The sequence below is a fragment of the Arcobacter suis CECT 7833 genome (genome assembly GCF_003544815.1).
Lineage (GTDB): Bacteria > Campylobacterota > Campylobacteria > Campylobacterales > Arcobacteraceae > Aliarcobacter > Aliarcobacter suis.
Genome location: NZ_CP032100.1, coordinates 1553922 through 1784607 on the forward strand (window position 1 = coordinate 1553922; position 230686 = coordinate 1784607).

At 27.2% G+C, this 230686-nt stretch carries 233 protein-coding genes, 6 tRNA genes and 3 rRNA genes (1 of these 242 running past the window's edge); 100 read left to right on the top strand and 142 right to left on the bottom strand.

Annotated elements, in window-relative coordinates; translation table 11 throughout:
* The 5 genes from carB to ASUIS_RS08020 all read right to left on the bottom strand — a co-directional run.
* A protein-coding gene (gene carB, locus ASUIS_RS08000) for a carbamoyl-phosphate synthase large subunit (protein WP_118886539.1) crosses the window boundary here: on the bottom strand, nucleotides 1–782 show its beginning. Its footprint begins 2461 nt before the window's first position; 782 of the gene's 3243 nt are visible here — the first part of the coding sequence; the start codon lies at nucleotides 780–782; its stop codon lies off the left edge, out of view.
* 131 nt (nucleotides 783–913) lie between these two features.
* Nucleotides 914–1597: a HesA/MoeB/ThiF family protein gene (locus tag ASUIS_RS08005; protein ID WP_118886540.1), complete on the bottom strand. Its 684-nt coding sequence runs from the start codon at nucleotides 1595–1597 to the stop codon at nucleotides 914–916.
* A gap of 104 nt (nucleotides 1598–1701) precedes the next feature.
* The gene (gene xseB, locus ASUIS_RS08010) at nucleotides 1702–1905 is read right to left on the bottom strand and encodes an exodeoxyribonuclease VII small subunit (protein ID WP_118886541.1); all 204 of its coding nucleotides are present in this window, start codon (nucleotides 1903–1905) and stop codon (nucleotides 1702–1704) included.
* On the bottom strand, nucleotides 1906–3012 hold the full coding sequence (gene metX / locus ASUIS_RS08015; RefSeq protein ID WP_118886542.1) for a homoserine O-acetyltransferase MetX: 1107 nt from the start codon (nucleotides 3010–3012) through the stop codon (nucleotides 1906–1908).
* 80 nt (nucleotides 3013–3092) lie between these two features.
* Complete coding sequence (locus ASUIS_RS08020; protein ID WP_118886543.1) at nucleotides 3093–3542, bottom strand: protein tyrosine phosphatase family protein; 450 nt, start codon at nucleotides 3540–3542, stop codon at nucleotides 3093–3095.
* 97 nt (nucleotides 3543–3639) lie between these two features.
* On the opposite strand from ASUIS_RS08020, the gene ASUIS_RS08025 reads away from it, so the two are divergent.
* From ASUIS_RS08025 to ASUIS_RS08035, 3 genes are read left to right on the top strand one after another with little or no spacing between them, the layout of a single operon-like run.
* The gene (locus tag ASUIS_RS08025; protein ID WP_118886544.1) at nucleotides 3640–4668 is read left to right on the top strand and encodes a coproporphyrinogen III oxidase; all 1029 of its coding nucleotides are present in this window, start codon (nucleotides 3640–3642) and stop codon (nucleotides 4666–4668) included.
* Between the two features lie 12 nt (nucleotides 4669–4680).
* Nucleotides 4681–4944 (top strand): hypothetical protein, encoded by a 264-nt coding sequence (locus ASUIS_RS08030; protein WP_118886545.1) that lies wholly within the window; start codon nucleotides 4681–4683, stop codon nucleotides 4942–4944.
* Between the two features lie 2 nt (nucleotides 4945–4946).
* Complete coding sequence (locus ASUIS_RS08035) at nucleotides 4947–6038, top strand: YeeE/YedE family protein (protein ID WP_118886546.1); 1092 nt, start codon at nucleotides 4947–4949, stop codon at nucleotides 6036–6038.
* Nucleotides 6039–6100: 62 nt separating this feature from the next.
* Here the strand turns inward: ASUIS_RS08035 and ftsZ are convergent, their stop codons facing one another.
* The 8 genes from ftsZ to ASUIS_RS08075 all read right to left on the bottom strand — a co-directional run bounded on the left by ftsZ (nucleotide 6101) and on the right by ASUIS_RS08075 (nucleotide 15466).
* The gene (gene ftsZ / locus ASUIS_RS08040) at nucleotides 6101–7240 is read right to left on the bottom strand and encodes a cell division protein FtsZ (RefSeq protein WP_118886547.1); all 1140 of its coding nucleotides are present in this window, start codon (nucleotides 7238–7240) and stop codon (nucleotides 6101–6103) included.
* Nucleotides 7240–8622, bottom strand: coding sequence for a cell division protein FtsA (ftsA, locus tag ASUIS_RS08045; protein ID WP_118886548.1), 1383 nt, complete (start codon nucleotides 8620–8622; stop codon nucleotides 7240–7242). Before ftsA ends, ftsZ begins: the two co-directional genes overlap by 1 nt.
* Before the next feature lie 3 nt (nucleotides 8623–8625).
* A complete protein-coding gene (locus ASUIS_RS08050) occupies nucleotides 8626–10089 on the bottom strand; it encodes a peptidylprolyl isomerase (RefSeq protein ID WP_118886549.1) in 1464 nt (487 codons plus the stop codon).
* 58 nt (nucleotides 10090–10147) lie between these two features.
* The gene (locus tag ASUIS_RS08055; RefSeq protein WP_118886550.1) at nucleotides 10148–12466 is read right to left on the bottom strand and encodes an AAA family ATPase; all 2319 of its coding nucleotides are present in this window, start codon (nucleotides 12464–12466) and stop codon (nucleotides 10148–10150) included.
* A complete protein-coding gene (locus ASUIS_RS08060) occupies nucleotides 12466–12831 on the bottom strand; it encodes a hypothetical protein (RefSeq protein ID WP_118886551.1) in 366 nt (121 codons plus the stop codon). The genes ASUIS_RS08055 and ASUIS_RS08060 overlap by 1 nt, the downstream gene beginning before the upstream one ends.
* Nucleotides 12828–13178, bottom strand: coding sequence for an arsenate reductase (glutaredoxin) (gene arsC / locus ASUIS_RS08065; protein WP_118886552.1), 351 nt, complete (start codon nucleotides 13176–13178; stop codon nucleotides 12828–12830). Before arsC ends, ASUIS_RS08060 begins: the two co-directional genes overlap by 4 nt.
* An 83-nt stretch (nucleotides 13179–13261) precedes the next feature.
* Entirely contained in the window at nucleotides 13262–14914 is a 1653-nt protein-coding gene (locus ASUIS_RS08070) for a GMC family oxidoreductase (RefSeq protein ID WP_118886553.1), read from the bottom strand.
* 57 nt (nucleotides 14915–14971) lie between these two features.
* Nucleotides 14972–15466 carry a gluconate 2-dehydrogenase subunit 3 family protein gene (locus ASUIS_RS08075; protein WP_118886554.1) on the bottom strand — a complete coding sequence of 165 codons (495 nt, stop codon included), beginning with the start codon at nucleotides 15464–15466 and terminating at the stop codon, nucleotides 14972–14974.
* Between the two features lie 42 nt (nucleotides 15467–15508).
* Between ASUIS_RS08075 and ASUIS_RS08080 the strand changes: the two genes are divergently transcribed.
* The 9 genes from ASUIS_RS08080 to ASUIS_RS13950 all read left to right on the top strand — a co-directional run bounded on the left by ASUIS_RS08080 (nucleotide 15509) and on the right by ASUIS_RS13950 (nucleotide 26001).
* Nucleotides 15509–17149, top strand: coding sequence for a flagellar hook-length control protein FliK (locus tag ASUIS_RS08080; protein ID WP_192941175.1), 1641 nt, complete (start codon nucleotides 15509–15511; stop codon nucleotides 17147–17149).
* 1 nt (nucleotide 17150) lies between these two features.
* A complete protein-coding gene (locus ASUIS_RS08085; protein WP_118886556.1) occupies nucleotides 17151–17474 on the top strand; it encodes an EscU/YscU/HrcU family type III secretion system export apparatus switch protein in 324 nt (107 codons plus the stop codon).
* Between the two features lie 60 nt (nucleotides 17475–17534).
* Nucleotides 17535–17975, top strand: a complete 441-nt coding sequence (locus tag ASUIS_RS08090; RefSeq protein WP_118886557.1) for a hypothetical protein — start codon at nucleotides 17535–17537, stop codon at nucleotides 17973–17975.
* On the top strand, nucleotides 17972–19750 hold the full coding sequence (gene mrdA / locus ASUIS_RS08095; protein WP_118886558.1) for a penicillin-binding protein 2: 1779 nt from the start codon (nucleotides 17972–17974) through the stop codon (nucleotides 19748–19750). Before ASUIS_RS08090 ends, mrdA begins: the two co-directional genes overlap by 4 nt.
* A gap of 69 nt (nucleotides 19751–19819) precedes the next feature.
* A complete protein-coding gene (gene fliP, locus ASUIS_RS08100) occupies nucleotides 19820–20548 on the top strand; it encodes a flagellar type III secretion system pore protein FliP (RefSeq protein WP_192894421.1) in 729 nt (242 codons plus the stop codon).
* A 117-nt stretch (nucleotides 20549–20665) separates the two neighbouring features.
* Nucleotides 20666–22015, top strand: a complete 1350-nt coding sequence (locus ASUIS_RS08105; RefSeq protein ID WP_118886559.1) for a TolC family protein — start codon at nucleotides 20666–20668, stop codon at nucleotides 22013–22015.
* A complete protein-coding gene (locus tag ASUIS_RS08110) occupies nucleotides 22015–22779 on the top strand; it encodes an efflux RND transporter periplasmic adaptor subunit (RefSeq protein WP_118886560.1) in 765 nt (254 codons plus the stop codon). The genes ASUIS_RS08105 and ASUIS_RS08110 overlap by 1 nt, the downstream gene beginning before the upstream one ends.
* A gap of 10 nt (nucleotides 22780–22789) precedes the next feature.
* Nucleotides 22790–24337, top strand: coding sequence for an efflux RND transporter permease subunit (locus ASUIS_RS13945; protein WP_118886561.1), 1548 nt, complete (start codon nucleotides 22790–22792; stop codon nucleotides 24335–24337).
* An 8-nt stretch (nucleotides 24338–24345) separates the two neighbouring features.
* The gene (locus ASUIS_RS13950) at nucleotides 24346–26001 is read left to right on the top strand and encodes an efflux RND transporter permease subunit (protein WP_118886562.1); all 1656 of its coding nucleotides are present in this window, start codon (nucleotides 24346–24348) and stop codon (nucleotides 25999–26001) included.
* A 6-nt stretch (nucleotides 26002–26007) separates the two neighbouring features.
* On the opposite strand, the gene ASUIS_RS08125 is transcribed toward ASUIS_RS13950, so the two are convergent.
* Both ASUIS_RS08125 and ASUIS_RS08130 read right to left on the bottom strand, forming a co-directional pair.
* A complete protein-coding gene (locus ASUIS_RS08125) occupies nucleotides 26008–26607 on the bottom strand; it encodes a pyridoxamine 5'-phosphate oxidase family protein (protein ID WP_118886563.1) in 600 nt (199 codons plus the stop codon).
* A 9-nt stretch (nucleotides 26608–26616) separates the two neighbouring features.
* Nucleotides 26617–26982 carry an FMN-binding protein gene (locus tag ASUIS_RS08130; protein ID WP_118886564.1) on the bottom strand — a complete coding sequence of 122 codons (366 nt, stop codon included), beginning with the start codon at nucleotides 26980–26982 and terminating at the stop codon, nucleotides 26617–26619.
* Between the two features lie 94 nt (nucleotides 26983–27076).
* On the opposite strand from ASUIS_RS08130, the gene pdxR reads away from it, so the two are divergent.
* Entirely contained in the window at nucleotides 27077–28456 is a 1380-nt protein-coding gene (gene pdxR / locus ASUIS_RS08135; RefSeq protein ID WP_118886565.1) for a MocR-like pyridoxine biosynthesis transcription factor PdxR, read from the top strand.
* On the opposite strand, the gene ASUIS_RS08140 is transcribed toward pdxR, so the two are convergent.
* The 17 genes from ASUIS_RS08140 to ASUIS_RS08220 form a co-directional block, all read right to left on the bottom strand.
* Nucleotides 28451–29155 (bottom strand): hypothetical protein, encoded by a 705-nt coding sequence (locus tag ASUIS_RS08140; protein WP_118886566.1) that lies wholly within the window; start codon nucleotides 29153–29155, stop codon nucleotides 28451–28453. The two genes, pdxR and ASUIS_RS08140, sit on opposite strands and share 6 nt — an antisense overlap.
* Nucleotides 29156–29222: 67 nt before the next feature.
* Nucleotides 29223–29456: a hypothetical protein gene (locus ASUIS_RS08145; RefSeq protein ID WP_118886567.1), complete on the bottom strand. Its 234-nt coding sequence runs from the start codon at nucleotides 29454–29456 to the stop codon at nucleotides 29223–29225.
* Between the two features lie 295 nt (nucleotides 29457–29751).
* Nucleotides 29752–30603, bottom strand: a complete 852-nt coding sequence (locus ASUIS_RS08150) for a transglutaminase family protein (protein ID WP_118886568.1) — start codon at nucleotides 30601–30603, stop codon at nucleotides 29752–29754.
* Between the two features lie 37 nt (nucleotides 30604–30640).
* A complete protein-coding gene (locus tag ASUIS_RS08155; protein ID WP_118886569.1) occupies nucleotides 30641–31102 on the bottom strand; it encodes an N-acetyltransferase in 462 nt (153 codons plus the stop codon).
* Nucleotides 31092–31694 carry a ribosome biogenesis GTP-binding protein YihA/YsxC gene (yihA, locus tag ASUIS_RS08160; RefSeq protein WP_118886570.1) on the bottom strand — a complete coding sequence of 201 codons (603 nt, stop codon included), beginning with the start codon at nucleotides 31692–31694 and terminating at the stop codon, nucleotides 31092–31094. The genes ASUIS_RS08155 and yihA overlap by 11 nt, the downstream gene beginning before the upstream one ends.
* Complete coding sequence (gene lptA, locus ASUIS_RS08165; protein ID WP_118886571.1) at nucleotides 31691–32185, bottom strand: lipopolysaccharide transport periplasmic protein LptA; 495 nt, start codon at nucleotides 32183–32185, stop codon at nucleotides 31691–31693. Before lptA ends, yihA begins: the two co-directional genes overlap by 4 nt.
* A 12-nt stretch (nucleotides 32186–32197) precedes the next feature.
* Nucleotides 32198–32731 (bottom strand): hypothetical protein, encoded by a 534-nt coding sequence (locus tag ASUIS_RS08170; RefSeq protein ID WP_118886572.1) that lies wholly within the window; start codon nucleotides 32729–32731, stop codon nucleotides 32198–32200.
* Nucleotides 32722–33219, bottom strand: a complete 498-nt coding sequence (locus ASUIS_RS08175; protein ID WP_118886573.1) for a KdsC family phosphatase — start codon at nucleotides 33217–33219, stop codon at nucleotides 32722–32724. The genes ASUIS_RS08170 and ASUIS_RS08175 overlap by 10 nt, the downstream gene beginning before the upstream one ends.
* The gene (gene hisB / locus ASUIS_RS08180; protein WP_118886574.1) at nucleotides 33216–33788 is read right to left on the bottom strand and encodes an imidazoleglycerol-phosphate dehydratase HisB; all 573 of its coding nucleotides are present in this window, start codon (nucleotides 33786–33788) and stop codon (nucleotides 33216–33218) included. Before hisB ends, ASUIS_RS08175 begins: the two co-directional genes overlap by 4 nt.
* An 8-nt stretch (nucleotides 33789–33796) precedes the next feature.
* Nucleotides 33797–34774, bottom strand: coding sequence for a septal ring lytic transglycosylase RlpA family protein (locus tag ASUIS_RS08185; protein WP_118886575.1), 978 nt, complete (start codon nucleotides 34772–34774; stop codon nucleotides 33797–33799).
* Nucleotides 34758–36026: a transglycosylase SLT domain-containing protein gene (locus ASUIS_RS08190; RefSeq protein ID WP_118886576.1), complete on the bottom strand. Its 1269-nt coding sequence runs from the start codon at nucleotides 36024–36026 to the stop codon at nucleotides 34758–34760. Before ASUIS_RS08190 ends, ASUIS_RS08185 begins: the two co-directional genes overlap by 17 nt.
* A gap of 36 nt (nucleotides 36027–36062) precedes the next feature.
* Entirely contained in the window at nucleotides 36063–36851 is a 789-nt protein-coding gene (locus ASUIS_RS08195) for a TatD family hydrolase (RefSeq protein WP_118886577.1), read from the bottom strand.
* Nucleotides 36848–37156 (bottom strand): hypothetical protein, encoded by a 309-nt coding sequence (locus ASUIS_RS08200; protein WP_118886578.1) that lies wholly within the window; start codon nucleotides 37154–37156, stop codon nucleotides 36848–36850. The genes ASUIS_RS08195 and ASUIS_RS08200 overlap by 4 nt, the downstream gene beginning before the upstream one ends.
* Nucleotides 37157–37211: 55 nt before the next feature.
* Complete coding sequence (gene hslU / locus ASUIS_RS08205; RefSeq protein ID WP_118886579.1) at nucleotides 37212–38540, bottom strand: ATP-dependent protease ATPase subunit HslU; 1329 nt, start codon at nucleotides 38538–38540, stop codon at nucleotides 37212–37214.
* A gap of 6 nt (nucleotides 38541–38546) precedes the next feature.
* Nucleotides 38547–39083, bottom strand: a complete 537-nt coding sequence (gene hslV / locus ASUIS_RS08210) for an ATP-dependent protease subunit HslV (RefSeq protein WP_118886580.1) — start codon at nucleotides 39081–39083, stop codon at nucleotides 38547–38549.
* Nucleotides 39084–39087: 4 nt separating this feature from the next.
* The gene (gene rplI, locus ASUIS_RS08215) at nucleotides 39088–39534 is read right to left on the bottom strand and encodes a 50S ribosomal protein L9 (protein ID WP_118886581.1); all 447 of its coding nucleotides are present in this window, start codon (nucleotides 39532–39534) and stop codon (nucleotides 39088–39090) included.
* A 79-nt stretch (nucleotides 39535–39613) separates the two neighbouring features.
* Nucleotides 39614–40240: a recombinase family protein gene (locus ASUIS_RS08220; RefSeq protein ID WP_118886582.1), complete on the bottom strand. Its 627-nt coding sequence runs from the start codon at nucleotides 40238–40240 to the stop codon at nucleotides 39614–39616.
* A gap of 211 nt (nucleotides 40241–40451) precedes the next feature.
* On the opposite strand from ASUIS_RS08220, the gene ASUIS_RS08225 reads away from it, so the two are divergent.
* From ASUIS_RS08225 to ASUIS_RS08255, 7 genes are read left to right on the top strand one after another with little or no spacing between them, the layout of a single operon-like run.
* A complete protein-coding gene (locus tag ASUIS_RS08225) occupies nucleotides 40452–41006 on the top strand; it encodes a UbiX family flavin prenyltransferase (protein ID WP_118886583.1) in 555 nt (184 codons plus the stop codon).
* A gap of 2 nt (nucleotides 41007–41008) precedes the next feature.
* Nucleotides 41009–41494: a pantetheine-phosphate adenylyltransferase gene (gene coaD / locus ASUIS_RS08230; RefSeq protein ID WP_118886584.1), complete on the top strand. Its 486-nt coding sequence runs from the start codon at nucleotides 41009–41011 to the stop codon at nucleotides 41492–41494.
* The gene (tmk, locus tag ASUIS_RS08235; protein ID WP_118886585.1) at nucleotides 41485–42054 is read left to right on the top strand and encodes a dTMP kinase; all 570 of its coding nucleotides are present in this window, start codon (nucleotides 41485–41487) and stop codon (nucleotides 42052–42054) included. Before coaD ends, tmk begins: the two co-directional genes overlap by 10 nt.
* Nucleotides 42044–43285 (top strand): histidine--tRNA ligase, encoded by a 1242-nt coding sequence (gene hisS, locus ASUIS_RS08240; protein WP_118886586.1) that lies wholly within the window; start codon nucleotides 42044–42046, stop codon nucleotides 43283–43285. Before tmk ends, hisS begins: the two co-directional genes overlap by 11 nt.
* Before the next feature lie 2 nt (nucleotides 43286–43287).
* Entirely contained in the window at nucleotides 43288–45093 is a 1806-nt protein-coding gene (gene speA / locus ASUIS_RS08245; protein ID WP_118886587.1) for a biosynthetic arginine decarboxylase, read from the top strand.
* Nucleotides 45086–45841, top strand: coding sequence for a serine O-acetyltransferase (gene cysE / locus ASUIS_RS08250; RefSeq protein WP_118886588.1), 756 nt, complete (start codon nucleotides 45086–45088; stop codon nucleotides 45839–45841). Before speA ends, cysE begins: the two co-directional genes overlap by 8 nt.
* Complete coding sequence (locus tag ASUIS_RS08255) at nucleotides 45838–46572, top strand: sulfite exporter TauE/SafE family protein (protein ID WP_118886589.1); 735 nt, start codon at nucleotides 45838–45840, stop codon at nucleotides 46570–46572. Before cysE ends, ASUIS_RS08255 begins: the two co-directional genes overlap by 4 nt.
* On the opposite strand, the gene ASUIS_RS08260 is transcribed toward ASUIS_RS08255, so the two are convergent.
* On the bottom strand, nucleotides 46569–47813 hold the full coding sequence (locus ASUIS_RS08260) for a DEAD/DEAH box helicase (protein ID WP_118886590.1): 1245 nt from the start codon (nucleotides 47811–47813) through the stop codon (nucleotides 46569–46571). The genes ASUIS_RS08255 and ASUIS_RS08260 overlap by 4 nt on opposite strands.
* 537 nt (nucleotides 47814–48350) lie before the next feature.
* On the opposite strand from ASUIS_RS08260, the gene ASUIS_RS13825 reads away from it, so the two are divergent.
* A complete protein-coding gene (locus ASUIS_RS13825; RefSeq protein WP_268877109.1) occupies nucleotides 48351–48998 on the top strand; it encodes an ATP-grasp domain-containing protein in 648 nt (215 codons plus the stop codon).
* Between the two features lie 45 nt (nucleotides 48999–49043).
* On the opposite strand, the gene ASUIS_RS08270 is transcribed toward ASUIS_RS13825, so the two are convergent.
* The 3 genes from ASUIS_RS08270 to ASUIS_RS08280 all read right to left on the bottom strand — a co-directional run bounded on the left by ASUIS_RS08270 (nucleotide 49044) and on the right by ASUIS_RS08280 (nucleotide 50606).
* Nucleotides 49044–49553, bottom strand: a complete 510-nt coding sequence (locus ASUIS_RS08270) for an HPP family protein (protein ID WP_118886592.1) — start codon at nucleotides 49551–49553, stop codon at nucleotides 49044–49046.
* Nucleotides 49554–49623: 70 nt separating this feature from the next.
* Nucleotides 49624–50178: a TetR/AcrR family transcriptional regulator gene (locus ASUIS_RS08275; protein ID WP_118886593.1), complete on the bottom strand. Its 555-nt coding sequence runs from the start codon at nucleotides 50176–50178 to the stop codon at nucleotides 49624–49626.
* Nucleotides 50179–50231: 53 nt separating this feature from the next.
* On the bottom strand, nucleotides 50232–50606 hold the full coding sequence (locus ASUIS_RS08280; protein ID WP_118886594.1) for a hypothetical protein: 375 nt from the start codon (nucleotides 50604–50606) through the stop codon (nucleotides 50232–50234).
* 94 nt (nucleotides 50607–50700) lie between these two features.
* On the opposite strand from ASUIS_RS08280, the gene ASUIS_RS13830 reads away from it, so the two are divergent.
* A complete protein-coding gene (locus ASUIS_RS13830; RefSeq protein WP_226799880.1) occupies nucleotides 50701–51300 on the top strand; it encodes a hypothetical protein in 600 nt (199 codons plus the stop codon).
* Between the two features lie 70 nt (nucleotides 51301–51370).
* Complete coding sequence (locus ASUIS_RS08290; RefSeq protein WP_118886595.1) at nucleotides 51371–51892, top strand: ClbS/DfsB family four-helix bundle protein; 522 nt, start codon at nucleotides 51371–51373, stop codon at nucleotides 51890–51892.
* A 9-nt stretch (nucleotides 51893–51901) separates the two neighbouring features.
* Here ASUIS_RS08290 and argC read toward each other — a convergent pair whose 3' ends face one another.
* The 4 genes from argC to ASUIS_RS08310 are packed head-to-tail and all read right to left on the bottom strand — an operon-like array spanning nucleotide 51902 to nucleotide 54008.
* Nucleotides 51902–52849 (bottom strand): N-acetyl-gamma-glutamyl-phosphate reductase, encoded by a 948-nt coding sequence (gene argC / locus ASUIS_RS08295; protein ID WP_118886596.1) that lies wholly within the window; start codon nucleotides 52847–52849, stop codon nucleotides 51902–51904.
* A gap of 15 nt (nucleotides 52850–52864) precedes the next feature.
* Nucleotides 52865–53428, bottom strand: a complete 564-nt coding sequence (locus ASUIS_RS08300) for a GNAT family N-acetyltransferase (RefSeq protein WP_118887665.1) — start codon at nucleotides 53426–53428, stop codon at nucleotides 52865–52867.
* 13 nt (nucleotides 53429–53441) lie between these two features.
* Nucleotides 53442–53732: a hypothetical protein gene (locus ASUIS_RS08305; RefSeq protein WP_118886597.1), complete on the bottom strand. Its 291-nt coding sequence runs from the start codon at nucleotides 53730–53732 to the stop codon at nucleotides 53442–53444.
* A complete protein-coding gene (locus tag ASUIS_RS08310; RefSeq protein WP_118886598.1) occupies nucleotides 53733–54008 on the bottom strand; it encodes a type II toxin-antitoxin system Phd/YefM family antitoxin in 276 nt (91 codons plus the stop codon).
* 159 nt (nucleotides 54009–54167) lie between these two features.
* On the opposite strand from ASUIS_RS08310, the gene ASUIS_RS08315 reads away from it, so the two are divergent.
* From ASUIS_RS08315 to ASUIS_RS08325, 3 genes are all read left to right on the top strand, one after another.
* The gene (locus tag ASUIS_RS08315) at nucleotides 54168–54869 is read left to right on the top strand and encodes a hypothetical protein (RefSeq protein WP_118886599.1); all 702 of its coding nucleotides are present in this window, start codon (nucleotides 54168–54170) and stop codon (nucleotides 54867–54869) included.
* A 116-nt stretch (nucleotides 54870–54985) separates the two neighbouring features.
* Nucleotides 54986–57799, top strand: coding sequence for an excinuclease ABC subunit UvrA (gene uvrA / locus ASUIS_RS08320; RefSeq protein WP_118886600.1), 2814 nt, complete (start codon nucleotides 54986–54988; stop codon nucleotides 57797–57799).
* Entirely contained in the window at nucleotides 57799–58152 is a 354-nt protein-coding gene (locus tag ASUIS_RS08325; protein WP_118886601.1) for a DUF309 domain-containing protein, read from the top strand. The genes uvrA and ASUIS_RS08325 overlap by 1 nt, the downstream gene beginning before the upstream one ends.
* 24 nt (nucleotides 58153–58176) lie before the next feature.
* Here ASUIS_RS08325 and ASUIS_RS08330 read toward each other — a convergent pair whose 3' ends face one another.
* On the bottom strand, nucleotides 58177–58533 hold the full coding sequence (locus ASUIS_RS08330) for a hypothetical protein (protein WP_118886602.1): 357 nt from the start codon (nucleotides 58531–58533) through the stop codon (nucleotides 58177–58179).
* Between the two features lie 180 nt (nucleotides 58534–58713).
* Between ASUIS_RS08330 and ASUIS_RS08335 the strand changes: the two genes are divergently transcribed.
* Genes ASUIS_RS08335 through ASUIS_RS08345 form a run of 3 tightly spaced genes read left to right on the top strand, consistent with a single transcriptional unit; the run spans nucleotide 58714 to nucleotide 62612 of the window.
* A complete protein-coding gene (locus ASUIS_RS08335; protein WP_118886603.1) occupies nucleotides 58714–59763 on the top strand; it encodes a CNNM domain-containing protein in 1050 nt (349 codons plus the stop codon).
* Nucleotides 59760–62117, top strand: coding sequence for a helicase HerA domain-containing protein (locus tag ASUIS_RS08340; protein WP_118886604.1), 2358 nt, complete (start codon nucleotides 59760–59762; stop codon nucleotides 62115–62117). Before ASUIS_RS08335 ends, ASUIS_RS08340 begins: the two co-directional genes overlap by 4 nt.
* A complete protein-coding gene (locus ASUIS_RS08345; protein WP_118886605.1) occupies nucleotides 62118–62612 on the top strand; it encodes a HugZ family pyridoxamine 5'-phosphate oxidase in 495 nt (164 codons plus the stop codon).
* A gap of 72 nt (nucleotides 62613–62684) precedes the next feature.
* Here ASUIS_RS08345 and ASUIS_RS08350 read toward each other — a convergent pair whose 3' ends face one another.
* From ASUIS_RS08350 to aceE, 5 genes are all read right to left on the bottom strand, one after another.
* Nucleotides 62685–63308, bottom strand: a complete 624-nt coding sequence (locus ASUIS_RS08350; protein ID WP_118886606.1) for a LysE family transporter — start codon at nucleotides 63306–63308, stop codon at nucleotides 62685–62687.
* A 96-nt stretch (nucleotides 63309–63404) separates the two neighbouring features.
* Nucleotides 63405–64301, bottom strand: a complete 897-nt coding sequence (locus ASUIS_RS08355; protein ID WP_118886607.1) for a hypothetical protein — start codon at nucleotides 64299–64301, stop codon at nucleotides 63405–63407.
* 131 nt (nucleotides 64302–64432) lie between these two features.
* Complete coding sequence (gene lpdA, locus ASUIS_RS08360; protein WP_118886608.1) at nucleotides 64433–65860, bottom strand: dihydrolipoyl dehydrogenase; 1428 nt, start codon at nucleotides 65858–65860, stop codon at nucleotides 64433–64435.
* Between the two features lie 14 nt (nucleotides 65861–65874).
* The gene (locus tag ASUIS_RS08365; RefSeq protein ID WP_118886609.1) at nucleotides 65875–67524 is read right to left on the bottom strand and encodes a 2-oxo acid dehydrogenase subunit E2; all 1650 of its coding nucleotides are present in this window, start codon (nucleotides 67522–67524) and stop codon (nucleotides 65875–65877) included.
* Between the two features lie 9 nt (nucleotides 67525–67533).
* Nucleotides 67534–70206: a pyruvate dehydrogenase (acetyl-transferring), homodimeric type gene (gene aceE / locus ASUIS_RS08370; RefSeq protein ID WP_192894422.1), complete on the bottom strand. Its 2673-nt coding sequence runs from the start codon at nucleotides 70204–70206 to the stop codon at nucleotides 67534–67536.
* Between the two features lie 164 nt (nucleotides 70207–70370).
* On the opposite strand from aceE, the gene ASUIS_RS08375 reads away from it, so the two are divergent.
* The 3 genes from ASUIS_RS08375 to ASUIS_RS08385 are packed head-to-tail and all read left to right on the top strand — an operon-like array spanning nucleotide 70371 to nucleotide 72929.
* Nucleotides 70371–71087: a lipoate--protein ligase family protein gene (locus ASUIS_RS08375; RefSeq protein WP_118886611.1), complete on the top strand. Its 717-nt coding sequence runs from the start codon at nucleotides 70371–70373 to the stop codon at nucleotides 71085–71087.
* 2 nt (nucleotides 71088–71089) lie between these two features.
* Nucleotides 71090–71983 carry a lipoyl synthase gene (gene lipA, locus ASUIS_RS08380; RefSeq protein WP_118886612.1) on the top strand — a complete coding sequence of 298 codons (894 nt, stop codon included), beginning with the start codon at nucleotides 71090–71092 and terminating at the stop codon, nucleotides 71981–71983.
* 4 nt (nucleotides 71984–71987) lie between these two features.
* Nucleotides 71988–72929, top strand: a complete 942-nt coding sequence (locus tag ASUIS_RS08385) for a malate dehydrogenase (protein WP_118886613.1) — start codon at nucleotides 71988–71990, stop codon at nucleotides 72927–72929.
* Between the two features lie 29 nt (nucleotides 72930–72958).
* On the opposite strand, the gene ASUIS_RS08390 is transcribed toward ASUIS_RS08385, so the two are convergent.
* Complete coding sequence (locus tag ASUIS_RS08390; RefSeq protein WP_118886614.1) at nucleotides 72959–74032, bottom strand: AI-2E family transporter; 1074 nt, start codon at nucleotides 74030–74032, stop codon at nucleotides 72959–72961.
* Nucleotides 74033–74101: 69 nt separating this feature from the next.
* Between ASUIS_RS08390 and ASUIS_RS08395 the strand changes: the two genes are divergently transcribed.
* A complete protein-coding gene (locus ASUIS_RS08395; protein ID WP_118886615.1) occupies nucleotides 74102–74761 on the top strand; it encodes a tRNA-uridine aminocarboxypropyltransferase in 660 nt (219 codons plus the stop codon).
* Nucleotides 74762–74884: 123 nt separating this feature from the next.
* On the top strand, nucleotides 74885–76648 hold the full coding sequence (locus tag ASUIS_RS08400) for a L,D-transpeptidase family protein (protein WP_118886616.1): 1764 nt from the start codon (nucleotides 74885–74887) through the stop codon (nucleotides 76646–76648).
* A 22-nt stretch (nucleotides 76649–76670) separates the two neighbouring features.
* On the opposite strand, the gene ASUIS_RS08405 is transcribed toward ASUIS_RS08400, so the two are convergent.
* The 3 genes from ASUIS_RS08405 to ASUIS_RS08415 all read right to left on the bottom strand — a co-directional run bounded on the left by ASUIS_RS08405 (nucleotide 76671) and on the right by ASUIS_RS08415 (nucleotide 79539).
* Complete coding sequence (locus ASUIS_RS08405; protein WP_118886617.1) at nucleotides 76671–77750, bottom strand: CNNM domain-containing protein; 1080 nt, start codon at nucleotides 77748–77750, stop codon at nucleotides 76671–76673.
* 119 nt (nucleotides 77751–77869) lie between these two features.
* Nucleotides 77870–79003, bottom strand: a complete 1134-nt coding sequence (locus tag ASUIS_RS08410) for a hypothetical protein (protein WP_226799881.1) — start codon at nucleotides 79001–79003, stop codon at nucleotides 77870–77872.
* A 56-nt stretch (nucleotides 79004–79059) separates the two neighbouring features.
* Complete coding sequence (locus ASUIS_RS08415) at nucleotides 79060–79539, bottom strand: HD domain-containing protein (protein WP_118886618.1); 480 nt, start codon at nucleotides 79537–79539, stop codon at nucleotides 79060–79062.
* A gap of 268 nt (nucleotides 79540–79807) precedes the next feature.
* Here ASUIS_RS08415 and ASUIS_RS08420 point away from each other — a divergent pair, with 268 nt between their 5' ends.
* The 3 genes from ASUIS_RS08420 to ASUIS_RS08435 all read left to right on the top strand — a co-directional run bounded on the left by ASUIS_RS08420 (nucleotide 79808) and on the right by ASUIS_RS08435 (nucleotide 82386).
* Nucleotides 79808–80698, top strand: coding sequence for an FRG domain-containing protein (locus ASUIS_RS08420; protein ID WP_118886619.1), 891 nt, complete (start codon nucleotides 79808–79810; stop codon nucleotides 80696–80698).
* A gap of 168 nt (nucleotides 80699–80866) precedes the next feature.
* Nucleotides 80867–81697, top strand: a complete 831-nt coding sequence (locus tag ASUIS_RS08430; protein WP_118886620.1) for a hypothetical protein — start codon at nucleotides 80867–80869, stop codon at nucleotides 81695–81697.
* A complete protein-coding gene (locus ASUIS_RS08435) occupies nucleotides 81697–82386 on the top strand; it encodes an SDR family NAD(P)-dependent oxidoreductase (protein WP_118886621.1) in 690 nt (229 codons plus the stop codon). Before ASUIS_RS08430 ends, ASUIS_RS08435 begins: the two co-directional genes overlap by 1 nt.
* A gap of 3 nt (nucleotides 82387–82389) precedes the next feature.
* Here ASUIS_RS08435 and ASUIS_RS08440 read toward each other — a convergent pair whose 3' ends face one another.
* The 10 genes from ASUIS_RS08440 to ASUIS_RS08485 all read right to left on the bottom strand — a co-directional run bounded on the left by ASUIS_RS08440 (nucleotide 82390) and on the right by ASUIS_RS08485 (nucleotide 90684).
* Nucleotides 82390–83574, bottom strand: coding sequence for a CynX/NimT family MFS transporter (locus tag ASUIS_RS08440; RefSeq protein ID WP_118886622.1), 1185 nt, complete (start codon nucleotides 83572–83574; stop codon nucleotides 82390–82392).
* Nucleotides 83575–83587: 13 nt separating this feature from the next.
* On the bottom strand, nucleotides 83588–84244 hold the full coding sequence (locus tag ASUIS_RS08445) for a FadR/GntR family transcriptional regulator (protein WP_118886623.1): 657 nt from the start codon (nucleotides 84242–84244) through the stop codon (nucleotides 83588–83590).
* A 114-nt stretch (nucleotides 84245–84358) separates the two neighbouring features.
* Nucleotides 84359–85609, bottom strand: coding sequence for an L-lactate MFS transporter (locus ASUIS_RS08450; protein ID WP_118886624.1), 1251 nt, complete (start codon nucleotides 85607–85609; stop codon nucleotides 84359–84361).
* Between the two features lie 71 nt (nucleotides 85610–85680).
* Nucleotides 85681–86589, bottom strand: a complete 909-nt coding sequence (locus ASUIS_RS08455; protein ID WP_118887667.1) for a class I SAM-dependent methyltransferase — start codon at nucleotides 86587–86589, stop codon at nucleotides 85681–85683.
* A gap of 1 nt (nucleotide 86590) precedes the next feature.
* Nucleotides 86591–87070, bottom strand: a complete 480-nt coding sequence (locus ASUIS_RS08460; protein WP_118886625.1) for a GreA/GreB family elongation factor — start codon at nucleotides 87068–87070, stop codon at nucleotides 86591–86593.
* A gap of 12 nt (nucleotides 87071–87082) precedes the next feature.
* Entirely contained in the window at nucleotides 87083–87382 is a 300-nt protein-coding gene (locus ASUIS_RS08465) for a hypothetical protein (RefSeq protein ID WP_118886626.1), read from the bottom strand.
* A complete protein-coding gene (locus tag ASUIS_RS08470; RefSeq protein WP_118886627.1) occupies nucleotides 87367–87792 on the bottom strand; it encodes an ArsC/Spx/MgsR family protein in 426 nt (141 codons plus the stop codon). The genes ASUIS_RS08465 and ASUIS_RS08470 overlap by 16 nt, the downstream gene beginning before the upstream one ends.
* A gap of 43 nt (nucleotides 87793–87835) precedes the next feature.
* Nucleotides 87836–88537 carry a hypothetical protein gene (locus ASUIS_RS08475; protein ID WP_118886628.1) on the bottom strand — a complete coding sequence of 234 codons (702 nt, stop codon included), beginning with the start codon at nucleotides 88535–88537 and terminating at the stop codon, nucleotides 87836–87838.
* The gene (locus tag ASUIS_RS08480; RefSeq protein ID WP_192894423.1) at nucleotides 88509–89696 is read right to left on the bottom strand and encodes a vWA domain-containing protein; all 1188 of its coding nucleotides are present in this window, start codon (nucleotides 89694–89696) and stop codon (nucleotides 88509–88511) included. Before ASUIS_RS08480 ends, ASUIS_RS08475 begins: the two co-directional genes overlap by 29 nt.
* Nucleotides 89677–90684 carry an ATP-binding protein gene (locus ASUIS_RS08485; RefSeq protein WP_118886630.1) on the bottom strand — a complete coding sequence of 336 codons (1008 nt, stop codon included), beginning with the start codon at nucleotides 90682–90684 and terminating at the stop codon, nucleotides 89677–89679. The genes ASUIS_RS08480 and ASUIS_RS08485 overlap by 20 nt, the downstream gene beginning before the upstream one ends.
* A 96-nt stretch (nucleotides 90685–90780) precedes the next feature.
* Between ASUIS_RS08485 and ASUIS_RS08490 the strand changes: the two genes are divergently transcribed.
* The gene (locus ASUIS_RS08490; protein WP_118886631.1) at nucleotides 90781–91659 is read left to right on the top strand and encodes an RluA family pseudouridine synthase; all 879 of its coding nucleotides are present in this window, start codon (nucleotides 90781–90783) and stop codon (nucleotides 91657–91659) included.
* Here the strand turns inward: ASUIS_RS08490 and ASUIS_RS08495 are convergent.
* Nucleotides 91656–92078 carry a bacteriohemerythrin gene (locus tag ASUIS_RS08495; protein ID WP_118886632.1) on the bottom strand — a complete coding sequence of 141 codons (423 nt, stop codon included), beginning with the start codon at nucleotides 92076–92078 and terminating at the stop codon, nucleotides 91656–91658. The genes ASUIS_RS08490 and ASUIS_RS08495 overlap by 4 nt on opposite strands.
* 105 nt (nucleotides 92079–92183) lie before the next feature.
* Between ASUIS_RS08495 and sfsA the strand changes: the two genes are divergently transcribed.
* The 3 genes from sfsA (at nucleotide 92184) to ASUIS_RS08510 (ending at nucleotide 93907) form a co-directional block, all read left to right on the top strand.
* On the top strand, nucleotides 92184–92879 hold the full coding sequence (gene sfsA / locus ASUIS_RS08500; RefSeq protein WP_118886633.1) for a DNA/RNA nuclease SfsA: 696 nt from the start codon (nucleotides 92184–92186) through the stop codon (nucleotides 92877–92879).
* A gap of 31 nt (nucleotides 92880–92910) precedes the next feature.
* Complete coding sequence (locus ASUIS_RS08505) at nucleotides 92911–93591, top strand: lysophospholipid acyltransferase family protein (RefSeq protein WP_118886634.1); 681 nt, start codon at nucleotides 92911–92913, stop codon at nucleotides 93589–93591.
* A gap of 124 nt (nucleotides 93592–93715) precedes the next feature.
* The gene (locus ASUIS_RS08510; protein ID WP_118886635.1) at nucleotides 93716–93907 is read left to right on the top strand and encodes a YgaP-like transmembrane domain; all 192 of its coding nucleotides are present in this window, start codon (nucleotides 93716–93718) and stop codon (nucleotides 93905–93907) included.
* Nucleotides 93908–93933: 26 nt separating this feature from the next.
* On the opposite strand, the gene ASUIS_RS08515 is transcribed toward ASUIS_RS08510, so the two are convergent.
* From ASUIS_RS08515 to ASUIS_RS08535, 5 genes are all read right to left on the bottom strand, one after another.
* Nucleotides 93934–95232, bottom strand: a complete 1299-nt coding sequence (locus ASUIS_RS08515) for a M99 family carboxypeptidase catalytic domain-containing protein (RefSeq protein WP_118886636.1) — start codon at nucleotides 95230–95232, stop codon at nucleotides 93934–93936.
* A gap of 106 nt (nucleotides 95233–95338) precedes the next feature.
* Entirely contained in the window at nucleotides 95339–95968 is a 630-nt protein-coding gene (locus tag ASUIS_RS08520) for a pentapeptide repeat-containing protein (RefSeq protein WP_192941176.1), read from the bottom strand.
* The gene (locus ASUIS_RS08525) at nucleotides 95928–96272 is read right to left on the bottom strand and encodes a rhodanese-like domain-containing protein (RefSeq protein ID WP_204513369.1); all 345 of its coding nucleotides are present in this window, start codon (nucleotides 96270–96272) and stop codon (nucleotides 95928–95930) included. The genes ASUIS_RS08520 and ASUIS_RS08525 overlap by 41 nt, the downstream gene beginning before the upstream one ends.
* Nucleotides 96273–96282: 10 nt before the next feature.
* Nucleotides 96283–96846, bottom strand: a complete 564-nt coding sequence (locus tag ASUIS_RS08530) for an SMI1/KNR4 family protein (protein ID WP_118886637.1) — start codon at nucleotides 96844–96846, stop codon at nucleotides 96283–96285.
* Nucleotides 96847–96887: 41 nt separating this feature from the next.
* Nucleotides 96888–97520: a pseudouridine synthase gene (locus ASUIS_RS08535; protein ID WP_118886638.1), complete on the bottom strand. Its 633-nt coding sequence runs from the start codon at nucleotides 97518–97520 to the stop codon at nucleotides 96888–96890.
* Nucleotides 97521–97644: 124 nt separating this feature from the next.
* Here ASUIS_RS08535 and ASUIS_RS08540 point away from each other — a divergent pair, with 124 nt between their 5' ends.
* Nucleotides 97645–97989 (top strand): hypothetical protein, encoded by a 345-nt coding sequence (locus ASUIS_RS08540; RefSeq protein ID WP_118886639.1) that lies wholly within the window; start codon nucleotides 97645–97647, stop codon nucleotides 97987–97989.
* 30 nt (nucleotides 97990–98019) lie between these two features.
* Here the strand turns inward: ASUIS_RS08540 and ASUIS_RS08545 are convergent, their stop codons facing one another.
* From ASUIS_RS08545 to ASUIS_RS08555, 3 genes are all read right to left on the bottom strand, one after another.
* A complete protein-coding gene (locus ASUIS_RS08545) occupies nucleotides 98020–98796 on the bottom strand; it encodes a 3'-5' exonuclease (RefSeq protein WP_118886640.1) in 777 nt (258 codons plus the stop codon).
* Between the two features lie 70 nt (nucleotides 98797–98866).
* A complete protein-coding gene (locus ASUIS_RS08550; RefSeq protein WP_118886641.1) occupies nucleotides 98867–99451 on the bottom strand; it encodes a pseudouridine synthase in 585 nt (194 codons plus the stop codon).
* 176 nt (nucleotides 99452–99627) lie between these two features.
* Nucleotides 99628–99993, bottom strand: coding sequence for a RidA family protein (locus ASUIS_RS08555; protein ID WP_118886642.1), 366 nt, complete (start codon nucleotides 99991–99993; stop codon nucleotides 99628–99630).
* A 151-nt stretch (nucleotides 99994–100144) separates the two neighbouring features.
* Here ASUIS_RS08555 and ASUIS_RS08560 point away from each other — a divergent pair, with 151 nt between their 5' ends.
* Nucleotides 100145–100966, top strand: coding sequence for a phosphate/phosphite/phosphonate ABC transporter substrate-binding protein (locus tag ASUIS_RS08560; protein WP_118886643.1), 822 nt, complete (start codon nucleotides 100145–100147; stop codon nucleotides 100964–100966).
* Nucleotides 100967–102463, top strand: coding sequence for a sensor histidine kinase (locus tag ASUIS_RS08565; RefSeq protein ID WP_118886644.1), 1497 nt, complete (start codon nucleotides 100967–100969; stop codon nucleotides 102461–102463).
* A 32-nt stretch (nucleotides 102464–102495) separates the two neighbouring features.
* Here the strand turns inward: ASUIS_RS08565 and ASUIS_RS08570 are convergent, their stop codons facing one another.
* The 3 genes from ASUIS_RS08570 to ASUIS_RS08580 form a co-directional block, all read right to left on the bottom strand.
* Complete coding sequence (locus ASUIS_RS08570) at nucleotides 102496–102843, bottom strand: hypothetical protein (protein ID WP_118886645.1); 348 nt, start codon at nucleotides 102841–102843, stop codon at nucleotides 102496–102498.
* Nucleotides 102844–102863: 20 nt separating this feature from the next.
* A complete protein-coding gene (locus ASUIS_RS08575) occupies nucleotides 102864–103148 on the bottom strand; it encodes a putative quinol monooxygenase (RefSeq protein WP_118886646.1) in 285 nt (94 codons plus the stop codon).
* A gap of 74 nt (nucleotides 103149–103222) precedes the next feature.
* Complete coding sequence (locus tag ASUIS_RS08580; RefSeq protein ID WP_118886647.1) at nucleotides 103223–103756, bottom strand: GNAT family N-acetyltransferase; 534 nt, start codon at nucleotides 103754–103756, stop codon at nucleotides 103223–103225.
* Between the two features lie 188 nt (nucleotides 103757–103944).
* On the opposite strand from ASUIS_RS08580, the gene ASUIS_RS08585 reads away from it, so the two are divergent.
* Entirely contained in the window at nucleotides 103945–105645 is a 1701-nt protein-coding gene (locus tag ASUIS_RS08585) for a protein adenylyltransferase SelO (RefSeq protein WP_226799882.1), read from the top strand.
* 77 nt (nucleotides 105646–105722) lie between these two features.
* Here the strand turns inward: ASUIS_RS08585 and ASUIS_RS08590 are convergent, their stop codons facing one another.
* The 4 genes from ASUIS_RS08590 to ASUIS_RS08605 form a co-directional block, all read right to left on the bottom strand.
* Entirely contained in the window at nucleotides 105723–106295 is a 573-nt protein-coding gene (locus tag ASUIS_RS08590; protein WP_118886649.1) for a hypothetical protein, read from the bottom strand.
* 158 nt (nucleotides 106296–106453) lie between these two features.
* Nucleotides 106454–107989 carry a glutamine-hydrolyzing GMP synthase gene (gene guaA / locus ASUIS_RS08595; protein ID WP_118886650.1) on the bottom strand — a complete coding sequence of 512 codons (1536 nt, stop codon included), beginning with the start codon at nucleotides 107987–107989 and terminating at the stop codon, nucleotides 106454–106456.
* A gap of 156 nt (nucleotides 107990–108145) precedes the next feature.
* A complete protein-coding gene (nhaD, locus tag ASUIS_RS08600) occupies nucleotides 108146–109525 on the bottom strand; it encodes a sodium:proton antiporter NhaD (RefSeq protein WP_118886651.1) in 1380 nt (459 codons plus the stop codon).
* Nucleotides 109525–110976, bottom strand: coding sequence for an L-aspartate oxidase (locus ASUIS_RS08605; RefSeq protein WP_118886652.1), 1452 nt, complete (start codon nucleotides 110974–110976; stop codon nucleotides 109525–109527). Before ASUIS_RS08605 ends, nhaD begins: the two co-directional genes overlap by 1 nt.
* A 116-nt stretch (nucleotides 110977–111092) precedes the next feature.
* On the opposite strand from ASUIS_RS08605, the gene ASUIS_RS08610 reads away from it, so the two are divergent.
* On the top strand, nucleotides 111093–111509 hold the full coding sequence (locus ASUIS_RS08610; protein WP_118886653.1) for a DUF721 domain-containing protein: 417 nt from the start codon (nucleotides 111093–111095) through the stop codon (nucleotides 111507–111509).
* Here the strand turns inward: ASUIS_RS08610 and ASUIS_RS08615 are convergent.
* Complete coding sequence (locus ASUIS_RS08615) at nucleotides 111493–112086, bottom strand: M48 family metallopeptidase (RefSeq protein ID WP_118886654.1); 594 nt, start codon at nucleotides 112084–112086, stop codon at nucleotides 111493–111495. The genes ASUIS_RS08610 and ASUIS_RS08615 overlap by 17 nt on opposite strands.
* 82 nt (nucleotides 112087–112168) lie before the next feature.
* On the opposite strand from ASUIS_RS08615, the gene ASUIS_RS08620 reads away from it, so the two are divergent.
* Together ASUIS_RS08620 and ASUIS_RS08625 are read left to right on the top strand one after the other, a co-directional pair.
* The gene (locus ASUIS_RS08620) at nucleotides 112169–113338 is read left to right on the top strand and encodes a pyridoxal phosphate-dependent aminotransferase (protein WP_118886655.1); all 1170 of its coding nucleotides are present in this window, start codon (nucleotides 112169–112171) and stop codon (nucleotides 113336–113338) included.
* Nucleotides 113338–114225 carry a cation diffusion facilitator family transporter gene (locus tag ASUIS_RS08625; RefSeq protein ID WP_192894425.1) on the top strand — a complete coding sequence of 296 codons (888 nt, stop codon included), beginning with the start codon at nucleotides 113338–113340 and terminating at the stop codon, nucleotides 114223–114225. Before ASUIS_RS08620 ends, ASUIS_RS08625 begins: the two co-directional genes overlap by 1 nt.
* 10 nt (nucleotides 114226–114235) lie before the next feature.
* On the opposite strand, the gene ASUIS_RS08630 is transcribed toward ASUIS_RS08625, so the two are convergent.
* Entirely contained in the window at nucleotides 114236–114844 is a 609-nt protein-coding gene (locus ASUIS_RS08630; protein ID WP_118886657.1) for a hypothetical protein, read from the bottom strand.
* A 167-nt stretch (nucleotides 114845–115011) separates the two neighbouring features.
* On the opposite strand from ASUIS_RS08630, the gene abc-f reads away from it, so the two are divergent.
* The 4 genes from abc-f to ASUIS_RS08650 are packed head-to-tail and all read left to right on the top strand — an operon-like array spanning nucleotide 115012 to nucleotide 119399.
* Nucleotides 115012–116961, top strand: coding sequence for a ribosomal protection-like ABC-F family protein (gene abc-f / locus ASUIS_RS08635; protein WP_118886658.1), 1950 nt, complete (start codon nucleotides 115012–115014; stop codon nucleotides 116959–116961).
* Between the two features lie 43 nt (nucleotides 116962–117004).
* Nucleotides 117005–117448 carry a GatB/YqeY domain-containing protein gene (locus tag ASUIS_RS08640; protein WP_118886659.1) on the top strand — a complete coding sequence of 148 codons (444 nt, stop codon included), beginning with the start codon at nucleotides 117005–117007 and terminating at the stop codon, nucleotides 117446–117448.
* A 33-nt stretch (nucleotides 117449–117481) separates the two neighbouring features.
* On the top strand, nucleotides 117482–118609 hold the full coding sequence (locus tag ASUIS_RS08645) for a GGDEF domain-containing protein (protein ID WP_118886660.1): 1128 nt from the start codon (nucleotides 117482–117484) through the stop codon (nucleotides 118607–118609).
* Between the two features lie 7 nt (nucleotides 118610–118616).
* Nucleotides 118617–119399 (top strand): hypothetical protein, encoded by a 783-nt coding sequence (locus tag ASUIS_RS08650; protein WP_128326712.1) that lies wholly within the window; start codon nucleotides 118617–118619, stop codon nucleotides 119397–119399.
* Between the two features lie 6 nt (nucleotides 119400–119405).
* Here ASUIS_RS08650 and ASUIS_RS08655 read toward each other — a convergent pair whose 3' ends face one another.
* The 7 genes from ASUIS_RS08655 to ASUIS_RS08685 all read right to left on the bottom strand — a co-directional run bounded on the left by ASUIS_RS08655 (nucleotide 119406) and on the right by ASUIS_RS08685 (nucleotide 126737).
* A complete protein-coding gene (locus ASUIS_RS08655; protein ID WP_118886662.1) occupies nucleotides 119406–120548 on the bottom strand; it encodes a sensor histidine kinase in 1143 nt (380 codons plus the stop codon).
* A complete protein-coding gene (locus tag ASUIS_RS08660) occupies nucleotides 120538–121197 on the bottom strand; it encodes a response regulator transcription factor (RefSeq protein ID WP_118886663.1) in 660 nt (219 codons plus the stop codon). The genes ASUIS_RS08655 and ASUIS_RS08660 overlap by 11 nt, the downstream gene beginning before the upstream one ends.
* A 4-nt stretch (nucleotides 121198–121201) precedes the next feature.
* On the bottom strand, nucleotides 121202–122140 hold the full coding sequence (locus tag ASUIS_RS08665) for a cache domain-containing protein (RefSeq protein ID WP_118886664.1): 939 nt from the start codon (nucleotides 122138–122140) through the stop codon (nucleotides 121202–121204).
* Nucleotides 122141–122166: 26 nt separating this feature from the next.
* Nucleotides 122167–123165 carry a c-type cytochrome gene (locus ASUIS_RS08670; RefSeq protein ID WP_118886665.1) on the bottom strand — a complete coding sequence of 333 codons (999 nt, stop codon included), beginning with the start codon at nucleotides 123163–123165 and terminating at the stop codon, nucleotides 122167–122169.
* A 415-nt stretch (nucleotides 123166–123580) separates the two neighbouring features.
* On the bottom strand, nucleotides 123581–125206 hold the full coding sequence (locus ASUIS_RS08675) for a hypothetical protein (RefSeq protein WP_118886666.1): 1626 nt from the start codon (nucleotides 125204–125206) through the stop codon (nucleotides 123581–123583).
* A 41-nt stretch (nucleotides 125207–125247) separates the two neighbouring features.
* A complete protein-coding gene (locus ASUIS_RS08680; protein WP_118886667.1) occupies nucleotides 125248–126030 on the bottom strand; it encodes a TIGR02757 family protein in 783 nt (260 codons plus the stop codon).
* The gene (locus ASUIS_RS08685; RefSeq protein ID WP_118886668.1) at nucleotides 126027–126737 is read right to left on the bottom strand and encodes an SIR2 family NAD-dependent protein deacylase; all 711 of its coding nucleotides are present in this window, start codon (nucleotides 126735–126737) and stop codon (nucleotides 126027–126029) included. The genes ASUIS_RS08680 and ASUIS_RS08685 overlap by 4 nt, the downstream gene beginning before the upstream one ends.
* Nucleotides 126738–126811: 74 nt before the next feature.
* On the opposite strand from ASUIS_RS08685, the gene ASUIS_RS08690 reads away from it, so the two are divergent.
* Nucleotides 126812–127633 (top strand): SDR family NAD(P)-dependent oxidoreductase, encoded by an 822-nt coding sequence (locus ASUIS_RS08690; protein ID WP_118886669.1) that lies wholly within the window; start codon nucleotides 126812–126814, stop codon nucleotides 127631–127633.
* 7 nt (nucleotides 127634–127640) lie between these two features.
* On the opposite strand, the gene ASUIS_RS08695 is transcribed toward ASUIS_RS08690, so the two are convergent.
* Genes ASUIS_RS08695 through ASUIS_RS08710 form a run of 4 tightly spaced genes read right to left on the bottom strand, consistent with a single transcriptional unit; the run spans nucleotide 127641 to nucleotide 131162 of the window.
* Nucleotides 127641–128438 (bottom strand): ABC transporter permease, encoded by a 798-nt coding sequence (locus ASUIS_RS08695; protein WP_118886670.1) that lies wholly within the window; start codon nucleotides 128436–128438, stop codon nucleotides 127641–127643.
* Between the two features lie 11 nt (nucleotides 128439–128449).
* Nucleotides 128450–129046 (bottom strand): 16S rRNA (guanine(966)-N(2))-methyltransferase RsmD, encoded by a 597-nt coding sequence (rsmD, locus tag ASUIS_RS08700; RefSeq protein ID WP_118886671.1) that lies wholly within the window; start codon nucleotides 129044–129046, stop codon nucleotides 128450–128452.
* Nucleotides 129047–129067: 21 nt separating this feature from the next.
* Entirely contained in the window at nucleotides 129068–130612 is a 1545-nt protein-coding gene (gene rny / locus ASUIS_RS08705; RefSeq protein ID WP_118886672.1) for a ribonuclease Y, read from the bottom strand.
* 10 nt (nucleotides 130613–130622) lie between these two features.
* The gene (locus ASUIS_RS08710; RefSeq protein WP_118886673.1) at nucleotides 130623–131162 is read right to left on the bottom strand and encodes a 5-formyltetrahydrofolate cyclo-ligase; all 540 of its coding nucleotides are present in this window, start codon (nucleotides 131160–131162) and stop codon (nucleotides 130623–130625) included.
* 61 nt (nucleotides 131163–131223) lie between these two features.
* On the opposite strand from ASUIS_RS08710, the gene ASUIS_RS08715 reads away from it, so the two are divergent.
* Genes ASUIS_RS08715 through ASUIS_RS13525 form a run of 3 tightly spaced genes read left to right on the top strand, consistent with a single transcriptional unit; the run spans nucleotide 131224 to nucleotide 133467 of the window.
* Nucleotides 131224–131784 carry a TlpA family protein disulfide reductase gene (locus ASUIS_RS08715; protein WP_118886674.1) on the top strand — a complete coding sequence of 187 codons (561 nt, stop codon included), beginning with the start codon at nucleotides 131224–131226 and terminating at the stop codon, nucleotides 131782–131784.
* A gap of 9 nt (nucleotides 131785–131793) precedes the next feature.
* A complete protein-coding gene (ftsY, locus tag ASUIS_RS08720; protein WP_118886675.1) occupies nucleotides 131794–132780 on the top strand; it encodes a signal recognition particle-docking protein FtsY in 987 nt (328 codons plus the stop codon).
* 15 nt (nucleotides 132781–132795) lie between these two features.
* Nucleotides 132796–133467 carry a hypothetical protein gene (locus ASUIS_RS13525; protein ID WP_128326713.1) on the top strand — a complete coding sequence of 224 codons (672 nt, stop codon included), beginning with the start codon at nucleotides 132796–132798 and terminating at the stop codon, nucleotides 133465–133467.
* A 23-nt stretch (nucleotides 133468–133490) separates the two neighbouring features.
* Here ASUIS_RS13525 and ASUIS_RS08730 read toward each other — a convergent pair whose 3' ends face one another.
* The 5 genes from ASUIS_RS08730 to ASUIS_RS08750 all read right to left on the bottom strand — a co-directional run bounded on the left by ASUIS_RS08730 (nucleotide 133491) and on the right by ASUIS_RS08750 (nucleotide 142702).
* Nucleotides 133491–134054: a hypothetical protein gene (locus ASUIS_RS08730; protein ID WP_118886677.1), complete on the bottom strand. Its 564-nt coding sequence runs from the start codon at nucleotides 134052–134054 to the stop codon at nucleotides 133491–133493.
* 43 nt (nucleotides 134055–134097) lie between these two features.
* Nucleotides 134098–134922 (bottom strand): lipase family protein, encoded by an 825-nt coding sequence (locus tag ASUIS_RS08735; protein ID WP_118886678.1) that lies wholly within the window; start codon nucleotides 134920–134922, stop codon nucleotides 134098–134100.
* A gap of 2 nt (nucleotides 134923–134924) precedes the next feature.
* Nucleotides 134925–135656 (bottom strand): peptidylprolyl isomerase, encoded by a 732-nt coding sequence (locus ASUIS_RS08740; protein WP_118886679.1) that lies wholly within the window; start codon nucleotides 135654–135656, stop codon nucleotides 134925–134927.
* A gap of 23 nt (nucleotides 135657–135679) precedes the next feature.
* The gene (locus ASUIS_RS08745; RefSeq protein WP_118886680.1) at nucleotides 135680–142051 is read right to left on the bottom strand and encodes an autotransporter domain-containing protein; all 6372 of its coding nucleotides are present in this window, start codon (nucleotides 142049–142051) and stop codon (nucleotides 135680–135682) included.
* Nucleotides 142052–142138: 87 nt separating this feature from the next.
* On the bottom strand, nucleotides 142139–142702 hold the full coding sequence (locus ASUIS_RS08750) for a YqiA/YcfP family alpha/beta fold hydrolase (protein ID WP_118886681.1): 564 nt from the start codon (nucleotides 142700–142702) through the stop codon (nucleotides 142139–142141).
* Nucleotides 142703–142761: 59 nt separating this feature from the next.
* Between ASUIS_RS08750 and ASUIS_RS08755 the strand changes: the two genes are divergently transcribed.
* Complete coding sequence (locus ASUIS_RS08755; RefSeq protein ID WP_192894480.1) at nucleotides 142762–143745, top strand: lipid A deacylase LpxR family protein; 984 nt, start codon at nucleotides 142762–142764, stop codon at nucleotides 143743–143745.
* Here ASUIS_RS08755 and ASUIS_RS08760 read toward each other — a convergent pair.
* Nucleotides 143742–144224, bottom strand: a complete 483-nt coding sequence (locus ASUIS_RS08760) for a ribonuclease HI (protein WP_118886683.1) — start codon at nucleotides 144222–144224, stop codon at nucleotides 143742–143744. The two genes, ASUIS_RS08755 and ASUIS_RS08760, sit on opposite strands and share 4 nt — an antisense overlap.
* Before the next feature lie 99 nt (nucleotides 144225–144323).
* On the opposite strand from ASUIS_RS08760, the gene radA reads away from it, so the two are divergent.
* Together radA and ybeY are read left to right on the top strand one after the other, a co-directional pair.
* Nucleotides 144324–145673: a DNA repair protein RadA gene (gene radA / locus ASUIS_RS08765; protein ID WP_118886684.1), complete on the top strand. Its 1350-nt coding sequence runs from the start codon at nucleotides 144324–144326 to the stop codon at nucleotides 145671–145673.
* An 8-nt stretch (nucleotides 145674–145681) separates the two neighbouring features.
* On the top strand, nucleotides 145682–146101 hold the full coding sequence (ybeY, locus tag ASUIS_RS08770) for an rRNA maturation RNase YbeY (RefSeq protein WP_118886685.1): 420 nt from the start codon (nucleotides 145682–145684) through the stop codon (nucleotides 146099–146101).
* 23 nt (nucleotides 146102–146124) lie between these two features.
* On the opposite strand, the gene ASUIS_RS08775 is transcribed toward ybeY, so the two are convergent.
* Nucleotides 146125–146529 (bottom strand): Fur family transcriptional regulator, encoded by a 405-nt coding sequence (locus ASUIS_RS08775; protein WP_118886686.1) that lies wholly within the window; start codon nucleotides 146527–146529, stop codon nucleotides 146125–146127.
* Between the two features lie 259 nt (nucleotides 146530–146788).
* Here ASUIS_RS08775 and ASUIS_RS08780 point away from each other — a divergent pair, with 259 nt between their 5' ends.
* The 12 genes from ASUIS_RS08780 (at nucleotide 146789) to ASUIS_RS08835 (ending at nucleotide 159150) form a co-directional block, all read left to right on the top strand.
* Complete coding sequence (locus ASUIS_RS08780; RefSeq protein WP_118886687.1) at nucleotides 146789–147448, top strand: ferritin family protein; 660 nt, start codon at nucleotides 146789–146791, stop codon at nucleotides 147446–147448.
* 79 nt (nucleotides 147449–147527) lie between these two features.
* On the top strand, nucleotides 147528–149114 hold the full coding sequence (locus tag ASUIS_RS08785; RefSeq protein ID WP_118886688.1) for an endonuclease/exonuclease/phosphatase family protein: 1587 nt from the start codon (nucleotides 147528–147530) through the stop codon (nucleotides 149112–149114).
* Complete coding sequence (gene murJ, locus ASUIS_RS08790; protein WP_118886689.1) at nucleotides 149114–150415, top strand: murein biosynthesis integral membrane protein MurJ; 1302 nt, start codon at nucleotides 149114–149116, stop codon at nucleotides 150413–150415. Before ASUIS_RS08785 ends, murJ begins: the two co-directional genes overlap by 1 nt.
* Nucleotides 150416–150497: 82 nt before the next feature.
* On the top strand, nucleotides 150498–152207 hold the full coding sequence (locus ASUIS_RS08795; protein WP_118886690.1) for an ABC transporter ATP-binding protein: 1710 nt from the start codon (nucleotides 150498–150500) through the stop codon (nucleotides 152205–152207).
* A gap of 84 nt (nucleotides 152208–152291) precedes the next feature.
* Nucleotides 152292–153350: a quinone-dependent dihydroorotate dehydrogenase gene (locus ASUIS_RS08800; RefSeq protein ID WP_118886691.1), complete on the top strand. Its 1059-nt coding sequence runs from the start codon at nucleotides 152292–152294 to the stop codon at nucleotides 153348–153350.
* 12 nt (nucleotides 153351–153362) lie between these two features.
* Nucleotides 153363–154706 carry a M16 family metallopeptidase gene (locus ASUIS_RS08805; protein ID WP_118886692.1) on the top strand — a complete coding sequence of 448 codons (1344 nt, stop codon included), beginning with the start codon at nucleotides 153363–153365 and terminating at the stop codon, nucleotides 154704–154706.
* Nucleotides 154706–155173: a globin domain-containing protein gene (locus ASUIS_RS08810; RefSeq protein ID WP_118886693.1), complete on the top strand. Its 468-nt coding sequence runs from the start codon at nucleotides 154706–154708 to the stop codon at nucleotides 155171–155173. The genes ASUIS_RS08805 and ASUIS_RS08810 overlap by 1 nt, the downstream gene beginning before the upstream one ends.
* Nucleotides 155174–155181: 8 nt before the next feature.
* Nucleotides 155182–156069 carry a 4-hydroxy-tetrahydrodipicolinate synthase gene (dapA, locus tag ASUIS_RS08815; protein ID WP_118886694.1) on the top strand — a complete coding sequence of 296 codons (888 nt, stop codon included), beginning with the start codon at nucleotides 155182–155184 and terminating at the stop codon, nucleotides 156067–156069.
* A complete protein-coding gene (locus ASUIS_RS08820; protein WP_118886695.1) occupies nucleotides 156069–156848 on the top strand; it encodes an enoyl-ACP reductase in 780 nt (259 codons plus the stop codon). Before dapA ends, ASUIS_RS08820 begins: the two co-directional genes overlap by 1 nt.
* On the top strand, nucleotides 156848–157390 hold the full coding sequence (gene pgsA / locus ASUIS_RS08825) for a CDP-diacylglycerol--glycerol-3-phosphate 3-phosphatidyltransferase (protein WP_118886696.1): 543 nt from the start codon (nucleotides 156848–156850) through the stop codon (nucleotides 157388–157390). Before ASUIS_RS08820 ends, pgsA begins: the two co-directional genes overlap by 1 nt.
* 9 nt (nucleotides 157391–157399) lie before the next feature.
* A complete protein-coding gene (gene rseP, locus ASUIS_RS08830) occupies nucleotides 157400–158458 on the top strand; it encodes an RIP metalloprotease RseP (protein ID WP_118886697.1) in 1059 nt (352 codons plus the stop codon).
* A gap of 11 nt (nucleotides 158459–158469) precedes the next feature.
* Nucleotides 158470–159150 carry a YggS family pyridoxal phosphate-dependent enzyme gene (locus ASUIS_RS08835; protein ID WP_118886698.1) on the top strand — a complete coding sequence of 227 codons (681 nt, stop codon included), beginning with the start codon at nucleotides 158470–158472 and terminating at the stop codon, nucleotides 159148–159150.
* A gap of 34 nt (nucleotides 159151–159184) precedes the next feature.
* Here ASUIS_RS08835 and ASUIS_RS08840 read toward each other — a convergent pair whose 3' ends face one another.
* Together ASUIS_RS08840 and ASUIS_RS08845 are read right to left on the bottom strand one after the other, a co-directional pair.
* Nucleotides 159185–159400, bottom strand: coding sequence for a tautomerase family protein (locus ASUIS_RS08840; RefSeq protein ID WP_118886699.1), 216 nt, complete (start codon nucleotides 159398–159400; stop codon nucleotides 159185–159187).
* A gap of 1 nt (nucleotide 159401) precedes the next feature.
* Nucleotides 159402–160586: a YbfB/YjiJ family MFS transporter gene (locus ASUIS_RS08845; RefSeq protein ID WP_118886700.1), complete on the bottom strand. Its 1185-nt coding sequence runs from the start codon at nucleotides 160584–160586 to the stop codon at nucleotides 159402–159404.
* 92 nt (nucleotides 160587–160678) lie between these two features.
* Between ASUIS_RS08845 and ASUIS_RS08850 the strand changes: the two genes are divergently transcribed.
* Entirely contained in the window at nucleotides 160679–161506 is an 828-nt protein-coding gene (locus tag ASUIS_RS08850; protein WP_118886701.1) for a LysR family transcriptional regulator, read from the top strand.
* Here the strand turns inward: ASUIS_RS08850 and trpC are convergent.
* From trpC to ASUIS_RS08870, 4 genes are read right to left on the bottom strand one after another with little or no spacing between them, the layout of a single operon-like run.
* Nucleotides 161503–162294, bottom strand: coding sequence for an indole-3-glycerol phosphate synthase TrpC (gene trpC / locus ASUIS_RS08855; protein WP_118886702.1), 792 nt, complete (start codon nucleotides 162292–162294; stop codon nucleotides 161503–161505). The genes ASUIS_RS08850 and trpC overlap by 4 nt on opposite strands.
* Nucleotides 162291–163535, bottom strand: coding sequence for a tetratricopeptide repeat protein (locus ASUIS_RS08860; RefSeq protein ID WP_192894479.1), 1245 nt, complete (start codon nucleotides 163533–163535; stop codon nucleotides 162291–162293). The genes trpC and ASUIS_RS08860 overlap by 4 nt, the downstream gene beginning before the upstream one ends.
* Before the next feature lie 47 nt (nucleotides 163536–163582).
* Nucleotides 163583–163966: a YkgJ family cysteine cluster protein gene (locus ASUIS_RS08865; protein WP_118886704.1), complete on the bottom strand. Its 384-nt coding sequence runs from the start codon at nucleotides 163964–163966 to the stop codon at nucleotides 163583–163585.
* Nucleotides 163959–164675 (bottom strand): tRNA1(Val) (adenine(37)-N6)-methyltransferase, encoded by a 717-nt coding sequence (locus ASUIS_RS08870; RefSeq protein ID WP_118886705.1) that lies wholly within the window; start codon nucleotides 164673–164675, stop codon nucleotides 163959–163961. The genes ASUIS_RS08865 and ASUIS_RS08870 overlap by 8 nt, the downstream gene beginning before the upstream one ends.
* A 295-nt stretch (nucleotides 164676–164970) precedes the next feature.
* On the opposite strand from ASUIS_RS08870, the gene ASUIS_RS08875 reads away from it, so the two are divergent.
* The 4 genes from ASUIS_RS08875 to ASUIS_RS08890 are packed head-to-tail and all read left to right on the top strand — an operon-like array spanning nucleotide 164971 to nucleotide 167844.
* Entirely contained in the window at nucleotides 164971–165288 is a 318-nt protein-coding gene (locus ASUIS_RS08875) for a 4Fe-4S dicluster domain-containing protein (RefSeq protein WP_118886706.1), read from the top strand.
* 9 nt (nucleotides 165289–165297) lie between these two features.
* Nucleotides 165298–166428: a 2-oxoglutarate synthase subunit alpha gene (locus tag ASUIS_RS08880; protein ID WP_118886707.1), complete on the top strand. Its 1131-nt coding sequence runs from the start codon at nucleotides 165298–165300 to the stop codon at nucleotides 166426–166428.
* Nucleotides 166429–166430: 2 nt separating this feature from the next.
* Nucleotides 166431–167264 (top strand): 2-oxoglutarate ferredoxin oxidoreductase subunit beta, encoded by an 834-nt coding sequence (locus ASUIS_RS08885; protein WP_118886708.1) that lies wholly within the window; start codon nucleotides 166431–166433, stop codon nucleotides 167262–167264.
* Between the two features lie 10 nt (nucleotides 167265–167274).
* Nucleotides 167275–167844, top strand: coding sequence for a 2-oxoacid:acceptor oxidoreductase family protein (locus tag ASUIS_RS08890; protein WP_118886709.1), 570 nt, complete (start codon nucleotides 167275–167277; stop codon nucleotides 167842–167844).
* Between the two features lie 25 nt (nucleotides 167845–167869).
* Here the strand turns inward: ASUIS_RS08890 and ASUIS_RS08895 are convergent, their stop codons facing one another.
* From ASUIS_RS08895 to rpe, 4 genes are read right to left on the bottom strand one after another with little or no spacing between them, the layout of a single operon-like run.
* A complete protein-coding gene (locus ASUIS_RS08895; protein WP_118886710.1) occupies nucleotides 167870–168415 on the bottom strand; it encodes an HD domain-containing protein in 546 nt (181 codons plus the stop codon).
* The gene (locus ASUIS_RS08900) at nucleotides 168416–169237 is read right to left on the bottom strand and encodes a 3'-5' exonuclease (RefSeq protein WP_118886711.1); all 822 of its coding nucleotides are present in this window, start codon (nucleotides 169235–169237) and stop codon (nucleotides 168416–168418) included.
* Nucleotides 169224–169817, bottom strand: a complete 594-nt coding sequence (locus ASUIS_RS08905) for a phosphoribosylanthranilate isomerase (RefSeq protein WP_118886712.1) — start codon at nucleotides 169815–169817, stop codon at nucleotides 169224–169226. Before ASUIS_RS08905 ends, ASUIS_RS08900 begins: the two co-directional genes overlap by 14 nt.
* Before the next feature lie 3 nt (nucleotides 169818–169820).
* Nucleotides 169821–170462 carry a ribulose-phosphate 3-epimerase gene (rpe, locus tag ASUIS_RS08910; protein WP_118886713.1) on the bottom strand — a complete coding sequence of 214 codons (642 nt, stop codon included), beginning with the start codon at nucleotides 170460–170462 and terminating at the stop codon, nucleotides 169821–169823.
* Nucleotides 170463–170585: 123 nt separating this feature from the next.
* Here rpe and ASUIS_RS08915 point away from each other — a divergent pair, with 123 nt between their 5' ends.
* On the top strand, nucleotides 170586–171605 hold the full coding sequence (locus ASUIS_RS08915; protein WP_118886714.1) for a phospholipase A: 1020 nt from the start codon (nucleotides 170586–170588) through the stop codon (nucleotides 171603–171605).
* 3 nt (nucleotides 171606–171608) lie between these two features.
* On the opposite strand, the gene ASUIS_RS08920 is transcribed toward ASUIS_RS08915, so the two are convergent.
* Genes ASUIS_RS08920 through ASUIS_RS08940 form a run of 5 tightly spaced genes read right to left on the bottom strand, consistent with a single transcriptional unit; the run spans nucleotide 171609 to nucleotide 175111 of the window.
* Complete coding sequence (locus ASUIS_RS08920; RefSeq protein WP_226799883.1) at nucleotides 171609–172097, bottom strand: c-type cytochrome; 489 nt, start codon at nucleotides 172095–172097, stop codon at nucleotides 171609–171611.
* On the bottom strand, nucleotides 172094–172678 hold the full coding sequence (locus tag ASUIS_RS08925) for an NUDIX domain-containing protein (protein ID WP_118886715.1): 585 nt from the start codon (nucleotides 172676–172678) through the stop codon (nucleotides 172094–172096). Before ASUIS_RS08925 ends, ASUIS_RS08920 begins: the two co-directional genes overlap by 4 nt.
* 48 nt (nucleotides 172679–172726) lie before the next feature.
* Nucleotides 172727–173899 carry a sensor histidine kinase gene (locus ASUIS_RS08930; RefSeq protein ID WP_118886716.1) on the bottom strand — a complete coding sequence of 391 codons (1173 nt, stop codon included), beginning with the start codon at nucleotides 173897–173899 and terminating at the stop codon, nucleotides 172727–172729.
* Nucleotides 173892–174551 carry a response regulator transcription factor gene (locus tag ASUIS_RS08935; RefSeq protein WP_118886717.1) on the bottom strand — a complete coding sequence of 220 codons (660 nt, stop codon included), beginning with the start codon at nucleotides 174549–174551 and terminating at the stop codon, nucleotides 173892–173894. The genes ASUIS_RS08930 and ASUIS_RS08935 overlap by 8 nt, the downstream gene beginning before the upstream one ends.
* Before the next feature lie 59 nt (nucleotides 174552–174610).
* A complete protein-coding gene (locus tag ASUIS_RS08940) occupies nucleotides 174611–175111 on the bottom strand; it encodes a YajQ family cyclic di-GMP-binding protein (RefSeq protein WP_118886718.1) in 501 nt (166 codons plus the stop codon).
* Between the two features lie 133 nt (nucleotides 175112–175244).
* On the opposite strand from ASUIS_RS08940, the gene upp reads away from it, so the two are divergent.
* Nucleotides 175245–175865, top strand: coding sequence for a uracil phosphoribosyltransferase (gene upp / locus ASUIS_RS08945; RefSeq protein WP_118886719.1), 621 nt, complete (start codon nucleotides 175245–175247; stop codon nucleotides 175863–175865).
* Here upp and ASUIS_RS08950 read toward each other — a convergent pair.
* From ASUIS_RS08950 to ASUIS_RS08985, 8 genes are all read right to left on the bottom strand, one after another.
* A complete protein-coding gene (locus ASUIS_RS08950; protein WP_118886720.1) occupies nucleotides 175862–176623 on the bottom strand; it encodes a Rossmann-fold NAD(P)-binding domain-containing protein in 762 nt (253 codons plus the stop codon). The genes upp and ASUIS_RS08950 overlap by 4 nt on opposite strands.
* Nucleotides 176624–177010, bottom strand: a complete 387-nt coding sequence (locus ASUIS_RS08955) for a DUF423 domain-containing protein (RefSeq protein WP_118886721.1) — start codon at nucleotides 177008–177010, stop codon at nucleotides 176624–176626.
* A 58-nt stretch (nucleotides 177011–177068) separates the two neighbouring features.
* Nucleotides 177069–177515, bottom strand: coding sequence for a phosphoribosyltransferase (locus tag ASUIS_RS08960; RefSeq protein WP_118886722.1), 447 nt, complete (start codon nucleotides 177513–177515; stop codon nucleotides 177069–177071).
* A gap of 145 nt (nucleotides 177516–177660) precedes the next feature.
* Nucleotides 177661–177776 (bottom strand): 5S ribosomal RNA (rrf, locus tag ASUIS_RS08965).
* 165 nt (nucleotides 177777–177941) lie between these two features.
* Nucleotides 177942–180854 (bottom strand): 23S ribosomal RNA (locus ASUIS_RS08970).
* A gap of 328 nt (nucleotides 180855–181182) precedes the next feature.
* A tRNA-Ala gene (locus tag ASUIS_RS08975) sits at nucleotides 181183–181258 on the bottom strand.
* 28 nt (nucleotides 181259–181286) lie between these two features.
* Nucleotides 181287–181363: transfer RNA gene (locus ASUIS_RS08980), tRNA-Ile, on the bottom strand.
* A 95-nt stretch (nucleotides 181364–181458) separates the two neighbouring features.
* Nucleotides 181459–182976, bottom strand: a 16S ribosomal RNA gene (locus tag ASUIS_RS08985).
* Together the 16S, 23S and 5S rRNA genes with 2 tRNA genes alongside form the textbook arrangement of a ribosomal RNA operon.
* Nucleotides 182977–183610: 634 nt before the next feature.
* On the opposite strand from ASUIS_RS08985, the gene galU reads away from it, so the two are divergent.
* Genes galU through ASUIS_RS09005 form a run of 4 tightly spaced genes read left to right on the top strand, consistent with a single transcriptional unit; the run spans nucleotide 183611 to nucleotide 187141 of the window.
* Complete coding sequence (gene galU, locus ASUIS_RS08990; protein ID WP_118886723.1) at nucleotides 183611–184486, top strand: UTP--glucose-1-phosphate uridylyltransferase GalU; 876 nt, start codon at nucleotides 183611–183613, stop codon at nucleotides 184484–184486.
* Complete coding sequence (locus ASUIS_RS08995; protein WP_118886724.1) at nucleotides 184487–185716, top strand: glucose-6-phosphate isomerase; 1230 nt, start codon at nucleotides 184487–184489, stop codon at nucleotides 185714–185716.
* Nucleotides 185717–185724: 8 nt separating this feature from the next.
* The gene (locus tag ASUIS_RS09000) at nucleotides 185725–186219 is read left to right on the top strand and encodes a YhcH/YjgK/YiaL family protein (RefSeq protein ID WP_118886725.1); all 495 of its coding nucleotides are present in this window, start codon (nucleotides 185725–185727) and stop codon (nucleotides 186217–186219) included.
* A gap of 7 nt (nucleotides 186220–186226) precedes the next feature.
* A complete protein-coding gene (locus ASUIS_RS09005; protein ID WP_118886726.1) occupies nucleotides 186227–187141 on the top strand; it encodes an AEC family transporter in 915 nt (304 codons plus the stop codon).
* A 5-nt stretch (nucleotides 187142–187146) separates the two neighbouring features.
* Here ASUIS_RS09005 and eat read toward each other — a convergent pair whose 3' ends face one another.
* The 3 genes from eat to ASUIS_RS09020 are packed head-to-tail and all read right to left on the bottom strand — an operon-like array spanning nucleotide 187147 to nucleotide 190808.
* The gene (gene eat, locus ASUIS_RS09010) at nucleotides 187147–188562 is read right to left on the bottom strand and encodes an ethanolamine permease (protein WP_118886727.1); all 1416 of its coding nucleotides are present in this window, start codon (nucleotides 188560–188562) and stop codon (nucleotides 187147–187149) included.
* Nucleotides 188563–188571: 9 nt separating this feature from the next.
* Nucleotides 188572–189405 carry an ethanolamine ammonia-lyase subunit EutC gene (eutC, locus tag ASUIS_RS09015; protein ID WP_118886728.1) on the bottom strand — a complete coding sequence of 278 codons (834 nt, stop codon included), beginning with the start codon at nucleotides 189403–189405 and terminating at the stop codon, nucleotides 188572–188574.
* On the bottom strand, nucleotides 189405–190808 hold the full coding sequence (locus ASUIS_RS09020; RefSeq protein ID WP_118886729.1) for an ethanolamine ammonia-lyase subunit EutB: 1404 nt from the start codon (nucleotides 190806–190808) through the stop codon (nucleotides 189405–189407). The genes eutC and ASUIS_RS09020 overlap by 1 nt, the downstream gene beginning before the upstream one ends.
* 365 nt (nucleotides 190809–191173) lie before the next feature.
* On the opposite strand from ASUIS_RS09020, the gene ASUIS_RS09025 reads away from it, so the two are divergent.
* The gene (locus ASUIS_RS09025; protein WP_118886730.1) at nucleotides 191174–193030 is read left to right on the top strand and encodes a PAS domain-containing sensor histidine kinase; all 1857 of its coding nucleotides are present in this window, start codon (nucleotides 191174–191176) and stop codon (nucleotides 193028–193030) included.
* Between the two features lies 1 nt (nucleotide 193031).
* Here the strand turns inward: ASUIS_RS09025 and ASUIS_RS09030 are convergent, their stop codons facing one another.
* Nucleotides 193032–193745, bottom strand: coding sequence for a sulfite exporter TauE/SafE family protein (locus ASUIS_RS09030; RefSeq protein ID WP_118886731.1), 714 nt, complete (start codon nucleotides 193743–193745; stop codon nucleotides 193032–193034).
* Nucleotides 193746–193841: 96 nt separating this feature from the next.
* On the opposite strand from ASUIS_RS09030, the gene ASUIS_RS09035 reads away from it, so the two are divergent.
* The 3 genes from ASUIS_RS09035 to ASUIS_RS09045 are packed head-to-tail and all read left to right on the top strand — an operon-like array spanning nucleotide 193842 to nucleotide 195427.
* Nucleotides 193842–194072 carry a hypothetical protein gene (locus ASUIS_RS09035; protein WP_118886732.1) on the top strand — a complete coding sequence of 77 codons (231 nt, stop codon included), beginning with the start codon at nucleotides 193842–193844 and terminating at the stop codon, nucleotides 194070–194072.
* Nucleotides 194072–194857: an exodeoxyribonuclease III gene (locus ASUIS_RS09040; protein ID WP_192894491.1), complete on the top strand. Its 786-nt coding sequence runs from the start codon at nucleotides 194072–194074 to the stop codon at nucleotides 194855–194857. The genes ASUIS_RS09035 and ASUIS_RS09040 overlap by 1 nt, the downstream gene beginning before the upstream one ends.
* A gap of 15 nt (nucleotides 194858–194872) precedes the next feature.
* Nucleotides 194873–195427, top strand: a complete 555-nt coding sequence (locus tag ASUIS_RS09045; protein WP_118886734.1) for a hypothetical protein — start codon at nucleotides 194873–194875, stop codon at nucleotides 195425–195427.
* Here the strand turns inward: ASUIS_RS09045 and ASUIS_RS09050 are convergent.
* A complete protein-coding gene (locus ASUIS_RS09050; protein WP_118886735.1) occupies nucleotides 195412–195888 on the bottom strand; it encodes a MarR family winged helix-turn-helix transcriptional regulator in 477 nt (158 codons plus the stop codon). The genes ASUIS_RS09045 and ASUIS_RS09050 overlap by 16 nt on opposite strands.
* Nucleotides 195889–195997: 109 nt before the next feature.
* Here ASUIS_RS09050 and ASUIS_RS09055 point away from each other — a divergent pair, with 109 nt between their 5' ends.
* The 3 genes from ASUIS_RS09055 to ASUIS_RS09065 are packed head-to-tail and all read left to right on the top strand — an operon-like array spanning nucleotide 195998 to nucleotide 201413.
* On the top strand, nucleotides 195998–197230 hold the full coding sequence (locus ASUIS_RS09055; RefSeq protein WP_118886736.1) for a TolC family protein: 1233 nt from the start codon (nucleotides 195998–196000) through the stop codon (nucleotides 197228–197230).
* Complete coding sequence (locus tag ASUIS_RS09060; protein WP_118886737.1) at nucleotides 197227–198282, top strand: efflux RND transporter periplasmic adaptor subunit; 1056 nt, start codon at nucleotides 197227–197229, stop codon at nucleotides 198280–198282. The genes ASUIS_RS09055 and ASUIS_RS09060 overlap by 4 nt, the downstream gene beginning before the upstream one ends.
* Before the next feature lie 2 nt (nucleotides 198283–198284).
* Nucleotides 198285–201413 (top strand): efflux RND transporter permease subunit, encoded by a 3129-nt coding sequence (locus ASUIS_RS09065; RefSeq protein WP_118886738.1) that lies wholly within the window; start codon nucleotides 198285–198287, stop codon nucleotides 201411–201413.
* Here ASUIS_RS09065 and ASUIS_RS09070 read toward each other — a convergent pair.
* Complete coding sequence (locus ASUIS_RS09070) at nucleotides 201410–202528, bottom strand: hybrid sensor histidine kinase/response regulator (protein ID WP_118886739.1); 1119 nt, start codon at nucleotides 202526–202528, stop codon at nucleotides 201410–201412. The two genes, ASUIS_RS09065 and ASUIS_RS09070, sit on opposite strands and share 4 nt — an antisense overlap.
* Before the next feature lies 1 nt (nucleotide 202529).
* Nucleotides 202530–204149: a hybrid sensor histidine kinase/response regulator gene (locus tag ASUIS_RS09075; protein ID WP_118886740.1), complete on the bottom strand. Its 1620-nt coding sequence runs from the start codon at nucleotides 204147–204149 to the stop codon at nucleotides 202530–202532.
* Between the two features lie 153 nt (nucleotides 204150–204302).
* Between ASUIS_RS09075 and ASUIS_RS09080 the strand changes: the two genes are divergently transcribed.
* The 4 genes from ASUIS_RS09080 to ASUIS_RS09095 all read left to right on the top strand — a co-directional run bounded on the left by ASUIS_RS09080 (nucleotide 204303) and on the right by ASUIS_RS09095 (nucleotide 204695).
* A tRNA-Gln gene (locus tag ASUIS_RS09080) sits at nucleotides 204303–204377 on the top strand.
* Between the two features lie 23 nt (nucleotides 204378–204400).
* A tRNA-Tyr gene (locus ASUIS_RS09085) sits at nucleotides 204401–204485 on the top strand.
* Nucleotides 204486–204503: 18 nt separating this feature from the next.
* Nucleotides 204504–204579 (top strand) — tRNA-Phe (locus ASUIS_RS09090).
* Nucleotides 204580–204608: 29 nt separating this feature from the next.
* Nucleotides 204609–204695 (top strand) — tRNA-Leu (locus tag ASUIS_RS09095).
* An 88-nt stretch (nucleotides 204696–204783) separates the two neighbouring features.
* On the opposite strand, the gene ASUIS_RS09100 is transcribed toward ASUIS_RS09095, so the two are convergent.
* The 8 genes from ASUIS_RS09100 to ASUIS_RS09135 form a co-directional block, all read right to left on the bottom strand.
* Nucleotides 204784–205869 (bottom strand): tyrosine-type recombinase/integrase, encoded by a 1086-nt coding sequence (locus ASUIS_RS09100; RefSeq protein ID WP_118886741.1) that lies wholly within the window; start codon nucleotides 205867–205869, stop codon nucleotides 204784–204786.
* A gap of 64 nt (nucleotides 205870–205933) precedes the next feature.
* Entirely contained in the window at nucleotides 205934–206239 is a 306-nt protein-coding gene (locus tag ASUIS_RS09105; RefSeq protein WP_118886742.1) for a DNA-binding protein, read from the bottom strand.
* 95 nt (nucleotides 206240–206334) lie between these two features.
* The gene (locus ASUIS_RS09110; protein WP_118886743.1) at nucleotides 206335–207681 is read right to left on the bottom strand and encodes a hypothetical protein; all 1347 of its coding nucleotides are present in this window, start codon (nucleotides 207679–207681) and stop codon (nucleotides 206335–206337) included.
* Nucleotides 207682–207788: 107 nt separating this feature from the next.
* Nucleotides 207789–208049, bottom strand: a complete 261-nt coding sequence (locus tag ASUIS_RS09115) for a hypothetical protein (RefSeq protein WP_118886744.1) — start codon at nucleotides 208047–208049, stop codon at nucleotides 207789–207791.
* Between the two features lie 128 nt (nucleotides 208050–208177).
* On the bottom strand, nucleotides 208178–209212 hold the full coding sequence (locus ASUIS_RS09120; RefSeq protein WP_118886745.1) for a hypothetical protein: 1035 nt from the start codon (nucleotides 209210–209212) through the stop codon (nucleotides 208178–208180).
* 35 nt (nucleotides 209213–209247) lie between these two features.
* A complete protein-coding gene (locus tag ASUIS_RS09125) occupies nucleotides 209248–212043 on the bottom strand; it encodes a tetratricopeptide repeat protein (RefSeq protein WP_118886746.1) in 2796 nt (931 codons plus the stop codon).
* A 618-nt stretch (nucleotides 212044–212661) separates the two neighbouring features.
* A complete protein-coding gene (locus tag ASUIS_RS09130) occupies nucleotides 212662–212991 on the bottom strand; it encodes a hypothetical protein (protein WP_118886747.1) in 330 nt (109 codons plus the stop codon).
* Between the two features lie 101 nt (nucleotides 212992–213092).
* Nucleotides 213093–215003, bottom strand: a complete 1911-nt coding sequence (locus tag ASUIS_RS09135) for a sensor histidine kinase (protein ID WP_118886748.1) — start codon at nucleotides 215001–215003, stop codon at nucleotides 213093–213095.
* Nucleotides 215004–215158: 155 nt separating this feature from the next.
* Between ASUIS_RS09135 and ASUIS_RS09140 the strand changes: the two genes are divergently transcribed.
* On the top strand, nucleotides 215159–215668 hold the full coding sequence (locus tag ASUIS_RS09140) for an NADPH-dependent FMN reductase (protein WP_118886749.1): 510 nt from the start codon (nucleotides 215159–215161) through the stop codon (nucleotides 215666–215668).
* Between the two features lie 7 nt (nucleotides 215669–215675).
* On the opposite strand, the gene ASUIS_RS09145 is transcribed toward ASUIS_RS09140, so the two are convergent.
* Nucleotides 215676–217370, bottom strand: a complete 1695-nt coding sequence (locus tag ASUIS_RS09145; protein WP_226799884.1) for a bifunctional diguanylate cyclase/phosphodiesterase — start codon at nucleotides 217368–217370, stop codon at nucleotides 215676–215678.
* A gap of 143 nt (nucleotides 217371–217513) precedes the next feature.
* Between ASUIS_RS09145 and ASUIS_RS09150 the strand changes: the two genes are divergently transcribed.
* The 4 genes from ASUIS_RS09150 (at nucleotide 217514) to ASUIS_RS09170 (ending at nucleotide 222005) form a co-directional block, all read left to right on the top strand.
* Nucleotides 217514–218890 carry a PhoH family protein gene (locus ASUIS_RS09150; protein WP_118886750.1) on the top strand — a complete coding sequence of 459 codons (1377 nt, stop codon included), beginning with the start codon at nucleotides 217514–217516 and terminating at the stop codon, nucleotides 218888–218890.
* A 407-nt stretch (nucleotides 218891–219297) separates the two neighbouring features.
* Nucleotides 219298–220863, top strand: a complete 1566-nt coding sequence (locus ASUIS_RS09160) for an HD domain-containing protein (protein WP_226799885.1) — start codon at nucleotides 219298–219300, stop codon at nucleotides 220861–220863.
* A 51-nt stretch (nucleotides 220864–220914) separates the two neighbouring features.
* The gene (pdxH, locus tag ASUIS_RS09165) at nucleotides 220915–221553 is read left to right on the top strand and encodes a pyridoxamine 5'-phosphate oxidase (protein WP_118886752.1); all 639 of its coding nucleotides are present in this window, start codon (nucleotides 220915–220917) and stop codon (nucleotides 221551–221553) included.
* Between the two features lie 83 nt (nucleotides 221554–221636).
* Nucleotides 221637–222005 carry a hypothetical protein gene (locus ASUIS_RS09170; protein ID WP_118886753.1) on the top strand — a complete coding sequence of 123 codons (369 nt, stop codon included), beginning with the start codon at nucleotides 221637–221639 and terminating at the stop codon, nucleotides 222003–222005.
* Here ASUIS_RS09170 and ASUIS_RS09175 read toward each other — a convergent pair.
* Genes ASUIS_RS09175 through ASUIS_RS09195 form a run of 5 tightly spaced genes read right to left on the bottom strand, consistent with a single transcriptional unit; the run spans nucleotide 221991 to nucleotide 227362 of the window.
* Complete coding sequence (locus ASUIS_RS09175) at nucleotides 221991–222272, bottom strand: peptidylprolyl isomerase (protein ID WP_108560208.1); 282 nt, start codon at nucleotides 222270–222272, stop codon at nucleotides 221991–221993. The two genes, ASUIS_RS09170 and ASUIS_RS09175, sit on opposite strands and share 15 nt — an antisense overlap.
* Nucleotides 222273–222331: 59 nt before the next feature.
* Nucleotides 222332–224734 carry a diguanylate cyclase domain-containing protein gene (locus ASUIS_RS09180; RefSeq protein WP_118886754.1) on the bottom strand — a complete coding sequence of 801 codons (2403 nt, stop codon included), beginning with the start codon at nucleotides 224732–224734 and terminating at the stop codon, nucleotides 222332–222334.
* Between the two features lie 15 nt (nucleotides 224735–224749).
* The gene (gene dbpA / locus ASUIS_RS09185; protein WP_328587677.1) at nucleotides 224750–226147 is read right to left on the bottom strand and encodes an ATP-dependent RNA helicase DbpA; all 1398 of its coding nucleotides are present in this window, start codon (nucleotides 226145–226147) and stop codon (nucleotides 224750–224752) included.
* Nucleotides 226148–226186: 39 nt separating this feature from the next.
* Nucleotides 226187–226726, bottom strand: a complete 540-nt coding sequence (locus ASUIS_RS09190; protein ID WP_118886756.1) for a DedA family protein — start codon at nucleotides 226724–226726, stop codon at nucleotides 226187–226189.
* A gap of 3 nt (nucleotides 226727–226729) precedes the next feature.
* The gene (locus ASUIS_RS09195) at nucleotides 226730–227362 is read right to left on the bottom strand and encodes a hypothetical protein (RefSeq protein ID WP_118886757.1); all 633 of its coding nucleotides are present in this window, start codon (nucleotides 227360–227362) and stop codon (nucleotides 226730–226732) included.
* Between the two features lie 148 nt (nucleotides 227363–227510).
* On the opposite strand from ASUIS_RS09195, the gene ASUIS_RS09200 reads away from it, so the two are divergent.
* Together ASUIS_RS09200 and ASUIS_RS09205 are read left to right on the top strand one after the other, a co-directional pair.
* Nucleotides 227511–228734 carry an EAL domain-containing protein gene (locus ASUIS_RS09200; protein ID WP_118886758.1) on the top strand — a complete coding sequence of 408 codons (1224 nt, stop codon included), beginning with the start codon at nucleotides 227511–227513 and terminating at the stop codon, nucleotides 228732–228734.
* Nucleotides 228731–229537 (top strand): diguanylate cyclase domain-containing protein, encoded by an 807-nt coding sequence (locus ASUIS_RS09205; RefSeq protein WP_118886759.1) that lies wholly within the window; start codon nucleotides 228731–228733, stop codon nucleotides 229535–229537. The genes ASUIS_RS09200 and ASUIS_RS09205 overlap by 4 nt, the downstream gene beginning before the upstream one ends.
* 50 nt (nucleotides 229538–229587) lie before the next feature.
* On the opposite strand, the gene ASUIS_RS09210 is transcribed toward ASUIS_RS09205, so the two are convergent.
* Together ASUIS_RS09210 and ASUIS_RS09215 are read right to left on the bottom strand one after the other, a co-directional pair.
* On the bottom strand, nucleotides 229588–230322 hold the full coding sequence (locus ASUIS_RS09210; protein WP_118886760.1) for a 5-oxoprolinase subunit PxpA: 735 nt from the start codon (nucleotides 230320–230322) through the stop codon (nucleotides 229588–229590).
* 9 nt (nucleotides 230323–230331) lie between these two features.
* A complete protein-coding gene (locus tag ASUIS_RS09215) occupies nucleotides 230332–230649 on the bottom strand; it encodes a hypothetical protein (protein ID WP_118886761.1) in 318 nt (105 codons plus the stop codon).
* Nucleotides 230650–230686 lie beyond the last annotated feature (37 nt).

Genomic DNA, 230686 nt, shown 5'->3' on the forward strand with positions numbered 1-230686 from the left:
TCTTGATACTCTTTATCTGTAAGAGTTAGTGCTGGGGCAATAGTTACACTATCTCCTGTATGTACACCCATTGGGTCAAGGTTTTCAATAGAACATACGATGATACAGTTATCATTTTTGTCTCTGATAACTTCCATTTCGTATTCTTTCCAACCAAGCATAGATTCCATAATTTCAATCTCATTAATTGGAGATGCTTCTATTCCTATTTCAGCAAGTTTTTTAAACTCTTCCATATTATAAGCAACACCAGAACCTCCACCTGCAAGGGTGAAAGATGCTCTACTAATCACAGGGAAACCTATCTCTTTTGCCACTCTCATAGCTTCTTCAACGCTATATGCGTTTGCACTTTTTGGTAAATCCATACCAATTTTTATCATAGCTTCATTAAAAAGATGTCTATCTTCACCTTTTTTAATAGCATCAGGATGAGCTCCTAAAAAATGAACTCCCTCTAACATACCTTTATCGTACATTGAAGTTGCAACATTTAGTGCAGTTTGTCCACCCATAGTAGGTAAAATAGCATCAATTTTTTCTTTTTCAATAATCTTAGCAACTACAGCTTCTGTAATTGGTTCGATATAAGTTTTATCAGCAAATTCAGGATCAGTCATAATTGTCGCTGGATTTGAATTTATTAAAACAACTCTATACCCTAGTTCTTTTAGCGTTTTTGTAGCTTGAGTACCTGAGTAATCAAACTCACATGCTTGACCAATTACAATTGGTCCAGAACCGATAAGTAAAATAGATTTTATATCTTCTCTTTTTGGCATAAAAATTCCCCGTATTTATTTTATAAAATTTGGATAGTGTATCTAAAAGGTGCTTAAAATTCGGTTATATGGATGATTCATTTGAGAAAACATGAATAAATAATTTACATCTATTCATGTTATATACAGGCTTATTTTGTAGGAAGATTGAACTTTTTAGTGTTTAAAACACCTTCATTATCAAAAGATAAATAGTATAAAATATCTTTTTTTACACTAAGTCCAGCTAAATATCTAAGTGCTAAATTCGCTTGTAAAGAACCAATATGCATAACAATTGGACAAGCAATTCCATTTGGTTTTCTATCATTTATTTGAAAAACTGCTTCATAAGAGGCTTTTTCAAAAAAACAAACTTGCCCATGAAACTCTTCAACTGAACCATAAATCCAAGGTTGATTATGTTTCATACAATATTCATTTATTGCTGCTCGGGTTGGAAGATTATCAGTTGCATCGATGATTAAATCAAAAGTTAAATCTCTTTTTGCAAACTCATCAAAACTTTCCGTAAATGCATTTACCTTTACATAAGGACATCTTGATTCCATAAGTTCTTTTAAAACTTCTGCTTTGTATTTTCCATCATCACCTACTTTGAAACCTATTTGTCTATGAATATTATGAACCCCAACCGTATCAAAATCCACAAAAGTAAATTCCCCTATTCCACTAGCTCCCAAAGCAATTCCAAGAGTACATCCAAGCCCACCACTTCCAATGATTGCTACTTTTTTATTTTGAAGAGAATCTTGTGTTTCTTGTCCCCAAAGTTTAATTTGTCTATTAAAATATTCGTTAAATTCTTCGTTCATATTTATTCCTTACTATATTACATTAGATTATTATTTTTATATTGTTTTATAATAATAGCAAATTTAGATTAAAAATCTTTGACTAGAATCAAGGGATATATTTTTTATTCTTTATTAGCAGTAGTAAAAATTAGTTTTGCTTCATCAAGAAGTTTTTGAGCATCTTCTAGCTCTTTTACACCTGTTTTATATACTTGTATTGAATCACTTAAAGTAATTTGTGGATTTGATAATTTTTCTAAAAGCTCTTTTGCTTTTATGATTTTTTCTTCAAAATTTATTTGTTCTAACTCTTTTGTATCTTGCATCTATTTGTCCTTTAATATTTCTCTTACATGATTTTCAAACTTTTCAACTTCAACCAAAAATGAATCATGTCCTGATTGGCTTTGCACTAATTTATAAGTAACTTTATTTTCTCGACCTAGTTTTATCATTATATCTCTTATCTCTTCCATCTCTTCAGGAAAAAATAACATATCATCACTAAAAGCTATTAAATGCAGATTTGCTTGGACTTTATCAAAAGAGTCTTCAATTTTATCTTTATTTCTTCCCGCATCAAAAATATTCATTGTTTTACAAGTGTAAAGATATGAAAGTGGGTCAAAAATATTTGGAAAAGCATAAGAGTTATATTCTAAATATTTTTCTACTTCAAATCTTCCAAATAATTCATACAAACCATCTGTCGATGAATACTCTCTTCCAAATTTATTATTAAAAAAATTAGGACTTAAATAACATATTAATCCAGCCATTCTTCCAACTGCAAGTCCTGGAAGTCCTAAAGCCTTTGGATCATCTTTTTTGTAATTTCCCTTATTAAAAATTGGGTCATGTCTAACTGCTTCCATTCCAACTTTATTAAAAGCTATCGCCCAAGGTCTTGTATATGCAGTAGTTGCCAAAGCAATAATATCATCGGCAAATGTTGGATGTTCGATTGCATAACAAAGTGCTTGCATTCCTCCCATACTTCCACCAATTACAGCTTTTGCTTTTGTAATTCCTAATCTTTTATACAACTTCATTTGAGCTTTTACAATATCAGAAATTGCAAGAACTGGAAATTTTAATCTATACTCTTTTTTTGTTGATGGATCTATACTCATAGGATTCGTCGAACCATAAGAAGAGCCAATATTGTTTGAGCAGATAACAAAATATTTTGTAGTATCAATAGCTTTTCCATCACCGATGAATTTATCCCACCAACCAGCTTTTGCCTCATCGGCATATCTTCCAGCTGCATGATGACTTAATGATAAGGGATGACAAATCACAATTACATTTGATTTATCTTCATTTAATTGCCCATAAGTTTCATAAATGATTTCAAAAGACTCCAAAAGTCGTCCACTTTCTAAGTATAAATGTTCATTGAATTTTTCTACTTTTGTCTCTATTCTCAAACTATTTCCAATCTTTTTTTATTAAATTAAGGGCTCTATAATATCTAAACTATCATAAGAATAGGATTTATTAGACTATTTTATGCCTTGTATAAATCCTCTAATTGTACTTTCATAAGTTCTTGCCAAACTAAACTTGGTTGCCATATATCAAAAATAGATAAATCTATTTGCTCAAAAGGTGTATGTAAAATATATTTGTGATAAACATACATAAAAGCACTAACTCTGTAATTTTTTGCACAGTGAATCCAAACTTTATTTGCACCAAGGGCTTGTAAAATATTTAAAAATAGTTTTAAATCTGATATTTTTGGATTTTCAAAATCCACAGGAATATGAATATAACTCATATTTAAAGAACTTACAATTTTATCTTCATTTTCCAGAGCATTTGAAGTTGTGGGTACAGCTAAATTTATAACTACTTCAAAACCTTCATTTGCTATTAACTCTAACTCTTCAATTTTTAGTTGACCTGATGTTGAAATTAGCTCATTTATTTTTACATAATTTAAGATTTTGTTCATTTTTAGCTCCCATTTTTTCTTATTTTATGATTATCTTTCTTATTCGTAAGTTAATTTAATTATAATTTGAAAATCAAAAATTAAAAGGGTTTTATAAATGACTATGTCAAAATCGCAAGATGCTATAAAAGCTTATGAAATAGTAAAAGCTTTGCAAAAAAGATTTGTTGATAAATTAGATGATTTAAGTGCAAAATATGGTGAAAACAAAAAATTCCAAGAAGTTAATTGGTTACGAAACAATGGAGTTTATGGTGGTGGAAATAGATTTGAAGCTAGGGATGAAGTTTTATTTAACACTGCAAGTATAAATGTTTCTCAGGTTCATTATGATGAGGATTTAACAAAAAGTTTGCAAAGTGCAAGTGCAATTTCAACAATCATTCATCCAAAAAATCCAAATGTTCCATCAATTCATATACATATTAGTCTTACAAGTTTTAAAGATGGAAATTCATATTGGCGAATAATGGCTGATTTAAATCCAAGCCTTGAAAATATGGAAGATAAAAAAATATTTGATGAGTCTTTAAAACAAATCTCAAAAGAGAACTATGAAGAAGGAACAAAACAAGGGGAAAAATATTTTTTTATTCCAGCTTTAAATAAACACCGAGGTGTTTCTCACTTTTATTTGGAAAACTATAAAAGTGAAGATAAACAAAAAGATTTTGATTTTGCTTTAGAATTTGGAAAAAAAGTAATAGATACTTATATAAATATTATTTCAAATGCTTTAAAAACAAGACAAACTTTTAGTGTTCAAGATATAAAAAAACAGTTAGATTATCACACTTTATATCTTTTCCAAGTTTTAACCCTTGATAGAGGAACAACTTCAGGACTTTTGATTCATAATGAAAATGATGTTGGAATCATGGGTTCTCTTCCTAAATTTGTAAATAAAAAATTATTAATTTCTTGGATAGAAAATATGGAAGAAGTTCAAAAAACATTGTTAGAAAAAATTATTAGTAGTATTGATGATAATGGAGTAATAAATACTCAAACAAAAGAAAAATTAGCACAAGTTGTGAGAAATCACTATAAAAATAATCCAGATGCACTAAAATATCAAGCAAGTGGAACAGTTATTCCAAATACAGTAAATAATCACATAAAATAAAGGGAAATAGTTATGAATGTTATAGATCAATTAGAAAAGTTATTAAAAACTGAAGTTTTAATTCAAGTAGATGAAGAAATTGCAACAATAAAAAAATTTCTTGCAAAACAAAAAGATAGTGAAGATTTAAAAATTGAACTAGATTATATGCTAGATGTAAAAAAATATTATGATCAAGTAATATCACATATAGAAAAAAAGATTTTAAGTGAAGAAGATGCAGTTAAAATTCTTCAAGATTTAGAAGATATGAGAGAAGATGAGGATGATATTTAGAAATGTTTGATTTAGAAATATATGAAATAGTCAATATTTTAGGTTTATTAATAGGAATTGCTTTTGGAGTAATCGCTCAAAAAAATCAATTTTGTTTTAGTGGTTCAATAAAAGATTATATTCTTACAAAATCCACCAAAAGAGGTGCATCTGTAATTATGGCAATGATTATTGCGATAATTTCTACAACAATTGTGGCAAATTATTTTGAAATAGATTTAACAAAATCAGCTTATTTTAAAAACAACATTAACTATTTTGCAATAATTGCTGGGGGATTGTTGTTTGGAGCAGGAATGATGATAGCTGATGGTTGTAGTAGTAGAAGTTTAGTTAAATATGCCCAAGGTGACTCAAATGCTTTGATTACTTTGATATTTATAGCAATTTTCGCTTATGCAACTACAAAAGGGATTTTATATGGTGTTTTAGACCCATTTATCAATAACTCTTTTTTAATAGAAATTTCATCAAAAATTCAAAATTTTCAAATGAATATTTTTGTTGTTTTAGGTATTTTATTGGCAATATTATTTTATTTAATAAAAAGAGTAAGAAGAGTATTTTCTTTGTTTGATGGAGTTTTAATTGGATTATTGATTAGTGCTGCTTGGTTTGTAACAGGGTTTTTAGGTCAAGAGAGTATGGAAAGAGTTATTGATTTAACTGGAATAAGTTTTGTTTATCCAAGTGCAAAAGCTTTAGAATTGTTCACTTATTATGAAGTAAATGAATTATCTTTTGGAGTAAGTATGGTTTGTGGAGTTTTAGCTGGAACTTTTGCCATGTCGTTTATAAATAAAAAATATAGTTTTGGATGCACTTCTGGTCAGAATATAAATAAAGTAAAATATAATATGATTGGTGGAGCATTAATGGGAACAGGTGGAATAATGGCGATTGGTTGTACGGTTGGACAAGGATTAACTGGTCTTTCAACTCTGGCATTTTCATCGGCTCTTGCGATTATTTCTATTTTTATTTCAGCTGTAATTACAGGAAATATTTTAAATAAATATAATAAATTACCTATGTGTTTTATTTTTGAGTGGGATGATAACGACAAAAATAAACCTATTGATTTCCAAATATAATAAAAAATAGATATAAAAAAAGGGGCTTTAAACTTTCGTTTAAAGCCCCTTTTTTTTGAAGATTAGTTCAATTGATATTGAACTATATAATCTCTCATTAAAGGTGGAGTATCAAAATAGTTTTCACTATCTGCTAAAACATTATTGTTTTGATTACTACTTTCTTCATTTCCTTCTGAACTCTCTTCAAGTTCATCATTTTTTGATTCAAATCCAGTAGCAACAATGGTAATTTTTACTTCATCTTTTTCTAAAGTACTATCAGAAGTTGTACCAAAAATAATCTCTGCATTAGAATCCATTCTTTCATTAATAGTTCCCATTACATCATTAATTGCAAATAACGAAACTTGAGGATGAATATTAAAGTGAATTAAAATACCTTTTGCACCATTCAAAGAAACTTTATCTAAAAGTGGAGAATCAACGGCATCTTCTAAAGCTCTTTGAGCAGCATTTTCACCCTTTGCCCGACCAATTCCCATTAATGCCATACCTTTGTGTTGCATAATAGTTTTAACATCTGCAAAGTCTGTATTAATATCAGAATTTCCTGGATTTAAAATCACTTCACTCATACCATTTACAGCTTGATATAAAATATTATCAATAATTTTAAAGGCATCTTTCATACCGACATTTTCATCAATGATTTCTAATAATCTATCATTTGGTACAATAATGATTGAATCACTAACTTTTTTAAGTTCTTCAAGTCCAAGATTTGCAAGTCCAGCTCTTTTTTTACCTTCCCAAGTAAATGGTTTTGTAACAACTGAAACAGTTAATGCACCGATTTCTTTTGCAGCTTTTGCAATTATTGCAGCAGCTCCAGTTCCAGTTCCTCCACCAAGACCAGCAGCAATAAAAATAATATCAGCACCTTTTAAAGTAGCTTTTATCTCTTCATAACTTTCAACAGCTGAATCACGACCAACTTCTGGTTTCATTCCAGCACCTAAACCTTTAGTTAGTTTAAGTCCTAGTTGTATCTTTTTTGGAGCTTTAGAGATATGTAATACTTGTAAATCTGTATTAGCAGCAATTAAATCAATCTTATGAGAACCTTCATTTATCATGTGGTTAATCATATTACAACCACCACCACCTACTCCAATAACAGCAATTTTTGCTACATTGTCAGATAAAACTTTACTTGGCATATCCACTTTTATATCATCTACTCTAAATAAATTTTCCATTAAAACCACTCCGATACTTTATTCCAGAATTTAGACACGCCTTTTTTCTTATCTCTTATTAAAGGTGTTAAAATTGTAGAGTTATCTTTTATTTGAATTTCTTCTTTTCTATGTTGCATTGTTGGTTTTTCAGAAGTATTTTCAACAACTGAAATTTTTGGTTCAATTATTCTATCTTTTTTTAATGGCTTAACAAGTTTTTTACTAGAATCTAATTGGTAGCTTTTATTTGTTCCCAAAGAATAAAATAATAATCCCACTATTGTAGCCATATTTGCTTCATCAAAACTCATAAATCCATTTTTTATATTTTTTGGGTTTGAAACGCTAATAGGAATACCTTCATAAATCTTTTCTGCAAGTTTTTTTATTCCATCAAGATAACTCATTCCACCAGTAATTACAATACCTGAACCTGTATTATCTAAATGACCACTTTTTTTAAGTTTATTTTTTACTAAAATTAAAACTTCTTCAACCCTTGCATGAATAATTGTTTGAATATAATCAAGAGCAACTTCTGAAATACTCTCTTCATCACCAATTCTAGGAATTTTAACTTTTGTAACACCTAATTCATTATTTGGAGAATAATTTCTTAAAAGTGAACCATATTCTAATTTTATTTTTTCTGCAGCTGTGGGAGGAGTATGTAACATAACAGATAAGTCATTTGTTATGTGATTTGAACCAACAGGGATAAAACCATTAAAAATAATAGAATTACCTTTAAAATATACAAATTCAGTTGTCGTTGCACCAAGATTTATAACAACTGCACCAAATTTCTTTTGTTGGTCATCAAGAACTGCAAGAGCAGATGCATAAGAATCTAAAACAAATTTAACAACTTCTATTCCAGATGTTTTTAAAGCTGATTTTATATTTGTCAAAGCTGTTCTTTTTGCAGTTACGATATAAACAGAAACTTCAAGTCGGCTCCCATTCATATTTAAAGGATTGTCAACTTCAACAGAATCATCAACTTTAAAAAATATTGGAACTACATGTACAACTTCATATTCAGGAACAATTGTCGCATTATATAAAGCCATTTGCATAACTTGATTAATTTCAGTTTCAGTAATAAGTCCATTTGGAACATTAACTGAACCACTACTTCTAATACTTTTTGAATAACTTCCAGAAATTGATACAACTGTTGTATCTATAAGTTCTGTTGTTGTTCTTTTTGCTATTGAAACTGCATCTTTTATTGCTTTTGATGCTTCTTCAATATTTATTATAAGACCTTTATTAACTCCATTACTTCTTTGAATACCTGTACCTAAAATATTTATATTATTTTCTAAATCATGTTTTGCAATAACTGCTGTAATATTAGATGAACCAATATCAATTGCTAAAAAAGTATTATTCAATTATTACTCCTTTTCTTGAATTGAAGATTGTATTTCAAAACTATTTTCTAATTTTTTCATTAAATTCATCATTAATTCTTCCTCTTGGAGTTGTATTAAAGTTCCTTTTACTACATCATCTTTTGCCTTGTTATAATTGCTAAATTTTGAATTATTTATTCTATATAATACTATTTTATCTTCTAATTTAACCATTCCATCTTTTGATGTTGAAGAAAACAATTCATTTAAAAATTTACCTGCTTCTTTTTGCTCTAAACCTACAATTTTATTTACAGAGTCTCTTGAAACAGTTGAAATATCAATACCTTTGAAATCTTTTAATTGTGAAGTTGCAAGTTCTTCAAGTTTTTTACTTTTCATAACTTTTTCATAATCTTTTGTAGCCAAAGAAGATGCTTGTTCAAAAGTTAATGTTTGTGATAAATTCTTTTTAGTAAGTTTTACAATGAAATATTTATCTTTTTCAAAAAATGGTTTTACAATTTCACCCTCTTTTGATTCTAATATTTTTGTATTATTTTCATCCATAAAAGGTAAAGTTGATTCTTTATAAGTAACTTTGGTTTCAAATTTATCTTCATCTTTTTTGATTTTTAAAAATACTTTTAAAGCTTCTGTTTTAGTATATTTTTCATCTAAATCTTTTATTATTAAATTTTTTGCTTCTTCAAGAGATTTTATCTTTCCATCTTCATGTTTATAATCAATTTTGAATTTTTCGTAATGAGCTTTAATATCTTCTTCAGTTGAATTCGCTGTTAGTAAAGGAAGTTCTTTTACTTCTAAATCATAAGAAATTTCTGACATATAAGAGTTTTTATTCTCTTCCCAATATTTTTTTAATTCTTCTTGTTTTACATCAACTTTAATATCATTTGAATTTAAAATTTTTATTGAAATATCATCTTCAATAAAAAGTAATTTACTTAAGTTTTCAACTTCAACATTACTTGGATTTAATTCAAAAAGCATTTGAACTTTTTGTAATAATAAATTTCGTTTTAAAGACTCTTCAAAATCTTTTGGAGTCATTTTATTTTGACCTAAAACTTTTATATAAGTCTCTTTGTCAAATTTTCCATCTTTTAAGAAAACGTTATATTTTACTAACTCTTTTGCAATATCTTCGTTTGTAATATCAAGTCCTAAAGAATCTGCATATGATAAAATTAGATTTTTTTGTAAAACTTGTCGATAAGCCACATCTTTTAACTTTAGTTGTTCAGCTAATTCTTTACTAAACATAGGTCCAAACATTTTTGAGTATTGTTCATAAAGATTTGAATACTCTTGTTGATACTCTTCAACTGATACTTCTCTATCACCTACAACTGCTACAACTCCACCTTGTTTTCCATATTCATAAGAACCCCAACCAACAAAGCCAGCGCCGACAAATGCAATTGTACTAATCCAAATAGTAATTACAAGCCATTTTTTATGTCTTTGCATCCATGTTATCATAAAATATTATCCTCTTAAAAATTTTCTATATGATACAAAATAGTTGCTTTTAAGTTCGTTAAACGACTATTATTTCTCTATTTTGAATTATTTTTTTACTTAGTAAATCATTTATTACTGATTCTCTTATTGTTATTTCTAATTTTTTACAAGCACTCTTAAATGCTTCTTCTTCACCAACGATATAACACATTCTTTTTGCTCTTGTGATTGCAGTGTATAAAAGTTTCGTATTGTGCATTATGTAATGGGAAAAACTCATAGGAATTAGAGCATTTTCATACTCCATTCCTTGGGTTTTATGAATAGTTAGACAATATGCTAGTGATAATAAAGTATAAACATTTTCAAAATCATAAAATACAACCATATCATCATTTGGATACAAAACTATACATTTTTCTTCTTCAAAATCAAGTTTTATTATAAGGCCTAATTGACCGTTGTAAACTCTTCTTTCAAGAAAATCAGTTGAGCCACTTTTATACATACTCATAGTTTGAGCTTTCATATTCTCATTTTTTATATGAATTACTTTGTCAGTTAATTTATATTCATACACTTTTGAAACAAAAGCCTTTCCTTTCGTATGATTAAAGAGTTTTTGAAGTTGAATATTTAGATTATCAACCCCTAAAATTCCAGCTTTCATGGGAGTGATCACTTGAAAAAGTGTTAATGCTTTTGAAATCTTTTTTTTCTTTATAAAATCATAATATTGCTCTATATAAGAAGCTGAAATATTTAAAATATTATTCAAAATATACTCAGAATTTTCACCCCTTAAATCTGCAAAATCATTCGATGAAACGGAGTTTTTTTGTGAATAATAATTTGAAATAGATACATCAATAAATTTAAAATCCTCATATTCTTCTTTATAAGCAGGAACTTCTCCTTTTCTTATATCGTTTGCAATAACAGCAATTGCTTGATTTTCATTTTGTCTATAGATTTTTGTTAGTTTACAAATGGGAGCAAGTTCATATTTTATGGCATCTGCAAGTACATTCCCAGCCCCAATTGCAGGTAATTGTCCATCATCTCCCACAATTATAAAAATAGTATCATCAGCAATTTTTGAAATTATTTGATAAAAAGTAACAGAATTTACCATTGAAGCTTCATCAAGTAAAATAGCTTTATACGGGAAAAAATCTTTCTCTTTATGTTTCATTAAAAGTGATTGAATCGTTGAAGAGTTGTAACCTGTGGTGTCTGAAATACGCTGTGAAGCAATTCCACTTAAAGCAATAGTCATAATATCATCATAAGACATTGTCTCTTCAAGAAGCTCTAAAATCGCCCTACTTGAAGTTGATTTTCCAGTTCCTGCATAACCTATTAAAAATAGAGTTTTATCACCGTTGTTTATTAGTTCAACCGCTTTTTTTTGCTCAGTACTTAATTCAAAACCTAAAGTCTCTTGTTTTTTCAGTAAATATTCATCAAAAGTGGCAATAATTTTTCTGTTTTTTTCATCTTTTCTTCTTGTAAAAAACTCTAAAATTCGCTTTTCTGCATAATAAAGCATTGATAAGGCATATCTATTTTCGCTTGTCACAAAAAGATCTTCTTCAACTAGCATTTTAGAAATAGCTGATTCGTATAAAGCCTCTTCATTAAAAAAACGTAAACTATCATCTAAAAGTTTGTATAAATGAAATTTTTCTATTGAAGAGTTTCCATTATTATCACAATATTCCCTTAAAGTGTAGTTTAGACATGCCATTATTCTAAACTCAGATTTTGGGTCAATTCCAAGTGATTTAGCTATTTCATCGGCTCTTTTAAAACCAATTCCTTTTATGTTTATTAAAATATATGGATTTTCTTTGATTTTCTCTATTAGGTTTTCAACTTCACCTAAACTTGAATATATTTTTGTAATAAGATTTGAAGTTACCCCAAATTTTGCTAAAAAAGAACCTAGTTCTCTTAAGTGTTGGAATTTTTGCCAAGAGCTAACTATCATTTGAAGCTTTTTCTCTTTTATTCCTTTAAAATCAAGAAGTTCTTGAGGTCTATTGCTTAATATATCTACTAACTCTTCTTCATCATATTTTTCTAGTAATTCATGGGCAAATTTTTTACCAACACCTTTTACTATTTTTGTAAGAAAAAAGAAAATTTCAGCCTCTTTTAGCTGTAAAGTATCAAATTCAAATTGAACTCCATATTTTTTATGAGTTATCCAATTTCCTTTTAAAATAACCTCTTCACCAACGATTTTTTCAATATCTGTATCGAAATATGCACCACAAATTTTTTGATTATTTTCTAAAACTGCGATTATGTATTTTGTTTCATCATTTTTGTATAAAACTTTTTTTATAACTCCTGATAACTTAAAGCTTTTATACTCTTCTTGACTCATTAATATCCATCATTGAATTTTTGGTTTTTGTGTTTATCTTTTTTGTAATTACTGCTATTTTTCTCTTTTTGAATAAGATTTGCATCTTTTAATAAAATAGCTTTTTCATCTTCAAAAGATTTTGAATGCTCTTCCAAATAAAACATTGTTTTATTTATAAAAACTTTTATTCCCTCATAATATTCAGAATATAACTCTATTTCTGTTGTTTTTATCAAATCTTCATAATTCTTTTTAGTTCTTTGTTTGAATAAATCTTTATCAAAATTATCAAGTTTTAATAATGAAATAGTTCTTGTAAAAAACTTTTCTAAAACTCTAATATATTTAATTCTTTGTTGTTTTTCATTTACTTCATAAATCATTTAATTAATTCGCTTAAGTTTTCAATTGGTCTTGCAATCACAGCATTATCGCCTCTTATGATGATTGGTCGCTCAATTAAAATAGGATTTTTTACCATAAAATCGATTAGTGTTTCTTCATCATCTATTTGTTTTAAATTTAACTCTTTATAAACATCTTCACCTGTTCGTAAAAGCTCTTTTGCACTAATTTTTAGTTTCTTTAAAACATCTTTTATTTGTTCTTTTATGGGAGTTTGTTCTAAATATTTAACAACATTTGCATCTATATTGTTATTTTCCAATAATTCCATCGCTGCTCTTGATTTTGAACATTTTGGATTATGCCAAATTTCTATATCTTGCATTAATAAACCTTAAATTATATATTATTGATTTATTATATCTAAAACTTTTTTATTGGAAATAAAATCTTACAAAGTGTAATGTTTTAAACTATTAATTTTTTAAAATTATCTTTTATATAATCAGCAACCCTAAAAGAGTTCGCATAAATAGTCCAAGTAAAAGGAACACTTCCACCCGTTGGCATAAAACTTCCATCGGTTACAAAAAGATTTTTTACTTCATGGGCTTGACAATATTTATTTAAAACAGAAGTTTTAGCATCATTTCCAAATCTGCAACCACCTGCTTGTAAATTTGAAGAAGGAAGTGCTGATATATCTGAAACTATATTTTTACCACCCATTTTTTCAAATAATTTTATTGATTTTTCTTCTAAAAACTCTGAAGCTTTTTTATCTTGGGGATGAGTTCCAATTCTAATATTTGCAACGGGAATTCCATATTTATCTTTATATTTTTCATCGACACTTATAAATGAATTATCATTTGGAGTCCAATCTGTAAAAATTTCTATATTTAAAGTTCTTGTTTTTGTAAAAGTTTCAAAGATTTTATTTTGTAACTCTTCGCCAATTAATAAATCATTTTCATTAAAACGTAAAAATGAAGCCCTTCTTATTGGATTTGAATGTTCAAAAAGAATATCAATACTTCCACCTTTGAACTTTTTGGTAAAATACCAATCCATCAACGACCTATTTACAAAAACTCCAGGTTCTAACAAATCTTTTAAATTCATATTAGTTTCATCAAAAGTAGCACTTACGATTCCACCGCTACTTGAAAGAAAGTTTTTCCCCACATTTCCACTATTATTTGCAACACCATTTGGGAAATTCTCATCTTTTGAGTTTAATAAAAGCCTTGAAGTCTCCACAGCTTGAGCAGCAACGACAAAAAGTTTTGCTTGAACTTCTTTTTTATTTCCTTCTTTTGAGAGATACACGGCACTTTCTATTTTTTTATTTTTATCTGTGTTTAATTTTATTACAAAGGCATTTGGGATTATTGTTACATTGTTTGTTAAAAGTGCATCTTTTATTAAACTAGCCCTTGAACTTCCTTTTGCTCCACTTGAACATGGGTATGAACCACAATAGTTGGAATAATAACAAGGATTTCTATGATTTTTTTGTTTTGAAATTATTGCCCTTGGAGTTTTTATTGATTTAAAGCCTAATTCCTTGCAAGATTTATCTATTAAATCTACTATTTTATTTTCAGCTAAAGCAGAATATGGAAACTCTTTTGTACTTCTTGGTTCTAAAAACTCGTACTCTTGAACCTCTCCTGAAACTCCAACAAGCTCTTCTACTTTTGCATAATATGGTTCAAGTTCATCATAAGATATTGTCCAATCAACAATATTTGAATTTTTAGGAACGCCATAAGTTGAAGCCAATTTAAAATCATTTGGTTTAAGCCTGTGAAAAAATCCACTCATAAAGTTTGAAGAACCACCTAAAAGGTTACCATTCCAAAAACTCCAACCAGTTTCATAGGTTGGAAATTTTTGCCAAGCCCCATCAACAAACTCTTCAATTGTGTGATATTCATCTTTTAAATCTGGTGTATAAATAGCTTTTCGCACGACAATTTCATCTTTTGAAAAATCTTTTTCATTATAAATATCACCTTTTTCCAAAACACAAACTTTTAATCCAGCACGACTTAATTCATAAATAACAGGACCAGCCCCTGCTCCACTTCCGATTACACAAACATCATATATCATATTTTTTGTCCACAGGACCAGCCCCTGCTCCACTTCCGATTACACAAACATCATATATCATATTTTTTGTCCATAGGTTTTTAAAGGTTGGGGAATCCCAACTGCATGATTTATACTTTTCCATGCTATTTGATTAAAATTCCCACTATAAATCGGGTCACTAAACATGGCTTCAATTCCATAATAAGTGATTTTTGAAACCCAAGATTTTGCATAAGCACTATTTTTAATGATTTCAAAAATCAACTCTTTTTTCTCATTTTCTTTTAAAGTTAAAAACTCAGGAAAACTACCTATAAAATCTTTTGTTCCATCTAAAATCAGAGTTTTATCTTCATTATCAAAAGTTTTGTGAGAAATATTTTTTATTAGATATTCTAAAGCTTTAAACTCTTTTGCACTGGGCATTGTGGAAGTTTTTGGAAATATTATGTTTAAAACTTCATCTAAAACTAACAAAGTTTTATTTGGTATATTTTTGGCTATTGAAATATTTGTAGAAAATAAAATAGCACTAATTGTTGTAAATTTTATAAAGTTTCTTCTTTTCATAAAAAAAGTATAACCAAAAAAGTGTGTAGAAAATATTTAGATATGTTATACTTTTGTATGTTAGTAACAAATAATACACTATTAAATATACTTTTACCAAATGATAATAAAGTTCTAAAGGATGTCTTAAAAGAGGCAGATTCAAAAACCTTAGAACAATTAGTTAAAAATAATAGTGCTTCAATAAATGATGTTTTAAAAGATTTATTTGATGGTCTAAAAAATGGTACAAAATCAAATACAACAATAGAAAATATTTTAAAAAATTCAACAGTTTTTAAAGATTTAGGAGCTGTTGCAAACAACTTAACTTCACTTCTTGAAAATATTTCACAAGATGAAAATTTACAAAAATTCAAACCTTTAATAGAAAATTTTTTAAAAAATATAAAAGATATGGATGCAAATACTTTAAAAGAGCAACTAAAAAATTCAGGTGTTTTTTTAGAATCAAAAATAGCACAAAGTTCAACTCCAAATAGTAAAATAGAAACTATATTAAATCAAATCCAAAATTTAATAAAAGATTTAAATACACCCCAAGCAAAACAAGTAAATGAGCTAATTTCAAAACTTTTACAAAGTCCAATGCCAGCAAATACAAACAATGATTTAGCAGGATTAAAAACTTTAACAACTGCTTTACAAAATCTAAATAATTCTTTATCAACCCCACAAACACAAAACTTATCAACTCTTATAAATCAACTACAAAATGTTGTAAATGAAGGTTCTTTAGTTGAATCAAAAGTAGAAAATAGTGTAAATAATCAGAATTTACAAACAAAAGATAGTATTAATTTACAAACAAAAGAGTTATTAACTCAACTCAAAAATGAAGTTATTCAAAATCCAACTTTACAAAATAAAAATATTTTACCTTTGTTGGAAAATCTTTTAAAAATGGATAATTTATTTGCAAAAAATGAAAATTTATCTTCACTTTTAACGCAAAATAATTTAAGTACTTTTACAAGTAATTTTGCTTCAAATTTAAACCCTTTACTTTCAAACTTAAAAGAGAGTTTAGAAAACTTGAATCCAAATGATCATAATTTACAAAACCAAGTTATGAAATTTGTAGAAAAAATAGAGTCAATTATAAAAGATCTTGCAAATCCATCTTTACAAAAAAATGACCAAACAAATTTAACTGAAGATGTAAAATCTGTTTTGTTAAAAATGCAAGATGAATTAGCCTCAAAAACAGATCCAAAATCTCAAGAATTAGCGAAACAAGTAGATAAATTATTAACTCAAATAGATTATCAACAACTTTTAAGCCTCAGTTCTAACTCAAATAATGTTTATCTTCCATTTTTTTGGGAGATGTTGGAAGAGGGAAATATTTCCATGAAAAAAACCGATGAAGAAAAATTTTATTGTCAAATAAATTTAACATTAAAAGATTTTGGAAAAGTTGATTTAATGTTGGCTTTATATGATAAAAATAAACTTGATTTAACAGTTTATGCCCAAAGAGAACATTTTAAAACAGCTCTTAGAGATAATATGCAAGCTCTTAAAATCGCTTTAAATAGCGTAGAATTAATTCCTGTAAATATAAAACTTTTGGATTTAAAAGATGAAAATGAATCAAAAGATGAACCAACAAAAGCATACATAAATAATAGTTATAATCAGAACTCAAACCTAAGTTCTGGAATAGATATAAGAGTATAAAATGCAAGAAAATATAAATAAAAATGTTGTTCAAAAAGCAGTAGCACTAAAATATAATATTGACAAAGATAATGCTCCTAAAATTACAGCAAAAGGAAAAGGGGAAACTGCATCAAATATTATTAAAATTGCTAAAGAAAATAATATCCCAATAAAAAAAGATGAAGATTTAATAGAACTTTTGTCTCAAATTGATATTGATAAAGAGATTCCAGACTCAATGTATAGAGCAGTTGCAGAGATATTCTCTTTTATTTATGATTTATCTAATAATAAAAATAAACTAGATGAAAGACTAAAAGAAAAAACCTCAAATAGGAATTGATATTACTATAAGATTTTTTATACTATAATCGTGAATAATCAAAAGTAAAGCATCATTTATATGACCAAAAACAATTTAGATAATCCAATTTTTTTATTTATAGTACTAACTTTAGCTGTAATAGTTAATACTATTTCCTCAATACATTTTTTATTAATTATGTTTGCTGGTATTTTATTTACGGCTTTTTATAGATGTCTTAAAAAAAGATACTTATATTCACTAACTTTTGTTGTAATTGCATTTTTATTCATTGAAGTAAATACAGGTTTAAAACCTTTTACTTTAAGTTTATTATCCCTTTTTCTTTATATATTTATTCTACCAAAAGATGAAAACTACACATATTATAATTTATCTAGTAGTTATATTTATATAATACTTTTTTATGTTGGATTATTGATTATATGGTCGGTTGTTCTTGGATTGAATGAAACCATATTAATTACATTAGTTACAAATATAATTATAGATTTAATATTTTTTGGAGTATTTCTTTGAATATACGATTAACACTGATTTTTTTAATAATTTTAGGTATTTTAATAACTTTACTATCAAGAGTCTATTTTTTAACTATTAAATCAAACACTTATTATGAAGAATTATCAAAAAATAATTATATAAAAAGAGTTGATAAAATACCTATTCGTGGGATGATTGAAGATAGAAATGGTGAAAAATTAGCAATCAATGAAATGGGATTTGCAGTTTTAGTAAAACCGCATTTAAGTTCTTATAAACATAAAGAAAAATTAGAACAAATAATAGATTCAATAATAAAACATTTTCCCCAATATGAAAGGGATAAATTAATAAGAGAATATAAAAAAGGAGATTCTTCATACAATCATGAATTTATAAAAGTAATTGATTATATTCCTTACCAAGAATTTTTCCCAAAATACACAATATTATCTTCAAAAGAAGATGTAAAAGTTGAATCAACAACAAAAAGAGCTTATCCTCAAAAAGAAGTTGCTTCTCACATTATAGGTTATGTAGGAAAAGCTTCAAAACTTGATATTTTAAATAATGAATTATCTTCATACAATGGAATCATTGGAAAAAATGGTTTAGAAAAATATTATAACTCAAAACTCCAAGGAGAAATGGGTTATAAAGATGTAAAAGTAAATGCTTTAAATAAAGAAATAGAAATATTAAATGAAAAAGAGGCTTCTATTGATAACAATATTAGAATTTCTTTAGATGTTGGTTTACAAAAATATATTCAAGAAATTTTTACAGGGAAAAGTGGTGCTGTTGTCGTTATGGATGTAAATAATGGTGAATTATTAGCAGCGGCATCTTTTCCTGAATTTGATAATAACATTTTTGCACGAGGTATTTCTGTAAAAGAGTGGAATGAAATGAGAAATGATTTTAATCATCCATTTACAAATAAAATTATAAATGGTCTTTATCCTCCTGGTTCTGTTATTAAAATGGGAGTTGCTTTATCTTTCTTGGATAATGGAATAAATGATGATTTTTCAGTTAATTGTTCAGGTTCACTTACTATTGGAAATAGAAATTTTAGATGTTGGAAATCAACTGGTCATGGAACTGTAAATTTTAGAAAAGCTATTGCTGAAAGTTGTGATGACTTTTTTTATAAAGGAAGTTTGAAAATAGGAATAAATAAAATCTCTCATACTTTAGATAAATTAGGTTTTGGACAATCTACTGGTGTTGATCAAATTAATGAATTTTTGGGTGTAAATCCAAATAAAGAGTGGAAAGAAAAAAAATATAAAGAACCATGGTATGTAGGAGAAACGGTTATTACTTCAATTGGACAAGGAAATATGTTGGTAACTCCTCTTCAAATTGCAAGATATACAAGTTATATAGCAACTGGGAAATTACCAAAACCTCACTTTTATAAAGCAAATTATGAAGAACCAAAAGAGATTGATATTCCATCTGAATATTTAGATGTTATCAGAAAAGGAATGTTTGATGTTACTTATGCACAAAGAGGAACAGCTAGCAAATATATAAATTCTAAAATTACAATTGCATCAAAAACAGGAACTGCACAAGTTGTTTCAATTCCTCAATCTGAAAAAGTAAGAATGAAAGAGAGTGATTTACAATATTATGAAAGATCTCACGCTTGGATTACAACCTATGGACCATTTAAAAAACCTCAATATGCAGTAACTGTATTAGAAGAACATGGTGGACATGGTGGAGATGCAGGTGGTGATATTGCAAGTAAAATATATGATAAATTATATGAATTAGGTTATATCAAAGAAAAAGAATAACTTGCTTGAATATCGCATTTTAATCATTTTTTGGATAACATATTTTTCATTTTTAAAATAGGATTTTTTTTGAGATTTATACTTATATTTTTATTATTTTCTATTTTTACCTTTGCAGCAGATTCTGCTCCTATGATTAATCTTTCAGTTGCAGGAGTTAATGAACCAGCACAATTCGTAAAAACTATTAATATAGCTGTTATATTAACTTTAATGGCATTAGCTCCAACGCTATTATTAATGGTTACATCGTTTACTAGAATTATTATTGTTTTCTCTCTTTTAAGACAAGCTATGGGTTTACAGCAAACTCCTCCAACTCAAATAGTAGTATCATTAGCACTTGTATTAACAATCTTTATTATGGAACCTTATGGTAAAAAATCATGGGAAGAAGGTATAAAACCTTATATGGATGAAAAAATTGGTTATGAAATAGCCCTTGAAAAAGGAATTAAACCATTTAAAGAGTTTATGATAAAAAATACTAGAGAATCAGATTTAGCCCTATTTTATAGAATCAAAAAAGAGCCAAATCCAAAAAATATAGATGATGTTCCTTTAACACTTTTAATGCCTTCATTTATAGTTAGTGAACTAAGAACTGCTTTTGAAATAGGATTTTTAATATTTTTACCATTTTTAGTAATTGATATTATTGTTGCATCTATTTTAATGAGTTTAGGGATGATGATGTTACCTCCTGTTATGATTTCTTTACCAGTTAAAATTATCTTTTTTATTGTAATTGATGGTTGGCAATTGATTATTGGAAATCTCGCACAGTCCTTTAAATAACTTAAAATTATAATTAAAATCAAACTAAGCTATATAACTTTTTTTTATAATTTTTTATCTAAAATATCGATTTTTTAGTGTATAATTTATCTTATTAAATAAAAATAGGATTTTTATATGCATAAGATTTATTTATCATTATTAATAACTTCTTTAACTTATGCGCAAAGTATAAGTTTTGAAGAAGTTTTAAGTCTAACTTTACAAAACAACAAAGATTTACAACAACAAAAACTAAATATTGAATCATCAAATCTAAATACAAAAACTATTGATTCTATAAATTATGGAAAACTTTCACTTACAGAAGAGGTAAGTAGAACAAATCATGCTGGATATGTTTTTAATTCAAAATTATCTTCAAGGGAAGCTACATTTAGAGATTTTGGATTTTCTCAGCAAAATGAAGGAATTGATGTTGAACCAACAGATTTAAACTATCCAGAAGATAGAAATAACTTCAATACTAAAATAACTTATGATATTCCACTTTTTACAGGATTTAAACTTTCTAATCAAAAAGATATTTTAAAACTTCAAGAAAAAGCAAATGAAATAAAACTTAATCTTGATAAAAAAGAGTTGAGTTTTGAAGTGCTGAAAGCTTACAATAGTGCTGTTGTTGCAAAAGATTTTATACAAGCTTTAGAAAAAGCAAAAATTGCAATAAATCAAATAACAAAATCAGCTAATAGCTTTCATGAAGAAGGACTTATTACAAAAATAGATGTAAATGAAGCTAAAGTTTATGAATTAAATATAAATTCCCAATTAATTGAAGCTAAAAACAATTTCCAATTAGCCCTTGCTTATTTAAGATTTTTAAGTTCAGATGATTCTATAAGTGATGTTCAAAATCTTGAAAATATGAACTTAGAAATACCAAATGAAAATCTACTTTATACTCAAGCTTTAGAAAATAGAGATGAAATTAAAATGCAAGATATTCAACTTCACGCTAGTAAAAAAAATATTGATATAGCAAATTCAGCTTATTATCCATCCGTTTATTCCCATTTAGAATACGGATTTAATGATGATAATTTAACTTTAGATGATGAAAAAGATTATTATATGGCACTTGTTGGAATAAATTTAACTCTATTTGATAATACAAGAGATATTGAAAAACAAAAAAGTAAAATAGAATATGCCAAAGCCTCTTTAAACAGTGAAAAACTAAAAGATGCTATAAAGTTAGAACTTCAAAAAACTATTTTAAATTTAGAAACTAAAGAAAAAATCTTAATTGAAAAAATAGAAACTAAAAATTTAGCTGCTGATGTATTAGAACAATCAAAACTTTTATATCAAAATCATTTGATTTCTATGACAATCCTACTTCAGCAAGAAGCAAATTTTAGAAAAAATGAAGCCTTACTTATTCAAGCTAGATATGAAAAATCCTTAGCATTTGCAAAAATAAATCTTGCTTTAGGAAAAAATATTAAAGAGGAAAAAAACTAATGATAAAAATACTTTTAACAACTACATTTTTTTGTTTAAATTTACTTGCAACGCAAATAGAACTATCAGGAACTGTGATTTCAGATAATGAAAAAATAATTACCAGTAGAAACATGGGATACGTAAAAGAAGTTTATGTAAGTGAAGGTTCTAATGTAAAAAAAGGTGATATTTTATATGAAATCGACTCTTCAAATATAGATTCGAATAAAAAAGAGATTCTTTTAAATCTTGAAATTCTACAAAATCAAACAAAAAATATAGAATTAAATCTAGGAAGATACAAAAGATTACAAGTTCAAGATTTGGTTTCAAAATATGAAGTTGAACAACTAGAATTAAATTTATTAAATAGTAAAAGTATGGTAAATATTACAAATGCTAAATTAAAAGAAATAAATTCTCAATATGATTATTTAAAAATAAAAGCTCCAAATAATGGATTAATTATAAAAAAATCGATAAAAGTTGGAGAAATGGCGATGCCTAGTATTCCAGCTTTGATTTTGACTGATTTATCAAACCTATTAGTTAAAACTGATATTTCAGAATCAAACTTAAATGATATAAAAATCGGACAAAAAGTAAATATAGAAATAACTTCACAAAACTTCAAAACAGAAGGAAAAATAGAAGCAATAATTCCAAATACAAATGGTTTAACTCACTCTTTTGTATTAAAAATCTCTTTTGATAAAAAAGATTTTAATATTTATCCAGGAATGTACTCAAAAGTTTTTCTTGATTTAGATATTAAAAACTAGGATAAATAAAATGAATAAAGAGTTAAACATAGCAGGAAAGTTATCTTTAGTTTTTATAAATCATCCATTAACTTTTATTTTTGGTGTATTTATTTTAGCGTTAGGATATATATCACTTTTAATAATGCCAAGGGAAGAAAATCCACAAATAAAAGTAAGTGGTGGAGTTGTAATCGTAGCCCTTCCAGGAGCGCTGCCTAGTGAAATACAAAAAGTAATTATTGAACCATTAGAAAAAAAAATAAAAGAGATAAAAGGTGTTGAAAATATTTATTCCTTTGCAAAAGATTCAGTAGGTATCGTACAAGTTCAATATTTTATAGGGGAAGACAAAGAAGAGTCTAATCTAAAACTTTATGATCAAGTTATGAGAAATATGGATTTAATGCCCCAAGGTGCAATGCAACCAATGATAAAAACTATGGATATTGATACAGATATTCCAATTGCTACAATTGCCTTTTATTCCCAAAAAGAAAATAAAAAAGATTTAGTTTCACAAAGCCAACTTTTTAATGAAGTAAATAAAATCACCAAAGAAATAAATAAAATAAAAGATGTGGCTTTAGTTGATTTAAAAGGTGAAAAAAAAGAACAATTCAATATTTTAGTTGATGTAAATAAACTTTCATCTTATAACTTATCTTTAGGTCAAGTTATGAAACAAATTCAAGCACTTTCATATAAAACTCCTAATATTACAACAAATACTTTAAACTCTGAAATTGTGGTTTTTGGAATAAAAGAAGCAATACAAAATGAAAAAGATTTACAAAATCTCATAATTTCATATAACTTTCAAACTCCTATTTACTTAAAAGATATAGCCGTTGTTGAAAAATCTTATGATATTCAAAATAAAAAAGAAGCTATTCTTTTCACAAGAAATGTAATAGATGATTTTGAAGAATTTAATCAAATAACTCTTAGTGCATCAAAACTAAAAGGTGCAAATTCTGTAACTATCAATGAAGAAATTTTTACATATATGGATTCAATAAAAGATGAATTATTAGCAAAAAATATAAAATATACTATTACAAGAGATGATGGTTATATGGCAAATAATGCTGTAAATAAATTGGTTTTAGATCTTTTAATATCTATTATAATTATTGCTATCTTATTAATTTTTACTTTAGGTTTTAAAGAAGCTATGATTGTTTCTTTAATGGTTCCAATGATTTTATCTCTTACTTTATTTGTAGGATTAATTTTAGGAGAAACAATAAACAGAATCACCTTATTTGCACTTATAGTTTCTCTAGGAATGTTAGTTGATGCTGCTATTATTGTAATTGAGAATATTCATAGACACAAACTTGAATCACCAAATACAAATATAGTAACTTTGTCAATAAATGCAACAAATGAGATAGGAAATCCTACAAACATAGCTACCATTGCTATTATTATGACTTTTATACCAATGTTTTTTGTTGGGGGAATGATGGGACAATTTATGCACCCTCTTCCTGTTTTTGTGCCTATTTCGCTTACAATATCATTATTTGTAGCTTATGCATTTACTCCATATTTAGTTAAAAAAATTTTATAGGATTTTTGATGAAATTAGAAAAATTTATATTTGATATTTTAGAAAGTCCAAAAAAATCATTTTTGATTTATTTTATTACTTTTGTTTTATTTGTTTTAAGTATTGTTACGTTTCCAACGCAAATTATAAAAGCAAAAATGCTTCCAAGTAAGGATTCTGATACTTTTTCTATTTATGTAGATTTAAAAGATGGTTCAAGTGTTTCTCAAACAAAAGAAGTAACTCAATGTATTGTAAACAATCTTCAAAAAGAAAAAAATATTATCAATATTTCAGCTTTTATAAAAGAAGGTCAACCTTTGGATTTTGCAGCACTTGTAAAACAAAGTGCATTAAAAAACAAAGAATCTCAAGCTGAAATTATTGTAAATATAAAAAAACAAAAAGAAAGAGATATTACAAGTTACAATTTGATTAGTCAATTAAGATTTGATGTACAAAAAAACTGCTCTTTATATGAAGCAAACATCAAATTTATTGAACTTCCAGCAGGTCCTCCTGTATTAGCTTCAATTGTTACAGAAATTTATGGTGGAAATAGTTTTGAAAGTAGGAGAGATTTTGCACTAAAAATTGCAAATATTCTTAAAAATCAAAGTACATTAGTGGATATTGATGTACTTGCAGATAAAGATTTTATTATGTACGAATTAGAATTAGATAATAGTAAAGCTATTATTAGTTTAGTTGATTTAGAACAATTAAAAAATACTTTGTTTTTAGCTTTTGAAGGTATGAATATCTCTGTTGTAAATGATAAAAACGCACAAAGTCAAATTCCAATTTTTTTAAGATTAAATGATTCAAGAATTCTTCAAAACTCTTCAAAAGATGAATTAAAAAATAAACTTCAAAATCTAAAAATAGTAAATGCTCAAGGAAATATGATAAATATTTCAGAATTAGTAAAAATAAAAGAGATAATAAAAGAACCAACCATTAGCTCAAAAAATCTAAATTTATTAATAAATGTAATAGCAGAAACTTCTAAAGATAGTCAAATTTACCCTCTTTTAGATGCAAGAGAAGAAATGTTAAATACTTTAAATACTGACTACGAAATAACAAAAACAAATATGTTAAATCTATCATTCATAAATAAAAAAACAAAAGAAAAGTTTGATTTAATTTTTGATGGAGAATTAAAAGTAACAATTGATACTTTTATAGATTTAGGTGGAGCGTTTATTATTGCACTTGTTCTAATCTTCTTTTTGATGGTTATGTATTATAAAAGTTTTGCACTTTCAGGAGCTATTGTATTATCAAGTTTTATATCAATTATTGGAGTAATATTTGCCCATATAATTATGGATTTATTTACAAGTGATACTTTTTATTTAACAGCCACATCACTTATTGGATTTATTGGACTTATTGGAATAAACTCAAGAAATTCCACTTTAATCATTGATTTTTCAAAACAGCTAGTTCATGAAAAAAATCTTGACATTAATGAAGCAATAGCAAAAGCAACTGCAACGCGTTCTAAGCCAATAATTCTTACAGTTCTAACCATGGTATTCGCAAGTGCTTTAATAGCAAATGATGCAGTGTTTGGAGGTCTAGGAGTTGCACTTATTGGTGGAACTTTAATCTCTTATGTGGTTTCTATGTTTTTTGTGCCAGTTATCATCAAAAACCAATTAAAAAAGATTTTATAATCTTCTTTAATTGTATAATTGCATCTGTTTTATAGTCTCTTCATCTATTTTTGAATCTCTAGATTTTAATTTTTCTATCAATCTATTTTTTTTCTCTTCATTTAAATTCTGCCCTACTTTTATTTTACAACTTATACTTTCAGGTTTTAACTCAAGAATAGCCGTTTTATCTAAGATTTTTGTATACATAGCTTTTTCATAGGCAATTTCTTCAAAACTATCTTCACTTTGAAATTTTTTCATTAAAGCGTTTAAAACTTTTGCTTTAATATTTCCATCTTCAATAAAACTAATTGTTCCCTCAAATAACACCGAAGCAAAAAATTGAGTTGCAGGAGAAGCAGACATTGTGTCACTAAAAAATGAAGGAATAAAAGAGTAAGGTTTTACCACTAAAAAAGAGGCATTTGGATTTGATTTTATAGCTTCAATTTTTCTTCCTTCTTTTGCACCATGAAAAAAAATAGAGTTTTCAAAAAATACAAAATTTAATGCAACAACATAAGGTTTTCCATCACTTATTAAACTTAAACTTCCATATTCACAAGTTTCTAATACTTCATTTACACTATTTTCATCTTTTACATCAAATTCAGCTCGTCTCACTTTTTTTCCTTATGTAGTTTGATATGATTCTAAAATCTCTATTTTCATAACTGCTCTTGGCCATTCAAACTTAGCTTTTAAATCTTTATACTCTTTTGTGTCACTTGAAATCGAAGCATAACCTATTATTTTAACTCCCATTCCCATTCCATGAAGTCCCATAAGCTCTTTTGTTCCAATAACAACAATAACTCTGTTATCTTTTTTAAGTAACTCTTGCATTTTATTCATTCCTGCAACTGGAACAAAAATCTCACCATTTTTAAAAATCACATAAGAGTTCCAAGTGTTTACAATATGTGGGAAATCTTCACATTTTGCTACTACACTAAAAACACCTTCATACTTTAATATGCTTTCTATTTTTTCATTCATTTTTTTTCCTATATTTTAAGTAATTCAAACGTATAATATCAAATATCTGTACTTTATAAAAGATACATTTTTGATTTTTTTAACAAGGACACTTTTGTATAAATTTGAACAAAACTCCACACCACTTTATATTCAACTATATGAACAAATAAAAGATGAAATTAAAACTAAACTAAAAGCCGGAACAAAACTAACTTCAATTAGAAAACTATCAAATGAATATAATCTTAGTAAAACAACCATACAAACTGCATATAATCAGCTATATGCGGAAGGTTATATTGAAAGTAAAAAGAATAGTGGATATTTTGTATGTGAAGATATTTTCCAAAATTTTCAAACAAATAAAGATGAAAAAAAAGATGAAAATAAACAAGATTTTAATTATAAAATAGATTTTTTTCCTGCACACTTAGCTAAAAGTTCTTTTCCAAAACAAACTTGGTTAAAACTTTATAATAAAGCTTTAAAAAATGATATTAATTATGGCATTTATCACGATAAACAAGGGGAATTAGAATTAAGAGAAGAACTTTCAAAGTATCTTTTTTTTTCTAGAGCTGTTTTATGCAGTAGTGAACAAATTATTATTACAAGTGGATTTAGCGATAGTTTGTTTTTAGTAAGTGCAATTTTAAAAAAATTCTCAAATAAAATAGCTGTTGAATCCCCTTGTTATAATGTTGCAAAAAAAGTTTTTGAAATTTCTTCTTTAGAAATAGAAAATATTCCTATAAATTCTGATGGATTAAATATAAATTTATTGGAAAGAACAGATTGTAATGCTTTATATGTAACACCTTCTCATCAGTTTCCAACAGGTGTTACAATGCCAATTTCAAATAGATTAAAACTTATTAATTGGGCAAAAAATAATGATGCTTTTATAATTGAAGATGATTATGATAGTGAACTAAGTTATTATAATCGTCCTATTCCTTCGATGCAAGGTTTAGAAAATAATAACCATAGAATAATTTATCTTGGGACTTTATCAAAAGCTTTATCCCCTGCTTTAAGAATTTCTTACATTGTTTTACCAACTTCATTACTAAATTTTTATCATCAAATTTTTGATTTTAGATTTTCAGGTGTTTCTATAGATATTCAAAAAACATTAACTCTATTTTTAAAAGAAGGATATTGGGAAAAACACTTAAGAAAAATAAGAAATATAAATAGAAAAAAACATGATCTAATGAAAGAATTTTTAAAAGAGTTTTTGAAAGATGAAATAAAAATTTTAAGAGAAGGAAGTGGATTAAATTTTTTAATACAACCCCTTGTAAATATAAATTTAGACAAACTTGATGAATTATGTAAACAAAAAGAGATAAAAATCTATTTTAAAGAGTTTTTTGATTTAGAAAAAGTTATTGCTTTGGGATTTGGTGGTTTTGAAGATTTTGAAATAAAAAATGCTATAAAAAATTTTAGTGAAGTTTGGTTTGAAACTAAATCATTCAATTTATAAAATTTCGAAAATTGATTTCTTAGAGTACTTTAAAGCATTTTTTATTAGTGTAATATATTTTGTATCTGTTATATTTTTATTAGCAAAATTAGAAAGATAAGGATCTAATTTTTGATTAAATACTGTGTAGTTTGAAGAAGCATGAGCAAATAAATACTCTTCTTTTTCATTCATTTTTATTGAATTAAAAAGATATAACCACTCTTTGTAAAACTTCCCAATTTTTACCGTATGATTTTTACCAGTTAAAGGATTGTTATGTTTAATAATCATACATTTATTAAACTCATGAATTTCAATATCTTCAATTTTTATCTCGTGTAACTCTTTAAAACTTTTAACAAATAAAAACGGTAACATTAAAAAAAGAATATTTAATAAATTTTTATTATCTTTTTTATTAATTTCAAAAAATTCAATATATTTTTTAAAAAATGCTTCCATATCAAATGTCACTTCAGGACTTCTTGTTTTTACTTTGTTACTTATTGCGTTATTGATTTTAATATATTCTTCTTCACTAATAGAATTTTCATTAAATAATTTTTGATTTAACTCTTTTAATTTTTTAGAAAAAATTCTAAATGTTCCATAAGATTTTTCATTAACATATTCAACAATAAAATCATATATGTTATTCTGATTTTTGATTATTTCTAATAATTTATTCTCAAAAATTTCTGCTTGACTTTTAGCCATTGTAGCCCTTAGTTTATTTAAATATTTTTTAAATAGTAAATAAAGTATTTATATAATTATGTAAGATTTAGAACTGTGGTTCTTTAATACCATATTTTTCAAACCATCTCGTTTTCATAATTTCATCTGTTGATAAATTTCTTAAAAATTCATCTTCTTGGTTATTAAAATATAATTCAGTCCATGTTTTACCCAGCCATTTATGTCTTTGTAAAGTTTTAGGTTCCATTATTTTTTCCCAATCATAACCACTTCTTTTGCTGGGGTTAAATACTGGAAATGGTCTTTGTATTCTACTCATTTTATCTCCAAAATTATATATTTTATTAGTTTTATATAATAATTATGTTAATTTTATATTAAATTTACTAAATAGTTTCTTATTATTTTTAAATAACTTAATGATTATATGAATTTTATAAATATTATTTATTATAATAAATAGAATTTCTGTGAGTCAAAATTGAATTAAGAAGGATTGTTTAAAATATAAAGGAAGGTTTTTGAAACATTTTTATTAACTCTTATCATATTTATTAAAATACTGATATATAACAATGTTTCAAAAAAAATAGATATAAAATTTAAATTATTCTTTAAACTTTAGTAACCCAAACTCCAACACTAAGAGTTGAGCCAGAAACTCCAACAAATGAACCTGCTATTGGAGGAACATTATCAGGTAATCTTGAAACTGCAACTGCAATATGATCAGTTCCTACAATATTTCCAGTTGTAGGATCAAAACCAATCCAGCCACCTCCTGGAATATAAACTTCTGCCCAAGCGTGAGTTGAGCCAACTTCATGGGACATTAATGGGGCATATAAATAACCACTTATAAATCTTGTTGCTAAACCTAAACATTTAACAGCTTCCATAAATAAAAAAGCAAAATCTCGACAAGAACCTGAACCAAAAGCTAAAGTTTGTTTTACACTTTGAACACCTGCTTCTTCTCTTACTTTATATATAAAGTTTTTAAATATATAAGTTGTTAATTTTTGTAAAAGTGTATATGTTTGAATAGTTTCATTATATTTATAAACATTACATATCCAATTGTTTAAAAGGGTTCTTGTCTCTTCGTTTGGTAAAATCATATAAGAAGAAAGGATAAAATTGTCATTTGCAAGATATTTGAAAGGATAATTAATTGCATAATCAGATACTATAAAATTAAGAGGTGATTCATTATAATGTTGAATAATCACTTCACTTTCAATAAAAAGTTGTTGGGTTGGAATGTCAAAAGTAGCAACGGCAACAGAATTATCTTCCACATCTCTGTGCCAAAATATTTTTGAGTCAGGAGTACTTTTTAAAGCAAAAGACTCAATTCTAAGTTCATAACTTTCTCTTGGTCTTAAAAGTAAGCTATGTGCGCCTAAAGTGACGCTACTTGAATAATTGTAGTATGTTCTGTGGATAATCTTATAGCGTTGCATATCTTATCCTTAAATAATTTTTTTATACTTCTTTCTTTTACAAATCAATAACCATAGCTATTTCATCACAAATAGGAAAATGTTTACATCTAATACAATCAGCCCAGATTTTATGTTCAGGAATCTCTTCTTTTGAAATTACTCTAAATCCACAGCTTTCAAAAAATCCTTGCTCATAAGTCAAAGATAAAAGTTGTTTTATTCCATACTCTTTTGCTTCTTTTATACAAGCATCTACTAGTTTTCGCCCAAGTTTTAAACCTCTAAACTCTTTTGCCACCACTAAACTTCGCACTTCTGCAAGTCTTGGAGAGTGAATATGAGTTGCAGTAAATCCAGCCATTTTTCCATCTACTTCTACAACAGTATAAGAGCGAATTGTTGTTGCCATTTCATCTTCAGTTCGTAAAAGAATCTTTCCGCTTTGTACTTCTTCTTTTACTATATCTTGCATTTTTGTAATATCAGCTACGGTTGGCTTATAAAATCTAATGTCCAAATAAATATCCTGTAATTTTATTTTGTAAGTCTATCATACCCTTTTTTTTCAAGTTTGATATAAAAATTCCATCGGGGTATTCTCTTTTTAATTTTGCTAAATCATTCATTTTTAGTTTGTCTATTTTTGTAAAAGCTTGAATGATGATTTGATCGCCTCTTTTAATTGTTCTTAAAAATTCATCCACATTTTTATCAATATCAAGTAAAGGATGTCTTGAATCAATCAAATGTACAAATATTTGTAAACATTGTCTTTGTTCTAAATAAGCAGTTAGATTTCTATTCCATTCAGCTTTAATACTTTTAGAAACTTTTGCATAACCAAATCCTGGTAAATCCACAAATCTTGCATATAAATATGGTAATTCTTCATTATCAGTTTTAAAATTAATTTCAAAATAGTTTATAAGTTGCGTTTTCCCAGGTGTTGAAGAAGATTTTGCTAAACCTTTTCTATTTGTTAATGTATTAAGTAATGAAGATTTTCCTACATTTGATCTTCCTAAAAATGCAACTTCAGCTCTATCAGGACTTGGAGAATCCATAATTCCTTGTGCAGATTGTAAAAATTTAGCTTCTGTTATTCTCATTTAGTTGTTCCTTTATCTTCACCACGATCCACATTTATTATAAATCTAACAGGTTTTTGTTCACTTCCTTTTACTCTAGCTTCTCCAGTTAATTGATTTACATAAATAGTATCACCATAAACTTTTCTATCATCATTTTTTTCTTGTAAATAACCATTACCTAAGATAGTATACTCTTCTTTTTGTGGTGAATAAATTACTTTATCCCCATTTCCAATATAATGTTTCTCTTTTGTAATTATTTCAAAATCAGCTTTTCCAGTAGCTTCATATTTTAAAGGAACTTTAGCATTATTTTTATCAGTTGTGAAATATACATCTACTCTATCTGCATTTAATTTATCTTGACCCATTTTTATTTTTACATTTCCTGTAAATATAGAAACTCCCTTTTTATCATCAGCTTCAAAATTCTGTGCGTCTATTGTTAAAGTTTCACTTTGAGCAAATAAAATTGTAGAACAAAGTAGTGAACATATTAGATATCTCATTTTTTTCCTTTTTTAATTTTTCTTATTAACATCTATTTCAAAATGTGTATTTTTAGCTTTAATAAAACTTTTATTTATATCTAAATAAACAGTATCACCTTTCAGAGAATGTTTATTATAAACTGCATCAAAAGGTTTAGTATTTGTTGCAATTCTTGTAATATCATCGTAAAAAAGTTCATTTGTATTTAACGTTATAAAATCATCTCTTCTATATTTTACATTATCTGTTAAAGTATAATTATCACCTTTTTTTACTATTAAATCTGCTTTTAACTTTTCAGTTTTAAAATCTTGAGTTTTATCTAAATTTTTTAAAAGAATATCTGCATTATACATTTCATCTCTATTTTCATATTTAATAGCATGAGTTGCGTATATAACTCTATTTATATTTTCTTCATTAATTGTATACATAAAAGGTGATTCAAATATAACTAAAGGTGCATCTTTATCTACAATGTTTTTTTTCATATTTTCAACAGGAATAAAATAAGCTCCTAAAGATATAATTAAAAGTAAAAAAGTAAAAAGTTTTATAGCCATGCTTTTAAAAATTCCTCTTCAAGTCCATCTTCTTTGAAGATATATTCTAGCATTTCTCTAACCGCTCCATCTCCACCTCTATTTTGACAAACAACATTTACAAACTCTTTTAAGTAGTGCGTTCCATTTGCAGGAGTAAATGAAAGCCCTACTTTTTTTAACATACTATAATCATTTAAATCATCACCAATAGCAGCAACTTGACTCCAAGAAAGATTCTCTTCTTTTAAGATTTGCTCTAAAACTTCTTGTTTATTTTTTATTCCTTGATGAAGATGGGTAATATTTAACTCTTTTGCTCTTTTTTCAACAACAAAAGAATTTCGCCCAGTTATAATTGCAGCTTTTTTACCAAATTTTTTTGTCCAAACAGCAATTGCTAATCCATCAGCAACATCAAAAGATTTAGTTTCTTCACCACTATTTGAGTAAGTAATTTTTCCATCTGTTAAAGTACCATCAACATCTAAAACAATTAGTTCAATCATAAAACACCTTTTGTACTTGGAATTCCTAATCTCTCATTTTTTACTAAAGCTCGTCTAAGTGCTACAGCAAAAGCTTTAAAAGATGCTTCTAAAATATGGTGTTTATTTCTTCCTCTATCACTTATAATATGAACTGTTAATCCAGCATTTCCTGAAAGAGCATGGAAAAACTCTTCAACTAATTCAACATCAAAATCACCAACTTTTCCACTTACATTTACTTCATAAACCAAAAATGGTCTATTAGATAAATCTAAAGCACATGTAGTTGCTGCTTCATCCATAACAACTGTTGCATTTCCATATCTTTCAACTGCCTGAATAGGAAAAATTGCTTTTTTTAAAGCTTGTCCTAAAACTATTCCACAATCTTCAACTGTATGGTGCGCATCTATGTGTAAATCACCATCACATGATAATTCAATATCAATTCCACTATGTTTTGATAAAGCTTCTAACATATGGTCGAAAAAACCAACACCTGTTTTTATATCTGACTTACCACAGCCATTTATATCAATTTTACATTTAATATCTGTTTCTTTTGTTTTTCTATTAATTTCTACCATTTTTTTTCCTAGTTACCAGTAATAAGAGCATTTCCTAAACCATTTGAATTTTTGAAACTTTGAGCTTTTTCATAAGTATCAAACCCATTAATAAATACTTTAAAGAAAGTTTTTCCATTTGAAAGAACTTTTTTTGTATCTACAGTATTGCTACTAAACTTTTTTTGGTACTCATTTTTAATTTTAACAGCTCCAGATTCTTGACTAAATGCACCAACTTGAATACTATATTTACCAGTTGATAAAACTTTAGTATTATTATTTGTTATTGTTGGAGCAACTGGTCTTACTACTTTTGTATTATTAACGCTTTTATTAGTATTAATCATGGGTGCTTTTGGTGGCACTTTTGTAGATACAATACTATCTTCTTTTATTTCCAATGGATCAATAACATCTATTCTTTCATTTTTTACACTATTTGTTGCACTTTCAACATAAGGTGCATTTTTATTTTCAATTTCACCATTATATCCTAAAACAGTGATTTTTACTTGAGCTGTTCCTTTTCTATACATATCAATTTCATGGGCAGCTTTATTTGATAAATCAATAATTCTTCCCCTAACAAAGGGTCCTCTATCATTTATTCTTACGATAATAGATCTACCATTTTCTAAATTATCTACTTTTACAACTGTATTCATAGGTAAAGTTTTATGAGCAGCTGTCATATCATACATATTATAAGTTTCACCATTTGAAGTCTTTTTATCATGAAAATCCGGTCCATACCAAGAAGCAATTCCATCAAATTGATCTCCAATATTTGCTACAAATGGATAATATTTTATTCCAAATACACTATATGGTCTCATTGTATATTTATGCATCTCTTTTGAGTTATTTATTTTAGAATTTTTTGTATCTTTATAAAATTTATCGTAATCAACATCATATGATTTTTGAGAACACCCAGTAAAAAGAAAAACACTTAATAAACCTAAGAATAAACTACTTTTTAAATAACTACTTATAAATTTCAATTTTATCTCCTATATTTATTAAATTTGATTTTTTATTATTGTCACTTTTTAATTTCTTTAAATCAACTTTATATTTTTTTGATATAGATTCTAAAGAATCCCCTTTTTTAACAATGTGAATAATTGCTTTATTAGTTTTTTTAACTTCTACTACTTTATTTTGTTTTGTATTTTCATTGTTTGATTTATTAGTTTTTTTATTTTCAACTACTTTTGTATCAATTACATTTTCTTTAATAGGTTTTATATTCATAATTCTTTGATTGTAGAGTTCTAATTTATTTTGAGGAATATAAATATTATAAGATTTTGAATCATTTGGTAATGTTTCTTTTTTAATATGTTTATTTAAATTTCTAAATTCATTATAATCCATATTTACAGCATTTGCTAAAGATTTAAGTTGTAGTCCTTTTGGTGCTTTTACTTTTTCTAATGTGTATCTAGATTTATTATCTATACTTTTAAATAAATTTCTATTATCAATCATAGAAAATGCAATCAATTTTTTCAAATATGTAATACTTGACTCTGCTAAATATTTATTTTGTTTATTATTTTTAACTAGATATTCTAAACTATAAGATGATTCAAATTTATCAAAAATAATATATAAATTACTAAAACCTTTTTTAGTAATTCTATAATCACTAAGCATTTTTTTATAATTTTTAATACTTTGATTATCATTCATATTAGGATTAAATTCTAAATATCTGTCAAGTGCTGATCTAGCTATTCCTTCAGCGACATTACCTTCACCTGAGTTATAAGCCAAAATAGCCAAATACCATTTATTTAATTTTTTATAATATTTTTTCAAATAAGAACTTGCAGCATCTGTAGATTTAATTAAGTCTAATCGTTCATCAATGTATTCATCATTTCTTAATCTTAAATTTTTTGCAGTTTCTGGCATTATTTGCCACAATCCAGCTGGACTATTTTTACCTCTTGTTTGATTTACAAAACTTGATTCTAATAGAGGAATAAAAAAGACAGCATCAGGAAGATTTTCATTTTTAATTTCAGTTTTTACTATTTGAGCATTTAAAGAAGATTTTCTCAAGATATTATTATAATAACTTATATTATAACTCGAAGAGTATTCATCAAAAGTATCTAATAAACTTTTTTCAGATATAAAAGAACTTTCTATATCTAAATCTTTTAAAATTTTTAAATCATCTTCTGAAACATTTGCGGAAAGAGTATTTACTAAAAAAAGTATTAATATAAAAAATTTGTACAAAAAATCTCCATCTTCTTGATATATCCTAGATTATATCTAAGAAAGACTAGAAAACTCTTTAAATAATCTTTTAGCATTATTTGTTGTTAATTTTTGTATTTCATCTTCATCAAATTGAAGAAGTTCAGCCATTTTTTGGGCTACAAAAACTGTATAATAAGGTTCATTTCTTTCACCTCTATGAGGATGAGGAGTAAGATAAGGAGCATCAGTTTCAATTAATAACTTCTCTTTTGGAATTTTAGGAAGAATTTCAACCAACTTTTTTGCATTTTTAAAAGTTAAAACCCCACCTATTCCAAAATAAAAATTGTGTTCAGATAAAGGAAGTAAATGTTCACTTGCATTGTAACAATGCAAAACTCCACCAACTTCTTTTGCATTATAATCAATCAATATTTGTTTTGAATCATTTGAAGCTTCTCGTATATGAACAATCAAAGGTTTTTTTACTTTTTTTGCAAACTCAATTTGAGCTATAAAAACCTCTTTTTGTTTTTTTATATTTTCTTGTTTTTCAATTTCATCTTCTGGAAGTCTAAAATAATCCAAACCACATTCACCAATAGCAATACATTTTGGATGATTTACATATTTTTCCATAGTTGCTTCATCAAACTTATCTATATCATAAGGATGAATTCCAACTGCAAAAAAAACTTCATCATATTTTTCAGCTAATTTTACAGCTTGAGGCAAATCATCAAAATCAGCGCCAGGAATTAAAAAACCTTTTACATTATGATTTAAAGCATTTTGAATAATATTATCAATATCTTCGTAATATTGTTTGTTGTCTAAATGACAATGTGTATCAATAATTATGATAATAACCTTTTGTTTACTAAATTTATAATGTTATTTATTTGTGCAATATCAGCATGTCTAATCCAAGCATCTATACCAAAATTTTTAAAAGCCTCATAATCACTCTCATCATCAATGATAGCTATAGAAACAAACTTTTCTTTACAAACTTTTGTTTTATTTTCTTCAAATTCAAAAATTGAATCAATATCAATGATTACAATATCAGCATCACTTGCTTCTCCTGTTGTATGAAAATACTCAACTTTAAATTCAGGATTAAATAAAGACTCATCTATTTGACAAAATGTTACAATATTCATAATACTACTCTCCGTGTTTTTTAATAAAAATCATTCTAGCTAAAAAGTTATTAATTTATAAAATATATCTTGCAGTATCTATATTATCTACAATATCATCTAACTTATTAGCAACTAATTCTTTTGTTACTATTACTTTTTCACCTTTTTTTTCATCAGCTTCAAAAGATATATCTTCAATAACTTTTTCAATAACCGTATGAAGCCTCCGTGCACCAATATCTTCTGTTTTTTCATTTGCAGTAACTGAATATTTTGCAAATGCTCTTATTGCTTCATCATCAAACTCTAAGTCCACACCTTCAACAGCTAAAAGTGCTTTGTATTGTCGTAAAAGTGAGTTTTTAGTATTTGTTAAAATTTTATATAAAGCTTCTTCATCTAAAGATTCTAATTCAACTCTTAAAGGAAATCTTCCTTGAAGCTCAGGAATTAAATCACTAGGTTTTGAAACATGAAATGCTCCAGCTGCTATAAATAAAATATGGTCAGTTTTTATTTGTCCAAATTTTGTTTGAACGTTACTTCCTTCAACAATTGGAAGTAAATCTCTTTGAACACCCTCTTTTGATGGATCTTGCCCTTGAGCCTTTTTTCCAGAAGCAATTTTATCAATTTCGTCTAAAAATATAATTCCACCATTTTCACATCTTTTAAGTGCTTCTATTTTTATAGCTTCAAGATCCAATAAAGATTCACTTGCAACTCCTCGCAATAAAATCTTTGCATCTTTAATAGTTACTTCTTTTTTTATTGTTTCTTTATTAAGTCCACCTAACATTTTATTAAGGCTTTCTTGCATAGAACTCATATCAAAAGGCATAGAAGAATCTAAGATTTCAATATGAGTTTTTTTAGGAATATCAATTTCTATTTTTTTATCATCTAAAGAACCATCAAGAAGTTTTTTTTCCATAGTATTATATGTTTTAATAAATGATTCTTTTGCATTTTCACTTGCAGATTCAGGAAGTGGAGGAACTAATTTTTCAATTATTTTTTTATTTACTTCTTCATCAATTTTATCTTTGATTTTATCTTCAAATTCTCTTGTAACTAAATTTATACCTTCATAAACTAAATCTCTAATCATAGATTCCACATCTCGACCTACGAATCCCACTTCTGTATATTTACTAGCTTCAACTTTTATAAAAGGTAAACCCATCATTTTTGCAAGTCGTCTAGCAATTTCAGTTTTCCCAACTCCTGTATTTCCAATCATCAAAATATTTTTTGGCATAATATCTTCTTGAAGATTTGGTTCAACTCTCATTCTTCTATATCTATTTCTCAAAGCTAATGCAATAGTTTTTTTTGCATTATTTTGTCCAATAATATAATCATCTAAGTATGCAACTATTTGCTTTGGTGTCATATCCATACTTTTTTAATCCTCTATTTTTAATATTTTAATATTTTGATTAGTATATATACAAAGTTCACCAGCAATCATAAGTGATTCTCGTACAAGTTCTTCTTCCTCAAGATTTGAGTGTTTTACTAAAGCCCGTGCAGCAGAAATTGCAAAATTTCCACCACTTCCAATAGAGGCAATTGCTCCATCTTCAGGTTCTACAACATCACCTGTTCCACTTAAAATAAAAATCTTTTCTTTATTTAAAACTATCATCATAGCTTCAAGTCTACGTAAAACTTTATCTTTTCTCCACTCTTTAGAAAAGGCAATTACAGATTTTAATAAATCGCCCTTACAAGAATTCAAATGTTCTTCAAACATATCAAATAAGTTAAAAGCATCTGCTGTACTACCTGCAAATCCTGCAAGAATTTGGTCTTTATAAAGTGTTCTAATTTTTGTTGCATTTCCTTTTAAAATAGTATTTCCAAAAGTAACTTGACCGTCACCTCCAATTACTGCTTTATTTTTTCCTCTATATGCAAGTATCGTTGTAGCATCAAACATTTAATTATTCTCCGATTATATCAACTTTTAAAGTTGCATGAATTGAATGACCTAATTTACAATCTACTTCGTAAATACCAACTGATTTAAATTTTTTATCTACAGATATATTTTTTTTATCAATAATAATTGAAAATTGTTGTTCTAATGATTCAGCAATTTCTTTATTTGTAACTGAACCTATTAAATGTCCATTTGCACCAACTTTATGTTTTATTGTAAGTTTAGTTGCATTTAATTTTTCAGCTAACTCTTTTGCAGCAGCTATTTCTTTTGCTTCATTTTCAGCAGCTTTTTTTTGTTCAGCTTTCCATCTATTTAATACTTCAGTAGTTGCATGTAAAGCTAAACCTTTACCAATTAAAAAATTTTTTCCATATCCATCAGCAACTTCTTTTAACTCACCAGCTTTTCCTAAAGTTTTTACATCTTTAATTAATAATACTTTCACAATAACTCCATTCAATTTTAATTAATTTTATTTTACTATATTTTTTTTAAACCATTATAAAGATATTCAATCGATTATCTTAAGCATTAATTAGATTCATTTTTATCTTTCTTTTTTTTACATAGTTATTAAGTCCAATATGATTGTTGTATCCTAAAAGTTTAGAAATTTTTCTAACTGATAAACCAACAGCCAAAAGTTCTTCAATTTTTTCTCTTTGTAAATCGAACTTAGATTTTTGAATTGTACCTTTTGGTTTTCCTAAAGAAATTCCTTTCAGTTTTTTTGCTGTTAATGCTTCTTTTGTTCTTAAACTCATTAACTCTTTTTCTAAACCAATTGTCATTGATATAACACCCAAAATCATTTGGGTTAACATATCTTGATCATCAATCAAATCTAAATTCTGTTCCACTATTATAATTCTAATTTTGTTTGTTAATAAAAATCTTACTATCTCTAAAATAGTTTCTATTGTTCTTCCAAAAACATTCAAATTTGAAACAATAATAGTTGAATTCATTTCACAATTTTTTAGAAGTTCTAAAATATTTTTTTCTTCAATTGGAGTACTAATATTTATTTCAATATTTTTAAAATTTGTGATATTATTTTTCACCAAATAGTTTTCTACAGAAGCTCTCTGTTCAAGTGTATATTTCTGATTATTTTCATTGTTTCTGATATAAGTAAAAATTTTTGACATATTTAAATCCTTTTACATTAAGTATATTAAATAATATTAAAATTAACATAATGTTTAATTTAATATATATATTATTTATACAATATGTTATCATTTTAAATATTAAATCAAACTTATAAATCCCGATAAAAAGCCCTATTAAAAAGGTAATTGAATTAAAAGTTTTTTTTTGCTATTATCATTTTACATATACTAAAACTAAAGGTTTTTATTGAAAATAACTGTTGCAATTTCAGGGGCAAGTGGCTCAAGGCTTGGTGTTAATTTTGTAAAAAAATTACCAAAAGAAATTGAAGTTTTTGTTGTATTTTCAAAAAGTGCAAAAACTGCTTTAAAACTTGAAAATCAAGTTTCTACAAATGAAATATTTAAAGATTATCCTAACGTAACAATTTTTAAAGATTCAAATATAGGTGCTAGTATCGCATCTGGTTCTTTCAAAGTTGATAAAATGATTATTCTTCCTTGTTCAATGAATACTTTAGCTAAATGTGCTGTTGGAATTTCAGATTCACTTATAACAAGAGCTTTTACGGTGATGTTAAAAGAAAAAAGAGAGATTATAATAGCTCCAAGAGAAATGCCACTAAATAGCATTGCTCTTAAAAATATGTTGAAATTATCTAAATTAGGAATTGTAATTGCACCTCCAATTTTAGGGTATTATAGTGCTCAACAGAGTTTAGAAGATATGGAAAACTTTTTAATAGGTAAATGGTTAGATTTACTTAAAATAGATAATAATTTATATAAAAGATGGGAATAAATATGCCAAACAATGATATTAATTCATATAGAAAAGCCATTTATAGCGGAACTTTTGATCCAATTACAAATGGGCATTTAGATATTATAAAACGTGCAGCAAATATTTTTGACGAAGTTGTAATTGCTGTTGCAAAAAGTGAACTCAAAAAACCTATGTTCAGCCATGAACAAAGGGTAGAATTTGCAAAAGCAGCAACTGAAGATATTCAAGGTGTTACGGTTTTAGGATTTGATACTCTACTTGTTGATTTAGCTGTTGATTTAAAAATAAATACCATAATTAGAGGTTTAAGAGCTGTATCTGATTTTGAATTTGAATTACAAATGGGTTATGCAAACTCTTCAATAAATAAAAAAATAGAAACCTTATATCTAATGCCAACACTGGAAAATGCTTTTGTAAGTTCAACAATTGTAAGAGAAATTATAAGATTTAATGGAAAATTTCAACATCTAATCCCTGAAAAAGTTTTCAAATGTATGTAGTAATTGAAGGGATAGATACAGCTGGAAAATCAACTCAATTAGAACTACTAAAAGAGAAACTACCTCATGCAATTTTTACAAAAGAACCAGGTGGAACTTCCCTTGGTCTTAAATTAAGAACCATGGCACTTAATGGTGAAGCTAAATCAAAAATAGCTGAAATGTTTCTTTTTATGGCGGATAGAGCTGAACATATTGAAGAAGTAATAAAGAAGTATAAGAACAATACAATAATCTCTGATAGGTCGATGATATCGGGTATTGCTTATGCTTCTGCTTTAAATATTGATCAACTAATAGAATTAAACTTAATTGCTACAAATAATACTTTACCAAGCCATGTAATTTTACTTGAATTAACTCCTAATGAGTTAAAATTTAGATTATCTCAAAAAGAAAATGATTCTATCGAATTACGAGGAATAGACTATTTAATTAATATTCAAAATAGAATGAAAGAAACAATCAAAAGATTAAATATAAATCATATTATCATAGATGCAAGTTTAAAAATAGAAGAAATAGAAAAGGAAATTGAGGATTTTATAAATGCCGAATAATGAAACTAAAAATGTTAAAACTATACAAAGTTTAAGAGGAATGAAAGATATTGTAAATGAAGAAAGTGCTTTATTTACCTATTTTGTAGAGAATGCATCAAAAATTGCTAAGAATTATGGATTTTCGTATATAGAAACTCCCCTTTTAGAGGAAACAGCTTTATTTAAAAGAAGCGTTGGAGAAAGTTCTGACATTGTAAATAAAGAAATGTATCAGTTTATTGATAAAGGTGAAAATGATGTTTGTTTACGACCAGAAGGTACTGCTGGAGTTGTAAGACATTTTGTTGAGAAAAAGCTAGATCGTGCTGGTGGAAACTATAAATGGTATTATTATGGTCCAATGTTTAGATATGAAAGACCTCAAAAAGGAAGACTTAGAGAATTTCACCAATTTGGATGTGAAGTATTTGGAATAGATTCTGTTTTTGAAGATGCAAATATAATTATTATGATAAAAGAAATTCTTGATTTTTTTGGAATTGGATTTACATTAAAATTAAATTCTCTTGGTTGTAATGTTTGTATGCCACCGTATAAAGAAAATCTAGTTAAGCATTTAACAACATTTAAAGAAAAGCTTTGTGAAGATTGTAATAGAAGGATTTTAACAAATCCAATTAGAGTTTTAGATTGTAAAAATGAAAACTGTCAATTACTATTATATAATGCTCCAAAAATCACTACAAATTTATGTGAATCTTGTGATAGTGATTTTGAAAAATTAAAAGAAATATTAGATTTTAATGATATTAAATATGAAATTGATTCAAATCTCGTTCGTGGATTAGATTACTACAATAAAACGGCATTTGAATTTGTAAGTAATGAAATTGGTGCACAAAGTGCAATAGCAGGTGGTGGAAGATATGACAGACTAGTTGAGTTTTTAGGTGGAAAACCAACTAGTGGTATTGGATTTGCAATAGGAATCGAAAGATTATTAGAACTTGTAAAGATGCCACAATGTAATCAAGATATTGTATACATTGGAGCCTTAGATGAAGTTTCTTTAAATACTATGTTAAAAGTTGCAAATCAAAAGAGAAAAACAACTAAAACTTTAGTAGAATACGCGCCTAGAAGTTTTGGAAAACACTTTGGAATAGCTGAAAAACTTGGAGCAAATATTGTTGCTTTAATCGGTGAAAACGAGTTAAAGAACGGAACTATTTATATAAAAGATTTAAAAACAAAAGAAGAAAAAAATTTAAAATTAGAGGATTTTTAAAAGTGGGTAATTACGGTATTGACATCTGGAGTGATGATAATTTTATAATTGAAGATGGGCTAGCTAAGATAAACTATAACTGCAAACCTTCACTAATATCTATAGTTAAAGATATAAGAAAACAAGATTTTAAAGGTCCTTTACTTTTAAGATTCCCCCATATAACAGAAAAACAGATAAATACTTTATACAATACTTTTAATGCAAGTATCAAAGAGTACGATTATAAAGGAAACTTTAATGCTGTTTTTCCATTAAAAGTAAATCAACTTCCTAACTTTATTCATCCATTGATTAATGAAGGTAAAAAGTTTAATTATGGACTTGAAGCTGGAAGTAAAGCAGAACTTGTTATTGCTATGACTTACAATAACATAGGCTCTCCAATAACTGTAAATGGATTTAAAGATAAAGAGATGATTCATCTAGGTTTTATTGCTAAAAGTATGGGTCATAATATTACTATAATTATTGAAGGTTTAAATGAACTGGAAATAATTATAGAGGTTTTAAATGAAACCAAAATGGAGTGTCCTAATATAGGGTTAAGAGTTAGACTTCACAGTGGAGGAAGTGGGTTATGGGCGAAAAGTGGAGGTATAAACTCTAAGTTTGGTTTAACATCAACTGAGATTCTTGAAGCTTATGAATTAATGGAAGATAATAACCTTGTTAAGCATTTAACAATGATTCATTTCCATATTGGTTCTGCTATGAATTCTATTAAACCTTTGAAAAAAGCTTTAAGAGAATCTGGGCATATTTATGCTGAACTTAAAAACTTAGGTGCAACAAATTTAAACTCTATTAATATTGGTGGTGGATTAGCCGTTGAATACAATGCCTATGAAAGAACAAGATTTTACTCTTTAACAGAATTTGCAAATGATGTTATCTTTACATTAAAAGATATTGCTAAACAAAAAGGTGTTGATGAACCAAATATCTTTACAGAATCAGGAAGATTTATAAGTGCTGCTTCAACTGTTTTAGTAGCTCCAGTTCTTGAGTTATTCTCAGCAGAATATGATTTTGACCATTTAAAATTAAAAGATGTAAATCCTCCTTTAATTCAAGAATTACATGATTTATATAAAGACATGTCTAAAAAAACAGCTTATGAATATATGCATGATAGTATTGACCATATGGAATCATTATTAACTCTATTTGATTTAGGTTATATTGATTTACAAGATAGATCAAATGCTGAAATTTTAACTCATCAAGTTATCAAAAAAGCTATATCTTTACTTGAAATTGATGATTATGAAGAGTTAAAAAAACTTGATGAAAACATTCAAGAGAAATATTTATTAAACTTCTCTTTATTCCAATCGCTTCCTGATTATTGGGGAATTGACCAAGAATTTCCAATAATGCCAATAACACATCTTGATAAAAAACCAACAAGAAGTGCATCTTTATGGGATATTACTTGTGATAGTGATGGAGAATTACCATTTGATTTGAAAAAACCACTTTATTTACATGATGTAAATTTAAATAAAGAAGACTATTTTATAGGTTTCTTTAATGTGGGAGCTTATCAAGATACTTTAGGTATGAAACACAATCTATTTTCACACCCAACAGAAGTAAATATCGTATTTAAAGATGGGGAAGTTGTATTAGAAAAAATTCTAGAATCACAAAAAATCATAGATATTTTAGAAGATATTGATTACGATACAGACGATATAAGATCAAGATTAAGAAAAAGTTTAAATGATCATAATTACAAGGATATTGAAAAATATCTAAATGAAAATAGTTATTTAAAAACTATTTGGAGTTATCATGAATAATGAAGAAACACTAGAAGAAGAAAAAATATCATTTTGGGCGCAATTAAAAGAGGACTTTTATGTACCCAAAAATAATGACCCTGCTCTTGATAATAATCTAGAACTATTTTTCAACTATCCTGGTGTTTGGGCAATTATTAACTATAGATTTGCAAATAAGCTTTATTATAAAGGTTGGAAAAAATTATCTAGAGTTATTAGTGGAATATCTAGTTTTTTAACAAAAACAGATATTCATCCAGCTTGTACTATTGGAAGAAGAGTTTTTATTGACCATGCTATTGGTGTTGTTATTGGGGCAACTGCTATTATTGAAGATGATGTTTTGATTTATCAAGGCGTGACTCTTGGTGGAGTTAGTTTAAACAAAGGAAAAAGACATCCAACAGTTAGATCAAACACAGTTATTGGAAGTGGAGCTAAAGTTTTAGGAAATATCACAATTGGAAGAAACTCTAAAATTGGAGCTAATTCTGTTGTTGTTTGTGATGTTCCAGATAATTCAACTGCTGTTGGAGTTCCTGCAAAAATCATCAAAAGAGATAACAAAAATTGCAAAATGGAACATGGTGATTTACCAGATATTAATAAAGAGATGTTCAAATACCTTCTTGACAGAATTCATCTAGTTGAAGTTGCATTAAAAGAAGAAGATGGAATAGATTTAACACAAAAAGATGAAAAATTAGAAGATGATTACAATAGCTTTATCGAAGCTATGAACTCTATAAAAAGGAAAGATTCTTGAGTTTGGAACTTGCAATTTTTGGAATAATTACAGGTTTTAGTTCAGGTTTTTTTGGAATTGGAGGAGGAACAATATTAGTTCCTTTACTTTTAGCAACTGGTTTTGTAATGAAAGAAGCTGTTGCAATATCTATTATGCAGATGGTTTTTTCTTCAATTTATGGTTCTTTTTTAAATGCAAAAAAAGCTAAAGATGTTGTAAAAGATGGAGTAATTTTAGGAATTGGTGGTTCTATTGGAGGATTATTAAGTGGATATATTGTTCCAAATGTTTCAAATGAATTTTTACAATACCTTTTTATAGCGATACTTATATTTACAATAATCAAGATTTTTTATTCGCCTGCTATTCAAACTGAAAATATCCAAATAAGAAATACTTATGTACTTATATTAATCGGTGCAGTTATTGGTATTCTTGCTATGAGTATTGGTGTTGGTGGCTCTATTTTATTAACTCCAATATTAGTTGGTTATTTAAGATATGATTTAAAAGCTGCAACTGCATTAGGATTATTTTTTGTAATTTTTTCTTCAATTGCTGGATTTATATCAACTTCATATCATGGACAAATGTTATTTGTAGAAGGTGCGACTGTTGGGATTGGTTCACTTATTGGAGTTTATTTTGGAATAAAAGTTAAAGATATGGTAAAAGCAACATCTTACAAGAATTATGTTCTACTTTTAAATATCCTTGTTTTAGCTATCATGCTTTATAAGACTATTTAGTCTTTTAAAGCTTGTTCCCTTAATTTATCTTTTTTACTTTTTCTTTTACCTTTTACTGGTTCATTTCCCTTTTCTTTTTTTTCTGGTGTTCCAACTAACTCAAAACCTTTTATTTGCTCTTTTTCTAGTTTTATATCACATCTTTTTTCTATTAAAGAAAAGTGTTCAAAATCCTCTAATCCTATAAAAGATATTGCATCTCCGCTTTTACCAGCTCGTCCCGTTCTTCCTATTCTATGAACATAATCAGCAACAGCTCTTGGTAAATCAAAATTTATAACACATGAAATATCATCTATATGAAGTCCTCGTGCAGCAATATCTGTGGCAAATAAAATATTGATTTTTTTATTTTTAAAATCTTCTAAAGTTTCATTTCTTTCATCTTGAAGTAAATCCCCATGAAAAGACTCAGCATTTAATCCATATTTTCTAAACTTAGCAGCTATGTTATCACAAGAGCGTTTATTTGCCATAAAAACAAGTATTTGCTCCCAAGCGTGGTTTTGTATTAGATTTCGTAGAAGTGGGCTTCTGTTCTCTTTATTTACCGTTATAACCCTTTGATTTATAGTTTGAACCGTTTGAGTTTCATCTTCTATAAAAACCTCTATTGATTGTGTTGTGATTTTTGAAGCAATATTTAGCATCTTTTGAGGATAAGTTGCAGAAAAAAGAAGATTTTGTCTATTTTTTGGAAGAGATTTTAAAAGTTCTTCTAACTCTATTTCAAATCCTAAATCAAGCATTTTATCCGCTTCATCTAAAACAAAAAATTCAAGATTTGATAAATTCATTTGTTTTTTATCTAAAATATCAAGTAATCTTCCAGTAGTTGCAACTACAATATCACAACCTTTTTGAATATCCAAAAGTTGTTGGGTAAGACTTTCTCCACCTATAACACTAACAACTTTAGGTTTATTTACAAAATGTACAGAAAAATCTATAAAAGCTTTTGATACTTGAAGGGCTAATTCTCTTGTTGGAGTAAGAACCAAAGTTGATATTTTTGCCTTTGCTTTATGTTCTTTATCTTCTTCTTTATTTGATAATAGTTGCAAAATTGGTAAAACAAAACTAGCAGTTTTTCCACTACCAGTTTGAGCTTTTGCCATAATATCGTTGTTTTGTAAAACTAAAGGAATTACTCTTTCTTGAATTACCGTAGGATTTTTATAAGCATTTTCATCAAGTGCTTTATTTATTTTTTGGCTAAGACCTAGGTTTGAAAATGGCATAAAAATCCTTTAATTGGTTGTTTGATTGGGGTATTTTATGATTATTTGCCTTTATTAAAACCAATAATTGGAAATTAATTATAAAAATATGTAATTAATACTATTTACGCTACCCTAAAATAACTTTGGGTAGTTTTTTCAAGTAAAAATAAACTATTTAATCTTACTAAAACTACAAAAAAAGGATACTCCATCTCTTTAATCAACAAATCAATAGAAATTGTTACTATTCCCGCACCAAAAGATCTAACTTTAAATAGAAAAAATGTAGGTATTAAATTAGACGAAAATCTAATCTTAGAAATCTTATCAAAAAGCTATGAAAAGGTTGTTATTACTGTTATTGAAAATGAAAATGATTTAAAATCTTTAATAAAAAGAAAACCTGATTTAGTATTTTCAGGAATAAAATATTTCAATTTTGAAAACCAAGAAATTTGGCTTAGTGATTATCTAAAAAAACATAAAATTGATTATATAACTTCAAATAAAGAAGCCCTAGATAACGAATATGACAAAAATCATGCCAAACTTTTAATAAAAGAAGCAAATATAAATACAGCAAAATTTTTTACAACTCAACCAGATGAACACGAAACTGAAAGTTCACTTCCTGTGACTTTTCCATTGTTTCTAAAACCAATATCTGGTGGAGATAGTCGAGGAATAAACCCTGAATCTGTTGTTTTTGATTTCAAAAAATATCAAGCAAAAGTTTTGGATATTTATAACACTCAAAAATCTCGTACTTTAGTGGAAAACTATCTATCAGGGAAAGAGTATAGTGTTAGTATTTTAGAAAATAAATCAAAAAATATTTTAATGATTTTACCTGTTGAAATAATTGCCGTTAAAAATAAAAATGGACATCGTGTGTTAGACTATGAAGCTAAACAAAATGATTTAGAAGAAGTAATCGCTGTTAGTGATAAAAAAATCCATAAAGAACTTTGTAATATTGCCCTAAACTCTTTTAGAGCGTTGGGCGGTAAAACAATGGGAAGAATCGATATAAAAACAAGCTTCAATGGAATTTTACACTTTATAGAAGCGAACCTTATGCCAGGACTTGGAAATGGTTATTTTTCTCGTTCATTTTTATTAAATGAAAATATGGATTATGAACAAATGATTTTAAAAGTCGCTGATGCAGGGATGATTTCACCTGAGAAAATTGAAATTTAATATTTAATTAAGATATTGACATACAAAAATGTCAATATCTAAAACTCACATCCAATATTGTGGATAAGCCCTATTTTTATGTAAATTATTATAGAAAATTGCTACAAGAACCAAAATAATAGAACCTATCAAACTTGGAAAAATCAAATAATCCCAATTTGCACCCAACAAAAACACTATCAATGGATTAGATCCAGCTGGTGGATGAACAGTTCTTGTTGCTATCATAACTGCAATTGCAGTTGCTAAGGCTAATGCCATACTCCAATACTCATTTCCTAAAATATGCAAAAAAGCTAAACCAATAAATGTAGATAAAAAATGCCCTAAAATCACATTTCTAGGTTGAGAGAATGGACTTTTAGGAAATCCAAATAGTAAAATACACGAAGCTCCAAATGAACCCATAATCAAAAGATTGTCATAAGATTTTGTAAGATAACCAATAATAAATATTGAAATAAATCCACCAAACCACGCAAAAGCTATTTCACTAATTGGTGATTTTGCTGGAAGTGCTTCGCCCTGCCCTTTGAATTTTTTAAAATAACTCATATTTTTCCTTTTTATAAATTTCATAAAACAACCAAACGATTGTTTGTTTAAAATGAACAAAAAAAAACCATTAGATTAAACTAATGATTTTTTCACCAATTTTTAGATAATTATCCGATGAATCATATAAATTCATCATCATTATTGCACCTTGAGTTAAAGCTACATACTCTTTTGCAAGATTTGATGCTTCTATTTTTGAGTATTTATTTTCAAAGATTTTTACCAAAGCATTTTCCCAAGCGGTAAAATATGCTTTTATTTCTTCTTTAAAATCTAAATTCAGACTACTAGCTTCCAAAGCTAAATTCCCAAGTAAACAACCACCCTCACTATGCAAAAAATAATCATCAGTTTTTTTTACAATTAATTCGATTTTCTGCCTATCACTCAAATCATTTTTATAAGCAATAAAGAAAATATGCTCCACGAAATAGTTATGAATATACTTCAAAGACTCCAAACCTATCTCATCTTTGCTCTTAAAATGATGATAAATACTTCCTTTTATAAGCCCACAAGCTTCGGCTATATTTGCCATAGAAGTATTTGAATATCCTCTTATTTTAAAAAGTTTTATAGACTCTTTTAAAATCTCTTCCCTTGATGTTTTTTTGATTGCCATAATTTTATCCAAACGATTGTTTGGTAAAAGTTTAGCTTAAATTTTTTTTCTTGTCAATTATTTTTCAAATTCTTCAATCCATTATATTCAAACAAAAAAATCAAAGTCTTATTTACATAATATTTTATAGTATCTCTTGCAATTTTGTCTAATTTATAGATTTTTTGTCCTCTTATCGTTTTGCCTTTTCCAAAAAGGAAGTTGTATTTATCAGCTATATGCCTTCCTCTAAACCAGCCAATATGAATATAATCATCTTTTACTTTTATATAACAAAATCCACCCTCTTTAGAATAAAGAGTGGTGATATTTTCACTATATTTTTCTTTTACATCATTTCCTATGCAGATTTTAATAAAATCTCTTACACTTAGGAAAAGTTCTGCATATTCACCATTAATATCTTTTTCAAAAGAGGTTCTTTTCATTGTTTATTTTCCTTTTTTATATTCTAACATCTAATTAGAAAGTTATAAAAAAATTTGATATAAAAATTTTAATTTTAGTCTGCATACTATATAATTGCGAAAATTTAATCTACAAAAAGGTATTCAAATAGAAAACTCAAAAATAAAAATAACTATAGTAGTGATTGCATCACTAATTTTAGGAATTGGTATTTTATTCTTTATTCCACAAACACATGATTATGTTATCGATTCATTTTTACAAATATGGTTTGGCATAATTTGGACTTATGAAGCTTTATTAACTTCATATACTGTTCCGTTATGGGTATTGATAATTATTTCAGTTTTAGCACTTACAACTATAATAAGATTTTTAATAAATCTACAAAGTAACACTAAACCAGAACATCTTTCATATAAAGAAGATTTTATATACGGAGCAAACTGGAGATGGAAATGGACAAAAAATGAAGTATCAAATATTCAATGTTATTGTCCTAAATGTGATTCTTTATTAGTATATGATGACAGTTCTTGCCATACAAGATATACAGATGTAACAAAAACAGATTTTATATGTCAAAACTGTGAATCACAATTAGTAACAAGTATTCATGGTGGAAATAAAAATTATGCTATAAATGCTGTAAAAAGAGAAATTGAAAGACGAATTAGAACAAATGAGTATAAAATAAATCTACATAAAAGCTAATACTTTATTTTAGTAACTCATTATGTTTAATTTCATAATGGGTTATTTTATTTATAAACAAAGGAATTTTATGACTTCCGTACCCCAAAATAAACAAGAATTACTTCAAGCAATACAACTATCATATAAAAATATACTAACTGATTATTTAACTCTTCCTGAAAAATTTTCTAGAATATTGGAAGTTGAAGGAAATATAAAAGGAACAACAATTAGTGTATGTGATACTTTAGCTTATCTTATTGGGTGGGGAAAACTTGTTCTAAAATGGTATGATAGAAAATCTGCTGGATTAGAAGTAATTTTCCCAGAAACTGGTTATAAATGGAACGAATTAGGAAAATTAGCCAATAACTTCCATTTTGAATATGCAAGTTGGTCTTACTCTAATTTAATTAATGAATTCAAAGAAACTATTAATAAAATTATTACATTGATAGAACATTTATCTAATTCTGAACTTTATGAAAAAGATTGGTATGAAAAATATACTTTAGGTCGAATGATTCAATTTAATACATCTTCTCCAATGAAAAATATGCGTACTAAAATAAGAAAATTTAAAAAAGCTAAACTTCTATTCAAAGTTTAGCTTTTTAATTTATACTTTCAAACCTGCTTTTTCTTCAAGTCCTAACATGATATTCATATTTTGAACAGCAGCTCCAGAAGCTCCTTTTCCAAGATTATCAAGTCTTGAGATTACAAGTAAATAATCATCTGATTCATAAACTGAAATTTCGATTCTATTTGTATTATTGCACTTCATTGCATCTAAAAAGCCTTCATCTAAATACTTTATATCATCTTCAATTATTTTTACAAACTCTTCATTTTTATAATAATTTTTATATAAAGATAATACCTCAGCTTTTGATATATTTTTTTCTAATTCATCTTTTATTAGATATGACATTACTAACATACCTTGAGAAAAGTTCCCAACGCTTGGTGTAAAAAATGGAGCTGATTCTAAACCTAAGATATATTTCATTTCAGGTAAATGTTTATGGCTTAAACCTAAAGCATAAGGTCTTTGACTTTTATATTTATCTTTATTTTCAGCTGCTTCATAAATATCTATTAAACCTTTTCCTCCACCACTATAACCTGTGATTGAGTGGCAAACTATTTTTTGTTTTTTTGAAACTATGTTATTTTCAATTAATGGTTTCATTGCCATTATAAATCCACTTGCATGACAACCAGGAACACAAACTCTTGTTGAGTTTTTTATTTTTTCTCTTTGAGTTGGATTTAATTCTGCTATTCCGTAAGTCCAATCATGATTTGTTCTATGAGCTGTACTTGCATCTATTACTTTTGTTGTATTGTTAGTTATTAGTTTTATAGACTCCTTTGAAGCCTCATCAGGTAAACATAAAAAAACCAAATCAGCTTCATTTAAAAACTTCTTTTTAATCTCTAAATCTTTTTTATCTTCTTCATTGATTGTTAAAATTTCAAGTTCATTTCTATCTTTTAGCATTTCATGGATTTTTAATCCTGTTGTTCCAAACTGACCATCTACAAAGATTTTGTATTTCATTTTTATATTTCCTTTTTATTTAAATAAGCTTTTTGAAGTATCATAGACTAACTCATAATAGTTATTGTTGTTATATGAAAACTCTTTTATTACTTCAAGTTTTAATTTTTTTGTATGAGCTTCATAAGACCTTGGATTTATTTTGTTTATAAATGTTACCAAAATAGGAAATCTTTTTGCCATATTCTCTCGTGCAAAGTCAAATATCTTTTCTAATACTCCACTCCCTCTATACTCTTTATCCACACAAACTGGTCCATATTGATATGAGTTTTGAACACTAAGCTTTTGACCTAAATACTCTAAGTTATGTAAATCTTCTACCATAAAAGCAAACATTGGCCATCTTGACCAAAAATTCCAAGATGCACTCATCACATAAGCTACAACCTTTTCATTAAGAACAGCAATAAATAAGCCCTGTTCTAAAGTAGTCAAATCAACCATTTGCTCTTTTGTAAAAGCAGTTGTAATAAACCCATCTTTTTTATCTTCTTGTCTTATAGTATCTATTTGATATTTAAAGTGTAACTCTAATACTTTTTCTATATCTTCTATTTGTGCTAGTTTGTATTGCATCTTTTTCACCATTTTATTTATAAATATCACCACGAAATCCAATATCCTCTATAATTGCTTCAATGATAATATTATCATCAACAACTCTAATAATTAGACGAATATTACTCTTTCTAATTCTATAATAATCTTTTAAATTACCTTGTAACTGTTTATAATCAATATTTTCATCATAATTAAAAAAATGCTTTTTTATAAATTTAATAATAAGTTCATCTACTTGTTTTTCGTTTATAACATTTTTATTTTTATCTAAAAATTTTTTTGCTTTTTTTAAATATGTAAGTTTTAAATCTTTTTTCATTTAAAACTCTATAGACAAACTTTTAGTATGAGATACTTCCTTTTCCTCATTAGTTCTATTTAAAAGCATCATTTCTATCTCTTTTTGTTCTAACAAATCATAAGCATTTTGTAATTTTTCATACTCTTCAATATCTAAGATTACAGCTTCCAATTTATTGTTTTTTGAAATAGCCAATCTATCTTTTGATTTATCAATGATACTATTTAGAATATTTGAAAATCCTCTTGCCATTTCACTCGCAGAAACTATTTCATCTCTTTTATATGCTACCATTTTATTTTCCTAAAGTATGTAATATTTTATGTATAATATTACATGAAATATTAATTACTAATTAAAGGTAAATGTTCTCTTTTTTATTATTCTTAATTTGTTGTTTGTAATAAGATTATTTTTATATTATAATCTTTATTAAAAAATTGGAGCCATACCATGTTATTTAATGAAGGATTTTTAGAAAATGTTAGAGAAGAACCTATTCTTTCAATTGTTAGTGCTATTGAATTATGTATGAGTAAATTAGATACTTCACTTCAAAACTGGTTACAATCGGAATACGACTATTTATTTGAAACATATTCTTTAGTTTCAGTTATTTTAGAAAGTTTTAACTTACAATCAGCAGTAGAAGATATAAGTTTAGAAGGAAATATAAATAAAGATTGTATTAGTTTAAGAAATTATTTAGATTTAGTTCAAGTTGAATATGCGGCAAAAGCAAAACAAATTAGTCTAGAAACAATGAAAAATAGATTTCATAAAGAAATTAACAACTTATTCACTTATGAATTTTCACAAGGAGATTTAGACAGAATACAAGTACTTATTAATGAATTAAGAAAAGAAATAAAAGAATCGAACCTTTTTGAAACAAAACATCAAGAAAGATTATTAAAAAGATTAGAAAAACTACAAGCTGAAATGCATAAAAAAATGTCAGATATTGATAGATTCTGGGGATTAGTTGGAGATGCAGGAGTAGTTTTAGGAAAATTTGGGAAAGATTCAAAACCATTTGTTGATAGAATTAGAGAAATTTCAGACATTGTTTGGAGAACACAATCAAGAGCAGAAGAACTACCTTCCAATACTCCTTCTCCTACACTTATCGAAGCTGAAATTGTAGAAGAATAATATCTTTTTTATTCCCAAATTATAGTTTGGGAATATCATGTGGAACAAAAACTAAATTTAATCTCTTATTATAAAATCTATCATATAATATAAGCTTCAAATTTTAAAGGCAAAACATGACAAATTCTATCAAAATATTTAACGCTTGTGAAAATAACTTAAAAAATATAAACCTAGAAATACCAAAAAATAAACTTATAGTATTTACAGGACTTTCGGGTTCTGGAAAATCAACATTGGCATTTGACACACTTTATGCAGAAGGTCAAAGAAGATATATAGAATCTTTATCTTCTTACGCAAGACAGTTTTTAGATAAAGTTGGAAAACCAAATGTAGAAAGAATTGAAGGGCTAACACCTGCCATTGCAATTGACCAAAAAACAACATCTAAAAATCCTCGTTCAACTGTTGGAACTATTACAGAAGTATATGACTACTTTAGACTTTTATACGCCAGAATTGGAAAACAACATTGCCACCAATGTGGAGAACCAATTTCACAAATGAGTGCAAGTGATGTTATAAATCAAGTTTTAACTTTGCCAAATGATTCAAAAGTAGTAATCTTAGCTCCTTTAATCAATAGAAAAAAAGGAAGTTTTGCAGATTTACTTGAAAGCTTAAGAGGCAAAGGTTATGTAAGAGCCATGATTGATGGAGTTATGGTTAGACTTGATGAAGAAATCGAACTTGCTAAAACTCAAATGCATACAATCAAAGTTGTAATTGATAGGGTTACAATAAAAGAAGAGAATAGAGATAGAATCGCTCAAGATATAGAAAAAGGTCTAAAAGAGAGTTTTGGAGAACTTGAAATTGAGATTTTAAACCATGAAGAAATGGGTGTTGAAAAACATATTCACTACTCTGAACATATGGCTTGTTTCTCTTGTAAAATCTCTTTTGAACCACTTGAACCTTTATCATTTTCTTTTAACTCTCCAAAAGGTGCTTGTTCGTCTTGTGATGGTCTAGGAATTAGATATGCCCTTGATATGAAAAAAGTTATAAATGAAGATTTATCTATTGAAGATGGAGCTATTAGAGTTATATATGGTTTTAATAAAGGTTTTTATTTCAAAATGCTTTTAGCTTTTTGTGAAGGAAGTGATATAGCTGTAAATATTCCTTTTAGAGATTTACCTGAGCATCAAAGAAAAGCTATTTTACATGGAAGTGTTGATGATGCAACATTCTTTTGGAAAAGACACAAACTTACACGAAAATGGGAAGGTGTTGTAAAACTTGCCTATGACATGATAAAAGAAGAAAAAGAGATGAGTGAATACATGACTGAAAAGAAATGTGACTCTTGTAATGGTAATAGATTAAAACCCTCTTCTCAAAGTGTTTATGTGGCAAATAAAACAATAAGTGATATTTTAAATATTCCTATTGAAGATGCACATGCTTTTTTCCAAGATGATTCAAACTTTGATTATCTAAATGAGCAATTTAAAATGATTTCTAAACCAATTTTAAAAGAGATACGAGAAAGAATTTTCTTTTTACATGATGTTGGTTTAGGTTATATTACTCTTGGACGTGATGCAAGAACTATTTCTGGTGGAGAGGCTCAAAGAATTAGAGTAGCTTCACAAATAGGTTCAGGACTTACAGGAGTTATGTATGTACTTGATGAGCCATCTATTGGACTACATGAAAGAGATACAAATAAACTTATTAAAACTTTACGAGCCTTACAAGAAAAAGGAAATACAGTAATTGTTGTTGAACATGACAAAGAGACCATTCAAGCAGCTGATTATATAGTTGACATTGGACCAAACGCAGGAAAATATGGTGGAGAGATTGTATTTGCTGGAACTTTAAAAGAGATGAACAAAGCAAAAACTCTAACTGCAAAATATGTAACTGGAGCTAAAAAAATTGATTATGTTCATAATCGTCCACAAGAAGAATTTATTGAAATCAAAAATGTAACTATAAACAATATAAAAGACTTAAATGTAAAAATTCCACTAAAAAATCTATGTGCAATTACAGGGGTTTCAGGAAGTGGTAAATCATCACTTATTTTACAAACCCTACTTCCCGTTGCAAAAGAGCTTTTAAATCGAGCAAGAAAAGTAAAAAAAGTAGATGGTGTTGAAATCGAAGGACTTGAAAGACTTGATAAAGTTATCTATCTTGACCAAAGTCCTATTGGAAGAACTCCACGATCAAATCCAGCAACTTATACTGGACTTATGGACGAGTTAAGAGAACTATTTGCAAAAACAAAAGAAGCAATGCTTAGAGGTTATAAAATAGGAAGATTCTCTTTTAATGTAAAAGGTGGAAGATGTGAGAAATGTCAAGGTGAAGGTGAAATAAAAATCGAAATGCACTTCTTACCAGATATTATGGTTAAATGTGATGATTGTCACGGAAGAAGATACAACTCTCAAACATTGGAAATAATGTATAAGGGTAAAAATATATCTGATGTATTAAATATGAGTGTTGATGAAGCTTTAGAGTTTTTTGCAAAAGTGCCAAAACTAAATGCAAAACTTCAAACACTTAGTGATGTTGGACTTGGATATATTACACTTGGACAAAATGCAGTTACACTTTCAGGTGGTGAAGCTCAAAGAATTAAACTATCTAAAGAGTTAAGTAAAAAAGATACTGGAAATACTCTTTATGTTTTAGATGAACCAACAACTGGTTTACATTTTGCCGATGTTGACAGACTTACAAAAGTATTACATCATCTTGTTGATTTAGGAAACTCTGTACTTGTAATTGAACATAATCTTGATGTTATCAAAAACTCTGATTGGGTTATTGATATGGGACCTGAGGGTGGAAATAAAGGTGGAAAAATAGTTGATGAAGGAACACCTGAGTTTTTAGCATCAAATCACAAAGTTTCTGGTTCATATACTGGATATTATTTAGATAAAGAGATAAATGGCTAATGAAAATAGATTACAACATCTTCAATCAAAAAACAGCAATAGATAGATTTATTTTTGCTGTTGAAAATGGCTTTTATGTTGAAGCTCACGAACTGCTTGAAGATGATTGGAATTTTTATAAAAAACAAGGAGAATTAAACAAAGCTCTTGTTTTAAAAGGTTTGATAAATGGAGCAACTGCCCTTGCCCTATTTCATATAAAAAAAAGACCTGAAAGTTATAAAAAAGTTTGGCCTGCTTTTGAAAAATATGTTCCATTATTGGATGTTGTAGATTTTGAAGAGAAAGAAAAATATTATTATATAAAAAATCGATTAATTGAATTAAGTAAAGAAGTAGAAGCCAAATTATAAAAATAAAATTTGACTTCTAAAGTTTTAAGATGCTGAATCAAGATTTAATAAATAAGCTTTTACTCTCATCATATCTTCTGTTGGGTATTGATTTTCAACATTACCCCTTTCCACTTTTACATAAAAATCTTTAGATGAACCATTATAACCAAAATTTGTATTTGATAAAACAACCTCATATTTATTTGAAGTAGCACTATTAGTATCAACCTTTTTTGCTTCTGTTGACTCTTTCTCTTTTGAAATAGCCTCTTGTTGCACTTGTTGAATAGCTTCTTCAGTTGTTATTTCCGATGATTTAGCCGATGGTTTAATTTTCTGAACTTCTAAAGCTTTATTATCACTGAACTGGTCAATTTTTGGTAACATTCCATATTGCATAATAAGCTCCTTTTAAAAAAGTTTTAACTGCCCTATTATACAACTATTTTTTATCTTTTGACAAAAATTTTTTTTATTAAGTTTATTTTGATATTATTTGTTCAAAATTATTTACAATTCATAGGAGAAAAACTTGGAATATAATTCCCGTCAGCTAAATTTTTATAAAAGAAAAAATTTATGGAAATTTTAATATTACTATTCACCATAGTTATTGGTACAGCTTTTTTATGTTCACTTTTAGAATCTATTTTATTATCAACAAATATCACTTATATCTCTGTGTTAGAAAAAGACCATCCAAGCGCTGGACGACTTCTTAAAAAATTAAAATTAGACATAGATAAATCTATTGCTGCAATTCTTATATTAAGTACAACGGCAAATACTTTGGGCGCTATTGCTATTGGAATACAAGCAAAAAATGTTTTTGAAGGAAATAGTACTTTAATAATGGTTATTTCTATAATTCTTACTTTAGTTGTTTTATTTTTTTGCGAAATAATTCCTAAAACAATTGGTGCAATTTACTGGAAACAATTAGCTATTTATACTCCAAGAATTATAAACTTATTTATATTTATAACTTATCCATTGATTATTCTTACTCAAATTATTACAAAAAAAGTTGGTACAGAAACCCATGATAAGATTTCAAGAGAAGAGTTATTACAAGCTACATTACTAAGTGAAGAAGAAGGTATTATCAGTGATTTAGAATCACATATTATTGAAAATACTCTTGATTTAAATACTAAAAAATTAAAAGATATTTTAACTCCACGTTCTGTTATGTATGCAGTTGAAAAAAATAGTGAAATCAAAGATATAATTGAAGATAAAAGAACTATTAAATTTTCAAGAATTCCAGTATATGAGGGAACTATTGATAATATTGTAGGAATTATTCTAACAAAAAAACTATTTAAACAAGCATTAAAAGAAAAAGATATAAGTTTAGAAGATGTTATGAAACCTGTATTTTCTTTACATGAAAGTATCAATGTGGCAAAAGCTTTGAAATTATTTATTCAAAAGAAAGAGCATATGTTTATAGTTCATGATTCATACAATCAAACAGAAGGAATTGTAACTTTAGAAGATTGTATAGAGACTCTTTTAGGTCTTGAAATCATGGATGAATTAGATACAACTGCTGATATGAGAAAATTAGCTTTAAATAAAATGAAAGCAAAAAGAAAAGAGGAAGAAACAAAGGAAATGTTATGAGTACAACATTTGATTATGAAAATCTAAAACTTTTTTATATAGGAAAAGAAAAAACAAATGAACAAATTTTTGCTCCTTTAGTTTATAAAAACAAAGATTTAACAACTCACGCAGCAATCATTGGAATGACAGGAAGTGGAAAAACTGGTCTTGGAATTTCACTTTTAGAAGAAGCTGCAATTGATAATATTCCCTCAATTATAATTGATCCAAAAGGTGATATGGGAAATCTACTTCTTACTTTTCCCAACTTACAAGGAAGTGATTTTGAACCTTGGATTGAAGAACAAGATGCTCTAAATAATAGTTTGAGTGTTCCTGAACTTGCTTTAAAAACTGCGCAAACTTGGAAAAATGGACTTGAAGCAGATTTTCAAAATCAAGAAAGAATCCAAAAACTAAAAGATTCAGCTGATTTTACTATTTATACTCCAGGAAGCGCTTCTGGTGTTCAAATATCAATTCTTTCATCTTTTAAAGCACCTAGCATTGAAGTTTTAGAAGATAATGAACTTCTTATTTCATTTATTAATTCAACTGTTAGCTCAATATTATCTTTGATTGATGAAAAAGATGATAGTTCTTCAAAAGAGTTTATTTTAATCTCAACTATTTTTATGAACTCTTATACAAATCAAAAGGATTTAAGCCTTGAAGAGTTGATTACTTATATTGTAACTCCACCATTTTCAAAGGTTGGAATTTTTGATTTAGAGACATTTTTTCCTCAAAATGAAAGATTAAAACTAGCACTAAAACTAAATACGATTATTGCAAATCCATCTTTTAAATCTTGGATTGAAGGTGAACCTTTAGATATTTCAAATCTTTTATATGATGAATCTGGAAAAGCTAAAGTTTCTATATTTTCAATCGCACACTTAAATGATTCTCAAAGAATGTTTTTTGTTTCACTACTACTAAACCAAATGGTTTCATGGATGAGAAGACAAGAGGGAACAACATCACTTAAAGCCCTACTTTATATGGATGAAATTTTTGGATATTTCCCACCAAATGCGAATCCACCATCAAAACAACCAATGCTTACACTTTTAAAACAAGCAAGAAGTTTTGGAGTTGGGATTATACTTTCTACTCAAAATCCAGTTGATATAGACTACAAAGGTTTAGCAAATATTGGAACTTGGTTTATAGGAAGATTACAAACAAAACAAGATAAAGAAAAAGTTATTGATGGATTAAGTTCTGCGGTTGAGGGCAAAATTGATAAAAGTGAAATGGAAAATCTTTTATCAAATCTTGAAAAAAGAACATTTATAATGAAAAATATAAATGAAGATGGAATTAAAATTTTTCAAACAAGATGGACATTATCATATCTAAAAGGTCCAATTACAAAAGAGCAAATCAAGTTTTTGATGAGCAATAAAACAGCAAACTCTGTATCAAAAACTGAACTTCCAAAAACAAAAGTTGAAACAACAAATAGACAAAATAGTGCTAAACCACTTATTCCAAATATTTTAGAGCAAAAATATCTTTATACTTCACAAAGTGAGAGTTATTATTTACAAGGTTATTTGGTTTTTAAATGTTCAGTTCATTTTAGTGATACAAGTAAAAATATAGATTTAACAAATGAACTAAATTATAAATTTTATTTACAAAAAGAAGCTTCAAATGTAAATTTTGAAGAACTTGAAGAGTTTAAAGAAAATAGTTTTGAAACAAATGAGAGAATAAACTCAAACTACTATGAAACTCCCATTTTTATTCAAAATGAAAAAGAGTTAAAACAAATCCAAAAGGATTTTATAAATTTTATTTATAGAACAAATAAATTATCTTTATTTAAAAATGATGCTTTAAAAATCATTTCAAAACAAAATGAAAGTTTAACTGATTTTAAAATCAGAATTCAAGATAGATTAAATGAAAAAATAGATGAACAAATTGAAAGTTTACAGCTAAAGTTTTCAAAAACAAATGATTCAATAGATGACAAACTAAACAAACTTTTTGATAAATTAGAAAAAGAGCAACTTCAAGCAAATACAACCACAACAGATGCTATTATCTCTATTGGAACTTCACTTCTAGGAGCTTTTTTTGGAAAATCAACAACTGCTTCAACTTTAGGAAAAGTAGCTTCTAGCGCAAGGGGAGCTACTAAAATCTTAAAAGAAAAAAGTGATGTAAAATATGTTGAAAGTGAAATTCAACAACTACAAATTGAAAAAGAAGAGTTACAAAAAACATTAGAAAATGAAATCTCAAAAATAAATGAAGAGAATAAAATCTCAAATTTTCAAATAGAAGAGATTTTTATAAAACCAAAAAGAACAGATATTTTTAATATAAAATTAGAACTATTATGGAAAGAAGAATAAATGGCAAAAAATTTAAATGAGTTTTTAGAAACTCTACAAAGTCTTACAATTAGTTCATTAGATGAAAATAAAAATCCATTTTCATCTTATGCACCTTTTGTAAAACACAATCACAAATATTATGTTTATCTATCATTGATGGCAAAACACTCATCAAATTTGACAAACAATGAAATGGCTTCAATTTTCTTTTGTGAAGATGAAAAAGATTGTAAAAATATCTTTGGTAAAAAAAGAGTATCAATCCAATGTAAAGCTAAAAGATTGGAACAAAATACAGAAAATGAAAAAATAATCTTAGATGAATTTAGAAATAAATTTGAAAGTGATATGGTAAATACACTTCATAAAATGGGCGATTTTTATCTTTTTGAATTTACACCTTTTTATGGTGAAGCTGTTTTTGGATTTGGCAAAGCTTATAATCTTGGTGGAGAAAACTTTGAAGAGTTTGTTGAAAGAACAACTAACTCTTCAGGTCATGGAAAAAAGTAAACTATCTAAAAAAAGTAAACTATCTAAAAAAAGAAAGGAGATTAAAATCTCTTTTCTTCTACTAATATTTATTTAAACTCTTTTTGCATTTGACATAAAAATTGCAGCTAATATAAGTAAGCTACCTGTAATTCTATTTTGTATTTTTATTGCTTTTACATCTTTTAATAAAAACTTCAACTTTGAAGCCATTGAAGAATATCCCGTCATTACAAATATATCAACTACACTTAATGTTGCACCTATGATTATAAATTGTAAAAATATTGATTCATTTGGATTTATAAATTGAGGAATAAATGCTACTAAAAAAATTGTTGCTTTGATATTTGTTAGATTTATCAAACTAGAATTCAAAAAAGCTTTTTTTGCGCTGTATGAATTTAGATGTTCTTCATCATCAACTAATTGTGCTTTTTCAAAAATTTTACCTAATCCTAAATAGAGTAAATAAGCAACACCAATCCATTTTATAATCGTAAAAATCAAAACAGATTTAGCAATAATAGCCCCTAATCCAATAACTACAATAAATGTTTGAATTAAATATCCAACTTGTAAACCAAAAATTGCAGGGTAAGATTTTTTAAGACCATATTTTAAACCATAATTCATAGAAACAACAGCTCCAGCTCCTGGTGAAACCGATATTGCAATTGCTGCTAAAAACATAGTTAACCAAACATTAAATTCCATAATATTCCTTTGTTGATTCTGATATGGAAGATTACAATATTGTTTATAAATTTATAACTTTTTGTTCCGTATCAGAATATTCTCTAAAAGTTATCATTAAAGAAATCCTATTGTTATGTTTTGCCCTTGAAAATCTGTACCATTTCCGTCTTTATTTTCAAATTTTATTTTTGCACTAGTTTCAGTCATCATAACTTTTATCTTATAAATAGGTTCAAGATTTTCAAAAACTTCACCACTATCATCAAGAGAAAAAGTATAATCATAAAATCTCTGTGTTGTACATTGTTTTCCTTTTGGTTCTAATTCAAGGTTTTCCCATAATTTTTCAATTTTATCTTTATCCATTGTAAATAGATAATTCAAACACCAATAATTCTTATCAAGAGTTGGAATTTTATATTCCAAAATTGGACTCGAAGCTCTAATGTGACTTTGATAAACTTTTTCTTCTAGAAGAGTATTTGTTGCTACATTCCAAATTTGATATCCATTAATTTTTCTATTTCCAAAAACTGCATTAACAATTTTTTCTTTTATTTCATCATTTACAAATATTCCACAACCAGCCCAGTTTTGTTTACCTTCTTGTATGTGAAGTTCTGGGAACTCTTTGCTTAAAAAAATGCTTTTTTCTTCATCATATATTGCTTCACCATGTCCAATTGCACCTCTTAAAATAAAACCATGATTTATAGCTTCTTGCATAAGAGTAATACAACCCAATAAAAATTTATTTATATTTTGAATACTATCTATTTCATAAGATATGAGTAAAATTGAATCTGAAAAAATTATTGATTTATTAAAATTTGAAACGGTTGGCTCTCCATAAATTGTTTTAACATCACCAAAAATATTTTGATTTGCTTTATCTATAAAATCACCATATTCACAATATAGAGTATCTAAATCTTTTTTTCTTAAATGCTCTTTGAAACCTAAAATGTCAAAAAATGCTAGTAATCTATTTTGATATTTTTCTTTTCCCATTAAAAATATAATCCTAAATTTAATATTTAATTATTTTATCTAAAAAGGATTTGATTGAGGTTAATTGTTTATAAGTTTGGTAGTTTTTACAAGGGGAAAAAACAAGGCTTAAAAGCCTTGTTTTTATTTGTTTATTTATTCTTTTTTGCCTTAGCATTTGGAAGGTCAGTAATACTTCCTTCATAAATTTCAGCTGCCATTCCTACTGATTCGTGTAGTGTTGGGTGTGCATGAATAGTAAGTGCAATATCTTCTGCATCACAATCCATTTCAAGAGCTAGTGTAATTTCTCCTAATAACTCTCCTGCATTATCTCCAACTAAAGCTCCACCGATTAAAGTATGGTCTTTTTTATCAAAGATTAATTTTGTCATACCATTTTGACTAACATCACTAGCTAATGCTCTTCCTGATGCAGTCCATGGGAATGTTGAAACTTCATAATCAATTCCAGCAGCCTTTGCTTCTTTTTCAGTCATACCAACCCAAGCGATTTCTGGGAAAGTATATGCGATTGATGGGATAACTTTTGGTTCAAAATAGTGTTTTTTACCTGCAATTACTTCAGCTGCAACATGAGCTTCATGTACACCTTTGTGTGCAAGCATCGGTTGACCAACAATATCTCCAACTGCAAAGATATGTTCTACATTTGTTCTCATTTGTTTATCAACTTCGATAATTCCCCAATCATTTACTTTTACACCAGCATTTTCAAGGTTAAGAAGTTTACCATTTGCAGCTCTTCCAATAGCAACTAAAACAGCATCATAAATAAAAGGTTCAGTTTGAACACCCTCACCTTCCATTGATACATGAATACCATCCTCTTTAGCTTCGACTTTTGCAACTTTTGTATTTAACATAATATTAAATCTTTTGCTATTTGCTTTTGTGTACATTTTGATAACATCTTTATCAGCAACAGGAACTAATTGGTCTTGCATTTCAACAACATCAATAGTAGACCCAAGTTTTTGATAAACTGTTCCCATTTCAAGACCAATAATTCCTCCACCCATAATTAAAAGTTTTTTAGGAATTTCTTTTAAATCTAAAGCATCTGTTGAATCCCAAATTCTTGGATCTTCATGGGGAATAAATGGCAATTTAATAGGTCTTGAACCAGCAGCAATAATTGCATTTTCAAAAGTGATAGTTACATCTTCTTTTCCACTTACTTGAACTGTGTTTTTATCTACAAAAAGAGCAGTTCCTTGAACAACAGTAACATTTCTCATTTTACTCATGGCACTTAAACCATCAGTTAGTTTTTTTACAACACCATTTTTATAAGCAGCAATTTTTGCTATATCAATAGTTGGTTCTGCATATGTAAGTCCATGTGCAGAAATATGCTCAGCTTCTTCTTTTACTTTTGCAACATGAAGAAGTGCCTTTGATGGAATACATCCAACATTTAAACAAACTCCACCTAAAGTAGGAAATTTTTCTACTAAAACAACATTCATTCCTAAATCTGCACTTCTAAACGCAGCTGAATAACCAGCTGGTCCAGAACCTATTACTAAGACTTGGGCTTTAATTTCTTTACTCATTTTAAAGTCCTTTATTATAGAAGTATTTTTCTAATATCGCCTAATAATGACGATAATGTCGTTACAAATCTTGCACCATCAGCACCATCAATTGCTCTGTGGTCATAAGATAATGATAATGGTAACATTAATCTTGGTACAAACTCTTTTCCATTGTATTTAGGTTTAAATTCTGATTTTGATAATCCTAAAATTGCAACTTCTGGAGCATTTACAATTGGAGTAAATGCAGTACCACCAATTCCACCTAGTGATGAAATTGTGAAACAAGCACCTTGCATATCATTTGCTGTTAATTTTCCAGCTTTTGCTTTTATAGAAAGCTCTTTTAATTCAAGTGCAATTTCTTCAAAACCTTTTTTATCAGCATCTTTAATTACAGGAACTACTAAACCATTTGGTGTATCAACAGCAACTGCAACGTTTACATATTTTTTGAAAATCATTGATTGACCATCAGTAGATAATGACGCATTAAAGTTTGGATGTAATCTTAATGCTTTTGCAACAGCTTTAACAGCAAATACTAATGGAGATATTTTAACATCTGAATTCATTTTTGAATAAATAGTATTTTGTTCTTTTCTAAACTCCTCAAGTTCAGTAATATCTGCCTCATCAAATTGCGTTACGTGAGGAATAATGATTGCATTTCTTTGAAGTGATGGACCTGAAATTTTTTGAATTTTTGATAATTCTACAACTTCAATTTCTCCAAATTTAGAGAAATCAATCTCTTTTAATGGTGCTAACTCAAATCCTAAACCACCTGCAGTATTACTTGAAGCAGTTAAATTTGCACAACTTGGATTTGATAATACAGATTTTATATATAATCTAATATCATCTTTTAAAATTCTATTTTTAGGACCTGTACCATTTACTAATGTTAAATCTACACCATACTCTCTAGCTAATCTTCTAATACTTGGTGATGCGTAAGCTTTACCAGTTGTTTTTGTAACATGAGATTCAACACTTACAGTTTCTACTTTTGATTCTACTTTAGCAGGCGTCTCATTTTTTACAATAACCTCTTCTTTAGCAACCTCTTTTGGTGTTGAAGCAACTACAGTTTTTTCAATTCTTGCAATTAAAGAACCAGTTTTTACTTTATCTCCAGCATTTACAAGAATTTCAACTAATTTACCAGAAATTGGTGTTGGAACATCCATAGTAGCTTTTTCTGTTTCTAAAGTAATTATTCCATCTTCTTCATTTAAAAAATCCCCAACTGATGCAATAATTTCAATTACATCAACTGATTCATCTCCACCTACATCTGGAACAAAAATATCTTCAATTACTAATGTTGTCTCTTGTGAAGCTGTACTTACTTCTACAGTTTTTTCTTCTATTTTAACTTCTTCAACTATTTTAGCAGGTGTTGCAATTGCAACTTCTTTTACAGTTTCATTAGAAGCTGATGCAGTTGTAACTAAAGTAGCGATTAAATCACCCTCTTTAATTTTATCTCCTGCTTTAACAATTAAAGATTCAATAGTTCCAGCAAATGGTGCAGGAATATCCATAGAAGCTTTTTCTGTTTCTACTACAATGATAGTATCGTCTTCACCAATACTATCACCAACTTTAACACTGATTTCAATAATTTCTACTTCTTCTCCACCAACGTCTGGCAGTTTTATTTGTTCAATACTCATAGACACACCTTATGCATATAATGGATTAATTTTATTTGGATTGATTTTAAATTTAGCAATAGCTTCATTTAATACTTTTTTATCTAATTTACCATTTTCTACTAATAAATATAGAGTTGCGTAAACAATAAAGTTAGCATCAACTTCAAAGTGTTCTCTTAAATTTGCTCTTGAATCAGATCTACCAAAACCATCTGTTCCTAAAGTTTTAAATGAACCTTTTACATAAGCTCTAATTTGTTCAGAATAAATTTTCATATAATCAGTTGCTGAAACAATGATATTATCTTTATCTTCACCTAATACAGTTGTTACATAAGGAGTTTTATCCTCTTCATCTGGATGTAATAAGTTGTATCTTTCTACATCTTGTGCTTCTCTTGCAATTTCATTATATGAAGTAACAGAATAAACATCTGATTTTACACCATATTCTGATGCTAAAATATCAGCAGCTTGTCTAACTTGCTCTAAAATTGTACCTGAACCTAATAATTTAACTTTATAATCATTAGCTGCATCAACAGTATCTAATTTATAAATACCTTTTAAAATTCCTTCTTCAACACCTTCAGGCATTGCAGGTTGTTTGTAGTTTTCATTCATTGTTGTTAAATAATAGAATACATCTTCTTGTTTTTCACCATACATTCTATTAATACCATCTTGAACAATTACTGCTAACTCATAACCATAAGTTGGGTCATAAGAGATACAACTTGGAATTGTATTAGCTAAAATATGAGAATGTCCATCTTCATGTTGTAAACCTTCACCATTTAATGTAGTTCTACCTGCAGTTCCACCAACTAAGAATCCTCTAGCTCTTAAATCACCTGCTGCCCATGCCATATCACCTGTTCTTTGGAATCCGAACATTGAGTAATAGATGTAAAATGGAATCATAGGAACATCATTTACAGAGTATGAAGTTGCTGCTGCTGCCCATGAACCCATTGCTCCAAGTTCATTAATACCTTCTTGAAGTACTTGACCTTCTTTATCTTCTTTATAATATGCAACTTGATCTCTATCTTGAGGAACATATTTTTGCCCCTCATTTGAATAAATACCAATTTGTCTAAACATACCTTCCATACCAAAAGTTCTAGCTTCATCAGGAACAATAGGAACAATTTGTTTACCGATATTTTTATCTTTTACTAATATATTTAAGATTCTTACAAAAGCCATAGTAGTAGAGATTTCTCTATCACCACTTCCTTTTGTAATAGATTCAAATTCAGCTAAAGAAGGAATTTCTAATTTATTAGTAAATTTCTCTAATCTTTGAGGAACAAAACCATGAAGTTCAGCTCTTCTTGCTTTCATATATTTCATTTCAACAGAATCTTCATCAAAAGTATAGTATGGTAATTTTTCTAACTCTTCATCTGAAAAAGGAATTCTAAATCTATCTCTAAATTGTCTTAATGAATCTAAATCAACTTTTTTAACACCGTGAGCAATATTTTTACCTTCAGCTGCTTCACCCATTCCGTAACCTTTTACAGTTTTAGCTAAAATAACTGTTGGTCTATCTTTTGTTTTTTCTGCTGCTTTATATGCTGCATAAACTTTTAATGGGTCATGTCCACCTCTGTTTAAAGCAAAAATATCTTGATCAGACATATTTTCAACTAATTTTGCAGTTTCAGGGTATTTATTAAAGAAATGTTCTCTTGTGTAAGCTCCACCTTTTTGTTTAAAGTTTTGGTACTCACCATCAACTGTCTCTTCCATTAATTGTAAAAGCTTACCTGATTTATCTTTTTGTAATAAAGCATCCCAGTGTCTTCCCCAGATTACTTTAACTACTCTCCATCCATTTCCTCTAAAGTTTCCTTCTAGTTCTTGAATGATTTTTCCATTACCTCTAACTGGTCCATCAAGTCTTTGTAAGTTACAATTAATTACAAATACTAAGTTATCTAAACCTTCTCTACCTGCTAAAGAAATTGCTCCTAAAGATTCTGGTTCATCACACTCACCATCACCCATAAAACAATATACTTTTTGCTCGCTACAATCTTTAATACCTCTATTTGTTAAGTATTTTAAGAATCTTGCTTGGTAAATTGCTTGAATTGGTCCAAGTCCCATAGATACTGTTGGGAATTGCCAATAATCTGGCATTAATTTTGGGTGAGGATAAGATGATAAACCTTGTCCATCAACTTCTTGTCTAAAGTTATCCATTTGCTCTTTTGTAATTCTTCCTTCTAAAAAAGATCTTGCATAAATACCAGGTGCAATATGCCCTTGGAAGAAAATTAAATCTCCACCATCTTTTTCATTCGGAGCTCTAAAGAAGTGATTAAAGCCTACATCATATAATGTTGCAGAAGATTGAAATGATGCAATATGTCCACCAAGCTCTAAATTCTTTTTAGATGCTCTTAATACCATCATTGTTGCATTCCATCTAATTGCAGATCTGATTCTTCTTTCGATATCTCTATCACCTGGCATCTTAGGTTCATCTTCAACATCAATACTATTTAAGTATGCTGTTGTTGCTCTAAACGGTAGATACGTACCTTTTCTTCTTGCCTTATCAATTAATTTTTCTAAAATATAGTGAGCTCTTTTAGGTCCACCTTCTTCTATAATATTTTCTAAGGCTTCAAGCCATTCATTTGTTTCTTCTGGATTAATGTCTTTTAAATATTCATTTTGCATTGATATCCTTTATTGTATTTATTAAAATTATTATTATTTTCTATGTGGTAGAAAACTAATATTTATTATGATACAATTATAAACTTATACTAATTTTAATTTTTAAGATTTTTATAAGAAATATTGCTTTAAAGTGATAAAATTACACTTTAGGAATAAACTAAATGCTTCATAAAAAAGAGTTTAGATTAATTTTAACAAATAATAATAGCGCGAAAATAAACATGGCTATAGATAAGGCATTAACTATTTCCTATGAAAAAGATGATATGCCAATTTTGAGATTTTATACTTGGGAAGATTCATTTACAATTGGGCTAGGTCAAGATTTTGAAAGTTATACAAATTTAAAAGATATATATAAAGATAATTGTTCAAAAAGAATAACTGGCGGTGGAGTTTTATTTCATGGCCATGATATATCTTATAGTTTAGTATTATCAAATACTGAATTTGGTAATTTAAGTGTTAAACAGTCATATGAGAAAATATGCCAATTTTTATTAGAATTTTATAAAAAAGTTGGATTAAACCCTACTTTTGTAAAAGATTCAGAATATATTAAATTGAAAAAAAATGAATTTTGTCAAGTTGGATTTGAAGCTTATGATATTATCGTTGATGGAAATAAAATAGGTGGAAATGCGCAAAAAAGAAATAAAAAATTAATATTTCAACACGGCTCAATTCCAATATTAAAAACAAAAGAAGATAAAAGAGTAGGAATATCACTTGAAGATTTAGATATACATCTAAGTTTTGAAGAAGCACAAAATAGACTCATTGATGCTTTCAAAGAGTGTTTTGATGCAAAATTAATATTATCTCAATTATCACAAATTGAAAATGAAAATTTAAAAAAAATATTAGAAGGTAAATAAAAATGACCTCTCCACAAAAAATAGATTTTAACAAACCTATTTGGTTAAGAAAAAAACTATCAAATACTGCTCAAAAAGATATGGAGCAACTTCTTAAAGATGGTGGATTACACACTATTTGTCAAGAAGCAAAATGTCCTAATATTAGTGAATGTTTTTCTAAAAAAAATGCCACATTTTTAATATTAGGTGATACATGTACAAGAAGATGCACATATTGTAATGTAAAAACTGGAAAACCAGATGGCGTAAATGAAGATGAAATAAACCAAGTTACAATCGCTGTTCAAAAACTGGGTCTAAAATTTGTAGTAATCACAAGTCCAGCTAGGGATGATTTAGATGATGGCGGAGCTTTACAATTCTACAAAGTTACAAAAAATATTTTAGAAAATACAAGCGATACACAAGTCGAACTTTTAATCCCTGATTTCAAAGGAAATATTGAATCAATTCAAAAAGTTGTAGATTCAGGAGCTGTTATCATTGGACATAATATTGAAACAGTTCCTAGATTATATAGAGTAAGACGAAATGCAACCTATGAAAGATCATTAGAAGTTCTAAAAAAAATAAAAGAACTTGGTGGTAATGCTGTTAAAACTAAAAGTGCTTTAATGGTAGGATTAGGTGAAACCGAAGATGAAATGCTTCAAGTATTTAAAGATTTAATTGCCGTTGGGTGTAAATTTTTAAGTATAGGACAATATCTAGCACCATCAGGTGACTATGAAAAAGTAATTGAATTTGTAAAACCTGAACAATTTGATAGATATAAAACCTTAGCTTTAGAGTTGGGGTTTGAGTTTGTTCATAGTACTCCATATGCTAGAAGTTCTTATTTAGCACATGAGTATTTAAGTAAAAATAATGATAATAATTTAATAAAAGGATAAATTTTTGAAAAATAATAAAAAAGTTGGAATAATAGGTGCGGGAAATGTTGGAGCTACTTTAGCTTTTAGTTTAGCAAATAAAAATATTTGTGCTGAGATTATATTAAAAGATTTAAGAATGAATGTTGTTGAGGCTATGGCTTTAGATATTTCACAAGCTGCGAAAGCTTCTAAATCATCAACAAAAGTTAGTTTTGCGTCTAATGCACAAGAGTTTAGTAATTGTGATGTAATAGTAATAACTGCTGGAATTCCTAGAAAACCTGGTATGAGTAGAGATGATTTATTACTTACAAATGCAAAAATTATGACATCAGTAATAAATGAAATTGCTCCATTTAATAAAGATGCAATTTATATCATCGTTTCAAATCCATTAGATGCGATGGTTTATACAGCTTTAAAAGCAACATCTTTACCAAGAAATAAAATTATAGGAATGGCAGGAGTTCTTGATAGTTCAAGAATGGCTCACTTTATACAAGAGAAATTAACATTTACTCCAAATGAAATAAAAGCAGCTGTTATGGGTGGACATGGTGATGAAATGGTTCCATTAGCAAACTATTCTAGTGTTGATGGAAAAGATTTAAAAGAGTTTTTAACAGTAGATGAAATAGAAGAAATCATTGTAAAAACAAGAAATGGTGGAGCTCAAATCGTAAAATTACTTGAAACTGGTTCTGCATATTATGCACCTGCATACTCTACAGCTTTAATGGTTGAAGCTATTTTGACTGATTCAAAAGAGACTTATCCTTGTGCTGTTATGTTAAAAGGTGAATACGGATATGAAAATATCGTTGCAGGAGTTCCTGTTACTTTAGGAAAAGACGGTTTTGAAAAAATTGTTGAACTTGAATTAAATGAAGAACAAAAAGCTCAATTTGCAAAATCAATTTCTGCAATAAAAGAGTTAGTAAATACAATAGATAAAAACTTCTAATTTTAAAAATCTCAATCTATTAAATATAACTACTTAATAGATTGAGATATTCCTAAAATATTTCCATCGCCAGATATTAAAATCGCTAGTTTTTTTGTACTTTCAAATTGAGAAAAAATTATAAGTAAAATCACCATTAATGGAACCGATAAAAACATTCCAATAGTTCCCCACATTGCACCCCAAACAACTAAAGATAATATAACTATAAATTGAGAAATATTCAATTTATCTCCCATCATTCTTGGTTGGACAATATTTCCTAAAACAAATTGAATAATTATTAAAAGTGTAAATAAAATCAAAACATCTGAAATTATAGGAAGTTGTATAAGAGCAAAAGTTGTTGGAATTAAAACTGCAACGATACTTCCAATAGTTGGAATAAAGTTTAAAACAAAGGCAATAAATCCCCATAAAACTGCACCTTCTAAAGAAAAATATTGACAGATTAAATAAGTCAAAAATCCTGTTGCCAAACTAATTATGGTTGTAATTGAAATATAAGTTTTAATACTTTGAGAAATAGATATCAAAACATGTTTTGCTCTATTTTTATGCTCATTGTTTGGAAAAAGTGCATTTAATTTTATATTAAAAAATCTTTGGTCTAAAAGTAAAAAAAGTACATATAAAAGTATTTGAACAATATTTCCAAAAATAGTACTAAAAGCACTAATTACTTTGTTTATAACCATTGCTAAACTAAACTCTTGTAATATTTTTTGTAAAGGTGTTACCAAATCAAAAGAAGTTAAAACAGAGAGTTTTTCTATTAATTGCATAACTTTTCCATCTAATGAAGAAATAGTTGAACTTAAAGTAAACATACTTGAAGCTATAAAACTTCCGATTTCAAACATCAAATAAACAATAATTACCAAAGATAAAGGAATACTTATGTACTCTCCGATTTTATTATTTAGAAATGGTATTCGTTTGATTTGATCAGCAAAAGCATTTATTAAAAACCAAATAAGTATAGCAATTGCAATTGGGGTTAAAATATTACTAAGACCATTTATAGCCCAGAAAAATATAGTAATAGAAGCTAAAAAGTAAAATGCTTTTGCAAAATTCGAATCTTTATGTATGTTTTCCAAAATCAACCTTTAAAAATTTTAATAATATAATAGCAAATTAATAAGAAAAAAGCCTAAGAAAGTAATATATTGCAAATTGAAAATCAAAGAGAAGTCTGTTATACCTGCTACCGACCAAAAACCTCATGTGTTTGTGAACATTTAATAAATCCTATAAATACCAATACAAAATTTGTTATTTTAATGCATCCAAAAGAGTATAGAAAAACAAAAAATGGAACAGGTCATATGACAAATAACTCTTTAGAAAATTGTGAGTTATACGTAGGAATTGATTTTACAAATCATAAAAGAGTAAATGAATTATTAAATGATGATAATTATGAATCTTTTATTTTATATCCTGATATTAATAGTATAAAATTAAATACTCAAAAACTTCCAAGTGAAAAAAAAGCACTGATTTTTATCATAGATTCAACTTGGCCTTGTTCTAAAAAAATGTTAAGACTTAGTACAAATTTACATGATTTGAAAAAAGTTAGTTTTGAACATGATAAATCTTCACAATTCAAAATAAAAACCCAACCAAATCAATATTGTTTATCTACAATTGAATCAACTTTGTGTTTACTTGAACAGTTAAATCTTCAAAATATAGAAAATATTTCATCAAAATCATTGGAAAACTTTTTAACTCCTTTTGAAAAAATGGTTGAATATCAAGTAAAATGTGCCTTTAATGAAAATGATATTAGATATAAAATTCCTTATAAAAAAACTATTTAGTGTATAAACTATACCTTTTGTTAAACTTGTATTTAACTAATAATAATTTATTAATGTTTTTAATAGAAATTTAGATATTTTAAAATCTTTATTTATAATATAACTATTTTGGAGATTGTTGAAATGCCTAAATTAAAACTTATTGTTTTTATCCTATTGATTAACTACTCTTTATTTGCAAATACACAAAATTCTTTTGAACTAGAATCTAAAAAAAATATAAAATCACTTTTAAACAAAAATTATGAAAATTTATTAATAAGTAAGAAGAATTTAAATGATTATTATTTTACAAATGATTTCAAACCATATTGGGTTGAAGAAAAAGGAGTAAAAAATATAGCTTTTTCTCTTTTAGATAAAATCAAAAATGATCCTGTGTTAAAACCCCATGCCAATAAATTATTCAGATTAGATGAAGTTATTAGTACATTAAATACTTTAGATAAATCTAATGACAAATATTTTTTTAATTTAGCAAAAATAGATTTTATGTTAACAGAATTATTTGATAGATATGTTACTTACCTAACAAAAGGCTCAATAAAATGGAGTGCTTTTGAAGAAAAATTGGCTGAACTTGAAAAAGAAACAGAAATAAAAGCTTCTTGGGATAAATACTCTTCAAATGAAAATCCTAAACTTTTATTGAAAAAAGTTATTGAAAGAGATGATTTATCAGGGGTTCTAAAAGAAATTGATTTTAATTATCCTCAAGTAAAAGAATTAATTTTAGCTATTGATGAACTTGAAAAAGTATCATCAAAAGGTGGATATACAAAAGTTCCTGAATCCAAATCATTAAAAGTGGGTGATATATCTGAATATCTTCCTATTTTAAGAAAAAGATTATTTGAAAGTCAAGACTTAAATACACAATGTCAAAACACTATAAATACGCAAGGTTTAATTACAAATAGTATAAATACAAATGGAAATGACGTAAATGAAACAAATCCTGAAATTGAAAAACTAAGTACAAATTGTGAAAATATTTTTGATGAAGATTTAAAAAATGCAGTTATATCTTTTCAAAAAAAACATGGTTTATTCGCAGATGGAATTGTTGGTCTTAAAACGCAAAAATTCTTAAATATATCAGCTGATAAAAAAATCTCAATCATTAGATTAAATTTAGAAAGAATGAGATGGTTACCTAGAGATTTAGGTGAAAAATATTTACTTATAAATGTTCCTGAATATAGATTAAGATTATATGAAAATAATAATATTGTATTAAATATGGCAGTAATTGTAGGAGATACAAAGTTCCCAACTCCTATTTTCTCGGATAAAATGTCTTATATAGTTTTAAATCCAAGCTGGAATATTCCTGATAGTATTGCAAAAAATGAAATCATTCCAAAGCTTTTAAAAGATCCTAATTATTTAGCTGAAAAAGGAATAGATATTTATGCAGGATGGAATGGTAGTCCTGAAAAAGTTGATTCTAAAGATGTTATAGATAGTGCTATTTTAGAAGATGAAGAGTATCTTAGAAATTTTAGATTCTCACAAACTTCAAATGAAGATAATCCTCTTGGAAGAATGAAATTTATGTTTCCAAATAAACACTCTGTGTATATCCATGACACTCCGGCAAAGAGTTTATTTGCAAATTCAAGAAGAGCTTATTCTCATGGCTGTATTAGGCTTTCTAAGCCAGAAGAATTACTTTCTATAATAGCAAATGAAGATAAAAATTTGAATATTGAAAAAGTAAATGAAATTTTATCAAGTAAAGTTAGCGAAAAATCTATTGGTTTAGATAAAAAAATTCCTATTCATATAATTTATCTAACTTCTTGGGTTGATGAAAATGGAGTTTTACAGTTTAGAGAAGATATTTATAATTTTGATAAGATTCAAAAAGAGTTATTGTTTTAACTCTTTTTGATATTAAATAGATTTATTTAGATTGTTCTAGCTTTTTTAGTCTTTTCTTTTCAACTAACATTTTATCTTGAAATTGTTTACTTTTATCTCTTGCAAATGCTTGCATATCTTCAACTTCATCCATTTCATCCATAATTTCAACACCCAATAAAGTCTCAATTGCATCTTCTAAAGTTACAACTCCACTTGTTTGACCATAATTGTCATGAACAATAAATAAGTGTGTTTTTCTTTTAACAAATAAGTCTATTAGAACTGAAACAGGTACATTTTCAGAGATTTTATGAACAGGAACTGTAATATTTCTCAGTAAGGTATCATCTCGTTCTTCAACACTCTCTTCTAAAATAGTCTGATTAAATACAACTCCTATAATATCATCTATTGATTCACTAAAAATAGGTATTCTAGAATGAATATACATTTTATCATCTTCAATTGCTTCTTCAACTGTTACATCTGCTTGTAGTGCAAAAACAACACTTCGAGGAGTCATTATTTCTTTTGTTTTTATATTTTTTAGTTTAAAAAGATTTTCAATTAAAACACTCTCTTTAGAATGAATAGAACCCTCTTTTTCTCCCATAGTTACAACAGCCATAACCTCTTCTCTTGAAAAATTAATTTCATCTTTTTTACCTTTTGAAATATAGTTTGTTATAAAACTTGAAAACCATACCAAAGGATAAGTTATTTTTATCATAATTGAAATCAAATAAGCAGAAGGAAGTAATAAACTCTTCCAATAAATTGCTCCTATTGTTTTAGGAATAATTTCAGATGTATATAAAATCAATAAAGTCAATATAAATGCAATTAAAGCTTGCCATTCAGCGCCAAATAACATTTGTGCTTGCGCTCCAACACCTGCTGCTCCCATTGTATGAGCAAAAGTATTAAGCGTCAAGATTGAAGATATTGGTTTATCAATATTTGATTTTAACTCTTTTAATAATTTAACAGAATTTTCATTATCTTTTTTTGTTAAAGTCTCTATATATGAAGGTGTACTAGAAAGTAAAACAGCCTCTAAAATAGAGCATAAAAAAGAAACAAACAGCGCAATAAGAAGATATGTGATTAGAAGGGTCATTTTTTACACCCCATATGAGAGAAATTTAAGTAACGCCTTTGGGAGTCATTTGAATTCATGTTTTTTAGTCCTTTAAAATTTTTGATTGAGCGATTATATCATATTATTAAATAATTTTTTCATTTAATTAAAGAGAGATTATTTAAAATATGGTATATATTTTCTACATTTAAATGATGTTTGTCTTCAAGTATTTTCATAAAAAATCTAACTTCTGCATTTGTAAAACCATCAAGTTCTTTGTCTTTTATAGAAATATTATTTTCTTCAAGTCTTACACGTTTAAGTTTTCCATTTGTCTCTTTTGCATAATAAACAAGATCAAGTTCTGTTTGATTTACTTTTTCTATAGTTACAATAATTCTATCTGATTTTATTTTTAACTCAAACTCAGGATATAAAGTTAAAAATTCTTGAGTATTTATAAATCCAATATAAAGTTTTGTATAAATATCAAAATAAAGCCCAAGTTTAGGCGATGAAAAAAACTTCAAATCAACTGTAAATTTTGGATTTTCCCTTGATTTATTTAAAATCCATTCTAAAGTTGGGAAATATTGAAACTTAGTATATTTTACTTTTAAAGCTTCAATATATTTTGGATGTTTCGGAGCTTTTAGAGTTTGAACATCATTTTTTACTTTTTTTGCAAAAATAATTTTTTCAATTAACTCAACATCCTCTAAATCATTTGTTATCCAAATAGTGGCATAAGATGGGAAGTTTTTAAGACCAGTTGAACCAACCGTTACCACAATCAAAGCTTTGATTGTTAAAGTTGGAAAAATCATCTTTAAAAGTGCATATTTTTTTGTAAGTCTTTTGTTTAAACTAGAAGTTTTTTTTGATGTACTCATTTCTACAAAATAAACACTATCTTTTGTAAAAAATAAAGCATCAAATTCACTAATATCTTTGTAAGCTGATTTATAAACTATTTGAGAACTTCTATCTATTAAAAGTCCACTTTTTATATATAAATTTTCTTTATCTTGATAAGGACCTTTTAATACAAATCTTGTGATTTCATCTTGTGTGAGAGCATATTGAAGTAAAAGTTCATAAACGATATTTTCGTAAATTTCGCCTTTGAAGCTACTATATGCCGAAATATATGATAAATCTTCTTTTGAAGTATTGTTTTTTACTAATGCTTTTAAGCTTTTATTATCGTATGAGTAGTGAAAAAGATTCTCTTTTATATCTTCTATATCTAGTTGTTTTATTTTGTCTGTTATTGTAAATTGCTGCAAAGTTTCTCTTCTAATTCTTAAGTGTTTTGATTATATCTAAAAAAATTTTAAATAGCTTAAATATTATCTTTAGTTTTAAAAAAACTTATTTTTCCCAAATCATCAAACATCATAAAAAGTTCTAACTCTTCAATGAAACTGCCATCAAGTTTATCAAAAACTCTTTTCATACGATTGTATCTTGCAAGATGATTTTTTTCTTGTGCTTTTTGCATTCCTCTTAAAAGATAGTGATACCGAACTAAATTTTTTGTGTAAGGCGAAACTTTCCAATTTTTTATGATGTGATAACTTATCTCTTCGTGATTATGAAATGAATATTCGTTAGTAATTTTGTCTTTTTCATCTTGAAAAGCAACATAAGGTTTTCCAATATCATGCAAAAATCCAGCAGGAATCATCTTATATTTTTTTGATTTTATTATGTGAAAAACAACAGCTAGAGTGTGAATTAAAACACCAAATTTATGCCATTTGTTTTGTTTGATAAATAGAGTTATGAAAAACTCTTTTTTTAGGATTCTTTTTGTTTTCATGTGCAATGATAGCATTAAGATGTTTTTATGTCATTTAGGTAAAGGATTTAAATAACTATCTTCATGATAGATAAAAGGTACTGACACCTTTTTCTTTTCTGCAACTCTTGACTGAAACAAGTTTCAGTTTCCTAAAGAACATAGGAACACGAAACTCGTTTCGTATTAAATAAAATAGTCATCAAATTTTTTGAAAAATGACCTTTTTTTTATGATGTATAATTTAAAAAATAAAAAAGTATAAGATTAAAATTGTGGAGAATTGTTAATGAATCATAAAGCTTTTGAAGAAAAACATTGTGAAACAGCAACTGAATTATGGAATTTATTAAGTCCTACTAATGAATTATTTAAAGAACCCAATAAATTAATTTATCGAGGACAAGCAGATTCAAATTGGGGACTAATTCCTTCTGTATTAAGAAAGAGCAGAAATAATCAACTTTTGAAAAGATTAAAAAGTGATGCAACAGCAGATTTTCAAGTCTATAATGAATTATGTATCTTAAACAAATTTGTTGAATATTGCGATAATTTAGGTATAAAAATACCAAATGATTCAGTAATTTTTAGAAAAAATCTTGATACAGAATATATTGATAAATATACAAATAATCCATCTTTGTGGATAAATGAAGAGCTTTTAGAATTAATGGCAATGGCTCAACATCATGGTGTTCCTACTAGATTATTAGATTGGACTGAATCTTCATATATAGCACTATATTTTGCTGTATCTTCTGCATTTGAAAAATATATAAATCTTTTAGAAAATAATGAAGATATTCAAGATGAAAAAATTGCAATATGGGTATTGAATTTAGAATTTAAAAATCTATATGATTTAAAAGTGTTAGAAGTTCCAAAAAGTTCTACTATTCATTTAGCTGCTCAAAAAGGATTATTTACTGTTCATCCGCATAATGGTAATAGAAATAGTAGTTTTTTAGTAGAAGGATTAGAAAAAACATTTACATCTTTACCTGAAACACCTTTATTAAAAATTACATTACCTATAAATGAAATTATAGAAGCATATTCTTTATGTGAAAAAATAGGAATTAATTCAACAACAGTTTTTCCAAATATAAAAGGTGTAGAAATGGGAATAAAAGATACTTTAAATTTATGGTATTTAACAGATAATTTACTTAGATAAAAAAGCAAGAAAAAATAAAGGGAACAAGGCACCTTTTCTTAAAAAAGAAGTTTATCATCTAGGAGCTAGTCTTAAAAATTTAGGCAAAAAATGGTTTGCTTTTTCAAAGTTTGATATTAAAAGTTTCCATATTTTTGGAAGATTAAAATAAATGATATAATCAATCCCATGAAAACATTTATTATACAAAACTGGAACAAACTTTTATTAGTTGCCTTTACCCTATTCGCCCTTTGTTTTGCTCTAACTTTCACTATTGATGACAATGCTAAAAAACTTGTTGATGAGTCATTCAAACAATCTGTTATTGTATTTGGAAGTGCTAAAGCTTTAAATGCTGTGATTTCACTAGCTCAAGGAACACAATTAAATCTGCCTTTTGTAATTGTTGCTGTGGGAGAAATTCTTGACCCGATAAATGATCTGATTGAGCAATTTTCCCTTGTGATGTTAGCAAGTATGGTTTCTCTTGGTATTCAAAAAATCTTGCTAAATTTTGTGACAAATGATATCTATAACTATGTTTTATTTACTTTTGTTATTGTTTTTAATATTTGGCTTTTTAAACGATTTTCAAATGATGAAAAACTACGAGATATATTTTTCAAAATCACTTTTATACTTCTATTTTTAAGATTTGCAATCCCAATGATTGGTTATGTAAACGAAGTTTCATACAACTATTTTGTAAAACCTCAATACAATATTCAAGAGTTAAATCAAGATATTTTGAAAGTAAAAGATGATGTTAGTAAAATAAATCAAGACACAATAACTCAAAAAGAAGAGAGTTCATTTTTCAATAAAGTTATGGAAAAATTTGACAGCAGTTATTATGAAAAAAAGGTTAATGAATACAAAAATGCCGTTGATAATTCAAGTCAATATATTATTGATTTAATCATAGTTTTTATCTTCCAAACTATACTTTTACCTATAATATTTTTGTATCTACTATACGCTTTTGTAAAATCAATATTTAATATGAGGAAAAACTAATGAAAAAAAATATTTTAATCACAGGTTGTAGTTCTGGACTGGGACTTGCACTTACAAACTACTATTTAGAAAAAGGTTTTAGAGTTTATGGTATTAGTAGAACTAAATTAAACATTGAAAATATAAATTTCACTCATATTGTTTTTGATTTATCAGAAGTTTCAAAAATAAAAGAAATTTTAAGCCCAATTATTCAAGATATTTCGCAAATTGAAACCGTTTTCCTAAATGCTGGAATGTTGGGAAAGATTAGAGTTTTAGATGAGTTATCAACAAGTGAAATGCAAGAAGTATATAATGTAAATGTTTATGCAAACAAAGAACTTCTTGATATCTTAGAAAAAACAAAAGTAAAAAATATTTTAGCTATCTCTTCGGGAGCTTCAATAACTGGTTATAAAGGTTGGGGTTCATACTCTTTGTCAAAAGCAGGAGTAAATATGCTAATAAATCTTTACTCATATGAGATGTTAAATACAAAACTTCTAGCAGTAGCTCCTGGGGTTATAAAAACAGCTATGACTGATTATATAAGATTTGAATTAGATGAAAATATTTTTCCATCTGCAAAAAAATTAAATGAAGGAGTTGTTCAAACTCCTGAAGAAACGGTTATTAAACTAGATAATTTAATAGATAGAATAGATGAATTTGAATCTGGCTCTTACGTGGATGTAAGAAAAATCTAAATATCAATGATGGGTTACTTCAGCTCTTCCAGCTTTTAATCCAAATAAGATTAATAATATAATAGCTACTATTAAAACTATTATTGAACTTGTCCATGATTTTGTTATATCGAACATAAAACCCAATAAAATTGGTCCAACAGCTGCTAATAAATATCCAGCTGATTGGGACATTCCAGAAAGTTCTGCTGCTTTTTTTGCATGGGGAGTTCTTTGTGTTATAAATCCTATTGCAAGACTTATAGCTCCACCCATTCCAATTCCTATAAATACCATTGAAATAATTATTCCAAATGAAGATGTTACAAATAAAAATATTACCATTCCTACTAAATAATTCAAAGAGATAATAGTAGCAATTAACTTTTGATGTTTGATTTTATTTGCAATTATAGGAACTAAAAGAGTTGCAGGTAAAGCTACTAATTGAAATAATAATGCCATCATTCCAGCAAAATGACTATCTAACCCTTTAAAAATTATAATAGAAGGAATCCATGCAATTAATGTATAAAATAAGAATGATTGAGTTCCCATATATAAAGTCACCCACCAAGCAAGTGGTGATTTCCATATTGTTTTACTTTGAATTCTTTTTTCTATTGCTAAGTCATCATTATTGTTATATTCTTCACTTTTTTTAAGTTGTGGTAACCATATTAATAAAGCAATAAAAGCTAGAATTCCCCACATAGCTAATGAAGTATTCCAACCTAAAACATTTGTTGCAGGAATACTAATTCCTGCTCCTAAGGCTGCAAATATACACATACTTGTTATATAAATACTTATAATATTTCCAACATTTTTCTTAAATTTATGTTTTATTACACTAGGAATTAATACATTACCAATGGCAATACCAAGTCCAATAAACATAGTACCTATAAATAATCCATAAACATTTGTATAAGAACGAACTAGCTCACCTATGATTATTAAAATAAGTCCACCTAACATGGTTAAACCATGTCCAAATTTATGATTCATTTTTGCAACAAAAGGAGAAAATATTGCAAAAGCTAATAAAGGAAGTGTAGTAATAAGACCTGCCACACTATTACTTAAAGAGTATTCATTTTGTATCAAATCTGTAATAGGCCCAACTGAAGTAATAGGCGCTCTTAGATTAAATGAAACAAAAAGTATTCCTAAAAAAACCATAAATAAATGTGAATTAAATTTCATATAGTTTCCTTTACTAAATTTCAAAAATTTTATTTATTACTTCTTCTGCTTTTTTACTATCTTGTGAAGAAATAGCTTCATAAAGGTCTTTATGTAATTGGAAGATTAACTCTTCTTCCATTTGAGTTAACTGCAATTTTTCTTCAATCGAAGTACAAATATATGAAGATATAGATTTATACAAATCATAAAAAATAGAATTATGAGAAGCTTTTGCAATACTTAAGTGAAACTCAATATCAGCTTCACTATTTTCTTTGAAAGAACCCTTTGTTAAACTCTTATTTTCTAGTGTTTTTTTAATCTCTATTAAATCACTTTGAGTTCTTCTTAAAGCTGCTAATTTAACAATTTCTCTCTCTAAATAAAATCTTACTTCATCTACTTCTGAAATTTTTGAATTACTTAAACGATTTAAAATATTTGCTTCAAATCTGCTAGTTGCTAAAACGTAAGTTCCATCACCTTGCCGCGATTCTAAAACTCCTGCTTGGATTAAAGATTGAACTGCTTCACGGATTGTGTTTCTGCTAACTTCAAAAGCTTTTACTAAATCAGGCTCTGATGGAATTTTTTCTCCTATTTTAAAAGCGCCTTTTTTAATAGCTTTTTCTATTTCAATTGATATTTGTTTGGGTAAAGATATTCTAATTGGTTTATTTATTTCCATAATTTTTCCTAATTTTAACAATTCATCCAATCATTGGACAAGTTGAATATTAATAGAAATTTTAAGAAAAGTCAAATAATTATAAAAGAGTAGGATTTTTCCTACTCTTTTTATTTAATGATGATGTTTGTGTTTCTTTTTTTGAATTGATTTGATATTTAAAATCATAGCTATTGAAACAATAAAAGCTATCACAAAAAATCCTGCAAAAACATAAAGTGTTTGAGAGTATGAACCCGTTGCATCTTTTACCATTGAAATTATAAGTGGTCCAACAAGCCCAGCTGCTGCCCAAGCAGTTAAAATATATCCATGAATTGCACCAAGCTCTTTTGTTCCAAAAATATCACCGATATATGCTGGAATTGAAGCGAATCCTCCTCCATAACAAGTCATAATAAAATATAAAACAACTTGAAAAACTACAATTTCTGTAATTGACGGTAACATATAAAATGCAATTATTTGAGTTGCAAAAAAGATAACATATACAATTGGTCTTGTTAAATAATCACTTAAAGATGCCCATAAAAGTCGCCCTGCACCATTAAAAATTCCCATTAACCCAACAGCTGCAGCTGCTGCGATTGCTGAAACTCCAAGTACTTCTTGTAAAAGTGGAGAAGCAACTCCAATAATGGCAATACCACAAGTGATATTTATAAATAACATTATCCAAAGCCCATAAAATCTAGGAGTTTTAACTGCTTCATTTAAACCGATGAAAGCTAAATCTTCTTTTATTTTCTTTTTACCTTCTTTTATTTTTTGCTCAAATTTCTTTGGTAAAAAACCTTCTTGTGGTTTTTCAAGATAAAGTGCAGAAGCAAACATCACTACAAAATAAGTTGCACCTAAAATAAAAAATGTTCCAGCAATTCCGACAGCTTCAATTAAAATTTTAATTGTTGGTCCCCAAACCGCAGATGCAAATCCAAATCCCATGATTGCAAGTCCTGTTGCCATTCCTCTTTTATCAGGAAACCATTTTACAAGTGTAGAAACAGGAGAAATATATCCAATTCCAAGTCCACAACCACCAAGAACTCCATAGAAAAAATATAACAATAATTTTGATTCCATCATAATAGCAAGTCCAGAACCCATAGTTCCAAGACCAAAAAGTGATGCTGCGATTATTGCAGAAACTCTAGGACCATTTTTTTCAACAAATTTTCCCATTAAAGCAGCACTTAATCCCAAAAAGAAAATAGCAACACTAAAAGCAATAGTAACATCTGTTAAATCCCAGTTCATTTGGGCTTGAATGGGTTTTACATAAACACTCCAAGCATAAACAGAACCTATACATATATGAACACCAACAGCACTTAAGGCCATTAGCCAACGGTTTTTTTCTACCATTAAATATCCTCTTATAAAAACATTTTTTTTAAGGCAGGATTTTAGCCTAAAGAAGATAAGATTTATCTTCTTTAATTTGAAAAGATTAGATTTTTTAAGCTTTTTTCTTCACTGTTTGTCACAAATTCTTCCACATTTTCTAATCTTTTTACAAATTTAAAAAATGGTGCAAATTCTGAAAACTTATCTTTTATAAAATCAGAATCAAGTTCTGGAGCATTTAAACAAGACAAAATTGTACATTTTGAAGCTGCTAATTCATTTAATCTTCTGATGATTTTTTCATAATCTTTACTAGCTTCAAAACTTCCCTTTTGAAATGATGGCGGGTCAATAACTATAATGTCATAAGGTCCCTCTTTTTTGATTCTATTCCATGATTTCAAAATATCATAGGGTAAAAATTTTACCTTTTTTGTATCAAGATTATTTAGATGATGATTTGTTCTTCCAGTAGTTAGTGCATTTTTTGCCATATCAACATTTACAACTTTTGAAGCTCCAGCACTTATGGCACAAACAGAAAAAGCGCAAGTATAAGAGAATAGATTTAATACTTTTTTATCTTTTGAAATCTCTTTTATAAAACTTCTTCCATTTTTCATATCTGGAAAAATTCCTATATTTTGGTTTGAAAAATTTAAGGCATATTTTAAACCATTTTCATAGGCAACTGCATTTTCAGAGATTTTCCCTCTTAGAATTTCATAAAGATTATCTTTTTTATATCTTCTTTGAATTATCAAAGTTTTAAAACCTTTTGTAGCATAAACCTCATCAAGCATTTTAATTATCTCTTTTTGAGTATTTTCTTCAACTTCTTCAAAAAGAGTTGCCATTAAAATATCATTTATACTATCAACTATCAAGTAATGAAAACCCTCATAAAAATTCCCACGACCATGGAAAACCCTCTTTAAATCTACACTTTTATTTTTTAGATTTTCTAAAATAATCTCTTTTAATTTTTCTATATTTATACTATTCAAATTTATACTCTTTTATTGAAATTATTTTGTATTCAAAGAAGTTATCATTTATAGAAAATTGAAACTCTTCATTTAAAGTTTTATTTAACAAAGCTCTACCAAGTGGAGATTTATTTGATATTTTATTTTCATTTGGATTTGTTTCGTGAGTTCCTAGAATTATAAAAGTTTTCTCTTTTTGAGTATCTAAATCTTCAACCACAACAACTGATCCAAAATTCACTCTTGTATGTGGAATCAAAGATATATCAATAACTTCACTATTGTTTATAATCCTATCTAAAAAACGAAGTCTTTTATCAGTATTTCGTATCTGTTCTTTTGCAGCTATATATTCAGCATTTTCACTTCTATCGCCAAGTTGAGCGGCGATTTCTTTCTCTTTTACCCAATAAGATTTCTCTTTTAAAAGGCGTTTAAACTCTTCAACTATTTTTTCGTAACCATGTTTTGTAATTAAATCTTTTTGCATGGCGCAATTATATTAAGTTTTTTTATATTTCTTTGTTAATCTCGCATAATCGTAAAAATCACTCAACATCAAATATCTCATTTGAACATCTTGGAACTTTTGAACAAGCATAAAATTCCCCTCGTTAAATAAAGTTACATCATGTATGAACTCTTTTGGGTATTTTAGTTTTTCCTCTTTTATTGATGGGAAACACTCCATAAAATCTAAAAAAAGAGCATTTATTATCTCTTCTTTCTGTGAAGTAGTATCTGTTAGAAAATCTTTTACAGTTTCAAACTCTTGGCAAATTTCAATTAAACATTTGTGCATGAGTCACTACTTGAACAGGTATTTAGTTTTTTGTTTGTATCTATATTTGTATTTAGAAGTTCATTGATTTTTTCAATATCAAATCCACAAATTTTAACTCCATTTATATCTAATAGTGGTCTTTTAATTAAAATTGGATTTTTAATCATAAGATTTATTGCTTCATCTTTTGATAAAGAGTTTATATTTATTTCTTTATCTCTTATTTGTGGTGCAAAAGGATTAAACATATCAATTACTTCTAAACCTTTGAAAAACTCACTTAGAGTCTCTTTTGTCCATGAAGTATCAAGCAAACTTTTTACACTAAAAGATATGTTATGACTTTTTAATAACTCTTTTTGTTTAGCATTTCCACTACAACCAGTTTTTTCATAAAATGTAAAATTATAAAAAGAAAAATTTCCCATAAAACACCTTTTTCTTTTTGTATATGCAATTCTTATACCTTTTTTAAAACAACTCATTTACAAGTTTTTTTATAGCCATTTTTTGCAGTAGATGCAAAGTGCTTTTATCACTCCATTTTTCTACCTCTTTTTTATAATGTTCTTTTATCAAAATATCTATTTTCTCTTTTTTTTCTATCAAATCTTCTAAATGCTCTTTTAGTTCATCTTGAGAGAGTTCGCTTACATCTTTTAGTTTATAAAACAGTGCTTCTTTAAAATCTTCATCTATATACTCTTTTGCTTTTTCTAAAAAAATTGTAGCTTCAACTTCATCAGCAAAAATATCATTCCATTTTCTTCCATTTTTAAGTTGGTCAACAGCAACATCTAAAAAAACTGGAACAATATCTAAAACTTTATTTAACTCTTTAAAATCATCATCTATTAATGACCTAAATAACATTCTAGTTCTATTTTTTATTTTTACTCGTAACTCTGCTTTATTTACAACTTCTTTATGTAAAAGTGAAAATCTTTTAAAAGCATTTAATTTTGAGTGATTAAAAGCCATTATAGAAACAAGAGGTTCACTATCTTGTATTTGTATATCACATGAGCCATTTGGTCTACAAAAAGCCCAATAAAGTCTAGCTTCCATATCGGGATGATTTAGATACTTTTCATCGCCCAAAGCTTCAAAGTCATCTTCATCTTTTAACTCTTCAACCTCTTCTTTATATGTTAAATTGAATAACTCTTCCATGTTGCTCGAACTTTCTTAGATTTTTTTTATTGCTTATTATAAAAAGTGTATTACATAGTAATGACTCACTTATATCAAACTCTCCATCTGTTAGAGCAATAAGTAAACTATCATTGCTTATTTCACTTGATTTTCTTAAATAAATTAATAGCTCATCAAAATTTGTCCCACCATTTGATTTGGGAATTAATAACTCTTTACTACTTAATGGATTAAAGCTATCAAAACTAATGATATATTCATTTCTAACTTTTAAGTCAAAGGGTAAAATATCTATTTTATACTCATAAAAACTCTCAGCTATTTCACTTATGATTCCCAAAAACTTTTTATACTCATCAAAGCTAACACTAGATGAACTATCAAGCGCTACAAAGATATTAAGGTTATCATTTAGTTTTTTAGTTCCAGGCATATAAATGCCTCTATCTATAAATCTTTTATTTGGTCTTTCATAAGAGATTTGTTTTTCAAAAAATGAACTTATTAAATACTCTTTTAGAACATCATGTAAATCAATCTCTGGTTTTATTAAAGTATCTATTTCTATACTCATTCCCTCATATAAATTTGAAGATTTTTTTGCAAGACTTAATGCTTGAATTATTATTCCATCTAGTTTTTCTTGGTTTACTTTTTCACTTTTTGTTAAAACCTCATCTAAATCTAACTTTGATTTATCGTAAGAGTTTGATTCTATATTTCCTTTTTTATCAGGAGTTGTTTTACTTAACTCCTCTTTTTTCTTTTTATATAAAATCTCATAAACCTCTTCTACACACTTATCTTTTAAAGTTATATCAAGTATCTCATCAGCAGGTCTTATTCCCACATTTTCAAAAGTTGTTAAAATATTGTTTATTACCACATCACAAGCTTGATTCCAAGTATGTCTATCTCTTGTTTTTTGTCTATATGGATGTTTTAAAACAATATGAAGTAAAGTATGAGCATATAAATATGTAATCTCATCCCTTGAATATTTTGTTAATTTTTCTGTATCAATTGTAATTTTAAAACCATCTGTTAAAAAAGCACTATTAATATTTCCTTTAAACTCACTATTTATACTTAAAGCTAAAACTGATAAAAAAGGATGGTTAAATAAAAAACTTATCCTAATTTTCTCAAAAATATCTTTATAATATGTAGTCTCCATACTTCTCCATCCATTTATCAAACTCATCTAAAAGAGCTATGTTTTCATCTTTTACTATTAAATCTTTTATAAGCATAACAGCAAACTCAACTGGTAAACTTTTACTATAAGCAAAGATATTTATAGCTTGATTTGTATTTTCATATTTTTCGATTACAGCAGAACATAAAGCGTATAAAGCACTAGGTTCCGTTGGAATAATTTCACAAGTTCCATTTAAAATATCATCAATATTTGGCAGAGTCTTATAAACTTTTATAAATGAAATAAATTCAACAGCAGCTGCGTATCCAACTGTTCCATAAATAATTGGAGAGATAAGATTAACATTACTCTCTGTTTTTAAAATATTTGACATCATACTCCAAGCCCTTGGCGTACAAAAAGCAGGATTTGTTTCAGTTGCATTTGGAACTTCACTACTTAATAAATCTGGTCTAAATCCTAAAAATCCTAAGATATATGAGTGAATATTGTTTAAAATCGCCCAATTTTTAAAGTCATCATATTTTGCTTCTAAAAGTAAATGAACCATTCTATTCACAAGTGGACTTGGAAGTTTAAAAACAATTCCTTTATCATTTATCTTATTTCCAGCACACACTATTTTCCAATTTCTTGGCAATGAATATTCACCTATTTTTCTATCAAGAACAAGCTGATAAATTGCAGCTTGAACAGATAATGAAGCTGAGTTTAACTCATCTAAAAAAAGAATACCCGCTGAATCTTGGTCTAAAGGCAAAAAAACTGGTGGCATCCAAACTGTTTGATTATTTGTAATTGTGGGAATTCCCCTTAAATCAACCGCATCAAGTTGAGAAAGTCTTACATCTACCAACTCTAAATCATTCTTTTTTGCAATATCATTTACAATATAAGATTTCCCAATTCCTGGACTTCCATGAATAAAAACTGGCATATCACTTTTTAGTAATATTTGAAGTTGTTTGTATAGTTCTATTGTTCCAATTGAAGGAGTTACCATTTTATAACCTATTTTTTAGACTTCTTATGCAATTTTTATGCCTTTACACTAATAGCTTACATATTGTATACTTGCGCAAAAATTTAGGAATTTAATTTGCCATATATAAAAAAAGAGTTTCAAACAATAAAAGGAAAAAAAATTGAAGAGTTTTTAGAAACTTTAAGCCTTGATTTAAAACTTTGTTTGACTCTTTTAGAAAAAGGCAAAATCACAGATGAAAACAATAAACGCCTACAAAAAAATCAAATTATAAAATCAGATTTTATTTATATAGTAGTTTTTGAACCTCTTACAAAAGGTTTAAAACCAATCTTTGACTCTTTTCATTTTGCAATATTTGATAAACCAAGTGGAATTATGGTTCATCCCTCTTCTCACCAACTAAATATTTACACTCTTTTAGATGAAATAAAATATCGCTTTGGAGAAAAAGGCTCTTTAGTTCACCGAATTGATGCTGAAACTTCTGGTTTAGTATTAGTTGCTAAAAATGCCTTTAGTGATATGGTTTTAAAATCTATGTTCGAAGAAAAACTTTATACTAAAAAATATAAAGCTTTAGTAAATGGGCAAATAAAAGAAGAATTGACAATAAACACTCCAATCACAAATGATGATGGTTTGATAAAACTAAAAATGAAAACCCATATTAATGGAAAAGAATCAACAACCATAATAAAACCTATTTTCTATGATGAAATAAACAATCAAACTTTAGTAGAAGCTATACCACTAACAGGAAGACAACATCAAATAAGAGTTCATTTAGATTCTATTGGTCATACAATAATTGGAGATCCACTTTATGGAGTAAAAGAGGAGTTTGCAAACTTGTTTTTGAAGAATCAAATTTCAGAAGAAAAAAGAGTTCAAATAACAAAAGCAAAAAGACTTATGCTTCAAGCTGATTATTTAGAGTTTGAATTTTTAGATGTGATTTATAAATTTTCTTCAAAACAAAAATTTTATTAATTTACTTCTTGTTGTTTTTTATTGCTTTTTAAATTAAAGTTTTTTAAATATGCAGCTAAATCACTATCCATACTTGCTAAATGATAATCAAACCAATAAGGTAATTTTTCAACATAATATGATTTCAAAATATTCATACCAAAAATACTATGAGATTTATCAATAAAAAATCTAAGTTCAGATAAAACTTTATTATGTTCATCTTTATGTTCTTTACTTCTTGGATAACTGTATCTATCCATTAGTTTTTCTTCTTCACTAAAATGTTTTTTTGTGTGTTCAAGTAATTCTGTTGCTTTAGCATTTATGCTATCTTTTGAGTTCAAATCTACACTATTGTAAATTTCTAAAAACTCCATGTGTAAGGTATCCATTTTTTCGTAATTTAACGAGTGTTTATTTGCTTCAAACTTTTTCATAAAATACTCCATGCTTTTTTAATCACATGCAATTATCATTCCTTTTATTTTTATTAAAAAATAACTATTTTTTTATATAATGCAAAAAACACAAAAGGTAACAAAATGCAATTTGAAAAACTCATACATGGCAAGTTAATAAAAAGATATAAAAGATTTTTAGCTGATGTTATTTTAGAAAATAAAGAAATTATTACAGCTCATGTTCCAAATAGTGGAGCAATGACCTCTTGTATTGAAGAAAATTGTGATGTTTGGCTTACTTTTCATGATAATCCTAAAAGAAAATTAAAATATACTTTGGAACTTACAAAAATGGGTGAAAATCTAATATGCACAAATACAGGTGTTGCAAATAAAATAGCAATTGAAGCTATAGAAAATGGAGTTATAAAAGAACTACAAGGATATAGTTCTTTAAAACCAGAACAAAAATATGGACAAAATAGCCGAATTGATATTTTACTTGAAAATAAAAATCAGAAATGTTATGTTGAAGTTAAAAGTGTAAGTTTAAAAATAGATGATTATTTAGCTTTTCCAGATGCTGTAACTTCAAGGGGAACAAAACACTTAAATGAGCTTTATGAGATGACTTTACAAGGGCATAGAGCCGTGATGTTATATATTATCCAAAGAGACGATAATTTGCCGTTTAGACTAGCTTGTGAGGTTGATAAAAAATATTGCGAAGCATTTAAAGAAGTTACAAATAAAGGTGTAGAAGTTTTGGTTTATCATTCATATATAAATTTAGAAGAAATTTATGTAAAAAAAGTATCAATTATGGCTTCATTTTGATACAATTGCAAAAAATTTAAATAGGATAATATTGAACCTAAAACAAATAAGCATTGCAATATATGCGACTTACTTAACAAATAAATATGGCTTTAAATTAAAAAAAGTCAAAACATCAGAAGAAAAAAAAGCATTAAGAATAGAATACTCACAAACTCTATTGTCAAAGTTAAATATCAATGTTGAAGTTTTAAATAAAGAAAAACTTCCAAAAAATGGAAACTATTTATTAATATCAAATCATAGAAGTATAATTGACCCACTTATTGTAGAACTTGCATTAAAAGATTCATTTATTCATGGTTTTTGGGTATCAAAAAAAGAGCTTTTTAACTCTTTTTTCTTTGGTACTTTTACAAAAAATGCTGATGCAATTTTATTAGATAGAGAATCTGCAAATATGACTTCTTTTTTTAAAGATACAAAAGAAATAGTAACAAAAGGTAATTCTATTTTTATTTTTCCAGAAGGAACAAGAAATAAAACAGATAATCCTGTAAGTACATTTAAAGAAGGTGCAAAATTAATTGCACTTAAAAATAGAATAAACATTCTGCCTGTTTTTATTAAAACTAATGCAAATCATATTCTAAAAGAAGCAATAGAAAAAAGAACTAAAAACTTAAAAATTGAAATTGAAATTGGTGATATAATTGATTATAAAAATAAATTACCATTGGAAGAACTATATAAAAAACAGTTTAATATTTAAACTGTTTTTTCAATTATTTAAATCTACCTTCCTTCATCTTATAATAAGTTTTACTTATTTACTTAACATTAAGTTTACTTATATAATAATAAATTTATAAAATCATTAATCATAGGAATAACAGATGAATAAATTTGATAAAATTAGAAGTTTTTGTAGACCATTTAGAATAGTTGTGGGATTAATTTTAATTATTATAGGATTTCTTATAAGCAATCCTTGGTTTTATTTAGGAATAATTCCACTTGTAATTGGAGTAGTTGATTTTTGTCCAGTGTGTATTTTTAGTAAAAAATGTACACCAAAAGCAGGATAAAAAAGGAAGTTTAACTTCCTTTTTTATTAATTATCTTTTAAAAAATTTAGAACTATCATTCCATAGAATTTACCATCTTTATAAAACTCAGCTCTATATTTTGTTTTATTATTATCAATTGAATAAATATCTTGAATATCACTTTTTTTAACTAAGATATCATCTTCACTATCAATTCCTTCTTTACTAAAACCAATAATATTTACCCTAAAATCACTTTTAACTATTTTAAAATCATTTTTTATATCTATTTGATTGGCAAAAGAAGTTTCAACTTCTTTATTATCAACAATAATTTTAACTTTATTAGTTGTAGTTGCTACATCAAAAATTTGAGGGTATAAATCAGATACTTTTATATTTCCTATATAGATTTCATATTTGTTGTCATTAAATTTAACTTTTGCAAGAGTATGTGTAAAATCAAATTTATTATCCTCTTTTTTTAAAGGAACATATCTCATATTATTTTTAATATCACTCAAATTAAGAGATATATTATTATTTATTGTAACTTTTTCAAAATCAAAAATTTTACTTTTTATATCTTCATAATTATTTATATCAAATTCTCTTTCAAATTCAATATTCATAATCTTCATAAATTCTTCAATAGATTTTAATTGATAAATCACTTTATGGGTTAAATCTGTAATATTTTTACTTGTTTCTATGGCAAATGCAGGTTTATTATGAGTTACAGCAAAATAAGTCAAAGATTGTTGCATTTGGTCATCTTTTAGTTTTGTTTGTGTATTTTTAAGACCAAAAGAGTGATACTCTTGAAATAAATTATCTTTATTTACAATACTATTAACTTTTGTTGCAATCTCGTCTAAATTACCAAATTTATCAAGTCCATTTATTTTTTCTTGATCAATAATAGTTGCTTGTCCCCAAGCATTAGGATTGAAATTAGCATCTTCATAAATATCTCTATAAAATCCAAATCCATCGTGTAAATTTAAAATTAAATCCACTTTTTCTTCTAAAATAATCTCTTTTATTCTATTTACAGTTGATAAATCATTATCATTTTTATCAATAAAATTAAATTTTCTATTCATATCACCATAAATTCCCCTGTTATTTGCCATAATACTATCGACATTCAAATTAGGAATAATCCATATATTTCCTGATTTAATCTTGTAGTATTTCTCTAAAAAAGCTGGAGCAAAATAACCACCAGGTTCGTCACCATGAATTCCACCTATAATCAAAAGGGTATGTTGATTAGGATTTGTCTCTTTTTTATATAAATCAAAAGGTGTATTTGAAGCAAAAAGACAAATTAACGGAAAAAAAATAATAATAAAACGCATACTTCTCCTAAAATCAAATTATTTTATAAAATAAAATGGTGGCAATCATAACACATAGCTATTTAGAGAAGCGTTAAAACAAAATATATAGTGTCAAACACTTTTATTATTTTATTTTAATAGGAAGCAAACTCAAAAAACTCAAAGCCTCAGGAAGTGAGAATAAAGCATTTTGTATATCGTTTTGTTTTGGATCAATTAGATAGTTTTTTGAGGTTTCAAAATTGGCTTTTTTTAGATTATTTTTTATAAAAACTGTTTGTGCTAAATCGCAGTTATCAAAAAGTGATTTTTCCAAATTACACTCCTCAAAACCACAATCTTGTATCAAAGAATCAATAAACTTCATTTGTCGCAAATCCATAACATGAAAAGAGTTTTGAGAAATATTACAAGAATCAAACCTAACTTCAAAAGGCTCTTGACAAGAACTCCATGAAATTCCAATAAGTTTACAATTTTCAAAAGTAACATCATTAAAAGTACAAGATTTTAATGTAGCTAAAGATAAATCACAATTTATAAATTTACACTCAGTAAATTTACAGTTTTGCATAAGACTTTTTGAAAAATCACATTTTATAAAAGTGCAATCATCAAAATAGATAGAATCTAAATTTTTATCATCATACTCAATAAACTCTTCTTCCCAATAATCATTTGTTTTAAACATTTTTCTTCTTTTTTTATTCATTTTATTTTGTAAGACTTTTCCAAGTACCAGCATTATGAACATCTTTAAATCCATTTGCCATTAAAGTACGCTTTGCTAAACCACTTCTACTTCCACTAGCACAACATAGAATTATAGGCTTAGTATTATCTAACTCTTTCATTCTATTTTTAAGTACCCCTAATGGGATATTGATACTTCCATCTTTGTGACCGTATGCAAACTCTACTTCACTTCTAACATCAACAATCTGTCCACCTTGATTCATCAAAGTTGGAACAATTTTTAATACCTTACGTTGGGTATATTTTTTATAAGCTATATAAGCCACTAAGAAAATAAATACATAAATTGCATTGTCGTTCAAAATTTTTCCTTTATTCTAATTCATCTTTGTGAACTATAGAGTTATATTCTTGGGAATAAACAAGTTCACCTGAATATAATTGTTCAACATACTCTTTAAACCATAAAGAGAAACTTTGAGATATGATTTCTCGCTCACTTGATTGATACCATAAAGTAATAATTTGCCCTTTTGTGCCACTCGCAGTTGGACTTAAATCAAGACAATAATGATCTCCACAACCATCACTTGTAAATGGTATCCAGTTTATATTCCACCAATCATTTTTAACTCCATCATCAGGAGTTGAAACTTTGCCTTGAAGTTTAGTTTCCAATAAGTTTTTCCAAATATTAAACTCTTCAATAATACGGTAAGTTGATAAAAACTCCAAAGAATCAAAAAGCCAAGCAGCTTCACCTTTTTGACCATTATGTATTTTTAATACACTAATAAAATCATTTGGTAATTCAACTCCAAGAGTGTTTGTAAGTTCATTTATTTCATCATCAGTAGCAGGTGGATTTAAATCTAATAAACCATCACTATAATTAAGACTAAGCCATTGTTTAAACTTGTCAAATTCTTTTTTCATTTAAATCCTTTAAATATTTTTGTATTCTAATGAAATCTGACTTAACTGCAATTAAGTGCGTCATCAAAATTAGCTAGAGTAACAACCTCACCTGCAATCATGCTATCAATATGAATATCACCAATCCTAATTCTTACTAGTCTTAAGGTAGCAAAACCAACAGCAGCGGTCATTTTTCTTATCTGACGGTTTTTCCCTTCACAAATCGTAATAGAAATCCAGCTAGTAGGACCATGACTTAAACCACGAATATTACGACCACGAGCGGGAAGTTTAGGCTCATTTTCTAGCACGAATGCTTTACAAGGAAGGGTTAGATAAATAGTTCCATTAACGCTAATATTAACACCATTTTGCAGCTGTGATATTGCATCTTGCGTAATCTCTCCATCAACTTGCACGTAATACTCTTTTTCTATACCTTTATCTCTTACTTGAAAGCTTTTCATACCGTCAGTTGTTAGTAACAACAATCCTTCTGAGTCGTGATCTAGTCTGCCAATAGCCATAATCTTATCAGGGAATGGAAATAACTCACCTAATACCTTTTTCTTCTTTCGTGTTTCGGGTACAAACTGACTTAAAAAACCGTATGGCTTAAATATTTTGAAGTGCTGGTGATTTTGCTCTTGGGTAGAGAGTTCTATTGGATTGTTTTGAGTAGTATTTAGCATTAAAGGTATCCTTGAACCCATTGAATATAGGCTTCTGTTGTGGAATTATATTCCTTTTATTTTAAATTATAATTAGTTAAGTATACTGTCCTTAAATTTAAGAAAAACAACCTAAGGAAAATAAATGAAGAGATCTATTGGAATGAAAAGTTCTTATGCTTTAATAGCTAGAAGTGTAGATTCTGAAATCACAAAAATATCAGCTGGTAATTTTGCTTTAGGATATGAAAGTAAAAGTGGACTATTTGTAGTTCAATATTATGGTCGTTCTGATACAGATTTAAATCACGAGATTAAAAATTGGATTGGTAAATATAAAAGATTTAAATTCTTCTATGCTTCAAGCCCAAAAAGTGCTTTTGAGAAAGAGTGCAAAAATTATCATACTTTTGATAAAAATAAAATAGATAATAAAACCCACCCCGAAAAACCTGAAAATACAGATTATACTTGTCCTTATTGTCAATAATTAAGTTAGTCAAATAAGTGACTAATTTTTTTATTCTTCCAAATATCGTTCTTGAAAAAACATCGGCATCATTTTCATCACAAAAGGATATTGTTTTAAAATCTCACTCATTACATCATATACAACTGTTGCATCTTCTGTTGCGTATTTGATTTGTCCAGAAGTTAACTCTTCATTTTCCCAATTTGATCTTGACATATTTTTTGATTTTTGTAATTTTTCATTCAAGATTATCGAAGCTGCTTTTTTAGCTCCAATTTGGTTTTTAGATGAGAGTTTTTTGAATATATCTTCAAGGTCAATCATTGATTTTGCTCTTAGATTAAATTGTCTAAAAAGTGCTTCATTATCGCCTTTTAATCCTGTTCCTATTTTTATAATTTTTTCATCTTCCAAAAAATCTATAAGTGGTTTTAGGTTTTTGATTTGTTTATTTTGAATAAGATAACACTTACTTTGGGTAGCTAGTTGAATAAGACAAATACCATTATCAGCTTGACCTTTTTTAAATGTTGGCTTTTGTTCACTATCAAAACCTATAAAAGGAGATAATAAAATTGTGTTCATTGCCTCTTGTAATTGTTCGCAAGTATTAATAACTTCAATTGTTCTATTACCAATTGTATAAGGAGTTTGTAAATCACTTTCATTACTTGAATTATCCATTAAATCAAAAAGTTTTATCATTGATTTTAATTCATAAGAGCCATTTTCTAAAATATTTTTCAAGACATTTTCAACTTCATTTTCTAAATCATCTTCACAAAAATTTCGAATTAGATTTAATCTATCTTGATTGGAAATCACATTTATTATTTTGATTTTAAACTCCTATTTAATACAAGCATTTTTAAAAAAGTATTGTAACATAAAGAGCTTAGACGACTTTTATCGCCCTTTTTATTAGCATTTTCTCTTCTTCTGTTGAGAGATAACGCCACTTACCAAGTTCAATGTTGAGCTTAAAACTACCAATACTTATTCTATTTAGCTCCAAAACTTTCAAGGGTGTTCCAAATTTTGGGTCTTTTAATGCGCCAAAGAGTCTGCGAATATGGCGATTTTTTCCTTCTTCTAGTTCGACTCTAAGTTTTGTTTTTGCACCACCATTACCTATTCTTTCGACCTTTGCTTTCAGTAGTCCATGAATACTCTCGACACCTTTTCTAGCATCAATAATATGTTCATCTGTTACATGACCTCTAACCCAAACTTCATATATCTTAATACAATTACCAGGTTTTGTTAAAGCATCATTTATTTTTCCATTTCTTGTAAATAATAAAAGCCCTTTGGATTCTAAATCAAGTCGTCCAATAGGCATCCATCCATCTTGAAAAAGCCAAGTTGGCAAAAGATTGTAAACAGTTTTTCGCCCAAGGTCATCGGATCTTGTGACTAAATATCCCTTTGGTTTATTTAGAGCTAACAGTATTTGAGAATCGTTTGTTGTTATATTCATGGGCTACATTCCTTAAGTATGTTTGATAAGCCCTTAGTTTCAGGGACAGGATACTTGTAAAGTATTCCCGCAATTTCTTAAGTTGTAGTAAAAGAAAGATGATAGTTATTGTTTATAGGTTACATTATATGATAAAAAATGAGAAATTCAAGAAAAGAGTATTTCTTGAATTATAATTATGATTGAAATTTCTCACCTGCAGCTGCTGTAAATGTCATTTCAACCAATAAATTGGGGTCAACTAATTCAGCTTTTACACAAGCTCGACTTGGTGCAGTTCCATCGGGAAACCATGAATCCCAAATCTCATTTAAACCATCAAAGTTTGCAAAATCTGTAATATAAATCGTAACTGCCAAAATTCGTGTTTTATCACTATCAATTAAAGCAAGAGTTGCTTTGGCTTGATCAAATATTTGTTTTACTTGCCCTTTAATATCTGCACTTGTATCTGAATCTGCGACTTCTGTAAAAGTAGCAATTCCATTAAAAACTGTCACATCTGACCATCTTTTGCATGGATTTATTCTGTGAATTTTCATTTATTCTTTTCCTTGATGTATAAGTTTTATATTTTATTAATTATAGATTTTATCTTAAAGCACTTTAAAGCTATAAAATTAATAAATACTTAATAAATAATATTATCATTATCTGTTATAATTATTTCATATTTTTATAAGTGAAAACAATATGAAATTAAAACTACTTCTTCTATCAATTTTTTATATATCAAATCTTTGTTTTGCACAAGAAACTCCAATCAAAATTGGGATTGCACCACACTCATCAACTAGAGTAATTTTAGAATTTCATCAAGATTTGAGGCTTTTTTTAGAAAATTATTTTAAAAGACCTGTTCAGATTTTAACAGCAAAAAACTTTAGTGAATTTACTAAACGCTCAAATGAGGGAACTTATTATGATTTGATTTTAACTTCACCAAATCTTGCAGTTCTTGCCCAAAAACTAGGTGGATATAAACCTATTATGACTTATTCAAAAGGTCTGTCAACTATTCTTTTAGCAACTGATAAAAATATATTAGAAAGTAAAAAACTACCACTTCATGTTATTGGGTTAGACCCTGTCTCTTTTCCTACATTAGATGCACAAGATTGGTTGGAAAAAAATGGCTTTGAAGATGGAAAAGAAATCAAATATACATACACAAGTGCAACAGATAGCTCAATATCTATACTTCTAAATAATAATGCCGATATGATAATTATGTCTTTACCAAATTATATAAAACTTATGACAAAAGAGATTAAAGACCTAGTACATATAATATATCAAAGTGAACCAAAACCAAGTAGAATTTATCTAGCGAAAAGCGCGGATGGTATTACTTTAGAAGAGTGGGAAACTGCACTTGATGCTTTTTCAAAATCTCCTGAGGGTAAAAGTCATTTGGAAATTACAAAACTTGAAGGCTTTAAAAAAATTGAACAAAAAGACTTAGATAGTCTTGGTTCAATAGCAGATAAAACTATGGAAAGGTTAAATAATTAAATGAGATTATCTTTATCTTGGAAATGGGTAATTGCAAGTTTATTGATTGAGAGTTTAATGCTTACATTAATGGTAATAAAAAATGTAAATCAACTTGAAATAAACCTATCTGCTCAAACTAATGTAAGACTGGATGAACAAAAAATATTGTTAAAAAGTGCTTTAGTTGCACCTCTTGTTCAAATGGATTATGCAACTATTAATGCAATTTTAAACGAGACTAAAAATATTCTTACAATAGATTATCTAGCAGTTGTTGATAATCAAAATAATTGTATTTCAACTGTTGGATTAAAAGATTGTTTAAAATTACCAGAAAAAGAGTTAAACCCTTTTAGTAAAGAATCACTTGAAGATGAAAGATTTGATACAAATATTCCTATAACTTTATTTTCTGAGTCATTAGGGAAAATCTATTTAGGTCTTTCTACAAAGTTTTATGTTCAAGCAAAAAAAGAGATGATTACTCGAAGTATTATTATTGCAATAATGGAGTTAATATTATCAGCAATTTTACTTATTACTGTGAGTAAATGGATTATAAAAAATCTAGTAAAATTAACTCATAGTGCAGATGCAATTGCCCGTGGAGATTATTCTCAAAGAATAAATTTAGGCAACAGTAAAGAGACAATTGAACTTCAAGAATCTTTTAATCTAATGGCTAGAAATATAGAAAAAAGTATACTAGATTTAAAACATTTAAATCAAAAAGAAAAAGAGTTATTTGAAGAATTAAAATCTCAAGTAAAAATTAATCATGAGCAAGATATTCTTCTTAAACATCAATCAAGGATGGTAATTATTGGGGAAATGCTTAATAATATTGCCCATCAATGGAGACAACCTTTAAGTGCTATTACCGTTCAAATGAGTGGATTAAAACTAAGAAAAGAGCTAGACCTTAGAGAAGATGAAGAGATAGAAAATACAGCAGATAGTGTAATGAAATATGCAAATTATTTAAGTAATACAATTGATGATTTTAGAGATTATGTAAAAGATTACAATAGCAAAAAAGAGTATTTTAATATTGAAACTTCTTTAAATAAAGCCCTTGATATAGTATCTGTTTCCTTAGAAAATAATTTTATTACCCTAAATATTGAACACAGTGAAAATGAATTATTAGTAGATGGTGTGATAAATGAATTAACACAAGTTTTTATAAATATACTTAATAATTCAAAAGATATATTAAATGAGAATCATATACAAGAAAAACTAATAGAAATAAAATTTTTAAAAGAAAACAACAAAATCACTATCACTATTCAAGACAATGCAGGTGGAGTAAAAGAGGATATTATTCATAAAATATTTGACCCATATTTCACTACAAAATATAATAATCAAGGTACAGGAATTGGATTGTATATGAGTGCAAAAATTATTCATGAACATTTTTTAGGTCAGATAATTGTTAAAAATGAAAATATAGAATTTAATAATAAAACCTATAAAGGTGCAAAATTTTTCATAATTTTACCACTATAATCTCTTTTTAATTGAATGATAAATGAGGAATATTATTCTCCATTTAAAACAGACATAACTGTTGCTCTACTTGTATTTAAATCTTTTGTTATCTTTGATATATTTAAATCGCCATTTTCTGTATAGTAATTTTCATCATCTAACATTTTTAATATAGTATCTTTTTTATCAAGTATCTCAGCAGAAGTTTGTCTAGTCTCAAAAGTAAAATCTTTTTCACTCATGGTTTTAAGTGCTTCCAAATCTTTTTTGATTGTTTGGAGTGTGACTTTCAGTTCTTTTGCTAAATCTTTTGGGTCTTCAATACCTCTTAAAATCAAATCCCGTAAAGCTATTCTTCTTGTTTTGATTTTACGTCTGCGATGATAAGAAATTTTCATTATAATTTTGTCTTTAAATTTTATAAAATTTCTAATTCAAAAGGCTCAATATGAGCGTTGTATTGTTTGAAATTATTTATAAAATGTTTGTAATGTGGGGTTTCGTAGTGTTTGTTTAATGCTTCTTCACTTTCCCATGAATCAATCACAATAAATTCAACAGGATTATTTTTTGTTTGAAAAACTTCATACATCAAACATCCCTCTTCTTTTTTAGACTCTTCAATAGTCGATTTAAGTAATGCTTTTAGTTCTTTTATACAATCTCTTTTTGCTAAAAATATTATTTGTCTTGTAATTGCCATGATTATCGCTTTTATTGGTATTTTTTTATATTCTAGTTAATAGTTGTCAAACAAAGTGAAAATTAACCAGAAAGCTATTTCATAATCTTTTCAAATCTAAACATTTCATCTTCTTCCAAAGATTCTTGAGATGTATGATTAGGATCTGGTCTATACTTATTGTAAAATTCTACAATTTTAAAACCACATTTATTCACATAAAAATGGATGTTTCTTTTTTCAAAATACGGAGTAACCGTTTCCCAAATCTTTGTTTTTGGATGTTCTTTTTCAATTGCTTCCCAAGCAAGGTGTCCAATTCCACGACTATGATTAGTTGTCATAATGAAGAAAAAAGCAAGAGAATTATGCTGAGTAATCTCATTAATATAAATAATAGCTCCTCCAACTAATTCATTTTCAAAAAATATACTGTAAACAATAGAATTATCAGTCTTAATTGATTCATCAATATCTTGATCAGAAGGAATAGGTTCTTCTAAACTATGTCCAAATTCTTTTTCTGCAGATACTCTGAAAGATTCTTGTAAATCGGATTTAAACTTATCTAATTCATGTAATTCAGTTTTTCGAAGAATTACAGATTTTTTTTCAATATTTTCATTCATTTTTTATACTCTATTTTAATTTGTCATATCTAAAATATCTAATTCAAAAGGCTCAACATGAGTATTGTTATTAGCATAATTATAGTTTTTTTTGATATTTTTGTATTCTAGTTAATAGTAGCTTTAGTTTCTATATTAATAGTTATGTTAGAATCTTAATAAATAAAAATTTATGGACAATTATAATAATGAAAAAAAATACTAACAAAAATATAGAAACATTCCAAGAACTTGTAAATTCAAGTGATTATTCATTTATAGAAAAACTTAACAGTGACCCTGATGCAAAATTTAATGGAGACAATAAATTATCAAGAGAGGTTTTTAGTGGTCACTATGTACCAGTAAGTCCAACTGCGATTAAAGAGCCAATATATATTTCTCACAGTGCTAATTTTTTTAAAGAATTAGGCTTTTCTGAGAACTTAATAAAATCAGAAGATTTTATCAAAATGTTTTCAGGTGATATGTCTAATATTTCTAAACTTGAGCAAAATACAGGTTGGGCGACTGGATATGCACTATCTATTTATGGAACTGAATATTATGCCCAATGTCCTTTTCAAACTGGAAATGGATATGGAGATGGTAGAGCAATCTCAGTTTTTGAAGCTCTTATAAATGGTAAAAGATGGGAATTTCAACTAAAAGGTGCTGGAAAAACACCATATTGTAGAGGTGCAGATGGGCGTGCAGTTTTAAGGTCAAGTGTTCGTGAGTTTTTAGCCCAAGAACATATGCACGCACTTGGTATTCCAACATCAAGGTCTTTAACTCTATTTACTTCTAAAAAAGAGCAAGTAACAAGACCTTGGTTTAGAGATAATTCTTACTCAAAAGACCCAGAAGTTATGATTGAAGAAGATGTTGCAATCACTACAAGGGTCGCATCTTCGTTTATAAGAGTTGGACAACTTGAACTTTTTGGCAGACGTGCTAGAAAAAATGAACATGAAAATGCTTTAAAAGAATTGGAAATGATTGTTTTACATTTGATTGATAGAGAGTACAGTGAAGTAATCAATCAAGAGTTAAAACTAGAAGAAAAAGTTATTTTACTAGCAAATGAGTTTCAAAATCGACTTACATCAATGGTTGCTAACTGGATAAGAGTTGGATATTGTCAAGGTAACTTCAACAGTGATAACTGTGCAGCGGGAGGTTTTACTCTTGATTATGGACCATTCGGCTTTATCGAAATGTTTGACCCAAAATATCAATCTTGGACAGGTGGAGGAATGCACTTTTCATTTTTTAATCAACCAATTGCTGCTTTAAAAAACTTTAAATCGTTTTGTAGTGCTTTAAAACCATTACTTAATTCAAATGCTCAGACTTTAGAAGAACTTGAAAAAATTGAAAATAACTTTTCAAAAATCATGCAAGAAAAAATGGAAAAGATGTGGGCTAAAAAACTAGGAATTGATAAGTTTGATGTTGAATTGTTTGAAGAACTTATGAATCTTATGATAGAAACAAAAGTTGACTATACTATATTTTTTAGAGAACTTTCAAATATTCCAAATGACATCAAAGAACTAGAAAAAAGTTTTTATGGAAGTTTGAAAAATGAAAATATAAAATCAAGATGGAATAATTGGTTAGAAAAATGGAAATCTTTTATAAATGTAAATGATAAAAAGTCTAAAGAGAGCCTTTCAAATCAAATGAAACTAATTAATCCAAAATATACTTTAAGAGAGTGGCATTTAGTTTGGGCTTATCAAGAATCGCAAAACGGAAACTATGAACCAGTAAATAAACTACAAGAGATAATGACAAATCCATACGAAGAACAGACAAAAGAGATAGAAGAGAAATATTATATTAAAAAACCTTCAGATTTTTTTGGAATAGCTGGTATATCACATGTGAGTTGTTCTTCGTAGAGGGGATTAAATATACATTCCTAAGCTGGAGCTTGGGAACGAAGAAAAAAAAATTAATATGCTAATATTCATTTATTTTAGCTCTTAATAAATTTATTCCTTATCTTTATAAATATATTTTCTTTAATTTTACTTGCTAGATATATTAATATGATAATTACTAATGAATAAGGAAATGTTCTAATAAAAAAAGTTATTGTAAGTCCCAATATTCCACCAAATACAGTTATAGCAAGTCCAAAAAATAATATTATTTTTATTGGATTACTTTTAAAAATTGCAATATAAACTTTTAATTTAGTTAAAAAACTTTGTTTTTTACTAAAGTCTTTATCTAAAGATAAAATATCATCATAATATAATTCTGATTGTCCATTGTTTACTAAAGGTAAATAAGTTTCATTAGAATATTTATAAAAAGCTTTTTTATTTTCATATTGTTTATGTAATTTTTGTTCTCTTAAATAAGCATCATCATAATATTTAAATATCAATGTTTCTTGAATTAATTTATAATCATTCGAACCATTATGATTAAATCTATCTATAATATTTTTAGAAGTTGTAAAACCTATTTTATAAAATGTTCCTAAATCAGTTTTTAATTTTATATAGTATAAATTCCCAGATTTTTGATATTGAGTACTCATTTTATATCTCCATAGGTATAATTTATAAATTAGTCATAGATAAATTTTAGCAAAAATTTCTAATAAGTTTTATGTAGATTTTGCCAAAGTTTGGCGAAGATGTACTACAAGTACATCGAGCCAAACTTTGGTGAAAGATGCGTGAAAACTATTAGAAATTATTCCCACTCGATAGTTGCTGGTGGTTTTGATGAAATATCATACACTACTCTGTTGATTCCATCAACTTCGTTGATGATTCTTCTTGAGATTGTTTCTAATATTTCATGTGGAATATGTGCAAAAGTTGCTGTCATTCCATCTGTTGCTTCTACTATTCTTACACAAACTGTGTTGTCATAAGTTCTATTATCACCCATAACTCCAACAGATTTTACGTTTAATAATACTGTAAATGCTTGCCATGTTTTGTCATAATAACCAGTTGCATGTAATACATCTAACATGATAGTATCAGCTTTTCTTAATAACTCTAAATCAGGTTTATTTACATCTCCCATGATTCTAATAGCAAGTCCAGGTCCAGGGAATGGATGACGTCCAATCATAGATGCTGGAAGTCCTAACTCTAATCCTAAAGCTCTAACCTCATCTTTAAAGATTTCTCTTAAAGGTTCAACTAATTCAAATTTCATCCAATCAGGTAATCCACCAACATTATGGTGAGATTTGATAGTTTTTGAAGGACCTTTTACAGATACTGATTCAATAACATCTGTATAAAGTGTACCTTGTGCTAAAAACTCAATTCCTTGGTGTTTTTTAGCTTCTTTATCAAATACTTCAATAAATGTTGCACCAATGATTTTTCTTTTTGTTTCAGGGTCACTAACACCTGCAAGTTTTGTTAAGAACTCTTCGCTAGCATCGACAGTGATTAGTTTTACACCTCTACTTTTGAACATAGCTTCAACTTGTTCTCTTTCATTTGCTCTTAATAATCCATTATCAACAAAAACAGGAATAACTCTATCACCTATTGCTTCTGCTAAAAGTGTTGCTACAACTGAGCTATCAACTCCACCTGAAACACCACAAAGAACTTTTTTATTTCCAACTTGATCTTGAATTCTTTTTATTTGCTCTTTTGCAAATGAACCCATATTCCATGTTGATTCACAACCACAAATATGTTTTGCAAAGTTTTTAAGTAGTTTTGAACCTTCATCTGAATGGTAAACTTCTGGGTGAAACTGGAATGCATAAATATTTCTATCTGTGTTTGCAATAGCTGCATAAGGTGAATTTTCACTTGTTGCAATTTTTTCAAATCCTGATGGAATATTTTCTACTCTATCACCATGTGACATCCACACAATTTGACCATCTGTTGTGTCTTTAAAAATTGGATTTTCAACTTCAAATTTTAATTTTGCTTTTCCATATTCATGGTGGTGTGCAGGAACTACACTTCCTCCAAAATGTTGAGAAATTAATTGCATTCCATAACAAATACCTAAAATTGGAAGACCTAATTCAAAAATTGTAGTATCAGGATGATAAGCATCTTCAGCATAAACAGAAGCAGGACCACCAGAAAGAATAATTCCTTTTGGAGTTCTAGCCATGATATCTTCAATGCTCTCACTATAAGGCACTATTTCAGAATAAACACCTGATTCTCTTAGTTTTCTAGCAATAATTTGAGTATATTGACTACCAAAATCTAATACTACTATTGGGACATGTTTCATATATTATTTTCCTTCATATTTCAAACCATAAGATTTAAATATTACAAATTTTAATCTAATATTCTATCGAAAAAGTTGTAAAAAAACGGTTAAACAAAAAAAGGGCTGCTAGGAAAATCCCAACAGCCCTTTATAGATTTTTAGTAATACTAAAAATTAATGTCCTATTCCTAACATTTGATATTGAATATACCAAATAACAATTGATACTATATATCCAACTAAAATAGTCCATGCAAATTTCATATGAGAACTAAAGGTATAAATACCATGCATTTTTCCCATAACCCCAACACCAGCAGCTGATCCAAAAGAGATTAATGAACCACCAACTCCTGCTGTCATAGTAACCAACATCCATTGATCAACACCCATTTCCGGATTTGCTTTTAAAATAGCACTCATAACTGGAACATTATCTACAATTGCAGATAAAAATCCAACTCCTATATTTGCCCAAGTTGGTCCTAAAACATCAGGATGATAAACAACTGCTGCAAGTCCTAACCATCCCACAAAATATAATACACCAACTGCTGCTAAAATACCAAAGAAAAACATCAAAGTGTTATTTTCAATTTTTGCCATTGAATGAAAAATATTAAAATGATCTACCCCATATTTTTTATTTAAACCATAAGAATAAACTTTAAGTAAAGATAAACCAAACATCATTCCCCACATTGCTGGTAAATGTAATACTTGATGAGATAATACTGCACATGCAATAGTTAATACTCCAAGAAGCATAACTACTTTTGCACCTTCTGCCATTTTTGGTACTTCTTCTTTTGATATATCAAAAACAGGTACTATATTTGGAACAAACTTTGATAATAAAAAAGATGTTACAAAAAATCCTAAAAATGCCGATGGAAATAAATAAATAAAATCAGCAAAGTGACCTTTTCCCGCTGTCCATGCCATAAGTGTAGTAATATCACCAAATGGAGACCAAGCACCACCAGCATTTGCAGCAACAACGATATTTATAGCACCTGGTACTAAAAAATCTTTTCTCGTTTTTTCAATAGTTATTAAAACTGTTGATAAAATAAGAGCTGTTGTTAAATTATCAGCAACAGGAGATATAAAAAATGCTAAAAATCCAGTTACCCAAAATAGCTTTCTATATGTATAACCTTTTGAAATCAAGTTATATTTTAATCTATCAAAAACTCCCATATGAAGTAATGATTCAATATAAGTCATCGCAACAAACAAGAAAAAGAAAATACCAGCAATTTCTAAAATTAAATGGTTCGCTTCTGTATGAACTAAATTCATATCTAAATCATTTAATACATAATAAATAGCAACTAAAATAAACATAAATGTACCAATAAATAAGGCAGGTTTTGCTTTATCTATTAAATATTTTTCTTCTGCTGCAACAAAATAATAACCAACAACAAAGATAAGTAAAGTTGCAAATCCAACCCATGTCATGGTTAAATCAGGAATTCCATCACTATTTACAGAACTTGCAAATAAAGATAAAGATCCTAATAATAAAGTTACTATAACTTTAAACATTAATTCTCCTTAATATAGTGAGCGCCAAGAGATTTCTTTCGCTCTAAAGCAGATTTTAAAATCGATTTAGCTGTAAGTAATCTTAAAAAAAGTAATCTACCAACATCTAATTTTAAATACTTTTCTATTGTTTCTAGTGTAGTTTTAAGATTATTTGGGTTTCTTACGATTGATGCATGTGTCCACATCATTTCTCTTAAATTATCTTTTATATCTTTGTCAATTTCTTTATTTCGTATGTAATTAATGATTGGTTTATCATAATTTTCTTTTGTGATTTTAAAATCATCTTTTAATGCATTTTCAACTGCAATTTGAGAAAAAACCAATCCCTCAAGTAAAGAGTTTGATGCCAATCTATTTGCACCATGAACACCAGTGCAAGCAACTTCACCAATAGCATATAAGTTTTTCATTCCTTTTACTTTTGCATCTAAAGATGTCTCAATTCCACCCATTGAATAATGAAATGCTGGAGAAATTGGAACTCGTTCAAAAGGTAAATCATAACCTAACTCTTTTAGATTTGAATAGATATTTGGAAATCTTTTTTTAAAAGCTTTTTTCTCAAAAGTTTCAAAAGATAGATAAACTCCTAAACCTGTTTTTTTGTTGTAATCAAAAATAGAACGACTAACAACATCCCTTGGAGCTAATTCACCATCTTTATGATAATCAAATAAAAATCTATATCCATTTTCATCAACAATATAAGCACCCTCACCTCTTAAAGCTTCACTTAAAAGTGGTTTTCGAGCAAATGAAGTTCCTTTTACAACTGTTGGGTGAAACTGCATCATTTCCATATCTTTTAATGGGAGATTTTTTTCAGAAATAATCCCTTGAATTTCACCAGCATTTGCAGTTGAGTTTGTATGATATCTATAAATTGAACCAACTCCACCACTTGCAATTATTGTGTTGTGAGCATAAACTACTTTTTGATTTGTTTCATCTGTAAAATATTGAACTCCATAACAAACGTCATCTTTTATTAATAAATCACAAACTACTGCTTGAGTTATTATTGCATGAGGACAACGCTCTAATAAAAAAATATGAATCATTCTTCCAGTTGCATCACCATCTGCATGTAAAATTCTATTTCTACTATGTGCTGCTTCTTTTGTAAACGCTAATTCGCCTTTTTCATTTAGGTCAAATTTCATTCCTGAATCTATTAAATTCTTTATTGTAGAAATTGATTTTTTACTTAAAAGCTCAACCGCATTTTTATCATTGTAGTTAACACCTGCTGTTAATGTATCTTGAATATGTGCTGGAATATCAGCTTCATCAACTGCACTTGCAATTCCTCCTTGAGCCCAAAAAGTATTACAATTCCAAGTTGACATTTTGCATAAAATCAAAACTCTTTTATCTTTTGGAATCAGTCTTGCAGCATTAAGCCCAGCAATTCCAGTACCTATTATTATATAATCATATATCATTGAGGTGTAGCTTCGTTGCTATTTTGTTTTACTGAAGAATCTTGTTGAATATATATTGGATCAGCTTTGTAACCACAACCGCTAAATGATAATATAAAACCTGCTATAATTAGCCCATGAAAAAAATTAATGAAATACTTAGTCATCTTAAAAATAATCCTGAATTCAGTAAGATTAATACATCTTTTTTAATTAAAAAGTTTATAGAAGTTCTTCCTTTAAAACTAAAAAAAGGAGTAAAGTTTGCTTATGTGAAAAATCAAACTTTGTTTTTTGTATTAACCCATCCTGTTTATAAAATGGAGTTTGAGTATAACAAAGCAGATATAAAATCATTATTAAAAAATTTCAAGATTGCAAATGTTGAAGATATTGGATTTTTTATTACGAATGTTATTGAAAAAAAAGAAGAAGCAAAAGCACCAATTTCCCTTTATGTTGAGAGATCATATGGAATTTTTGAAAATAAAGCAAAAAATGAACAAATATTCAGAAAATTTGAAAAGATAAGAGAAATTATAAAAAATTCTTAAATATTTTTTCTCTTTGTTTATAATCAGGACAAAATTCTTCTACCAAATCCCAAAACTTTTTTGAATGATTTTTATGTTTTATATGAGCTAATTCATGAATAACTACATATTCCATAAGTTCAATTGGAAATTTCATAAGTAAAATATTAAAATTCAAACCATTTTTATAGTTGCATGAACCCCAAGTTCTTTTGTTTTTTCTATATTTTAAAGAAGTAGGAATTAGATTCATTTTTTTTGAATACATATCTACTAAATCTGGTAAATATTTAATAATCTCTTTTTTATAAAAAGTATCTATATTTTTTATTTTAAAATCTTCTAATTTTTTTCTAACACCTAAATATAAAAATTCATCTTCATTTATATTTTTTTCTTCAAGTCTAATAATAGAATTTTCTATCCAAGTCATTTTTTTTTGGATTAAATCTTTTGCCTCATATAATGTGTAATAAATATTTGTTTTTATTTGAATTAAAGTTGGATTTAAAACTCTTAAATAAACATGTTTAATATTTCTTCTTTTTTCTAATTTAACGGTTACTAATTTCTGATTTATTTCAATTTGGAAGCTCAAACTTTTCCTTAAGTAATTATTTGGTAAAATCCCGAACTATTATATCAAAAATATAATGTTAATTTTATTGAGGGAAATGCTAATGAAAATTGCAAACAGAATGGAAACTCTGTCTCCATCGGTTACTATGGCAATTACTGCCTTAGGTAGAGAGCTTAAAGCTCAAGGTAAAGATATACTAAGTTTTAGTGCAGGTGAACCTGACTTTGATACACCTGAAATTATTAAACAAGCAGCTATTAAAGCTATTAATGATGGACATACTAAATATACAGCAGTTGAGGGTATTATCGCTACCAAGCAAGCAATTATTAACAAACTAAAAAAAGACCACGGTTTAGAATATAAATTAGATGGTATTGTTATAAGTAATGGTGCAAAACATTCATTATTTAACCTTTTTCAAGTATTAATTGAAAATGGTGATGAAGTTATTATTCCAGCACCTTATTGGGTTACATATCCTGAACAAGTAAAATTTTCAGATGGTGTTCCTGTATTTATTGAAACTGATGATTCAACTGATTTCAAAATTACACCAGCTCAATTAAAAGCTGTAATTACACCAAAAACAAAAGTATTACTTTTAAATACTCCATCAAATCCAACTGGTTCTGTTTATTCAAAAGAAGAACTATTAGCTTTAGGAGAAGTTTTAAAAGGTACAGATATTATTGTATTTTCTGATGAAATGTATGAAAAAATAATGTATAACGGTAAAAAATTTACAGCAGCTGCTGAAGTTTCTGAAGATATGTTCAAAAGAACAGTTACAATCAATGGTTTAAGTAAAGCAGTAGCGATGACTGGTTGGAGATTTGGATATATTGCAACTTGCGATGTAGCATTAGCAAAAACATTAACAAAACTTCAAGGTCAAGTTACTTCAAATATCAACACAATGACTCAATATGCAGCTATTCCTGCACTTGAGGGTGATGCTGATGCTGATATTGAGATGATGAGAGTTGAATTTGAAAAAAGAAAAAACATAGTAGTTAAATCATTTAATGAAATTAAAGGTTTATCAACAACAGATCCAGATGGTGCATTTTATGTTTTTGTAAATATCAAAGAAGTTTCTAACGACTCGATGAAATTCTGTTCAGATTTATTAGAACAAAAAGGTGTAGCTTTAGTTCCTGGACTTGCTTTTGGAACAGAAGGCTATGTTAGATTCTCTTTTGCTACTGATTTAGCAACTATTCAAGAGGGAATTAAAAGAATTAAAGAGTTCGTAGAAAACAAATAATGACTTCTCAAAAAAAAGCTACCGTTGTTTCATCAAGTGTTGCAGCGTTACTTACACTTATAAAACTTGCAATAGGAATCGCTAGCGGTTCTGTTGCAGTTTTAGCCTCTGCAATTGATTCTGTTTTAGATATGTTTGTATCTATTTTTAACTATTTTGCTATTTCAAATTCTGAAAAACCAGCTGATAAAATTTTTAATTATGGAAGAGGGAAAATTGAAGCTTTAGCTTCTGTAATTGAAGGTACCATTATTACTATTTCTGGTCTATTTTTACTCTACCAAGCCGTACAAAAAGCTATAAATAATCAAGCATCTCAATTTTTAGAAATTTCTATTTATGTGATGATTATTTCTTTGATTATTACAATTTTATTAGTAATTTATTTAAGTTATATCGCTAAAAAAACAAATTCTATGGTTATAAAAGCTGATGCACTTCACTATAAAACAGACGTTTTTAGTAATCTAGCTGTTTTAATCTCATTATTACTTGTAACTTTTACTGGGTATGAGATAATTGATGTAATTGTGGGTGGAGGAATTGCTTTATATATTATTTATTCTGCTTATGAATTAATCCATGATGGTATTTTAGTTTTATTAGATAGAGCAGTAGATGAAGGCTTAGTTTTAAAAATAGAAGAAATAATAAAACAAAATGATAAAGTAAATACATATCATCTACTAAAAACAAGAGAAGCTGCTAATCAAACTTTTGTTGAAGTTCATTTAGTTTTTAACTGTTTAATAACACTTATGGAAGCGCATAAGGCTAGTGATTTTATCGAAAATAGTATAAAAAAATTGGATGAAAAAAGAGATTGGATTATAAATATTCATATGGATCCATATGATGATTTTAAGCTAAATGACACAAATCATTAAAGGAAAGTCTTTAAGACTCCCCTTTTAAACTATTCATTTTTTCATCAATTAAAGCCAATGTTCTTTCTTGAGTTTTGTATGAGATTTCAGGAAGTTCTCCACCAAACATTTTTTTAGCCTCTTCAAAACCTTGAACAATTCCATCTCTTCCTTTTTGTAATAGTTCTAAATCATCACCTGCAAAACTAAATACAAAATTTGATACCCTATCTGAAGTTTGAGTTACCCCAAAAAAACCATTTTCACTTACTAAATCTTTTGCTTCATCTTGTGTTAGTTCAGTAATTGGTTTCCCTTCATATCCTATATTTTTAAGACTCATTCCATTTTGTGTTTCTTTACCACTTAAAAAGTCTAAAACATCTCGTTGATTACCACTTAAACTAGCTTGAGTTAAAGTATTTCCTTCAGTTACAGATGAAGCATTCATTGCTATAAGTATGTATTGAGCATTCATTGAAATAGCAACACTTACTGCTGAATCATTTATAGTTTGTTCTAAAGATTTTTCTTGTGATTTTTCTTCAACACTATTTTTATCATTTTGATTATTTGCATTTACACTTTGATTTTGTTTAAATGCACTAAGAGCTGTATTTGTACTATTTTGAACTTGCATAGAAAACTCCTTTTTTTAAATTATACATTTCTTAAAATTAATTTAAACTTAATGAAATTTTAAGTAATAATTATAAAACTAAACTTTTCATAAAACTAACTAAAAGTAAATCTTAACCGATTTTTGGGTATATTAATACCTTATTTATATAAAAAGAAGAATACTATATGGCTTTAATAGACTTACAAAACATTTCAAAACAATACGACACAAAAGTTATTTTAAAAGATGCAAATTTTACTTTAAACCATGGGCAAAGAATTGCTGTTATTGGTCAAAATGGACAAGGTAAATCTACACTTTTTAAAATAATTATGAAACAAACAGAACCTGATAGCGGTGAAATGGCTATCGATAAATCTCTAAAAATCGAAATGCTTGACCAACAACCAAAATTTAAAGCAAATCTAAATGTAAGAGATGCCATAGAAAACCAATTAGCTGAATTAAAATCTGCTAAAAATGAATATGAAAAAATCACCAACCAACTAATGACTGATTATGAAAATGAAGATTTAATACGAAGACAAAGCGAACTTGCTTCTTTTTTAGAGTTTCACAATGCTTGGGATTTGGACAATATGATTGAGAGAGTTTTAGTGGAATTCCAACTAAAGCAGTATGAGTTTAAAGATGTAAATCTTTTAAGTGGAGGAGAACAGCGTCGAGTTAGTCTTGCTGGATTATTACTTAAAAAACCAGATGTTTTACTTTTGGATGAACCTACAAATCACCTTGATGTTTATATGGTTGAGTTTTTAGAACAACTACTTTTAAAAAACAATTTCACTTTACTTTTTATCTCACATGATAGATATTTTATTGATAATATTGCAACTTCTGTTGTTGAAGTTGATGGTGGAGTTTTACGAAAGTTTAACGGTGGTTACTCTTCATATTTAGAACAAAAAGAGCATCTTTTAGAAAATATGCAAAAAGAGCATGAAAATTTAATCAGGCTTGTAAAAAGAGAAGCCCATTGGATGCAACATGGTGTAACTGCTCGAAGAAAAAGAAATGAAAGAAGAAAATCAGAGTATTTTGATTTAAAACAAAAAGCTCGTTCAAATCCAGCAGCTATTAGAAAAATGTCACTAGAACTTCAAAGGGAACAAAAATCTTTTAATACAGATGACAATCAAAAAAATAAAAAAAAGATGCTTTATGAACTTGATGATGTTTGCAAAAGTTTAGGTGATAAAAAATTAATTATTGATTTTACAACTAGAATTTTACAAAAAGATACTATCGCTATTGTGGGTCCCAATGGAAGTGGAAAATCAACGCTACTTAAAATTTTTATGGAAAAAATGAAAATAGATAGCGGAGCATTTAAAAAAGGTGATTTTGAAATAGGATATTTTGACCAACAAAGGGAATCTTTGGATGATAATAGAAATTTATTAGAGACTTTTTGTCCAAATGGAGGAGATAGGGTTGTCCTACAAGATGGCAGAAATATGCACGTTTTTGGATATTTGAAAAATTTCTTATTTCCAAGGGAATATCTTGATAAAAAAGTTGGAGTTTTAAGTGGTGGAGAAAAAAATAGAGTTGCACTTGCCCTACTTTTCACAAAAAAGGTTGATTGTTTAATCCTAGATGAGCCAACAAATGACTTAGATATTCCAACAATTAATATTTTAGAAGAGTATTTACAAAACTTCCAAGGTGCTTTGATTTTTGTATCACACGATAGATATTTTGTAGATAAAATTGCAAAAAAACTTTTTGTATTTCAAGGAAATGGTCATATTATGGAGAGTTTCCAACCATATAGTGAATATTTAGAAATTGAAAAAGAGTTAAAAGAATTAGATAATCTTGAAAGTGAAATAGCAAAAGAAGCAATATCTGAAAAAGTTGCACCAACTGTTAAAAAACAGACAAAGTTATCATATAAAGACCAAAGAGAATATGATATGTTGCCAAAAGAACTTGAAGATTTAGAGTTAAAACTTCAAGAGATAAATGCTTGTTTGATGAATCCAAAATGTTATGAACAAAAGGGAATTGTAGCCATGTCGCAAGAACTTGATGCTACAAAAGAGATTTATGAACAAAAAGTTGAAAGATTTTTGGAACTAGAAGAGTTAATAGAAAGCTTTAATTCTTAAAAAGATATAATTTAATAAACAAATAATAAATATAAGGATTTGTATGAGTTTAAAAGAACAATTAAAAGAAGATTTAAAAACTGCAATGAGAGATAAAGAAGTAGTAAAGAGAGACTCTATAAGAGCCATAAATACTATGATTAAACAAATTGAAGTTGATGAAAGAAAAGATTTAAATGACGAAGATGTTATTAAATTAATTCAAAAAGGTATCAAGCAAAGAGAAGAATCAATTTCTCAATATAAAGCTGCTTCAAGAGATGATTTAGTTGAACAAGAACAAGCTCAAGTTGATATATTTATGTTATACCTTCCAACTCAAGTAAGCGATGAAGAATTAGAAGCAGGAATGAAAGAAATAGTTTCTCAAGTTGGAGCAACTTCTATGAAAGATATTGGAAAAGTTATGGGAAATGCTACAAAAAAATTTGCAGGTGTAGCAGATGGAAAAAGAATTAACGAAATGGTTAAAAAACTTTTAGGATAATCCTTCAAAAAAAACATATTTAGGAAACATTGCATGAACAACGAGTTTGAAAGTATTTTAAGTCAGTTAAGTGATGAAGAAAAAAAAGAAGTAAATCAAAATAATATTGATTTACCTGAAAAATTTATTCCTCTTTTATTAAAAAGAGTTCATCCACAAAATGTTCAACAATTAGCATCTTTAATTAAGCAGTCGGTTTTACCATCAATCTGTCCCAAAACAGATGATGAAATTGATCAATTGTTTTCAAAAGTGGAAAAAGAACCTAATCTTTTATTTGATAAAAAAATACAAAATAAAATTGAAGATTTCATAAATAAAAGGTTTGAAAGAGATAAAAAGATTGTAATCGAAAGAACTTCTGATATTTCTAAACTTGTTTTATTAATGGAAGAGTATTTAAATGAAGCAATATCAAGCAGTGGTTCTGGTTCTAAAAATGTTTTTAATATTAAAGAAAAAATAGTAGCAATGAATATTCAAGAAAATGGTTTAGAATCTCTTACAAAACTACAAAATGAACTTATAAATGCGGCAACATCAATTGAAAAAGAGATGAACGAGGTAAGCAATAAATTAGAAAATGGTAAAACAAAAGTTCAAGAACTTGAAGAAAAAGTTAAAACACTAGAAGATGAACTAAATAGAACAAAAACAGAAAATATGAAAGATCATCTAACAGGTCTTTTAACAAGAAAAGCATTTAGTGAAGAAATTAAAAGAATTGATAGCGCTTATGAAAGAATCAAAACTCAATATGCTGTAATATTTTTTGATTTAGACCACTTTAAAAAACTAAATGATACTTATGGACATGAGTGTGGGGATGTTGTTTTATCAACTTTTGGAAAAATTTTAAATAAAAGTGTAAGAGAACACGATATTGTTGGAAGATATGGTGGAGAAGAGTTTGTAGCTATTATTCACTTTAATTTAAATAGAGAATTATTACAGTTTTTAAAAAGAATAAAAACTATTGTAACTGAAAATAGTTTTTTATATAAAGAGAAAAAAATCAAGGTTACTTTCTCAGCAGGAGTTGCTATAAGAAGCAGTTATGCTACTTATGAAAATACTCTACAAAAAGCTGATATGCTATTATATCAGGCAAAAGAGAATGGAAGAAATAAAATTATTTTAGAAAATGGAATGGAGATTTAATCTAAAAATGGAAATAAAAAATATTTTAAAAATAGGATTGTTTGTTATTACAACATCTATATTTTTCACGGCTTGTGCAAATAAATCAATTGATAAAAAGATAGAAAAACCAAAAATTAAAACTATTGATAATGTTTTGGCTGATTCGTTTGTTTATGATTCTAATCAAAAACTGTATAAAACAAAAACTCCAATAACAAAAGAAGAAGAAAAAAATGCCTTAGTTTCGCAATTTTCGAAATTTTGTTCTGAGAAGAATGGTAAATTAGTTTATACAAATTATTATATAAATAAACAGTATGTTAATTCTTATTCAAAAAATCTAGCTAATGCTTGTGAAGTAGATAAAGAGCCTTACTTTATAATACATCAAGCAAATGAAAATTCTAATTTTTATTATTCGGTAAGTATAGATGATGCTGCAAAAAGAATTTATTTAAATAGAAAACCGCCTGAATTTGAAAAACCAGCTATTGAAAGTACAGAACAAACTGTACAAGAAAGAAAAGAGATTCAAAGAAGAGAAATAGCAAGGGAACAAAAAACTAAAATCTTATTAAGTAATAAAAGTCAAAAAACTATGACATTTTTTGATTCATGGAGAGATTCAGGAAATAAAGCATTATGTTCAACAAAATGTAATGCTTTAAACCTAAAAACTAATGGATATAAAACACTAAAAGAAGCTGTTTCTGATAATTGGCAACTTGTTTCTAAAGTTGGAGAAATAGAAGAAGCTATAGACGATTCTTGTACTTGTTCAGGATATTCTGTTTTAGTAAAAAAATAATTGCTTTTAATCAAATAAGTAAATAAAGGTCGTTCCTTTATTTACTTGAGATTCAACTTCAATATTAATCTTATTTTTCACACAAATATTTTTAACAATACTAAGCCCTATTCCAAAACCACCTGTGATTTTATCACCCCTATAATATCGCTCAAAAATCTTTGATTTGTCTTTTATACCAATTCCCTCATCTTTAAACATTAGTTTAATTTTATTATCTTCTTTGTGTAAAGATATTTCAATATTAGAACCATCTTTTGAATATTTTATTGCATTTGAAATATTATTATCAATAATTCTATAAAGTTCTAATTCATTAAAAATTATATGAATATCATTTTGTAAATTTTTTGTAAATTTGATATTTTTTGAGATTACTAAATCATTAAAAAACTCTATTCTTCTTTCTAAAAAAAGTGAAAAGTTTATATCTGTTTTTTCATCTTTTACCATATTTTGTTGCATATAATATTCTAAATCTTCGTAAATAACTGACATATTTTTTAAAGCAGATTTTATTCGCAAGATATATTTATCATTTTTTAGTCGCATTTGTAGCATATCTACATTTATTCTGGCAACTCCTATTGGAGTTTTTAATTCATGCATTGCATCTTTTAGAAAGTCATCTAAGTATTGATTTAATCTTTTATATGGTTCAATACTTTGTTTGATAATAAAAAATGAAGATAAAAACATAAAACAACTAATAGACAGAATCAAAATAATTGCATTATATATTACTTGTGAGTTATCAATTTCTTTGCAAACGACCAAAAATTTTGCTTCAAAAATATTTTCATTTAAATAATTTTTATAACAAATCTCATTTTTATTTATTAAAAACTCATCAAAAAAATCCATATTATTTGTTTTTAATAATGAAAAAATCACTTGATTATTTTTATCAAAAATACCAGAAAAATATATATTTGAACGAGGATAATAAAAAATTGAACTATTCTCTTTTTCAAAACTATCTATTTTAGAAATTACAGAATAAGCATGATTTTTTAAATCCATTTTATCTTTTATATTTTGATTTTCAAAAGAAGCATCCAAATAAAAATATATTGGAATAAAAGCAATCAATAAAGTCAATAAAACTTGAATTAATATATATTTAATTTCATATTTATTATTTATCAATTTTATATCCTACAAATCGTTTGGTTTTAATAAAATCTTTACAGGTCTTTTCTCTAATTCTTTTTATACACATTCTAATATCAGAATATGAAATATCTTTATTTTCCCAAATTCTTTCATGTAAAGTCTCAATAGAGACAAAAAATCCTCTATTTTGAACTAAAAAAGAGACAAGTTCACTCTCTTTGAAACTCAAATCTATTTGTAAATCATCTTTAAATAAAATATTTTTTTTCACATCAAATTTGTAATTTGGCGGTATTTCTATACTGTCATCTAAAGTTTTAAAACAACTATTTTTAATTAGTTGTTCTATTCTAAATTTTAATTCAATCAAATCAAAAGGTTTTCTAATATAATCATTACACCCTAAATCATAACCTCGACTAAGATTTGTTATATCTGTCAAAGAAGTAAGAATAATAATTGGAGTATTTAATCCCTCTTTTCTAATAGTTTCAACCAAACTAAAACCATCCATTCCAGGCACTCTAATATCTAAAAGAAGCAAATCATAACTATTTGTAAAAACAGCATCTAAAGCGTCATCACCATTTTCAAAGTCATCTACGATAAAATCCAGTTCTTGTAAAAACTCTTTTATGGATACTTTATATAAATAATCATCTTCAAGTAGTAAAATTTTCATATTTTCACTTTATAATAATCTCTTTTTTCTCTTTTAAAAAGTTGTTTTTAAAATTTGTATCTTTACTATTTATCTCTCCTAAATATTCATATTTAGGTAAATATTTAAAGTTTTGTTCATTTTTATCAAAACAAATCATTAAAATTCCAACACTTTTTAAATCAATATCTCCTAAAGGAATTTGGGTAATTATCCTATTATTATACTCATAATAAAAAATTTCATTTGTTAAATAGTTTTTATTTCGCAAAAGTAAATCGTAAAACTTTTTATCATAATCATTTTGAATAATCACAAAATCATGTAAAGAATTATCCTCTTGATGAGATGTTGCAATTGGCAAAAACTCTTTTTTCAAAAGTGGAATAATTTCAATTCCCATATATTTTAGTCTATTTCTTAAATCGCTATAATCTAAAATTATTTCAAGAGTTCCTATGTATTCATTTTTTTGATTAAAAATAGGCGAAATAGCTTTTATATTAAATCTTTTTCCAAGTTCATTTGATACAAAAGGTTCTTGGGTTTCTTTTACTTTTATTAAGCCTTTTCTAAAACTCTCTAAACTCAATCCCGTATCTTTATCTTCCCAACTTCGTACAAAAACTTTTAAATCTTTCGTGTGAACTTGAATTTGAATATTATTTATGTTTGTATAGTTTTTTATATTTTCAAGGGAACTTAAAAGCTCTTTTTTTAACTCTTTTGGTTTATTGTTTTCTAAAAAACTAATGATATTTTGATTCTTAGAAAATAATATAGCCAAAGACAAAGCATGATTTTTTTGATTTGTTAATTCATTTTGTACAATTTCAACTCTATTTGAAACCAAAATATCAACTTGATTTTGTTCTATTTTATTGTTGTATTTATATAAAAAATAAAAAAGAATAGCTATAACTAAAACAAAAAGTAAAGTGAAATTTTTATATGTTTTACTCAAAAGAGTATCCTTTTAGATACTCTTTTTTATTTATTAAGTTTAATAAATGGTCCAAATGGTCCAACTTGTTTTTCAATTGGGTCTTTTCCTTCAATATAAGTATCAGGAGCTTTTACAGCTGCATCTGGAAAATCTTTTTCTCTATTAACTTTTTCTGGTCTTTTATGTCCATTCATATTCATAAAAGCTGCAACATTATAAGCTTCTTCGTCTGTTAAAATAGGATTCTCATGTGTTGCACCTAAAGGCATATTTGCTTTAATAAAATCCATAGCTTTTAAAGTTCTGTACATTCCTGCACCTTTATTATAGCTATCTTTTCCCCAAAGTGGTGGATACATATATCCATTTGCTTTACCTTCATTTTTAACACCTTCACCATTTACACCATGACAAGCTGCACATTGTGTATCATAAACAACTTTTCCTTTATCTGTATCAGCTGCTTGAGTTTGTATCATTTTTCTATTAACTTCAGCTAAACTTGAACCTTCTACTTTAGCACCTACTGGAATACCTTGGCTTAACCAATACATATATGCTTCCATAGCTTTCATCTCTTTACTTTCTAATGGAAGAGATTTTCCATTCATACTTCTTTCCATACAACCATTTATTCTATCAGCTAAAGTTCCAATAGTATTTTCCCTTGGTCTATATTGTGGAAAAGTTGCAAATACTCCGACAAATCCAGCCGAATATGCTTTTGTCCCAGCATCTAAGTGACAGCTTTGACATGCAAGGTTATTTCCTGCAAATCTCATTTTTTTATTTTCAACTTCAGGTCCTATATACTTGTAAGTATGAGATACTAACTCTTTTCCATATTTGATTAAATCACCAAATTGATTATTTGGAATAGTGCTTTCATCTGGAGCTTTCCACTCTATTTTTGGTCCTTCATATTTGTATCCGATGTTATTTCTTTCTTTGATAAGATTTTTATCAAATTTCACAACCTCATCTGCAAATAATGAACTTACAGCCAACAGGCTTAATGTTGCGATAGTTATAATCTTTTTCATAAATAATTTCCCCCTACTATTTGAATAGGAGAATATTATAGTTGTTGTGTAACTTGAAAGTAACAATTAAGATTTATTTGTTATTTTATTGTCATTTACTTTTAGCACAACTAATAATTCTATTTCATTTAACATATTAAAATATGAAATTAAAAAATACATTACAACTATTAAAAGAATTATTCTTTTTATATTTTGTTCTATAAATTTCCTTTTTTGGGTTTATTTATGAAACTATAAAATAAAAGTTTGATTTTTATGTGGTAAAAAAAGAGATTAAATTTTTACCAGTTTAACTATTTTTAATACCAGTTATAAGTTCTTTGTAGCCTAAATCATCAATAAAATATTTCATTTTATTGATGATTTTCCGTAACATATCTTCTAAATTTATCATTTATATTATGACTAGCTATTACGACAATTTTTTTGAAAATTCTTTTAATCTTTCAAAAGTACCTACTGAAAAAGGATTATCATAATCTTCAATTCTATTTATTGAATCAGGAGTATCAAAAAAGTCATTCAAAATTTTCAACTGCATAGACAATTTTTTTTGTAACTTTTTATTCTTTCGCTTTTGAATATTATTTTCAATAGAATCTTTTTTAACGATTTCTAACTTATTTAAAATTGAATTTTCTAATTCTTTTAATTTATTCCACTCTGCATCTTCAATTGATTCTGGCTTATTTGTTAAGTGAAAATCATGAATTGCAATATCTTTTAAAAGTTGATAATATATTTCATTTCTTCTTTCATTTTTATCTAATTCAATATATTTATTTGCCTTCTCCAATAATTTATTATAGTCTTCATCTTTTATCCAACTTACCTTTTCTTGTTTTTTAAAATATATTGCAAAATCAAAAGAATCTATCATATTTATACTATTTAATTTTAATCTATACAACAGTGTAGTTAAAATATTTTGTTGTGTATCAGGTAAGTATTTCATTGCTTCACTATTTAAAGATTCATATCTTAAAACACAATGCAAATTTTTTAAATATAACAAATCTAAAATAATCTTATTATATTCTTCCCAATATTTGTTAGATAACCCTTTAGGCTGACCTTTTTTAATTTTTTCTATTAATTTACTATCACTATAATTAAGTCTTGTAAAATCAAGATACTCTCTATCAACAAAATTTTTATTTATGCGTTCTTCTAATTCTTGCCATTTTTGTTCTGGGAATAATTTAGGTTTTTTTATTAATAATAAAGACTCATGTGTTGCAAAACTTGACTTATCTATAATTTCTTTTAATTTTTCGTCTAAAAGTTCAATTGACTTACTTGTCAATAAACTCCACTCCTCTTTTGTAATAAAATTAGGCATATCTTGATTTAAGATCTTATAAACATCATACTCTTCTATTGTTTTCCAAGTATTCTTTATTGATATATTTTTAATATACTTTTCTCTAATTTTATACCAATCTTTATAACCAATATAAAAAGGTTTCTTTTTATTTAAAAAATCGAAATAATTTTCATATTCACTTTTTGATTTTAAATTTTCTATTTGGAATTTTAAAAATTCTCTTAGTATTAAAATAAAATATATAATCATTACAATAGTACTAATTATATTACTAATATTTAAACTATTTGATTCTAATGCTTTTTCTGCTTTTCCATTGTCATAAGTGATTTTTAAATTATTATCATTAATTCCAGATATAGATGTTTTAAAAATGTAAGTTATTTTTCCATCTATTGGTAATAAAGGGTATAAAATCTCAAAACTAGAATTAGTCTTTGTCACTTTAGATTCATCAGAAAGTGAATATTTAGTTATAGTATAGTTTTCTATTGAAGCATCAATACGTACTAAAATATTTTTTGCTACATCATTTCCTGTATTTAAAATTGTTAATTGTTGAATTATCTCTTTTTTGTCATTATCAATAAAAGTAGTTGGTATTCCTTCTGATAATGTATATTTTAATTCAGCTGACTTATTTGTTAATATATATCCAGCATATAGAATAATTAAACCTACGAAAATAGGTGCTAATAAATTTTTAATCATTTAAATCTGTTCTCTCTTTATTTTTATATCAAATTTTTCCATCAAAATTCCATTTTCTCCTGCCCAATCCTATAAAGTGAAAAATCATACTTTATAGGGTCAAACTCATCAAACTCTTTTAGCTTATTTGTAATCATCAAGGCTGATTTTAAATCATAACTTTGTCTATCTAAAAGTCCTAATTTTTGTGATACTTTAAAAGTATGAGTATCAAGTGGAAGTATTAAATCTTTTTTATTTATTCCACTCCAAAGTCCTAAATCCAGATTATCATCACGAACCATCCAACGCAAAAACATATTCCATCTTTTATATGGAGCATTTCCTAACTCTTTTATAAATCCTTGTTTATCTCTTTTAAATGGGCTTGAAATTAAAAATGTGAAACCTTGTGATTTGTGATTTGCTGTGTTGTGGATTTTTTGAATTAAAGCATCAATTCCTTCTAAAATATTGTTCTCTTTTTTGTAAGCATTTACAAATATACTGTTTAAACTATCTTCATTTTTTAGTCGTTTAAAGGTTTTAAATACTGTTTTTATATCTTGGGCATTTTGAAATCTATAATAGTGATTATTTAACTCTTTATCTATTATTTCATCACTTTTTTCAAGAAGGGAAAAATCTAAACTATCTAAAAACTTCACTATTAATTTTGCATTTCCATAAGCAAATAAAGCACACAAAAGAATTATAAACTCATCATCATATCTACTTGCTACCATCAATGGGTCTGGTTTATCATAGTTTAGTTCTGTGTTATTATTTCTTTGATTTACTTCATTATCTAAAAGCTCTTTTATCTTTTTATCTTCTGTTGTCATAATTTCCTATTTTTTATAAAATTTTCTATATCTTGTTCTATTTTTTCATAGGCTGTGTTTGCATCTTCATAATAAACTTTGCTAAAACACTCTTCATATATGGCATCACTTGGCTCAAGATTATTTAAAATTGAATAATCAGCATATTGGGTTAAAAAACTCACATCAATCACACGACCACTTGTTCCAATAACTACCAATAAACCACAATCTTTTAAAATCTTATGCATTCTTTCATAGTTTGGTGCAGGTTCGCCAAAAAAGACTATATTTGGTCGCATTTTTCCAGCACAACTTTTACAAATTGAATTTGATTTATCTTGAAGTGAATATGAAATATCAATGATTTTTTTACAATTCATACATTTAAGTTCTTTTAAAAATCCATGTAAATGTAAAACATCTTTGCAATTTGCTTTTTCAAGTAAATCATCTATATTTTGGGTGATAACTTCTATTTTATTTGGATATTTATCTTTTAGTTTTGCAATCATTTTATGGGCATTATTTGGAACTCTATCTTTTATATCTTCTCGTCTTAGATTATAAAAATTAATTGTTGCATCATAATTCCAATCCAAACATCCAGCACTACAAATCTCTTGAATGTTGTGTTTTTCCCAAAGACCATCTTCATCTCTAAATGTGGAAATTCCACTACTAGCACTAAGCCCTGCTCCACTTAATATTACAACTTTTCCATCCATTGCTTTTACCTAAATGTAATCTATATTTTATTTGATTATAATACCATTTCAAAAATTTATATGGATTAAAAATAATGCAAAATATATTAATTACAGGTTGTTCTTCAGGTATTGGTTTACAAACTGCACTTACTTTAAAAGAAAATAATTACAAAGTTTACGCAAGTGCTAGAAAACAAAAAGATATAGATATGTTAAAAGACTTAGGTTTTGAAACTTTTAAAATTGATGTAAGAAACAAAGAAGAGATAAGTTATGCACTAAATAAAATCTTAAAAAATGATTTAAAACTTGATGCCGTTTTTAACAATGCTGGATTTGGACAACCAGGAGCTGTTGAGGATTTGAGTGTTGAAGTTTTGAAAAAACAATTTAATACAAACCTCTTTGGGTTTCATGAAGTAACCATCCAAGCTATGAAAATATTTAGAACTCAAGGATTTGGGAAAATCATCCAACATAGCTCAGTTTTAGGAATCATCTCTTTAAAATATAGAGGTGCTTATAATGCAAGTAAATATGCAATTGAGGGCTTAGCTGATACTTTAAGACAAGAAGTAATGGGAAGTAATATTTATATTAGTACAATCAACACAGGACCTGTTAGTTCAAAGTTTAGAGAAAATGCCTTAAAAAAGTTTAATAAAAATATCATAATCAAGGGAAGTTTTTTTGAAAACACGTACAAAAAAGAGTTAAAAGCAAGACTTGAAACAACAGAAGATAAAGCGCCTTTTAATCTTCCAGCTTCAAGTGTTGCAAAAGTCGTTTTAAAAATCATGCAAACAACAAAACCAAAACCTAGATATTATGTAACAAAGGCAACTTATATTTTAGGATTTTTGAAAAGAGTTCTAAGTACATCTTTGATGGATAAATTGCTAAATAAAATCTAAATTTTATTTAGGCAATTATCTCTTTAGCATTTGCAAGAGTTTGTAAATAATCACTGATTTGTATCAAACAAAAAGTAATTAAAAATATCATAAAACCTGGGAAAAAACTAACCCACCAAGCTATATCAATAACAGCTTTTCCATCACTTAATAAACTTCCCCAAGACATAGAAGGAGGATTAACTCCCAAACCTAAAAAGGAAAGCCCAGATTCAGCTAATATTGCACCACCTACTCCAAAAGTAAAAGAAATAAGAAAAATTGGTGCTAGAAGTGGAGCAAAATATTTAAAGATTATTTTAAAATTTGAAACATTTGCAACTTTTAAGATTTTGATAAAAGGTTTATTTCCTATGGCGAAACTTTCACTTCTAATCATTCTGGCCATTCCCATCCAACCAGTAACTGAAATCACTATAATTAAAATTAAAGCTGATGCTTGAATATATGAAACTAAAGCTAAAAGTAGAAAAAATGTAGGAAATGTTAAAAATAAATCAATCATAATTGTGATTGTTTTATCAATATTACCTTTAAAATACCCTGCATTTATTCCAATAAAAAGTCCAATAATAGATGAAATTGATGCAGCTAAAAAACCAATAATCAAAGAAGTTTGACCACCTTCTAAAATTCTAGCTAACATATCACGACCAAGTCTATCTGTTCCAAATAAATGCTCCAAAGAAGGAGCTTGTAAAATTCTTGTAGGATCTAAATCATAGGGAGAAACTGTATAAAAAAAAGGCAATAAAAAAATTGTTAAAACAACTGCTATTAATAAATACAAAGCTATTTTAAACATATTTTTCACTTTTATTTTTGGGTATAAAAATAGTAAGACAAGGCACTTTTACCAAATTTTTTGGTTTTATTTAGTGAAAATCTACCTAAAACTTCTGGCATTTCTAAACTTGAGACATGCTCAATAATAATAATAAAAATATTATCAACTTCAATATTTCTAATCATACTAAATGATTTCTCGTAAATATCATCCATTCCATCTCTATAATCAAAGGGAGGATCAACATATAAAACAATTTCGTCTTTAGAATTTCCTAAAAAATCAATAAACAAAGGAGTTTGTACAAAAGTATTTCCTTGAACTGTTTGACACTTTTCCATATCAACAGATTTACAATTTTTTAGTAAAATTTGATATGAATTTTTATCAAGTTCAATAAAACAAGCTTTTTTTGCCCCTCGACTAATAGCTTCAAGTCCAATAGAACCACTTCCTGCAAATGATTCTATAAAAATCTTATCAATAATATCAAACTGCAAAACATTAAACAAAGACTCTTTTAGTCTAGCTTTCGAACTTCTTGTAACATCCAAAGATGGAAGTTCTAAAATTTTTCCTCTATACTTACCTGCAATTATCTTTGTTGTTGGTTTTTCAGTTTTCATAATTTGCACCTTTATTAAGATTTATCTAGCATAACTTTCAGCTCTTATTTCTCTAATTACATTTACTTTTATTTCACCTGGATACTGAACTTTTTGTTCAATCTCTTTTGCAATTTCAGTTGCTAATAATACTGCTTCATCATCATTTACAAGTTCAGCTTTTACAATAACTCTTACTTCTCGTCCAGCATTTATTGCATAAGCATTTAAAACACCCAATTTACTTGTAGAGATATTTTCAACCTCTTCAACTCTTTTTAGGAAACTCTCAAGAACTTCTCTTCTTGCTCCTGGTCTGGCTGCACTTAAGGCATCCGCAGCACAGACAGAAGCTGATTCTACATTTATAGGTTCTTCGTGTCCATGGTGAGCATAAATTGCATTTATAACTGTATCACATTCGTCATATCTTTTACAAATATCCGCACCTAAATGTACATGCGAACCTGGCATTTCATGGGTTAATGCTTTTCCAATATCATGTAAAAGACCAGCACGTCTAGCTAAGATAGCATCTCCACCCATTTGAGCTGCTAATAAACCAGATAAATGAGCAACTTCTAAAGTATGAGCAAGTGCATTTTGACCGTAAGAAGCTCTATATCTTAATCTTCCAACAAGTTTGATAAGTTCTGGATGCATAGTTTTTATTCCAAGTTCTAGAACTACATCTTCACCCTCTTTCTGAATATTTTTATCAAATTCAGATTTTACTTTTTTATAAATTTCTTCAATTCTAGCTGGTTGAATTCTTCCATCTTCAAGTAACTCTTGAATAGTTTTAGTTGCAACCGCACGTCTGTAAAGATTAAAAGATGAAATAGTAATTGTATTTGGAGTATCATCAATAATAATATCAACACCAAGTAACATTTCAAGAGCTTTAATATTTCGCCCCTCTTTTCCTATAATCTTCCCTTTTGTCTCTTCATCATTAATTGGAACATTATTTATTAATCTCTCAGCCGCAAATTCACCTGCATATCTTGTAACTGCTAGTGAAAGCATATTGTTAATTTCATTTTTAGAATTTTGTTCTGCAATTTTGTATTTTTTTCTAAAAATAGAGGAAATTTCAGCTCTTGAATCTTCTTTAACTTTTTTAAGCATCAAATCTTTTGCTTCAATCAAAGTTAGACCAGAAGCATTTTCAAGTATTTTTATAGCTTCTAAAGTTTTTTCTTCATAAGTCTTTTTTTGTTGTTCTAATCCATCTTTTAAAGTTGTGATTTTTCTATTTTTTTCAACTATTTCATCTTTTTCTTGTTTGATGATTCTTAATTCTGATTCTAAATGGTCATTTAACTCACGCTCTTTTTTTTCTATTTTTGAAAGCATAATATCATACTCTCGTCTTGCGTGTTTAAATTCTCTATCACATTCGAATTTTGCCTTTAATTGAGCATCTTTTAAAGCAACTTCTGCTTCATGTTCAATCACTTTTGCTTTTGCTTTTGCTTGTTCAATAAAAATTTGAAATTTTGCTTTATCTAATTTTTTTACAATAAATATGCTAAATGCAGAACTCGCTACTCCTACAATTGCAATTACTAGTATGTATTCCATATTCAAAACCTTAATTTGTTATTATATAATTAGCTTGAATATCGTAATTATCAGATAGAATTTTCTCACTTTTACAAAGTATTAACTGCGTAAAAACTATTGTTGGTTTATAGTTTAAACTATCAAAAAATCTATCATACATACCTTTTCCAAAACCTATTCTTTTTCCTAGTTTATCAATTCCAACTATAGGAACTATTGCTAGGTCAATTTTTGGGTTTTTAAAAAAAGAGTTATTTGGTTCTTTTATTCCAAATCTCTTTTTGTACAAGGGTAATCTATACTTAACAATTTTAAAACTCTCCCCTTGCATAAATGGTACATAAATCTCTCTTCCTTTTGTTTTTCTTAAACTATTTATCAACGGCTTTACATCAACTTCTATACCCAAAGGGATATACAACAAAATATTTTTCGAACCACTTTGTTTTATAAAGTTTTCTAATTTTTTAACAATTATTTTATTTTTGTAATACTTTAAAAAAAGGCTTGTAAACTCTAATCTCTTTATACACGATTTTCTAAAATCACTTTTGTGATCATTTTTCATATTTAAGCCTCACTTGGGTAAAATTTCTACCCAACAAATAATTTTACCCAAAGGAATTAAAATGCAGTTTAAAACTTTAGCATTTTTATCTATTTTATCTATTTTATTATTTACAGGGTGTGATTCTAAAGATAATAATGAATCTTCAAAGGAAGGATCAGCTGTTCAAAGTAATGGAAAAGTATCAGAATTTCAACTAAAAACAACAAATGACACAATAATCAATCTAAAATTAGAAAATGATAAGATCATACTAAAAGATTATCCAAACAAAATAGTTTTATTAAACTTTTTTACAACTTGGTGTCCACCTTGTAAAGCAGAAATCCCAAATTTAATCAAAATACAAAATGATTATAGAAATGATCTTGTAGTTATTTCAGTTTTACTAGAAGAAATGAAAACAAATGATGAAATAAAACAATTTATAAAAGAGTATAATATAAATTATGATGTAATAAATTCACCTGAGCATTTAGAATTTGCAAAAGCCTTAGGGGGAATAAAATCAATCCCAACTATGTTTTTAATTGATAAAAAAAATACTGTGTTTCAAAAGTATGTGGGATTAGTTCCAAATGAAATGATGGAAATAGATATTAAAAAAGTGTTAGAAAAATAAAGGTAAAAAATGTTTAGTTTTTTAAAAAAGAAAAAAAATGATGATATTGAAAATAAAGAATCTCCTTTCGAAATTAAAGAAAATTCTATTCAAAAAATAGAATCTAATAATGAAGAAAAAAAAGGTTTCTTTTCAAAAGCATTAGAAAAAACTTTTGTAACTATTAAAACTGTGGTTCCTCAAAAAAAAGAAAAAATATCTTTTGATGATATTCAAGAACTCCTAATAGAAGCTGATATGGAATATGAAATTATAGAAAAAGCAATGGATGGACTTCCAGATGAAATCACAAGAAAACAGTTAAGACATAGACTTGTTATGCTTTTTGAACATGCGCCAAAAGTTGATTTATCAAATTTACCAAAACCATTTGTAAGACTTATTATTGGAGTTAATGGAGCTGGAAAAACTACAACCATTGCAAAACTTGCAAATATGTCAAAAAAAGAGGGGAAAAGTGTAATTTTAGGAGCTGGAGATACATTTAGAGCTGCTGCTATTGAGCAACTTTCTACTTGGGCTACTAAACTTGATGTTCCTATTATTAAAACAAAACAAGGACATGATGCAAGTGCAGTAGCTTATGATACAATAAGCGCAGCAATTGCTAGAGATATTGATAATGTAATCATTGATACAGCAGGACGCCTTCAAACACAAACAAATCTAAACAATGAACTTAAAAAAATAGTTAAAGTTTGTACAAAAGCAATGAGCGATGCTCCCCACCAAAAACTTATGATTCTAGATGGAACACAAGGAAATACAGCAATTGCACAAGCAAAGGCTTTTAATGAAATGGTTGGAATTGATGGAATAATAGTTACTAAACTTGATGGTACTGCAAAAGGTGGAGCATTATTTTCAATCTCAAATCAACTTGAACTTCCAATTTTTTATGTGGGAATTGGAGAAAAACAAGATGATTTAATAGAATTCTCTCCCGATGAATTTGTGGATAGTTTATTAAATGAAATTTACACACCAGAAAAATAAATAAAGGAATTAATTTTGAAAGCAAAAAACAAATCTTTTCTTGAAGATATATTTATACTTTTCATTCTTGGAATTTTAATATATTTTATTTATAGCTTCTTTTTTTCATCTGATGAAAAAGTTGAAATAGAAGAAAATAAAGCAACTATAGAAAAAAAAATAGAAGCAATTATCAATAAAGAACCCATTATAAATGAAGTTAAAAAAGAAGAAGTATTCCCTCAAAGAACACAAGAAACAAATACAACAGTTGTAGAAACTCCAAAAGAAAATTTACCTCAAGTAGAAAATATTGTTGAAACGAAAGAGAATATTTTAAAAGAAGAAAGAATTGAGCAAAAAGTTGAAAATAAGATTGAACAAAAAGAGATAGAAAAAAAGATACCAACAACTGATATGACTGATCCAAAAGCAAAAATTGAGTTATTTTATAAAACTATTAGAGAACAAATATATTCAAATATTAATAAAAATGTTGATAAAAACCAAATTAGAACAGGTGAATCTGTAGAAATTAGACTTACTATCTTAAAAGATGGTGGATATGAACAATTAAGTTCTACAAAAGGAGATAATGAATATTTTGAATTATTCAGATCTTCAATAAAAGAAGCATTTCCTGTTAAAATTGATGACTCAATAAAAGAGAGTTTTCCTAGATATTTTAGAATGAAAATAGAATTTTAAGAGGTTTTGTAACCTCTTATTTTTTAATCCATGTAAGGTATATCTAAATTTGCATCTCTGTCTGTTGCACTAAAATCAAAACTATTATCCACTAACAATTTCTCAAGATTCTTTGCTAAAACTTTTACCTGAAGCATATGATAACTATTATTTTTAATATTATTTTCAATTTCACTTTTATAAAAAGCTAAAATAATTGGATGGATTTTATCTTGATTTTCAACCAAATTATCTAAAAAATCTTTCAACTTATAAATATCAAATTCATCTATTTTTTCAAGTTTTCTTACAAGATTTCTTACAAACTGTTTTTGGTGGTAACCCTCACTCATACTTAAAAGCTTTGAAGCAGCATAAATATCAGCTTCTTGTCCTGAATAATTATATAAATATCTAAAATGATCGCAAACTATTTCTATATAGTTGGGATAATACTTTAATACAAAAACTAACTCTTTTAAATCCCCATCAATTAATACTTGAAATAAAGTAGCAGTTCTTTTTTGGATTTTGTCCCAATGACCACCATCAGATTTTGAATCACCCAAAAATTTCTCATAATTTTCTAATTTAGTTTTTTCTTCCATAAATGATTATATGCAATTTTTATACCCTATATTTTAAATAGAATTATTGTTTTAACTCTTCTAAAAAAGTTTTATATGGTTCTTGCCAACAACAAGTATGTGTAGCATTGTAATATTTGTAAGTTATGTTATTTTTCTTCTCAAACTTTGAAAAGTAAGATAAAAAAACATCTTTTGGAATAACATCATCATCTTTTCCAATTAAATGATATTGTTTAATATTTTCAAGTTCTTTAGTATAATCTGCTGGATTTAAAGATTCATCCAATCTTGATATATTGTGCATTGTAGTCCACTTTAAAATATCCAAATTTCCAGCTACAGTTACAAGTAGATTTATATCTTCTCTTTGTGCAGCAGTCAAGGCTGCTATTGCTCCACCACCTGAATATCCAATCAAAGTAAAACTTTTATTTTTATAATTATCTTTTAAATTAGATAAGGCTTCATCAAAACTTTTTATAACTTTTGAATCAAATCTATTACTTGTCCAGTATTTTTTACTACATTCATTTGAAGTTATATATTGACAAGGTCTTGCTAAATAAACTTTACATTCATTTGTATCTTGATTCATAAGTTCTAAAGCTGTAGGAGTTATTGGTGTAGGATTTGCTGATATTGTAGTTCTTGTAATCCAAGACAATCCATCACCTTCTATATAAACTTTTAAATCTTTATTTTTACAATTATTAGAAGTTTTCTGTAAAGAAAATAGAGTAAATGAAGAGGTTTGTATGTTAATTTGTTTTAAGTCTTTATTTGCAAGGCTAAATAAAGACTCTTTTCTTTCTTCTAAAGTTGGAATACTACTTAAACATCCAGTAAAAATAAATATTATAAATAAAGAAAAAAAGGAAATATTCATTTTTATTTTAATAATAAATCCATTTCTTTAACTAATGCTTTTCTTTTTGCAAGATTAATTAATGCTTCTTCTGATTCTTGGAAACTTGCATCTTTTTCAGGAATATATCTTTCAATAAAAATAATTTGAGTACCAACATCTTTTAAATTTACTTTTACAATATCACCTTCATTTTTATCTTTTAAAGCGGTTTTTATCTCTGAATTTAATTTATTTGCATCAACTAAATCAGTTAAACCATCTTTGTGTTTAGAAGCCAAATCATTTGAAACTGATTTTACATATTTTATGAAAGATTCTTGTTTATCTTTTTTAGTTTTTGCTTTGTTTAAAGCACTTATAATTTTATCTGCATTTTCTTCGTAAGTTACTAAAATATTTCTCAATTCATATTTTGCTACAACTCTTGGTTTTTCAGCTTTATATAACTCTTTAAGTTCTGCATCACTTGGGATATAACTTCTTAAAAACTTTTCACTCCAAATATCAACAGTAAGGATACTTTTTGCAGTTTTTAAATTAATATCATTTTTCATTATATTTTTTTCTAAATTTTGAGATAGTTTTACAACCGTATCATACTCTTTGATTAAAGCTTCTTTTACATTTGCTTCTTGTTTATAAAAATCAACTTTATGCTTTTGAGCTGTATAAGAAGCAACCTCTTTTTCATCTGAAAATAAATTAATATTAAATAAAACACTACATAAAAATAAAGCTGTAAATTTTTTCATTTTTTCCCTTTTAAATATAAAAATTAAAAACTAAGTCTAAAAGAAACATTTCCTGAATATCCTTCAAAATTGCCATCTTTACTTCTGTCATAATCAACACCTAACATTAAACTTGTAGATTCACTAAGTGTGGTTTTAACCCCTATTCCTGCATTATAAACTGTTTTGTTTAATTCTTGAGTTGGTGTTACAAACTGATTTCCACCACCTGTATATTGGGCTTTTATATCTGCATTACTATCACCAATTGCATTATAAGCTGCCAATTTAAATTCAGGAATAACAACATTATCACCAACATTTAAATTCGTACTAAGTTTAGCTCCAACTCCCAGCGTACCTTTATTCATTTTTACTGAATCAACTTTTAAAGCATCATTTTGATACGCAGTTCCTTTTTCAGTATAACCTTTTTGGTTTAGATTTCCATATTCAAGTGAAGCAAAAGGTGTTAAAGTTGCTAAATCTTCAAAATATACTCTATGACCAACTTCAACTTTAGCAGATATTTGATCAGCATCAGATGAAGATGTTAACTTACCTGAATTAGCAGTTCTTGTCGAATCAGTAGAGTGTTTAGCATAAGATAATATTCCATCTACATAGGTATCACCAAAATCTCTTGACCCATAAGTTGAAAATTGAATACTTTGAGTATCTGAACTATCTCCACTTCTAAAATCAGTTTGATCTATTTTTGTAGTTGCTTGGGCTACTGCTAATCCTATTGTTGTACCATTTCTTAGAGTTCTATCAAGCCCAGCTACAAAACCTACAGTAGTTGATTCATAGCCATCATAATCTTCAACTTTACTTTGAGTTGCTTTTGAACCCATCGCTTTTATCCATAATGAATTATTAAGAGTATATGTACCTGATGAATATCCTGAATAACCATATGGAATAAAATCTGTACTAGAAGAGACTCTCATATCAGCCATTCTATCTTTGATTGTTGTTAATACTAAATTTGAAGCAGTTATAGAAGATTGAATACTTGAATTGTTAGCAACTGGTGCCAATAATTTTTGCATTTCTACCATCTGAGCTTTTTTCTCAGAAGATAGAATCAATCCACCATCTAACTCTTCAATTCTTGTTATAACATCACCTAAAGCGCCTTCTCTAACTACAGTATCATAAGCATAACCTGCTAGTGCTTCAGAAGCTCCATTTGAATAATGTTGTCCTATTTCTGATTTTTTAATATATAAATCTTCAACACCATAACTTCCACCACCTGTTCTATCGGCAAATAAAATCAGATTATTTCCATCAACTTTAATTATTGAATCAATGATACTATTATCACTAACTTTTCCATTTGCTTCTGTTCCATAATAAGTTCCCAAAATACTATTTGCAGAAACTAAATTATAACTTCCTGCACCATATAAAGTACCTACATAATTAACTTTTATTATTGCATTATTATCAATTGTTAAAGTATCAGTTGTAATACTTCCAGAAGGAACACCTGTTGATGAACCAGTAGCTGTTATATCAGAAGTATATATTTTAAATCCTGTTAATGAATTAGCTGCTAATGATAAGTTATCATTAACTGTTATGTCACGAGTATTTACATCTAAAGCAGAATTCGCTCTTACAGTCAAACTTCCACCAAAAATAATATCATTCTTCATTTCAAGTATCGTTTGATTTGTTCCATTTCCAATATAAGTATTTTGAGCATATATATTTTTTGTTAACTCTTGAGTATACGTACTTGCAGAAGAACCAGCTGATCCAAAAGTTACATTTTTAAGTCTTTTTGTACTTGTACCAATATCTGTAGCAAGTAGTGTTGTACCTAAGAAATTTAATGAACCTGTATTAGTAGTTGCTGTAGTAACTGCAACAGGTACAGAAGACACTACTATATTTTTACCATCAGATACATTTACCACACCATCAGCATCATATATTAAACTGCTTATTAAATTTCCTTGGAAATTAACTGTTCCTGTTCCACTCACATGAAAAGTAGTCTCATTTACATAAACATCATTTCTAAAAGTAACTGTTTCTCCATTTGCTCCTGCATTAATTCTTTTAAAAGTAGAATTTCCAGCAGTATTACCACCTAAAATTCCTGTTATTATTGAACTTCCTGCAAATTCTAAAATTGCATCATTTCCATTAATAAATTGAGTTCCACCAGCGCCAACAGTTAAATTAACATCATCACCTATTGCTAAAGTACCAGCTTTATTATCAAAATTAACAGTTCCTATCATTCCCTCTGAAGAAGTATTTGAGCTATTATCACCATTTAATACAACTTTCCCATTATCAGAATATTTTAAAGTTGAGGCATATACCATATCATCAAAAGTAACTGTTTTTCCTGTTGCTCCTGCATTTATAGTATTTAAAACTTTATTACTTTGTCCAACTTCACCTTCAATATTAGAAGTTCCTTGGAAAGTTAATGTTCCTGTATTTGTATTATCTACAGTAATTATTATATTATCAGAACCTGTATTTATTATATCTACACCATCTGCTAATGTTAATGTTGCATTATTTCTAAGAGATACAACATCAGCATAAAGTTCTCTTCCTAGCGCATCATAAGTTACTAAAACTCCATTTGGTGTATTTTGCTCATTATTTGTATTTATATTAAGTTCTTTAATACCATAAATATTACTTCCGATACTATCAGAAATAATTCCATCACCTTTGAAATTTACAATACCTGTATTATTAGTAGCTAATGTTTGAACTGAACCTAAAATTCCCATTCCATCTGATATATTTACAATTCCATTATTTCCTGAAAAATTAATATCTCCTGTTAGCCCAGTTAATAAATTTGCTGTTCCAATATTTGAAAATACTATATCAGTTGTTGTAGTTCCACTCGTTGTATTAAAATTTGCAGTTCCTGCACCAATTGTAGTTGTTGTTGCTACTACATTATCTTCAAAATTTACTGTTCCATTACCTACTGTTATATCTGTAGCATAAACATCATTTGCAAATGTTGACGTTGAACCATTTACTCCTGCATTTACTTCTGCTAATGATGCTCCAACTCCTCCAACTGTTCCTGTTACGGTTTGATTATTACTTCCAACTAAATTTAATGTTCCTTTATTATCGGCTGTTGTTATAACATTCCCTGTTAATCCAGTATTTAAATTTGCTGTTCCATTATTTGTAAATTGTAAATTAGAAGTTGTTGTTCCTGATACTGTATTAAAATTCCCTGTTCCAGTTGATATTGTAGTTGTTGTTGCTGTTAGATTATCTTGGAAAGTACTTGTTCCTGCATTTACATTTACATTTGTTGCTACTACATTATCTTGAAAAGTTGTAGCTCCTGTTCCTGTATTTTCTACTGTATTTGCGTACACATTATTTACAAATGTCGAAGTAGCTCCCGTTGCTCCTGAACTTACTTTTTCTAATGATGCTCCAACTCCTCCAACTGTTCCTGTTACTGTTTGAGTTCCACCAGCTAGTGTTAAAATACCCATATTTGCATCAGCTGTTGTAATTGTTGAAGTTATATTTTTCCCACTTGCCAGTATTAATTCTGAGCTATTTGTTGTTCCATTATTATTTAAAACTGTACTATTTGCAAATACATTCCCATTTATTGTGGTTGTCGAATAATTTGTTGCATCTGTATCACTTCCAATATTTAAGGTATTTAAATCTAAAGACGTTGAACTTCCTATATTCCCTGTGATTGTCTTATTTAATCCTGTTGTAGTTAATATTCCTTGGTTATTCCCTGTTGCTACTACATTCCCTGTTAAATCTGAATTTAAAATTACTGTACCTGTACCTGTCATATTTAGGTTTGAGGCATAAACATTTGAGTTAAATGTTGAAGTTGAACCAGCGACACCAGCGTTTATTTCTTTTAATGATGCTCCTGATGCTCCAACTTGTCCTGTTACAGTTGAGCTTCCTTCTAAACTTAATGTTCCGGTATTATCTACAGATGTTGTTATTGCTGAATTTATATTTTTTGTATCTGCTAATATTACTGTTCCATCTGCGTTATATCTTATTGCTGTTCCTGTAAAATTTCCATCTAAATTTACTGTTCCGGTACCTTCTACATCTAAATTTGTTGCATAAACATCATTTGCAAATGTTGACGTTGAACCATTTACTCCTGCATTTACTTCTGCTAATGATGCTCCAACTCCTCCAACTGTTCCTGTTACGGTTTGATTATTACTTCCAACTAAATTTAATGTTCCTTTATTATCGGCTGTTGTTATAACATTCCCTGTTAATCCAGTATTTAAATTTGCTGTTCCATTATTTGTAAATTGTAAATTAGAAGTTGTTGTTCCTGATACTGTATTAAAATTCCCTGTTCCAGTTGATATTGTAGTTGTTGTTGCTGTTAGATTATCTTGGAAAGTACTTGTTCCTGCATTTACATTTACATTTGTTGCTACTACATTATCTTGAAAAGTTGTAGCTCCTGTTCCTGTATTTTCTACTGTATTTGCGTACACATTATTTACAAATGTCGAAGTAGCTCCCGTTGCTCCTGAACTTACTTTTTCTAATGATGCTCCAACTCCTCCAACTGTTCCTGTTACTGTTTGAGTTCCACCAGCTAGTGTTAAAATACCCATATTTGCATCAGCTGTTGTAATTGTTGAAGTTATATTTTTCCCACTTGCCAGTATTAATTCTGAGCTATTTGTTGTTCCATTATTATTTAAAACTGTACTATTTGCAAATACATTCCCATTTATTGTGGTTGTCGAATAATTTGTTGCATCTGTATCACTTCCAATATTTAAGGTATTTAAATCTAAAGACGTTGAACTTCCTATATTCCCTGTGATTGTCTTATTTAATCCTGTTGTAGTTAATATTCCTTGGTTATTCCCTGTTGCTACTACATTCCCTGTTAAATCTGAATTTAAAATTACTGTACCTGTACCTGTCATATTTAGGTTTGAGGCATAAACATTTGAGTTAAATGTTGAAGTTGAACCAGCGACACCAGCGTTTATTTCTTTTAATGATGCTCCTGATGCTCCAACTTGTCCTGTTACAGTTGAGCTTCCTTCTAAACTTAATGTTCCGGTATTATCTACAGATGTTGTTATTGCTGAATTTATATTTTTTGTATCTGCTAATATTACTGTTCCATCTGCGTTATATCTTATTGCTGTTCCTGTAAAATTTCCATCTAAATTTACTGTTCCGGTACCTTCTACATCTAAATTTGTTGCATAAACATCATTTGCAAATGTTGACGTTGAACCATTTACTCCTGCATTTACTTCTGCTAATTTATTTCCATTTGTTCCTACTTGTCCACTTACAGTTTGAGTTCCACCAGCTAGTGTTAAAATACCCATATTTGCATCAGCTGTTGTAATTGTTGAAGTTATATTTTTCCCACTTGCCAGTATTAATTCTGAGCTATTTGTTGTTCCATTATTATTTAAAACTGTACTATTTGAAAATACATTCCCATTTATTGTGGTTGTCGAATAATTTGTTACATCTGTATCACTTCCAATATTTAAGGTATTTAAATCTAAAGACGTTGAACTTCCTATATTCCCTGTGATTGTCTTATTTAATCCTGTTGTAGTTAATATTCCTTGGTTATTCCCTGTTGTTACTACATTCCCTGTTAAATCTGAATTTAAAATTACTGTACCTGCAGCACTAAATTTCAAATCATCTACTGAACCAGAAGAGACATCAACTGCATTATTAAAAGTAGTTGTTCCTACTGCCGTTACATCTATTGAACCAGCATTTACAGTTCCATTAAATGCTATATTATCACCATTAAGTTTTATATTTCCATCACTTATTGCTGTGTAACCAGATACAGTATTATTTCCTTGAAAAATCAAATTAGCTGTATAATCAATTGAAGATGGTGTCTGTGTTAAAGAGTAAGTTGAAGTACTAGAAACCGGAACATAAGTAGGAGCTACAGGTGCGGTATAAAGAGTAGCACCTTGTTTAGTAATATTATTTGCATTTGCACCAGATGCAAAAGTAAGCTCTAATTTTAAATAATCTGATGTTTGATTAAGTTTATAAGCATCTTGTCCTATTCCATAATAATCTGAAGAAATAGAGGTTGGGATATAATTGCTGTTTGCCCAAGAAGTTGGAGCAAATATTACATCAGTACTACTTGTATCACTTCGAGTATCAGTATTATTGCCATTAGTTTTAGTATTTGTTGCAGTCTCAACCGTAACACTACCACTCGTAAGAGGACTAATGACAGTACTTGTTCCAGTAAAATAATCTGTAGCATTAGCTTTTGTACTAGAAAGTATTAGCATTCCACCTATTAGGGCAATACTAAATGCTAAACCTATTTTTCCACCTTTTAAAATACGAAATCTCGTATCCTTAACTCTGAATGAATTCATTCTTAGAGTTCTCCTTAGTTTTTAATACATCATAATTGTATTTAGTATACCTAAAAAACTCAAAAAACAAGATGAGAAAAACTAATTTTAGTTATAAAAAAAGCTATTTATCTTTCTAAAATATCGCTCAATTCCTTCAAAAGAGTGATTTCCACCCTCTTCTATTATAAGTTCAGTATTTTCAAGCTTTAAAGCAGCTTCACTAAAATCCAAAATCTCATCTTCTTCTTGTAAAAGTGTTATAAAATTTTCAGGATTTTTTAAAAAATCTACTTCATAATTTTTAAGTGATTTTATATGATTTTTTGTAAATTCAAATCTAGAATTATCATAATAATTTGTTACAAAATCAACACCCTCATATCTATCTAAAGTTCCCCAAGGATTTACAGCTGGATTTATTAAAACAGCTTTTAAATCATATTTATTTGCTAAAAACAAAGCATAAAATCCACCCAAAGATGAACCAACAAGATAAACTGGTTCTTCTTTATTTAAAGAAAACTCTATTATTTGTTCTAATGTATCTATTGCTAAATTAGGAATTGTTGGAAGTGAAATTGTAATAACCTCATCTTCAAAATACTCTTTAAATTTTTGTGGTTTTGAACCAAAACCTGAACTTGCGAATCCATGAATATATATTATCATTTTATTTTCTTCCAATGTTTTTATTATATAATGCCAATATTACAATAAAAGGGTTGATAATGAAATTATTTTCAAAAGTTATTTTTGCTTCTTCATTAGCTTTAAATCTAAATGCACAAGTTTTTTCAGTTTTTCTGGAAAATGATGTAATAAATGGAGAAGATAAGCACTATACAAATGGAACATATTTTACATATTTAAGTAATAATGATACAAATGATTCTTCAAAATATAATAATTGTTTCCTTGATTTTATCTCTAAAATTCCTACTTTTAACAATGATACAAAATACCAAACATTAGGAATGACTTATTCTCACTACGCTTTTACTCCAAATGATTTAGATAAAAAAGAAAAAATTGTAGGTGATTTACCTTATGCTGGAGTTGCAACCCTTGATTTTATTTTATATAAATGGAACGAAGACTTTTTTCATCAATATGTAGTTACTTTAGGTGCAGTTGGACCAAGTACAAATACTGATTCTTTTCAAAAATCTTTCCATGATGTAATAGGAAGTAAAGATCCTAAAGGTTGGGATAATCAATTAGAAGATGATTTTTTATATAATTTTTCATACTCTTATGGTTATAGAGCATTTAAACATGAGTTTTCTTATGGAAAAATGGATTTAGTAAATACATTTAGAGCTGATGTTGGAAATTACAATAGAGCTTTAATGGCTAGTTCAATGATTAGATATGGAAACAACTTTCCAAATAACTTTAATAGTGTAGGAAAATTCATAGGTGTAAATGAAAATAAACTTTTAAATCTTGATTCTAAAACTAATAAAGATTTAGGTTGGTCATTATCTTATGGTTTAGGTTATTCTTACACGGATTATTTTTATGTAACTAACCATGATAAATCTTATGAATTAGATGAACAAAAAGATAGTTTAGTTCATGTTATTTCTTGGGATACTTATCTTGATAGATTTGTTTTATCACTTAGTGTTAAAACTGCAAAAGTTAATTTATCAAATAATTACAATGAAAGAGAAACTTGGGGTGGAGTAAATATTGCTTACTTATTTTAAGTAAGCACATTTTCTCGCAAAGCACTCCGTGAAGCCTTATCCACAAGATTAAAAATAGTATCAATTTCATCTTTTAAACTATTCTTTTTATGCCCTTTTACTTTTATAAAAGTTAAATTTAATTCATCTGTTTTTTCAAAAAAATCTTTATATAACCCGTGATTATTCATAAGTTTTCCAGATGACGAATAAAAATTATTTTTCTCTAATTTTTCTCTTCTATCTTGTAAACCGATAATATTTTGGCAATCTGTATAAACTTCTATAATTATATTTTTATCATTTATTTCATCTAACGCCCAAAGAAAAGTTTGAAGTTCAAGTTTTGTTGAAGATGTATTTTCAAATCTTTTTATTTTTATATCTTTTTTCATATCTTCAAAAGATATTTTTTTTTCTTCTAAAATCAAAAAGCTTCCAAAACCAATTTTTTCTTGGGGATTTACACTTGAATCAGTGAATAGTTTTATTTTTTTCATAAAGGATTGTATTGTATTTTATATTACAAAATGACATTTTTTAGAAAGGCTATAAAAAATTTGATTATAATTGAGCTATAAAATTCATAAGGCTTTATTATGGCAAAAAAGAAAATATCACTTTTTGAGTGTCAACATTGTGGAGAACAATCTACAAAATGGCTAGGAAAGTGTCCAAATTGTGGTTCATGGGATTCATTTATAGAATTAAATCAAGAACAACAAGAGGTTTTAAAACACTCATCAAAAATTATAAATACAACATCAAAAGCTCGACCAATTACTGAAATCGAACAAGATGATGTAGCAAGATTTTCCTCTTTTAATGATGAATTTGATTTAGTTTTAGGTGGGGGAATAGTTCCTGGAAGCCTTACTTTAATTGGTGGAAGTCCAGGTGTTGGAAAATCTACACTTTTATTAAAAGTTGCTGGAAGTATCTCAAAATCGGGGAAAAAAGTTTTATACGTTTCAGGCGAAGAAAGTGCTGGGCAAATAAAACTGCGAGCAAATAGACTTGATGCAAACCATAATGACTTATTTTTATTAAGTGAAATAAAACTTGAAGAGATTCAAGATGAACTTTTAAGACAAAATTATGAAGTTGTAATTATTGACTCAATTCAAACTATTTATTCATCAAATCTTACATCAGCTCCGGGAAGTGTTTCACAAGTGAGAGAAATCACTTTTGAACTAATGAGAAAAGCAAAAGAGTCAAATATTGCTATGTTTATAATCGGTCACATTACAAAAGATGGAAGTATTGCAGGTCCTAGAGTTCTTGAACACATGGTTGATACGGTTTTATATTTTGAAGGAGAAGCAAGTCGTGAACTGAGAATGCTTAGAGGTTTTAAAAATAGATTTGGAAGTACCAGTGAAATTGGTATTTTTGAAATGACGGCAGAAGGATTAATAAGTGCAAAAGATATCGCTTCAAAGTTTTTTGATAAATCAAAAGCCCAAAGTGGTTCAGCTCTTACAGTTGTTATGGAGGGAAGCCGTGCTATAATTTTGGAAGTTCAAGCACTTGTAACTGAAAGCACTTACCCAAACCCAAAAAGAAGTGCCACAGGTTTTGATGCAAATAGACTTACTATGCTTTTAGCTTTACTTGAAAAAAAGATTGATTTACCACTAAATAACTATGATGTTTTTATAAACATAAGTGGTGGAATAAAAATCAAAGAAAGTAGTGCAGATTTAGCTGTGATTGCAGCGATAATATCTTCTTATAGAGATAGACCTATTTCAAAAGAGTCAGCATTTATTGGAGAAGTTTCACTAACTGGTGAAATAAAAGATGTTTATTCTATTGATTTGCGACTAAAAGAAGCACAAGCACAAGGTATGAAAAAAGCAGTAATTGCTCAAAAAACAAATTTGAAACTTGATATAAAAACTTATGCAGTTGATGAAGTTTCTAAAATGATAGAACTATTTTAAGGAAAAAAATGATTGATTTAGATAATGGAACGCTGTTTGAAATTGATATTTTAAGTTTAGAAAATATTGCAAATTCACTTACAGAAAAAGATATTGAATTACTTGTTGTAAAAAATGATGAAATACAAGAATTAAATAAAGAACATAGAAATATAGATAAAGCAACCGATGTTTTAAGTTTTCCTCTTGAATATGACTTTGTAAATATGCCATTAGGTTCAATTGTAATTTCAACTGATTTTGTGGAAGAAAAAGCAAAAGAGTATGGGCATAGTTTTAATGAAGAGTTTTCATTGCTATTTATTCATGGAATTTTACATCTTTTAGGATATGACCATGAAGTTGATAATGGAGAACACAGAACTAAAGAAGAAGAATTGATAAAAAAATTTAATTTGCCTGATAGTTTAATAGTTAGAAATTCGTAAAAATAGCCTAGTTTTAAACTAGACTATTTTGAACATTTAGGGCAAAGACCACTTAAAACAATATTTGTAGAGTCAATTTTAAATGAACTTAGTTTTGAAGCTTCGCTTAAAATACTTGAAGCATCTAACATAACATCTTCAATATGTCCACAACAAGAACAAACTAAGTGAGCATGTTCTGTTTTAACTAACTCATAAACAGATTTTGAGTTTGGAATTTTTACCTCTGAGAGAAAAACTTTTTCAATCATTGCATTTATATTTTTATAAATTGTTGCTAATGATACTGATGGGAACTTAGATAATAGTTTTTTGTATAAATCATCGATGTTCATATGACCATTTTTGTAAAGTTCTTCAACAATAGCTACTCTTTGTGGAGTAACTTTTAAATCATATTCTTTTAATAAATTTGTATAATTTGTCATAAAACTCTCCCTTTCGCGGAATAATACTATTTTAATATTTATTTCCACATAAATTATATAGTTTATAAATATATTTTATTTTAAACTGATATAAGAAATTATAACATAAAATTTTGCAAAGGATAATAATTTTCTTTTAAGTTTAAATATTTTATACTTCTCAAACAATAATTATTATCCTTTAATAAAATATATTTTATTTAGGATGTATAAAAAGTTATAAATGTTATAATAAAAAAATTTAATGTAGGAGTTAAAAATGAGACAATATGAAACTTATAAATGTAACAAATGTGGAAATGAAGTAGAAGTACAAAATGTTGGTGGTGGAACTTTACACTGCTGTGGTCAAGAAATGGAAATGATTACTACAAATTTAACAGCTGTTAATTTGATGAAAGCATTTGCAGGTGAATCTCAAGCTAGAAATAAATATGAATTTTTCGCAAAAATTGCTTTTGATGAAGGTTACCACAAAATTGCAAGATTTTTTCAAGAAGCAGCAGAGAACGAAAAATACCATGCAATTGCTGAGTTTAAAGCTTATAATAAATTAGTTCATGATATAGAATTAGATAGTACAGTTAAAAATATTCAATATGCCGCAGATGGTGAAAAGTATGAACATGAAGAGATGTATCCAAACTTTGAAGAAATAGCAAAACAAGAAGGATTAAAAGAAATAGCAAGAATGTTTAAAGCTATTGGAAAAGTTGAAGTTGAACATGAAAAAGAGTATTTAGAATTAAAAGAAGCTTTAATTTCTGAAGGATTTTTAGAATCGCAGGAAGAAGAAGAGTGGGTATGTGAAGTATGTGGACATGTTCATAGAGGTAAAAAACCACCAAAAGAGTGTCCATTATGTAGAGTTGAAAAAGAATACTTTAAGAAAAAATCTAAAGATGCAACTATTGGATAATATTAAAATTACTTTTTAAATTTTACCTTTAAAGAATAATATCTTCGATAATATTACAAAAAAATTGTCGGAGATATATTTGCTAAAAATTCTATTCCTATTTTTACTAACATTAACTCTCAATGCTAATACTTTTTCAATTGCTTCATATAATGTAGAAAACTTTTTTGATTTAAATGAAGATAACAATGAATATAGTGAATTTATACCAAATACAAAATCCAACTGGAATCAAAATACTTTTGATTTAAAAGTAAATAATCTTGTAAAAGTTTTAAAAGATATTGATGCTGACATCATAGCTTTACAAGAGATAGAAAATAGAGAATTGATGCAACTTTTGGTAAAAAAACTCCCAAATTATAACTATTATTCTTTTATAAAATATCCAGATTCAGCTATTGGTGTTGGATTTTTATCAAAAATAAAAATAAAAGAGAATAAACATTTAGATGTAAAATTCCGAACAAAACTTTACAGACCAATACTTGAAACTACATTTATATATGAAAATATTGAATTTAAAGTTTTTAATAATCATTGGCCATCAAAAGCTGTAGGTGAGAGTTATCGGGTAAAATATGCAAAAGTTTTACAAGAAAGAGTTAATTTACTTCCAAAAGATTATGATTATATTTTAGTAGGTGATTTTAATTCTGATTATAATGAAATCCAAACTTTTATAACAAATCAAAAACTAAATAATAGCAGAGGAATCACCGGAATAAATCAAATATTAAATACAGTTATTGATGATAAATTTATTACTTATGATGATATATTAAAAAATGAAAAAAAAGTTCATTATAATTTATGGTTAGAACTTCCAGCAAATGAAAGATTTTCAAGTAAATTTAGAAATCAAAATAATACTCCTGATAATATTTTGATTCCAGCTGCTTTATTTGATACTAAAAAAGTATCTTACCTTCCTAATTCATTTATGGTTTTTAAACCTGAATATTTATATGAAAATAATATTGTAAAAAGATGGCAAATGACTGAAGGAAAATTTAATAGAACTCATATTGGTGGTGGTTATTCAGATCATCTTCCAATTTATGCAAAATTTTCTGTTGATAAAAATGACACTAATATTCTTAAAACTTTAGAAGAAAAGAATGAAGCAAAAGAAGAATCTGCAACTATTTTAGATTTATATAAAAAAGAAAAATTAACTGAAAATATTGTTTTAGAAAAAGCTGTTGTTATTTATAAAAATGAAGATAAAGCAATAATTAAAAAAGCAAATGATAGAGCAATTTTTATTTATAAAAATGCAAAAGAGTTAAAATTAGGTTACTCTTATAATCTTCAAATTCATCAAATTTTTGATTCTTATGGATTAAAAGAGATAAAAGAGTTTGCTATTTTAGATGAAGTAGAAAAAGTTGAAGATTATAAATCTTTATTTTTGAATGGAGCAAATATCGATATTTTTGATTTTAAATATGAAAATGAAATCATTACAAATTTAAAAGGTATTGTAAAAAATTCAAAACTTTATTTAGATAATGGCAAAGAGATAAAAATATATTCAAATAGTAGAAATCTACTTCCTAAAAATGGAGAAACCATTACAATATTAAATGGACAATTAGCCTCATATAGAGGAAATATGCAAATTATTCTTTATTCACCATCAGATTTTAAAATAGGATTTTAATGTTACTTAAATCAATTTTCACAAATAGCTCAGGAATTTTAGTTTCTAGGGTTTTAGGATTTATAAGAGACCTTTTAACAGCATCAGTTTTAGGAGCTAATATCTATTCTGATATATTTTTTGTAGCTTTTAAACTACCAAATTTATTTAGAAGTATATTTGCAGATGGTGCCTTTACCCAAGCTTTTATTCCCTCTTATGCAAAATCAAAACATAAAATTAGATTTTCTTCAATCATTTTTTTACAACTATTTGGATTTTTGATTGTTTTATCTTTGTTGGTTATGGCTTTTTCACATCTTGTGGCAAAAGCAATTGCCATTGGATTTGATGAAAAAAGTTTAGATTTAGCAGCGCCTTTATTTGCTATTAATTTTTATTATTTGCCAATGATTTTTGTGGTTACCTTTATGGGAGCATTATTACAATATAAAAAACATTTTGCAACAAGTGCATATTCAACTGCCTTATTAAATTTAGCAATGATAGGTTCTCTTTTAATCGCTCAAAATATGGAAAAATACGATATTACATTTTATCTATCTTATGGTGTTTTAGTTGGTGGTTTTTTACAAATATTAGTACATTTATATGCCGTAAAAAGATTGAATTTATGTAAAATCTTTCACTTTAAAAAACATGAAAAAAAAGAAGAAAGCAGATTTTATAAAAACTTCTTTTCGGCAACTTTTGGTTCTTCAACACTTCATATTTCAGCATTTATAGATACTTGGTTGGCATCTTTTTTAATGAGTGGTTCAATCTCATATCTTTATTATGCAAATAGAATTTTTCAACTTCCCCTTGCTATTTTTGCAATAGCAACTTCAATAGCCCTATTTCCAATGGTAGCCAGAGCTATTAAAAATAAAAATGAAGATGTTGCATTAAGATTAATGAAAAAATCAGCGTTAATTTTATTTGGTTTATTATCAATTTCTGCATTTATTGGTATAACTTTTAATGAATTTATTATAAAACTTCTTTTTGAAAGAGGAGAATTTACAAGCACTGATACTCAAAATACAGCTTTAATTTTAACTATGTATTTAATTGGATTATTACCATTTGGTCTTGCAAAGATTTTTTCCCTTTGGCTTTATGCAAAAGAACAACAATTTTTAACTGCAAAAATATCAATGTACAGTTTAAGTTGTAATATTGTTTTTTCTTTAATTCTAATCAAACCTTATGGAGCAGCTGGACTTGCATTTGCAGGGACAATTGGTGGATTTGTATTATTCTTTTTGACACTAAAAGCTTTTGGTTTTAAAAAATTTATAGAGATGTTTACAAAATAATATTTGTCAATTTTTAAGTTAGATTTATTTAGTAAGATTTAGATACAATCTAGGTTTTATTTTGAAATAATCAGGATTATTAATGAGAAACTTTTTTAAACAATATTCACCCTATTATAAAAATTATAAATTATTCTTTTTTTACTCATTTATAGGAATTATTTTAGTTTCAGCTTCAACATCAGGAACTGCATACGCAATTCAACCTTTACTTGATGACATTTTTATAAATAAAGACAAAGAGATGCTTCATTTGATGCCATTTATTATAATTGGACTTTATGCAGCAAAAGGTTTTGGAAGATATATCCAAGTTTACTGCATATCATTTATTGGTCAAGATATTACAAGAATAGTAAGAGACAAACTTTTTTCTCATGTTTTAACATTAGATATGGATTTTTTTCAAAAAAAACATGGTGGTGAACTTGTAAGTAGAATTACAAATGATATAAATAGAATTCAACAAGCTGTTTCAAATAGTGTTGCAGAATTTATTAGTGAATCTTTAACAATTGTTGGACTTGTTGGATTAGTAATTTATCACTCACCAGAACTTGCATTTTATGGTTTAATTGTTTTACCACTTGCTATTTACCCTCTTTCTTTATTAGCAAAAAGAATGAAAAAATTATCTTTTAAATCTCAAGAAAGTAACTCTGATATTACAACATCACTTAATGAATCTTTTAACAATATTGAAATAATAAAAGCAAATTCTAGTGAAAAAATTGAAACAACTAAATTTTCAATTCATAATATGATTTTTTTCAAATACAATATGAAAGCTTTAAAAACAAATGAATTAACTTCTCCATTAATGGAAATAATAGGTTCATTTGCTTTTGCTGCTGTTATAATTGTAGGTGGTTCAAAAGTAATTTCAGGAGAAATAACTACAGGAACATTTAGTTCATTTATTGCTGCACTTTTTATGTTATATACTCCAATAAAAAAACTATCTTCTTTATACAATAAAATGCAAGATGCGCTTGCAGCAAATGAAAGAATCAATGATATGTTTGCTCAAAAAGCAACAATAAAATCAGGAGAATTAATTTTCCCAAAAAATATTCAAACTATAAATTTTAAAGATGTTTTATTAAAATATGATGATTTTACAGCATTAAAAAACATAAATTTAGAAGCTAAAAAAGGTGAAACAATTGCTTTAGTTGGAGATAGTGGCGGTGGAAAATCTTCTTTAATAAATCTAATCATTAGATTTTATGATACAACAAGTGGAAATATTTTATTAAATGATACTTCAATAAAAGATTTTGATATAAAATCTTTAAGAGAAAATATTTCAATAGTAACTCAAAGAGTTTATATTTTTAATGACACAATAGCAGCAAATGTGGCTTATGGTTATGAAATAGATGAGATAAGAGTTATTGAAGTTTTAAAACAAGCCCATGCTTATGATTTTGTCCTTAAAATGAAAAAAGGCGTAAATACAGTTTTAGATGAATTTGGAACAAATTTAAGTGGAGGACAAAGACAAAGAATTGCAATTGCTAGGGCTTTATATAAAAATCCACAAATTTTAATCCTTGATGAAGCAACATCAGCATTAGACAATGAAAGTGAATCAATCATAAGTGAAGTAATTCAAGAAGTAAGCCAAGATAAAATAACTTTTATAATAGCTCATAGATTAAGTACAATTAAAAATGCAAATAAAATAGCTGTTTTTAAAGCTGGAGAAATTGTTTGTATGGGAGAAGAAAAAGAACTATTAAACTCATGTAAAGAGTATCAAAGATTATATAATCTTGCAAATATTTGATTATTAAAAGTTCAGAAAAACCATTAAAACCAATATTTAATGATTTTTAGATAAAATGCATTAATTTTAAAAAAGGGATAAACTTTGATCAGCTACGAAACACTAAAAAAAATCTTATTTAAGTTTGAACCAGAAACTGCACACAATATTGCAGAATATGGTTTAAAAGTTTTAGGAAAATGTAGAATTGCAAAAGCATATATGGAAAAGAAAAACTATATTTCAAATCCTAAATTAACTCAAGAAGTTTTTGGTGTAAGATTCGAAAATCCAGTTGGATTAGCTGCTGGTTTTGACAAAAATGCAACGATGATTAAAGCTATGAAATCTTTAGGATTTGGATTCACAGAAATTGGAACTATGACTCCAAAACCTCAAGATGGAAATCCAAAACCTAGAATGTTTAGATACCCTGAACAAAAATCAGTTCAAAATGCAATGGGTTTTAATAACAAAGGTGCACATGAAGTTTTAAAAAACTTAAAAAAAGTTTATCCATTTTCTATTCCAGTTGGTGCAAATATTGGAAAAAATAAATTTACTCCTGAAGAGTTTGCACTAAGTGATTATAAAAGTTTAATCAAAAAGTTTGAAGCAAATAGTGATTATTTAGTAATAAATATTTCAAGTCCTAATACTCCAAATTTAAGAGATTTACAAAATGAAAAATTCATAACTGAACTTTTCACAATGGCAAAAGAGCTTACAGCAAAACCAATTTTACTAAAAATTGCTCCTGATATGGAAGTTGCAATGGCAATAAATTTGTGTAATAGTGCAATAAATGCAGGAGCTGCAGGAATAATTGCAACAAATACTACGATTGATTATTCACTTGTTCCAAATTGTCAAAATTTTGGAGGACTTTCAGGAGCTTGTTTGACTGAAAAATCTGCTAATTTATTTAAAGAACTAGCAAGAGAATTATTTGGAAAAACTATTTTAATTTCTGTTGGTGGAATATCAAATAGTGAACAAGCTTATGAAAGAATTAAAAATGGTGCAACACTTGTACAAACATATTCGGGAATGATTTTTGAAGGACCTTCGATGGTTCGAAAAATAAATGAAGGGATTTTAGAACTAATGGCAAAAGATGGATATGAAAATATTTCACAAGCTATTGGAGCTAATTTAAAATAAAAGGAACAAATAATGAATAGTAGAAAAAATAGTAATTTAATTAAAATATTCATTATTCAATTTTTTTTATTAATTACAATTTCGGGAGAATTAATGAGCAATAGCTTACCAAAATATCATACAAAAACTTTAGAAAATGGCTTAGAAATTGTTGCAATTCCTATGAAAAATGGTTCAGGTGTAATTTCAACTGATGTTTTTTATAAAGTAGGAAGTAGAGATGAAAAAATGGGTAAAAGTGGAATTGCTCATATGTTAGAACACCTAAATTTCAAATCTACTAAAAATTTGAAATCTGGGGAGTTTGACGAAATAGTAAAAGGTTTTGGAGGAGTTAATAATGCTTCGACTTCATTTGACTATACGCATTATTACATAAAATCTGCTTCAAAAAATATGGATAAATCTTTAGAATTATTTGCAGATTTAATGGAAAATTTAACACTAAAAGATGAAGAATTTCAACCAGAACGAGATGTTGTAGCAGAAGAAAGAAGATGGAGAACAGATAATAACCCAATGGGATATTTACAATTTAGACTTTTTAACAATGCATATATTTACCATCCATATCATTGGACTCCAATCGGATTTATGAGTGATATTCAAAATTGGTCAATTGAAGATATAAAAGATTTTCATAGTACATTTTATCAACCAAAAAATGCGATAGTTGTAGTTGCTGGTGATATTAATGAAAAAGAAATATTTAAAAATGTAGAAAAGCATTTTAAAAATATAAAAAATACAAAAGAAATTCCTTCATTTCTTCATACGGTTGAACCAACACAAGATGGAGAAAAAAGAGTCGTAATAAATAAAGAATCAGCTGTTCAAATGTTAGCAATCACATATCATATTCCAAATTTTGAGCATGAAGATCAAGTGGCACTTAGTGCATTAAGTGAACTTCTCAGTTCAGGGAAAAGTTCTCTTCTACAAAAAAAACTTGTAGATGAAAAAAGATTAGTAAATACAATTTATGCTTATAATATGGATTTAAAAGACCCAGGATTGTTTATGTTTATGGCAGTTGCAAATGAAGGTGTTGATGCTAAAGAAATTGAAAAAGAAATTTTAGATACAATTGCGCAAATTAAAAAAGGTGAAATATCTCAAAAAGATATTGATAAAATTAAAATAAACACTAAAGCTGATTTTATTTTTTCACTTGAAAGTTCAACAGAAGTAGCTTCTTTATATGGTTCATATTTTGTAAGAGGTAACATAAATCCTCTTTTAGAATATGAAAAAAATGTTGATAAATTAACTAAAGAAAATTTAATAGATGTTGCTAATAAATATTTAAATAAAAATAACTCTACAACAGTTATTTTAAAACAGGAAGAAAAATAATGGATTTTTCAATTAGTAAAACAAAATTTGGTGAAAAACCAGAATTTGAATATCCGAAACCTCTTTTTTTGCAAGAGATGGGAGAAGATAAACTAAAAAAATTATTTAGTGATTTTTATGATTTAGTAGTTGATAGTGATATTGGAAACTTTTTTCCACAAGATGAAGAACAATTAGAAAAGATAAAAGCTCATAATGTGGAGTTTTTTATTGAAGCTTGTGGTGGAGAAAAACATTATTCAAAAGCTGTTGGGCATTTTGATATGTTAAAAACCCATGAAATGTTTTCAATTACAGAAAAAGCTAGACGAGAATGGCTTGGATGTATGGAAGAAGTTTTAAAAAAAGTTGATATTTCAGAAGAAGCAAAACAAAGTTTTTGGAATTTTTTAGAAACTTTTTCAAAACATACTGTAAATGTTGATGAGAGATTAGAATTAGAAGATTTAGTAGTAAATAAAGGATAGAAAGAAATATGGAAATTATTACCGGTTCGATGACCGCACTTATAACACCATTTAAAAATGGGAAAGTTGATTTAGTAAAATATGAGTCTTTAATTAAGAGACAAATTGCTCAAGGTATAAATGCTGTAGTTCCTGTGGGAACAACAGGAGAGAGTGCAACACTATCTTTTAACGAACATAAAGAGTGTATAGAAGTTGCAGTTGCTGCTTGTAAAGGAACTAATACTAAAGTTATGGCTGGTGCGGGTTCAAATGCTACACATGAAGCTTGTGATTTAGCAAAACATGCTCAAGATGTTGGAGCAGATGCAATTTTATCTATAACTCCATACTATAATAAACCAACTCAAGAGGGTTTATATCAACATTATAAAGCTATTGCTAACTCTGTTGAAATTCCATTTATGATGTACAATGTTCCAGGACGAACAGGTGTTGATTTAGATGCAAATACAACTATTAGACTTTTTGATGACGTTAAAAATATCTATGGTGTAAAAGAAGCAACTGGTTCACTAGAACGTGCAATTTGCCTTTTATCACAAAGAAAAGATTTTATAGTTATTTCAGGTGATGATGCAATTGATTTTCCAATGTTAGCAAATGGGGCAAAAGGAATAATTTCTGTAACAGCAAATTTGCTTCCTAATTTAAAATCTTTATTAGTAGATTGTGTGTTTAAAGGTGATTTAGAAAAAGCTAGACAAATAAATGAAGATTTATACGCTTTAAATTCTGTATTATTCTGTGAAAGTAATCCGATTCCTATTAAAGCTGCTATGTATTTAGCTGGTTTACTTGATACTTTGGAATATAGACTTCCATTAACTGCACCAAGTGCTGAAACAATGAAAAGATTAGAAAAAACTTTAGAAAAATATGAGGTAATAAAATAATGAGTAATGATATGAATGGTAAAACTTTAGTAATTTCAGGTGGTACAAAAGGTATTGGTAAAGAGTGTGTTTATAAATTTGCTAGTAATGGTGTAAATGTAGCATTTACATATAATTCAAATCAACAATTTGCAGAAGATATTTGTAAAGATATTGAAGAAAAATATAATGTAAAATGTAAAGCTTATCCATTTAATATCTTAGAGCCAGAAAAATATAAAGAATTATTTGAAGAGATTGACAAAGATTTTGATAGAGTTGACTTCTTTATTTCTAATGCAATGATTTATGGTCGAGCTGTTGTTGGTGGTTATGGTAAATTTATGAAATTAAAACCAAGAGGTTTAAATAATATTTATACAGCAACAGTAAATGCATTTGTTTGTGGAGCTCAACAAGCTGCAAAAAGAATGCAAAAAATCGGTGGTGGGGCAATTGTTTCTTTATCATCTACTGGAAACCTGGTTTACATTGAAAACTATGCAGGTCATGGAACAAACAAAGCAGCAGTTGAAACAATGGTTAAATATGCAGCAAATGAACTTGGTGAATTTGGAATTAGAGTAAATGCAGTTTCAGGAGGTCCAATTGACACTGATGCTTTAAAAGCATTTACAAACTATGAAGAAGTAAAAGCAAAAACTGCTGAATATTCTCCATTAAATAGAATTGGTCAACCTCAAGATTTAGCACAATCATGTTATTTTTTATGTACGAGTGATGCTTCTTGGATTACAGGTCATACATTAATTGTTGATGGTGGGACAACTTTTAGATAATGTCAAAAGCACTAAATCTTCCAAATATACTGGCACTTTTTAGAATAGCATTAGCTCCGCTAATGCTATGGTTTTTTATAGATAGAAATAACCCTATTTTTTCTTCATGGCATCCTTCTTGGTTTGACTATTTTGCTGGACTTATTTTTGTTATTGCATCTGTTACAGATTTTTTCGATGGTTTCATTGCAAGAAGCTGGAATCAAATGACAAAATTAGGTGGAATTTTAGATCCACTTGCGGATAAAATGCTTGTACTTGCAGGATTTTTGGGACTTCTTGTAATAAATAGAGCTTCAGCTTGGGCTGTATTTTTAATACTTTCAAGGGAGTTTTTCATAACAGGTCTTAGAGTTGTTGCTGTTAGTGAAGGAAAAGATGTAGCCTCAACAATGGCTGGAAAAATAAAAACCGTAGTTCAAATGATAGCTATTGGATTTTTAATAATGAATTGGCCATTTGCAACAGAAATTTTATGGTTAGCTGTTATTTTAACAATATATTCAGGGTATGAATATACAAGAGATTATTTCAAAAATTAAAGGCTTTCCTTGGGTACTATTACTTTTTTACTTGTTTTATCATTTTTAGTTTTTTTCCATGAATTAGGACACTTTTTAGCTGCTCGTTATTTTGGTGTAAAAGTTCATGTATTTTCAATTGGTTTTGGTAAACGATTATTTGCAAAAGAGTGGATGGGAACTACTTGGCAATTTGCTTTAATTCCACTTGGTGGATATGTACAAATGAAAGGTCAAGATGACAAAAATCCCTCTTTAAAAGAAGATGGTGAAGATTCATATAATACAAAAAAACCGTGGCAAAGAATTATTATTTTGTTTGCAGGTCCCTTTGCAAACTTTATTTTAGCTGCTGTTTTATATTTTACAATTGCAATGATGGGTGCCTCAACATGGGCTGCTCAAATTGGAAATGTTCAAGAAAATTCACCTGCATTTCACGCAGGAATTTTTCCAAATGATGAAATCATAAAAATAAATGACACTGACATAAAATCTTGGGATGAGATTGGAAAAACAATTATTAGCACTGATGGAGCTTTAAAGTTTTTTATTAAAAGAGATGGAGAGATTATTGCAAAAACAATAAATCCACATATTGCTGATAGTGAAAACATGTTTAAAGAAAAAATCAAAAAAAGAATGATTGGTATCTCTCCATCTGGAAAAATCATACATCTTGAACTATCTTTTACTGAATCATTAGTTTATGCCTATGAAAAAACTATTTTTGCTTCTACTATGATTTTCCAAGGTGTTCAAAAACTAATCCAAGGTGCTATTCCAAGTAGTGAAGTGGGTGGTGTAATCTCTATTGGAAAAGTAATTTCAGATGCAAGTGAAAGTTCAATTATTGCTTTATTTGCAATAACTGCACTAATTTCTGTAAATCTTGGTGTTTTAAATCTTCTTCCAATTCCAGCACTTGATGGTGGACATATAATGTTTAATTTATATGAAATGATAACAAGAAGAAAACCAAGTGAACAAGTATTTATGTTTTTAACTATTATGGGATGGGTAATTTTAGGAAGTTTAATGCTTCTTGGGATTTATAACGATATTAATAGAATATTTCTAAATAACTAAAAAGAGAAACTATGAATAAACAAACAGCAACTAAAAATTTAGATGAAATTATCACAAAAGTTGAGGGTGCAAGACTTAGAATTTCTGAACATCATATTGTAAAAATTATAGGAATTTCAAAATACTCAACTTCTACTGATGTAAAAACTTTATACGAAGCAGGACAAAGAGCATTTGGAGAAAATAAAGTTCAAGATTTAAAACAAAAAATGGAAGAACTTGATGAATTACCATTAGAATGGCATTTTGTTGGAACTTTACAAAAAAACAAAATAAATAATATTATTGATTTAAATCCTACTTTGATTCAATCTTTGGACTCTTTGGATTTAGCATTAGAACTTAATAAAAAACTTGAAGCTAAAAACAAAAAACTATCTGCCCTACTTCAAATAAATTCAGCTTATGAAGATACAAAATCGGGTGTAATGCCAGAAGTTGCAGTTGAAGTTTATAAACAAATTATTGAACTTTGTCCAAATATAATTTTAAAAGGTGTTATGAGTATTGGTGCTCATGTAGAAGATGAAAAAATCATCAAAGAATCTTTTAAAACTACAAAAAAAATATTTGATGAAGTTGTTCCTTTTGGAGCAAAATATTGTTCTATGGGAATGAGTTCTGATTTTGAACTAGCGATTGCCTGTGGTTCAAATATGATTAGAGTTGGTTCTACTTTATTTAAAGACTAGATTATTTCTAGCCTTTAAATAAATCTACTGTTTTTTATTTCTTCGTTTCACTTCTTATTTGAGTTATAGTTTTTCCACCTATTGAGTAATTATCAGTATTCACTTCTTCTATAATCACAACAGCACTAGAAGCACCTCGACCATTAAATACTTTTGCAAAAAGTTCAGTAATTCCTTTTGATAATTCTTCTTTTTGCTCTTTTGTTGCTCCACCATCTTCATGAGTCATTTTTACATTTATAACTGGCATTTTATTCTCCTTTTAATTTAAATATTTTAGTAAAGATTAGCAAAACAATTCCACCAAAAACAATAAAAGCTGTAACATATAAAGCATAATCATAATTTTTGAAGTGTTCAATTAAGGCAACACTATAAAGTGGTGCTGCAACTTGACCTATTCCATAAGCTGTTGTTAATGCGCCCATTAACATAACTGGATTGTTTCCAGCTAGTTTTCCACCAAGATTCATAAACAATGCAACCAATCCAATAAATGTTCCACCATATAAAATCCCTGAAAATAGATTTAAATAGATATTATTTGTTAAAGCTGAAATCATAATACCAATTACTTGCAAAAACATTGCAAGAATTATTATATTTACACTTCCATATTTGTGAGCTAACATCATCCAAATAATACAAGAAGGAATTCCCGCAAGTCCTACTAAAGTCCAAGTAAAACTTCCAAATCCCTCAAGCCCTTCTAAAGAATTTATAATATCAGGTAAAAAAGTTCCTTGAACAACCATTCCAACACCCTCGCAAAAATATGCCATAATTAAAATTATCACAAAAGGTGAAAAAAGTTTTTTATCAATATGATGTTTTACACTATTTTGTTTAACTTCATTATCATAAGACAAAATATACATAGAATAAAATGACATTACAAAAGCAAAAATAGCTAAAACTATCCAAGATAATTGCCATGTTCCATTAAAATAAAATACAATTCTAACTATTAAATCACTAACTAATATTGAAAATCCAATTCCAGAAAAATGTATTCCCATTGCTTTTGTTTTGTTTTGAATGTTTAATTTGTTCATTACAATTGCAGATCCAACAACCAAAGCCATAGCAGCCCCAAATCCTGCAAGTATTCTTGATATTACCCAAATAGTATCTGAAGTTGTAATTCCAAGCATAAGCGTAGTAATTACAGCTAAAAACATACCAAATCTAAAAAATTTTACTTTAGCATTTATATCTTTTATAAAAACAGCAAAAATTGAACCCGCTAAATATCCAACATAATTAATTGAAGCCAAAACTCCTGCAAAACTAATAGTTAAATAATCTTCCAACATTGGAGGTAATAATGATGTAAAAACAAATCTTGCAACTCCTACACCAATTATAAGTGCGATGATTCCTGCAAGTAAAATAGCTACATTTGAATTTTTATCTAATAAATTTATTGTTCGCATATATTCTTCCTTTTAAATTAGTGGTATAATATCACTAAAAATGATATTAAGTCAAATATCTAATCATGATTTATGATATAAGGAAAAGAGATATGGATTCAAGTTTATTAAAAGTTTTTGTTGAAGTAGCACAAGAAAACAGTATTACAAAAGCAGCAAATAAATTAAATTTTGCCCAATCAAACGTAACTTCAAGAATAAAACAGCTGGAAAAATCTTTAGGATTTGCTCTGTTTCATAGAGTCCCAAAGGGTGTGATTTTAAGTAAAGAAGGAGAAAAACTCTATCCTTACGCAGTTGAAATTGTAAAAAAAGTTGAACTTGCAACTTTTAGTATGAAAAATATCAACAACCAAGAACATCTAATAATTGGTTCAACTGAATCAAATGCAACTACAAGAATTGTGCCATTTTTAGTTCAACTTCACAGTGATTTTCCAAATATGAGTTTAGAATTAATCACTAATACAACAAGAGAAATTACAAAAGAACTGCTTGATTATAAAGTTGATATTGCATTTATTAGTGGTGTTCCAAAACATAATGATTTAATAGTTTTAAATAAAGTAGATGAAGATATAGTAATAGTTGAACCAAAAAGTGGAAATGCTCCAAATGTTTTTTTATCTTTTAAAAATGGTTGTGCTTATAATGAATTTGGACAAACTTATCTAAAAAATAGCTCAAACGAAGATTTCAAAACTTTAGAATTTGGAAATTATGAAATAATTTTAGGTTGTGTAAAAGCAGCAATGGGAAAAAGTCTATTGCCATTAAGTATTGTGAAAAAACATAAATATGAAAATGATTTAAAAATCACAAATCTACCAAAAGAGTTAGCAAATATGCCAACTTGTTTGGTTTGTAGAAAAGATAATATTCCTAAAATTGAGGATTATCTAAAAGAGTATAGTTTTTAGTTACAAGCATTTTTGAATTTTTTTAATTCATCTTCAATGCTTGGAACTCTCATAAAATGTTCACCAATTAAAAACGCATCAGCACCAATCGAGTTTAATCTTTTTATTACTTCAATATCTGAAACACCTGATTCTGCAACTATGATTTTTCCATTTGGAATTAAAGGAATTAATTTATCACATAAAGTCATATCCATTTCAAAAGTATCAAGATTTCTATGATTTATCCCAATAATTGTAGCTCCACATTTAATAGCTTTTGTTAAATCTTCCTTATCATGAATTTCAACTAAAACTTCAAGTCCTAAATGAATTGCATAATCATAAAGTTCTTTTAATTCTTTTGTTCCAAGTGCTTTTGCAATAAGTAAAATAAAATCAGCTCCATAAACTAAAGCTTCAACAATTTGATATTTATCAACTATAAAATCTTTTCTTAAAAGTGGCGTTGGAACATATCTTCTAATTGCAGTTAAATACTCTAAATTACCTTGAAAATAGTGAGGTTCTGTTAAAACTGAAATTGCATTTGCTCCACTATTACTATATGCTTGTGCAATTAAAATTGGATCAAAATCCTCTTTTATTATTCCCTTGCTAGGACTAGCTTTCTTAACTTCAGCAATAATTCTAATTGGTTCTTCTTTTGTTGAAGTTAAATATGGTTTTACATCTCTTGGAGTATAAGGATTTGAAGATAGAGTTCTTCCTAATAAATCTAAGCTTATCTCTTTTTTTCTAATTTCTAAATCTTGTTTTGTTTTTTCTATAATCTCATCTAAAATCATTTTTTACACTCCTTTATTTTTTCCCAATGTAGTTTTATCTCTTCATCATTTAAGCCAACTTCATCAACTACTCTTTTCATTTGTTTATTTGCTTCTTGACAGTTTTTGAGTTTATATTGTCCCCAAGCTAAAGTATCAATATATGCTAAATTATTAGGTTCTTCTTTTAGTGCTTTTTTTACTAAAGTTACACCTTTTGATACATTTATATTAAAGTCAATTAAAATATATGCTAAATAATTTTCATAAATATGATTATCAATATGTTCTATTACTTTTTCAAATTTAGCAATAACACTATTTAATACTTTTCTTTTATCTTCAGCCATTTCAAATTCTATAATTGCTTGTTGTCCTAAATATTCTAAATTATCACTATTTGCATATAAACTTCCTAATAAATTATAAGCTTTTAAAGGTTGATTTGTAATTTTATATAAATTTAATAAAATTTCGTCTTCTTCTTTATTTTGTTCAAGAAAATCTATTGCCATTCCTACATTATCTTTTGCTATATACTTTATTAATAAAATTTTTGTTTTATTAAACATCAATAATTCATTATTCTTTTTATATTCAGAATACATTTCTTTTAATAAAGGAATTATTTTTTCTGTTTTTTGCTCTTTTTCATAAAAAGCTAAAAGTTGCATTGATAAATTAAAATCATGTCCATTTTCTTTTATATATTGCTCTATTTTACTTATGGCTTCTTCTTTTTGTGATAAATTGAAATATTGAATATTTGTCAAATTAAGAAATGTATTTGCAGATTTATTTAAAGCAAACGCTTTCTCAAAAAGCTCATAAGCTTTTAAATAATCTTTTTGTTGTAAATAAATAGTCCCTAAAAGTTCATAATTTACATCATTTTGAAATAAATTTGTTAATTTTTGAGCATTTAATAAAGCTTCTTTTTGATCACCTAATTTAAATAGCGCAAATGTATATAATCTTAATATTATCTCTTCTTGTTTAATATTATTTATGTAATATTTAGAAGCATATTCCTTAACAATTTTATAATCTTTTATCTGTGTAGATATTGCTAAATGTTTTAATAAATACTCATAATTATTTGTTTGTTCAAATAATCTTATATATAATTCTCTTGCATCATAATATAATCTTTGATTTTCTGATTCTAATGCTAAAATTATATATTGATTTTCAAGCTCAAAACTTTTAGTTTTTACTTCAACAAATTTTATTTTTATTGGTTCTTTATTTTCTAAGTCCAATGTTTTATTACTACATCCATTAAAAAAGAATAATAATAAACAAAGTACTAAAGACTTCGTATAGCTGGGCACTCTTTATAAACCTCTTCTTCTTTTTCTTTAAAATAATCCCAAAAAGGGAAAGTCCTACATTGATTTGGTCTTGCATTATAAATAGAACATTGTTTTTTTTCCAAATCGAAAAAACAGCACGCATAATTATTTGAAGCTAATTGTATCTCTTTTATGCTATATTTATAGGCGATTTTATTTAAATATCTTTTTTTTAAATCTTCAGCAGAAATTTTTAAATGTAAAGCTAAAGCTTGAATTTCAACCGAATTAATCCAAATATAACCACTTTCCCCTATACAACAATTTCCTTTGCAACTATTACAACCATTTGGATCAAAAGCAAAATTAAATCCATCTTTTTTAACTAAATTACTCAATATCGACCTTTATACTGTGTGTAGAAGATTTTTTATATATTTCTTGAACTTCAGAAGTAAAATTATTATTTTCATCAAAAACTATTAAAGGTTTTAAAATTTTTGTCAAAGATTTTGAATTTCTTTTTGCATAAACTAAAATTAATGTTGCATCTTTTGAATATTTTGGATGAACAAACTGTAAAGCTTCTAAATTAAATTTATATTTATTTAACAATAACAATATATTGTTTATTTGTTTTACATCATAACAAAAAAAGAATTTTCCTTCACTTTTTAATATTGATGCTGTTTTTTTTATAAAAACTTCAAGGGGTAAAGAGTCATTATATCTAGCAATTTTTAAACTTTGATTGTCACTTTTGATAACATCTGCATGATAAAAAGGTGGATTTGAAACGCAAATATCAAATTTTTTCTCAAAGTCAATTTCTTCAAAAGAACCTTCATATAATTTTGAATCTATTTTATTTGTTTTTGAATTTTTTGTTGAGAAAAATTGAAACATTTTTTGTATTTCACACTGATTTAGTTTTAGTTTTTCAAAATCTTTTGCTACTAATAAACCTAAAATTCCACTCCCACTTCCTACGTCTAATAATTCACCTTTTATATTCTTATATTTGGTAAAATTTTCAATTATAAAGTTATATAAAAAATGTGTATCACTATTATAACAATAGCCATTTGTTGGCTGATATAAAACCAAAAATTATCCTTATTTTATTTAGATGAATTATATCTAAGTTAAATAAATATGAGTTTTAATTTCATTATTAACTTATACTATTGTATAAAAACTAGATAAATATTTTAAGCTTAAATATAGTTTATAAAAGTGCCTTAAATTTCGTTATTCTCTTGTAGCAAAATGTAACAAGAGAAAAATTCAATTTATAAATTGCAAAGATATAACATTCTTTGGGATTATTATAGGCTATTATTTGACGATAATATATTGAGTTAATTCAATTATTGATATTAAAATAATTTAAGGAGAAATTATGTCTAATATGGAAGCTCCTGCAAATACTCCGGTTTGGGTTAATGAAGCTAGATGCAAAGCATGTGATAAATGTGTTTCAGTATGTCCAGCTGGCGTACTTGCGATGAGACAAGAAGTTCATTCTACTTTAGGTTCAATGATTAAAGTTGTTCACCCAGAAGCATGTATTGGTTGTACAGATTGCGAATTGGCATGTCCAGATTTTGCAATTTATGTTGCTGATAAAAAAGAGTTCAAATTTGCAAAACTTACAGAAGAAGCAAAAGTGAGAAAAGAAGCGGTTATAAAAAATAATTATAGAGAACTAGAGGCGTAAGGAGAATTAATGGCAAGAGAAGTAATTTCAACTGGTAATGAACTAGCAGCTAAAGCTGCAATAGACGCTGACGTTGAGTTTTTTGGTGGATACCCTATTACTCCTTCAAGTGAGATAATGCACGTACTTTCTTCTGCATTACCAGCTAGAGGACATGCATGTATTCAAATGGAAGATGAAATAGCAGGTATTTGTACAGCAATAGGTGCTGCAATGTCTGGAAAAAGATCAATGACTGCAACATCAGGACCTGGTATCTCTTTAAAAGCAGAAAACTTAGGTGTTGGATATATTTCTGAAGTTCCTTTAGTAGTTGTAAATGTAATGAGAGGTGGTCCATCAACTGGTCTTCCAACAAGAGTTGCACAAGGTGACTTATTACAAGCAAAAAACCCTACTCATGGTGATGTAAAATCAATTACTTTAGTTCCAGGTAACTTAAGAGAATGTTATACAGAAACAGTAAGAGCTTTCAATTTAGCTGATAGATTTATGCAACCTGTATTTGTTTTATTAGATGAAACAATTGGTCACATGAGTGGAAAAGCAATTCTTCCTGATCTAGAAGAAATTCAAGCTTCTAAAATCTCAAGAAAAAGATTCGATGGAGATAAAAAAGATTACAAACCTTACGGTGTTGGAGCTGATGAACCAGCTGTATTAAATCCAATGTTTGAAGGTTATAGATACCACTTTACTGGTCTTCACCATGGACCAACAGGACATCCTACAGAAGATGCTGATATGTGTGACGCTTTAATGAAAAGATTATTTAATAAAGTTGATGCTCACGTAGATGAATTAGAATTAAATGAAGAATATATGTTAGAAGATGCTGACATTATGATTATTGCGTATGGTTCTGTATCTTTAGGTGTTACTGAAGCAATTAATAGAATGAGAAAAGAAGGTATTAAAGTTGGAATGTTCAGACCATTAACAATTTGGCCAAGTCCAGCAAAAAGAATAAAAGAATTAATGGATAAATTTAACAAAGTATTAGTTGCAGAGTTAAATATGGGACAATTTACAGAAGAAGTACAAAGAGTATCTGGAAGATCTAATTTTGATACATTATATAAAGTAAATGGTAGACCTTTATCTCCACTAGAAATTATTGAAAAAGTGAAAGGAATGTAATTATGGCTTTTAATTATGATGAATATTTAAGAACAGATAAAATGCCAACACTATGGTGTTGGGGATGTGGTGATGGAGTTATTCTAAAATCTGTAATTAGAGCTATAGAGAAACTTGGTTGGAATATGGATGATGTTTGTGTTGTTTCAGGAATCGGATGTTCTGGAAGATTTTCTTCATACATTAACTGTAATACAATTCACACAACTCACGGAAGAACTTTAGCTTATGCAACTGGTGTTAAATTAGCAAATCCAGATAAAAAAGTTATTGTTGTTGGTGGAGATGGTGATGGTCTTGCAATTGGTGGAAATCATACAATTCATGCTGCTAGAAGAAACATTGACTTAAATTATATTATTATCAATAATTTCATTTATGGATTAACAAATTCTCAAACAAGTCCAACAACTCCTCAAGGTATGTGGACTGTTACAATGAGTAGAGGAAATATTGACCCTACTTTTGATGCTTGTAAATTAGTTGAAGCAGCAGGAGCTTCTTTTGTTGCAAGAGAAACTATGTTAGACCCTAAAAAATTAGAAAGAACTTTAGTTAAAGCTTTTGAACATAAAGGTTTTTCATTTATTGAAGTATTCTCTAACTGTCACGTTAACTTAGGAAGAAAAAATAAAATGGCAACAGCTATGGCAAATTTAGAGTGGATTGATTCAATTTCAATGGCAAAATCTAAATTTGAAAAATTAGAACCAGAAGAACAAAAAGGTATTTTTCCTACAGGTATTTTAAAACAAGATACTGAAGCAATGGAATATTGTGAAGCTTACGAAAAAGTAAAAGAAGCTCATAAAAATAAAACTATGGTTCAATTATAAGGAGATACACATGGCAACAAATAAAACATTAATGAGATTTACAGGTGTTGGTGGACAAGGTGTACTTCTTGCAGGTGCGATTTTCGCAGCTGCAAAAATCAATGATGGAGGTTATGGTTTAAAAACTGCAACTTATACATCTCAAGTAAGAGGTGGACCAACTGTTGTTGATATTACTTTACAAGATGATGAAATTTTATATCCTTATGCAAATGATGGTGAAATTGATTTCATGCTTTCAGTTGCACAAATTTCTTATGACCAATTTAAAAATGGTGTAAAAGAAGGTGGAGTTATCGTTGTTGAACCAAATCTTGTTACTCCAACTGAAGAAGATAGAAAAAAATGGAAAATCTATGAAATTCCAATTATTACTATTGCGAAAGAAGAAGTAGGAAATGTTATTACTCAATCAGTTTTAGCATTAGCTATGGCTAACTATTTTACAGGTGAAACTGTACCAAATGAAGTATTGAAAAAAACAATGCTTTCAAAAGTGCCAGAAAAAGTACATGAAATCAATAATAAAGCATTTGATTTAGGTATTAAATACGCTCACGAAGCACAAGCTAACGCTTAAAAATAGAGGTTTTTAAACCTCTATTTTATTCTTTTATATATTTTTTATAATCTTCTATTTTTTCTTTTAATCTTTTTGCTAAATAAATATTTGAATTACCTAAACAAGATAAAATAAAACTTGCTTCTTTTTGATATTTTGATATTTTTTCATTATCCCAATGTTTTGGTGGAATTCCTAAATTTGTAATTCTATCAGCTAATTTAACCATTTGAACTTCATAGGGTTGAGTTAATAATCTTTCAATACTATCTTTCATTTGTTCTTGTTTTGAAACCAAAGTTTTATCTTTTGTTAAAGCTTCAACCCCATTGGCAATGGTTTCTCCAAATTTTACATATAGTTCATCATAAGTAATATTAGCATCTTCAATAACATCATGTAACAAAGCACAAGAAATGGCTATATTTGCTTTTTCTTCATCAAGCTTAGATTTCTCACAAGCATTTATAACTTCCATTGCTACACAAGTTATATGAGCAAGATAAAGCAAACCTTTTGGAGTTTTTTGCTCACCATGAGCATGAGCAGCAAAAGTTAAAACTTCTATATAATTTTCTTGGCTAAACATTTATTTATTCTCTTTTTTATGATTATTTATAACATTATCACTTTTTGAAAAAGAGATTAAATCTTCAACTGTTTTAATTTTAGAACTATCAATATTTGACAAACTTTTTTCAAAAACAATAGCTGTTGTTAAAGCATCAAAATAGGCTCTATGATGATTATCAACTTCAATATTTAAAACTTCTTTTAAAAAACTCAAACCATATTTTTCAGATTCGATTGTTCTTTTTGCCAAATCAATAGAACAAATTTTTCTATTTAAGAGTTTTCCTAAATGAAATTTTTCAAAAGAATCAGAAATAAAAGTGTAATCAAATTTTATATCATGGGCCACAAAAACATCATCTTCTAAAAACACTTTAAATTCTTTTAAAACTTTCTCAAGTCTTGGAGCATCTTCTAACATTTTAAGATTTATTTTTGTAACTTCTTGAACATAAGCTGGAATTTCTTTTGCATAAACTAATGATTCGAATTTATCTAGAATTTTTCCATTTTTATATTTTACAGCGCCAAGTTCAATAATTTGATAACCTTTTTTTGCACTTCCACCATTTGTTTCAATATCAACTATACAAAAAGTTTGTTCTTCTATTGGTGTTTTTATAGTTTTTAAATAAACAAAATCTCCTTCAAACTCCAAAGGTAAACCATTTGATAAAAGTAATTCAAATTCAAGTTCTGGAGTTTCATAAAAAGTATCAGCTGCTTCATTTAATAACTCTAAAAATTCTGTATATAAAATTGGTTCTTTTAATAATCTTTGTAAAATATTTTGTAATTTAAATTGAGGTTTAGGAACAATCCTTTTAGGCGATTTCATTTGCCTCTTTTACAAAATCTATCATTTTTTGTTTAGATTTTTTTCCCTTAGATTCTTCAACTCCACTGCTAACATCAACTCCATAAAAACCATAACCATTTATCTCTTTTAAATTATTTGAAGTTAATCCACCAGCAAGAATAAATTTTGAACAATCAAGGTTTTCAAACCACTCTAAAGCAACTCTTTTACCCTCACCTCCAAAACCATCAACAAAAGCATCTAATAAATAATAATCTTTATTTAAATTCTTTAAATCTTTTTGTGATTTAACTCTTATTACTTTTATAGATTTTACTTTTAATAATTCATAATTTAATATCTCATTATCATCTATTATTTGAGCCAAATGCATTTTTGATTCAGCACAAACTTCATTTATAAAGTTTTCATTTTCATTTACAAAAAGTCCAACTATTTGTACAAAAGGAGGAAGTTTTTCAACTATCTCTTTTGCTTTTAAAGGTGTAATATATCTTGGAGAATTAGCATAAAAAACAAAACCCAAAGCATCAGCACCTGCATTTATTGCATCAAGTGCATCTTGTAAATTTGTTATACCACAAATTTTTACTCTCATTTTTTAAACCTGTAGACTTTTTATAGCTTTTGAATAATCAGCATTTCCAAACACATAAGATCCAGCAACAACAACATCAACACCAGCTTCTTTTAACTCATGAATATTTTTGTCATTTACTCCACCATCAACTTGAATTAAACAATTTGGATTTCTTTTATTAATTAACTCTTTTAATTTTTTTGCTTTTTCAATAACTGATGGAATAAATTTTTGTCCACCAAAACCAGGATTTACAGACATTAATAAAACCATATCCAAATCTTCAAGTAAATATTCAATGGCTTCAGGAGGAGTATGAGGATTTAAAACAATTGCTGGTTTAATTCCATAATCTCTAATCTTTTGAATAAGTCTATGTGGATGATTTTCACTTTCAATATGAAATGAAATATAAAGAGGTTTACAAGGGGCAAAAAGCTCAACAAAAAAAGTATTATCTTCAACCATTAAATGAATATCAAGGGGTTTAGTAGCAACTTTTGCAACAGAGTTTACAACAACAGGTCCTATTGTCATATTAGGAACATAGTGTCCATCCATTACATCCACATGAATTAAATCACTTCCAGCATCACAAATGGCTTTTATTTCACTTGCAAGATTTCCAAAATCTGCTGATAATATAGAAGGTGCTACAAGCATCTTTTCTAACCTTTTTTTCTAAATTTTGCCCGATTATATCATTTAAACTCTTTTAGAATGTATAAAAATAGATTTATAATACTTTTTGATGTAGAATCTAAACAAAAAACAAATTGGCAAATCATGAAAAAATTTTTACTCTTATTTATCTATAGTTTATGTTTTAGTGAAGATATAAATACACTTTATGAAGAAGCTCAAAATTTAGAAAATCAAGGAAATTATAAAGAAGCCATGCTTTTATATAAAAAAGCTGCTGATTTGAATATTCCTAAATATACTCCAGAAGATAGATATATACTTGATTTATCAAAAAATGATGAACATAAAGTTGAATCCTTTACAAACATGAAAAAAGCTTTTTATCAAAACCAAATTGATAAAGTTAATGATAAAGAAACTGACGAAAATTTAAAACAGATAGTTACGGGTGACTTTGGTCTTTATCCTTATAAAAAGAACTATTTACTTCCTGTAACTTATCAAGTAAATACACCAAAAGAACAAAATTCTTTTGAGACAAATTTTCAAATAAGTATAGAAAAACCTATTACTTATAATTTTTTTGGACTAAATGAATCAATTTCAGCTGCATACACACAAAACTCTTTTTGGCAAACATTTAAACACTCTTCTCCTTTTAGAGAAACAAATTATGAACCTGAAATATTTGTACAATTTCCATATAAAAGTACCAGTACTTTAAAAAGTTATAAAATTGCATTAAATCATGTTTCAAATGGAAGAAATGATGAATATTCAAGGTCATGGAACAGAGTCTATTTAGAAGGTTATTTTCAACTTTCTAATTTATTTATAATCCCAAAAGTTTGGTATAGAATCCCTGAAAATAGTTCAGATGATGATAATCCTAATATTGAAGATTATTATGGAAATGGTGATTTAACTTTCCTTTATGCTTATAAAAAACATACATTTGAATTGGCTTTGAGAAACAATCTTGAGTTCAATGAGGGGAATAAAGGTTCAGCTGAGTTAAATTGGACTTTCCCCCTACCTGATTTTTTATATGCAGCAAATACTTATGGTATATTCCAACTATTCTCAGGTTATGGTAATAATCTAATTGATTATGATAGAGAAGTTCATAAAGTAGGCTTAGGAATAGCTTTCTCTAGATAGATTCTATTTTATATTTTGTATATAATAAAAAATAGCCTCTATCTCTTCTTCAACTAAAAAGTATGTTGGCATTACATTAGCATAATGAATTAATTTTTCACATACTTGCTCTTTTTCAAATTTTAAATTTGGATTCTTTTTAGAATTTACTTTTATTGAAAAAGTTTCATAATCTATATTTTTTATATCAGGAACAACCAAAGTACAATTATAAATTTTTTTCTCATGCATCTGTTTAAAATCAACCATCTTCCTACCTCTTGCATCATTTCCATGACAACTATTACAGCCTATTCCTCTTGGATTATTATAAAGCATTTTACCATACTCATATTTTGTAATAAAAGAGTTATTAATATCCATTAAATTTTCTGGATGTTTTTCTTCTGGTTGATTTAATTCTGGTTGTTTATTTTCTAATTGATTTTGTTCAACTTCATTGGCATAAAGAGTTGAACCAAGAAGGAAAAAAATTACAAATAAATATTTCATTTAACTCCTATTTTATCTATATTTTTAAAAAACCAATAAAAGCTAAACATTAACCCAGGTGTTTTAGCTTTTGATTCATCAAAAATAAATTCCTCAGCTTCTTCAATTGGCAAAAACATAACTTCAATTTGCTCATCGTTAATTCCGCCGCCATCATGAATTTTCATTGATTCATCAATTTCTGCAAAAAATAAGTATTGACAAGCTCCACTAATTCCCACATTTGTATAAAATGAAGTTATTTTTGAGATATCATTTATTTTAACATGGTATCCACACTCTTCATCTATTTCTTCTTGTGCTATTTCTTCTAAGGATTTATCTTTATCCACTAATCCAGCACACAATTCATAAGTAAATGTTTTAGAACTGTCATTTAAAAAAACTGGAATTCTAAACTGCTTTACAAGCAAAAAAGCTTTTTTCTCAACATGATATAAAAGAATTGCAACGCTATTATGACTTCGTACAGCTTCCCAAGTTTTATTTTTTCCATTTTGATTATATGTTACTTTTATTGGATGAATAAATTTTGTATCTTTTAACTCACTTATTTTTAAATCTTCAATTACATTTATCATTTATTGTCTTTAATTTTTTTTCGTATTCTAACAAAAAATTAATTCAATTTACTTTTTATTTACTATTGAAGAAAAATCGATACTAAAGATTGTCTCTTTGGCTATTTGTGACTTTAGGTTTAAAACTAAATTATATTCATTACAAATTCTTTTTACTATATCTAAACCTATTCCAAAACCACCTTCATTGTTATTTCCTCTTTTATATCTTTTGAAAATCTCTTTTTGTTCTTCATCACTTATTCCTCTTCCAAAATCTTTTACACCTAAAATATTATCTTTTAAAGTAACCTCAATAATAGAGTCTTTATAACTATATTTAATAGCATTTGAAATTAGATTATTCACCAATTTTTGCGTTTTTGTTCTATCCATTTTTATATAACAACTAAAAAGATTTGAATTTATTTGAATATTTTTTGTAATAGAAATATCATTAAAATAATCTACACTTTCAGAAACCAAATCTTTTAAATCAAACTCTTCAAAAACATCCTCATTTATTTCATTAAAAGCAGAAAAATGAATATCATTATATATTTGAGAGATTTGTTTTGAACTACTTAAGATATATTTCATCATTTTTTCTGGATTTTTTCCATTTTTTAGCATTGAAACAGAAGTCATTAAAACAGAAATTGGAGTATTTAATTCATGGGCTGAATCTTTTATAAATTTATCCATAGAATCAACTCTTTTTCTTGCAGGATTTAATAAAATTTTTGATAATAAATAACCAACACAAGCAATAAATATTGAACTTATAATCAATTTAATAAGTATTAATATCTTAATACTATTTTTATCATTAACTACTTGGCAACTTTCGATAATAATATATTTTATTGGGATATTTTCTTCATCAAGAGTAGTTATAAAATATTTGTAACTACTATTTTCATAAATATTTTTTGAATAATCGATCTGAAATCTTTCATCTAAATATGAAAAAATAATTTTTTTATCTTTATCTAAAAGGGCATATTTTAGATTTTCTTTCGATAGTTTTTCAGGAATAAAATCTTTCTTTTTCATATATTTATCTAAGATTTCAGCTTTTATTTGCATAGAAGTATTTTGAAGTTCCATAGTACAAGAATCTTGTGCCATTTTTAGTTCATTTCCATAATAAATATATAAAATAACACTAACCAAAAAAATTGTTGATGTTACATAAATAAATAAAAAATTTCTTAAAGCTTTTTTTTCATCATTATTCAAATCTATATCCTACTGCTCGAACTGTTGTAATTTTATCTTTTCCTATTATTTCTCTAAGGTTTTTTATGTAAACTCGAATAGTAGCATCTGTTGGCATATCATCATAAGCCCAAATATTTTGTAATAATTCTTCGCTAGAAATCACTCTATTTTTATGTGTACAAAAATATTTTAAAATATCTCTTTCTTTCAAAGCTAAATTAATAATAACATCATCTTTAAAAATTTGGCATGATTCTGGCTCAAAAAATAATTTTTTATCTATTTCAATTTTATTATCTTGATTAATTAAAAATTGTCTGCATAGTTTTAAAATTCTTTGATCTAATTCTTCAAGATCAAAAGGTTTTTTTATATAATCATCTACACCATTTTCAAATGATTCTTTTAAATGTTTAGTATCTTGATAAGCTGTTAGAATAATAGTTGGAGTATTATTTTTATACTCCTTTCTAATGGTTTTTAAAACATCAATTCCACTGATTTGTGGGGTATTAATATCTAAAAGCGCAATATCAAATTTTTGTTCAATTAAAGCTTCTAAAGCAACTTGTCCATTTGTGCACAAAGTCACTTCAAAACCTTTATCAACTAAATGTTCATTTAATAAATCACTTAAGGCAACATCATCTTCTAGTAACAAAACTTTCATATAAAATCCTAATAAATTGTTTTTTATTATAAGCTAATTTTGTTTACTAAGTGTGTATGTTATTTAAAATTATCAAAAACTAAAGGTGCTTTAAAATCAAGTGATTTTAAATGTTTCATAATAGCTTGTAAATCATCAATATTTTTTCCAGTTACTCTTATCTCATCACCTTGATTAGCAGCTGTTACTTTTAATTTTAAATTTTTTATTTCTGTTTGAATTCTTTTTGCTTCATCTTTTTCAATACTATCAATTATTTTATAAGAATATTTTCTATTTCCACCACTTGAATCTTCTTTTTTTAACTCTTCAAGTGAATTTATTGAGATTCCTCTTTTATTCATTTTTGAAATTAATATATCTCTCATTGCATCTATTTTATTATCACTTGAACTAACTAATGTCAAAGTTTTTGCACCTACATTTAGATCTATTTCTTTTGAAATACCTTTAAAATCATATCTAGTATCAATTTCTTTTTGAGATTGTATTACTGCATTTTTCATCTCTTGCATATCAAGTTTTGCTGAAATATCAAATTGATGTTCTTTAACTGCCATAATTATCCTTTTTTAATTTATTATTTGTACTAAATTCTAACATTATTTTATGAAGCTTTTGGTAAAACAAGATTCAAATTCATATATAATTAAAGTTATATTTGAATAAGCTAAATTTTAAAAGGAATTGATTATGTATAAAGAAAGCACCAATGTTGTAGTTAAACATTTAGTAAATAAATTAAGAAATATAAATACAACTTCAAGTGATTTTAGACTGACAATTGAAGAAATTTCAAAAATAATAGCTTCAGAAGCATTAAATGATTTTGAAACAACTATAGAAGTGATAAATACTTGGCAAGGTTTACTTGATGTTAAAATGATAGAAGTTCAAAAACTTGTTCTTATTTCAATTTTAAGAGCAGCAGAACCAATGCTTAATGGTATATTAAAAACTTTTCCCGATGCAAAAAGTGGATTTTTAGGTATGAAAAGAGATGAACAAACTTCTTTAAGTAGAATTTTTTATGAAAATATTCCTAATTTAGAAAATAAAACTGTTTTATTATTAGATCCAATGTTAGCAACTGGTGGTTCATTAATTCACGGAATCACTCATTTAAAAACAAAAAATCCAAAAAGAATTATTAGTTTAAATATTATAGGTTCGCCATATGGAGTTAAAAAGGTACAAGAAATTCATCCTGATGTAGATATATTTATTGCACAAATTGATCAAAAATTAGATGAAAATAATTATATAATTCCAGGTCTTGGAGATGCTGGAGATAGAGCTTTTAATACAAACTAAAATGTAAATACATCATTATATTTGTATTTAAAGCCTAGTTGTTCAATCTTTGAACCATCAATTATTCTATTTAAATAAAAATCATTATCCAAAAATATGGGAGTAGCAAAATCATATTTTTTAGAATTATAAGTATAAATTTCTTTTTTTGTAGGATGTTGTTTTGAACAAAGATTAAAAGTTCCATTTATATCATTTTTAATTACAAATTTAGTTGCATTTATTACATCATTTCTATGAACAAAATTTATTAAACTATTTGGAAATTCAACTATTTTATTTGCACTTCTTTTACCAAAATATCTATTTTCTCCAACAAGTCCTGAAACTCTAAAAATTATATTACTTCTACTTTCTATAAGTTTTTCAGCATCATATACAATTTGAGAACTAGAATCTATTATTTGGTAATTTTCATCAAAATTACCCTCAATATTTGGATAAATAGAAGTGGAACTTATAAATATAATTTTTTCTATATTTTTTATTTTTTTATCACTATAAATATTTTCTAAAAAGTTCAAATAATTTTCAAATTTTGAAGGTGGATAGTTGATAAATAAATAATTTGTATCTAATAATTGTTCTAAGAAATCAAAATTATTTTCATTTAAAATATATGAAGTTAATCCCTCTTCTTCATACATTTTTTGTTTTTCATTATTCCTTGATGAAACTTTTATTTTATATTTTATTTTTAGTACTTTAGCAAGTTCAAATCCTAACCAACCTGCACCCAGAATAGTAAAAGTTTTCATTTAATCTTTTAAAATCCCATAAGTTAATGTAAGCCAAGCAATAATCAATAAAGAACCACCAATTGGAGTAATAGCTCCTAAAATTGGCATTGATAAAACAGCTAAAAAATATAAAGAAAATGAAAATATACACATCCCAATAATTATCAACCATATAGCAACATATATTCTTTTCGAATCAGGTTTTAAAGCATATATAAAAGAAGCTGCAAAAAGCCCTAATGTATTGTAAAAATGATATTCAACACTTGTATGATAAATCTTCAACATATACTCATCAAGTATAGATTTTAAGCCATGTGCACCAAAAGCACCTAAACAAATTGCTAATGCCATCATAAATGAAGCAATTGCTAAAAATATTTTAATTTTCTTATTTAATATCATAATTTATCCATCAATATTTATTTTTTAATTCCTATTATACATAAAGAAATTTAATTGTTTATTTAACATCAACTTCCCAAAAAAAATCAATCCAAGTAGTAGCTTCTCTAACACTAAAATCAGGTTTTATAACAGCAGTATTTTTATAAAATATAGTTGCTAATTTAAATTCAACATTTGGAAATTTTTCTTTTAAAATTCTTAAGATTTCTCTCATTGTTTCACCTGAATCAACAATATCATCAATAATTAAAACTTTTTTTGCATTAGAAATATCTGGAATATTAAAAATATTAAATGTATCTAATTTTAATTCACCATCATAATGAATAGAATTTAAAGTATATAAATTTCTTATATTCATAGCTTGTGACATTAAATGAGCAAGTGTTAATCCTCCTCGAGCTACAGCTAATAAAATTTCAGGTTCAAAATGTCTGCATTTATCAACTAATTTTTGTGTATCTTTTTTAAATAAATCATAACTATAATAAAGTTTTCCCAAAAAATATCCTTTATAAATTAATTTGGATCGAGCAATAAAGAGGAAGTAATAAGCCCCAGAAAAAAGCGGAGCTAAAAAAAAAGCTTCTTCCTAAAAGAACTTGGAAAGTTCAGATAGGAAAAAGCTTAGTGTGTAAAAACTCAAGAGCTGGCAGCGGCCTACGTTTCCACCAGGGGACCCGGCAGTATTATCGGCGATGAAGTGCTTGACTTCCAGGTTCGGAATGGGACTGGGTATTTCCACTTCTCTATAGCCACCAGCAAAGTTGAGTGTAAAAAGTAAGAATAGGTACTCTTTACACTCAACTCAAACTAGAGTTAAGAAAAAATAATGTTAAAGTCTTTTGTTCTTTCTAAAAAAAAACACAATGTGTCTTAAAAATATATATAGTATATATTTAATAAGATAGTAAACCAAAGAATTGTTTTAAATAAGCCAAACGTTCTATTAGTACTGGTCAGCTAAACGACTTACATCGCTTACACATCCAGCCTATCAACCAGCTAGTCTTGCTGGGAACTTCAGGGAAAGTTAATCTTAGAGTTGGCTTCGAGCTTAGATGCTTTCAGCTCTTATCACATCCGTACGTAGCTACCCAACGATGCTCTTGGCAGAACAATTGGTACACCAGTGGTACGTTCATCCCGGTCCTCTCGTACTAGGGACAAATCTCTTCAACTTTCCTACGCCCACGGAAGATAGGGACCGAACTGTCTCACGACGTTCTGAACCCAGCTCGCGTACCGCTTTAAATGGCGAACAGCCATACCCTTGGGACCTACTTCAGCCCCAGGATGCGATGAGCCGACATCGAGGTGCCAAACCTCCCCGTCGATGTGAGCTCTTGGGGGAGATCAGCCTGTTATCCCCGGCGTACCTTTTATCCTTTGAGCGATGGCCCTTCCACACAGAACCACCGGATCACTATGACCGACTTTCGTCTCTGTTCGACTTGTATGTCTCACAGTCAAGCTAGTTTATGCCATTATACTCAACTGGCGATTTCCATCCGCCATGAACTAACCTTTGTAAGCCTCCGTTACTTTTTAGGAGGCGACCGCCCCAGTCAAACTACCCACCAGACATTGTCCTGATACAAGATAATTGTACGCAGTTAGTAACTCAAATATTCAAGGGTGGTATCTCAAGGATGGCTCCGACTCTACTTGCGTCTAGTCATCATAGCCTCCCACCTATCCTGCACATGAATATCCAAGCTACAGTGTCAAGCTGTAGTAAAGGTGCACGGGGTCTTTCCGTCTTTCCGCGGGTAGGAGGAATTTTCACCTCCACTACAATTTCACTGGATCCCTGGTTGAGACAGCTCCCATCTCGTTACGCCATTCATGCAGGTCGGTATTTAACCGACAAGGAATTTCGCTACCTTAGGACCGTTATAGTTACGGCCGCCGTTTACTCGGGCTTCAATCAAATGCTTCGCTTGCGCTGACATCATCAGTTAACCTTCGAGCACCGGGCAGGCGTCACACCTTATACATCCACTTACGTGTTAGCAAAGTGCTGTGTTTTTGGTAAACAGTCGGGAGGGACTCTTTGTTGCAACCTCTCTAGCTTTTTGGAGCAAGTCCATATACCAAAGTAGGCACACCTTATACCGAAGATACGGTGCTAGTTTGCAGAGTTCCTTAACCAGGGTTCTTCCACGCGCCTTAGAATACTCATCCCACCCACCTGTGTCGGTTTACGGTACGGGCAACATACAATATACTTAGTGGCTTTTCTTGGCACGACAGTATCATCGATTCTCCATCTCCTCCGAAGAGTGTCAAGAGCCTGTAAGATCTCGGTCTTATGATACCCGGATTTGCCTAAGTATCAACCTACGTCCTTCGACCCACTATTCCATCAGTGAGCTCGATTAACTCTATGCGTCCCCACATCGCGCTTGTATGTTGGTATTGAAATATTAATCAATTTGCCATCGTCTACCCCTTTCGGACTCGACTTAGGACCCGACTAACCCTACGATGACGAGCATCGCGTAGGAAACCTTGGGTTTTCGGCGTTGAGGATTCTCACCTCAATTATCGCTACTCATGCCTGCATGCTCACTTCTATCCGCTCCAACGCTCCTTGCCGGTACATCTTCAACGCTGAATAGAACGCTCTCCTACCACTCGAATAAATTCGAATCTAAAGCTTCGGTGCACATCTTAGCCCCGTTATATTTTCCGCGCAGAATCACTAGACCAGTGAGCTGTTACGCTTTCTTTAAAGGATGGCTGCTTCTAAGCCAACCTCCTGGTTGTCACAGTAACTCCACATCGTTTTCCACTTAGATGTGACTTAGGGACCTTAGCTGTTAGTCTGGGTTGTTCCCCTCTCGACGGTGGATTTTATCACCCATCGCCTGACTCCTGTGATTCCACATATAGTATTCATAGTTTGATAGGGTTTGGTACCGCGGTAAGCAGCCCTAGCCCATTCAGTGCTCTACCCCTATATGCTACAACACAAGGCTATACCTAAATATATTTCGGAGAGAACCAGCTATCACGAAGTTTGATTGGCCTTTCACCCCTATCCACAAGTCATCCGGAGACTTTTCAACGCCTATCGGTTCGGTCCTCCACTGGCTCTTACACCAGCTTCAACCTGCTCATGGATAGATCACTTCGTTTCGGGTCTGCAGCATCTGACTAATTCGCCCTATTAAGACTCGCTTTCGCTACGGCTTCGTACTTGACTTAACCTTGCCAGACACCACAACTCGCAGGCTCATTATGCAAAAGGCAGTCCATCACCCTGATAAATCATAGGGCTCTGAATGATTGTAAGCTAATGGTTTCAGGTTCTATTTCACTCTCCTCGCTGGAGTACTTTTCACCTTTCCCTCACGGTACTTGTTCACTATCGATCTGTAAGTAGTATTTAGGATTGGAGGGTGGTCCCCCCAGTTTCAGTCAAAATATCACGTGTTCCGACCTACTCAGGATACCATTAGAGCTATTGAAAATTTAAATTACAGGAGTTTCACCTTCTATGCTACACTTTTCCAAGTATTTCATCTATCTTCTTTAGTCTCACGTTATGGTCCTACAACCCCCAATGCAAGCATTGGGTTTGTCCTAATCCGCTTTCGCTCGCCGCTACTGACGGAATCTCGTTTGATTTCTCTTCCTCTGGCTACTGAGATGTTTCACTTCACCAGGTTAGCTCCCCGTAGGGTAATATAGCTCTCACTATACTGGGTTGCCCCATTCAGAAATCCCCGGATCAAAGCTCTTTGGCAGCTCCCCGAGGCTTATCGCAGCCTAATACGTCTTTCATCGCCTCTTACAGTCTAGGCATCCACCATTAGCCCTTAATAGCTTATTAATAAACAGAATTAAATTCTGTCGCATTTTTGATAATATTCTTTGGCTACTATCTTATTAAACATATTATTTAAAATATATCAATAAAATAAGTTGTGTTCTATCTATTTCTAGATAATTAAAATTTTTGTTTTTAATTATTAGTTCTACTTTGAATAAATTCTCATAGTTCTTTTAATTAAACGAAAAAATTAAAGACTTTAACATTATATTTTTAAATATCATTTTGATTCGAAAATCAAATATAAATTCAAACTCTATTTGAACTTATATTTAACTTTTTTTCAAGTTTCTTAATTTTAATTATAAACTTCTAAACTATTTAAAGGTGGTGGAGAATAGCGGGATCGAACCGCTGACCTCCTGCGTGCAAAGCAGGCGCTCTCCCAGCTGAGCTAATTCCCCACACTGATTAATCTTTAAGATTATTTAATGGTGGGCCTATCAGGACTTGAACCTGAGACCTCACGATTATCAGTCGAGCGCTCTAGCCAGCTGAGCTATAGGCCCTTAAACCTATTTTAAATAATCTTTATAAACCGAATATAAAATCTCATATATTTTTTAGTTTTAAGTTAAGAAACAAATCTTAACTTAATTCTCTGAAAGGAGGTGATCCAACCGCAGGTTCTCCTACGGTTACCTTGTTACGACTTCACCCCAGTCGCTGAATCCACTGTGGAAGGTAGCTATTTTAGCATCCCCGCTTCGAATGAGTTCAACTCCCATGGTGTGACGGGCGGTGAGTACAAGACCCGGGAACGTATTCACCGTAGCATAGCTGATCTACGATTACTAGCGATTCCAACTTCATGTAGTCGAGTTGCAGACTACAATCCGAACTGGGAGATATTTTTGAGATTTGCTCCACATCACTGTATTGCGGCTCTTTGTATACCCCATTGTAGCACGTGTGTAGCCCTGGACGTAAGGGCCATGATGACTTGACGTCGTCCTCACCTTCCTCCTACTTGCGTAGGCAGTCTCATTAGAGTTCTCAGCCGAACTGTTAGCAACTAATGACGAGGGTTGCGCTCGTTGCGGGACTTAACCCAACATCTCACGACACGAGCTGACGACAGCCGTGCAGCACCTGTATATAAGTTTCTGCAAGCAGACACCAATCTATCTCTAGAAAGTTCTTACTATGTCAAGTCCAGGTAAGGTTCTTCGTGTATCGTCGAATTAAACCACATGCTCCACCGCTTGTGCGGGTCCCCGTCTATTCCTTTGAGTTTTAATCTTGCGACCGTACTCCCCAGGCGGCACACTTAATGTGTTAACTGCATTACTGCAAGGTCTAGCCTCACAACAACTAGTGTGCATCGTTTAGGGCGTGGACTACCAGGGTATCTAATCCTGTTTGCTCCCCACGCTTTCGCGTCTCAGCGTCAATAATGTTCCAGTAGATCGCCTTCGCAATCGGTATTCCTTCTGATCTCTACGGATTTTACCCCTACACCAGAAATTCCATCTACCTCTCCCACATTCTAGATATACAGTTTCAAAAGCAGTTCAATAGTTAAGCTATTGGATTTCACTTCTGACTTATATATCCGCCTACACGCTCTTTACGCCCAGTGATTCCGAGTAACGCTTGCACCCTCCGTATTACCGCGGCTGCTGGCACGGAGTTAGCCGGTGCTTATTCATATGGTACCGTCATTATCTTCCCATATAAAAGGAGTTTACGCACCGAAATGTGTCATCCTCCACGCGGCGTTGCTGCATCAGACTTTCGTCCATTGTGCAATATTCCCCACTGCTGCCTCCCGTAGGAGTCTGGACCGTGTCTCAGTTCCAGTGTGACTGATCATCCTCTCAAACCAGTTAGGCGTCATAGCCTTGGTGAGCCATTACCTCACCAACAAGCTGATACCATACAGACCCATCCTCAAGCACTAAAGCGTTTCCCTTGCATACTTATGTATTAAAGGCATATAGGGCATTAGCAGTCGTTTCCAACTGTTATTCCTTTCTTGAGGGCAGGTTATCTATATATTACTCACCCGTGCGCCACTTAGCTGACAATTATAGCAAGCTATAATCCGTTCTCGTTCGACTTGCATGTGTTAAGCACGCCGCCAGCGTTCACTCTGAGCCAGGATCAAACTCTCCATAAATTGAAGTTTTTGAACTTGACTTTTTCTGTATTATTTTACTAACACAAAATTATCACTCATTGTTATAGACAAGATTTCTATGTTTTACCATTTCTCTCTTGTTATATGTATATATTTTATATTAACATTTATTCTTATTTTACATCTGTAATAAACAACAGATTATATTACAAGAATTCTATATTCGGTTTATAAAGATTACTTCACAAACGTTTATAATTATTTTTAAAGATCATCCTAGCTTCGATTACAACGTCTCTCATCATTCTCTCGTTTGATGCGTTCCAGTCAAATTGGACGGGAATTATAATAGATTCTTTTGGCTTTGTCAATACCTTGCAGCTTAAATTTGGCTTAAATTTTTGGATTTGTTCTGTTTTAGATTTTTTTATTGGTTTTTATTATCAGTTTATATATTTTACTTGCTTTTACTTGGGTTTGTTGTTAAATTGTTTATTCTTAATTAATATCTTGTTTACTTTTTACTATTTTTTCACAATTTTTATGAAAAATGACATATAATAACAGATGCAAATTTGTTAAGACATAATTTTGAAGCAGATACAAAAGAAAATGCTAAAATGTACGAAAATGTTTTAATAAAACTATTTGAACAATTACAAGGAAAATAAAAATGACAAATAAAAATACACCAATTAAAAAATGCCTATTCCCTGCTGCTGGATATGGAACAAGATTTTTACCTGCAACAAAAGCTACACCAAAAGAGATGTTACCAGTTTTAACTAAACCACTTATTCAATATGGGGTAGAAGAAGCACTTGCTGCTGGTATGGATACAATGGCGATAGTTACAGGAAGAGGTAAAAGAGCAATTGAAGATCACTTTGATATTTCTTATGAACTTGAAAACCAAATTAAAGGGACAAGTAAAGAGCATTATTTAACAGAAATTAGAGCTGTTATTACAAAATGTACATTCTCTTATACTAGACAAATAGAAATGAAAGGTTTAGGTCATGCAATTTTATGTGGTGAAACACTAATTGGTGACCAGCCATTTGCTGTTTTACTTGCAGATGACTTATGTGACGCTCCGGGAAAAGGTGTTTTAGCACAAATGGTTGATTTGTATAAAAAATATGGTTGTTCTATTGTTGCTATTGAAGAAATTCCAAAAGAAGATACTAATAAATATGGTGTTATTGCTGGAAATGAAATTGAACCTGGTATTTATATGGTAAAAGACATGGTTGAAAAACCTGAGCCTGAAGTTGCACCTTCAAACCTAGCAATTATTGGGAGATATATTTTAACTCCTGATATTTTTGACATTATTAGAGAAACAAAACCAGGTAAAGGTGGAGAAATTCAAATTACAGATGCACTTTTAACACAAGCGAAAAAAGGAATGGTTTTAGCTTTTAAATTTGATGGACAAAGATTTGACTGTGGAAGTATTGATGGATTTGTAAAAGCAACTAATTATTTTTATACAAAATCTATAGATAAAGAAAAAAAAGAAAAAAAAGAAGCTGGAGCTAAATAAGTGAAAAACAATCTGTATTATCCTCAAGTATCGCTAAGTGATAAAGAAATTTTTGCTGAGATAAAAAAAGAAAGAGAAGTAATAGGTTATTACTCTCTTCCTTATGTTGATACAACAGTTTTAAAAACTAGACTTGATGATTTAAACTTTCCACAAAAACAAATAGCAATTATTGGTATTGGGGGAAGTACTTTAGGAACTTATGCGATTTATAACTTCATGAAGTATAACAAACAACATAATAAATGCTTGAAAAAAGAGCTTTTCTTTTTTGAAAGTACAGACCCTGTAAATTTAAATGGAACATTAGCTCAATTGAATTTAAATGATACACTTTTTATTGTTATTTCAAAATCTGGAACTACAATAGAAACTATCTCTATTTTTAAATATCTTATGTCTATTGTAAAAATTGATAAATCAAATTTATTGATTATTACTGAAGATGATAGTAAATTAAACACTTTTGCAAGAGCAAATGAGATTAATTACTTTGATATTCCTAAAAATGTTGGTGGAAGATTTTCTGTTTTATCAAATGTGGGATTAGTTCCTTTATATCTTGCTGGATTTGATATTGATGAGTTATTAAAAGGAGCTAAAAAAAGCTCTGATTCATTTTTTGATAAAAAGAAACTATTTAAACATCTTCTTAAAAAAGCTAGAACTTATTATGAGTTCAAAGATGTTTATAATATGAATGCTATTTTTTCATATTCTCAATTACTTGAAGGATTTAATAAATGGTATGTTCAACTTTGGGGAGAAAGTCTTGGTAAAGTTGATATTAATAATACAAATCAAGGTTTAACACCAATTGGACTTTTAGGACCAGTAGATCAGCACTCTTTTTTACAATTAATTGTTGAAGGTCAAAGGGATAAAACAGTAACTTTTATTAAAATTAAAGATTTTAAAGACAATACAAAAATTGCTCCTATTTCTTTAGAAGGATTAGAAGAACTTGATTATGTTAATAATCTTAATTTTAAAGAGTTAATTAATCTACAAGCAGATGCAACAATTGCTTCTGTTAAAGAGTTAAAAAAAGATATTCCAATTGATATTATAGAAATTGAAGAAATCAGTGAATTTGAAATAGGAAAACTTCTATTTTATTATGAATTATTAACTTCAATTGTTGGTAAATTCTTAAGAATTAATACTTACGACCAACCAGGTGTCGAAGGTGGTAAGATAATTTTAAAAGGTATGTTAAAAAATAAATAGGAATTAAAATGGCACTATTTGGTACATTAGAAACTTTAAAATCACAAGTTTGTGATGTGAAGTTTCAAAAAGCTTTTGCTTATATTGAAAAATTGCAAAATAAAAATTCAAGTGAATATAAAAGTATTCTAAATACAAAAGTTGGAGAATGTAATAAAATAGTGTTAGATGAAAATTGTTTTGTTTTAGAACAAGCCTATATAACAAAAGATAAAGAAGATTGTTTATTTGAATCACATAAAAAGTATATTGACATTCAATATATGTTTGATGGTGATGAAATAATGGAAGTTGAAAACATAAACAATCTTCTTATTGAAACTCCTTATAAAGAGGATTTAGATTATGCAAAACATTTTCAATCTAAAAATGCTTCTGTATTAAAAATCAAAGAAAATGAACTTGCTATTTTTTATCCCTTTGATGCTCATATGCCTTGCATAAAAATAGATGAAAATAAAAAAATCATAAAAGCTGTTTTTAAAATATTAGTAAATAGTTGAAAATATTATGGAACATATATTTTCAGCATTAATTCCTGTTTTTGGACTTATTTTAATTGGCTATTTTTTTAAAAGAATAAAATTCCCATCCCATGAATTTTGGCCACAAGCAGATAAATTAACTTATTATATTTTAATGCCTGCACTTTTGATATATGAATTATCAAATGCTTCTTTAAACTCAAAAAATAGTTTTAGTTTTGTTATGGCTGCGCTTTTAGCAATATTTTTTACGATGATTATTTTGATAATTATAAATAAAATAAAACCTACTAATGCTTCATCTTTTACTTCTGTAATTCAAGGTGGAATTAGATTTAATACTTATGTATTTTTAGCTTTAAGTGGAGCTATTTTTGGAAAAGAAGGTTTAATTTTATCTGCGATTATTTTGACTTTTACTATTCCATTTATCAATGTTTTATGTATAACTATTTTTGCTTTATATGTAAGTAATGATAAATTACATTTTTTATATTTGATAAAATCAATTATTACAAATCCATTGATTGTTGCTTGTGTAATAGGTGGAACTATTAATTTTATAGGAATAGAATTTCCAGTTGTGATAAACAATACTTTAGCTATATTAAGTAAAGCAGCACTTCCTATGGGACTTTTGTCAGTTGGATTTGGACTTGTAATAAAAGAAATTTCATCTTTTAAAAGTGAACTAATTATTTCTAGTTTTGCAAAACATTTAATTATGCCAATATTAATTTTTATTTTTGCAAAATATTTTGAACTTGATAATATGATGATTTCTATTTTAGTTTTATTTGCAGTTTTACCAACTGCTCCAAGTTCTTTTATTCTTGCTCGTCAGCTTGGTGGGAATATGGGATTAATGTCAAGTATTATTACAGTGCAGACACTTTTGTCTGCACTGTTTATAATAATATTTCTAAAAATCTTTATCTAAAAATATTAACCTAACTCGTGTACTAAATCTAACTCTGCTTTTTCTAACATTGCAAACTCTTCATCTGCTGTTTTAGCAACTAAATGATTTTTACTATATAAGAAAAAGTATACAGCACCAATTACATATAAAATAATTGTATAGTTAAAAGCTCTAGGATCAAAAGCATAAACTCCTGTTAATGCAATTAAAGATAACACTAATGCAATTCCCGAAGTTACAACTCCTCCTGGTGTTTTATATGGTCTTGGCATATTTGGATTTTTAACTCTTAATAAAATATGACTTAAAGCCATTAATGCATAAGAAATTGTAGCTCCAACAACAGCCATTGCCAGCATTAAATCACCCTCTCCTGTTAATGATGCTAAAAAACCTAAAATACCTGGAACAATTAAAGCCCAAGTTGGAGTTTTTTTAGTACTTGTTAATGATAAGAATTGTGGTAAATATCCTGCTCTTGATAAAGCAAATACTAAACGACTATATCCGTAAATAATAGAAAAAAATGAAGCAATTAATCCAGCTAATCCCAATACATTTACAGTAGTTGCTAACGTTGTATTTCCATTTATATTTAAAGCATCAACCAAAGGAACAGTACTTTTTCCAATAGCATCAGCACCTGCAACACCTGCAAGTAAAAATACAATTAATACAGCTGAAAAAAGTAAAAAAATCATTGCTGCAATAATACCTTTTGGTATATCTTTTGCAGGATTTTTTGCTTCTTCTGCGGCTAGAGGCACACCTTCAACTGCTAAAAATAGCCACATACCAAATGGAAGTGCTGCCCAAACTCCATACCATCCATATGGTAAAAATTCTGTTGCCCCTGTTGCTTCGGCTGAAATTGCAATATCAAATAATTTAGTTGCATCAAAATTTCCTATTAAAGCAACTGCTGTTGCAATAATTGCAAATACAGCTAAAGCACTAATAACTATCATTGTTTTTAAAGCTTCACCTGCACCAAACAAATGAATAGAAATAAAAACTGTATAAAATAACGCATATACTAAAGGACCATTAAATCCTGTTAATGCCTCAACTGCTGAACCTATAAAAATTACAATCGCTGCGGGAGCTAGTGCATATTCAATTAGTATAGCAAGTCCCGTTAAATATCCACCTGCTGGTCCCATTACTTGTCTTGCAAAACTATATCCACCACCTGCTGCTGGAATTGATGCTGACATTTCAGCTAATGATAAAACTAAACAAAAATACATTATTGCCATTAAACCAGCCGCAATTGCAAATCCACCCCAACCAGCATGTGCAATACCAAAATTCCATCCAGCAAAATCACCTGAAATTACATAAGAAACTCCTAAACCTGCTAATAATATCCAACCTGCCGTTCCTCTTTTTAATTGTCTTTTGGCAAGATAATCTTTATTTATATGAACTTTACTCATTTTATTCCTTTATTTAATTAAAAAATTTTCTTCATTTATACTATTTTCTATAACATCATTAATTGTTCTATCTTTTAAATTCACTCCTGATAACTCTAATCTTCGTGACTCTTTTAATAAATACATTGTTTTTTTTACAGCCTCCTCATAAGATAATCCTTCACTTCTAATATTTGATATACAATTTCTACTGGCATCGCTTAAACCAACTTTTGGATTCCAAGTTAAATACAAACCTAAACTATCAGGTGAACTTAAACCTGGTCTCTCTCCAATTAAAACTATTGAAATTTTTGCTTTTAATAATTCTCCAACTTCATCACCAATGGCAACTCTTCCTTGTTGAACTATTGAAAAAGGTGATAAATTCCATTTTTGTTTATCTTCTTTTAATGCTATCATCAATTTTTTTATAAAATTAATTGCATTTTCTTTTATTGCCAATGAAGATAATCCATCAACAATAACTATTGATAAATCATAAAAAGTATTGTCATTGGCTTTTATTTTTTTTAATATTTCAGAAGAATTTTTATCTAATCTTCTACCTAAATCTGGTCGTTGTAAATATGTTGTTCTATTTATTGCTTGTGAATGCAATAAAATAGGAGAAGTTTTTTTATTTATATCATTTACAATCAACTGTTCAACAATATTTTCCACATCAAGCGGTAAATGAACTGCATCTTGAGCTTGAGCATGAGCCAATTGAAATGCCAATGAATGAGAAGTTGGAATACTAACTCCACTTCTTCCCAATCCAATTCTTGCATCTGTATAATCTTTGAGTAATGCCCAAGGATTTTCAATAATATTTGAATCAATTTTTTCTATATTATTCATTATTTATTTCCTATAACATTTGATAAAGATTTAAAGAATTTTTGTGGCATTTTTTCATTTAAAATAAATTTATCCATATTTTTGAATATTTCCATTTTTTCAAGCCAAGCCATAAATTCAGGAGCTGGTTTTAGATTTAAAACTCTTCTTGCGTATAAAGCATCATGAAAAGAGGTAGTTTGATAATTAAGCATAATATCATCGCTTCCTGGAATTCCCATAATAAAATTACATCCAGCAACACCAAGTAAAGTTAATAAATTATCCATATCATTTTGATCAGCATCTGCATGATTTGTATAACAAATATCACAACCCATTGGAAGTCCTAATAATTTTCCACAAAAGTGATCCTCAAGCCCTGCTCTTGTAATCTCTTTTCCATCAAACAAATATTCAGGTCCAATAAATCCAACAACGGTATTTACCAAAAGAGGATTAAACTTTTTAGCAACTGCATAAGCTCTAACTTCACAAGTTTGTTGATCTAGCCCAAAATTTGCATTAGCTGAAAGTGAACTGCCCTGCCCTGTTTCAAAATACATAACATTATTTCCAACAGTTCCACGATTTAATGAAAGTCCCGCTTCATGGGCTTCTTTTAAGATTTTAAGATTTATTCCAAAACTTGAATTTGTAGCTTCAGTTCCTCCAATTGATTGAAATACTAAATCAACAGGAGCACCTTTTTCAATAGCTTCAATAGTATTTGTAACATGAGTTAAAACGCAAGATTGTGTTGGAATTTCATATTTTTGGATTACATCATCCATGAGTTTTAAAAGTTTTATAGTTTGTTCAACATTATCAGTTGCTGGATTTATACCAATAACAGCATCACCATTTCCATATAATAATCCATCTAAAATACTCGCAGCTATTCCCATAACATCATCTGTTGGGTGGTTTGGTTGAAGTCTTGTTGATAAATGATTTGGTAAACCAATAGTATTTCTAAAAGATGTAACAACTGGACATTTTTTTGCGACCATTATCAAATCTTGATTTCTCATGATTTTACTAACTGCTGCTGCCATTTCAGGAGTTATTCCAGCTCTTGCTTGTTTGATTAAATCAATAGTTGTAGAATCACTTAATAACCAGTTTCTAAAATCTCCAACTGTTAAATGTGAAATTAATTTAAAAGCTTCTCCATCATGTTCATCGATAATTAATCTTGTGATTTCATCTTCTTCGTAGGGAATTAACACTTCATTTAAAAAAGTTTTCAAAGGAACTTCTGCTAAACACATTTGTGCAACAACTCTTTCTTGAGAAGAAAGTGCGCAAACTCCAGCTAAAATATCTCCTGAACGTTTTGGTGTAGCTTTTGCCATTAAATCTGCTAAATTTTTGAAACTATAAGTTTTATTTCCAAGTATATATTTGTAAGAAGTTTTCATATTTCAATTTGTATATTATTTTTATTCATATACATCCTTTTTTAGATTGCTAAAAATAGTTATATGATTAATACAACTACTTAAATGCAATTCTATAACTAATTAAAAATATATGATTATTAGGAATGTATAAATAATATTCAATAAAAATCATATTTTTTCTTATATTTTTATTTTAAATTACAACATTATTTATACAGTTTATTATCTAAACAAAGCTCAACTTTTTTGTATAATTTCTATATAAAGTTGTTATTATTTATACTATTGATTTTATTTTATTCATTTTTTATAAATTTTATAGAGTTTGGAACAGTTCTTGAAAAGATAAAAATTGAAAAAATACTAAATATCTAAGGAATATTTTGAAAAATCTCTCTTTAATTGTTCTTATATTTTTGTTAATTATCTCCGCTTTGATATTTAACTTATTTGATGCTAACAAAAAAATAGATAACTACTTTGAACTGAACAATCAAATAATTCATATATCTCAATTAAATACCAAACTGCAAGAATTTTCAAAAAACAATCTTAGTTCACAAAATTACAAAGAAATACAAATTGATATTAATACAATTAAAAATATTTTTTTTAATATTGAAAATAACAAAAATTATATTCAGCACAAAAAAACTAATTTTTATAAAAAAATATTATCAATAAAAATTCTTATTGAAGAAGAAATCGAAATAATTGAAAAAATGAATTCATTTAATATCATATTTAATAATTCAATCAAAAATATACAAATACTTAAATCAAAAATTGATCACAATAAATTTGATAAATTTTATAATATAGCTTTAACTTTGAATTATCAAAAAAGTATTGATATTTTTGAAATAAAAAATGAATTAAATAGTATTGGTTTTTCAAATAAACAAGAAGAAGATTTTATCTCTAATATCAATGTTATATTTGATTATTATACAAAAAAAGAAGATTTCCAAACTCAAATTAGCAATTTGAATTTATTTAATGAAATTAATACTTTACATAATATATTTGAATTTTATATGCAAGATATTATTAAAAATATCAAAAAATCAATGATTATTTTTATTGTTTTATTATCAATTTCTATTCTTTTATTTATTTATTATGCATATAGTGTGTTAAAAAATAAAATGGATTTGGATAAATTTAAAAATGCTTTGGATATTAGTGATAATATTATTATAATCACTGATGAAAAGCATAATATAAAATATGTAAACCAAGGTTTTGAAAAAACTACAGGTTATACAAAAGAAGAAGTAATTGGCAAAAAGCCATCAATTTTAAATTCTGGATTACTGGATAAAAAATTCTTTGATAATCTAAAAAGTACTATAAATAATGGTGAAAAATGGAATGGCGAGTTTATAAATAGAAATAAATTTGGGAAAATAACATATGAAAAAACTTCAATTACTCCAATAAAAAATCAGCATAATAAAATTGTAGAATTTTTAGCAATAAAACTTGATATTACAAAAGAAAAAGAGTATCAAAATATTTTAACTCAACAATCAAAAATGGTATCAATGGGAGAATTATTAGAAAACATCGCTCACCAATGGAGACAACCTTTATCAATTATTAGTTCTTTGTCTTCTAGTATGTTAATCCAATTTCAATATGCAAATCCTTCAAAAGAAGAGTTACAAACATCATTTGAAAAGATATTTGAAACTACTCAAAAATTATCAAACACAATAGATGATTTAAAAAACTTTTTTGATAAAAATGAAGAAATTGTTGCTTTTGAAATAGGAACAACCATAGAAAAAGCTATTAATTTATTTAACATCAAACTTGAATTTAATGAAGTACAAGTTGAATTTGAAAAAATTAACAATTGTATTTTAGAAGGAAAAGAGAGTGAATTTATTCAAGTTATTTTAAATATTTTGAATAACTCTTTTGATGCTTTTAAACATAAAAATATTAAAAATAAAATCATAAGAATCAATACAAATATTGAAGATAATTATTTAAAAATAGCTATAAGTGACAATGCAGGAGGAACTAATTCAAATATTTTAGACAAAATGTTTGAGCTTTATTTTACAACTAAACACAAAGCTATTGGAACAGGAATTGGTCTTTATATGGTTTATCAAATAATCACTTACCATTTAAAAGGTAGAGTTTATGCAAAAAACAGTTGTTTAATTACCCAAGAAAAAGAAGAAAATAAAGGAATCTCAATAATAATTGAGATTCCTCTAAACTAAATTATAAAAATACTTTTACAATAACTTGAATAGCTAAAGCTGAAAGTAATACTTTTAAAATCATAGTAAATTTTTTACCATCTATTTTATCTCTTAGTTTTGTAGCAACCCAACTTCCACTAATTGCACCAATAATCATAGCAACTATCACTCCAATATAATCAAAAAATACAAAACCAAAATACATAAATACAAATACTTTTAAAATATGTGTAATACTCATAAGTGCAGCTCCAGTTGCTACAACTTTATTTTTATCTTCGTAATCTTTGAATAAAAGTGTCATAGTAAGTGGTCCAGTAGCTCCTACAACCATTGAAAGACCTGTTTGAAAAAAACCTGCAAGGAAATAACTCTCGTATCTTTTGATTTTTTCATTAAATTTTTCTGACCATAAAGACAATAAAATATAAACTCCAATAAATAAAGGAACATATTCAAGGGAAATTAGATTTAAAACTGCTGCAAACATTCCAATACCAATAGCTGAACCTAATAAAAATTTTGGAATTACTTCATATTGAACATCTTTATATCCAAATATTGCTCGACTTAAATTACTTGAAACTTGAGTCAAACCATGAATAGGTATCAAAGCATTTAAAGGTAAAAATGAAGGTAAAATTACTATTAACATCATACCTCCACCAACTCCAACAATTCCAGCAATTGTAGAAGTAAAAAATGTAATTAGTCCTAAAATCAATTCATCCATAAAAATCATCCTCACAATAAATTAGCGTAAAATACCCTATTAAGGCTTATTTATCAAAAAAGGGGTTATAATATTTTCTTTTAAAGGGAAGAAATAATGAAAAGATTACTAATAGTTACTATATTTTTAACAAATATTTTATTTGCAAATGATACTTATAACACAGAAAATTCAGGAAAAATTGATATGCATGGTGGGAAAAGTGATAAATTAGTTCCACAAAAATTGGGAAATATTAATATTTCAAAACCAATATCTCCAATTGCTCCAAAAAAATTAATTGAAGATGAAAAGAAAAAAGAAGAAAAAAAGGAAATTACTAAATAATGGCTACATATAAATTTATTTCATGGAATGTAAATGGCGTAAGAGCCGTTGATAAAAAAGAGGCTTTAAAATGGATAGATGAACATGATGTTCACCTTTTAGGACTTCAAGAAACAAAATCTATGAAAGAACAAATCCCAAAAACAATTTTTAATAAACAGTTCAAAACAATGACAGCAAGTGCCTCAGCAATAAAAGGAAGAAGTGGAACTGCCCTATTTACTGATATTGAAACTACATTTGAGTGTAACTGTCCTACTGTGGATATTTTAGATGAAGGAAGAATAAACGAAGTTCATTTCACACTTGGAGATAAAGATATCGCATTTTTTAATGTATATTTTCCAAATGGTCAAAGTAAAGAAGAAAGACTGGTTTATAAAATGGAGTTTTATGATAGATTTTTAGAACATTGTGAAAGCTTAAAAAAACAAGGAAAATCAATCATAGTTTGTGGAGATGTAAATACAGCTCACAAAGAAATAGACCTAGCACGACCAAAAGCAAATGAACAAACATCGGGATTTTTACCAATGGAGAGACAATGGATAGATAAATTTCTATCTTTTGGATATGTAGATACTTTAAGACATGTAGTTGGTGATAAAACTGACCTTTATAGCTGGTGGAGTTACCGAGCAAACGCAAGAGAAAATAATGTTGGCTGGAGAATCGATTATTTTTATGTAAGTGAAGATTTAAAAGATTATGTTAAAGATGCCTATATTTTGGCTGATATTTATGGAAGTGACCATTGCCCAATTGCTTTAGAGATGGAATTTTAACAAAAAAGTTGAAATATGAAAAACAGTATAACAAACAGATATGATAAAAACTCTAACGATGAACTTGTAATAAATATTTCAGCATCAAAAGTTGAAGATTTATTTGAGGATTATGATAAAAAATCTACTTTTATTAAAAAAGATTTAAAAGAATCCCTAGAAAAGTATCTAATAGAAAGTGTAGAGGAAATAGGAGAACATCCATTTATTATCAAATTCTATTTTGATGAAATATCAAATGAAGAATCAAACCAAAAAGTGCAAAATAGTATAAAAGATTATTTTGAATATTTACAATATTGGGAACATAAAAAGATGACTGTTCAGATAAAAAACTCTTTTATTTTTCTTCTTGTTGGTTTTATTTTTGTTTCTATCTCTTTTAATTTAGCTGAAAATGAAGAGTTCTTTTTTAGGCTTATTTCTGAGGGTTCAATGGTTGCTGGTTGGGTTTCTCTTTGGGAAGCTTTGGCAACAATCTTGATAAAATGGTTGCCCTTGAGAAATAAACTAAAAATATTTAGAAATATTTCTACTGCTAAAATAGAATTTAATCAAATAAAAGAGTAAGTGATTTTTGAAAGAATATTTTTCAAATCTTCTTTCTCTTTTTGAGTTAAAATACTAAATTTTTTTTCTTTAGCTTTTGCAATTTCTACCATACAATTTTCTATTAACTCTCTACCTTGCATAGTTAAACTTATAAGCATACTTCTTTTATCACTAGAAGATGCTTCTCTTTTAATGAGGTTTCTTTCTTCAAGTTTTTTTAAAACTTTTGTCATTCCTCCAGAAGAAAATATCGTTGCATCATATAAATCAGTTGGTGATAAAGGGTTATCATCAAAATATAAAGAAGCTAATACATCAATATGAGAATGTAATAAATCATATTGTGTTTTAAAAAAATGCTCACTTTCATTAAACATATTTTTATGAATTAATGTTATTGGTAAAGTTAATGCAAAAATCTCAAATTCTCTTGATTTGATGGTAGTATTATAAAATTTATCTATGTGTTTTCTTTTCATGCTGAAATTCTAGCTAAATTATTATTAATACAAATTTATCTTTCTAGAAAGATAAATTTAAGTTCTTTTATTCTAAAATCTAAAATCAAAAAAATTATAAGGAGTTATTTTGAAAAAAATATATTTTATTTTTTTAATTCCTCTTTTTTTATCCGCTCAGAATTTGGAAGAGTTAATTAATTTATCTATACAAAATAAACTAGTTGATTCTTCTCAAAAGAGTTTAGATTCAATAAAAGATGAATATGAAAGCGTAAAAAGTGGTTATATGCCAAGCTTAGATGTTGGAGCAGGTCATTCTACAACTGATAAAGAAACAGCTAGTGTCCCTAAAAAATCATCAAAAGTTTATGGAAGTTTGAGTTATGAACTTTATGATGGTGGTAAAAAATCTGATACCTATGATAGTTATGAATCATCTATAAAAGGTAGTGAACAATCAGTAGAAGCATTAAAAAATGATATTTCATTGGATGTTATAAATTATTACTACAAATATCTATCTTATATTTCACAAAAAGATGCAAAAATAAAAGAGATAGAACAGCTAGAATCGCAATTAACAAGATTATCAAGATTTTTAGATGCAGGTACAACAACAGAAGATGAAGTTCAAAAAATTATTTCAAGATTAGAAAATTCAAAAGTTACTTTACAGGAAATAGAACTTGAAATGATAACTATAACTCATAATTTAGAGTATATTACAGGACAAACTGTTTCAATTGATGCAGGTTCAAATGTAAAAGAACTAGAAAATGATGCTCAAACTGATTTAAGATTTGATTTAAAATCTACAGAATTTAACTTAGAATCAAAACTTGCAAGTGCAAGAAGTGAAAAAAGTGGTTATTTACCAACAATAACACTTGATAATACATATTCATATTATGATTCAAATTTTGATAATAGTACATATGAAAGCAATGCTTTAGATCATCAAAATGTTTTATCTGCAAATTTAAAATGGAATATATTTTCTTTTGGAGAAACTAAATATAAATATGAATCAAAATATAAAGATTATTTAAGTTCAAAATCAAAATATGAATATGAAAAAAATAAAGGTAATGTTGATTTACAATTAGCACTTAAATCTTATGATATTTCAAAAGCAAAAATTAAATCTTCAGAAGCTAATTTAAAAGCTGCAACTACAGCCTATGATGTAATCAAATCAAAATATGAAAGTGGATTGATTGATAATGTATCATTTTTAGAAAGTTTAAGTGAAAAATATACAGCGCTTAGCCAGTTAAAAACATCGCAAAATGATTTAGAAATCAAAAAAGCAAAAATACTTTACTATAGTGGTAAAAAATTAGAGGAATATATAAAATGAGAAAATCAATAATAGCAATAGCATTTATTTTTTTAGGATTAAATACATTAAATGCAGAAGAGACAAAAGTAGTAGCTGAAGCCCCTGCTTTACCTGTTCAAACTTTTACAGTAACAAAACAAGAAAATACTACAAGTAAAACTTATCCAACTATTTTAAAAGCATATGAACAAGTTAATGTTATGGCAAGGGTTACTGGAATATTAAAAGAAAAACATTTTAAAGAAGGTGATTTTGTAAAAAAAGGAGCTTTACTTTATAAAATAGAGCCTGATACTTATTTAGCAAACCTAAATATAAAAAAAGCTGAATTTACAAAAGCAAAAAAAGATTATGAAAGAGCAAAATCTCTAATAGCTTCAAAATCTATCAGTTTACAAGCTTTTGATGATTATACATATCAATATGAAAGCTCAAAAGCGGCACTAGATGAAGCACAAATAAACCTTAATTATACAAATGTAACAGCTCCAATTGATGGAATTATTGGAATTAAAAAATTTGATATTGGTGATTTAGTAGGGAAGAATGATGATAGTTCACTGCTACTTACAATTACAAATTCAAATCCTATTCATGCAGAATTTTCTTTACCTAAAGATGATATGAATGAATTTTTATCACAAATAAAAAGTAAAAAAATAAAAATAAAATTAATCACAAATGGTAAAACTTATGAAGATGGACAAATTGATTTTATTGCACCAACAATAGATACAAATACTGATACTCTACTTTTAAGAGCAAAATTTGATAACTCTGATAATGAATTAATAGTTGGTAATTTTACAAAAATAGAGATTTCAAATTTATCTTTAGGAGATGTTTTTATTGTTCCTGAAAATGCTGTATTAAAAACTGCTAAAGCTACTATGGTTTTTGTAGTTGATGAAAACAATATAGCAAAAGTTAGACCTGTTGTTACAGGAGATTTAGTAAAAACTGGAATGGTTATTAAAGATGGTTTAAAACCAAATGAACAAATTGTAACTAGTAATTTTGCAAAATTAAGACCTAATACAAAAGTTCAAATACTGAATAAAGAGAAATAATTATGATTTCCTCATTTTTTATAAAAAACCCAGTTTTTGCTGGAGTTTTATCAATTATAATATTTTTAACAGGATTAATCTCTATGTTCAATCTTCCAATTGAACAATATCCAAGAGTTTTACCACCACAAATTATTGTAAGTACTTCGTATCCAGGAGCTAGTGCAGATACAATTGCTAAAACAGTTGCTGCACCACTTGAAGAAAAAATAAATGGTGCAAAAGATATGCTTTATATGAATTCTATTGCAGAAGATAGTGGAAGATTAAGTATAAATGTATTTTTTGAAATTGGAACAGACCCAGATAGTGCAAAAATTGATGTAAACAATAGAGTTCAAGCAGCTTTATCAAAAATGCCCGATCAAGTACAAAGACAAGGTGTTGTTGTAAGTGAAAGAAGTCCAAGTATTTTACAATTTATTATGCTTCAATCTCCAAATAACACTTATGATTCTATATATTTATCAAACTATGCTCTATTAAACTTAGTTGAATCTTTAAAAAGGGTTAAAGGAGTTGGTGATGCAATGATTTTTGGAGCAAAAGATTACTCTATTAGAATTTGGATGGATCCTTTAAAATTATCAAAATATTCACTTGCTACAACAGATGTAATAGCTGCAATTAAAGAGCAAAATAATCAGTATGCAGCAGGAAAAATTGCTTCTGAACCAATTGCAGAAAAACAGATGTACACATATACAATTCAAACTCCAAATAGATTTGAAAATCCTACTCAATTTGGAGATATTGTAATTAGAGCAAATGAAGATGGAAGTAGCTTAAGATTAAAAGATATTGCGAGTATTGAACTTGGAACTAGTGATTATAGTGTTGTAACAAGATTAAATAACGCACCTTCTATTCCTATTGGAATATTTTTACAAAGTGGAGCAAATGCACTTGAAACTGCTAATGCTATAAAAAAAGCTTTAGAAGATGCTAGTAAACTTTTTCCTGAAGATATAACATATAGTCTTCCTTATGATAGTACAGATTTTATTACAGCATCAATAAATGAAGTTGTTAAAACTTTTGTTGAAGCTTTAGCTTTAGTTATTTTAATTATATTCTTATTTTTACAAAGCTGGAGAGCAACTATTATCCCACTTATTGCTGTTCCTATATCTATTATAGGAGCATTTGCTGGAATGTATGCCTTAGGATTTAGTATTAACTTATTAACTCTATTTGGTCTTGTTCTTGCAATTGGTATTGTTGTTGATGATGCTATTATTGTTATTGAAAATATCGAAAGACACATGGATGAAGGGAAAACCCCTAAAGAAGCTGCATTTATTGCTATGAAAGAAGTAACTGGGGCTTTAATTGCAATTATCTTAGTTTTAGGAGCTGTATTTATCCCTGTTGCATTTATGAGTGGATTAAGTGGAGAGATGTATAGACAATTTGCTATTACTATTGTAATCTCTGTTTTTATCTCAGGATTTGTTGCTTTGACTTTAACGCCATCTCTTTGTGTAAAAATATTAAAAAACAAAAAACATGAACCAAAAGGCTTTTTCAAATGGTTTAATACTATGTTTGATAGAGCAACAAAAGGATATTCACTTATAGTTAAAAAAACTATTAGATTTTCATTAATATCTGTTTTACTGTATGTTGGATTATTATTTGTATCTTATGATATGTTTAAATCTATGAAAACAGGACTTATTCCAGATGAAGATCAAGGAACTATTTTTGTATTTGGATTTAATCCTCCTGGATATTCAATATCAAAATCGTTAGAGCTTTCAGAAGAAACAAATAAAATTATTGCAGAAGATCCAAATGTTGCTAATATAATAACTCTTGCGGGATATGATTTTACAACATCTGCTCAAAGAACACATACAGTTGCAACGATTATTAAATTAAAAGATTGGAGTAAAAGACCAAATCCAGACCAAGATGCACAAGTATTGCTAGCAAAATTTAGTAAACAACTTATGGGTACAAGTGAAGGTTTCTCCGTGGCAGTTGTTCCGCCTCCTATTATGGGTATGAGTGTTACTGGTGGATTTGATATGTATATTCAAGACAGAAAAGGTGGAAGTATTGAAGATTTAGGAAATGTAGTTAATCAAATAATTGAAAAAGCAAAAACTAGACCTGAATTAATGGGTGTTAGAACTGCACTTGCTGCAAATATACCCCAATATAAAATTGATGTAGATACTGAAAAAGCTAAGGCTAAAGATGTAAATTTAAATGATATTTATAGCACTATAAATGCAACATTTGGAAGTTATTATGTAAATGACTTTTCACTTTATGGAAGAACATATAAAGTAAATTTACAAGCAAATGATGAATATAGAAATAATATTAATGATTTCCAATATGTTTATGTAAGATCAAATAAAGGAGAACTTCTACCTATAAACTCATTTATAACTAGTAAAAAAATAGTTGGTGCAGATATTGTAGAGAGATTTAACCTTTTCCAAGCAGCAAAAGTATCTGGACAACCAGCAGCTGGATATAGTTCAGGAGATTCACTAAAAGCTATTGAAGAAGTTGCAAATGAAGTTTTACCAGAAGGTTATACTATTAGTTGGACAGGAACTGCTTACCAAGAAAAACAAATTGGAGGAAGTTCAGCACAAGCATTTATTTTTGGAATTATCTTCTTATTTTTAATTCTTTGTGCACTTTATGAAAGATGGTTACTACCAATTTCGGTTGTATTAGCTGTACCATTTGCAATTTTTGGAGCAATACTTGCTACAAATTTAAGAAGTTTAGATAACAATATTTATTTTCAAATTGGACTTTTAGTTCTTGCTGGACTTGCTGCTAAAAATGCTATTCTTATTGTTGAATTTGCCCTGCAAAAGCAAAAAGAAGGAATGAAACTTATTGATGCTGCACTTGAAGCTGCAAGAATAAGACTTAGACCAATTATCATGACTTCTTTAGCATTTACAGTTGGAGTTATGCCACTTGCTATTGGTAGTGGAGCTGGAGCTGCGAGTAAACACTCAATAGGAACTGGAGTTATTGGAGGAATGTTAGCTGCTACATTTATAGCAATTTTATTTATTCCTCTATTTTATATCTTGATTTCAAGACTTAGTGGACATAAAGATGATGAAGTTCTAACTCAAAAAGAAGAAGATTAATTCTCTTCTTTTTGTGGTAAAGCAATAATATATCTTAAACCTTTTTCACTATTATTTATTTTCAAATCTCCTTGTAAACTATTTTTTATCACAAGTTTTACCATATAAAGTCCAGTTCCTGTTCCTGTTGATTTAGTTGTATAGTATGGATCAAAAATCTTTTCTAAACTCTCTTCTTTTACTCCACCTGCATTATCTTCCATAATTAAAATTGTATAAGATTGTTTTGACAGAACTTTTATATTTATCTCTTTATTTTCTCTTTCTCTTTCTTTAAAAGCATCCATAGAATTATTTAAAATATTTAATATAACTTGTTCCAGTTCTGTTTCTATTCCATAAACTTTTTCATCTTTATATTCAATATTAATTTTAACTCTATTCATCTCAAATTGATTTCCCATAAATTTTAGGGATTTTTCAATTGCACTTTTTATCTCAAATACAACTTTTTGTTTATTGGGATTAAAGAAATCTCTAAAATCATCTATAGTTTCACTTAAAAAATTTATTTGTTCTTTTGTATTTTTTGAAAAATCATCAATAAATTTATTGTTTATTTCATTCGAAAAAAAAGAGTCTTTAACATCATTACAATACAAAGATAAAATATTTAAAGGCTGTTTTAACTGATGAGCAATTACACCTATCATTTCACCCATTGTTGCCATTTTTGATTGATGAATTAATACTTTATCTTTTGAAGCAATTAACTCAACATCTAGTTTTCTTTTTTCAAAAATATCAATATAAACTTTTAATTTAGAATTTAACAAAATATCATGGATAGGTTTTGTGATATATTCAATTGCCCCTAAATTATAGCCTTTTGTTTTGTATTCATCTTTATCATAAATTCCTGTAATAAAAATAACAGGAATATTTTTTGTTTTTTCAATATTTTTCAAATATTCAACAAACTCAAATCCATCAATTTCTGGCATCTGAACATCTGTTAAAATCAAATCAATATTCTCTTTCATGAGTATTTCCATACCTTCTTGAGCACTTAATGCTGAAAAAATATTAACATCAAAACTATCTTCAATCATCATTTTCAAAGAATATATATTTTCTGATACATCGTCTACTAATAAAATATTAAATTTATCCACTTCATCTTCCTAAATAAGTTAAAATTTTAATCATTAATTCATTTTTCATAAATTGTTTTTTTAAATAATCTTCATCCTCAATATTTTCAGAAGAAATCACAATCTTTTTTAGCTCATTTTCTTTACAATAATCTAAAAAATCAAATATATCTAAATTCGAATTATCTTCATCAATTATTACCAAATCATATTTCTCTTTTAATATATCATAAGCTTCTTGAAATGTTTTGCAATAAGTTAAAATAAGATTTTCTTTTCGTAAAAGAACTGCAATTGGGAAAAAAGCTAAATAATCACTATTTATTATCAAAATTCTTTCATCTTTTTTTATAACATCATTTTTTTCAATAGAAGAATCTTCCATATCAAATAAAACAATATCTTCAATAATAATATCCTTATCATTAGATGAGATAGAAACTTTATCATCAGATATATTTTTGATATTTGTTTTTTTAGGTAAAATCAATTCAAAGGTACTTCCTTTCCCTAAAGTACTAAAAGCTTTTATATCTCCACCTAATAATGAAGCTAGTTCTTTAGAAATTGCTAAACCAAGTCCTGTTCCACCATATTTTCTAGTTGTACTTCCATCAGCTTGTTTAAATCTTTCAAAAATATAATCTATTTTTTCTTTCGCTATTCCAATACCTTCATCAATAACTTTTATAGTAATATCATTTGCATTTTCTTCTAAAATAATTTCTATAATTCCACTATCTGTAAATTTTATTGCATTACTCATCAAATTCTTTACAATTTGTTTAATTCTATTAGAATCTGATAATAAAAATAATTCATGGATATTTGAATTATAATTCAAAATTAATCCTTTTTCATTAGCCAAAGGTTGCATATCCAAAACTAAATTTTCAACTAATTCAAATAGATTTATTTTAGATAAACTAATAGATAATTCTCCTGCTTCTATTTTTGAAATATCTAATATATCATTAATAAGAATCAATAAATCATTCCCGCAACTATTAATAATTTTCATATTCTTTATTTGTTCTTCATCCAATTTCTGATTTCTATTTTTTGCCATTATTGAAGATATAACAATAATAGAATTTAATGGAGTTTTTAATTCATGGGACATATTTGCTAAAAAATTACTTTTATATTTGTCAGATTCTATTAGTTGTTTTTGTTGTTCTTTTAATTCATTGGTCAAATGATTTAACATTTTATTTTTACTTTTCATTTTTTGAACATTCAAACAAGCATCAATACTAATATTTAGTTTTACAATTAAATCTTGAAACATTGAGATAATAAACTCTAGTTTTGTATCATTTTTTTCAAAAATTATAAAAAACACACCTTTTTGTAAAGGTAAAAGTAAAACTATTTTATCTTCACAATAATCAAAAGTTCTAACACCCGACAAATCTTTTATTTGTTCTTGAAATACTGTTTCATCGAGTTCTAAACTATCATCAGAAGCTAAATATCTATATAATTTATTATTTTCGTCTATTAAATAAAAAAAACCTTTTATTGCATTTGTTTCTTCTACAAAAGTTGTTAGTACTTCTTTTATCATAGTATTTAAATCTAAACTATTACCTATTGAACTATGACATTTATAAGTCAAAGCTAAATGTTCCATAAACATATATTCAACCTTTGAAGGATTAAAATAATTTTAAAATCCTAAAAATAATAGCATAAATAGGATTCTTAGTAAAGAAAATAAAATATAAAGATAATTTCACAATTTAGCTAACTTTAATTATTAAAAGTATATAATTCCGTCCACTTAAATTAATGGGGTATCGCCAAGCGGTAAGGCAACGGTTTTTGGTACCGTCACTCGAAGGTTCGAATCCTTCTACCCCATCCATTAGTTTAAGTAAAATTTTCAACGGTGAGGTTGGAGAGTGGTCAAATCCTGCGGACTGTAAATCCGCCGCCTACGGCTTCGAAGGTTCAAATCCTTCTCTCACCACCACTTTTCAAAAGTAATAATGGCTCGATAGCTCAGTCGGTAGAGCAAAGGATTGAAAATCCTTGTGTCGACAGTTCGATTCTGTCTCGAGCCACCATTTCTTTTGAAATCTTTATATACACATGTGCGAGTGTGGCGGAATAGGTAGACGCGCGGGACTTAAAATCCCGTTCCGGTTTCGGAGTGTGAGTTCGATTCTCACCATTCGCACCACGTTGTGTTCAAACCCACATTATATGGCTTTCCAAATTTAAAAACTATCAACTGTGATAAAATTGTACGTTTAATAATATTTATAAAATCAATTTAATTTTTCAAAGATTGTACATTTATTTCTAATGCTTGGAATATATTTTGAATATTTCTCAAGAGTAACTCTAGGATTTTTATGTCCTAATACTTTAGATATCCAAATAACATCTTCTCCATTTTGTAAGTTAATAGAACAAAAAGTATGCCTAGTATAATAAACTGTTCTAAAATCAACACCTGATTTTTTTAATACCTTTTTCCATAACCCTGCTCTAATATTTTTAGCATCAAAATAATGTCTTCCATCATGATTTAAAAATACATAGGATTTTTCTTTTGAAGTTAATTCATACTGATTTTTCAGATATGGCAACAAAGGAGTAAAAATTGGAATTATTCTATAACTGGAAAAAGTTTTAGGAGTACCCTCTATTCCTCTTCCAATTGTTCTATTAATTTTTATTTCATTTTTTTCAAAATCTATATCAATCCATTTAAGACCAATTAACTCACCTGTTCTCATACCAGTCATAAATAAAGTAGCAATAATATTCTTATCTTGCCCATTTGCTGAATCTAAAATCTTTTGTATTTCATCTAATGAAAAAGGTTTAATTTCTTTTTCTTGATGTATAGGAAGTGGTCTTGATTTTGATACGGGATTTGAAACTATAATTTCATCTCTAATTGCATCTTCAATAATAGTACCAAATATCTTTTTTATATCATTTACTCTTCTTGATGATAATTTCAATTCATTATATAGTCTATTTTTCCAAATATTTATTTCACTTACTCTTATTTTATCAAGTGTTCTATTTCCAAAAATTGGTTTGATATGCTTATTATAAATATTTTGATAATCTGTATTCGTTGTTATCTTTCGTTCATGTCTATGTGATTCAAAAGAAACTTTAGAATACTCATTTAATGTGGGAACAATAGTTTTTTCAAAGAACTCTCCACTATGAACTTTTAAAATCAATTGTGGAATTATTTGTGTTGTTGCTATTTTTCTATTAGCTTTATTGTCTTCTAGATTTAGAGATTTTCGTATATATTTACCCTCTAAACTAAAATTCATCCAAAGTTTATTACCTCTTGAGTAAAGTTTTGGTTGCGTCATATTAATCATGTTTTCTCCTTAGAAAAAACACCATAAAATAGCTCACTTCTAGCGGTAACCATTTTACATAAAATTATATTAAATCTTTCAAGATATTATCAACAATCTCTTTTGGATTTATTTGTAAATAAGATGTTTTAACCCAATTATCCAACTCTAATTTATCAAACAACACCCTACCCACCTTTTTAAAATAATGTTTACCCTCTATAAAATGACTATCTTTTAATTTGTGTATATGGTCTTTTGAGTAACCAATATAAATTGAAGCCTCTTTAACATTAAGCCACCTCTTCTCACTAGAAATCTTATTTTCTAGACTTTCCAATTTTTCTAATATGGTGTCTATCTTTTTTAAATTTTCAAATGATATATCCATTGTTTTATTTTCCTTTCACTGTATAAGCGAGGGAATAAATCCCTCAAAAAATCTGTATATACTTTTCAAAAAAGTATCAAAAATTTTGTTTTAAATTAAAACTGCATTGCTTCTTTATTTGAAATATCAAGCAGTAAATTCCTCTTTTTAGCTTCTTTATAAGCCACAGTATAAATTTGATTATCTCTTGCTGTAAGATGTTGTTTCTCAGAAGTTTTATCAAGATAAACCAATAATTCATAATCAGATAAATTAGCAACTGTTTCAGTTCTAAGAGGTTTAATTAACTCTCCATTATTTAGTAATCTAAAATTCTCTTTTTTATTTGTATTTTGGTTGATAACATCAACTTCAATATAATCTTTTTTTAGCTCTTTTTGAGTAGTTGTTTTTTTCAAAGATTCTTTTGCTTTAAAATATAGTTCATTTAAAAAATCAATATCCAAAGTTAGATTATTTATATATGCTTTTCTAATTAGTGATATATATTCATATTCAAATTTATTTTCATCATAAACGGATATTTTTCTTTTTAATCTTTCCAATGGAAAATCAATTTGCAAAAAATCTTTTAAATCATATTCACTTTTTATCTCTTCCCATAGAGGATGAGTATCTGCTTGATATTTATTATTTATCAATCTTTCATTTGATACTGAATCAATATCTAGTAATCTAATATCATCCATAGCACTTTGAAAAAGATTTTTAGCATTACATAATAAATCATCTATTGTATTTATGTTGTATTGTTTTAAATGACCTCTATTCATTTGAAACTCAATATTAAAAATTGTTTGTTCTAAATCAAAGTCATTATTTAAAAAGTATTCATTCATAATTTCAAACTTTTTAGATTTTTTTAGTTCTAGTGATTTATTATAAAGTCTTAATTTAAAAGGCTCTTTTCCAACATATAAAGTTTGTGTTGTATTTGCATTACCAATTTCATTAATAGTTGAATATTGTCTTTTTCTAGTGCTAAACATATCTTTTTTAACAAATGAAAAATCATATTGTATAAAGCAGTTTAAATCTGCTCTTGTTATTGGTATATAATCACTTATAACTTCTTTTAGAGAGTCTTTGAGTAATTCAATAATAGAACTAATACCAAAAGTATAAATACCATTTCCTTGAAGCTGTACTCTAATATCATTTAATCCTCTGTTTTTATATTTATCTTTAAATCCAATTCTAAAAAATTCATTTGAATCTTTAAACCAATAAAAGCCCTCTTGTTTTCCAAGATAAGATAATTGAATATCATTTATTGAAATTGTTAAATCTTTGTTCTCAAACTCAATATCTCTCTTTTCAAACTTACCTTTTAACTCTTCTAATTGGTCTAATATTTCTAAAAATAAATCATCATAGTTTTCATTGGTTTCAAAGAAGAAATAAAGTGAATCAATACCAAATACTTTTTTTATTTCACTCATCTTTTCTCCTTTTGAGTGTTTTAGTACGGGGTATTACTATATACCCCGAAATCTTGTCACGAAAAAAGAACATTTTCAGAGTTGCCTCTGAAAACTTTTCTTTTCTCTTAGACACCATAGAAACTAAATTGTTTTGAAATGATTCCTACTTCTACAGAAACCTCTTTTGAAATCTTGTCTGTATAAAGATTGATTTTTTCATCTGGAATGGAAATAGTTTGTAAATCTTTAACTAATGTTCCATTTGCTCTTTTACTTTCTACTAAAATTTGTAATTTAGCTTTTACAGGAGTAGCTAAAGTTTCTCCTTGTTTTTTGTAAGTTGTAGCTGGAATAATATTTAAAAGTAAACCTTTTAAAGTAATCATTTTTTATCCTTTATGGATTTATCTATTTTTATAATTATTAAAATAGAAAGTTTAGTAAACGTCTTTACTGTTATATAAATTTATATGACTTTGTTTGTCAATTGATAGGGGAAGTTTAATGGAATTATTTAATGAATTAAAGTGGAATATTTTGGATTCTTGCGAAAAAGTTCCACTGGATATTTATGTAGAAATTGGATATGAGGTTTTTTTAATATTAATTCAAATAACTTATCAAATTCATTATTATCAAAATCTTTTTGTTCTTTTATTGATAACTCTTTTAGAATATTTGTTTTAATAAACTTTTTTTCATTTGTATCATACTGAGAATCTTTTTTTGCTCCAAATATAGGCATAAATTTTATTGAAGAACGGAAATATATAGTTCTATTAAATTCTTCATCATTTGGTTTATAATTATAAAGATTTACCATTATTTGTGTTACATACTCTTTCGCTTTTGTATCTTTTATTTTTAAAAAAAATTTTAATTCACTATGTAGTAAAATTGATAAGCTTTTTAATATATCATTCTCTCCAGTTCTTTGAATTAATTTTGATTCTAAAAAAGTCAATACTTTTAATTGCAATTCGTCATTTTCTTTATTTATAAAATTACATCTTTCTAAATCAATTAATGTAAACATATGTAAATAAAATTTAACAATTTTTGGATTTTCAGCATAAATATGATTAAACCACCAATTTAATCTATGTTCACCTCTCTCAATAATAGGAGTTCTTGCATTAACAATCATACTTTTATGTCTTTTTTCTTCTCTTTTAATTTCTCTTTTGTCAGATTGAATGAAAGCAAAATATTTTTTTGGATAGCTTTTTTCAGAAATAAAATCTAAAAGCTGATTTGTATTATCAATTAAGAATATTATTTTATATAGTTCTTGTAGGATTATTTTATTGTCTAATTCTATAATTTTATCATCTTTGAGAATATCAATAAATATATCTTTTACTTTATTGAAAAAGTTAGGATTTAATGTTTTATGATAATCTGCATACAGATCAATTGTGTTGTCAATATAGTAAGAAGACTTTTTTAACCCAGTTGGAATTATAAATCTTTGTTCATATAAATCTAGTATATAATCATCTGATATTGAATTTAATAAATCATGTATAAAATTGACTTTTGTTTTCATATTAAAACTACTTGAAAGAGTTTATTCTTGTAATTTTAATCAATAATTTTAATAGAAAAGGCATATTTTTTATTTATATTATTTTCATCTTCTCTAAAAGTAACATTTTTACCCTCTAAATTAAAAAGTTCAATATCTGTTTGATATGTTTTTAAATTTGCGAGAACAAATGTATATTCTTCATTAGTAAGATCAGTTTTTATAACACCAAACTTTTTTGTTACATTAAAAAACTTTATATTACCTTTTTTAATTTTAGTTTCATTGATTTGTTCTTTTAGTGATTCAATTCTCATCTGAAATCTTCTATCAAAAGTTAATTTTTCTGCTTTATATAAATAATCTAGTATGATCTCTTTTTCTTCAAGATTATGTTTAAATAAATAATTTGCAAGAAAAAGGTAACTTTCTATTGCAATAAGATTAGAAAGAGGTTTTCTTCCATCATTTGAATATACAATTTCTGTTGCTTCAATCAAATATTCTTTTCCTTTTTTAAAATCACCTGTTATTATTAAATTGATACCAATATCTTTTAAGATTCTTTTTTCTAAAACTAAATTTTTTTCATCATATTGAATACTTTTATTTGCTTTTTTTATAACTTCAAGAGATTTTATTAAATTTTTTATTCCATTTTCAAAATCTTTACAATCAAAATATTTTTCTGACCATCTTTTATAGTTATCTGATTGGTAATAAAGTGTTATATTAATATGTTTATAATTTATATAATCACCATTTTGTTTTAATGAAATTTCAAATTTTTCATTTGCTTTTTCATATTTTTCATTAAAAGATAATGCTCTCCCTAATTCATTATATACAGATAAAAATTCAGGATTTAGTTCTTCAACTTTTATTAAATGAATAATAGCATCTTCAATTCTATTTTGTTTCCTTAAAAAAACACCATAGGCAAAATGATTTCTATAATTTGAAGCATCAAGGTGGCAAGCTTTTAAATAATATTTTTCAGCTTCTTCAATATGTCCACGACCAAATACAAATCTTCCATATTCAGAATATAAATAGGATAACTTGGGTGAAATACTAATTGCTGTTTCAAAAGAATTTATTGCTTGCTTATAATCACCAACTTTTATATAGTTTTTAGCTGTTCTTACATGATTAAATGCAATTTTATCTTCTTCAGTTTCAATCCCAAACATAGTTAATGAATGATGAAATTCACTTTGAGATTTTTCTGTATTTTCAATATGAAGACTTAATTCACAATATTTAGTTTGTAACTCTCTTTGTAATATTTTTTCACTATCTAATTTATTTTGTACAAATCCTCTTGTTAATAGAAGCATTTGATAATAGGTATTAATAGATTCTTTCTCTTCTTTTATTTCAGGATAAACAAAAGAAGTTATTATTAATTCTTCCAATGAGTCATCAACAATTTGAGAATTAAGACTTGTCAAATGTTGTATTAAATGTTTCGAAATTCCTTTATCCCCAAATACAACCATACTATATAAACATTTTTTCGAGTCTTTAGATAATAAGTTAAAAATATCATTAAATACGAATTGTGAAATTTCACTATCTCCTTCATATATTTCTGCAAATGCTTTATTTATATCCATACCTAAACATATTTTACCTATAGACCATTTAATTAATAATGGATATGAACTTACACTTTTGATAAAAGACTCTATACTTTTTTGTGAAAGCTTTAATAAATCATTCATATTTCTTTCCTTAGAAATAATTCTAAATAATTTAACTGCATCTGTTATTAAAAAATCGGGTAAAGGATAACGTCGCTCAATCTCACCTAATCCTTTTCTACTAGTGATTAAAATTTGTGAAGGACGAGGTACATTTTTTATAAATTCAATAATATCAGTATTTGTTATTGTTTCTAAATTATCTATAATTAAAAGACACTTTGTTTTGAGAAAAATTTCATATATTGCAACTTCATAATTATTTTCATTCATGTTATTTTTTTCAAAAACACTGTAAGTTTCATTGTTTAATATTTTTAATATATCCTTTAAGATAGACAGATAATCTGATATTTGACTTTCTATGGAAACTATGCCATTTTCTGATGTTAATTTATCTTCTTTAGCACTAAACCAAATAATACTTGAATAAGGATTGATATTTTCAGACATTATGCTGTATGCAATTTTTAATGCAAGAGCTGTTTTACCTAATCCTCCTGCTCCTGTAATACTTATAATTCTATCTTGATTACTATATAATAGTTTCTTTATTTTTAATATTTCTTGTCTTCTTCCTACAAATCCACCATCTAAATCATAATCTTCAATTGGTAAATTATTAATACACTTAGAATTTTCAAAAAATGTAGTTGGTATTTCAATATCTGATTTATATCCACCTCTTTTAATATATTGAATTAAATTATTAGCATATGTACCTTTACATATTGTACATATTAATTCAATCAAAATTTCAAAATCATATATTGTATAATTTGCTTTTGCATGAGCAATTTTTCGTCTATGTTCATTTACTTCATCCATCATTGAAATAAAAGCACTTTTTTCTAGGTCATAACCAAACAATTCATGCATATCTACAAAAATATCTTTTTGTATAATTATTTCTTTCAAGCACCATAAGTATAATTCATCAAAATATAATTCAATATTTTCTGATTTAAGTTCTTTACCTTCTTTTTCTAAGCTATCTATTACACCCAATGGTATAGCTGTCAACCATTGAAGACCAAATTTAGGTATAAGTATTTTATGTATAATGTAACCTCTAATTAGTGGTTCAAAATTATTTATTAGTAAGTCATATCCATGTTTTCTTAATTTTTTATCATTATCTATCATTTATATCCTAATTAATTATGTAAAGTATGTTTATATTGTAACAAAATAATTCATATTAAAATTATAAATACGCCATAAAAAGTAAAATATTTAACTCTATCAATTTTGAGTCATTTAATTTTAAAAAATATTTAAAAAATCTAATTTCCTATTATTATTTAGTTGTTTATAAAAGATTGTTCAAAACAGTAACTAAAAACAACTATACTTAAATAAAAATATAGATTCTTATTTTTACATAAACTCATTTTAATGGTGTTTTATGGTTTTTAAAATCTCATTTAAAAATCTCACTATTTGAACTAGAAGTTCAGAATTTATTATTTATGTATTAAGTTAAATTATTAAAATCGTTCTCCATAATTTTTAGAATTTACTCTAAACATGTGATAATTTAGTGATAATCATACCCTTGTTTTTAAAATATGAATCCAAAATTAATTTTCTAGAAGTGGCTTTTTATAGTGTATTTATAGTTATTTGTAATGTCTTTTAGACAATCTCACCATTCGCACCACTGTAAAATAATCCCTATTTTATAGTATTTCTAATCACAAAATTTTAAAACTATTCAAAAATTGTACCAACTAAAATAATATTAAAATCAAGTCATAATTATTATAGTTTCGATAGCATAACTAGAATGAATGGAACATGGTATTTAGGAGCAGCTACAATATCAAACATTTTACATGTTACACCTGCAAAATTTAAAATATCATCTTTTGTATATTCATGATCATATGCATTATTAAGTAACTCTAAAGTCTTTTGTGATACTACTTCTAAATCATCACAATTAACAATATCTTCATCAAGTGTTTTAACAAATTTACATGCATGAGGAAATGTGTCAAGTAGCTCTTTTAACTCTTGTTCTTCAATGCCTTCTAAAAGTTGTGAGTACTTATGAAAAAAATCGCTTATCTCCTGAAATTTACAAACCATATGATTCCTTTGTGTTTATTTTTTAATATACAAAAAGTGTACCATATATTTTGGCTTCTCAAATGTAGGAATAATGGATAATAAGCTTTATATTTTATATATTATTCATCTTTATCAGATAAATTCAAAACTATTTTAAATTGAGCACCTTTATATTTTTTATCATTATAAACGAACTCATTATTTTTAACAGAAATTTGTCCATTTAAATGTTTTGTTATAATTTCTTCAGTCATATAAAGCCCTATTCCAGTACCTTGTGATTTATGTTTCGTAGTAAAATAAGGTTCAAATATTTTATTAAGATATTCTTCTTTTATTCCACCTGCATTATCTTTTATTACAATATTTACTTCATCTTTATTATTCTTATAAACATTCACAAATATATATTTTTCTTCTTCTACTGGCTTTTTAACTAATTCATCCCTTGAATTATTCAATATATTTATCAAAGCTTGTATTAACTCATTTTCATAACTATATAACTCTAAATCTTCTATATTTTTTATTATCGTAATATCTTTTGAACTAAGTTGCGCAGAAATTAAATCTAAAGTAATTGTGAATGTATTTTTTAATAAAAAAGTTGTTTTTTCTCTATTTGGACTAAAAAAGTTTCTAAAATCATCTATTGTTTTAGAAAGATATTGGGCTGAATTATTTATTTTTTTAGAAGCTTCAAAGAAAAATTCATCAGTCAAGATTCCTAACTCTTTTTGTAATACCATCCCACTTGATGCTGTTGTAATAGTTGATAATGGTTGTCTCCATTGATGTGCAATATTTCCTATCATTTCACCCATTGCTGCCATTTTTGATTGTTGATGTAAAATTGTTTGTTGTTTATTTAACTCTTTTTTATATTGATTAAATTTATTTTCTAAAAAAGCTGAAACATATTTTGAAATTATTAACAAAATAACTATTAAAACTATTCCAATTATTAAAATATTTTTAATATAATTTTCATACTTTTCATCTAGTCGTTTTTTAATTTCTATAATCTCAGAAGTTACATCATCTTCATAAAAACCAGTTCCAATTATCCATTTCCATGCATCATAACCTTTTATATAAGATGTTTTTTTTGTTGGAAAATTTGAATTAGGTTTTTGATCTTGAATATAAGTGTGATAACCATCTCCACTTTTCCCAACTGCTAATAATTCTGTTGAGATTTTATCTATATCTTTTACACCAAAAATTTCTTCTGCTTTTTTGCCAATAAAACTTTTATTAAAATGATTTAAATAAACCTTATCATAATTCATAACAAAAATATATCCTGCATTAGCAAATTTAATTAAACTGATATAATCTAAAGCTTTTTGTTGTATTTCTTTTTCAAAATCATCAAAATATTCACCAGTTCCAATAGCAATATTTAACGGCTCAAAATACTTATAAAATGATATTTTTCTTGCTATTTCTTTATTTGTATTTGGTTTATACCAATAATATTCATCAAATCTTTCAGTTTTATCTTTTATTGTGTTCACTATTGCTTCAAATAATTTATAACCTTTGGGATCACTATAACTTAAAAAATTCTTACCTTCAATTGAAGTGTCAACAGGATGAGATAATTTATTTCCATAAACATCATCCATGAAAAAATATCCTCGTCCATTATTGAATCTAATATTATTTAAAGAAACTTTTATTAATTGAAAAATTTCTTCTTTACTTTTTGTATCTTTGTATTTTTCATAAATACCAGTAGCAATAGCATGAGCTTCATAAACTCTACTTTTAACACTCTTTTTTAATTCAATTTCTGTAGTTTTTTGAAGATGCTCGATAAATTCATATACTCTATTAACTTCTTCTTTTATAAGCTCTTTGTTTTTAAGCATATATTTTTGTTCAATATCTTTTTTTTCTTGATTAAATGTACTTTTATTTTCAAAATATAAAAATAATATAACGCAAAGTGAAATAATAATTACAAATATAGAAGGAGTAAATTTTATTATTTTTAAAAATTGTTTTTCTTTTTGAACTCTCATATTTATTACTTATCTTTAATTTAGTGGGAAATCATTATAGCAGTTTTTATTCTAAATAGAAACTTATTAATTATTATTTAATACTTTTATCTTATATTGTATAAAAGTATTCCTTAGCTATAATGAACTTTTAAAAAATATAAATAAGGATAATTATGTCAAAAATAGGAATACTAGTAGCAAGTTCAAATAATAATTTAAAATTAGGATTGAAACTTCAAGAACTTGCACAAAATTTAGGTCATGAAGTAGAATTGATTAACTTAGTAGATTTAAGACTACCACTTTATAGTACAGTTGAAGAACAAGAAAATGGAATTCCAGAAAGTGCTTTAGATTTAGCAACTACAATATTAACGTTAAAAGCTTTTATTGTAGTTGCTCCTGAATATAATGGAGTAATGCCACCTGTTCTAAATAATGCAATGGCTTGGACTTCAAGAGCTACAAAAGATTGGAGAGATGCTTTTAATGAAAAAATAGTTGGACTTGCTACTCACAGTGGTGGCGGTGGAGCAAAAGGACTTCAAGCAATGAGAATTATGTTTCAACATTTAGGTGCAAATATTCTTGCAAGAGAAATATTAACAACTTATGAAAAACCTTTAAATGAAGAATCTGCTATTTCAATGATTAACAATCTTGTAAAATTATCAATTGCTTAGGGAAATCCTAAGCAATAGTTAAAATTTCAACTTTTGGTTCACCTATATAGTATCCTTGAGCATAATCCACACCCAACTCTTTTACTTTATCAAATATCTCTTTTGACGATACAAATTCAGCTATTGTTTTAAATCCTTGTCTTTTTGCAAAATCAATTATTGTTATTACTATTTCTTGGTTATTTTTATTTACTAATATATCTTTTATTAAAGAGCCATCAATTTTTATATAATCAGCATTTAATTTTATTAAATATTCAAAATTTGAATATCCTGAACCAAAATCATCAATAGCAATCTTACAACCTAACTCTTTTACCTTATCAATAAAATTATTAATCTCTTCAAAATTATCAATTCCTTCTGATTCAACTATTTCAAAAACAACTTTTGAAGCAAGATTGTGTTCTTTTAATTTTTCAATAATAAAAGAAGAAACCTCATGATTTTTAATATCTTTTATCGTTAAATTAACAGAAAATTCAAAATCTTTATCTTTAAAATATTCAAATGATTTTCTAATAATTCTTTTTGTTAGTTTTAAATATTGTTTAGATTTTTTAGAAATTTCAAGAAAATAATAAGGAGATATAACAGAACCATCTTCTTTAATAAGTCTCATTAATGATTCATATTTCTCAATTTTGTTTGTTTCTAAATTATAAATAGCTTGATAATAAGGAACTATTCTATCTTCTTCCAATGCTTTTTTAATTTTAAGTGTCCAAAAAATATTTTTTTCGTAAATTTTTTCTAATTCTAAAGATTTATCATAAATCGTTACATTTTTATTTGTTTTTGAATATTTCTTTATCATATTTGCAGTTTCAATTAAATTTTCTTTATCTTCAAAAGAAATATTGTAAGTTGTTTGAATATAAAGTTCTTTATAATTTATTTTAATTGGTTTTGATGAAATATTTTCAGATATTTGTTTAATATTTTTTAGAAAATTTTCTTTACTTTCATTATCAACCAGTACAGCAAATTCATCTGAATAAACCCTATATAAAATATAATTACTATTGGGAAGTTGTTCTTTTATTGTTTTTGCAATGATTTTTAATACTTTATCTCCCACAGCATGTCCATAAAAATCATTTATTTCACTAAATCTATTTATATCTAAAAGTGCTAAATAAGGCTTAGATGCTAAAGAAATATCTTCTAATAGTTTATATCTATTTCCTTTTTTTGTTAAAAGATCTTCCCTTAAATTTTTTTCCAACTCTTTTGATTTATGAACTAACTCTGTAATTTCATGTCTAATTGCTATATATTCTATAATTTCATTATTTTCATCTAAAATAGGCATTATTGTGCTATTAACATAATAAAAATCCCCATTTTTCTTTTTATTTTTTAAAACACCTTGCCAAATCTTTTTACTTTTAATTGTTTCCCAAAGCTTTTCAAATATTTTTTTTGAATCTTCACCTTTTAGTAAACTATGTGGTTTATTTATAACTTCTTCTTTTGTATATAAAGTAACTTCACAAAATTTATCATTTACATAAGTTATATTGCCTTTTAAATCACTAATAGAAACTATATTACTTTCATCTATTGCATTTTTGTATTGTCTTAAAATATGATTTTCAATTTTTAGTTTTTTATTCTTTTTTTTTATTTTTATTAAAATATACAATATAAAAATAATTGAAGAAATGTAAAAAATAGTTATGAATAGAAAAAAATTCAATTATTTTCCTTTAGATTAACTTTTTAAATATAAAAAAGTTTATTATTTTAACATAAAATTACTAATTTTATATTCCTAAATAAATAGTTATTTTTTATACATTTTTGTTCCTAATATGTAACTATTTTATGTAATCATTTTATATGAAAGAAAAAGTATATGTCCTAGACACAAACATCATCTTACAAAACCTTCAAAATCTCTACAAAATTTCCGACAATAAAACTAACCACATCGTAGTACCTGAAACTGTACTTCTTGAATTAGAGGATAAAAAGAAGTTAGTTAATGAACTTGGGTATTATTCAAGAGAGTTTGCAAGACTATTAGCAAAGATGAAAATAAAAGAGGTTGATTATAAACTTGGCTTTAAAGTTGTGAAACTTTTTAATGATGAATTAAATCTTGATATTATTTCAAAAGACAAATACGACACTGTAATTGAGCAAATTCATATCTCTGAATCAAATGATAAAAGAATTATTGAAGTAGCCTCAATCGCCCAAGAATACTACAAAGGTTGTCAAACAATCTTTTTATCTTTAGATGTATATGCTAGAACTTTTGCTCTTTTTAAAGGTATAAAAACAGAAACTTTACATGATGATAAATCAACAGTTCCTAGATTTAATTTTGTAAAATCTATTGAGTTTGATTCATCTTTATTTAATAGTTTAGAAAATAAAGATATTACTTTAATAGATGAAAATTATGAGCCTGAAAACTTTGCTTATAGTTTTGAAAGCAATGATGGAAATATTGAATATGCAATTATTCATGATAAAAGAATTGATGTTTTAAAAGAGAATGATTTTAAAGCATTAAATGTAAAACCTGTAAATTTAAAACAAAAACTGTTCACAAAAGCAATTTTATCAAATATGTATGATTTACTTGTAATTGATGCAAAAGCTGGAAGTGGAAAAACTTTGATGTCAGTTGTGAGTGCCATGAGATTAATTGATTTAGGTTTATATGACAAAATTGTTTATGTTAGAAACTCTATTGAATCGTTGGATAAAGGCGCTGATATTGGATATTTATCAGGAAATGATGAGAAGTTTAGAATCTATAATATGGCTTTGAGTGATACTTTAGAGTTCATCGCAAAAAAACATCTAAAAAAGAGTGAAAATAGAGAAAATCAAGAATCAATAGAATCAAAAATTGATGAATTAAAATCAAAATATTGTATAGAAACTCTTTGGCCAGGAGAAGCTAGAGGAAGGACTTTATCAGCATCTATTGTGATAATGGATGAATGGCAAAATTCTAGTGAAAAAACAACCCAACTAATACTTTCAAGACTTGATGAAAGTTGTATGGCAATTGTAATTGGTTCAAATAGACAAATTGATAATTTGTATTTAAATAAATACAACAATGGTTTAACAACCCTTTTAAAACAAACAAATGAATTTCATCCTGAACTTAAAATGTTTGCAATTGAATTAGAAAAAGCAGTTAGAGGTAAATTTGCTCAGTTTACAGAGAGAATTTTTGAAAATAGAAAAGATTAATTATAAATTGATTTAAAATAAAAAATAGAATGAAATGTTCTATTTTTTATTACATTTACTTTCACCAGAACATCCACATCCAGCATTTTTTCCAAAAGTTTTTTTATACATAAATAATAAAGCTACTAAAACAATCGCATATATTACATAATCGTCCTTTTTGATAATAATTATTAGTATGTTATAGTAGTTAGAATTAAACTAAAATTAATTTATATATTCTTTTAAATTAAGCAATAATACAAAAGAAGAGAATTATAATATGTAACAATACAATTAAGGAATATCCCATACAAAATCGATTAATTAACGACACTATATATAATCACATAGAGTACACAAAACTTGAAGATAAAATTCTTCAAACAAAAATAGTAAATAGATTACAATTTATAACACAAAATGCTTTGGCTTATTTTTCATATCCATCAATTACAACAAAAAGATTTATTCATAGTTTAGGAACTATGCATTTAGCCTCATTTATGTTTAAGAATGCACTACTTAATGCAGATAAAAGAACAAAAAATGATTTTTTATCAAGTTTGAAAAAAGTGATAGTTTTTATCATAAAAGAAGAAAATTTAAAAGTAAGTATTGATGATATGGAATATTTTGATAATAAAGCTTTATATCAATTTACAATTCCCACAAAATCAAAAGCTCAAAGAGCAACTTATACTATTTTTTTACAAACTTTACGAATAGTTGCCCTACTTCACGATGTTGGGCACCTGCCATTTTCACATCAAGTTGAATATGCCCTAAAAAAAGTTTATGACAAAATAAAACAAAAAGAGCAAAATCAAGAAAACCTTTGTGAAAAAGAACTTAAATTTAAAAATAATTATGAAGAGATTACAAATAACAGCAAAGAAGTTTTACACGAAGCTATTGGAGAAAATCTTTTAAAATTACTTTTTGATTATGAACTTGAAGAACTACTTGTAAAAACCCATGAAAAAGAGTATTTAAAACTAATCAAAAGATTATCAATTTTGATTTTAGAAGAACAAGTTTTTGAAGGTTTTGATTTTAAAGTTTTACATAATTTCATAGATAGTACAGTTGATGCTGATAGACTTGATTATATAAATCGTGATATGTTAGCAAGTGGTTATATAACAGGTCCAAATGACCATATTAGAATCACAAAACAAGCTGTTTTAGTTGAAAAAGATGAAAAGTTTTATCTAAGTTTTTTTGATATGAGTTTGATTGATATTGAACACATGCTTGAAATGAGATTTAATCTTTATAAAAAAGTAATTTTTAATCATGGAATTGCAAAAACAGATACTTTACTTGAAAATGTAGTTCAATATTTATCAGATAAATATTTTGAATCTGGCGATATAAATGAAAAAATTTCAAATAATATTTCTATGTTATGGAATTTTAAAAATCAAAATAAAACAAAAGAGCTTGATACTATTTCAATGCTTGATGAAAACTGGCTAATTTCCCTATTTAAAACAAAATATTTTGAAATCAAAGATAAAGAGATTCAAACTCCTGAAGATATAAAATATATGTATTGTTTTGAAGAGGTTTTATTTGGGAAAAGAAGATTTAGAAGCCCTTGGAAAAATCTAAATGAGTTTTACAAAGTACTTGATTTTACAACGGTTGAACGATACAAATTTAGGGAAAGTTTTGGATATATAACTGTAACTAACTTAAAAAAACTTCAAACTGCTTTGGATGAATTTATAAAAAAATATGAAGGGGACAGTGAAGATCTATTTTTCTCATACCAAATAGTTTCATTTAAACTAGGAATTGCTAAAGATTTTTATTTGTATGATGGGGAAGAACTTATAAATATTGATGAAATTTCAACTTTGAGAAAAAGATTAAAACACTCAATGAGAAATACTGTTCCATTTTATTTGTATTCAACTAAAAAATATTTAACTCAAGAGATGAAAACTGAACTTAGAAATATATTATTCGACATTTTTGAGGAATGAAACAAACCCTTATTTTGCTAGAATGAAAAATACCAATTCAAAGGATATATTTTGGATTTAACAAGCCTAAGAGCAAAATACACAACACGAGGTTTAGATATAAAAGATTTAAACCAAAACCCATTTTTACAGTTTGAACTTTGGTTTAAACAAGCCATGGAAGCGAAATTAACTGAGCCAAATGCTTTTAGTTTAGCAACAGTTGGAACTGATATGATGCCAAGTATTAGAACTGTATTACTTAAAATCTTTGATGAAAAAGGTTTTGTATTTTTTACAAATTATAAAAGTAATAAAGCAAAACAAATTGAAGAAAATCCAAAAGCAGCTGCACTTTTTACTTGGCTTGAACTGGAGCGGCAAGTAAAAATTGAAGGAAATATTGAAAAAATTTCAACAACTGAATCTTTGAAATATTTTCTTTCACGCCCAAAAGGAAGTCAAATTGGAGCTTGGGTTTCACACCAAAGTCAAGTTATAAGTTCAAGAAGTTTGCTTGAGCAAAAATTTGATGAAATAAGAAGAAAATTTGTAAAAGGGGAAGTTCCTTTTCCTGATTTTTGGGGTGGATATATTATTAAACCTACAAAAATAGAGTTCTGGCAAGGTGGACAAGATAGACTTCATGATAGATTTGTTTATGAACTTCAAAATGATAATTCATGGACTATTTCAAGACTTGCACCATAAATTAAATTTCAATTTGTAATATTTTTGAATGATTTTTTAAATTTTAAGTAAAATTCATCAAATATTTATTTGGAGTTTAAAATATGACCTTAGGAAAATGTCCATATTGTAAAGGCAATGTTCACGCTATTAAAAGTACAGCAAATGGGAAAAAAGTAAATCTTTACTCTTGTGAAAATGCAAAAAAAGAGTATGACGATAGTGAACAGTTTGTATTTACAGCTGATTCAACTTGTACTTTTAGAGTATATTCAAATGTATTTTTAAGATGGAATAAAAGAAGTTTTTCAAAATATGAGATGAAAAAATTATTAGAAGAGGAACAAGTAATCGTAAGACTTCATGGAAGAGCTGGAACGAGTGAATATTTTAAATATGTAATTACAGATAAAGAGTATGGAGTTTCTATTTTATGGGATGAAGAAGTAGAAGAGAAATTAATCTCTTCTTGAAGTTGTTTCTAATAAATGGAATCCAAAGTCTGTTTTTACTGGACCATGAACTACATTAATAGCTTCATTAAATACTACAGCATCAAACTCAGGAACCATTTGTCCTTGGAAAAAGTTTCCTAAATCTCCACCATTAGATCCAGATGGACATGAAGAATACTCTTTTGCTATATCTTCAAATTTTTCACCACTTGCTATTCTATTTTTTAATTCTAAACATAACTCTTCACTATCAACTAATAAATGTCTTGCCGTTGCACTTTTCATAATATTCCTTAGTAAATTTTATAGGGGCGCAATTCTAGCATAAAGAACTAATCAATGGCTTAATCAAAAAACTCTATTGCATTTTTACCTTGTTTTTTAGCTACATACATTGCAGTATCTGCTTGTTTTATAATATCTTTAACACTTACACTTGAATCGCTAAAAAGCGTAATTCCAATACTTGGAGTTGATACATTGATATGCCCTTCAATATGTGTAATTGCATTTAATGTATCTTTTATTTTTTCAGCAAGATTTGCAATATTTGTTTTTGCATCTTGTTTATTATTTCCAACATTATCAAGTAAAACAATAAACTCATCTCCACCAATTCGAGCAATGGTATCTTCATCTCTTATTACTTCTTTGATTTTCTTAGCTACCATAATAAGTAATGCATCACCAATATCATGTCCTAATGTGTCATTTACTTCTTTAAAGTTATCTAAGTCTATAAAAATTAATCCACCAACAATTTTATGTCTTACAACTTTTGTAATTGCATGTTCAATTCTATCAAGAAGTAATAATCTATTTGGAAGACCTGTTAAATTATCGTGAGTTGCTTGATATTCTAAAACTTTTTCTTTATCTTTTTGCTCACCAATATCTATATATTGTCCCAAGAAATGAGTAATTTTCCCACTATTATCTTTTATTGCTGTTATTGTACTTCTTAAAGGAAGAATTTCATCATTTGCTTTTTTATTATAAACTTCTCCACTCCAAAAACCTTTAACTTTCAGTTCATTCCATAAAGAATCACCAAAATTTTTATCTTGATGAACAGATTTAAAAATTCTTGGATTTTTTCCAACTATTTCATCTTTTGCATAACCCATTGTATTACAGAATGCTTGATTAACTTTTACAATATCACCAACATCATTTGTAATAATCATAGGTTCACTTGATTCAAAAGCATAAGAAGATAATCGTAATTCATCTTCTTGTTTTAATCTAATATCTTCGTAATCGATTTTTTCTAAACAGTGAGTTACATCATTAACTAATTTATCAAATAAAATTTCAACTTCTTGATCAAAAAATCCTATTTCATTTGAATAAATTGCTAAAGTTCCAATAACTTTATTAAATTTTTTTATTGGGAAACAGGCCATTGAATTAATATCTAAAATTTTTGCATCATCATAAAAAATAGAAATATTTTTATCTAAAAAATTATTAACTATAATATTTGTTTCCCATTTTATAGTTTTTGAAATGATATTTTCTTTGTTTTTATCATTATAAAAATGACTCTGAGTTAATAATTTTTGTTTTAATTCTCCATCTTCTGATATTATTTCTTCAGTTAATAAGTCATAAATAAAAGAAAATTGAATTTTATTACTTTCTGAAAGTAAATCGCAAATATTAGAAAATAATCTTTTTCTATCATTAATTTTTAATAAAAATTTATTTGCTTTATTCAATAATTCATAAACTTCTTTATGTTTTTGAACTTTATAAAAACTCTTTTGCTCATTAAAAATTATATTTCTTAAAACAAATAATAAACTAATCAAAGTTGCAAAAGAAACAAATAAGAAAATCAGACTTTTATGCTTTTCTAATTGGGCATCATCTTCAAACTTTGTTACATGCTTTTCTACTGAATAAACTAAATTTTTATAAATATTATTTAATGATTCTATATTTTCAGCAGATATATTTTCCCACTCTTCCAAAGTCAATTCAAAATGTGAAAAATTCTTATTTTTAATACCATTTCTTAAAATAAATATTTTATTAAAATACTCTTCATTAAGTTTAGAATTATATTTTTGAACTATTTCTAAATTTGTATTATTTAAAAATAAATCCTTATTTATTTCTTGTAATGAATAATTTTTCATAAGCATATTATAAAGTTTATCGTTTATTTTATTATTTATAAAATATGTGTTGATCATAGTTTTTTCAATATATGTTGATTCTTTAAAACTCAAAAAATATACTATATTTCTAAACTCATTATTAAAATCAAAAGCCAATTTTATAGGTTTTAGTAAAGACAATGAATCTAATAATAATTTATTAAATTGATTATATTCTTCAAAAACTTCATCTAATGTAGCATCGTATTTATCAATTCTTGTTCTTAATTGTATTAATTTATTTATTTCAGATTTTAACTGAGTAAATCTATTGTCTAAATTCAAATTTTCTATTGATTTATCAAAATTTTCGTAATTTTTAATAGATAATTCTCTACTTTTATCTAAAGAATTCTTTTTATCTTTTTTTAGAAGTTGTAATATAGTTAATTCTCTTTCAACTTGTAGTGAACTTATCAATTTTTCTGTATTTTTCAAGTATGTAAGATTGCTGTTAATTCGGTCAACTTCGTTAAATGATTGAATTTTTTCATAAACTAGAACCGAACTAAAGTATAAAATTCCTAAGGCAGGTAAAGTAAAAATTAAAATTATTTTAAGGAACAATGTATTTTTAAACAATATATTTCCTTTATATTACTTTTCATAGATTCTATAATATTTACCTTTAATTTTCTCTTTTGATAATTTTTCTAAAACAAAAGAGATTTTTTCTTTATTTATTGCTACATAAGAAGCAAAATCTAAAATATCAATTTTCCCTATATCCTCTTTTTTTAAGCCAATTCCAGCAGTCATCGCTCCTAAAATATCTCCAGCTCTTAATTTTTGTTTTTTTCCACCATTTATAAAAATAGTTCGTAACTCTGAATCAATTTTATAAGATAAATCATCTTCAATTTTATCAATACTTTCATCTTCTATATCGCTAAAAGTATCTTTTATAAGCTCAACTCTATCAAAATCATTATGAGTGTACAATGAAATTGCCATTCCACCTTTTCCCGCTCTAGCAGTTCTTCCGATTCTGTGAGTATGAATTTTTTCATCTAAAGATAAATCATAGTTTATAACCAAATCCACATCATCAATATGAAGTCCTCTTGAAGCCACATCAGTTGCAATTAAAATAGGATATGATTTATTTGAAAATAAAATTATTGTTTCATCTCTTTGTTTTTGCTCTAAATCAGAATGGAGTGTTAAAACATCTAATCCTAAATTATATAAATCATCAGCTAATTTATCACAAGTAATTTTCATATTACAAAATATTAAAATTGATTTTGCTTTGTTTGAAGAGATAAGTGCAGGAATTAAAGTAGTTTTATTTGATTCTTCTACAGAATAGAATTTTTGTTTTATATGAACTTTTTCTTCATTTTCAACTTTTACAACAACTGGATTTAATAAAACATTTGAAGCTAATTTTTCTATATTTTTTTCATAAGTTGCCGAAAAAAGAAGTGTTTGTCTATTTTTTGGCAAACTATCAATAATTTCCATAATATCATCATAAAATCCCATATCAAGCATTTTATCTGCTTCATCTAAAACTAAAGTCGTAATATTTTCTAAATCAATATTATTTTGTTGAATATGTTTTAATACACGTCCTGGAGTTGCAACAATTATATGTGCTTCGTGACTTAAAGATAAAACTTGTGGTTTAAAAGGAGTTCCACCACAAAGTGTAAGAACTTTTAAATTATGAATATGTCGTGAAAGTTTTCTGATTTCTAATGCTATTTGATTTGCCAACTCTCTTGTTGGAGCTAAAATCAAAGATTGAATTCTAAAGTTTTTGATATTTAATTTATTTATTATTGGAATACAAAAAGCTACAGTTTTTCCAGAACCTGTTTTTGCTTGAGCTATTAAATCTTTATTGTCTAAGCTTAAAGGTAAACTTTTTTCTTGAATTGTTGTTAATTTTGTATAACCCAAAGTTTCTAAGTTAGAAAGAAACTCTTTTGGAAGATTTAATTGTGAAAAATTTTCGATTAAAATGGGAAGCCCTTTATAGTTTTTTATATATTATATCCAAAACTATAAAGTACTATTAGAGAACTACTATTTTTTTTCTATTTTTTTAAAAACATAAGAAATAACTAAAATAATCAGCACTATTGTAAATAAACCAACATATTTAAAATCTTCACCTAAACTCAATATATATTCCCCTGCTGTAAAACTTGCATATCCAATAACACAAGCCCATAAAACGGCTGCTAGTGCATTAAAAATTGAGAATTTTATAGCTGAATATTTTGTAATTCCCATAGCAAGTGGAACTAAAGTTTTTATTCCATAAATATATTTTTGTACAAAAATTACAAAAGAACCATATTTTCTCATTAAAAGATGAGCAAGGGCAATTTTTCTACCATATTTTTTCATCATATCTTTTGCATAATTTTTATTTTTTCTAGCTAGAAAAAACAGAAATTGACCTCCAATAAAATTTGAAATAGCTGCAATTAAAATACAAATATAGATATTTAAATCTCCTGAATAAGATAGAACACTAGCAATTGCAAGTCCTACAAATCCTCCACCAAATGAGTATAAAAATAGAGCTATATATCCCCAATCTCTAATAAAATCTTCCATAAATTACGCCTTTATTCCAAAAAAATCTAATGATTCAAGAACATCATCATCTTCTATATCAATAGTTTGTTCTTTGATATTTTCTTTTGTTTTATTTATTATGTATTCTTTTACTTTTATTTTTACATCATTAACATCATCTACAATTACAAAACCACTAAATTGGATTTCATTGTCATAACAAAGTAAAATTCCATCGCAAAATTCTTCAATAAATTCGCTAATTTCTCTATAATTAATATCTAAAGCACTTGCATTCCAACCATAATTCTCAAGTTCTTTATCTTCAAATAACTCAACTCCATCACTTTGGTGATCAAAATAAAGCATATTCTCTTTATTTAAATCAATAATATTTTGCCAATTTGAAACAGGTTTGATTTTACAAATTGTTCCAGTAATTGTTGGTTTATAATCTGCAAAAAGTGCAGATGCTATTGCTTTTGCATCTAAAATTGAAGCTAATTGTTTTAATTCTGTATTTTTATAAATTATCGCTTTTTTTTGTACTTCCTCTATTTTTGTGTAAATATTTCCATCTACATCAATAATAATTGGAGTTTGAGAAGCATATAAATTTAAAATATGTGTAATATCAATATTAAGTTCTAAATCTTTTATATTTATTTTTTTCATTTCTTTATATTCCTATTCATAAAATATAGCGATTTTATCCAAAGTTATATTAAATCTAAAATTTTGCAAAAATAAGTTTTTTTTCATACGAATTAAAGATAAATAATATATAATCTACTCGGTGTTTAAGTTCTATAAAGGGTTAATAGTGTTGTTAGAAAAAATTTTAAATATATTTTTGAAAAAAAATAATATTAAAACTCTTTTTTTAGTTGATATTTTATATATGAAAGATTTAAATGCTATTTATGATTTTAAAAATGGCGATTTCATAATTAAACAACTAGAATTCATTCTTAAAAATAAAACAAAAGAACTTATAAAACAAGAATTAAAACGAAATATTACAATAAAAGTCAAAAATACCCATGCTGATGTGTTTGAAATCCTTTTATTGGACAATCTAAGCATTCAAGAAATTATCATTGTAAAAAATCTTATTTATGAATGTATCATATCAAATAACTTTAAACTTTTAAATAGCAATGCGAGTATAAACATCGATATAACGATTGGTTGTGCTAAAAGTGAAGATAAAAATATTAAAATTTATGCTGAAAAAGCTTTACATAATGCAAAATTAAATTTTATTCATTATATGTATTATGATTCATTTTTATATAAAAATGAATCAATAAATGAAAATTTACTTGATGTATTAACTTATAGTATAGAAAACAATTTGGCAGAACCATATTTTCAAGCTATTATGGATAATAATACAAATAAAATAGTTAAATATGAAGCTTTAATGAGAATATTTGATAAAGATGGTCATATGTTAATGCCAAATATTTTTATTCATAAAGCAAAAAAATGTAGACTTTATAACAAACTTATGGAAATTTTAATTGATAAAATCATAATTTATATTCTAAAATATAAAATTCATGTTAGTATAAATCTAGATTATACAGATATTTTAAATCCTCAAATTAAAAAAACTTTAGTTAGTAAAATTAGAAATAATAATATTGGTAAATATTTAACCTTAGAAATATTAGAAAGTGAAAAAGTTTCAAATTTTGACACTGTAAATGAATTTATAAATGATGTAAAAAAATTAGGTGTTAAAATAGCAATAGATGACTTTGGAACAGGATTTTCTAACTATGAAAATATCTTAAATTTAAATATTGATTATATAAAAATTGATGGTTCACTAATCAGAAAAATTGACGAAGATATTTATTTGAATCTAATAAAAAGTATTGTTTTGTTTTCAAAACAACAAAACATCAAGGTTGTTGCTGAGTTTGTTAGTGACTTAAAAATTTTAAGATATGTAAAGAGTATAGAAATTGATTACTCTCAAGGTTATTACGTAGGAAAACCAATGCATATAAAAGAACTGTTTGGAGAAGAGATTTGAAACAAGAACTAAAAAAAATAACTGATTTAACTATAAATGACCTTTTAAATAATGATATTATACTTCCTTCTACATACTTTGATAAATTTAATTATCATGCAAAAGAGTTAGAAATAGATTTAGATGATGAAAATTTTAAACATGAAATAAGCAAAATCATTTTAGAAGACTTCCAAGCAATAGAAAATTATATGAGTCTAATTGCAACGACAGCATCAACTCTACAAGAAAATACAAAAAATGCCACAGATGCCATATTAAATAAAGACATTGATTCTTTAAATGACATATACAAAAAAATGCTTAACTTAGAAGAAGAAGTAAAAAACTTAAATAATAAACTTTTTGTAGATGATATTACTAATACTTTTAACAAAAAATGGATTTATAAAAAGTTTTTAAATGATAATGCTCTATTCCAACAAAATGGTATTTGTATTTTAGTAGATGTTATTGATTATTTTTATATTCAAAAAGAATATGGAGAACTTTTAGCAAATAATTTACTAATTTTTGCAACAAAATTTATTAAACAAAAACTAGAAGATGAAGATTTTGATTATCAAATGGTTAGATACAATGAAAATAAATTTTTTATTTTTATAAAAAACTTAACAGAAGAAAAAAAAGATGTTATTAATTCTATTTTGAATTTAGAACATTTATTATCAAATACAACTTTAAAAAGTAACTCAGGACTTTTTATAAAAGCTAAATACGAATTTAAAATTTCTTCATTTAAAATAAATCAAGAATCAAAAGAGATTTTTGAAAAATTACTAACTCAAGAAAGACAAATATAAAACACTATTTTATTGTTTTTACTTGAGTTAAACTCACTTTTAAAACTTCATCAATAGAGAGCTTTTCTCACTAATTTTATAAATTCAAGTGCTTTTTCATTATCTCCATGAACACAAATAGAATCACTTTTTAAAAATAACATATGCCCATTTATACTTGAAATAAAACCTTTTTCTTTTAGATTTACAACTCTAGATAAAACATCTAATTCTTCATGAATGATTGCATTTTCTTCCATTCTTGAAACCAAAGATCCATCATCATTGTAATTTCTATCTGCAAATACTTCAAAAAGTAGTTTTATATCATATAGTTTTGCTGTATATTCATATTCTTCATTTTTTGGACCTGATATAACCATAAGTTTTATATTTTTATTAAAAGATGAAATAGCATTTAAAACTGCTTTAAAAATATTTTCATCTCTCATCATGTCATTATACAAAGCACCATGTGGTTTTACATAAGAAAGAGCTGTGCCATTTGCTCTACAAAAAGCATTTAAAGCACCCAATTGATATAACACTATAGATTTTATCTCTTCAAGAGAACATAACATTGTTCTTCTTCCAAAACCTAATAAATCATGATAAGAAGGATGAGCTCCAATTGTTACATTGTATTTTTTTGCTAAAATCACACTTCTACTCATAGTAACCGCATCACTAGCATGAAAACCACAAGCAAGATTTGCCATATCAATATAAGGCATTATCTCTTCATCATTTCCCATTTTCCAAATACCGAAACTCTCACCCATGTCACAATTTAATTTTATAGCCATAACCCTATCCTAATATTGATACATATGATACTTTTTATTTTCTGCTGCTTTTTTTTCTTCAATTTTTTTATAAACATCTAATGCTTTTTGTTTTTGCTCTATATTTATCTCTTTTGTTTTATACTCTTTTATAATACTTTCTAAAACTAAAATATAAACAATAGAGTTTAGTTTTAAAGAATCTTCATTTCTCATTAATTTATCTAAATCAATAGCATAAACAGCTTCTGAAAAAGTAAAAAAAAGTCTTTGAGAAATATCTTCAAGTCTATATGAATAACCTAATATAATCAAAAAGTTTTCTTCAAACTCTTTGTCTAAGTCCAATTTTTTTAATTCATTAGCAAAAGAAACAATTTGTTCT

What these genes read in the sequence shown, in the direction of transcription:
- ASUIS_RS08005 (WP_118886540.1), bottom strand. Translation starts at nt 1,597, where the DNA reads ATGAACGAAGAATTTAACGAATATTTTAATAGACAAATTAAACTTTGG.
- xseB (WP_118886541.1), bottom strand. Translation starts at nt 1,905, where the DNA reads ATGCAAGATACAAAAGAGTTAGAACAAATAAATTTTGAAGAAAAAATC.
- ASUIS_RS08020 (WP_118886543.1), bottom strand. Translation starts at nt 3,542, where the DNA reads ATGAACAAAATCTTAAATTATGTAAAAATAAATGAGCTAATTTCAACA.
- ASUIS_RS08025 (WP_118886544.1), top strand. Translation starts at nt 3,640, where the DNA reads ATGACTATGTCAAAATCGCAAGATGCTATAAAAGCTTATGAAATAGTA.
- ASUIS_RS08030 (WP_118886545.1), top strand. Translation starts at nt 4,681, where the DNA reads ATGAATGTTATAGATCAATTAGAAAAGTTATTAAAAACTGAAGTTTTA.
- ASUIS_RS08035 (WP_118886546.1), top strand. Translation starts at nt 4,947, where the DNA reads ATGTTTGATTTAGAAATATATGAAATAGTCAATATTTTAGGTTTATTA.
- ftsZ (WP_118886547.1), bottom strand. Translation starts at nt 7,240, where the DNA reads ATGGAAAATTTATTTAGAGTAGATGATATAAAAGTGGATATGCCAAGT.
- ASUIS_RS08050 (WP_118886549.1), bottom strand. Translation starts at nt 10,089, where the DNA reads ATGATAACATGGATGCAAAGACATAAAAAATGGCTTGTAATTACTATT.
- ASUIS_RS08055 (WP_118886550.1), bottom strand. Translation starts at nt 12,466, where the DNA reads ATGAGTCAAGAAGAGTATAAAAGCTTTAAGTTATCAGGAGTTATAAAA.
- ASUIS_RS08060 (WP_118886551.1), bottom strand. Translation starts at nt 12,831, where the DNA reads ATGATTTATGAAGTAAATGAAAAACAACAAAGAATTAAATATATTAGA.
- arsC (WP_118886552.1), bottom strand. Translation starts at nt 13,178, where the DNA reads ATGCAAGATATAGAAATTTGGCATAATCCAAAATGTTCAAAATCAAGA.
- ASUIS_RS08070 (WP_118886553.1), bottom strand. Translation starts at nt 14,914, where the DNA reads ATGATATATGATGTTTGTGTAATCGGAAGTGGAGCAGGGGCTGGTCCT.
- ASUIS_RS08075 (WP_118886554.1), bottom strand. Translation starts at nt 15,466, where the DNA reads ATGAAAAGAAGAAACTTTATAAAATTTACAACAATTAGTGCTATTTTA.
- ASUIS_RS08080 (WP_192941175.1), top strand. Translation starts at nt 15,509, where the DNA reads ATGTTATACTTTTGTATGTTAGTAACAAATAATACACTATTAAATATA.
- ASUIS_RS08085 (WP_118886556.1), top strand. Translation starts at nt 17,151, where the DNA reads ATGCAAGAAAATATAAATAAAAATGTTGTTCAAAAAGCAGTAGCACTA.
- ASUIS_RS08090 (WP_118886557.1), top strand. Translation starts at nt 17,535, where the DNA reads ATGACCAAAAACAATTTAGATAATCCAATTTTTTTATTTATAGTACTA.
- ASUIS_RS08105 (WP_118886559.1), top strand. Translation starts at nt 20,666, where the DNA reads ATGCATAAGATTTATTTATCATTATTAATAACTTCTTTAACTTATGCG.
- ASUIS_RS08110 (WP_118886560.1), top strand. Translation starts at nt 22,015, where the DNA reads ATGATAAAAATACTTTTAACAACTACATTTTTTTGTTTAAATTTACTT.
- ASUIS_RS13945 (WP_118886561.1), top strand. Translation starts at nt 22,790, where the DNA reads ATGAATAAAGAGTTAAACATAGCAGGAAAGTTATCTTTAGTTTTTATA.
- ASUIS_RS13950 (WP_118886562.1), top strand. Translation starts at nt 24,346, where the DNA reads ATGAAATTAGAAAAATTTATATTTGATATTTTAGAAAGTCCAAAAAAA.
- ASUIS_RS08130 (WP_118886564.1), bottom strand. Translation starts at nt 26,982, where the DNA reads ATGAATGAAAAAATAGAAAGCATATTAAAGTATGAAGGTGTTTTTAGT.
- ASUIS_RS08140 (WP_118886566.1), bottom strand. Translation starts at nt 29,155, where the DNA reads ATGGCTAAAAGTCAAGCAGAAATTTTTGAGAATAAATTATTAGAAATA.
- ASUIS_RS08145 (WP_118886567.1), bottom strand. Translation starts at nt 29,456, where the DNA reads ATGAGTAGAATACAAAGACCATTTCCAGTATTTAACCCCAGCAAAAGA.
- ASUIS_RS08150 (WP_118886568.1), bottom strand. Translation starts at nt 30,603, where the DNA reads ATGCAACGCTATAAGATTATCCACAGAACATACTACAATTATTCAAGT.
- yihA (WP_118886570.1), bottom strand. Translation starts at nt 31,694, where the DNA reads ATGAGAATAACAGAAGCTAAATTTTTACAATCTGCACAAGGAATTATG.
- lptA (WP_118886571.1), bottom strand. Translation starts at nt 32,185, where the DNA reads ATGAGATATCTAATATGTTCACTACTTTGTTCTACAATTTTATTTGCT.
- ASUIS_RS08170 (WP_118886572.1), bottom strand. Translation starts at nt 32,731, where the DNA reads ATGGCTATAAAACTTTTTACTTTTTTACTTTTAATTATATCTTTAGGA.
- ASUIS_RS08175 (WP_118886573.1), bottom strand. Translation starts at nt 33,219, where the DNA reads ATGATTGAACTAATTGTTTTAGATGTTGATGGTACTTTAACAGATGGA.
- hisB (WP_118886574.1), bottom strand. Translation starts at nt 33,788, where the DNA reads ATGGTAGAAATTAATAGAAAAACAAAAGAAACAGATATTAAATGTAAA.
- ASUIS_RS08200 (WP_118886578.1), bottom strand. Translation starts at nt 37,156, where the DNA reads ATGAATATTGTAACATTTTGTCAAATAGATGAGTCTTTATTTAATCCT.
- hslU (WP_118886579.1), bottom strand. Translation starts at nt 38,540, where the DNA reads ATGGATATGACACCAAAGCAAATAGTTGCATACTTAGATGATTATATT.
- hslV (WP_118886580.1), bottom strand. Translation starts at nt 39,083, where the DNA reads ATGTTTGATGCTACAACGATACTTGCATATAGAGGAAAAAATAAAGCA.
- ASUIS_RS08220 (WP_118886582.1), bottom strand. Translation starts at nt 40,240, where the DNA reads ATGTCAAAAATTTTTACTTATATCAGAAACAATGAAAATAATCAGAAA.
- coaD (WP_118886584.1), top strand. Translation starts at nt 41,009, where the DNA reads ATGCCAAACAATGATATTAATTCATATAGAAAAGCCATTTATAGCGGA.
- tmk (WP_118886585.1), top strand. Translation starts at nt 41,485, where the DNA reads ATGTATGTAGTAATTGAAGGGATAGATACAGCTGGAAAATCAACTCAA.
- hisS (WP_118886586.1), top strand. Translation starts at nt 42,044, where the DNA reads ATGCCGAATAATGAAACTAAAAATGTTAAAACTATACAAAGTTTAAGA.
- cysE (WP_118886588.1), top strand. Translation starts at nt 45,086, where the DNA reads ATGAATAATGAAGAAACACTAGAAGAAGAAAAAATATCATTTTGGGCG.
- ASUIS_RS08260 (WP_118886590.1), bottom strand. Translation starts at nt 47,813, where the DNA reads ATGCCATTTTCAAACCTAGGTCTTAGCCAAAAAATAAATAAAGCACTT.
- ASUIS_RS08270 (WP_118886592.1), bottom strand. Translation starts at nt 49,553, where the DNA reads ATGAGTTATTTTAAAAAATTCAAAGGGCAGGGCGAAGCACTTCCAGCA.
- ASUIS_RS08275 (WP_118886593.1), bottom strand. Translation starts at nt 50,178, where the DNA reads ATGGCAATCAAAAAAACATCAAGGGAAGAGATTTTAAAAGAGTCTATA.
- ASUIS_RS08280 (WP_118886594.1), bottom strand. Translation starts at nt 50,606, where the DNA reads ATGAAAAGAACCTCTTTTGAAAAAGATATTAATGGTGAATATGCAGAA.
- ASUIS_RS08290 (WP_118886595.1), top strand. Translation starts at nt 51,371, where the DNA reads ATGACTTCCGTACCCCAAAATAAACAAGAATTACTTCAAGCAATACAA.
- argC (WP_118886596.1), bottom strand. Translation starts at nt 52,849, where the DNA reads ATGAAATACAAAATCTTTGTAGATGGTCAGTTTGGAACAACAGGATTA.
- ASUIS_RS08300 (WP_118887665.1), bottom strand. Translation starts at nt 53,428, where the DNA reads ATGCAATACAAACTAGCACAAATAGAAGATATAGAAAAAGTATTAGAG.
- ASUIS_RS08305 (WP_118886597.1), bottom strand. Translation starts at nt 53,732, where the DNA reads ATGAAAAAAGATTTAAAACTTACATATTTAAAAAAAGCAAAAAAATTT.
- ASUIS_RS08310 (WP_118886598.1), bottom strand. Translation starts at nt 54,008, where the DNA reads ATGGTAGCATATAAAAGAGATGAAATAGTTTCTGCGAGTGAAATGGCA.
- ASUIS_RS08315 (WP_118886599.1), top strand. Translation starts at nt 54,168, where the DNA reads ATGTTATTTAATGAAGGATTTTTAGAAAATGTTAGAGAAGAACCTATT.
- uvrA (WP_118886600.1), top strand. Translation starts at nt 54,986, where the DNA reads ATGACAAATTCTATCAAAATATTTAACGCTTGTGAAAATAACTTAAAA.
- ASUIS_RS08325 (WP_118886601.1), top strand. Translation starts at nt 57,799, where the DNA reads ATGAAAATAGATTACAACATCTTCAATCAAAAAACAGCAATAGATAGA.
- ASUIS_RS08330 (WP_118886602.1), bottom strand. Translation starts at nt 58,533, where the DNA reads ATGCAATATGGAATGTTACCAAAAATTGACCAGTTCAGTGATAATAAA.
- ASUIS_RS08335 (WP_118886603.1), top strand. Translation starts at nt 58,714, where the DNA reads ATGGAAATTTTAATATTACTATTCACCATAGTTATTGGTACAGCTTTT.
- ASUIS_RS08340 (WP_118886604.1), top strand. Translation starts at nt 59,760, where the DNA reads ATGAGTACAACATTTGATTATGAAAATCTAAAACTTTTTTATATAGGA.
- ASUIS_RS08345 (WP_118886605.1), top strand. Translation starts at nt 62,118, where the DNA reads ATGGCAAAAAATTTAAATGAGTTTTTAGAAACTCTACAAAGTCTTACA.
- ASUIS_RS08350 (WP_118886606.1), bottom strand. Translation starts at nt 63,308, where the DNA reads ATGGAATTTAATGTTTGGTTAACTATGTTTTTAGCAGCAATTGCAATA.
- ASUIS_RS08355 (WP_118886607.1), bottom strand. Translation starts at nt 64,301, where the DNA reads ATGGGAAAAGAAAAATATCAAAATAGATTACTAGCATTTTTTGACATT.
- lpdA (WP_118886608.1), bottom strand. Translation starts at nt 65,860, where the DNA reads ATGAGTAAAGAAATTAAAGCCCAAGTCTTAGTAATAGGTTCTGGACCA.
- ASUIS_RS08365 (WP_118886609.1), bottom strand. Translation starts at nt 67,524, where the DNA reads ATGAGTATTGAACAAATAAAACTGCCAGACGTTGGTGGAGAAGAAGTA.
- aceE (WP_192894422.1), bottom strand. Translation starts at nt 70,206, where the DNA reads ATGCAAAATGAATATTTAAAAGACATTAATCCAGAAGAAACAAATGAA.
- ASUIS_RS08375 (WP_118886611.1), top strand. Translation starts at nt 70,371, where the DNA reads ATGCTTCATAAAAAAGAGTTTAGATTAATTTTAACAAATAATAATAGC.
- lipA (WP_118886612.1), top strand. Translation starts at nt 71,090, where the DNA reads ATGACCTCTCCACAAAAAATAGATTTTAACAAACCTATTTGGTTAAGA.
- ASUIS_RS08400 (WP_118886616.1), top strand. Translation starts at nt 74,885, where the DNA reads ATGCCTAAATTAAAACTTATTGTTTTTATCCTATTGATTAACTACTCT.
- ASUIS_RS08405 (WP_118886617.1), bottom strand. Translation starts at nt 77,750, where the DNA reads ATGACCCTTCTAATCACATATCTTCTTATTGCGCTGTTTGTTTCTTTT.
- ASUIS_RS08415 (WP_118886618.1), bottom strand. Translation starts at nt 79,539, where the DNA reads ATGAAAACAAAAAGAATCCTAAAAAAAGAGTTTTTCATAACTCTATTT.
- ASUIS_RS08420 (WP_118886619.1), top strand. Translation starts at nt 79,808, where the DNA reads ATGAATCATAAAGCTTTTGAAGAAAAACATTGTGAAACAGCAACTGAA.
- ASUIS_RS08430 (WP_118886620.1), top strand. Translation starts at nt 80,867, where the DNA reads ATGAAAACATTTATTATACAAAACTGGAACAAACTTTTATTAGTTGCC.
- ASUIS_RS08435 (WP_118886621.1), top strand. Translation starts at nt 81,697, where the DNA reads ATGAAAAAAAATATTTTAATCACAGGTTGTAGTTCTGGACTGGGACTT.
- ASUIS_RS08440 (WP_118886622.1), bottom strand. Translation starts at nt 83,574, where the DNA reads ATGAAATTTAATTCACATTTATTTATGGTTTTTTTAGGAATACTTTTT.
- ASUIS_RS08445 (WP_118886623.1), bottom strand. Translation starts at nt 84,244, where the DNA reads ATGGAAATAAATAAACCAATTAGAATATCTTTACCCAAACAAATATCA.
- ASUIS_RS08450 (WP_118886624.1), bottom strand. Translation starts at nt 85,609, where the DNA reads ATGGTAGAAAAAAACCGTTGGCTAATGGCCTTAAGTGCTGTTGGTGTT.
- ASUIS_RS08460 (WP_118886625.1), bottom strand. Translation starts at nt 87,070, where the DNA reads ATGCAAAAAGATTTAATTACAAAACATGGTTACGAAAAAATAGTTGAA.
- ASUIS_RS08465 (WP_118886626.1), bottom strand. Translation starts at nt 87,382, where the DNA reads ATGCACAAATGTTTAATTGAAATTTGCCAAGAGTTTGAAACTGTAAAA.
- ASUIS_RS08470 (WP_118886627.1), bottom strand. Translation starts at nt 87,792, where the DNA reads ATGGGAAATTTTTCTTTTTATAATTTTACATTTTATGAAAAAACTGGT.
- ASUIS_RS08475 (WP_118886628.1), bottom strand. Translation starts at nt 88,537, where the DNA reads ATGGAAGAGTTATTCAATTTAACATATAAAGAAGAGGTTGAAGAGTTA.
- ASUIS_RS08480 (WP_192894423.1), bottom strand. Translation starts at nt 89,696, where the DNA reads ATGGAGACTACATATTATAAAGATATTTTTGAGAAAATTAGGATAAGT.
- ASUIS_RS08485 (WP_118886630.1), bottom strand. Translation starts at nt 90,684, where the DNA reads ATGGTAACTCCTTCAATTGGAACAATAGAACTATACAAACAACTTCAA.
- ASUIS_RS08495 (WP_118886632.1), bottom strand. Translation starts at nt 92,078, where the DNA reads ATGAAAAAGTTTGAAGCAAATAAACACTCGTTAAATTACGAAAAAATG.
- sfsA (WP_118886633.1), top strand. Translation starts at nt 92,184, where the DNA reads ATGCAATTTGAAAAACTCATACATGGCAAGTTAATAAAAAGATATAAA.
- ASUIS_RS08510 (WP_118886635.1), top strand. Translation starts at nt 93,716, where the DNA reads ATGAATAAATTTGATAAAATTAGAAGTTTTTGTAGACCATTTAGAATA.
- ASUIS_RS08515 (WP_118886636.1), bottom strand. Translation starts at nt 95,232, where the DNA reads ATGCGTTTTATTATTATTTTTTTTCCGTTAATTTGTCTTTTTGCTTCA.
- ASUIS_RS08520 (WP_192941176.1), bottom strand. Translation starts at nt 95,968, where the DNA reads ATGTTCATAATGCTGGTACTTGGAAAAGTCTTACAAAATAAAATGAAT.
- ASUIS_RS08530 (WP_118886637.1), bottom strand. Translation starts at nt 96,846, where the DNA reads ATGAAAAAAGAATTTGACAAGTTTAAACAATGGCTTAGTCTTAATTAT.
- ASUIS_RS08535 (WP_118886638.1), bottom strand. Translation starts at nt 97,520, where the DNA reads ATGCTAAATACTACTCAAAACAATCCAATAGAACTCTCTACCCAAGAG.
- ASUIS_RS08540 (WP_118886639.1), top strand. Translation starts at nt 97,645, where the DNA reads ATGAAGAGATCTATTGGAATGAAAAGTTCTTATGCTTTAATAGCTAGA.
- ASUIS_RS08550 (WP_118886641.1), bottom strand. Translation starts at nt 99,451, where the DNA reads ATGAATATAACAACAAACGATTCTCAAATACTGTTAGCTCTAAATAAA.
- ASUIS_RS08555 (WP_118886642.1), bottom strand. Translation starts at nt 99,993, where the DNA reads ATGAAAATTCACAGAATAAATCCATGCAAAAGATGGTCAGATGTGACA.
- ASUIS_RS08560 (WP_118886643.1), top strand. Translation starts at nt 100,145, where the DNA reads ATGAAATTAAAACTACTTCTTCTATCAATTTTTTATATATCAAATCTT.
- ASUIS_RS08565 (WP_118886644.1), top strand. Translation starts at nt 100,967, where the DNA reads ATGAGATTATCTTTATCTTGGAAATGGGTAATTGCAAGTTTATTGATT.
- ASUIS_RS08570 (WP_118886645.1), bottom strand. Translation starts at nt 102,843, where the DNA reads ATGAAAATTTCTTATCATCGCAGACGTAAAATCAAAACAAGAAGAATA.
- ASUIS_RS08575 (WP_118886646.1), bottom strand. Translation starts at nt 103,148, where the DNA reads ATGGCAATTACAAGACAAATAATATTTTTAGCAAAAAGAGATTGTATA.
- ASUIS_RS08580 (WP_118886647.1), bottom strand. Translation starts at nt 103,756, where the DNA reads ATGAATGAAAATATTGAAAAAAAATCTGTAATTCTTCGAAAAACTGAA.
- ASUIS_RS08585 (WP_226799882.1), top strand. Translation starts at nt 103,945, where the DNA reads ATGAAAAAAAATACTAACAAAAATATAGAAACATTCCAAGAACTTGTA.
- ASUIS_RS08590 (WP_118886649.1), bottom strand. Translation starts at nt 106,295, where the DNA reads ATGAGTACTCAATATCAAAAATCTGGGAATTTATACTATATAAAATTA.
- guaA (WP_118886650.1), bottom strand. Translation starts at nt 107,989, where the DNA reads ATGAAACATGTCCCAATAGTAGTATTAGATTTTGGTAGTCAATATACT.
- nhaD (WP_118886651.1), bottom strand. Translation starts at nt 109,525, where the DNA reads ATGTTTAAAGTTATAGTAACTTTATTATTAGGATCTTTATCTTTATTT.
- ASUIS_RS08605 (WP_118886652.1), bottom strand. Translation starts at nt 110,976, where the DNA reads ATGATATATGATTATATAATAATAGGTACTGGAATTGCTGGGCTTAAT.
- ASUIS_RS08610 (WP_118886653.1), top strand. Translation starts at nt 111,093, where the DNA reads ATGAAAAAAATTAATGAAATACTTAGTCATCTTAAAAATAATCCTGAA.
- ASUIS_RS08620 (WP_118886655.1), top strand. Translation starts at nt 112,169, where the DNA reads ATGAAAATTGCAAACAGAATGGAAACTCTGTCTCCATCGGTTACTATG.
- ASUIS_RS08625 (WP_192894425.1), top strand. Translation starts at nt 113,338, where the DNA reads ATGACTTCTCAAAAAAAAGCTACCGTTGTTTCATCAAGTGTTGCAGCG.
- ASUIS_RS08630 (WP_118886657.1), bottom strand. Translation starts at nt 114,844, where the DNA reads ATGCAAGTTCAAAATAGTACAAATACAGCTCTTAGTGCATTTAAACAA.
- abc-f (WP_118886658.1), top strand. Translation starts at nt 115,012, where the DNA reads ATGGCTTTAATAGACTTACAAAACATTTCAAAACAATACGACACAAAA.
- ASUIS_RS08640 (WP_118886659.1), top strand. Translation starts at nt 117,005, where the DNA reads ATGAGTTTAAAAGAACAATTAAAAGAAGATTTAAAAACTGCAATGAGA.
- ASUIS_RS08645 (WP_118886660.1), top strand. Translation starts at nt 117,482, where the DNA reads ATGAACAACGAGTTTGAAAGTATTTTAAGTCAGTTAAGTGATGAAGAA.
- ASUIS_RS08650 (WP_128326712.1), top strand. Translation starts at nt 118,617, where the DNA reads ATGGAAATAAAAAATATTTTAAAAATAGGATTGTTTGTTATTACAACA.
- ASUIS_RS08660 (WP_118886663.1), bottom strand. Translation starts at nt 121,197, where the DNA reads ATGAAAATTTTACTACTTGAAGATGATTATTTATATAAAGTATCCATA.
- ASUIS_RS08670 (WP_118886665.1), bottom strand. Translation starts at nt 123,165, where the DNA reads ATGAAAAAGATTATAACTATCGCAACATTAAGCCTGTTGGCTGTAAGT.
- ASUIS_RS08675 (WP_118886666.1), bottom strand. Translation starts at nt 125,206, where the DNA reads ATGATTAAAAATTTATTAGCACCTATTTTCGTAGGTTTAATTATTCTA.
- ASUIS_RS08680 (WP_118886667.1), bottom strand. Translation starts at nt 126,030, where the DNA reads ATGACAACAGAAGATAAAAAGATAAAAGAGCTTTTAGATAATGAAGTA.
- ASUIS_RS08685 (WP_118886668.1), bottom strand. Translation starts at nt 126,737, where the DNA reads ATGGATGGAAAAGTTGTAATATTAAGTGGAGCAGGGCTTAGTGCTAGT.
- ASUIS_RS08690 (WP_118886669.1), top strand. Translation starts at nt 126,812, where the DNA reads ATGCAAAATATATTAATTACAGGTTGTTCTTCAGGTATTGGTTTACAA.
- ASUIS_RS08695 (WP_118886670.1), bottom strand. Translation starts at nt 128,438, where the DNA reads ATGTTTAAAATAGCTTTGTATTTATTAATAGCAGTTGTTTTAACAATT.
- rsmD (WP_118886671.1), bottom strand. Translation starts at nt 129,046, where the DNA reads ATGAAAACTGAAAAACCAACAACAAAGATAATTGCAGGTAAGTATAGA.
- rny (WP_118886672.1), bottom strand. Translation starts at nt 130,612, where the DNA reads ATGGAATACATACTAGTAATTGCAATTGTAGGAGTAGCGAGTTCTGCA.
- ASUIS_RS08710 (WP_118886673.1), bottom strand. Translation starts at nt 131,162, where the DNA reads ATGAAAAATGATCACAAAAGTGATTTTAGAAAATCGTGTATAAAGAGA.
- ASUIS_RS08715 (WP_118886674.1), top strand. Translation starts at nt 131,224, where the DNA reads ATGCAGTTTAAAACTTTAGCATTTTTATCTATTTTATCTATTTTATTA.
- ftsY (WP_118886675.1), top strand. Translation starts at nt 131,794, where the DNA reads ATGTTTAGTTTTTTAAAAAAGAAAAAAAATGATGATATTGAAAATAAA.
- ASUIS_RS08730 (WP_118886677.1), bottom strand. Translation starts at nt 134,054, where the DNA reads ATGGAAGAAAAAACTAAATTAGAAAATTATGAGAAATTTTTGGGTGAT.
- ASUIS_RS08735 (WP_118886678.1), bottom strand. Translation starts at nt 134,922, where the DNA reads ATGAATATTTCCTTTTTTTCTTTATTTATAATATTTATTTTTACTGGA.
- ASUIS_RS08740 (WP_118886679.1), bottom strand. Translation starts at nt 135,656, where the DNA reads ATGAAAAAATTTACAGCTTTATTTTTATGTAGTGTTTTATTTAATATT.
- ASUIS_RS08745 (WP_118886680.1), bottom strand. Translation starts at nt 142,051, where the DNA reads ATGAATTCATTCAGAGTTAAGGATACGAGATTTCGTATTTTAAAAGGT.
- ASUIS_RS08750 (WP_118886681.1), bottom strand. Translation starts at nt 142,702, where the DNA reads ATGATAATATATATTCATGGATTCGCAAGTTCAGGTTTTGGTTCAAAA.
- ASUIS_RS08755 (WP_192894480.1), top strand. Translation starts at nt 142,762, where the DNA reads ATGAAATTATTTTCAAAAGTTATTTTTGCTTCTTCATTAGCTTTAAAT.
- ASUIS_RS08760 (WP_118886683.1), bottom strand. Translation starts at nt 144,224, where the DNA reads ATGAAAAAAATAAAACTATTCACTGATTCAAGTGTAAATCCCCAAGAA.
- radA (WP_118886684.1), top strand. Translation starts at nt 144,324, where the DNA reads ATGGCAAAAAAGAAAATATCACTTTTTGAGTGTCAACATTGTGGAGAA.
- ybeY (WP_118886685.1), top strand. Translation starts at nt 145,682, where the DNA reads ATGATTGATTTAGATAATGGAACGCTGTTTGAAATTGATATTTTAAGT.
- ASUIS_RS08775 (WP_118886686.1), bottom strand. Translation starts at nt 146,529, where the DNA reads ATGACAAATTATACAAATTTATTAAAAGAATATGATTTAAAAGTTACT.
- ASUIS_RS08780 (WP_118886687.1), top strand. Translation starts at nt 146,789, where the DNA reads ATGAGACAATATGAAACTTATAAATGTAACAAATGTGGAAATGAAGTA.
- murJ (WP_118886689.1), top strand. Translation starts at nt 149,114, where the DNA reads ATGTTACTTAAATCAATTTTCACAAATAGCTCAGGAATTTTAGTTTCT.
- ASUIS_RS08795 (WP_118886690.1), top strand. Translation starts at nt 150,498, where the DNA reads ATGAGAAACTTTTTTAAACAATATTCACCCTATTATAAAAATTATAAA.
- ASUIS_RS08805 (WP_118886692.1), top strand. Translation starts at nt 153,363, where the DNA reads ATGAATAGTAGAAAAAATAGTAATTTAATTAAAATATTCATTATTCAA.
- ASUIS_RS08810 (WP_118886693.1), top strand. Translation starts at nt 154,706, where the DNA reads ATGGATTTTTCAATTAGTAAAACAAAATTTGGTGAAAAACCAGAATTT.
- dapA (WP_118886694.1), top strand. Translation starts at nt 155,182, where the DNA reads ATGGAAATTATTACCGGTTCGATGACCGCACTTATAACACCATTTAAA.
- ASUIS_RS08820 (WP_118886695.1), top strand. Translation starts at nt 156,069, where the DNA reads ATGAGTAATGATATGAATGGTAAAACTTTAGTAATTTCAGGTGGTACA.
- pgsA (WP_118886696.1), top strand. Translation starts at nt 156,848, where the DNA reads ATGTCAAAAGCACTAAATCTTCCAAATATACTGGCACTTTTTAGAATA.
- ASUIS_RS08835 (WP_118886698.1), top strand. Translation starts at nt 158,470, where the DNA reads ATGAATAAACAAACAGCAACTAAAAATTTAGATGAAATTATCACAAAA.
- ASUIS_RS08840 (WP_118886699.1), bottom strand. Translation starts at nt 159,400, where the DNA reads ATGCCAGTTATAAATGTAAAAATGACTCATGAAGATGGTGGAGCAACA.
- ASUIS_RS08845 (WP_118886700.1), bottom strand. Translation starts at nt 160,586, where the DNA reads ATGCGAACAATAAATTTATTAGATAAAAATTCAAATGTAGCTATTTTA.
- ASUIS_RS08850 (WP_118886701.1), top strand. Translation starts at nt 160,679, where the DNA reads ATGGATTCAAGTTTATTAAAAGTTTTTGTTGAAGTAGCACAAGAAAAC.
- trpC (WP_118886702.1), bottom strand. Translation starts at nt 162,294, where the DNA reads ATGATTTTAGATGAGATTATAGAAAAAACAAAACAAGATTTAGAAATT.
- ASUIS_RS08875 (WP_118886706.1), top strand. Translation starts at nt 164,971, where the DNA reads ATGTCTAATATGGAAGCTCCTGCAAATACTCCGGTTTGGGTTAATGAA.
- ASUIS_RS08880 (WP_118886707.1), top strand. Translation starts at nt 165,298, where the DNA reads ATGGCAAGAGAAGTAATTTCAACTGGTAATGAACTAGCAGCTAAAGCT.
- ASUIS_RS08885 (WP_118886708.1), top strand. Translation starts at nt 166,431, where the DNA reads ATGGCTTTTAATTATGATGAATATTTAAGAACAGATAAAATGCCAACA.
- ASUIS_RS08890 (WP_118886709.1), top strand. Translation starts at nt 167,275, where the DNA reads ATGGCAACAAATAAAACATTAATGAGATTTACAGGTGTTGGTGGACAA.
- ASUIS_RS08895 (WP_118886710.1), bottom strand. Translation starts at nt 168,415, where the DNA reads ATGTTTAGCCAAGAAAATTATATAGAAGTTTTAACTTTTGCTGCTCAT.
- ASUIS_RS08900 (WP_118886711.1), bottom strand. Translation starts at nt 169,237, where the DNA reads ATGAAATCGCCTAAAAGGATTGTTCCTAAACCTCAATTTAAATTACAA.
- ASUIS_RS08905 (WP_118886712.1), bottom strand. Translation starts at nt 169,817, where the DNA reads ATGAGAGTAAAAATTTGTGGTATAACAAATTTACAAGATGCACTTGAT.
- rpe (WP_118886713.1), bottom strand. Translation starts at nt 170,462, where the DNA reads ATGCTTGTAGCACCTTCTATATTATCAGCAGATTTTGGAAATCTTGCA.
- ASUIS_RS08915 (WP_118886714.1), top strand. Translation starts at nt 170,586, where the DNA reads ATGAAAAAATTTTTACTCTTATTTATCTATAGTTTATGTTTTAGTGAA.
- ASUIS_RS08920 (WP_226799883.1), bottom strand. Translation starts at nt 172,097, where the DNA reads ATGAAATATTTATTTGTAATTTTTTTCCTTCTTGGTTCAACTCTTTAT.
- ASUIS_RS08925 (WP_118886715.1), bottom strand. Translation starts at nt 172,678, where the DNA reads ATGATAAATGTAATTGAAGATTTAAAAATAAGTGAGTTAAAAGATACA.
- ASUIS_RS08935 (WP_118886717.1), bottom strand. Translation starts at nt 174,551, where the DNA reads ATGAAAGTTTTGTTACTAGAAGATGATGTTGCCTTAAGTGATTTATTA.
- ASUIS_RS08940 (WP_118886718.1), bottom strand. Translation starts at nt 175,111, where the DNA reads ATGGCAGTTAAAGAACATCAATTTGATATTTCAGCAAAACTTGATATG.
- upp (WP_118886719.1), top strand. Translation starts at nt 175,245, where the DNA reads ATGTATAAAGAAAGCACCAATGTTGTAGTTAAACATTTAGTAAATAAA.
- ASUIS_RS08950 (WP_118886720.1), bottom strand. Translation starts at nt 176,623, where the DNA reads ATGAAAACTTTTACTATTCTGGGTGCAGGTTGGTTAGGATTTGAACTT.
- ASUIS_RS08955 (WP_118886721.1), bottom strand. Translation starts at nt 177,010, where the DNA reads ATGATATTAAATAAGAAAATTAAAATATTTTTAGCAATTGCTTCATTT.
- galU (WP_118886723.1), top strand. Translation starts at nt 183,611, where the DNA reads ATGACAAATAAAAATACACCAATTAAAAAATGCCTATTCCCTGCTGCT.
- ASUIS_RS09000 (WP_118886725.1), top strand. Translation starts at nt 185,725, where the DNA reads ATGGCACTATTTGGTACATTAGAAACTTTAAAATCACAAGTTTGTGAT.
- ASUIS_RS09005 (WP_118886726.1), top strand. Translation starts at nt 186,227, where the DNA reads ATGGAACATATATTTTCAGCATTAATTCCTGTTTTTGGACTTATTTTA.
- eat (WP_118886727.1), bottom strand. Translation starts at nt 188,562, where the DNA reads ATGAGTAAAGTTCATATAAATAAAGATTATCTTGCCAAAAGACAATTA.
- eutC (WP_118886728.1), bottom strand. Translation starts at nt 189,405, where the DNA reads ATGAATAATATAGAAAAAATTGATTCAAATATTATTGAAAATCCTTGG.
- ASUIS_RS09020 (WP_118886729.1), bottom strand. Translation starts at nt 190,808, where the DNA reads ATGAAAACTTCTTACAAATATATACTTGGAAATAAAACTTATAGTTTC.
- ASUIS_RS09030 (WP_118886731.1), bottom strand. Translation starts at nt 193,745, where the DNA reads ATGGATGAATTGATTTTAGGACTAATTACATTTTTTACTTCTACAATT.
- ASUIS_RS09035 (WP_118886732.1), top strand. Translation starts at nt 193,842, where the DNA reads ATGAAAAGATTACTAATAGTTACTATATTTTTAACAAATATTTTATTT.
- ASUIS_RS09040 (WP_192894491.1), top strand. Translation starts at nt 194,072, where the DNA reads ATGGCTACATATAAATTTATTTCATGGAATGTAAATGGCGTAAGAGCC.
- ASUIS_RS09045 (WP_118886734.1), top strand. Translation starts at nt 194,873, where the DNA reads ATGAAAAACAGTATAACAAACAGATATGATAAAAACTCTAACGATGAA.
- ASUIS_RS09050 (WP_118886735.1), bottom strand. Translation starts at nt 195,888, where the DNA reads ATGAAAAGAAAACACATAGATAAATTTTATAATACTACCATCAAATCA.
- ASUIS_RS09060 (WP_118886737.1), top strand. Translation starts at nt 197,227, where the DNA reads ATGAGAAAATCAATAATAGCAATAGCATTTATTTTTTTAGGATTAAAT.
- ASUIS_RS09065 (WP_118886738.1), top strand. Translation starts at nt 198,285, where the DNA reads ATGATTTCCTCATTTTTTATAAAAAACCCAGTTTTTGCTGGAGTTTTA.
- ASUIS_RS09075 (WP_118886740.1), bottom strand. Translation starts at nt 204,149, where the DNA reads ATGTTTATGGAACATTTAGCTTTGACTTATAAATGTCATAGTTCAATA.
- ASUIS_RS09100 (WP_118886741.1), bottom strand. Translation starts at nt 205,869, where the DNA reads ATGATTAATATGACGCAACCAAAACTTTACTCAAGAGGTAATAAACTT.
- ASUIS_RS09105 (WP_118886742.1), bottom strand. Translation starts at nt 206,239, where the DNA reads ATGGATATATCATTTGAAAATTTAAAAAAGATAGACACCATATTAGAA.
- ASUIS_RS09110 (WP_118886743.1), bottom strand. Translation starts at nt 207,681, where the DNA reads ATGAGTGAAATAAAAAAAGTATTTGGTATTGATTCACTTTATTTCTTC.
- ASUIS_RS09115 (WP_118886744.1), bottom strand. Translation starts at nt 208,049, where the DNA reads ATGATTACTTTAAAAGGTTTACTTTTAAATATTATTCCAGCTACAACT.
- ASUIS_RS09120 (WP_118886745.1), bottom strand. Translation starts at nt 209,212, where the DNA reads ATGAAAACAAAAGTCAATTTTATACATGATTTATTAAATTCAATATCA.
- ASUIS_RS09125 (WP_118886746.1), bottom strand. Translation starts at nt 212,043, where the DNA reads ATGATAGATAATGATAAAAAATTAAGAAAACATGGATATGACTTACTA.
- ASUIS_RS09130 (WP_118886747.1), bottom strand. Translation starts at nt 212,991, where the DNA reads ATGGTTTGTAAATTTCAGGAGATAAGCGATTTTTTTCATAAGTACTCA.
- ASUIS_RS09135 (WP_118886748.1), bottom strand. Translation starts at nt 215,003, where the DNA reads ATGAGAGTTCAAAAAGAAAAACAATTTTTAAAAATAATAAAATTTACT.
- ASUIS_RS09140 (WP_118886749.1), top strand. Translation starts at nt 215,159, where the DNA reads ATGTCAAAAATAGGAATACTAGTAGCAAGTTCAAATAATAATTTAAAA.
- ASUIS_RS09150 (WP_118886750.1), top strand. Translation starts at nt 217,514, where the DNA reads ATGAAAGAAAAAGTATATGTCCTAGACACAAACATCATCTTACAAAAC.
- ASUIS_RS09170 (WP_118886753.1), top strand. Translation starts at nt 221,637, where the DNA reads ATGACCTTAGGAAAATGTCCATATTGTAAAGGCAATGTTCACGCTATT.
- ASUIS_RS09175 (WP_108560208.1), bottom strand. Translation starts at nt 222,272, where the DNA reads ATGAAAAGTGCAACGGCAAGACATTTATTAGTTGATAGTGAAGAGTTA.
- ASUIS_RS09190 (WP_118886756.1), bottom strand. Translation starts at nt 226,726, where the DNA reads ATGGAAGATTTTATTAGAGATTGGGGATATATAGCTCTATTTTTATAC.
- ASUIS_RS09195 (WP_118886757.1), bottom strand. Translation starts at nt 227,362, where the DNA reads ATGAAAAAAATAAATATAAAAGATTTAGAACTTAATATTGATATTACA.
- ASUIS_RS09210 (WP_118886760.1), bottom strand. Translation starts at nt 230,322, where the DNA reads ATGGCTATAAAATTAAATTGTGACATGGGTGAGAGTTTCGGTATTTGG.